206 protein-coding genes, 2 tRNA genes, 5 pseudogenes, 1 riboswitch and 1 other annotated feature (2 of these 215 running past the window's edge) are annotated in these 230,686 nt (G+C 36.4%); of the genes and pseudogenes, 44 read left to right on the top strand and 169 right to left on the bottom strand.

What is annotated here, in order from left to right:
- The 3 genes from IGK81_RS05820 to IGK81_RS05810 form a co-directional block, all read right to left on the bottom strand.
- Positions 1 to 326: the 5' portion of a DUF4430 domain-containing protein gene (locus IGK81_RS05820; RefSeq protein ID WP_223603268.1), read on the bottom strand. Its footprint begins 73 nt before the window's first position; 326 of the gene's 399 nt are visible here — the first part of the coding sequence; it begins with the start codon at positions 324 to 326; its stop codon lies beyond the left edge, outside the window.
- A 110-nt stretch (positions 327 to 436) separates the two neighbouring features.
- Positions 437 to 1,000 carry a cob(I)yrinic acid a,c-diamide adenosyltransferase gene (locus IGK81_RS05815; RefSeq protein ID WP_034699997.1) on the bottom strand — a complete coding sequence of 188 codons (564 nt, stop codon included), beginning with the start codon at positions 998 to 1,000 and terminating at the stop codon, positions 437 to 439.
- Positions 1,001 to 1,022: 22 nt separating this feature from the next.
- Positions 1,023 to 3,521 carry a vitamin B12-dependent ribonucleotide reductase gene (locus IGK81_RS05810; protein WP_034699995.1) on the bottom strand — a complete coding sequence of 833 codons (2,499 nt, stop codon included), beginning with the start codon at positions 3,519 to 3,521 and terminating at the stop codon, positions 1,023 to 1,025.
- A gap of 143 nt (positions 3,522 to 3,664) precedes the next feature.
- Between IGK81_RS05810 and IGK81_RS05805 the strand changes: the two genes are divergently transcribed.
- Positions 3,665 to 4,216 carry a DUF6580 family putative transport protein gene (locus tag IGK81_RS05805; protein ID WP_010719291.1) on the top strand — a complete coding sequence of 184 codons (552 nt, stop codon included), beginning with the start codon at positions 3,665 to 3,667 and terminating at the stop codon, positions 4,214 to 4,216.
- Between the two features lie 190 nt (positions 4,217 to 4,406).
- On the opposite strand, the gene IGK81_RS05800 is transcribed toward IGK81_RS05805, so the two are convergent.
- A complete protein-coding gene (locus IGK81_RS05800; RefSeq protein ID WP_034699993.1) occupies positions 4,407 to 5,042 on the bottom strand; it encodes a hypothetical protein in 636 nt (211 codons plus the stop codon).
- A gap of 618 nt (positions 5,043 to 5,660) precedes the next feature.
- Here IGK81_RS05800 and IGK81_RS05795 point away from each other — a divergent pair.
- Positions 5,661 to 6,211 (top strand): annotated as a pseudogene (locus IGK81_RS05795) (transposase); the annotation flags it as partial.
- 214 nt (positions 6,212 to 6,425) lie between these two features.
- Positions 6,426 to 6,736: pseudogene (locus tag IGK81_RS05790) on the top strand (transposase); the annotation flags it as partial.
- 47 nt (positions 6,737 to 6,783) lie between these two features.
- Here IGK81_RS05790 and IGK81_RS05785 read toward each other — a convergent pair.
- From IGK81_RS05785 to IGK81_RS05755, 7 genes are all read right to left on the bottom strand, one after another.
- Entirely contained in the window at positions 6,784 to 9,501 is a 2,718-nt protein-coding gene (locus tag IGK81_RS05785; RefSeq protein ID WP_438757690.1) for a hypothetical protein, read from the bottom strand.
- 355 nt (positions 9,502 to 9,856) lie between these two features.
- A complete protein-coding gene (locus IGK81_RS05780) occupies positions 9,857 to 10,711 on the bottom strand; it encodes a hypothetical protein (RefSeq protein WP_034699990.1) in 855 nt (284 codons plus the stop codon).
- 513 nt (positions 10,712 to 11,224) lie between these two features.
- The gene (locus IGK81_RS05775) at positions 11,225 to 11,434 is read right to left on the bottom strand and encodes a hypothetical protein (protein WP_010737487.1); all 210 of its coding nucleotides are present in this window, start codon (positions 11,432 to 11,434) and stop codon (positions 11,225 to 11,227) included.
- A 299-nt stretch (positions 11,435 to 11,733) separates the two neighbouring features.
- Positions 11,734 to 12,390 (bottom strand): amino acid ABC transporter permease, encoded by a 657-nt coding sequence (locus IGK81_RS05770; protein WP_010719297.1) that lies wholly within the window; start codon positions 12,388 to 12,390, stop codon positions 11,734 to 11,736.
- A gap of 15 nt (positions 12,391 to 12,405) precedes the next feature.
- On the bottom strand, positions 12,406 to 13,053 hold the full coding sequence (locus IGK81_RS05765; protein WP_010719298.1) for an amino acid ABC transporter permease: 648 nt from the start codon (positions 13,051 to 13,053) through the stop codon (positions 12,406 to 12,408).
- A 12-nt stretch (positions 13,054 to 13,065) separates the two neighbouring features.
- Positions 13,066 to 13,881, bottom strand: a complete 816-nt coding sequence (locus IGK81_RS05760; protein ID WP_034699986.1) for a transporter substrate-binding domain-containing protein — start codon at positions 13,879 to 13,881, stop codon at positions 13,066 to 13,068.
- A gap of 13 nt (positions 13,882 to 13,894) precedes the next feature.
- Positions 13,895 to 14,632 (bottom strand): amino acid ABC transporter ATP-binding protein, encoded by a 738-nt coding sequence (locus tag IGK81_RS05755; RefSeq protein WP_010719300.1) that lies wholly within the window; start codon positions 14,630 to 14,632, stop codon positions 13,895 to 13,897.
- Positions 14,633 to 14,882: 250 nt separating this feature from the next.
- Here IGK81_RS05755 and trpS point away from each other — a divergent pair, with 250 nt between their 5' ends.
- Positions 14,883 to 15,893: a tryptophan--tRNA ligase gene (gene trpS / locus IGK81_RS05750; RefSeq protein WP_034699984.1), complete on the top strand. Its 1,011-nt coding sequence runs from the start codon at positions 14,883 to 14,885 to the stop codon at positions 15,891 to 15,893.
- Between the two features lie 62 nt (positions 15,894 to 15,955).
- On the opposite strand, the gene pheT is transcribed toward trpS, so the two are convergent.
- The 6 genes from pheT to IGK81_RS05720 all read right to left on the bottom strand — a co-directional run bounded on the left by pheT (position 15,956) and on the right by IGK81_RS05720 (position 29,118).
- Positions 15,956 to 18,376, bottom strand: coding sequence for a phenylalanine--tRNA ligase subunit beta (gene pheT, locus IGK81_RS05745; protein WP_034699982.1), 2,421 nt, complete (start codon positions 18,374 to 18,376; stop codon positions 15,956 to 15,958).
- Positions 18,377 to 18,381: 5 nt separating this feature from the next.
- A complete protein-coding gene (pheS, locus tag IGK81_RS05740; protein WP_034699979.1) occupies positions 18,382 to 19,425 on the bottom strand; it encodes a phenylalanine--tRNA ligase subunit alpha in 1,044 nt (347 codons plus the stop codon).
- Between the two features lie 48 nt (positions 19,426 to 19,473).
- Positions 19,474 to 19,677, bottom strand: a binding site (T-box leader).
- A 42-nt stretch (positions 19,678 to 19,719) separates the two neighbouring features.
- Positions 19,720 to 20,061 carry a winged helix-turn-helix transcriptional regulator gene (locus tag IGK81_RS05735; protein ID WP_010719304.1) on the bottom strand — a complete coding sequence of 114 codons (342 nt, stop codon included), beginning with the start codon at positions 20,059 to 20,061 and terminating at the stop codon, positions 19,720 to 19,722.
- Positions 20,062 to 20,131: 70 nt separating this feature from the next.
- Positions 20,132 to 23,848 (bottom strand): helicase-exonuclease AddAB subunit AddA, encoded by a 3,717-nt coding sequence (addA, locus tag IGK81_RS05730; protein ID WP_438757685.1) that lies wholly within the window; start codon positions 23,846 to 23,848, stop codon positions 20,132 to 20,134.
- Positions 23,845 to 27,375 carry a PD-(D/E)XK nuclease family protein gene (locus IGK81_RS05725; protein WP_034699973.1) on the bottom strand — a complete coding sequence of 1,177 codons (3,531 nt, stop codon included), beginning with the start codon at positions 27,373 to 27,375 and terminating at the stop codon, positions 23,845 to 23,847. Before IGK81_RS05725 ends, addA begins: the two co-directional genes overlap by 4 nt.
- A gap of 276 nt (positions 27,376 to 27,651) precedes the next feature.
- Complete coding sequence (locus IGK81_RS05720; RefSeq protein WP_010719307.1) at positions 27,652 to 29,118, bottom strand: peptide MFS transporter; 1,467 nt, start codon at positions 29,116 to 29,118, stop codon at positions 27,652 to 27,654.
- Between the two features lie 364 nt (positions 29,119 to 29,482).
- Here IGK81_RS05720 and IGK81_RS05715 point away from each other — a divergent pair, with 364 nt between their 5' ends.
- Entirely contained in the window at positions 29,483 to 30,079 is a 597-nt protein-coding gene (locus IGK81_RS05715; protein ID WP_010719308.1) for a nitroreductase family protein, read from the top strand.
- Positions 30,080 to 30,634: 555 nt separating this feature from the next.
- Here IGK81_RS05715 and IGK81_RS05710 read toward each other — a convergent pair.
- From IGK81_RS05710 to IGK81_RS05700, 3 genes are all read right to left on the bottom strand, one after another.
- On the bottom strand, positions 30,635 to 33,091 hold the full coding sequence (locus tag IGK81_RS05710) for a phosphatidylglycerol lysyltransferase domain-containing protein (RefSeq protein ID WP_412003826.1): 2,457 nt from the start codon (positions 33,089 to 33,091) through the stop codon (positions 30,635 to 30,637).
- A gap of 395 nt (positions 33,092 to 33,486) precedes the next feature.
- On the bottom strand, positions 33,487 to 33,975 hold the full coding sequence (locus IGK81_RS05705) for a hypothetical protein (RefSeq protein ID WP_010719310.1): 489 nt from the start codon (positions 33,973 to 33,975) through the stop codon (positions 33,487 to 33,489).
- 109 nt (positions 33,976 to 34,084) lie between these two features.
- Complete coding sequence (locus IGK81_RS05700; protein WP_010719311.1) at positions 34,085 to 34,282, bottom strand: hypothetical protein; 198 nt, start codon at positions 34,280 to 34,282, stop codon at positions 34,085 to 34,087.
- 346 nt (positions 34,283 to 34,628) lie between these two features.
- Here IGK81_RS05700 and IGK81_RS05695 point away from each other — a divergent pair, with 346 nt between their 5' ends.
- The 3 genes from IGK81_RS05695 (at position 34,629) to IGK81_RS05685 (ending at position 35,956) form a co-directional block, all read left to right on the top strand.
- Entirely contained in the window at positions 34,629 to 35,360 is a 732-nt protein-coding gene (locus IGK81_RS05695; RefSeq protein ID WP_034700662.1) for a C39 family peptidase, read from the top strand.
- Between the two features lie 58 nt (positions 35,361 to 35,418).
- Positions 35,419 to 35,838, top strand: a complete 420-nt coding sequence (locus IGK81_RS05690) for a hypothetical protein (protein ID WP_010737477.1) — start codon at positions 35,419 to 35,421, stop codon at positions 35,836 to 35,838.
- A 45-nt stretch (positions 35,839 to 35,883) separates the two neighbouring features.
- Positions 35,884 to 35,956, top strand: a tRNA-Gln gene (locus IGK81_RS05685).
- 77 nt (positions 35,957 to 36,033) lie between these two features.
- On the opposite strand, the gene IGK81_RS05680 is transcribed toward IGK81_RS05685, so the two are convergent.
- The 3 genes from IGK81_RS05680 to IGK81_RS05670 all read right to left on the bottom strand — a co-directional run bounded on the left by IGK81_RS05680 (position 36,034) and on the right by IGK81_RS05670 (position 37,102).
- Positions 36,034 to 36,405, bottom strand: a complete 372-nt coding sequence (locus IGK81_RS05680; RefSeq protein WP_010737476.1) for a YxeA family protein — start codon at positions 36,403 to 36,405, stop codon at positions 36,034 to 36,036.
- Between the two features lie 226 nt (positions 36,406 to 36,631).
- Positions 36,632 to 36,820 carry a hypothetical protein gene (locus tag IGK81_RS05675; RefSeq protein ID WP_010719315.1) on the bottom strand — a complete coding sequence of 63 codons (189 nt, stop codon included), beginning with the start codon at positions 36,818 to 36,820 and terminating at the stop codon, positions 36,632 to 36,634.
- Between the two features lie 18 nt (positions 36,821 to 36,838).
- Positions 36,839 to 37,102 carry a hypothetical protein gene (locus tag IGK81_RS05670; protein WP_010737474.1) on the bottom strand — a complete coding sequence of 88 codons (264 nt, stop codon included), beginning with the start codon at positions 37,100 to 37,102 and terminating at the stop codon, positions 36,839 to 36,841.
- A gap of 163 nt (positions 37,103 to 37,265) precedes the next feature.
- Between IGK81_RS05670 and IGK81_RS05665 the strand changes: the two genes are divergently transcribed.
- Positions 37,266 to 37,523, top strand: coding sequence for a hypothetical protein (locus IGK81_RS05665; RefSeq protein ID WP_010719317.1), 258 nt, complete (start codon positions 37,266 to 37,268; stop codon positions 37,521 to 37,523).
- 80 nt (positions 37,524 to 37,603) lie between these two features.
- Here the strand turns inward: IGK81_RS05665 and IGK81_RS05660 are convergent, their stop codons facing one another.
- From IGK81_RS05660 to IGK81_RS05650, 3 genes are all read right to left on the bottom strand, one after another.
- The gene (locus tag IGK81_RS05660; protein WP_010719318.1) at positions 37,604 to 37,795 is read right to left on the bottom strand and encodes a hypothetical protein; all 192 of its coding nucleotides are present in this window, start codon (positions 37,793 to 37,795) and stop codon (positions 37,604 to 37,606) included.
- 107 nt (positions 37,796 to 37,902) lie between these two features.
- The gene (locus IGK81_RS05655) at positions 37,903 to 38,205 is read right to left on the bottom strand and encodes a hypothetical protein (protein WP_010719319.1); all 303 of its coding nucleotides are present in this window, start codon (positions 38,203 to 38,205) and stop codon (positions 37,903 to 37,905) included.
- A 12-nt stretch (positions 38,206 to 38,217) separates the two neighbouring features.
- Positions 38,218 to 38,652, bottom strand: coding sequence for a universal stress protein (locus IGK81_RS05650; RefSeq protein WP_010719320.1), 435 nt, complete (start codon positions 38,650 to 38,652; stop codon positions 38,218 to 38,220).
- Positions 38,653 to 38,995: 343 nt separating this feature from the next.
- Here IGK81_RS05650 and IGK81_RS05645 point away from each other — a divergent pair, with 343 nt between their 5' ends.
- Positions 38,996 to 39,610, top strand: a complete 615-nt coding sequence (locus IGK81_RS05645) for a LysM peptidoglycan-binding domain-containing protein (protein WP_034700664.1) — start codon at positions 38,996 to 38,998, stop codon at positions 39,608 to 39,610.
- Between the two features lie 66 nt (positions 39,611 to 39,676).
- Here IGK81_RS05645 and IGK81_RS05640 read toward each other — a convergent pair whose 3' ends face one another.
- The 6 genes from IGK81_RS05640 to IGK81_RS05615 form a co-directional block, all read right to left on the bottom strand.
- Positions 39,677 to 40,213 carry a ClbS/DfsB family four-helix bundle protein gene (locus IGK81_RS05640; RefSeq protein WP_034700665.1) on the bottom strand — a complete coding sequence of 179 codons (537 nt, stop codon included), beginning with the start codon at positions 40,211 to 40,213 and terminating at the stop codon, positions 39,677 to 39,679.
- An 83-nt stretch (positions 40,214 to 40,296) separates the two neighbouring features.
- Complete coding sequence (locus IGK81_RS05635) at positions 40,297 to 41,058, bottom strand: class I SAM-dependent methyltransferase (RefSeq protein WP_010719323.1); 762 nt, start codon at positions 41,056 to 41,058, stop codon at positions 40,297 to 40,299.
- A 407-nt stretch (positions 41,059 to 41,465) separates the two neighbouring features.
- Complete coding sequence (locus IGK81_RS05630; RefSeq protein WP_034700666.1) at positions 41,466 to 41,756, bottom strand: hypothetical protein; 291 nt, start codon at positions 41,754 to 41,756, stop codon at positions 41,466 to 41,468.
- Positions 41,749 to 42,027 carry a DUF2089 family protein gene (locus IGK81_RS05625; RefSeq protein WP_034700667.1) on the bottom strand — a complete coding sequence of 93 codons (279 nt, stop codon included), beginning with the start codon at positions 42,025 to 42,027 and terminating at the stop codon, positions 41,749 to 41,751. Before IGK81_RS05625 ends, IGK81_RS05630 begins: the two co-directional genes overlap by 8 nt.
- Positions 42,028 to 42,314: 287 nt before the next feature.
- The gene (locus tag IGK81_RS05620; protein ID WP_010719329.1) at positions 42,315 to 42,659 is read right to left on the bottom strand and encodes a metal-sulfur cluster assembly factor; all 345 of its coding nucleotides are present in this window, start codon (positions 42,657 to 42,659) and stop codon (positions 42,315 to 42,317) included.
- A gap of 131 nt (positions 42,660 to 42,790) precedes the next feature.
- On the bottom strand, positions 42,791 to 43,732 hold the full coding sequence (locus tag IGK81_RS05615; protein WP_010737469.1) for a YitT family protein: 942 nt from the start codon (positions 43,730 to 43,732) through the stop codon (positions 42,791 to 42,793).
- Positions 43,733 to 43,890: 158 nt separating this feature from the next.
- On the opposite strand from IGK81_RS05615, the gene IGK81_RS05610 reads away from it, so the two are divergent.
- Positions 43,891 to 44,382 carry a YajQ family cyclic di-GMP-binding protein gene (locus tag IGK81_RS05610; protein ID WP_010719331.1) on the top strand — a complete coding sequence of 164 codons (492 nt, stop codon included), beginning with the start codon at positions 43,891 to 43,893 and terminating at the stop codon, positions 44,380 to 44,382.
- Between the two features lie 146 nt (positions 44,383 to 44,528).
- Here the strand turns inward: IGK81_RS05610 and IGK81_RS05605 are convergent, their stop codons facing one another.
- The gene (locus IGK81_RS05605) at positions 44,529 to 46,880 is read right to left on the bottom strand and encodes an ATP-dependent DNA helicase (protein WP_034700669.1); all 2,352 of its coding nucleotides are present in this window, start codon (positions 46,878 to 46,880) and stop codon (positions 44,529 to 44,531) included.
- Positions 46,881 to 47,518: 638 nt separating this feature from the next.
- Here IGK81_RS05605 and IGK81_RS05600 point away from each other — a divergent pair.
- From IGK81_RS05600 to rpsT, 8 genes are all read left to right on the top strand, one after another.
- Complete coding sequence (locus IGK81_RS05600; RefSeq protein WP_010719334.1) at positions 47,519 to 48,145, top strand: MBL fold metallo-hydrolase; 627 nt, start codon at positions 47,519 to 47,521, stop codon at positions 48,143 to 48,145.
- 27 nt (positions 48,146 to 48,172) lie between these two features.
- A complete protein-coding gene (locus IGK81_RS05595) occupies positions 48,173 to 48,877 on the top strand; it encodes a histidine phosphatase family protein (RefSeq protein ID WP_034700670.1) in 705 nt (234 codons plus the stop codon).
- Positions 48,878 to 49,042: 165 nt separating this feature from the next.
- Complete coding sequence (locus IGK81_RS05590) at positions 49,043 to 49,876, top strand: undecaprenyl-diphosphate phosphatase (protein WP_431393555.1); 834 nt, start codon at positions 49,043 to 49,045, stop codon at positions 49,874 to 49,876.
- Positions 49,877 to 50,056: 180 nt separating this feature from the next.
- Entirely contained in the window at positions 50,057 to 51,976 is a 1,920-nt protein-coding gene (locus IGK81_RS05585; RefSeq protein WP_034700671.1) for a heavy metal translocating P-type ATPase, read from the top strand.
- 82 nt (positions 51,977 to 52,058) lie between these two features.
- A complete protein-coding gene (locus tag IGK81_RS05580; RefSeq protein WP_010719338.1) occupies positions 52,059 to 52,514 on the top strand; it encodes a DUF441 domain-containing protein in 456 nt (151 codons plus the stop codon).
- A 77-nt stretch (positions 52,515 to 52,591) separates the two neighbouring features.
- A complete protein-coding gene (locus tag IGK81_RS05575) occupies positions 52,592 to 52,723 on the top strand; it encodes a hypothetical protein (RefSeq protein ID WP_010719339.1) in 132 nt (43 codons plus the stop codon).
- A 318-nt stretch (positions 52,724 to 53,041) separates the two neighbouring features.
- On the top strand, positions 53,042 to 53,311 hold the full coding sequence (locus IGK81_RS05570; RefSeq protein ID WP_005878685.1) for a hypothetical protein: 270 nt from the start codon (positions 53,042 to 53,044) through the stop codon (positions 53,309 to 53,311).
- A 401-nt stretch (positions 53,312 to 53,712) separates the two neighbouring features.
- The gene (gene rpsT / locus IGK81_RS05565) at positions 53,713 to 53,967 is read left to right on the top strand and encodes a 30S ribosomal protein S20 (protein WP_010719340.1); all 255 of its coding nucleotides are present in this window, start codon (positions 53,713 to 53,715) and stop codon (positions 53,965 to 53,967) included.
- A 212-nt stretch (positions 53,968 to 54,179) separates the two neighbouring features.
- Here rpsT and holA read toward each other — a convergent pair whose 3' ends face one another.
- The 45 genes from holA to purC form a co-directional block, all read right to left on the bottom strand.
- Positions 54,180 to 55,223, bottom strand: coding sequence for a DNA polymerase III subunit delta (gene holA / locus IGK81_RS05560; protein ID WP_412003898.1), 1,044 nt, complete (start codon positions 55,221 to 55,223; stop codon positions 54,180 to 54,182).
- A gap of 36 nt (positions 55,224 to 55,259) precedes the next feature.
- On the bottom strand, positions 55,260 to 57,287 hold the full coding sequence (locus IGK81_RS05555; RefSeq protein ID WP_438757671.1) for a DNA internalization-related competence protein ComEC/Rec2: 2,028 nt from the start codon (positions 57,285 to 57,287) through the stop codon (positions 55,260 to 55,262).
- A gap of 234 nt (positions 57,288 to 57,521) precedes the next feature.
- Positions 57,522 to 58,004, bottom strand: a complete 483-nt coding sequence (locus tag IGK81_RS05550) for a ComE operon protein 2 (protein WP_010719343.1) — start codon at positions 58,002 to 58,004, stop codon at positions 57,522 to 57,524.
- Between the two features lie 18 nt (positions 58,005 to 58,022).
- Entirely contained in the window at positions 58,023 to 58,718 is a 696-nt protein-coding gene (locus IGK81_RS05545; RefSeq protein ID WP_034700675.1) for a helix-hairpin-helix domain-containing protein, read from the bottom strand.
- A 566-nt stretch (positions 58,719 to 59,284) separates the two neighbouring features.
- Complete coding sequence (locus tag IGK81_RS05540) at positions 59,285 to 59,497, bottom strand: hypothetical protein (RefSeq protein WP_232622365.1); 213 nt, start codon at positions 59,495 to 59,497, stop codon at positions 59,285 to 59,287.
- Positions 59,498 to 60,168: 671 nt separating this feature from the next.
- Positions 60,169 to 61,212: a SepM family pheromone-processing serine protease gene (locus tag IGK81_RS05535; RefSeq protein ID WP_034700714.1), complete on the bottom strand. Its 1,044-nt coding sequence runs from the start codon at positions 61,210 to 61,212 to the stop codon at positions 60,169 to 60,171.
- A complete protein-coding gene (gene coaD / locus IGK81_RS05530) occupies positions 61,202 to 61,693 on the bottom strand; it encodes a pantetheine-phosphate adenylyltransferase (RefSeq protein ID WP_034700679.1) in 492 nt (163 codons plus the stop codon). Before coaD ends, IGK81_RS05535 begins: the two co-directional genes overlap by 11 nt.
- Complete coding sequence (gene rsmD, locus IGK81_RS05525) at positions 61,690 to 62,271, bottom strand: 16S rRNA (guanine(966)-N(2))-methyltransferase RsmD (protein ID WP_225792593.1); 582 nt, start codon at positions 62,269 to 62,271, stop codon at positions 61,690 to 61,692. The genes coaD and rsmD overlap by 4 nt, the downstream gene beginning before the upstream one ends.
- A 122-nt stretch (positions 62,272 to 62,393) precedes the next feature.
- A complete protein-coding gene (locus tag IGK81_RS05520; protein WP_010719349.1) occupies positions 62,394 to 62,735 on the bottom strand; it encodes a YlbG family protein in 342 nt (113 codons plus the stop codon).
- Positions 62,728 to 63,156, bottom strand: a complete 429-nt coding sequence (locus IGK81_RS05515) for a YlbF family regulator (protein WP_034700682.1) — start codon at positions 63,154 to 63,156, stop codon at positions 62,728 to 62,730. The genes IGK81_RS05520 and IGK81_RS05515 overlap by 8 nt, the downstream gene beginning before the upstream one ends.
- Positions 63,143 to 64,270, bottom strand: a complete 1,128-nt coding sequence (locus IGK81_RS05510; RefSeq protein WP_034700684.1) for a CAP-associated domain-containing protein — start codon at positions 64,268 to 64,270, stop codon at positions 63,143 to 63,145. The genes IGK81_RS05515 and IGK81_RS05510 overlap by 14 nt, the downstream gene beginning before the upstream one ends.
- Positions 64,271 to 64,283: 13 nt before the next feature.
- Complete coding sequence (locus tag IGK81_RS05505) at positions 64,284 to 67,712, bottom strand: pyruvate carboxylase (RefSeq protein WP_010737454.1); 3,429 nt, start codon at positions 67,710 to 67,712, stop codon at positions 64,284 to 64,286.
- Positions 67,713 to 67,732: 20 nt separating this feature from the next.
- Entirely contained in the window at positions 67,733 to 68,899 is a 1,167-nt protein-coding gene (locus tag IGK81_RS05500) for an FtsW/RodA/SpoVE family cell cycle protein (RefSeq protein ID WP_010719353.1), read from the bottom strand.
- Positions 68,900 to 68,901: 2 nt separating this feature from the next.
- A complete protein-coding gene (locus tag IGK81_RS05495; RefSeq protein ID WP_010719354.1) occupies positions 68,902 to 69,204 on the bottom strand; it encodes a DUF1507 family protein in 303 nt (100 codons plus the stop codon).
- Between the two features lie 162 nt (positions 69,205 to 69,366).
- The gene (gene recQ, locus IGK81_RS05490; protein WP_034700685.1) at positions 69,367 to 71,118 is read right to left on the bottom strand and encodes a DNA helicase RecQ; all 1,752 of its coding nucleotides are present in this window, start codon (positions 71,116 to 71,118) and stop codon (positions 69,367 to 69,369) included.
- Positions 71,119 to 72,154: 1,036 nt separating this feature from the next.
- Positions 72,155 to 73,984: a translational GTPase TypA gene (gene typA / locus IGK81_RS05485; protein WP_010737451.1), complete on the bottom strand. Its 1,830-nt coding sequence runs from the start codon at positions 73,982 to 73,984 to the stop codon at positions 72,155 to 72,157.
- Positions 73,985 to 74,136: 152 nt separating this feature from the next.
- Complete coding sequence (locus IGK81_RS05480) at positions 74,137 to 74,925, bottom strand: inositol monophosphatase family protein (RefSeq protein WP_034700686.1); 789 nt, start codon at positions 74,923 to 74,925, stop codon at positions 74,137 to 74,139.
- Positions 74,926 to 74,929: 4 nt separating this feature from the next.
- Positions 74,930 to 75,205 carry a UPF0223 family protein gene (locus tag IGK81_RS05475; protein ID WP_010719359.1) on the bottom strand — a complete coding sequence of 92 codons (276 nt, stop codon included), beginning with the start codon at positions 75,203 to 75,205 and terminating at the stop codon, positions 74,930 to 74,932.
- Between the two features lie 289 nt (positions 75,206 to 75,494).
- Complete coding sequence (locus IGK81_RS05470; protein WP_034700687.1) at positions 75,495 to 76,394, bottom strand: hypothetical protein; 900 nt, start codon at positions 76,392 to 76,394, stop codon at positions 75,495 to 75,497.
- Positions 76,395 to 76,428: 34 nt separating this feature from the next.
- Positions 76,429 to 77,010, bottom strand: coding sequence for a hypothetical protein (locus IGK81_RS05465; protein ID WP_034700688.1), 582 nt, complete (start codon positions 77,008 to 77,010; stop codon positions 76,429 to 76,431).
- A 658-nt stretch (positions 77,011 to 77,668) separates the two neighbouring features.
- Positions 77,669 to 77,902, bottom strand: a complete 234-nt coding sequence (locus tag IGK81_RS05460; RefSeq protein WP_034700689.1) for a hypothetical protein — start codon at positions 77,900 to 77,902, stop codon at positions 77,669 to 77,671.
- A gap of 6 nt (positions 77,903 to 77,908) precedes the next feature.
- On the bottom strand, positions 77,909 to 78,196 hold the full coding sequence (locus IGK81_RS05455; protein WP_034700691.1) for a hypothetical protein: 288 nt from the start codon (positions 78,194 to 78,196) through the stop codon (positions 77,909 to 77,911).
- A gap of 476 nt (positions 78,197 to 78,672) precedes the next feature.
- Positions 78,673 to 79,971 (bottom strand): hypothetical protein, encoded by a 1,299-nt coding sequence (locus IGK81_RS05450; RefSeq protein WP_034700692.1) that lies wholly within the window; start codon positions 79,969 to 79,971, stop codon positions 78,673 to 78,675.
- A gap of 386 nt (positions 79,972 to 80,357) precedes the next feature.
- The gene (locus IGK81_RS05445; RefSeq protein WP_412003825.1) at positions 80,358 to 80,891 is read right to left on the bottom strand and encodes a hypothetical protein; all 534 of its coding nucleotides are present in this window, start codon (positions 80,889 to 80,891) and stop codon (positions 80,358 to 80,360) included.
- A gap of 478 nt (positions 80,892 to 81,369) precedes the next feature.
- The gene (locus IGK81_RS05440; protein WP_412003897.1) at positions 81,370 to 81,636 is read right to left on the bottom strand and encodes a helix-turn-helix domain-containing protein; all 267 of its coding nucleotides are present in this window, start codon (positions 81,634 to 81,636) and stop codon (positions 81,370 to 81,372) included.
- Between the two features lie 45 nt (positions 81,637 to 81,681).
- Complete coding sequence (locus IGK81_RS05435) at positions 81,682 to 83,223, bottom strand: hypothetical protein (protein WP_412003824.1); 1,542 nt, start codon at positions 83,221 to 83,223, stop codon at positions 81,682 to 81,684.
- A gap of 192 nt (positions 83,224 to 83,415) precedes the next feature.
- Complete coding sequence (locus IGK81_RS05430; RefSeq protein WP_232622364.1) at positions 83,416 to 87,906, bottom strand: hypothetical protein; 4,491 nt, start codon at positions 87,904 to 87,906, stop codon at positions 83,416 to 83,418.
- Between the two features lie 23 nt (positions 87,907 to 87,929).
- Complete coding sequence (locus tag IGK81_RS05425; RefSeq protein ID WP_034700380.1) at positions 87,930 to 88,142, bottom strand: hypothetical protein; 213 nt, start codon at positions 88,140 to 88,142, stop codon at positions 87,930 to 87,932.
- 102 nt (positions 88,143 to 88,244) lie between these two features.
- Positions 88,245 to 89,651: a dihydrolipoyl dehydrogenase gene (gene lpdA / locus IGK81_RS05420; protein ID WP_010719369.1), complete on the bottom strand. Its 1,407-nt coding sequence runs from the start codon at positions 89,649 to 89,651 to the stop codon at positions 88,245 to 88,247.
- A 7-nt stretch (positions 89,652 to 89,658) separates the two neighbouring features.
- Positions 89,659 to 91,296, bottom strand: a complete 1,638-nt coding sequence (locus IGK81_RS05415; RefSeq protein WP_010719370.1) for a dihydrolipoyllysine-residue acetyltransferase — start codon at positions 91,294 to 91,296, stop codon at positions 89,659 to 89,661.
- Between the two features lie 26 nt (positions 91,297 to 91,322).
- Positions 91,323 to 92,300, bottom strand: coding sequence for an alpha-ketoacid dehydrogenase subunit beta (locus IGK81_RS05410; RefSeq protein ID WP_010737448.1), 978 nt, complete (start codon positions 92,298 to 92,300; stop codon positions 91,323 to 91,325).
- 2 nt (positions 92,301 to 92,302) lie between these two features.
- A complete protein-coding gene (pdhA, locus tag IGK81_RS05405) occupies positions 92,303 to 93,412 on the bottom strand; it encodes a pyruvate dehydrogenase (acetyl-transferring) E1 component subunit alpha (RefSeq protein WP_010719372.1) in 1,110 nt (369 codons plus the stop codon).
- 458 nt (positions 93,413 to 93,870) lie between these two features.
- Complete coding sequence (locus IGK81_RS05400) at positions 93,871 to 95,298, bottom strand: PLP-dependent aminotransferase family protein (protein WP_034700378.1); 1,428 nt, start codon at positions 95,296 to 95,298, stop codon at positions 93,871 to 93,873.
- Between the two features lie 116 nt (positions 95,299 to 95,414).
- Positions 95,415 to 96,392, bottom strand: a complete 978-nt coding sequence (gene guaC, locus IGK81_RS05395) for a GMP reductase (protein ID WP_010719374.1) — start codon at positions 96,390 to 96,392, stop codon at positions 95,415 to 95,417.
- 217 nt (positions 96,393 to 96,609) lie between these two features.
- A complete protein-coding gene (locus tag IGK81_RS05390; protein ID WP_034700377.1) occupies positions 96,610 to 97,125 on the bottom strand; it encodes a hypothetical protein in 516 nt (171 codons plus the stop codon).
- A 108-nt stretch (positions 97,126 to 97,233) separates the two neighbouring features.
- Positions 97,234 to 98,148 (bottom strand): aldo/keto reductase, encoded by a 915-nt coding sequence (locus IGK81_RS05385; RefSeq protein ID WP_010719376.1) that lies wholly within the window; start codon positions 98,146 to 98,148, stop codon positions 97,234 to 97,236.
- Positions 98,149 to 98,267: 119 nt separating this feature from the next.
- On the bottom strand, positions 98,268 to 99,542 hold the full coding sequence (purD, locus tag IGK81_RS05380) for a phosphoribosylamine--glycine ligase (RefSeq protein ID WP_034700375.1): 1,275 nt from the start codon (positions 99,540 to 99,542) through the stop codon (positions 98,268 to 98,270).
- Between the two features lie 17 nt (positions 99,543 to 99,559).
- A complete protein-coding gene (purH, locus tag IGK81_RS05375) occupies positions 99,560 to 101,095 on the bottom strand; it encodes a bifunctional phosphoribosylaminoimidazolecarboxamide formyltransferase/IMP cyclohydrolase (RefSeq protein WP_034700373.1) in 1,536 nt (511 codons plus the stop codon).
- On the bottom strand, positions 101,088 to 101,681 hold the full coding sequence (gene purN, locus IGK81_RS05370; protein ID WP_010719379.1) for a phosphoribosylglycinamide formyltransferase: 594 nt from the start codon (positions 101,679 to 101,681) through the stop codon (positions 101,088 to 101,090). The genes purH and purN overlap by 8 nt, the downstream gene beginning before the upstream one ends.
- Complete coding sequence (purM, locus tag IGK81_RS05365) at positions 101,678 to 102,721, bottom strand: phosphoribosylformylglycinamidine cyclo-ligase (protein WP_034700371.1); 1,044 nt, start codon at positions 102,719 to 102,721, stop codon at positions 101,678 to 101,680. Before purM ends, purN begins: the two co-directional genes overlap by 4 nt.
- 13 nt (positions 102,722 to 102,734) lie before the next feature.
- A complete protein-coding gene (gene purF, locus IGK81_RS05360) occupies positions 102,735 to 104,177 on the bottom strand; it encodes an amidophosphoribosyltransferase (RefSeq protein WP_034700370.1) in 1,443 nt (480 codons plus the stop codon).
- Entirely contained in the window at positions 104,162 to 106,384 is a 2,223-nt protein-coding gene (purL, locus tag IGK81_RS05355; protein WP_034700368.1) for a phosphoribosylformylglycinamidine synthase subunit PurL, read from the bottom strand. The genes purF and purL overlap by 16 nt, the downstream gene beginning before the upstream one ends.
- A 1-nt stretch (position 106,385) precedes the next feature.
- Positions 106,386 to 107,057, bottom strand: a complete 672-nt coding sequence (purQ, locus tag IGK81_RS05350; RefSeq protein WP_034700366.1) for a phosphoribosylformylglycinamidine synthase subunit PurQ — start codon at positions 107,055 to 107,057, stop codon at positions 106,386 to 106,388.
- A gap of 1 nt (position 107,058) precedes the next feature.
- Positions 107,059 to 107,313 (bottom strand): phosphoribosylformylglycinamidine synthase subunit PurS, encoded by a 255-nt coding sequence (gene purS / locus IGK81_RS05345; protein WP_010737437.1) that lies wholly within the window; start codon positions 107,311 to 107,313, stop codon positions 107,059 to 107,061.
- Between the two features lie 14 nt (positions 107,314 to 107,327).
- Complete coding sequence (purC, locus tag IGK81_RS05340; RefSeq protein WP_034700365.1) at positions 107,328 to 108,044, bottom strand: phosphoribosylaminoimidazolesuccinocarboxamide synthase; 717 nt, start codon at positions 108,042 to 108,044, stop codon at positions 107,328 to 107,330.
- 261 nt (positions 108,045 to 108,305) lie between these two features.
- Between purC and IGK81_RS05335 the strand changes: the two genes are divergently transcribed.
- Positions 108,306 to 108,683: a hypothetical protein gene (locus IGK81_RS05335; RefSeq protein WP_010737435.1), complete on the top strand. Its 378-nt coding sequence runs from the start codon at positions 108,306 to 108,308 to the stop codon at positions 108,681 to 108,683.
- Positions 108,684 to 108,839: 156 nt separating this feature from the next.
- Here IGK81_RS05335 and purB read toward each other — a convergent pair whose 3' ends face one another.
- From purB to IGK81_RS05315, 4 genes and pseudogenes are all read right to left on the bottom strand, one after another.
- A complete protein-coding gene (gene purB, locus IGK81_RS05330) occupies positions 108,840 to 110,147 on the bottom strand; it encodes an adenylosuccinate lyase (protein ID WP_010737434.1) in 1,308 nt (435 codons plus the stop codon).
- Positions 110,148 to 110,160: 13 nt separating this feature from the next.
- A complete protein-coding gene (gene purK / locus IGK81_RS05325; protein WP_010719388.1) occupies positions 110,161 to 111,285 on the bottom strand; it encodes a 5-(carboxyamino)imidazole ribonucleotide synthase in 1,125 nt (374 codons plus the stop codon).
- Entirely contained in the window at positions 111,278 to 111,766 is a 489-nt protein-coding gene (purE, locus tag IGK81_RS05320) for a 5-(carboxyamino)imidazole ribonucleotide mutase (protein ID WP_010719389.1), read from the bottom strand. The genes purK and purE overlap by 8 nt, the downstream gene beginning before the upstream one ends.
- Positions 111,767 to 111,872: 106 nt before the next feature.
- A pseudogene (locus IGK81_RS05315) lies at positions 111,873 to 112,754 on the bottom strand (transposase); the annotation flags it as partial.
- Between the two features lie 383 nt (positions 112,755 to 113,137).
- Here IGK81_RS05315 and IGK81_RS05310 point away from each other — a divergent pair.
- The gene (locus IGK81_RS05310) at positions 113,138 to 114,415 is read left to right on the top strand and encodes a hypothetical protein (RefSeq protein WP_034700362.1); all 1,278 of its coding nucleotides are present in this window, start codon (positions 113,138 to 113,140) and stop codon (positions 114,413 to 114,415) included.
- A 203-nt stretch (positions 114,416 to 114,618) separates the two neighbouring features.
- On the opposite strand, the gene IGK81_RS05305 is transcribed toward IGK81_RS05310, so the two are convergent.
- The 6 genes from IGK81_RS05305 to IGK81_RS05280 all read right to left on the bottom strand — a co-directional run bounded on the left by IGK81_RS05305 (position 114,619) and on the right by IGK81_RS05280 (position 119,771).
- Positions 114,619 to 115,929 (bottom strand): nucleobase:cation symporter-2 family protein, encoded by a 1,311-nt coding sequence (locus IGK81_RS05305; RefSeq protein ID WP_010719392.1) that lies wholly within the window; start codon positions 115,927 to 115,929, stop codon positions 114,619 to 114,621.
- 2 nt (positions 115,930 to 115,931) lie between these two features.
- A complete protein-coding gene (locus IGK81_RS05300; protein WP_010719393.1) occupies positions 115,932 to 116,513 on the bottom strand; it encodes a xanthine phosphoribosyltransferase in 582 nt (193 codons plus the stop codon).
- 151 nt (positions 116,514 to 116,664) lie between these two features.
- Positions 116,665 to 116,762: riboswitch (purine riboswitch) on the bottom strand.
- Between the two features lie 321 nt (positions 116,763 to 117,083).
- Positions 117,084 to 117,767, bottom strand: coding sequence for a hypothetical protein (locus IGK81_RS05295; RefSeq protein ID WP_010737428.1), 684 nt, complete (start codon positions 117,765 to 117,767; stop codon positions 117,084 to 117,086).
- 22 nt (positions 117,768 to 117,789) lie between these two features.
- On the bottom strand, positions 117,790 to 118,407 hold the full coding sequence (locus IGK81_RS05290; RefSeq protein ID WP_010737427.1) for a glycoside hydrolase family 73 protein: 618 nt from the start codon (positions 118,405 to 118,407) through the stop codon (positions 117,790 to 117,792).
- 9 nt (positions 118,408 to 118,416) lie between these two features.
- Positions 118,417 to 119,220 carry a M15 family metallopeptidase gene (locus IGK81_RS05285; protein WP_034700361.1) on the bottom strand — a complete coding sequence of 268 codons (804 nt, stop codon included), beginning with the start codon at positions 119,218 to 119,220 and terminating at the stop codon, positions 118,417 to 118,419.
- 14 nt (positions 119,221 to 119,234) lie between these two features.
- Positions 119,235 to 119,771 (bottom strand): hypothetical protein, encoded by a 537-nt coding sequence (locus IGK81_RS05280; RefSeq protein ID WP_014834723.1) that lies wholly within the window; start codon positions 119,769 to 119,771, stop codon positions 119,235 to 119,237.
- A gap of 183 nt (positions 119,772 to 119,954) precedes the next feature.
- Between IGK81_RS05280 and IGK81_RS05275 the strand changes: the two genes are divergently transcribed.
- Entirely contained in the window at positions 119,955 to 120,908 is a 954-nt protein-coding gene (locus IGK81_RS05275; RefSeq protein ID WP_010737424.1) for a Gfo/Idh/MocA family protein, read from the top strand.
- A 111-nt stretch (positions 120,909 to 121,019) separates the two neighbouring features.
- Here the strand turns inward: IGK81_RS05275 and IGK81_RS05270 are convergent, their stop codons facing one another.
- A complete protein-coding gene (locus IGK81_RS05270) occupies positions 121,020 to 121,973 on the bottom strand; it encodes an aromatic acid exporter family protein (RefSeq protein WP_034700359.1) in 954 nt (317 codons plus the stop codon).
- A gap of 109 nt (positions 121,974 to 122,082) precedes the next feature.
- Here IGK81_RS05270 and IGK81_RS05265 point away from each other — a divergent pair, with 109 nt between their 5' ends.
- Positions 122,083 to 122,676, top strand: a complete 594-nt coding sequence (locus tag IGK81_RS05265; RefSeq protein ID WP_010719400.1) for an FUSC family protein — start codon at positions 122,083 to 122,085, stop codon at positions 122,674 to 122,676.
- A 77-nt stretch (positions 122,677 to 122,753) separates the two neighbouring features.
- Here IGK81_RS05265 and IGK81_RS05260 read toward each other — a convergent pair whose 3' ends face one another.
- From IGK81_RS05260 to IGK81_RS05250, 3 genes are all read right to left on the bottom strand, one after another.
- Complete coding sequence (locus IGK81_RS05260; protein ID WP_010719401.1) at positions 122,754 to 124,241, bottom strand: flotillin family protein; 1,488 nt, start codon at positions 124,239 to 124,241, stop codon at positions 122,754 to 122,756.
- A gap of 15 nt (positions 124,242 to 124,256) precedes the next feature.
- A complete protein-coding gene (locus IGK81_RS05255; RefSeq protein WP_010719402.1) occupies positions 124,257 to 124,781 on the bottom strand; it encodes an NfeD family protein in 525 nt (174 codons plus the stop codon).
- A gap of 193 nt (positions 124,782 to 124,974) precedes the next feature.
- Positions 124,975 to 127,578, bottom strand: coding sequence for an HAD-IC family P-type ATPase (locus IGK81_RS05250; RefSeq protein ID WP_412003904.1), 2,604 nt, complete (start codon positions 127,576 to 127,578; stop codon positions 124,975 to 124,977).
- A 178-nt stretch (positions 127,579 to 127,756) separates the two neighbouring features.
- Between IGK81_RS05250 and IGK81_RS05245 the strand changes: the two genes are divergently transcribed.
- Entirely contained in the window at positions 127,757 to 128,539 is a 783-nt protein-coding gene (locus IGK81_RS05245; RefSeq protein WP_010719404.1) for a MerR family transcriptional regulator, read from the top strand.
- Between the two features lie 165 nt (positions 128,540 to 128,704).
- On the opposite strand, the gene IGK81_RS05240 is transcribed toward IGK81_RS05245, so the two are convergent.
- From IGK81_RS05240 to ulaG, 7 genes are read right to left on the bottom strand one after another with little or no spacing between them, the layout of a single operon-like run.
- A complete protein-coding gene (locus IGK81_RS05240) occupies positions 128,705 to 129,421 on the bottom strand; it encodes an L-ribulose-5-phosphate 4-epimerase (RefSeq protein ID WP_034700355.1) in 717 nt (238 codons plus the stop codon).
- Positions 129,408 to 130,268, bottom strand: a complete 861-nt coding sequence (locus tag IGK81_RS05235; RefSeq protein ID WP_034700353.1) for an L-ribulose-5-phosphate 3-epimerase — start codon at positions 130,266 to 130,268, stop codon at positions 129,408 to 129,410. The genes IGK81_RS05240 and IGK81_RS05235 overlap by 14 nt, the downstream gene beginning before the upstream one ends.
- Positions 130,269 to 130,270: 2 nt before the next feature.
- On the bottom strand, positions 130,271 to 130,912 hold the full coding sequence (locus tag IGK81_RS05230; RefSeq protein ID WP_010719407.1) for a 3-keto-L-gulonate-6-phosphate decarboxylase UlaD: 642 nt from the start codon (positions 130,910 to 130,912) through the stop codon (positions 130,271 to 130,273).
- Positions 130,913 to 130,926: 14 nt separating this feature from the next.
- Positions 130,927 to 131,226 carry a PTS sugar transporter subunit IIB gene (locus tag IGK81_RS05225; RefSeq protein ID WP_010719408.1) on the bottom strand — a complete coding sequence of 100 codons (300 nt, stop codon included), beginning with the start codon at positions 131,224 to 131,226 and terminating at the stop codon, positions 130,927 to 130,929.
- A 43-nt stretch (positions 131,227 to 131,269) separates the two neighbouring features.
- Positions 131,270 to 132,760: a PTS ascorbate transporter subunit IIC gene (locus IGK81_RS05220; protein ID WP_010737417.1), complete on the bottom strand. Its 1,491-nt coding sequence runs from the start codon at positions 132,758 to 132,760 to the stop codon at positions 131,270 to 131,272.
- Between the two features lie 12 nt (positions 132,761 to 132,772).
- Positions 132,773 to 133,225: a PTS sugar transporter subunit IIA gene (locus tag IGK81_RS05215; protein WP_010719411.1), complete on the bottom strand. Its 453-nt coding sequence runs from the start codon at positions 133,223 to 133,225 to the stop codon at positions 132,773 to 132,775.
- 16 nt (positions 133,226 to 133,241) lie between these two features.
- Positions 133,242 to 134,309 (bottom strand): L-ascorbate 6-phosphate lactonase, encoded by a 1,068-nt coding sequence (gene ulaG, locus IGK81_RS05210; protein WP_034700350.1) that lies wholly within the window; start codon positions 134,307 to 134,309, stop codon positions 133,242 to 133,244.
- A 217-nt stretch (positions 134,310 to 134,526) separates the two neighbouring features.
- Here ulaG and IGK81_RS05205 point away from each other — a divergent pair, with 217 nt between their 5' ends.
- Positions 134,527 to 135,291, top strand: coding sequence for a DeoR/GlpR family DNA-binding transcription regulator (locus IGK81_RS05205; protein WP_034700348.1), 765 nt, complete (start codon positions 134,527 to 134,529; stop codon positions 135,289 to 135,291).
- A gap of 164 nt (positions 135,292 to 135,455) precedes the next feature.
- Here IGK81_RS05205 and nagA read toward each other — a convergent pair whose 3' ends face one another.
- From nagA to IGK81_RS05185, 4 genes are all read right to left on the bottom strand, one after another.
- The gene (nagA, locus tag IGK81_RS05200) at positions 135,456 to 136,604 is read right to left on the bottom strand and encodes an N-acetylglucosamine-6-phosphate deacetylase (RefSeq protein ID WP_010719415.1); all 1,149 of its coding nucleotides are present in this window, start codon (positions 136,602 to 136,604) and stop codon (positions 135,456 to 135,458) included.
- A 74-nt stretch (positions 136,605 to 136,678) separates the two neighbouring features.
- Positions 136,679 to 137,515 (bottom strand): helix-turn-helix domain-containing protein, encoded by an 837-nt coding sequence (locus IGK81_RS05195; RefSeq protein ID WP_010719416.1) that lies wholly within the window; start codon positions 137,513 to 137,515, stop codon positions 136,679 to 136,681.
- A 206-nt stretch (positions 137,516 to 137,721) separates the two neighbouring features.
- Positions 137,722 to 138,939, bottom strand: coding sequence for a pyridoxal phosphate-dependent aminotransferase (locus tag IGK81_RS05190; protein ID WP_010719417.1), 1,218 nt, complete (start codon positions 138,937 to 138,939; stop codon positions 137,722 to 137,724).
- Positions 138,940 to 139,082: 143 nt separating this feature from the next.
- Positions 139,083 to 139,244, bottom strand: a complete 162-nt coding sequence (locus tag IGK81_RS05185) for a hypothetical protein (protein ID WP_181878293.1) — start codon at positions 139,242 to 139,244, stop codon at positions 139,083 to 139,085.
- A 68-nt stretch (positions 139,245 to 139,312) separates the two neighbouring features.
- Here IGK81_RS05185 and IGK81_RS05180 point away from each other — a divergent pair.
- The 3 genes from IGK81_RS05180 to IGK81_RS05170 all read left to right on the top strand — a co-directional run bounded on the left by IGK81_RS05180 (position 139,313) and on the right by IGK81_RS05170 (position 141,199).
- A tRNA-Leu gene (locus IGK81_RS05180) sits at positions 139,313 to 139,395 on the top strand.
- Between the two features lie 624 nt (positions 139,396 to 140,019).
- A complete protein-coding gene (locus IGK81_RS05175) occupies positions 140,020 to 140,229 on the top strand; it encodes a DUF378 domain-containing protein (RefSeq protein ID WP_010719419.1) in 210 nt (69 codons plus the stop codon).
- A 355-nt stretch (positions 140,230 to 140,584) separates the two neighbouring features.
- The gene (locus tag IGK81_RS05170; protein WP_010719321.1) at positions 140,585 to 141,199 is read left to right on the top strand and encodes a LysM peptidoglycan-binding domain-containing protein; all 615 of its coding nucleotides are present in this window, start codon (positions 140,585 to 140,587) and stop codon (positions 141,197 to 141,199) included.
- Positions 141,200 to 141,307: 108 nt separating this feature from the next.
- On the opposite strand, the gene IGK81_RS05165 is transcribed toward IGK81_RS05170, so the two are convergent.
- From IGK81_RS05165 to IGK81_RS05120, 10 genes are all read right to left on the bottom strand, one after another.
- Positions 141,308 to 142,126 carry a plasmid recombination protein gene (locus IGK81_RS05165; protein ID WP_239652864.1) on the bottom strand — a complete coding sequence of 273 codons (819 nt, stop codon included), beginning with the start codon at positions 142,124 to 142,126 and terminating at the stop codon, positions 141,308 to 141,310.
- 382 nt (positions 142,127 to 142,508) lie between these two features.
- Positions 142,509 to 143,015: a hypothetical protein gene (locus IGK81_RS05160; RefSeq protein WP_034700345.1), complete on the bottom strand. Its 507-nt coding sequence runs from the start codon at positions 143,013 to 143,015 to the stop codon at positions 142,509 to 142,511.
- A gap of 305 nt (positions 143,016 to 143,320) precedes the next feature.
- Positions 143,321 to 143,950, bottom strand: a complete 630-nt coding sequence (locus IGK81_RS05155) for a hypothetical protein (protein WP_034700343.1) — start codon at positions 143,948 to 143,950, stop codon at positions 143,321 to 143,323.
- A gap of 55 nt (positions 143,951 to 144,005) precedes the next feature.
- Entirely contained in the window at positions 144,006 to 144,344 is a 339-nt protein-coding gene (locus tag IGK81_RS05150) for an LPXTG cell wall anchor domain-containing protein (RefSeq protein WP_223603537.1), read from the bottom strand.
- A 247-nt stretch (positions 144,345 to 144,591) separates the two neighbouring features.
- Complete coding sequence (locus IGK81_RS05145; RefSeq protein WP_010719424.1) at positions 144,592 to 146,064, bottom strand: helix-turn-helix domain-containing protein; 1,473 nt, start codon at positions 146,062 to 146,064, stop codon at positions 144,592 to 144,594.
- 381 nt (positions 146,065 to 146,445) lie between these two features.
- Positions 146,446 to 147,930: a helix-turn-helix domain-containing protein gene (locus tag IGK81_RS05140; RefSeq protein ID WP_034700342.1), complete on the bottom strand. Its 1,485-nt coding sequence runs from the start codon at positions 147,928 to 147,930 to the stop codon at positions 146,446 to 146,448.
- 390 nt (positions 147,931 to 148,320) lie between these two features.
- Positions 148,321 to 149,643: a dihydrolipoyl dehydrogenase family protein gene (locus IGK81_RS05135; RefSeq protein WP_034700340.1), complete on the bottom strand. Its 1,323-nt coding sequence runs from the start codon at positions 149,641 to 149,643 to the stop codon at positions 148,321 to 148,323.
- Positions 149,630 to 150,595 carry an ABC transporter ATP-binding protein gene (locus tag IGK81_RS05130; RefSeq protein ID WP_034700339.1) on the bottom strand — a complete coding sequence of 322 codons (966 nt, stop codon included), beginning with the start codon at positions 150,593 to 150,595 and terminating at the stop codon, positions 149,630 to 149,632. The genes IGK81_RS05135 and IGK81_RS05130 overlap by 14 nt, the downstream gene beginning before the upstream one ends.
- A complete protein-coding gene (locus tag IGK81_RS05125; RefSeq protein ID WP_010719428.1) occupies positions 150,592 to 152,130 on the bottom strand; it encodes an ABC transporter permease/substrate-binding protein in 1,539 nt (512 codons plus the stop codon). The genes IGK81_RS05130 and IGK81_RS05125 overlap by 4 nt, the downstream gene beginning before the upstream one ends.
- A 439-nt stretch (positions 152,131 to 152,569) precedes the next feature.
- A complete protein-coding gene (locus IGK81_RS05120) occupies positions 152,570 to 152,857 on the bottom strand; it encodes a hypothetical protein (RefSeq protein WP_034700338.1) in 288 nt (95 codons plus the stop codon).
- 127 nt (positions 152,858 to 152,984) lie between these two features.
- Here IGK81_RS05120 and IGK81_RS05115 point away from each other — a divergent pair, with 127 nt between their 5' ends.
- Positions 152,985 to 153,650 (top strand): YitT family protein, encoded by a 666-nt coding sequence (locus tag IGK81_RS05115; RefSeq protein WP_010719430.1) that lies wholly within the window; start codon positions 152,985 to 152,987, stop codon positions 153,648 to 153,650.
- Positions 153,651 to 153,689: 39 nt separating this feature from the next.
- On the opposite strand, the gene IGK81_RS05110 is transcribed toward IGK81_RS05115, so the two are convergent.
- The 5 genes from IGK81_RS05110 to IGK81_RS05090 form a co-directional block, all read right to left on the bottom strand.
- Positions 153,690 to 154,742, bottom strand: coding sequence for a zinc-binding alcohol dehydrogenase family protein (locus tag IGK81_RS05110; protein ID WP_034700337.1), 1,053 nt, complete (start codon positions 154,740 to 154,742; stop codon positions 153,690 to 153,692).
- A 72-nt stretch (positions 154,743 to 154,814) separates the two neighbouring features.
- Positions 154,815 to 155,549 carry a hypothetical protein gene (locus tag IGK81_RS05105; RefSeq protein WP_010737399.1) on the bottom strand — a complete coding sequence of 245 codons (735 nt, stop codon included), beginning with the start codon at positions 155,547 to 155,549 and terminating at the stop codon, positions 154,815 to 154,817.
- A 98-nt stretch (positions 155,550 to 155,647) separates the two neighbouring features.
- Positions 155,648 to 156,595 carry a LacI family DNA-binding transcriptional regulator gene (locus IGK81_RS05100; RefSeq protein WP_034700335.1) on the bottom strand — a complete coding sequence of 316 codons (948 nt, stop codon included), beginning with the start codon at positions 156,593 to 156,595 and terminating at the stop codon, positions 155,648 to 155,650.
- A gap of 522 nt (positions 156,596 to 157,117) precedes the next feature.
- On the bottom strand, positions 157,118 to 157,882 hold the full coding sequence (locus IGK81_RS05095) for an alpha/beta fold hydrolase (protein WP_034700333.1): 765 nt from the start codon (positions 157,880 to 157,882) through the stop codon (positions 157,118 to 157,120).
- A gap of 4 nt (positions 157,883 to 157,886) precedes the next feature.
- Positions 157,887 to 158,276, bottom strand: coding sequence for a hypothetical protein (locus tag IGK81_RS05090; RefSeq protein ID WP_034700331.1), 390 nt, complete (start codon positions 158,274 to 158,276; stop codon positions 157,887 to 157,889).
- A 527-nt stretch (positions 158,277 to 158,803) separates the two neighbouring features.
- On the opposite strand from IGK81_RS05090, the gene IGK81_RS05085 reads away from it, so the two are divergent.
- Positions 158,804 to 159,424, top strand: coding sequence for a hypothetical protein (locus IGK81_RS05085; protein ID WP_010719437.1), 621 nt, complete (start codon positions 158,804 to 158,806; stop codon positions 159,422 to 159,424).
- Between the two features lie 165 nt (positions 159,425 to 159,589).
- Here the strand turns inward: IGK81_RS05085 and IGK81_RS05080 are convergent, their stop codons facing one another.
- The 7 genes from IGK81_RS05080 to IGK81_RS05050 form a co-directional block, all read right to left on the bottom strand.
- Positions 159,590 to 160,471 (bottom strand): DUF1803 domain-containing protein, encoded by an 882-nt coding sequence (locus tag IGK81_RS05080; protein WP_034700329.1) that lies wholly within the window; start codon positions 160,469 to 160,471, stop codon positions 159,590 to 159,592.
- A gap of 228 nt (positions 160,472 to 160,699) precedes the next feature.
- Complete coding sequence (locus tag IGK81_RS05075; protein ID WP_010719439.1) at positions 160,700 to 161,626, bottom strand: manganese-dependent inorganic pyrophosphatase; 927 nt, start codon at positions 161,624 to 161,626, stop codon at positions 160,700 to 160,702.
- Between the two features lie 274 nt (positions 161,627 to 161,900).
- Positions 161,901 to 163,310, bottom strand: a complete 1,410-nt coding sequence (locus IGK81_RS05070) for a glycoside hydrolase family 1 protein (RefSeq protein WP_034700327.1) — start codon at positions 163,308 to 163,310, stop codon at positions 161,901 to 161,903.
- A 302-nt stretch (positions 163,311 to 163,612) separates the two neighbouring features.
- Positions 163,613 to 165,235, bottom strand: coding sequence for an extracellular solute-binding protein (locus tag IGK81_RS05065; RefSeq protein WP_034700325.1), 1,623 nt, complete (start codon positions 165,233 to 165,235; stop codon positions 163,613 to 163,615).
- Between the two features lie 32 nt (positions 165,236 to 165,267).
- Positions 165,268 to 166,179: a carbohydrate ABC transporter permease gene (locus IGK81_RS05060; RefSeq protein WP_370566457.1), complete on the bottom strand. Its 912-nt coding sequence runs from the start codon at positions 166,177 to 166,179 to the stop codon at positions 165,268 to 165,270.
- A 10-nt stretch (positions 166,180 to 166,189) separates the two neighbouring features.
- On the bottom strand, positions 166,190 to 167,143 hold the full coding sequence (locus tag IGK81_RS05055) for an ABC transporter permease (RefSeq protein WP_034700321.1): 954 nt from the start codon (positions 167,141 to 167,143) through the stop codon (positions 166,190 to 166,192).
- Positions 167,144 to 167,176: 33 nt separating this feature from the next.
- Positions 167,177 to 168,523 (bottom strand): alpha-L-fucosidase, encoded by a 1,347-nt coding sequence (locus IGK81_RS05050; protein ID WP_412003906.1) that lies wholly within the window; start codon positions 168,521 to 168,523, stop codon positions 167,177 to 167,179.
- Positions 168,524 to 168,779: 256 nt separating this feature from the next.
- Between IGK81_RS05050 and IGK81_RS05045 the strand changes: the two genes are divergently transcribed.
- The 4 genes from IGK81_RS05045 to IGK81_RS05030 all read left to right on the top strand — a co-directional run bounded on the left by IGK81_RS05045 (position 168,780) and on the right by IGK81_RS05030 (position 173,532).
- Positions 168,780 to 169,424 (top strand): DUF624 domain-containing protein, encoded by a 645-nt coding sequence (locus IGK81_RS05045; RefSeq protein ID WP_010737390.1) that lies wholly within the window; start codon positions 168,780 to 168,782, stop codon positions 169,422 to 169,424.
- Positions 169,425 to 169,847: 423 nt separating this feature from the next.
- A complete protein-coding gene (locus IGK81_RS05040) occupies positions 169,848 to 171,716 on the top strand; it encodes a beta-N-acetylhexosaminidase (protein ID WP_034700319.1) in 1,869 nt (622 codons plus the stop codon).
- Between the two features lie 15 nt (positions 171,717 to 171,731).
- Positions 171,732 to 172,217 (top strand): hypothetical protein, encoded by a 486-nt coding sequence (locus IGK81_RS05035; protein ID WP_034700317.1) that lies wholly within the window; start codon positions 171,732 to 171,734, stop codon positions 172,215 to 172,217.
- A 10-nt stretch (positions 172,218 to 172,227) separates the two neighbouring features.
- On the top strand, positions 172,228 to 173,532 hold the full coding sequence (locus tag IGK81_RS05030; RefSeq protein ID WP_034700315.1) for an alpha-L-fucosidase: 1,305 nt from the start codon (positions 172,228 to 172,230) through the stop codon (positions 173,530 to 173,532).
- 276 nt (positions 173,533 to 173,808) lie between these two features.
- Here IGK81_RS05030 and IGK81_RS05025 read toward each other — a convergent pair whose 3' ends face one another.
- A complete protein-coding gene (locus IGK81_RS05025; protein ID WP_034700314.1) occupies positions 173,809 to 176,043 on the bottom strand; it encodes a helix-turn-helix domain-containing protein in 2,235 nt (744 codons plus the stop codon).
- Between the two features lie 465 nt (positions 176,044 to 176,508).
- On the opposite strand from IGK81_RS05025, the gene IGK81_RS05020 reads away from it, so the two are divergent.
- Both IGK81_RS05020 and IGK81_RS05015 read left to right on the top strand, forming a co-directional pair.
- Entirely contained in the window at positions 176,509 to 177,276 is a 768-nt protein-coding gene (locus IGK81_RS05020) for a DeoR/GlpR family DNA-binding transcription regulator (RefSeq protein WP_010737385.1), read from the top strand.
- Between the two features lie 9 nt (positions 177,277 to 177,285).
- On the top strand, positions 177,286 to 177,513 hold the full coding sequence (locus tag IGK81_RS05015) for a hypothetical protein (protein ID WP_034700313.1): 228 nt from the start codon (positions 177,286 to 177,288) through the stop codon (positions 177,511 to 177,513).
- A gap of 228 nt (positions 177,514 to 177,741) precedes the next feature.
- On the opposite strand, the gene IGK81_RS05010 is transcribed toward IGK81_RS05015, so the two are convergent.
- A complete protein-coding gene (locus IGK81_RS05010) occupies positions 177,742 to 178,308 on the bottom strand; it encodes a CPBP family intramembrane glutamic endopeptidase (RefSeq protein WP_034700311.1) in 567 nt (188 codons plus the stop codon).
- A 7-nt stretch (positions 178,309 to 178,315) separates the two neighbouring features.
- Complete coding sequence (locus tag IGK81_RS05005; protein WP_034700309.1) at positions 178,316 to 178,774, bottom strand: LMxysn_1693 family intestinal colonization protein; 459 nt, start codon at positions 178,772 to 178,774, stop codon at positions 178,316 to 178,318.
- Positions 178,775 to 179,007: 233 nt separating this feature from the next.
- Between IGK81_RS05005 and IGK81_RS05000 the strand changes: the two are divergent.
- Positions 179,008 to 179,204, top strand: a pseudogene (locus tag IGK81_RS05000) (ISL3 family transposase); the annotation flags it as partial.
- A 67-nt stretch (positions 179,205 to 179,271) separates the two neighbouring features.
- Here IGK81_RS05000 and pflA read toward each other — a convergent pair.
- The 5 genes from pflA to IGK81_RS04975 form a co-directional block, all read right to left on the bottom strand.
- Positions 179,272 to 180,039 carry a pyruvate formate-lyase-activating protein gene (gene pflA / locus IGK81_RS04995; RefSeq protein ID WP_010737384.1) on the bottom strand — a complete coding sequence of 256 codons (768 nt, stop codon included), beginning with the start codon at positions 180,037 to 180,039 and terminating at the stop codon, positions 179,272 to 179,274.
- Between the two features lie 151 nt (positions 180,040 to 180,190).
- Positions 180,191 to 182,422: a formate C-acetyltransferase gene (pflB, locus tag IGK81_RS04990; RefSeq protein WP_010719453.1), complete on the bottom strand. Its 2,232-nt coding sequence runs from the start codon at positions 182,420 to 182,422 to the stop codon at positions 180,191 to 180,193.
- Between the two features lie 274 nt (positions 182,423 to 182,696).
- On the bottom strand, positions 182,697 to 185,147 hold the full coding sequence (parC, locus tag IGK81_RS04985) for a DNA topoisomerase IV subunit A (protein ID WP_010719454.1): 2,451 nt from the start codon (positions 185,145 to 185,147) through the stop codon (positions 182,697 to 182,699).
- Between the two features lie 11 nt (positions 185,148 to 185,158).
- Positions 185,159 to 187,183: a DNA topoisomerase IV subunit B gene (gene parE, locus IGK81_RS04980; RefSeq protein ID WP_034700307.1), complete on the bottom strand. Its 2,025-nt coding sequence runs from the start codon at positions 187,181 to 187,183 to the stop codon at positions 185,159 to 185,161.
- Positions 187,184 to 187,382: 199 nt separating this feature from the next.
- Positions 187,383 to 187,817, bottom strand: coding sequence for a CoA-binding protein (locus IGK81_RS04975; RefSeq protein WP_034700306.1), 435 nt, complete (start codon positions 187,815 to 187,817; stop codon positions 187,383 to 187,385).
- Positions 187,818 to 187,920: 103 nt separating this feature from the next.
- On the opposite strand from IGK81_RS04975, the gene plsY reads away from it, so the two are divergent.
- The gene (gene plsY / locus IGK81_RS04970) at positions 187,921 to 188,559 is read left to right on the top strand and encodes a glycerol-3-phosphate 1-O-acyltransferase PlsY (RefSeq protein ID WP_010719457.1); all 639 of its coding nucleotides are present in this window, start codon (positions 187,921 to 187,923) and stop codon (positions 188,557 to 188,559) included.
- Between the two features lie 163 nt (positions 188,560 to 188,722).
- Here the strand turns inward: plsY and IGK81_RS04965 are convergent, their stop codons facing one another.
- From IGK81_RS04965 to IGK81_RS04910, 12 genes are all read right to left on the bottom strand, one after another.
- Entirely contained in the window at positions 188,723 to 189,598 is an 876-nt protein-coding gene (locus IGK81_RS04965; RefSeq protein ID WP_034700304.1) for an aldose 1-epimerase family protein, read from the bottom strand.
- Between the two features lie 202 nt (positions 189,599 to 189,800).
- A complete protein-coding gene (gene codY / locus IGK81_RS04960) occupies positions 189,801 to 190,592 on the bottom strand; it encodes a GTP-sensing pleiotropic transcriptional regulator CodY (protein WP_010719459.1) in 792 nt (263 codons plus the stop codon).
- A 15-nt stretch (positions 190,593 to 190,607) separates the two neighbouring features.
- The gene (gene hslU, locus IGK81_RS04955) at positions 190,608 to 192,008 is read right to left on the bottom strand and encodes an ATP-dependent protease ATPase subunit HslU (protein WP_010719460.1); all 1,401 of its coding nucleotides are present in this window, start codon (positions 192,006 to 192,008) and stop codon (positions 190,608 to 190,610) included.
- A gap of 12 nt (positions 192,009 to 192,020) precedes the next feature.
- Positions 192,021 to 192,569 (bottom strand): ATP-dependent protease subunit HslV, encoded by a 549-nt coding sequence (hslV, locus tag IGK81_RS04950; protein ID WP_010719461.1) that lies wholly within the window; start codon positions 192,567 to 192,569, stop codon positions 192,021 to 192,023.
- A gap of 39 nt (positions 192,570 to 192,608) precedes the next feature.
- Positions 192,609 to 193,508, bottom strand: coding sequence for a tyrosine recombinase XerC (gene xerC / locus IGK81_RS04945; protein ID WP_034700302.1), 900 nt, complete (start codon positions 193,506 to 193,508; stop codon positions 192,609 to 192,611).
- Positions 193,509 to 193,790: 282 nt separating this feature from the next.
- A complete protein-coding gene (trmFO, locus tag IGK81_RS04940; RefSeq protein ID WP_051641777.1) occupies positions 193,791 to 195,164 on the bottom strand; it encodes an FADH(2)-oxidizing methylenetetrahydrofolate--tRNA-(uracil(54)-C(5))-methyltransferase TrmFO in 1,374 nt (457 codons plus the stop codon).
- Positions 195,133 to 197,211, bottom strand: coding sequence for a type I DNA topoisomerase (gene topA, locus IGK81_RS04935; RefSeq protein ID WP_010719464.1), 2,079 nt, complete (start codon positions 197,209 to 197,211; stop codon positions 195,133 to 195,135). The genes trmFO and topA overlap by 32 nt, the downstream gene beginning before the upstream one ends.
- Positions 197,212 to 197,331: 120 nt before the next feature.
- Entirely contained in the window at positions 197,332 to 198,189 is an 858-nt protein-coding gene (dprA, locus tag IGK81_RS04930) for a DNA-processing protein DprA (RefSeq protein WP_010737379.1), read from the bottom strand.
- A 61-nt stretch (positions 198,190 to 198,250) separates the two neighbouring features.
- Complete coding sequence (locus tag IGK81_RS04925; protein WP_034700297.1) at positions 198,251 to 199,018, bottom strand: ribonuclease HII; 768 nt, start codon at positions 199,016 to 199,018, stop codon at positions 198,251 to 198,253.
- Positions 199,011 to 199,871: a ribosome biogenesis GTPase YlqF gene (gene ylqF / locus IGK81_RS04920; RefSeq protein ID WP_010719467.1), complete on the bottom strand. Its 861-nt coding sequence runs from the start codon at positions 199,869 to 199,871 to the stop codon at positions 199,011 to 199,013. The genes IGK81_RS04925 and ylqF overlap by 8 nt, the downstream gene beginning before the upstream one ends.
- 668 nt (positions 199,872 to 200,539) lie before the next feature.
- Complete coding sequence (locus IGK81_RS04915; RefSeq protein ID WP_010737376.1) at positions 200,540 to 200,971, bottom strand: hypothetical protein; 432 nt, start codon at positions 200,969 to 200,971, stop codon at positions 200,540 to 200,542.
- Entirely contained in the window at positions 200,968 to 201,414 is a 447-nt protein-coding gene (locus IGK81_RS04910; protein ID WP_034700296.1) for a LytTR family DNA-binding domain-containing protein, read from the bottom strand. The genes IGK81_RS04915 and IGK81_RS04910 overlap by 4 nt, the downstream gene beginning before the upstream one ends.
- Positions 201,415 to 201,757: 343 nt before the next feature.
- Here IGK81_RS04910 and IGK81_RS04905 point away from each other — a divergent pair, with 343 nt between their 5' ends.
- On the top strand, positions 201,758 to 202,156 hold the full coding sequence (locus IGK81_RS04905) for a VOC family protein (protein ID WP_010737374.1): 399 nt from the start codon (positions 201,758 to 201,760) through the stop codon (positions 202,154 to 202,156).
- Positions 202,157 to 202,247: 91 nt separating this feature from the next.
- On the opposite strand, the gene IGK81_RS04900 is transcribed toward IGK81_RS04905, so the two are convergent.
- From IGK81_RS04900 to IGK81_RS04850, 11 genes are all read right to left on the bottom strand, one after another.
- Complete coding sequence (locus IGK81_RS04900) at positions 202,248 to 203,261, bottom strand: lipoate--protein ligase (protein ID WP_034700294.1); 1,014 nt, start codon at positions 203,259 to 203,261, stop codon at positions 202,248 to 202,250.
- A 224-nt stretch (positions 203,262 to 203,485) separates the two neighbouring features.
- On the bottom strand, positions 203,486 to 204,037 hold the full coding sequence (lepB, locus tag IGK81_RS04895; RefSeq protein WP_034700293.1) for a signal peptidase I: 552 nt from the start codon (positions 204,035 to 204,037) through the stop codon (positions 203,486 to 203,488).
- A 121-nt stretch (positions 204,038 to 204,158) separates the two neighbouring features.
- Positions 204,159 to 204,380, bottom strand: coding sequence for a YozE family protein (locus IGK81_RS04890; protein WP_010719473.1), 222 nt, complete (start codon positions 204,378 to 204,380; stop codon positions 204,159 to 204,161).
- Positions 204,377 to 204,895: a peptide-methionine (S)-S-oxide reductase MsrA gene (gene msrA / locus IGK81_RS04885; RefSeq protein WP_010737371.1), complete on the bottom strand. Its 519-nt coding sequence runs from the start codon at positions 204,893 to 204,895 to the stop codon at positions 204,377 to 204,379. The genes IGK81_RS04890 and msrA overlap by 4 nt, the downstream gene beginning before the upstream one ends.
- A 29-nt stretch (positions 204,896 to 204,924) precedes the next feature.
- Positions 204,925 to 205,626: a YpmS family protein gene (locus IGK81_RS04880; RefSeq protein ID WP_010737370.1), complete on the bottom strand. Its 702-nt coding sequence runs from the start codon at positions 205,624 to 205,626 to the stop codon at positions 204,925 to 204,927.
- The gene (locus IGK81_RS04875) at positions 205,626 to 206,519 is read right to left on the bottom strand and encodes an SGNH/GDSL hydrolase family protein (protein ID WP_034700292.1); all 894 of its coding nucleotides are present in this window, start codon (positions 206,517 to 206,519) and stop codon (positions 205,626 to 205,628) included. The genes IGK81_RS04880 and IGK81_RS04875 overlap by 1 nt, the downstream gene beginning before the upstream one ends.
- Before the next feature lie 145 nt (positions 206,520 to 206,664).
- Positions 206,665 to 207,507 (bottom strand): DegV family protein, encoded by an 843-nt coding sequence (locus IGK81_RS04870; RefSeq protein WP_010719545.1) that lies wholly within the window; start codon positions 207,505 to 207,507, stop codon positions 206,665 to 206,667.
- A gap of 231 nt (positions 207,508 to 207,738) precedes the next feature.
- Positions 207,739 to 208,233 (bottom strand): dihydrofolate reductase, encoded by a 495-nt coding sequence (locus IGK81_RS04865; protein WP_010719546.1) that lies wholly within the window; start codon positions 208,231 to 208,233, stop codon positions 207,739 to 207,741.
- A gap of 19 nt (positions 208,234 to 208,252) precedes the next feature.
- The gene (locus IGK81_RS04860; RefSeq protein ID WP_034700291.1) at positions 208,253 to 209,200 is read right to left on the bottom strand and encodes a thymidylate synthase; all 948 of its coding nucleotides are present in this window, start codon (positions 209,198 to 209,200) and stop codon (positions 208,253 to 208,255) included.
- Between the two features lie 10 nt (positions 209,201 to 209,210).
- Positions 209,211 to 211,106, bottom strand: a complete 1,896-nt coding sequence (locus IGK81_RS04855) for an ABC-F family ATP-binding cassette domain-containing protein (protein WP_034700289.1) — start codon at positions 211,104 to 211,106, stop codon at positions 209,211 to 209,213.
- Between the two features lie 316 nt (positions 211,107 to 211,422).
- Positions 211,423 to 212,190 (bottom strand): cyclase family protein, encoded by a 768-nt coding sequence (locus IGK81_RS04850; RefSeq protein ID WP_010737366.1) that lies wholly within the window; start codon positions 212,188 to 212,190, stop codon positions 211,423 to 211,425.
- 432 nt (positions 212,191 to 212,622) lie between these two features.
- Here IGK81_RS04850 and IGK81_RS04845 point away from each other — a divergent pair, with 432 nt between their 5' ends.
- Positions 212,623 to 212,952 carry a DMT family transporter gene (locus IGK81_RS04845; RefSeq protein WP_010737365.1) on the top strand — a complete coding sequence of 110 codons (330 nt, stop codon included), beginning with the start codon at positions 212,623 to 212,625 and terminating at the stop codon, positions 212,950 to 212,952.
- Between the two features lie 3 nt (positions 212,953 to 212,955).
- A complete protein-coding gene (locus IGK81_RS04840; protein WP_034700287.1) occupies positions 212,956 to 213,270 on the top strand; it encodes a DMT family transporter in 315 nt (104 codons plus the stop codon).
- An 82-nt stretch (positions 213,271 to 213,352) separates the two neighbouring features.
- Here the strand turns inward: IGK81_RS04840 and IGK81_RS04835 are convergent.
- From IGK81_RS04835 to IGK81_RS04810, 6 genes and pseudogenes are all read right to left on the bottom strand, one after another.
- A pseudogene (locus tag IGK81_RS04835) lies at positions 213,353 to 213,627 on the bottom strand (DNA topoisomerase); the annotation flags it as partial.
- Between the two features lie 84 nt (positions 213,628 to 213,711).
- A complete protein-coding gene (locus IGK81_RS04830; RefSeq protein WP_034700285.1) occupies positions 213,712 to 215,796 on the bottom strand; it encodes a cation:proton antiporter in 2,085 nt (694 codons plus the stop codon).
- A 12-nt stretch (positions 215,797 to 215,808) separates the two neighbouring features.
- On the bottom strand, positions 215,809 to 216,084 hold the full coding sequence (locus IGK81_RS04825) for a hypothetical protein (RefSeq protein WP_010719553.1): 276 nt from the start codon (positions 216,082 to 216,084) through the stop codon (positions 215,809 to 215,811).
- 231 nt (positions 216,085 to 216,315) lie between these two features.
- Positions 216,316 to 216,771: a hypothetical protein gene (locus IGK81_RS04820; protein WP_010751262.1), complete on the bottom strand. Its 456-nt coding sequence runs from the start codon at positions 216,769 to 216,771 to the stop codon at positions 216,316 to 216,318.
- Between the two features lie 265 nt (positions 216,772 to 217,036).
- Complete coding sequence (locus IGK81_RS04815) at positions 217,037 to 218,245, bottom strand: CCA tRNA nucleotidyltransferase (RefSeq protein WP_034700283.1); 1,209 nt, start codon at positions 218,243 to 218,245, stop codon at positions 217,037 to 217,039.
- Positions 218,246 to 218,271: 26 nt separating this feature from the next.
- Positions 218,272 to 218,625 (bottom strand): nucleotide pyrophosphohydrolase, encoded by a 354-nt coding sequence (locus IGK81_RS04810; RefSeq protein WP_010719556.1) that lies wholly within the window; start codon positions 218,623 to 218,625, stop codon positions 218,272 to 218,274.
- Positions 218,626 to 218,784: 159 nt separating this feature from the next.
- On the opposite strand from IGK81_RS04810, the gene IGK81_RS04805 reads away from it, so the two are divergent.
- The gene (locus IGK81_RS04805; protein ID WP_034700281.1) at positions 218,785 to 219,660 is read left to right on the top strand and encodes a YitT family protein; all 876 of its coding nucleotides are present in this window, start codon (positions 218,785 to 218,787) and stop codon (positions 219,658 to 219,660) included.
- 176 nt (positions 219,661 to 219,836) lie between these two features.
- Here IGK81_RS04805 and IGK81_RS04800 read toward each other — a convergent pair whose 3' ends face one another.
- The 3 genes from IGK81_RS04800 to IGK81_RS04790 are packed head-to-tail and all read right to left on the bottom strand — an operon-like array spanning position 219,837 to position 222,730.
- Positions 219,837 to 220,418: a ReoY family proteolytic degradation factor gene (locus IGK81_RS04800; protein ID WP_010719559.1), complete on the bottom strand. Its 582-nt coding sequence runs from the start codon at positions 220,416 to 220,418 to the stop codon at positions 219,837 to 219,839.
- Positions 220,419 to 220,423: 5 nt separating this feature from the next.
- Entirely contained in the window at positions 220,424 to 221,683 is a 1,260-nt protein-coding gene (locus tag IGK81_RS04795) for a tetratricopeptide repeat protein (protein ID WP_034700280.1), read from the bottom strand.
- Positions 221,684 to 222,730 (bottom strand): hypothetical protein, encoded by a 1,047-nt coding sequence (locus tag IGK81_RS04790; protein ID WP_034700278.1) that lies wholly within the window; start codon positions 222,728 to 222,730, stop codon positions 221,684 to 221,686. It lies immediately after the preceding gene.
- A gap of 329 nt (positions 222,731 to 223,059) precedes the next feature.
- Between IGK81_RS04790 and IGK81_RS04785 the strand changes: the two genes are divergently transcribed.
- On the top strand, positions 223,060 to 224,739 hold the full coding sequence (locus tag IGK81_RS04785; protein WP_241767372.1) for a hypothetical protein: 1,680 nt from the start codon (positions 223,060 to 223,062) through the stop codon (positions 224,737 to 224,739).
- A 507-nt stretch (positions 224,740 to 225,246) separates the two neighbouring features.
- On the opposite strand, the gene IGK81_RS04780 is transcribed toward IGK81_RS04785, so the two are convergent.
- From IGK81_RS04780 to IGK81_RS04765, 4 genes are all read right to left on the bottom strand, one after another.
- Complete coding sequence (locus tag IGK81_RS04780; RefSeq protein ID WP_002290178.1) at positions 225,247 to 225,522, bottom strand: HU family DNA-binding protein; 276 nt, start codon at positions 225,520 to 225,522, stop codon at positions 225,247 to 225,249.
- Between the two features lie 244 nt (positions 225,523 to 225,766).
- The gene (gene der / locus IGK81_RS04775; protein ID WP_412003908.1) at positions 225,767 to 227,077 is read right to left on the bottom strand and encodes a ribosome biogenesis GTPase Der; all 1,311 of its coding nucleotides are present in this window, start codon (positions 227,075 to 227,077) and stop codon (positions 225,767 to 225,769) included.
- 816 nt (positions 227,078 to 227,893) lie between these two features.
- Positions 227,894 to 228,856, bottom strand: coding sequence for a LacI family DNA-binding transcriptional regulator (locus IGK81_RS04770; protein WP_010737356.1), 963 nt, complete (start codon positions 228,854 to 228,856; stop codon positions 227,894 to 227,896).
- Position 228,857: 1 nt separating this feature from the next.
- Entirely contained in the window at positions 228,858 to 230,297 is a 1,440-nt protein-coding gene (locus IGK81_RS04765; RefSeq protein ID WP_034700272.1) for a sucrose-6-phosphate hydrolase, read from the bottom strand.
- Positions 230,298 to 230,481: 184 nt separating this feature from the next.
- Here IGK81_RS04765 and IGK81_RS04760 point away from each other — a divergent pair, with 184 nt between their 5' ends.
- Positions 230,482 to 230,686 carry the beginning of a sucrose-specific PTS transporter subunit IIBC gene (locus IGK81_RS04760; RefSeq protein ID WP_010719566.1) on the top strand. It continues 1,739 nt past the right edge of the window, so only the first 205 of its 1,944 coding nucleotides appear in the window; it begins with the start codon at positions 230,482 to 230,484; its stop codon lies beyond the right edge, outside the window.

Here is a 230,686-nt window from a genome sequence, read left to right as displayed (position 1 = left end):
GCCATTTTGCCGTTGATTGTGAACGTCCAATATAATCCTTTATCTTTGTCTTGTGCATGCCCATCAATTGCCGTCACAAAACCATTGTCTTCTTTCACTGAAAACTGTTTTTTTAGTAATTCCAACAAGGTCTGATTTGGTTGGTAAGTAACGTTTTTTGCCGATAGTTCTTTTCCCTCTTCTTGCAAAGTGATGGTCACTTTTTTTGTAGTGGCTTGTGATTGAGCGCTTGATTGTTCTGTCGTGGTAGGTGATTGACAACCAGTCATAACGATCATACTTGATAAAGCAGCTAATAATACTATGAATTTCTTCAAAAAAAACACTCCTATTTATTAATTTGTAAAAAGAATTAACTTAAGTTATCACTTTAAACATTATAGATATGATTCTTAGACAGTTAGATTTTAATTCAAACAGTAAGGTCTGATAATAATTAATGGAATACTTTCCCAGCTCGCTCATAGAATGGTTCTTTAATATGATAAACCACATTGACATAACGTGCCAAGACAAAAAAGAGATCCGATAACCGATTAATCAGTTTATAGCTCATTTGATTCGTTTCTGTTTCTTCCAAAATCAATTCAGTGATTTCACGTTCCGCTCTTCGGGTCACTGTTCGGGCAAGATGGAAATGCCCTGCTACTGGATGTCCACCAGGTAAGATAAATTTGTCGATCACCGGTAGTTTTTCTTGATAAAAATCAATCATTTCTTCCATTTTCTCCAAATCTTTTTTAGTCACGATCCGTTCTTTGACTTCCGTTGGTGTGGCAAAATCTGTTCCGATATCAAATAGTAATCGTTGAAGTTGGATTAATTGTTCGATCAAAAGCGCAAATTTATCAGGATCTAATTCTGCAACGATCGTTCCTACCCAAGAATTGATTTCATCCACACTTCCATAAGCTCTAACACGAGAAGCTGACTTAGCTAGCCGTTGCCCTCCGATAATACTAGTCATCCCAGCATCACCACTTTTAGTATAGATTTTCATGGTACCATGCTCCTTTTTAACCTTATAATCCACACTTTAGTTGTACTTTACAATGGGTGCAAGTACTGCAACCTCCGATTTCTTCAATTGTACCTTCATGACAAATCGGACAGCGCTCTTCACTCGTTGCTGAGTCGTTTGAAGCTTCTGTTAGCAAAACATCTGGGTGTACCTCTGATGTTACTAGCTCATCGGTAAAACTATTTTCTTCCGCTGATAAAGTCAGGACTTGTGAATCTCGGCTACCGTCAACATATACCGTACCGCCTTTTGCCCCACCTTGATAAAGTCGTTCGTAAATATCAGCTACTTCTTTAACACGATATCCCTTAGGTGCGTTGACTGTTTTGGAAATGGAGCTATCAACCCATCGTTGGATCGTACATTGGACATCCACGTGAGCTTCTGGTGAAAGCTCCATTGCTGAGACAAAGTATTCCGGTAACTCTGAGGCATCTGCCTCTGGATGTTTCGCTAGATATTCGTCAACGATTTCAGCGTGTACTTCAATGAATTTTCCTAAGCGACCGCTTCTAAAGTAGGAAAAAGAGAAATAAGGTTCCAATCCCGTGGAAACACCAGTCATCGTACCTGTCGAGCCAGTTGGTGCAACGGTTAATAAGTGTGAATTACGGATTCCATAAGTTAAGACACCTTGTCTAATATGTTCTGGCATCTTTTTCATATACCCAGAATGGATAAAACGCTCACGTAATTGACGTGTTTCTTCTTCGTTCTTACCAACTAAATAAGGAAAACTTCCTTTTTCTTTTGCCAATTCGATCGACGTTTGATAAGCTGTAACGGCAATCGTTTCAAACAATTGATCGACTAACGCATTTCCTTCTTTAGAGCCATACGTTTTGCCGCAATAGATCAATAAGTCGGCTAAGCCCATCACCCCTAAACCAATACGACGTTCCCCTTTTGCTTGTTGCTCATTCTTGTCAAAAAAATAAGGGGTCGCATCAATAACATTATCTTGGAAACGTACACTGGTTCTAACCACTTCTGCAACTTTTTGAAAATCGATTTCTTGGTGCTCATCTACCATATTCGCTAAATTGATAGCCGCAAGATTACATACCGCATACGGTGTCAATGGCTGTTCTCCACAAGGATTTGTTGCAACGACTTTTTGACCATAGGCAGCAGCATTAGTCATCTCATTGGCGTTATCAATAAAAAAGATCCCTGGTTCCGCAGAATAAGTAGCACAGTAAGTGATCAATTCCCAAAGCTCTCTGGCTCGAATTGTTTGATGAACTTTCACTTTACGTCCTGTCGCTTCCCACTCACGAACATCACCGATTTCAGCCCAATGTTGATCATAATCAGCCATTTCTACTTCTGTATACTCGTCAATAGCAGGAAAACGCAAATCATAGGTCTTATCTTGTGCGACAGCTGCCATGAATTCCTTTGTCAGACAGATTGAAATATTCGCCCCTGTTAAGAAGTCAGGATCTTTGACACTATAACTTCCACCCATTTTTAATTTTTGCTTAGCCTCTTTGATGAAAGTATGTTCTGCAAATTGCAAAAGCCCCTCTTCCTTAAGCAAGACTTCAAATAGCTCCCTTTCTTCTTGAGTTAAAGGAGAAAAAGCTAGTTTCTCACTTGCTAACTGTTTGATTAGCGGGTTTTTACTTGTAGTTATCAACTGTTGCAAGATCAATGGATTCTGGATTTTTGAAATAATAAATTCAAAAATATCTGGGTGCCAATCATTGAGCATGATCATTTGCGCCCCTCTGCGACTTCCTCCTTGCTCGACTAAATGGGTGAGATTAGCTAAATCATTGAGCCAAGAAACAGCACCAGAAGATTTTCCATTTACGCCATGTACGACAGCTGATTTTGGTCTCAAGGTTGAGCCATTCGTTCCTACTCCACCACCACGACTCATGATTTCCATGACTTCTTCTCGGTGTTTTGCTAAACCAGAGCGAGAATCTTGAATAAATGGCATGACAAAACAATTAAAGTATGTGACTTCTGATTGCGTACCAGCGCCATACAACACCCTTCCGGCAGGAATCAAATTTTGTTCAGTCAATTGTTTGTAAAAATCTTCAAAAAATTCTGCTTTTCTATCGCCCTCGACTTGACTAATTCCGGAAGCAACTCGAGCAGCAATTTGTTCATAATACAGCTCTAAAGGTTTTTCAACTTCACTTTTGTTTCTTTTAACGAATCCACGAGCTATTTCTTCAGGATCAGTCAAAGAGGAGCGAAATTCCTCTTCCACTTCGATCGTTAAATCGTCTCCAGAGTGCTGAATGATCGTTCCAATTCCACGAGCCGGGTATTGTGGATCCGCATGTACCGTCAAGACGACTAGATCACCTATGGTTAACGTCTGATTATGTGGATCTTTGTAAGTATATCGATCCAACATGATCAAGCGTGAAATCCCTTCAAATGTCAGTTTCATTTGTGGATCAATAGGTTTGACCTCTGGATAATTCCGTATATCCTGATTAAGTTTTTCTATATATTTTTTTGAATAAATTCCCATTCCATCGCCACCTTATCATAAAAAACACTATATATAGTGTCTGTTAATTATTATCACACTACATCATGTGTTTTTCAATCTTGTAATAAAAAAAATTTATGATATAATGAGAACTATTATCAGTGAAGGAGCAGCCTCAAAAGATGAACACATTTAAACAAAAACCTTACTTTACGATTCACAAATTTGCTTATTTGTCATTATTAATTGCTGCCTGTGTCGTAGGCAGACTTTTTTTTGCTTGGTTACCAAATATTCAACCTATGACAGCAATTTTTTTACTACTTGCGGCATTTGGTTCTTTAACAGATGCTTTAATCGTCTCCATATTGAGCTTATTCATCACTAATCTATATTTAGGATTAGGGACTTGGACAATCAGTCAAATGCTCGCCTTCAGCGGGATTGTTTTGTTTTTCCATTGGATGAATCAGTTACCTATAGTCGCTAAGCATGTGACTATTCAAGCAATTTTGAGCTTTATTTGTGGGTTAATTTACGGTTTGATTGTTTCACGAATTGAAACTTTCATCTATCAACTCCCCTCTTTTTGGGCTTACTATTTTCAAGGACTTCCTTTTGATCTCGCCCATGGTATAGGTAATTTCTTTTTTTATTTGATTCTCTTTCCCGTATTTCAACGAATACTATTTCCGCTATACAGTAAGACGCTTGATGACAGATATAAAAAATAAATGACGTGAGAATCCTTATTTTATCAGCCCTCTGATTATTTTTGTCTAATTTTTTTAGGGTATAGAATCAGAAGTGATTCTTCTGTCCCAGTTTTCATTTAGCCACAAAAAGTGGGATATTAATCAAATTTTTTCTGATTAATATCCCACACTCATTTATTATGTAATCATTTTTAGAGTTTATTGATTGTTATCTATGTAACGGGTTATGCTGTAGGTCTTGAGATACAGATGCTCTTTCTGGGGATGAGTTTTCTTCTTTAGATACTCTATTTAATTTTTCTTTAAGATCTTCTCCTCTACCTTTGTTCACTGGAACTTCAGAACTATTTCTAACATTATTCTCTCCCTCATACTTCCCCATTTCTTCTTCTACTCTCTGTCGGCTTATGTATGGACTTTTTGTCAACTCACTTTTAAGATACCTCAATACACTACTTCGAGTAATATCTCTATTATTCACAACTATTTTTATCGCTCGCTCAACCGCTTTATCCTCTTTTTTTCTATATTTACCCTTAAACTTCTTCAATTCTTCTTCTGCTCTCTCTTTACTTATGAATGGATTATGCTCAAATCCATATGTGAGATACTTAAATATTTGGGAATGATCTTGAGTTCTGCCTGCATCCTTCATAACTGTTTTTATCTCTTGTTTAACCGCTTTATTCTCTTTTTTCCTAACTTTACTCTCAAACTTCTTCAATTCTTTTGCTCTCTTTTTACTTATGAATGGACTATTCTCTTTTTCTTTAGTTGTACTCGGATTTAATTCAGTTGGTTCCTGTTGAATAGTTTTTGTCTTTTCCTGTTCCTTGTTTGGCATATTATCTTCTCCTTTAAAATTTTATATACTGCTTCATCAATTTATCAGAAAAAAAGAATACATAAAAAACTTTTATTTCCGAGAAAAGAAATTTTTGTAATTTAATACCATTTAATTGATTAAAATTCTAGGTTACTACTTTTAGTTTCTGAGAGTACAAGGTCAAGTATAGTATTTTCAAAGAATTATGCATCAAAAAATTGTATTTGAGTAGTCCTATACATAACAGTTCCTTTCATAATATTTCATTGATTCTTTAATCCTATTTTTGATTTAGCTATAAAAATCGGGTCGTTCATCCAATTTTTTCTGATTAACGACCCGAGCTCATATACTATGTAATTTGGGCTCTATATTTTTTGATGTTGGTGAAATTTACCAACATCTTTTTCATGATGTAAAAACATAGAAAAGACACCCTGAAATCCTTTAGAATTAATTTGACGAACCAATTCATAGGATAATTCAAGATGTCTTGTACTCAGCTTATCAAAGATCCCCTAAATATTCTAGACCTAACTATCTATTTTGAGGTAAATTGTTAAACCAAAGAAAGATATAAAGAGAAATTTTGCTTGATTTACAAAGGTACTCTTCAATACACGCCCGAAGAGTGTCCACATTATTCAACATATAGGAAGAACTTTTTTAAACCACCGAGTGAAGGATACCAATGCACGACTTAAAAGTACTTCTCAATACCAACGTGGGCTTGGTAGAAAAATGAAACGTTATTGGAAACTCCTACAAAAAGAAGAAGCAAAGTTGAACTATGAAAAACGGGTTTGGTGTTCCAGTTTCAAAGATTACTTAACTGAAAGTGAGATTGTCGACCGATTGTTAGCTACTTGTGCCGATCTACGACAAGGCTATCAGTTATACCAAGATGTTCTTTATGAGTAAAGAAAAGAGATCATTCACTATTTGAGGACTGTTTATCCAGAGAAGTCAGCCAGTTACCTGAAACTTATGCGATAACTTTGCGAACATTTAGAAAGTTTCTGCCACAGATCCAAAATGTCCTCCGCTACAGTTATTCAAACGGACCACTAGAATGTTTAAACAACCATATTAAAGTATTAAAACACAATACTTATTGTTTTCGAAATTTTTATAATTTCAAACGACGGATCACAATTCGACACGATAAAACTATTTTAACCAAATAAAAAGAACTGAACTGGGACAATAGTCAAAAAAAAAATCTGATTATTGCCCCATTTTTTTGATTTTAAGGTACACAAAAAGCACGCAACCTTGTGAGATTAAAGTAACCCAACCCAATCAAAAAGGAGCATGCTTTTATGTTTAAAAATTATACCATCAATCAAACAACTTTACCACTAGATGTAGAACAATAATATATTCCAGAAACGGATGTTGCCTTTAAATAATAATTGGTGCTATTTCAAAGCAGAATGCAGGAAAAAGCTTTTAGAGGAGAAAACCGGTTCAATTTATCGGAAACGAAAAATTGATGTCGAACCAGTATTCGAGCATCTAAAGGCTCACTTGGCCGTTTTCACTTACATGGGAAACAAGGAGCAACGATTGATATTGGCTTGGCACTCATGGCACTTAATTTGAGAAAATTGGGGAAATATATGAAGGAAAAAGTGTCTAAAATAAGAAAAATCAGCCTGATTTTCTTTTTGAAAAGTATTATTGTCCCAATCTCGTCCAAATTATTCTAAGATTTCTCTTTACCAACATCATTTGACAAAGAGCCAGCAATTATTGTTCATCGACTAAATCCATCTGACTTTTTAGGTAAATGATCATTTTGTTGTACATTTTGGTTTGGTAGAGTTTTTGGTTTTAAATCTGAATTATTTAGTCTTCCACTCAATGAAACTTGATTTGTTGAGTTTAGGTTTGTTTTAGCTGGTTCTTGTGAAGTTCCGTGCGCCCTGTTCAGCAACGCTGTTTTTTCTTTCATTATTTTTATAAGGTTATTTTTATCTTCTTTAGTAATCAAAATCTCCTCAACTAAATTGCGTTGAGAGACTTTATCAAGGCTACTGTTAACAATAAATTCGGCCATCATAAATAGCATTTCTGGGTCTACCTTTTTGTTCGCTTTAAGTCCCAATGCTGTGTCCATTGCCTCACATAACAATATCATGTTTTCATTCTGTACTTGATCTATAGTCTTCCCATTTATTTTAGTGTCTGTCTTATTTTCTTGTAATTTTTTGGGTTGCTGTTTCAGGCTTTCGCTGATCATATCTCGAAGTGTTTTTTCATCTTCTCTTCTCATGCCAAGAGCTTCAGGAACTTTTTTCATATAATTTTGATCAAGTACACTATTCTCAATGGTAATGGCTATTTCATGTAAAACCTTTGGAGCTGTAAATTGACTCTTTGAAAGTTGATAATCGCTTTTTATTATTTTAATCAGCAGGGATACTGCCTTATCATTTATTGCATTACTTTGGAATATATTCCGAAGTTTGTCTCTATCTGCTTTTGACATAGGAAGCGTACTTATAAGCTCTTGCTTCTGGTCTATATTAAGGTCTAAATTCACCACTTCATTTGCTATTGTATGTAGTTTTTCTGGAGCTGTTGGTTGATTCTTTGAAAGTTGATAATGTCTTTTTGCTGATTCAGCCAACATGGATACTAGCTTATCCTGTGCCGTAGCATTTATTGAATTACTTTGAACAGATACTTTTGGTTTTGGTGGAATCGGTGGTGGAGTCTTTTGTTGTACATTTTGGTTTAGTAGAGTTTCTGGTTTTAAATCTGAATTATTTAGTCTTTCACTCAATGAAACTTGATTTGTTGAGTTTAGGTTTGTTTTAGCTGGTTCTTGTGAAGTTCCGTGTGCCCTGTTCAGCAACGCTGTTTTTTCTTTCATTATTTTGATAAGGTCCTTTTTATCTTCTTTAGTAATAAAAATCACATCAACTACATTGCGTTGAGAGACTTTATCAAGGCTACTGTTAACAATAAATTCGGCCATCATAGATAGCATTTCTGGGTCTACCTTTTTGTTCGCTTTAAGTCCCAATGCTGTGTCCATTGCCTCACATAACAATATCATGTTTTCAGTCTGTACTTGATCTATAGTCTTCCCATTTATTTTAGTGTCTGTCTTATTTTCTTGTAATTTATTGGGTTGCTGTTTCAGGCTTTCGCTGATCATATCTCGAAGTGTTTTTTCATCTTCTCTTCTCATGCCAAGAGCTTCAGGAACTTTTTTCATATAATTTTGATCAAGTACACTATTCTCAATGGTAACGGCTATTTCATGTAAAACCTTTGGAGCTGTAAATTGACTCTTTGAAAGTTGATAATCGTTTTTTATTGTTTTAATCATCAGGGATACTGCCTTATCATTTATTGCATTACTTTGGAATATATTCCGAAGTTTGTCTCTATCTGCTTTTGACATAGGAAGCGTACTTATAAGCTCTTGTTTCTGGTCTATATTAAGGTCTAAATTCACCACTTCATTTGCTATTGTATGTAGTTTTTCTGGAGCTGTCGGTTGATTCTTTGAAAGTTGATAATGTCTTTTTGTTGATTCAGCCAACATGGATACTAGCTTATCCTGTGCCGTAGCATTTATTGAATTACTTTGAACAGATACTTTTGGTTTTGGTGGAATCGGTGGTGGAGTCTTTTGTTGTACATTTTGATTTAGTAGAGTTTTTGGTTTTAAATCTGAATTATTTAGTCTTTCACTTAATGAAACTTGATCTGTTGCTTTTACCTTAAAATATTCTTTTTCATCATAGTTATATTCACTCTTAAACTTCTCAATTTCTTTTTCTCGCCTCTCTCGGCTTATTATTGGTCTATCCTCCAACTCATCTATGAATAGCTCCAATATGGTTGGGTTAAGTTTAGTAAAGTGTCTATCCTTCATAAAACGTGCTATCGCTTGCTTAACCGCTTCATTTTCTTTTCTTTCTTCAATTAATTTTTCCACTCTTGACGTTTGATTTCCTATAAGTTCCTTAGCGTCCTGTTCAGCGATTATTTTTAGATCATGAATAAATGCTATACACGTATCAGGAGTCAAGGGATTAAACTTAAATTTATTAAGGTCTCCAATTAGTGCATCTTTTGTTTCCTTCGGCAAACGTGTATCTGAGTGAATCTTATGCCTTGTCTTAAGGTAGTCAATATAAAAATTTTTATTTTGGCTAGTTACTTCTATTGTATTTTGGGTCTCTATTCGGTTGTTTGGTTGTATGAGTTTGCTCTCATCTGGATGAAGTGGAAGTCGTTGGATGACCCCTTCTGCTACATCATCTTTAAGTTCAGAAAGAAATTCACCTATTGCTGCTAATGTTTCCGAACTAACAGGTTCACCCTCCTCAAGTTTACACTCTTCGATTAGTTGAAAAGCTATAGTAGCATGATTATAGAAAGTATTTCGAGGTCGTTTGCTTTCATTATTTGCAATTTTTTGATTTGTTTCTTTTTTCTGTTCCATGTTTGGCATGTTATTCTCTCCTTTAAAATTTTATGTACTGCTTCATCAATTTATCAGAAAAAAGAATACATAAGAAAACTTTTATTTCCAAGAAAAGAAAATTATGCAATTTAATACCATTTAATTGATTAAAATTCTAGGTTATTACTTTTAATTTCTGAGAATACAAGGTCAAGAATAGTATTTTCAAAGAATTATGCATCATGAAATTATATTTTAGTATTCCTATACATAACAATTCCTTTCATAATATTTCATTGATTTTTTAATCCCAGTTTTAATTTAGCCATAAAAAGTGGGATATTAATCAGATCAATATCCCACACTCATTTATTATGTAATTATTTTTAGAGTTTATTGATCACTATCTTTGAAATTGATCCTTTTTGTTTAGATATGCCTGTGACTTTGGTAGTACAGATGTTTTTAATTGCTCAATTCTTTTTTTCGTAAGACTTCTTTGTTCTGAGCTTCCTTTTTCAAAAAATTCTCTTACACTCATCTTGAAATATTCTTGTCTTTCATTTGGTTTACTTGGAGACTTATATTCATTTTTTAATTTCTCAATTTCTATTTTTTGCCTCTTTTTACTTATGTATTCAGATTTTTTCAACTCGTCTTGAAATTTCACCATTAGTGTTGGAGGAATTTCAGTATAGTGTCTGTTCATCTTAAATCTTTCTTTCACTTGATCAACCGCCATATCTTCTCTAGCCTTTTTTATTGATTTTTCTATCTTGGGCGTTTGCTTCTTTAAGAGTGTCTGAACATCTCTTCTAGCGATCACATCTAAATCATAAATAAAGGAAGTAAACCTATTAAGGTCCAAAGAATCGAAATAGAATTTATCAAGGTCTTGAATTAGTGCATGTTTTGTTTCTTTCGACAAAACTGCTTCTTTGCTTAAATCATACCTTTGATTAAGGTAGTTAATATAAAAGGTTTTATTTTTATCATCCACTACTATTCTATCATCACTATTCATTTGGATGTTCCTTTGTCGTAACAGTTTTTTCTCTTCTGGAAGAAGCGGAAGATAAAAGATAATCCCTTCTGCAGAATCTCTCTTATAGTTAGAAAGAATTTTACCTAAAGTTGCTAACTTTTCCGAACTATTAGCTTCTCCCCTCACAAGCTTATGATCCTTGATTAGTTGAAGAGCAATAGCATATTGACTTCCTGTCCGTATTACTGCTATTTTTTGTTTATCATTTGGCATGTTATTCTCTCCTTTAAAAGTTATATACTACCTTGTTAAACTATCAGAAAAAAGGAGTATCTAAGTAACTTTTATTTCTGCAGAAAGAATTTTTTGGCATCTGATATCACTAAACATGTTGTTTTTCAAGTTACTATCCGATAACCATTCTGTCAAAAAGCAGTCATCACCCACTTATAGAGAATGGATGATGACTGCCTATACTAGATTAAAATTGAAGATTCTTAATTTAGCCACTTCTGTTTGTCACAAATCGTTGATTGAATGATCTATCGACCACTAGAACGTCGTACTTCTACTTCACGCGAGCTCCCCTTTTTTGCCTGAGCAGTCGTTGGGAACAGCTGGTTTTCTAACCGACCAATTTGTTCATTCATTTTTGACATTTTCCTAAATTAACGAACCCTTACACAAAAAATGTACTATATTTCTAGAAAATCTTACAGAAACTTCTTTCTTTTTACCATTTCCTGTTTGTCGCAAGCAATGGATCATTCGTATACAATTAGTCAATTACATTCGATAATAGACAATGATTGCTAGTCCGATACCTGATAAAATCAGTCCCCAAAATAGTTGTCCGAACATACTGGTATCTCCCAATAGCCAACGAACGAAAAATAATTTTCTTCCAAAACAAAAAATTAACACACCTATGATAAAAATAATACATCCCGTAGAAAATATCGGGTTTGCTTGAAAAGCATTTATAATCTCTTCCATCTAACAACATCTCTTTCTCTATCCATTATAGTTACCACAAACTCTGTTAGGCATCCTCTCATTTCAATACGTTTACCTAACGACACTTAGTATACTTCCTACTGTCAAGACAGTCCATATTTTTAAATGACCTGAACGAACAAAACTGTAAGCTATGTTTTTAAGCTGATCTTTGTCTACGACTACTTTCTCTCACAATATCGTTGAAGAGAAAAACGATCTAAGTTTTACATTGACGAATCAAATAAAAATACTCGCTGAACAATTTTCATTGAACAACGAGCATGCTAAGTTTTTGACTAATAGCTGTACTTTCTTTTTTCTAAATAGGAAGAAAGTAAGGATAAAGCATAGCAGACAGCAAAATACATCAATGTCATTGCCACAAACATTGGCAATACATAATTGGTATTTTGGCCGTAAACAATTCGTGCTTGGTGAGTCAATTCAGGTAAGGAAATGATCACTGCTAATGATGTATCCTTGATCAATGAAATCAGCTGACTCACGATTGCTGGGATCATTGATTTAAATGCTTGGGGTAAAACGACGATTCTCATCGTTTCTACATAAGACAATCCTGTGGAAAGACCAGCCTCCATTTGTCCTTTAGGAACGGCATTCAACCCTGCTCGAAAAATTTCTGATAACATAGCCGATTCAAAAATCGTCAATGCTGCTACGGCTGACCAAAAAATATTCATTTGGATACCGATTTGTGGTAAGGCAAAATACGTAAAGAAAATGATCAATAGCAATGGAAGATTTCTGATAATATCAATTAGTATTCCTAGTATTTTTGAAAAATAAGGTATATTAGCAAAACGAACCACACCACAAATCCCGCCAATCAAAAAACTAAAGATGATTGAAAATAATGAAACCTCCACAGTCACTTTTAATCCTTCTAATAAGAAGCGGATATTCATCCATGAAAAAGCACCACTAAAATCCATTTTGTTCTCCCCTTCCTATGAACGAACTGCCCATTTTTTCTCTAAATATGTCATCAAGTAAGACAAAGGTAATGTAATTACTAAGTAAAAAAGACCCACGATGATATAGGTATCAAAAGTGTTGAAAGTTTCACTGGCAATTAAGTCCCCTTGGTACATTAAATCTAACCCAGCAACGATAGCTAAAATCGATGAATTTTTGACTAGATTAATGAATTGGTTTCCTAATGGTGGTACGACAATCTTGAAAGCCTGCGGCAAAATAATAAACCGCATCGTTTGCGCATAGGTCAAACCAGCTGATAAACCCGCTTCTGTTTGCCCTTTTGGCACTGTTTGAATCCCTGAACGAACGGTTTCTGCAATAAATGCCGAAGTATAGATCGTCAAACCGATCGTCCCTGCTTGAAAGCCGTCAAAACTAATCCAATAGATCGGAAGGACGACATAAAAGAACATCACAATAATCAACAACGGGATATTTCGAAAAAATTCCACGTACGCTTTAGCTAGTCCACTGATCACTTTGTTCGTTGACAATTGAAAAATTGCCATCAGTGTTCCAATAATCAAACTAAATAATAAAGCTAACACACTTGAATAGATAGTGATTTTAAACCCTTCTAAGAAGGTTGATCCATATGTTTGCAGCAACTCAGCCATTCTTTCCCCTCCTTAATTCACTTTTCCTTGGGTGGTATCTGGGAACCATTTTTGGTAAATCTGATCATATATGCCGTTAGCAATGAGTTCTTTTAACGCTTGATTTACGGCATCCAAAAATTCTGTTTGTCCTTTATTGATCGCAATTCCATAAGGTTCATTGGTAAACGTCCCACCTGCTAAAGTATAGTCAGGGTTCTCGTCAGCCATTCCCAACAAAATGGCATTATCGGTCGTCATAGCATCTCCTTGTCCTGATTGTAAAGCAGTAAACGCTTCGGCATAGTTTTCTAGTTCAAGAATTTTTGCGTCTGGAGCATGTTCTCGGATATTTACTGCAGAAGTTGATCCTTTGACTGCGAGCACAGTTGTTTCAGCATTTAAGTCATCTACGCTTTTAATCGGGCTTCCTTTTTTGACTAATAAAGATTGTCCGGCATCAAAATAAACATCAGAAAAATCAACTTGCTTTTTTCGTTCATCTGTAATGGTCATTGTCGCAATAATCGCATCAATATTTCCATTTTTTAATAGAGGAATCCGTGTTTTAGAGGTAACTTCCACAAATTCTGCTTTCCCATCTTTTCCAAGAATCTCTTGCGTAATCGCTTTAGCGATATCGATATCAAATCCTTGAACCGTACTACTTTTGATATCCATCATCCCAAATAAGCGAGTATCGTATTTTACACCCCACGTTATGGTGTTGTTTTGCTTACTTCGTTCCAGAATATTTTCTTCAGCGACACTTTTTCCTTTGCAGCCTGCTAATATCAAAAAGACCAGACCCAAAAGGAAAAGCAAACGAATCATTGTTTTCTTACGCATTTTATTCCTCCTATCAATGATTGATTACTTTACTAATAAATTGTTGTGCCCGAGGTTCTTTAGGGTTCTCAAAGAAGTCTTTTACATTGCGGCTATCTTCTAATACTTGGCCATCCGCCATGAAAATAACCCGATCTGCTACTTCTTTTGCAAATCCCATTTCATGGGTCACGACGATCATTGACATCCCATCACGAGCTAATTTTTTCATCACATCAAGTACATCCCCGATCATTTCCGGATCTAAAGCAGATGTAGGCTCGTCAAATAACAGCATTTCCGGATTCATCGCCAAACCTCTGGCAATTGCCACACGCTGTTGTTGTCCTCCAGATAACATAGATGGATAAGAATCTTTTTTGTCGAGCATGTTGACTTTTTCTAAGAATTTTTCCGCGTTTTTCACTGCACTTGCTTGATCTTGCTTTAATACTTTAATCGGTGCAAGTGTAATGTTTTCTAAAACGGTTTTATTAGGATATAGATTAAAATGCTGAAAAACCATTCCAACATTTTTTCTGACTTCGGTCAATTTTGTTTTTTTGTCCTGAAGGTCGATATCATTGATTAACAATCTTCCAGAAGAGATCGTTTCTAATCCATTGATACATCGTAACATTGTACTTTTACCTGAACCTGAAGGACCAATGACAACGACGACTTCCCCTTTCTCAAACTCGAGGTTTATGTTTTTCAAAGCATGGAATTTGCCGTAGTATTTTTCCACGTTATCAAATTTAATCATTGCCATATCATTACACTCCCATTATTATTTAGTAAGAAAACATTTAAAGATATATAATAGAACATATTATATCTGAAACTTACGTATTTTGTAAAGTTTCTTTGAAACTTTCTTTCGTTATTTTTCTCCTTTGCTTCTTACATCTGCTATTTTTCTGCATTTTGTTCGTCTTTTGATTTAGAACGGTTGTTTCTTCCTCCAAAAAACGGTAAGATATTAAGTGCTTAGTCTTACAAATCGTAAAGAGGTGTTTTTTTTGAAAAATATTATTCTAACAGGTGATCGCCCGACTGGCAAGTTACATTTAGGGCATTATGTAGGATCACTCAAAACACGGGTAGAAATGCAAAAAGATGAAAACAATCAACTTTTTATAATGATTGCAGATATGCAAGCTCTAACCGATAACGCTAAAAATCCTGAGAAGGTTTCTTCAAATGTACTTGAAGTTGCTTTAGACTATTTAGCTGTTGGATTAGATCCTACGAAATCAACGCTTTTTATCCAATCGCAAATACCAGAATTAGCTGAATTGACTATGTACTATTTAAACCTAGTCAGCGTCGGGCGTGTCCGTCGTAATCCTACAGTTAAAACAGAAATCGAACAGAAAAAATTTGGTGAAGGTGTCCCAACTGGATTCTTTATTTATCCTGTATCGCAAGCTGCTGATATCACAGCTTTCAAAGCGAATTTAGTTCCTGTTGGTGAAGATCAAAAACCAATGCTTGAACAAACGCAAGAAATAGTTCAAAGTTTCAACCACACGTATGGCGACGTCTTAGTGGAACCAAAAGGCGTTTTCCCACCAAAAGGAATGGGCCGTTTGCCTGGCATCGATGGGAATGGAAAAATGAGCAAGTCATTGGGTAATGGCATCTATATTTCTGATCCTGCTGATGTGGTCAAGAAAAAAGTAATGAGTATGTACACAGACCCAAATCACATCCACGTGGAAGATCCAGGTCAAGTCGAAGGCAATATGGTGTTCACTTATCTTGATGTGTTTGGAAAAGACAAAAACGCGATTGAAGAAATGAAATCTCATTATCGTCGTGGTGGTCTAGGTGATGTGAAAATCAAACGCTATTTGATTGATGTTTTGGAAGAAGAGTTTGCTCCAATTCGTGCTAGAAGAGAAGAATTAGCGAAAGATCCAGCCGCTGTGATGGCGATCCTAAGAGACGGTAGTGAAGCAGCCGCGAAAGTCGCTGCTCAAACTCTAGCAGAAGTCAAAACTGCAATGGGAATCAATTATTTTAACTGATTGGCTTGTTAATGAATAAAAAAGACGTCCTCATTCTTTGTGAGGGCGTCTTTTTTTACAGTTTAACGAATATTTGCACCAACTGTTTCACTTAGTGCTTTTTCGATCTTAGTCATTGATCGGTTAATTTCTTCATCTGTCATCGTTGCTTCAGGATTCTCGAATGTCAGACTGTAAGCCATTGACTTATGTCCTTCCTCGATATTTTTCCCTTGATACACATCAAACAATTGGATGTCTGTTAAGAACTTACCTGCAGCAGACTGGATAACCGTTACGATTTCTTGATTGGTTACTGTTTCTGCAACTAACATCGCAATGTCCCGAGAAACGGAAGGGAATTTTGTCACCGCATGGAAAGTCATCCCTTTTTGAGCAGCTTCGATCACTGAGCTCAAGTCAAATTCTGCAACATAGGTTTCTGGAACATCGTATTCTTTAGCTGTATTCGGATGAACCTGTCCAACAAATCCAATCACTGTTTCACCTAAATAGATTTCCGCTGTTCTTCCTGGATGCATGTCTTTCAAACTATCAGTCGCTTGATAAGAAATTTCTGTTGCTATTCCTAATTGTTCAAACAAGTTTTCTAAAAGACCTTTGATCGTATAGAAGTCAACTACTTCTGCTTGAGTTTGCCAACTTTTATCCTGCCAAGTACCTGTCAATGCAAGAGCAACATGTTTCACTTCCTGCGGCAAATGAGTCAATGGATCGTTTTCTTGATAGAAGACTCTTCCAACTTCATAAAAAGCGACATCACTATTTTTTCTAGCTACGTTATAGTTCACATTATCCAGTAACCCACTGATCAAGTTCATTCGTAAGACAGAACGGTCTTCGCTCATTGGCCAATCAAGACGTGTAACTAAGGAATCTTTGATTGTAAATTGACGAGATTTTTCTTCCGTTGTCAAAGCATAGCTGATGGCTTCATGTAAACCACTGTCTTCAAGTAATGTACGGATCTTGCGCGTTGTTGCTTGCTCTTGGGTCAAACTTCCTGCAACAGTCTCTCCACTTGGTAATGTGGAAGGCAAGCGATCATAACCATAGATACGAGCGACTTCTTCAATAATATCCGCTTCAATCTTGATATCCCAGCGACGAGGAGGAACAGTAACGGTGAACGTTTCCCCTTCACTTTGATAGCCAAAGCCAAGTGCTTCAAAAATCTCATTTACTTCCTTCACTGTTAAGTCAGTTCCTAGATAATGATTGATTCGTGAGAGGGTGATCGTTACTGTTACGTCTTCTACTTGATAAGTCGAACCAGCAACCGCACCTTGAAGAACCTCACCGCCTGCTAACGAAACGATCATTGCAGCAGCAACGTCACATGCTTCAGCAACTGTTGCTTGATTGATTCCTTTTTCAAAACGAGCAGAAGATTCACTTCTTAAATTGAATTGTTTCGCTGTTCGACGGATCGAAATCGGATCAAACAAAGCTGCTTCTAGAGCAACCGTAGTCGTTGTCTCAGTGATTTCAGAATCCAAGCCGCCCATCACACCAGCTAAAGCGACTGGTTGTTCTCCATTAGTGATCACGAGATTTTCGGGTGTTAACTCACGTGTTTCGCCATCTAACGTAACGATTTTTTCTGTTGCTTTTGCCTGACGGACGACGATTTCTTGTGATCCTAGCCGATCATAATCAAACGCATGTAATGGTTGTCCAAACAACAGTAAGATGTAGTTTGTGATATCTACTACGTTGTTGATTGGTCGAATCCCTTCATTCATCAAGATATTTTGTAACCATTGTGGACTAGATTGGATTTTTACGCCCTCAATGATTCGAATTTGATAAGCAGGCACAGCTTCTGGATCTTCGACTGTCACCTTGATTTTGTCTTTTGCCGGACGTGCTGCTTCTACTAATTCTTCCTCTGCAAAATGAGGTGTTTGACGATAAATCGCCCCCACTTCATATGCTACTCCTCGCATAGATAAAGCATCTGCGCGATTCGGTGTAATCGATAACTCGATAATTGAATCGTCCATGTCTAAATAAGAAAAGACGGGCTCTCCGTTGACTGCCTCTTGTGGAAGATAGTAGATTCCTTCAGCATATTCTTTGGGAACAACACTATCTGGATAGCCAATTTCTTGTAAGGCACAAATCATCCCATTAGAAACTTGACCACGCATTTTCCCTTTTTTGATTTTTACATTCCCTGCGATCCGTGAATTAGGTAAAGCAACGATGACTTTGATCCCTGCCTTCACGTTAGGTGCGCCACAAACGATCTGTGAAAGTTCTTCTTCACCGATATCCACTTGGCAAATCGATAAATGATCGGAATCAGGATGTGGTACGCATTCCTTGACTTCGCCGACTACGATTTTTTTTAAGCCTTCTTCAGGAACCGTGATTCCTTCCACTTCGATCCCAGTCACTGACATTTTATCAGATAGTTCTTTTGGCGTAACTGCTGACAAATCAAGATATTTATTTAACCATTTATAAGAAACTAACATGCTTTTTACTCCCCTTTGAACTGACTTAAGAAACGCAAGTCATTTTGATAGAAATTACGAATATCATTGACACCGTAACGTAGCATTGCTACTCGATCTGGGCCAAGGCCAAAAGCAAAACCAGAGTATTTTTCCGGATCGATACCTGACATTTTCAATACATTTGGATGAACCATCCCAGCTCCTAAGATTTCAATCCAACCGGTGTGCTTGCAGACATTACAGCCAGCGCCACCACATTTGAAACAGCTGACATCCACTTCAACAGAAGGTTCAGTAAATGGGAAATAACTAGGACGTAGTCGAATCTCACGTTCTTCACCAAACATCTTTTTCATTACGACTTCTAAAGTGCCTTTTAAGTCACCCATCGTAATATTTTCATCGATCACTAATCCTTCGATTTGATGGAATTGGTGACTATGAGTAGCATCATCTGTATCACGACGGAATACTTTCCCAGGTGAGATCATTCGAAGTGCACCTTTTGAAAAGTCATGTTTTTCCATCGTACGTGCTTGTACTGGTGAGGTATGCGTACGAATCAAGATCTCTTCTGAAATATAAAAAGTATCTTGCATATCACGAGCTGGGTGGTCTTTTGGTAAGTTCATTCGCTCAAAATTATAATGATCAGACTCCACCTCATACCCTTCAACAATTTGGTAGCCCATTCCGACAAAGATGTCTTCGATTTCTTCCATGATTTGTGTCAAGATGTGGCGGTTTCCTTGTTTGACTTGACGTCCTGGCAAGGTCACATCAATTGTTTCTTTGCTTAAAGCTGTTGCAAGTGCCGCCTCTTCTAACGCTTGCTTTTTACGTTCAATTTCTGCTGTCAACAGATCACGAATCTCATTGGCAAAACTACCAACTTTCGGACGTTCTTCAGGACTTAGATCCTTCATTCCCCGTAAAACTTCGGTGATTGGTCCTTTTTTTCCTAAAGTTTCTACACGAATTTGATTTAATTCTTTTAAATCGTGTGCTGTCGCTATTTTAACGATTGTGGCTTCTTTCAAGCTTTCTAATTGGGCTTGTAGAGACATTCCCTATTTCCTCCTTCAAATTCAAATACAAAAAAGACCTCATTCCTACAAAGGAACGAGGTCTTCGCGTTACCATCCTAATTTACGGTCAAAACCGTACACTTACTTTTTTAACGACATTTGCCGGTCTGAATAAATCAGACGAACTCAGAAAGTGAACTTCATTTTTCAAACTCAGGATCTGCTTACAGTCTATGACAGATCTCCCTGGACTGGTTTAGCCAAACTACTCTTTTTCGTCAACGTTCTTTAGCTATTCATCTAATGCCAGTTTACAAGATTTCACTTCCAAAATCAACTGCATTCTTCTTCTGTCACCCATTTTTCACTCCAAACCTGTAACTGAACAATGGCCTTTTGAAGATCCGCTCCTTTTTCAGTTAACATATATTCTGAACGGCTGGACTCTTTACATGAGAAGTTTCTGGCGATGATTTTTTCTTTTTCAAGTTCTTTTAATCGTTCAACTAAAACCCGATCACTCACCATAGGTATTTTAGCTGCGAGATCAACAAAGCGTTGCGGACCATTTTCAAGCAATACATCAATAATCAGCCCATTCCATTTTTTACCTAAAATCGAAAAGGTCTTTTCAAATTTAGGACATAAAGTGAACTCTGTCTGTGTTAGCTCCATTTTACTCACCTCTTTGCTAAGAGTATAGCATATTACTTACAAAGTGTAAGTCCTAGTTGCTCAATTATTATTATTTATTAATATTTATTATTTTCTTTGCGCTTAATAAGACAAGAAAGACATCTGTGACAGGCTTTTCTAAAGATTCTGTCAACGCCTGTTGATAGAGATTCAATTGCCCACGATATTTTTGAATGACAGCATCAATCGCTGTTTCATCGTTGCGATCTAAAATGAAATCCGTCTTAAAGTCATATAATTGAATCGTCGTGGATAATTCGATATAACCATCAACAATCCCATGGATCAGCAATTCATCTTCTTCATTTGGGTATTGTTCAAAGACCCGTTCTGCAGGTAATAACATCGAAAACGGTTGTTCCCGTTTGACATGCTCTTTTTGCTTGATCAATTCTTTTCCTAGCTCGGTTTCAAAAAACCAAAGAATAGCAGAAAAATCAATTTTTTTGGCTACCTTTTGATCCACTAAACGCTTTTTGACTAATTCATCTAGCAATGCTTGAATCGACTCAGTAGTCGGCATTTCTAATGGCAGCAATTGCAATAAATAGTGTGTTGCAGTTCCGATTGCCGCAGCTGAAACCTGTTGCGTTTTTTGTAAGAAACGTGGTTCAGCCAATGTATCTTGCGTATAACGGAATTGGCGGTTTAACCCTCTTGTTTCATTGCTCTCCCAAACAAGTTTAGCATCAAGCGTATCATCTGGATCTTCAAATAAACGTTTAATTTCAGAGACCGATTGATAACTCGTGGTTTGAGTTGACTCTTTGAAAGGGTAACGATAATCGAGTCGTGCTTTCAAAGCAGGTGATAGTGGTGTTTGATCCACGTCATTATTTTCAGCAGCATCGTTTTCTTGCGCTATTAAACGTTGCCTTTTTTCAAGCAGAGATTGTTGATTCATCCAAGTAATCGCAAATTGGCTATCAGAGTTTTTTAATTCTGAAAGAATGGTTGCTTCGGCAAAATAGTTTTGCATCAATGGATGACGCATCAAACTAAGACCGATCCAGCTCATCAAGCTGCTATTCCCTTTTAATCGAGTCGTTGGCTCTAAGACTAATTTGGTTTGTTCAGAAGCTTCTGACCAATTCTTCAAGGTATCTTCTTTATTTTTATACGAGCCGATAATAAATAATTTTTGTTCCGCACGGGTCAAACCAACGTAGAGTTTACGCATCTCCTCTGACAATAACTTATTTTGTTTGGCTGATTTGATTGCTTGGTAAGGCAAGGTATCATACAACACCCGAGTATCAGGGTCCATATAACGAATCCCCGCACCTAGTTTTTCTTCAAAAGCATATCGCTTTTTTAAATCTTGCAAATTGAATTGTTTGGTCATATCTAATAAAAAGACAATAGGAAATTCTAAGCCTTTACTTGCGTGAATTGTCATGACTCGAACGGCATTATCGCTGGATGAAATCACCGGCTCCGCTAAATCTTTGTCTTTTTCCTGCATCTTTTCGATGAAACGAACGAATTGATACAACCCTCTAAACGAACTTTGTTCATACGCTTTCGCACGATCAGCCAACGCATAAAGGTTTGCTTGTCTTTGGGCACCGGCTGGTAAACCTGCTACATATTCTAAATAACCGGTTTGTAAATAGATCTCCCACAGCAAGTCAGTGATTGAAGACCGCCGAGCCAGTTCCCGCCACAATTCGAGTTGATTATTGAAATGGCGCAATTTATCAGCTAATTCATTCTGATTTGCTGTTTGGTAAGCCAGCACCGCATCATAATAAGTATGCGTACGATCAGCTAAACGGATCTGTGCCAGTTCTGGTTCAATCAGTCCTACGATCGGTGAACGTAAAACGGCTGCCAAGGGAATATCTTGATACGGATTATCAATCAATTGGAGTAAAGAAATCATCGTACGCAACTCCGTAGATTGAAAATAATTTTGGGCATCATTCATTTCTAAAGGGATATCCAATGTTTTAAAGATTTCTAATATCGTCAGATTATTCTTCTTTGTAGGTGTTAAAAGTACGATATCTTTATATTCGACCGGACGATTCTGTTTCATTTTTTTATCATAGATCAGGAATTTTTCATCAATCAGTTCGCGGATTTTTAAGCCCGTCATAAAGAGTTCGCCTTCTGTTTTGTCCTCTAGATTCTCATCAATTGGAAGGTCGCTGTTTGGCTCTTCTTCTTTTTCGTAAATCAATAGTTCTGGTTCAAAGCGATCGACTTCGTGGAAATCGGGAAATCCTAATCGTAATTGTGCAGCATCATCATAAGCGATTTGTCCCACAACAGGGTCCATCAATTGTTGGAACACCAGATTGGTAAATGACAGGACTTCCTTTCGGGAACGAAAGTTTTCTGCCAAAATGATCCGTCTTCCACCCTCAGCTGTTGAAAATGCTTCATACTTTTCAATAAACAAACTAGGATCAGCTAGTCGAAAAGAATAAATCGACTGTTTGACATCCCCAACCATGAATAAATTGCCGTTTGTCGGATCAGGCTGTCTAAGCCAATAAAGGATAGCTTCTTGCAACTGGTTGATATCTTGGTATTCATCGACCATTACTTCTTTGAATTGCTTACGATAAAGCTTTGATGCTTCACTTGGAAGCCATGACTCTTCTGTTTGAGTCGTCAAGATTCGCAAGGCAAGATGTTCTAAATCATTGAAATCTACTACTCCCTTTTCTCTTTTTCGTTGGCTAAAGCCATCCATGAAACGTTTGGTAACACTCGTGAGCTCTTCCACTAGGACAGCAGCTTTTTTCGTCCGTTCGGTCAATTGTTCAGGAGAAATCGGAAAATAAGTTTTTCCAATTTTCTGAATGATTTTTTTCGCCTGATCTCTTAAATTTTTAACTTCGGCTGAACGTTCTTTCAGCTCTGCTTTGCGACTGCTTTTAAAAGTAGTAAAAGTCAATGTTTCTAAACCCGTATAGGCTTCCGGCAATTGATCTTGTAATAAGTGATCATAAATGCGTTGGACTTGTTCTTTTTCTCCTGCAACTTGTTCCAACATTTTTTCCAGACCTTCTTCTTGCGCTAATCCAACCATTTCTTCATAAAGTTGCACACTTTGTGCCATATCTGTAAGTAGAAGTGGTCGCAATTGTTCTTGGTACAATGGTGAATGAGCTAATCCATCATCTAAACGATAGTTATCCACTAATTGATCTAACCAACGTTTGGGATCAGGATTCGCTCGCGCAAATTCATAAAGAGAGAAAACCAGATTGGTCAATCCATCATCTGAACGATCATTTGAAAAATTCATTGTTAATTGGAAAAACTCTTCCCGATCTTCGCTATAACAAGCCTCGCGTAATTCATCCCAAACATCTTCTTTCATTAAGATCGTTTCTGTCTCATCCGTTAACATCCGAAAAACTGGATCAATATCGATCAAGTAGTAGAATCGGCGGATAACCGTTAAACAAAAAGCATGTAAAGTAGAAATATTAGCACTCGGCAATAAAATCAGCTGTTTCGTGAAATGTTGTTGGCGTGCCGGATCGCTTTCACTATTGACTGCTTCTTGTAAAGCTTCTTGGATCCGTTCTTTCATTTCTTTCGCTGCCGCTTCTGTAAACGTCACGATCAAAAGTTCATCAATATTGAACCCCATTTTTAGTTTTTCGATTACTCGACGGACAAGCACTGTGGTTTTTCCAGAACCAGCGGAAGCTGATACCAGCAAGTTATCTCCCTGATCAAAAATGGCTTGCCATTGTTCGTCAGTGAATCGTTCGTTTTCTGGTCTCAAAGGAATTTTGGTCATTCTTCCTCACTCCTTTTTTCTATTCTTCGCAGGGCTTCTTCCTTGTTTAATTTTTCTAAACGGTGATAATTGTTTTCTTGCAACATCACATCAAACGTACAAACACTTCTAAAAGGACACATTTGACAAGCAAGCCGCTCCTTGTCTTTGTATGCTGGATTAAGTTTGATCTCCCCTGACGTGATTTTATCCCCTGCTAAACGCATATTCGCACGGTTATGCGCCATAAAAAGTTGGAGTTCCTGTTCTGTATAGAATTTTTCTTTACTAAAACTTCCCTTTTGATAGACATCTTTCGCATTTTTCTTGATCGGATAAATCAAAGAGTTCTCTTTTGCTTCCAGTGAATGATCTAATACTTCCAATAACTCAGGTTCATCAACAAAGATGCCGTCATAACTGAATTTTTTCAATGTCTCTTTTTCAATTTCATTTGCTTCAGACAAAATCGGATTATGGACATGTAAATAATAGGAACCAGCTGGTCGAACCAATGCTTTTCCAGTCAATTTGACAGCATCCATCAACGCTACGTCTAGATAGGTCAACAGTTGCATAGCCATCCCGTAGTAAGCTTCAGTGACATCAAAGGAACGTCCACTTGATTTATAATCGACAACACTAAGCCAGGTATCCGCTTGTTCAACAGCAACATCCACACGATCAATCTTCCCACGAACATGTAGTTTCCCTCCATTATTCAGTGGTAATTCCAACCCTGGGATACCTTGAGCGCCCGCAATTTGGCCAAACAATATTTCTGTTTGAAGGGGCTTCATCCCTGTATTTTTACTTTGCTTTTGTAATGCCCAAGCTACTTTTTGGATCGTTTGTCCTAACTGATAACGAATATAGTTCATTCGAGCTGAACTATCTAAAATTTCAAAGCGTAACTCGCCAAAGACTTCTTGCAAGACTTTTTCAGTAAACTCTTTACGTTGTGTATCGGTCATTTCTACTAGCGATATCTGATTTGAAAATAGTAATTTAAAGAAACGATCTAATGATTCATGATAAAAATCACCTGTAGCAGCCGGCGTTAAACCATAGACCATTCGTTCTTTCAGTTTCAAACCAAATTGGACAAAATATTTATATTCACAATTATAGAAATTTTCTAATCTGGAAATAGAGGTATAAATATCTTTACCATAGAGTTCCTCTGCCATCTTTTTAGGTAATGACACCGGGACATTCAGATGTTCTTGACTTTCAAAAATGCGCAATGCAAAATTTCGCCATTGTGATTGCAAGATCTGCTCTCTTAGTTGGCGCCAATACACCGGAACTTTTTTCTTCTCTTCCTTTGCTAAACGATAGATATGATTGATTGTATTGATCCCACTACGATACGTACCGATATAACAACTCGGATCGCTGTCTAAAACCAAATGCTCTTTTCTTTCAGCTGGGATCATCAAGTATTCCATGATTCGTTTCAAATAAGGAGAGATTTTCAACGTGTTTGTATCATAACTTTGAGCGTAACTGAGGTATAGACGCTGAGTGGCTGAAGCAAACACCAAGTAGGCTTGCAATGGTTCAAAAGACAAGTTCTCTTTTGCGGGATCAAATAAAAATTTCTCTTCCGCTAAACGAGCATTCAACGTTTCCCTTTCCTCACTAGAAAGCAAGCCTTTCGTTTCGTGCCGATCAGGAAATACTTGATCATTCAAGCCAATGGCAAACGTGACTTTCGCCTGGTTTGATCGTACCAGTTCCAAGCGGTTGATGCGTACTTGGTCGATTGCTGTAGGAATCTTCCCATAACTTAAATTTTCTAACCCGCTGGTAATGATTTCCTGAAACAAATGCCAGTCAAATTCAGATTCCCCATAAATGAGCGAATACTCGTCCAGTAAATCAATCAACGCCCCCCATGTTTGCTCATGGTTTCGGGCTGCTGCTAAATTGCCTCGTTCAATTTCTTGATTTCGCCAAAAAACTAATTGTTGTTGTACGCCACTGTTCACCAAAAAACGATAAAAGACCGTCGCGCCTTCTTGTCCATTTTTACATTTTTTTATCTTGTCAAAAAATGTTGGGACTTTCTCTTTGAAGAAGTGCCGAATATCATTCGAGCGTTTTTCTAATTCTTGAACATCTTCCAGTTGTTCTGCTTCAAAATCGTAAGACACGAACTGCCAATCTTTTTCTCTCGTCCAGTATGAACCTTGATAGTTATAAGCAAGTGCTACATTTTCTGTGACATCTAATTTTGCTCGGAACTGATTTCTTTGCTCACGCCAACTGGCTAAGTCTAGTGTATCATCCGCTTCACAAATGAATAATTCAGTTTTGAAAAAACGCATGATATCATTCAAACGATAGGCATATCGATCTAAAGCGAATAAACTATTGATCCATTCGATCAATGGATGATTCTCCATCAACTGCTCTTCATCAATATAAAAAGGAATCGCCATTTCTTTGAAAACAGGTTGTAGCAAGTTACCATAAAACGCCATATCTTTCGTTAACACTTGAATGTCACGATAGCGATAATTTTCCTCGCTGACCAAACGACGGATCTCCACAGCTAGTTGTCTGACTTCTTCGGTGGCGTTCTCTGCTTCCCAAATTCTCAACGCCTCTTGTTGCCCAACCTTCAGCGGCTGGCTTTTTTTGTTGCTAGAAGTTTCTTCCCACATTTTTTGCAAGTGCATGAGTGCAAGCGGTCTTTCATGTTCTGGGGCAAATTTTTCCACTAAAACCGGCACTCTTCGTTCTTTGGCACTGTTGATCAGTTGGAAATAGAGCTTTCCTGTTTCATGAAACAATGTCAACACTTCAGGCATATCCGTGATATAAGGACGATCAAGAAGCAAATCAATCACTAGCTGTCCCTTTTCCATCATGACCTGTAACAATTGATATTCTTGCGCATTGACTCGAGTGAAACCACTAACGATAAATTTCACCTTAGACATGTCTTGCGTTTGTAAATAATTTGCCAAAATGATCAAAGCATCTTCAGATTGCAGCGCACGTTGGACCAATTCTTCTTCAAAAGCTGTAAAAATCAATTGAAGATCTTTCATTTTCAACTGTTGATTTTCAGCTTTTACCGTATCCGCTAGTTCTGAAAAGACAAGATCTTCAGGTGAAATATTTCCAATACGTAATTCATTGTGCAATTCTTGCAACTGGCGAATAAACCCTTTTTTATTGATTTCTCCCCGAAAAATCGTTAAATTTTCTTCATTTTTTTCTAGGATCTGTCGCAAGATCATTGCCGAACCAGATTCTGAAAGTTCATTACCAGACAATAACGTTGTTTGCTGCAACAAATACCACGCTAAACGATAAAAACTAAATACTTGGACATTCGTTGTACTAAATGACGTTTTGCCACTTCTTTGACGCAGCTCTGTCAAGATTTCTTGTTCTTGTTCAAATTTATTATAGTTAGGTACAAGGAAAAATACCTGGTGCGTACTATCTTTTGCTAACCATTCGACTGATTCATCAATCAACGCTGTACGGTGGTCTTTTCGGGCTGTCCCGAGAATAAATTGTAAAGACATTTTCCCTCTCCTTATTCCTTAGATTCATTCCTCATTCATTATACCAAAAACAACTGAACATTTGTTCTTTCTCCTATTTTTTTTAGAAATTAATTGTTTGCGCTTATAGAGATTATTTTACCAAATCCTCTCAAAAAAAGTTTAAGACTACTTCTTGCGATTCACATCCATCAATCGCTATCCTTTACTTATTTCTTATACTTATCCATATAAAAAAAGCACCAAAGCTAGTTATTTCCACTAACTTTGATACTTTCTTTTATAACTTCATTTGGTTTAATGAATGGAACCCATCAATTTTTTGATTGGTTCTTTGATCATAAATAATACTACTGCTCCAACGATTGCTACGACACCGACAATCCCGAAATAAGCAGATTCAGTACCTGGTGTATAGAAACGCGCGATTTGTGCATTGATCGCTTGTGAAGAAGCATCTGCCAAGAACCAGATAGCAATGGTTTGTGATTCAAAAGCTTTAGGTGCTAATTTTGTTGTCGCAGACAAGCCAACTGGCGATAAGCATAATTCAGCGATTACGACAATGAAGAAGCTGCCGATCAACCACATTGGACTTACTTTACTATCTGTGCCATAAAGCATGCCTGGTAACATCATTAATAAGAAAGATAACCCAGCAAATAATAGTCCTAGTGAAAATTTCACTACTGTTGATGGTTGTCGTTTTCCTAATCTCGTCCACAATGTAACAAATACTGGTGTCAAGACGAAGATGAAAATCGGATTCAATGATTGATACCAACTAGCTGGAATATTCATACCGAACAATGTTGATTGTGTCCGTTCTTGTGCAAACAGAGCCAAGATGGAAGATCCTTGTTCTTGTAACGACCAGAAAATGATCGCTGCTAAAAATAATGGGATATACGCCCATACTTTTGGTTTTTCCTCTGCTGTAACATTTTTAGCTGTTAACATTTTAACAAAATAGTATAACGGTAAAAGAATACCTAAAACACTAATTGAATTGACAAAGAAATCAATGGTTAAATGTCCAGTGACTTGTGCGCCACCAAAGATTGCTACAATCACAACTAAAGCAATGACTAAGTTACGAATGAATTTTTTACGCTCTGCTGCTGTTAATGGGTTAGGAGCAACTGTTCCTATACCATCCAACGTTTTACGTCCTTGGATCACGTATTGTAACAGTCCAAAGAACATTCCGATTGCAGCTAATGAGAAGCCAAGATGGTAGTTGTATTCTTGTCCGATCGTTCCTACGATGATCGGTGCTAACATCGCACCTAAGTTGATTCCCATATAAAAAATAGAGAAGCCGGCATCTCGTCTTAAATCAGTTTTTGAATAAAGATGTCCAACCATTCCGGAAACATTTGGTTTCAAAAAGGCTGTCCCAAAGATAATCAAAGCCATTGAGACGAATAAAGTGGAAACACCAAATGGCAATGCTAAGACGATATGTCCAAGCATAATAAATATTCCACCGAAGAAAACAGTTCTTTTTGCACCTAGTACCCGGTCTGAAACCCAACCACCGATGATACTAGACATATAAATCAGTGAACCATAAATTGACATAATTGCTAATGCTGTTGCGGTAGGTAATCCAAGTCCACCGTTTGCTACAGTATCGTACATGTAGTAAAGCAACAGCGCACGCATACCATAATAACTAAATCGTTCCCACATCTCTGTGAAGAACAATGTTGACAACCCCTTCGGCTGACCGAAGAAGCCCTTGTCTTGTTGATTTTCCATAATCCATACCCCAATTCTTTAAATTTTCAGAAAATACTATAAATATTCACTGAAAAATTTAACTAAAAAACTTATTTAAGAAATATATACTTATTTTCTATAAAAACGAATAAAATTTAATGGGAAAATGATAATAAAAAATAAACAGATATTTAATAATTATATATTGCTATTTTAAAATGATCGAGTTTTACTTAGTTTAACAACAATGGAAACGTTAACTAAAATAACCTCTATTATTTTAATATTCATTAAAAAATTTACTTATTTTTTGTGAGCATATTATTTCACTTACTTTTTGTAAGGTGATATACTTCGTTTGTACTCATAAAATATGCAGATCGCAACTAAAGGAGATTTCACCATGACAACATTTACAACAACTTTGCAAAACCGTCGTTCTATCTATGATTTAGGACGTAACGTAACACTATCAAATGAAGAATTAACAGCTTTGATCAAAGAAGCAATCAAAGAAAGTCCAACTGCATTTAATGCACAATCAACACGAGCAGTCATTCTTTTTGGAGATGCTCACGAAAAATTATGGGAAATGACCGAAGAAGCTCTTCGCCCATTGACACCTGCTGAAGCTTTTCCAAATACGCAAAATAAATTAGCTGGCTTCAAAAAAGGCTATGGAACAGTCTTGTTCTTTAAAGATACAGATATCATCAAAAATCTCCAAGAACAATTTACATTATATGCTGACAACTTCCCAGATTGGTCAGAACAATCAAATGGGATTGCTACAGCAAATACATGGGTAGCCTTAACAGAACAAGGTTTAGGAGCTAACTTGCAACATTACAATCCAGTAATTGACGAAGCTGTCGCTAAAGAATGGAACATCCCATCTAATTGGAAACTACGTTCTCAATTAGTGTTTGGCTCACCAGAAACACCAGCTGGAGAAAAAGAATATATGAACGACGAAGATCGTTTCCGTGTATTTAACTAAAACCTCTATGTAATAACCAACTTTTAGCCCAATACTTTAATGGTTGTGAATAGCGTGCTTTAACTTGAACAATAAGTGCACATTTTTAAAATAGCTTTTCAACTCCTTAAAAGTGTCTGCTTATGTTTTAATATTCACTCTGTGATACCATTTCTGTCTATATTAAACTACTAAAGATAAAGAGCTCGGGGCGAAGGTCGCCCTGAGCTCTTTATCAATTTTCTTTTATCCTACCTTTAACCAGAAGGACTTGTTACATTAATTACATAAAAATCTTAAAATAGTCTATTCATGCGTTCTATTAGACTTGCCTATTAATAAATTCTATCAAATTTCACTAAAAAATTTAGAGATACCTTTAATGATCTTAAAAAATTAGATAATATGGAGACTGGGACAAAAGTTGTCTCAGTCTCTTCTAGTATCTCTAAAACGAATAAAATGAGTTTTTGTGTTTCTTGTCAATTTTCGGAAATTCCTTCTTATTTCTTGATACTAAACACTTTTGTCTCAACCTCTTCCTGATGGCTTTGTTACGACTATCATCTTTTTCTATTATTTTGAATGAATTAATTTATAACAAGCATATAAGTTTTTCAACACCCAGGTTTTATTTTCGTAAACGAGATATTTTGCAGCCCACTGAGGCTTGTATTTTTCTTTGTATTTCCTTAACCCTTTGAATGAATACAAATACTGAGTATTATTATAGACGCTGTAAATAAACGTATTCTCTAAATTAATTGTGTTTTTATAAGTAGAAGAGAACGGAGCCATTCCTAAATTGAATTTTTGATAACCTTGTTCCTTAGCCCATAGGATGGAATATAAATAAAGAGCATCCATCATTGCCACTTCTTCACTGATAGACCAACGGATCAAGTCGACTGAAATGGTCTCATTAGTATAAGTTGGCATCATGGAAACAAAGCCAACAATTTTTTGTTCTTGATTTCTTATAATACCAACTGCTGCACAATTTAAATATTCCTTCTCAAATCGTCCGACAGAAAAAGTCATCTCATTTTTTGACCTTAACCATTGATCAGATACTTCTTTCAATTCTGACAACAGTTCACGATCATGGGATAACTGTGATGTTTGTGAAAATTCCGAAGAAATTGTGCCCACGCTTTCTGATGACTCTGAAACAATTGTCGGTTCGATGATTTCAAACGTATACCCTAGTTTTTCCATTTGGTTTAATGTTGCTCTAAACCCTCTCTTCTTCTTCCCTGATAGTGAAAACTCAGATAAATCAATGACTGCTTCTTCTCCTAACTTGAAAAATTCGCAATTTAGATCATTATAAAAACTAAGGTACTGTGTGGAAGCTTGATAAAAAACAATTCGTTTGCCTAATTGATTCGCTTTAGACACCAAAGTTTTCAAAAAAGGAAAAATGGCTTCTTGTTTACCAACTGGATCACCTAAAATAAAGAGATAATGGTTATTTTCTTGATAAATCACTGCAACATCTTCCCACCACACAACTCGGTTTTCCTTTAAAAAACCTAAATGAGCTAAGTGATTTCCACCATTTTGTTCTAAGAAATTTCGATATTCAGCATCATCTAATAGCTTTAAATCAAGCTTTAATGATTTCCTTTTTCTTCTTCGGTGTATAACTGACCAAAGCCCAGAAAGTAAAAGCAATAATAGTGTCGTTCCACTCAGAATAAAGAATGATTGTCTAGGCAATATCGGAAAAATTTCAGTTAGACTATCAAATACATAGAGACACGCTAAAGTCCAAATCAATTTTTCTAAAACACTTTGTTTGATGACTTCGACCTCTAACCATCTCCTATAAAATAGAGTATCTACAAATAATACCGTTGTTAATAAGAGGGCTGTCAAACTTTGGTCTTCCCAAAAAAGATAAAACTGACAAAGTGCTAATAACATCAGTTTGAAACGCAACATTTCCCAAGTATCGATCGCCCCTTTATAAATCCCTACAACATCTGTCAGTAATAAAATGCTCAGACATACGTAAATTGGCGCAATAAAAAAAGCCGACTTCATTCCCATATATGCATATTCAAAAAATAAAATGCATGAATCAAATAAAAATGTTAATGAACAAAATAGAAAAATGGCTGTGCTGAGCGTTCTTCCAATTTGCTTCATCTGTGCTTGTGTAATCGAAAATACTACTGTCGTAAATTCCTTCGTAAGAATCGTAAATTGATTATTGCTGATTTTTTGACTAATCAGCATTTGAACTTCACTCACACTGAACAATAAACCAAACAATAGTGGAATGAAGTAATACGCTAAACGATACAGAATCAGCGCCATCAATACTGCTTCTTTATCTATCTGCAGCTCCTGTGTAGCGCCTAAAAGGAAAATGACATCAAACGCACCAAAACCACCTGGTACCATACTAATAATTCCAGCAATCGTTGCTAAAATAAAAATACTTTCCATATCAACGAATTGAACCTGCAAGTTAAGAAAACGAAACGCGACGTACATCACAATACCAGAAGTGAGATAATCAATCGTTGATACGATCGTGAATTGTAAACCTAACCATCTCGCAGCCGGAAGTGGCGGTTTGATACTAATGTAGCCGATATATAGAGGCAACAAACAAGCACTGACAATTAAACCAATCTTGATCGTATCATTTCCCTCTAATAAATGACTTTCTGGAAAAACATTTAGCAGCACCATTGCAGATAATACGCCCACACCAGAAATAGATGAGATCAATAATAGCGAAATCGCTTTTTTTAGTTGGTTTACTCTGCTTTGGTCAATATAGTTTTTATAGAAATTATAACGTACGCTGGCACCAAAAATTCCACCAAATCCCAAAACTGCATTGAATGAATTGGCAATCCAACTGATTTTTAATAGTTTTATTTTAGAAATTTTCATCGTCTTCAGTTTTCGGATCAATGCAAAGTCGTAGAGACAAAGAATGAAAATGCCTAAAGCACCTACTAAAAATAAACTGAAAATTTTTAAGATAGATTCATTACTAATTGTTTGTAACACTTTGCTTAACCTAATGGTAGAAAGTTCACTATTTATTTTTAAAACAGAGATCGAAAAAATGAATAGTGAGAATATAATTTTGAAAAAATTGAGTTTCATCCTCTTCATTAAAATTAAAAGTCCTTTCATTATAATAGAGCTAATATATATCAAATTAGTGAAACAATTTTTTTAATGTTATTATAAAAGTGATCGCAACGATTCAAAAATAAATAAACAAACTCTTTCTCATACGAAGAATCATTTTGAAATGCTGTGTAATCTAGCGTCTGCAAGGCAAAGAAAAAAGAGACCGAGCTAATACTTGCCTCAGTCTCTTATTATATATGCGACTCCGAAATAGGTTCATCCCATATATCGCTCACTATCGTTCTTTGTTCTTATTCTAAAGTAACTTACTCTTGATCAGAATCAATCATAATATCAATTTCGGCATCATCATTTAAATGCTGTGCTAAAAAAGTGACCAACTCTTCCATTGATACAGAAAATTTCAGCATGGGTCCACGCCAACCGTTACGAAAGAAATTCATTTTTATGATGGAAGATCCTTCCGGTTGATACAAAACGATTTTATTGATCTCAGAAAAAGGAACACCTTTTTTATCAAAGCTATTTAGAACAAGCCCATCTTCTGTTATACCACGACTATCTAGTAAAAAGCTGATGAAAATTAGCGCTGACAAGACCCCTTTTGCCAATTCATCTGCAGTTGGTTGACTAATCAGCGTAAACCAAAGAACTAAGATAGCCAGAAAAGGCACGACTAAGTAAACCCAGCGATTTCTAACCGTTCGATAGACGATTTCTCGACGTACCAACCATAAAAACAAACACATAACAAAGACAAATAAAAATAATAGTAAAGTAAATATACTAATCATCTAACTACACCTCTTTTCTCTTTCCAAATACTCGAAAAAGAAATAAAAATTACAAGCAAAAGGACATACAGTACCGATTTCGTTACTGTACGTCCAAAATCATTTCTTCTTATTCAAATGTTTCGTATTTTGCAACAACCATACTTGCTTTTTCTTCTAATAACTCTTGATCTTCCATTGCGCATTGAGCAACTTTGACTACGGCACAATTCGTCATTTTTGAAACAACTTCTCCGATAACTGCTTTTGTAAACCCAATCGGTTTACATGAATATTGCTCTCCTAAATTAATCATTTCTTCCGTCATCAAAATCCTCCTAAACTACCAAGCTCTTTTATAAGGTAACTGTTTTTTTCAAACAGTAATTGCTCTTTCAAATAAACATCATCTAAAAACATTTGTTATTTGACCTGCGATTTATTTCGACCTTACTGGCATTATAGCGTACTGTTTTCGTTTTCACAATTAAAAACTATCAATAAATCGAAACATTTTTTTCAATTTAAAAAAAATTATTCGGCTATTGATCCTGTGATTTTTCAAGACTTTTGTCTTCTTATTTTAAATTTGGAAAACAACATGTCAAATTTTTTATTTTATTTTTAAAAAAAAGCATTATAATATGTAAATATCAGAAAAAAGGGGAATTATTATGAAAAGATTCATTGGTAAAAAAATATTATTCTTGGCAGTCCTATTATTCGTTATTTTTTCTGCCACCACTTATTTTCACCATTCACACAATGTTGGAAAGGATACTGAAAAAGTGAGTAGTTATGCTAAAAAACAAGTTTTACTTGATGTCCCCTTGGAAAGCCAATTCACCGAGCCAGCGTTAGGAAATGGCTGTGAAGTTACTTCACTGTCCATGCTGCTTTCTTATTATGGTTACGAGACTTCTAAAAATCAGTTAGCTCAACAATTGAATTACGTTCCTGTTTTTAATGCTGATGGTACACATGGCGATCCTAATGAAGGGTTTGTTGGGGACATCAGCGGTGGAGATTGGGCAATGGGCGTCTATGTCCCGCCTATCGCTTCGTTGGCACAGACAATCGTAAAAACAGATTATCATACTCTTCCAAAAACCGATGCAACAATCAATGACATTAAGAAAGCTTTACAACAAGGAAAGCCTGTGTGGGCCTCCGTTACTTTAGATTTCCAAGTGCCTACTGATACTGATTTCGTTACTTGGCAAACAAACAATGGGCAAGTAAAAGTGACACCATTAAACCATGCCTGTGTAGTTACTGGTTATGATAATGACAATATTTATGTAAATGATCCTTATGGAGAAAAAAATAGACCCGTAGCAATCAAAGATTTTGAGGCAATTTTCACCTCAATGGGTGGTCAAATGTTGACTTTAGAGAAAAGCTAGTATTTTTATAAAAAATACATTATACTCTAGCTAAATATGATGGAAAGGATTGAGGGAAATGGAAAAAATTCATAAAAAAATAGATCCTAATGAAATTCCGATTATTTTCGTTCGTGATGTAAATGGTCATACACCAACCAAAGTTTCCGTCAAGGAATGGACGGATCGCTATAGCCCAGTTTCACTCAATGAGTTACAGATCAAACTTTATCGTCAAGCATTAGCCTATTATTCTGAGAAAGATTATGCAAAAGCGATTGATTTATTGAAATTTTTAATCTCACAAACAAACTATACACATTTTGAATACATCGAACGTTTGGCAACGATCTATCGAATCATCGATGCTCCACTAAAAGAATTTCAGTTACTTTCTAATACATTATCAATTGCCAATTTGATCCCACTTCCATCTGGTTTAATCAAGAAGTTAGAAAGACGAATGATCACTGTCAAAAAAATGCTGGATAAAGAGTAATATCTTGCATTTTCTTTGTGTCGTGCTATGATCAAATTGTTTGATTGGGATGTAGCCAAACTGGTAAGGCACTTGACTCTGAATCAAGCAATTGCAGGTTCGAACCCTACCATCCCAATAAAAAAACCAATCAGAAACTCAGTTTTCTGATTGGTTTTTTTATATTCTCTTTAAGTTTACATAATAAAATTATATTTATCCAATGATAGCTAATGCTTTTTTAGGTACTTCTTTTTTGTCAACTTCTTCATATGACTCGACGTGAGCGCCCTTATTAATGATCTTTAAATAATGTCCTTCTTTTAAAATAGATAAACCTGTAAATTCAATCGTTCGTTCATGTCCCTTTTGATCGGCAGCTTTTTGGATATAAGTCGCTGTTCCATATGAATTGACTTCATCTGGTTTTTTCGTCTTGACGTATACCTCTCCTTTTGTTACCAACGGATTTAATTGGTCTACCACACCTGCCATCTCATCGTGGGAATTTTGCGTATAAAACTTCAAGCCCACTAATGCGACTCCTGCAAATAATACCGTTCCAATAACTACTTTTACTACTTTCATTTTTCTACCTCCTATTTTTATTTCATTATATCCATAAAAATAAACGGCTTCATCCGCCTCTAGTTGGAGATTTTTCTCCTACTTTGGCACAAAAGCTTTTGCTCACCCTTGTTCTAAATAATGCTCAATATTAAAAAACGCTCAAAACGGCTAAAACCATTTCAAGCGTTTTTTTTAATAATAAAATCATGAGCAACAATTTTGCCATATGATTAATTTCTTGTAATTAATACAGCCTAGTTGGATCATAATGATAAACTACATTCCCGTTCAATAATGCCTTACCTACGACATATTTACGATTCTCTAATTTTAGCCACGCTTCACGAAAAAGCATGACCTCTTCTCTTTTGACCTCAATTTTTTCAATTTTTCCGTCAATCAATTCTTGGATAAGTGCTTCGTATGGATTCATTGTTCTCCTCCGTCACAATCAATACGTAGTAAAAATTGGTTCATGATCTACTTTTGTATCTAGGTCTGTTCTGACATTTACCGTTGTATATAAAACTTTTTCAACAGGTATACTATAATAATTGTCTTCGCTACTGCTGAATTGGTGTACACCTTTTTTCGTCAGAATACCATTGATTTTATTCATCAGTACTCTTTTTTCTACACTATTACTGACCACATAGTAAATCACACGTATATTGTTTACTAAATGTAAATCGACTTCTAACATTACTTGATCCATGAAAATTTCATCCTTTCTTTCGGATCAATTATAGCAAGAAACTTCTTGTTAATCAAAAACCTTTGTATGTCCTTCTTGGTTATCAATTAAAGAAATACTTGCATCATTTGATACAAAATGTTATTTTGTATCAGATATCATTATTATTCTGGGAGGCACTCTCGTGATTGCGATTGGTCAGCTTGTTTTTTATATTCCATTTTTCATCATGCTAAGTATTCTTTTCTATTACATAAATTGGACAAAAAAGAAACTATCTGTTTTACTTGTTTCTCTTCCAAGCATCTATTTTACTTATCAAATCTTTTCTTTCCGCCATTGGGAAATCCCTTCTGTCTTAATTAGACATGTCATTAGTTTAGTTATTTCAGTCATTATACTGATACTTTGGATATTTTATTTATTAAATAAACAAGATTAGTGTGTGTATAGATTGTGAACAAACGAACAAAAAATGAGTGTGAAAAAAGTGAGCAACCACTTTTTCACACTCATTTTTGATCATTCATTTACACCAAAGAAAGATTTGAACCGTTCAAGGATTGATGCTTGTTTTAAATCAATAAACTGTTGGGCGACAGAAAATTTGTCCTCTAGCAATTCTTTATTTGATTCAATCAAAATTTTTGCTTCTTCGTACTTCTTTTCTTTACATAGTTGCTTGACTTCATTCAATACATCACCAGCACTCATCTTTTCACCTACTTCAGTTATTAGGAACCTGTTGATATAAAAGGTTGTCTCAATGTTGAATGTTTACGATTCTTTCACATAATGAACTTTCTTCCGCAGCACAAAAGCTATTCTTTTTGATCACTTGACGTGATAAACCGGATCGACTCTTGGTACTCACGATAGTCTCTACTATAAAGATCTGTTAATCGATCTGGCAAAACGAACCAAGCTGGATGGTACCCATTTACAGTGACAGGAAATCCTTTCTCTTGCAGACTATCACCATCCCAGCGTAAGGCAATCGCTGTTTTGCCTGACCATTTCACTAAAGCAACAGAATAACCTTTTTTCGTCTGCGTACCATCTTCTAAAATTTTGAGGATTTCTATTTTTTCTTTAGGAGCTGTAACCTCTTGTGGACGTACCATTCTTTCCCCTCCTTATTTGACCACTAACACACTGCAGGGCGCATGAGTAACAACATAAGATGCTGTAGAGCCGACTAAAGCTTGTTGGATTGCTCCTTTACCAGTAGCCCCCATGACAATCAAATCGATCGCTTCTTGTTGTGGAAACACCGTCCCAATCAAGTTACGTGGGTCTCCCGTTTCAACAATAGCATGGATGTCATTGATCCCATATTCTTTCGCATCATGGATCTTTTTTAACATTTCGACTTCTATCTTCTGTTTTTCTTCTGCATAGATTTTTGAAAATGCGTAGGCGCTATGTGTCAACTCTACTTTATTGATGATCGAAACGATAAATAATTCGGCTTCATTATCTTTCGCTAAATCTAGCGCTTCCAAAAAAGCTTGTTCTGATTGCTTAGACCCATCGACAGCTACCATTATTTTTTGATATCTCTTACTCATGTTATCGCCTCCTTGTTTCTATTATTGTAACATCTCATGCTAAATTTAAAAAAAATTACGCTGTTTTCAATTATTTCGTATTTATTTTCAAAAAATGTAGCTTTTTTTTACTTGTTTCTAGTGTTTATTTTTCTCATCAATTGTCCTTGTTAGTGGTTTATTTTAAACGTTTATGACGGTTTTCTCATTGTTTTTCACATTTTATGATAATCTGTTTGTTACAAAAAACGTATCTTTGTTACAAAGTGTCACAGAGCTTTTACCTATGAAATATTTTCCCATGGTAAAGTATTCCTCGTTGGACACAACAAAACTATTTTTAAATTTATGAAGGAGATCTTACATGAAATCACTTAAAACTTTACTATTAGGAACAACTTTGACTGCCGGCGCACTATTCTTTATGGGAACATCTGCACATGCGGACGAAGCTTATACCGTTCAATCAGGTGATACGCTATCAACGATTTCTCAAAAATACGTTGGTGATAACTCCTTGATCCAAACTATTGCAGAAAAAAATTCAATCTCAAACATCAACTTGATTTATTCAGGTCAACAATTAACAATCCCAACAGGCGAACAAGCAGCAACACAAACAGCTTACCAAGCGCCTGCTCAAACAAAAACAGTGGCTGAACAACCAGTGAAGCAAGAACCAGTTCAACAAGCAGCACCTGCTCAACCAGTTGCTCAAGCAACGCAAACAGCGGCACAAGCAACACCAGCGACAACAAACACAAGCTCAGCGAAAGAATGGATCGCTCAAAAAGAATCTAGCGGTTCTTATACAGCAACAAACGGTCGTTACATCGGACGTTACCAATTAGATTCTTCTTACTTAAATGGTGACTATTCAGCAGCAAACCAAGAACGAGTTGCTGAACAATACGTATCTTCTCGTTATGGCTCATGGGAAGCAGCTAAATCTTTCTGGGAAGCAAACGGTTGGTACTAATATAAAATAGCTTGTTTAAAAAGCGAAGATCCCTCTTTAGGATCTTCGCTTTTTTATTGATTCTATTCATTTATTTTTTTGAGATTGTTTTAACTTCTTCATCGCCCATTCGTAGTGACTGGCAGTTGCAGAAATGAAATAACTACCTAATGTGGTATTCCCCACCCATGCAAATTGCTTTTTCTGGAATAACTCTTCATCACTCAATGCATCTAATTTTTTCATTACTTGCTCATGGCTTTTTTTCAAATAGTTTTCAGCTTCCACTAAAGAAGTTGTTTGATGCTTTTCTACAAACTCTTCATTCATCTTCCCGTAGGTTCGCCAATTATACGGTTCAGGCAAGAAATTTCTTTCTTCTCCGTTAAAGTTGCTTTCAAGCCATCGTAACAATAGTAAATGCCATTCGTACAAATGGATCAATACATCTTTTAAGTCTTTGTCTCGTCGCCAATGCGCTTCCTTTTTTTTCGCCAAAAACTCTTCACTAAATTGAAAGGATTGCTTGCGATCTTCCTCACTCATACCGTTAATTAATCTCCATAACTCATCGAATTGGCTGTTTGCTTTTTCAAGCAATTCATCTTTTGATTTTGGTCGCATATAACGCACCCCCTCTTTTTTGCTAAATCACCTGCTCACCATAAGGAATTTCAAAATGATTTGTAGTAACTTTTATGTGTTCATTATTTTGTATTACGAGCAACAAAAGCAAAACGATGCTGCAAATTATAAATCGTACCATGTCGTTTCAACTCTTCATAAAGTCCCAATAACTCTTTGAAATTTTTCTCAACTGTAAATCCTGGGTATTCCCATTCAATCGTCCGTACATAAAAGATCAAACTATCCATATCAAAGAATTGTTGATTCAAATAGGCTTCGTCACAAAACAAAAGATCAAAATGGTGCTGTTCTAGTTCTGCTTTCACTAAGGAAAGATGAAAATCAAAACATTCTTTCCTTACTTCTGGCATCAAACGAGAAGCCAAATTCAACCCGTTGAAATCTCCTACTTGTTGAGAAATAAATAACCCATCTGGTTTCAAGACACGCTTCACTTCAGCTACTGCAAAAGATTCATGAGAATTGATCACTAGATCAAATGAATCATCTGGAAAATCCAATACGTCCTCTTCCCCCACAAATTTTACTGTTACACCTTGAGGGTCAAGTGTTTGTAATAATAGCTGGTAATTAGGCGGATACCCTTCCGTTACTGCTGTCTGTTCATAAGGATGGTTAAATGTTTGTAACAATTCACCTCCACCTGTTCCCATATCTAATAGAGACATAGTTGGAGTTAAATAATTTAAAACAAGCTCTCGGTAATCCCACGGAGGCTCTTCACACGACCATTTCCCATCTAAATAGGAAAAATCCCAGCCAGTAAAATTTTTCTGTTGTTCCTCACTTTTAAGCCACTCTTTTTTTAATTGGTCCATCATCTTTTATCGCTCCAGTCATTATGATTTTATAATCGTTGACGGCGATATAGTCGATTGGATAAAGCATACTCGATATAGGTCTATCCATTCCACTATATCGAGTAGCTACCTCGTTGTTTTCTCATGTTCATTCTCCTTTTGATTGACTTAAAAACAGTATATCATGAAAACCAGAAACAGAAAACGCTTACTAAAAAACTGTTTTGTGCGTTTGCTTAGATTGTTAGATAATTTGGAAGCTATAAATTTTTTGATTTTCAACAACCTCTTTCGCAATTATTTTCCTATACTGTACAATCTTTCAGTACATCAACTATCCGAATATTTTACATAGAAAAAAACTCTTCTATCAGCATTTACTAAAAGCTGTTAAAAGAGTTTAAGTTAGTGTATCAGCCAATAACTCATTATTGATTCAAGATATCCTTCGCTTTCATTTTTTCCATTTCTTTTATTGTCTTTTTTTTCTTTGATTCTTTTCCGCCTTCATAAATACAGATCAATGTAATCAAACCAACAATAGGCATTAATATATTTCTAAATGTTAGATTTAAATGACCTGTCAAAACGATAAAAACAACTAAACCACTGAAAATCACTGGTAAGATCGCTCCCATATATTTATTCCCTATATAACCACTTAGGGTTTGAAACCCAATAATACCTGCAATAAATAAAAATTGTATTATATTATTCATCTATACTCTCCCTATGTTTTTTTATAATTTCTTTTGCTACGTCTAAACTTATTTTTTCGTTAATCACGAGTTGCATCATTGATACTTCAAAAGAATCTTCTTGCTTTATATCAAAAAGTTTTATTTTTTCAATTAATCTATCTAACCTTAATCTTACTGTTGGGTAACTAACTTCATACTCTTTTGCTAACTGCTTTAAGGAACCTGATGCCAACAAAAATTTCTTAATAAATACTTGTTCCTCAGGTTCTAAATTAAAAAACCAATCCATTCATTAACCTCCCAACAAAATATAAATATAATTAAACAAAGTTTAACATTATTAAAAACAAAACACAACTTAATTTATTAAGTATAATTTATAAAGCATTTCGAGATGCGATTTGAATAGAAAAAGAGAAAGGGATAAAAGTCGTTATCATTTATTCATATTTTGACAATTTTACTTCATCAAGCATCAATTTTTACAAAACAAAAACTCCCTCACCAACTTTTTCTAAAAGTTGATAAAGGAGTTTAAAAGTTGTTTACTCGTTGAATATGAAACCCGCGTCAAAATTATCTGATACCAAGTGCAATCCGTGCATAACGACTCATCTTATCCGTCGTCCAGGCTGGATACCAAACTAGTTTGACTTCTGCCTTAGTTACTTCTGGCACTTCTTTTAAGGCGTCGTGGATGGATTCAGTTAGGATATCAGCTAATGGGCAACCCATGGTTGTTAAGGTCATTTTAATGACTGTTTCTCCGTTTTCTGGATCAAATTCGATTTCATAGATCAAGCCTAGGTTGACGATATCGATCCCTAGTTCAGGGTCAATGACCATTTCTAAGGCAGCTAAGATTCGTTCCTTGATTTCATTGACTTCTTCTGCAGACCATTTTTGGTTTGCTTCGCTCATCTTGCAGCACTCCTTCATGCAATTTTCATTTATCATACTCTTTTTTTGCTCATTTGTAAATGAGAATTGGGAGGTTCTATTCTCATTTAGCAGGTTGAAAACAGAAAATTCTTCTGACTTATTTAAATCAATTATTGTTTTTTAGTTTTTGAAGGAGTTTTCTTTATTTCGGGAAAGACACCCGTAGAACGGTAAAGATTTTGTTCGCTTTCATTAGCAAAACGGCCAAATACCGAATGCGTTGGTAAAATATTGATAAAAGCATCTTCGTCGATTTCATGGACGATTTGATCTAAATCATACATTTCATATCGAGTGATCACCATCATGATCGTTTTACCTTCTTTTTTAGAATAGCCACCGATTGATGGTAATAGGGTCATTCCTCGAACCATATTTTGAGCGATCGCTGCGGTCACTTCATCTGGTTTAACCGTCACAATCATGGCGGTCACTTTTTGATGACTTGTATGAATCGCATCAATCACTTGGGTCATGGCATAGATAGAGATAATCGTATAGAGCGCACTCTCCCAGTTAAAAAGAAAGCCCGCAATCACCACGATCAAACCATTTAACATCAGCATATAATTTCCAACGGTTTTCCCTGTAGTTTGTGAAAGGACTAAAGAAATAATATCCATTCCTCCAGTTGTAAACCCCATTTTAAGTGAGATCCCTACACCAACACCTAACAAAACACCGCCGACTAAGGCATTCATTAAAATATTGTCCGTCACTTGCCCAGTGGGAAGTAAAGTAGTTGCTACCGATACGGCTACTACATTGACAAAACTTAAAATCGTTGCTCGTCTGCCTACTTTCAAGAACCCTAGAATAAAGACAGGGATATTCAAAATAAAGATAAAGGCACCTGTGTCCACTTTTACGTGGAGCCAGTCAGATAATAACGAGGCAATGATTTGGGCAATCCCATTCATCCCTGCGGAAAAGACGTTTGCTGGAATCAAAAAATAATTTAAGGCAACCGCTGCGGTCAATCCGGTGACTAAGATAACCACAATCTTTTTTAATATTTCATTTCTTTGATACACTGTCATAATCTTACTCACAAGCACCTCTTCCTTTCAAAGTTATTCCAATTGTAAGAATAACAGGTTATGAATTAAATTAAAATACTTGAATCATAAATGAGAATAATTTTAGTAAAGCTTCAACACAATCATTTGACTATGATACAATAAAATAAAAACAAATCAGGAGGATCACTATGGCAAAAGATGCAAGTTTTGACATTGTTTCAGAGGTCACAATCGAAGAAGTCAGAAATGCGATCCAGCAAACAATAAAAGAATTAACCAACCGTTTTGATTTTAAAGATTCGACTATTGATATCAAATTTGATAACAATAAATTAACCATTCTCAGTGACGATGATTTCAAGATCGAACAAATCAAAGATGTCTTGTTCAGTAAATTAAACAAACGAAATGTTCCAATCAAAAATATCCATTTCTCTGAATCAGAGCATGCCCTTGGAGGAAAAGCACGCCAATCCGCTGAACTTATCAATGGCATTGATCGGGAAAATGCCAAGAAAATCACAACTGAGATCAAAAATTCAAAGATTAAAGTAAAAACCCAGATTCAAGAAGATCAAATTCGTGTAACTGGAAAAAACCGTGATGACCTTCAAGCGGTGATTGCTTTATTGCGAAAATTAGATCTGCCAATCGAACTTCAGTTTACTAACTATCGTTAACAGATAGCTTTACTTGTCAGACAATGAAACAATTGATCCAATACGCACTTGAACAGATAAGACACCTGAATCTACCAGTCGTTTGTGGTTGATTCAGGTGTTTTTAATTTTAAACTACTAGCGCAAGAGTTTTTTCGCATCTCCAATTATTTACTTTTGTGCCAAAAATCGGTGATTTCTTTTGTGAGTTCAGATAGGTTTCTGACAGTGGTCGCTGACTGCCAATGTCTTGGAAATAATTGGCGATAATCCAACCGAGTAAAACGCTGATCTGCTAACAAAACGATTCCCTGATCACTGGCATCTCTAATGACACGCCCCGCTGCTTGTAAGACTTTATTCATGCCAGGTAATTGGTACGCATAAGCAAATCCCAGCTGATCTTTTTCGTCATAATATTCTTTGATCAACTCCTGCTCATGGTTCATTTGTGGTAATCCAACGCCAACGATCATACTGCCAATTAATCGGGTTCCTTTTAAATCGATCCCTTCTGAAAAGATTCCGCCTAACACACAAAAAGCTAGTAAGGTTTCGTCTGGATCAATTTGAAATTGCTTCAAAAATGTTTCTCTCTCAGTTTCACTCATCATGGTATCTTGAATCAGCACCTTAACATCTGGATGTTTTTCTTGAAAGGCTGTCACTGCCTGATCCAAATATTGGTAAGAGGGGAAAAATATCAAGTAATTTCCGATCTTTTCTTTTGTAAAATGTTGGATCGTTTCAATCAATCGAGGCATGTTCTCTTCTCGTTTACGATAGGTTGTTTCTAAATAATTTGTGATCAGCACTTTTTGGTTTTCTTCTGGAAAAGGACTTGGCAAGCGATAAGCTAAGCTCTCTTTTCCTCCTAGCGTTTCTTGGTAATAAGACAATGGCGAAAAACTAGCGGAAAATAAGATACTACTTCTCCCCTTAGCTAACGATTGTTCTAAAAAATCACTAGGATCGATGCAAAATGCTTTGATGATGAAATCTTGATAAGTTTTCTCTACAGTTGTTTCATAATGATCATCGTAAAATTCACTGATTTTCAAAAAGTGAAGTAAGTCAAAATAAAAGGGGAGTAACGTCTCTTGAATGGCATGTTCAGGATACTCTGCCAACCACTCTTGGATGTGCTCACTCAACTGATAACCAGCATTAACCAATGTGTCCGCGGGTGCTTTTTGATGGTGGTAGGTCCACCCATCTTCATTTGAAATTTCCTGGATCTGATCGAACGCTTTAAGTAACTTATTAAAACGTCGTCTTAACTTTTTAAATTCTTTTGGAATGAGTGCATAGACGTTTCTAGCGCTTCGATATGAAAGTTTTGCGGAGTACATCTCTCGGGAACGACTGACCAAATTATGGGCTTCATCAATCAGAAAAAGATGATCCTCATTTTTTTCGCCTTCAAAAAAACGTCGTAAATAAACAGTCGGATCAAACAAATAATTATAATCCCCAATAATCACGTCACACCATAAACTCACGTCTAGCGACAACTCAAAAGGACATAACGTATGTTTCTTCGCATAGGTTTCAATAACTTCTCTGGTGATTTGATTTTCATGATTCAATAAATCCCATAATCCTTCATTGATCCGGTTGTAATACCCGTTGGCATATGGACATTGATCTGGATTACATGTTGTTTCGTCTAAAAAACAAATCTTATCTTTGGCTGTCAAAGTTACACTTTTGGTCTCAGCACCCACATCTTTTAACGCCTCCAAAGCATCTTCAGCGACTTGTCTCGTGATTGTTTTAGCCGTTAAATAAAAAATGCGTTCTCCCTCTTCTTCCCCTATTGCTTTCAAAGCGGGGAACAGTGTAGAAACTGTTTTTCCAGTTCCTGTCGGTGCTTCGACGAATAATTTTTGTTTTGTACGAATCGTTTTATAGGCAGCGACTGCTAACTCTCTTTGACCTTTACGGTAGTTGTCATAGGGGAATTTCAAAGCCATCAAAGAAGCATTTCGAACGGTACGCCAATTCTCTTGAAAAATCAGCCATTCTTTATAGTCATTTGTAAGTTTTTTAAAAAACTCATTTAATTGTTCGATGGTTTGATGCTCAATTTTTCGGGTAATGATTCCTTCAGTAGTTTGATAATAAGTTAGTTGCAAATTAATTTCTTTTAAATCATGTTCATGACAATAAATATAAGCATAGGTTCTTGCTTGATGGAAAAATAATTCAATTTGTTCTTTTTCTAAGTCTTCATACCTCGGTTCCGAAGTTTTTATTTCATCAATATAATAGATGCCTTCTTTTTGGAACACGCCATCTGCTCGCCCTTCTATGATTAGCTGGTATTCCTCGAAGTGGACAGTCGTCTTTAAAAAGACTTCTTTTTCATAGTCTTCTCCAGCATCTTTTTGAAGCTTCCGATGGATCTTGGCACCTTCCAGTGCGGTATGGTTACTTTTTTTACGATTGTCGATACTGCCACGCCTTAATATAAATTCAACAAGGTTACGTACCGATATTTTTGATTGCTTCACCACTCCCACTCCTTTGACTATAAGCTTACCTGAAAAAGAATAGAATCGCAAAATACAAAAATTGTTCTTATTCATTTACCGATTTATAAACCTCAGCAAATGAAAGAAATACTACTATTTACTCACTTTTTCCTTTCATAAGTATGTTTACAAAGCTATAGATTTGTTTACATTATTCAGATCTCTCTCTCCCTTTACATTCATCATCGTTCACTTGAAAGTAAAGTAAAACATCCGAAAATAGCTTTTTGCATTTTCGGATGCTTCCCTTTGTTTTTCAGAGTTGGACATCACTGTCGCAAGCTCGAATAGGATATAGAATTAGGATTTTTGGATGAGCTCACTCTAACACCAACTTATTAAAAAGAAGTGAGAATTTTCTGTTCTCTTGTTTAAAATCTCTCAATACTTTTATTTTTCATCTTGTCATTGAAATAAGTGGTTCATTTAGGAAGCAAGAAAACTCGGCTACAAAAAAACATGACTCAGCTCTACTATAATAAATTAATTCAATTAATTCATTTATTATTCATACAATTCGATTTAGATTCACCGTGGACCATTCCTCAAGTAGGGTCTTTTGTTTCATCTTATCAATTGAGTTATACTAGAATTAAGTAAGCGATCAGGAGGAACTCTTTATGCATATTGAACAAATCAAAACTGGGATGATCGAAGAAAATTGTTATTTGGTTTATAACGATGAAGCTTTACTGATTATTGATCCTGGTGAAGATGCAGCAAAAATCAAAACGCAAATCGAAAAAACGCAACAACAACCCGTAGCGATTTTACTAACACATACCCACTATGACCATATCGGAGCCGTCGAAGAACTTCGTCAGTTTTATCAGATCCCTGTATATGTTAGTCCATTAGAACAAAGTTGGTTAGGCGATCCGATATTGAATCTTTCTGGTTTGGGAAGACATGATGACATTGCGAATATCATTGTTTCACCTGCTGAATATGAATTTGAAATGAAACCCTATCGTCTAGGGAATATGACATTTCGGGTCGTCCCTACACCTGGTCATTCGATTGGAAGTGTCAGCTTTATCTTTGATGATTTTGTCGTATCAGGTGATGCACTATTTAAAGGCAGTATCGGTCGAACCGATCTATATACTGGGAATCTGGAACAGCTACTACACAGTATTCAAACCCAGTTGTTTGTGTTGCCAGATGAATTTGCCGTTTATCCTGGGCATGGAGATGCTACGACCATTGAACATGAAAAAAGAACCAACCCTTTCTTTAATGCTTAACTAACAAATCGATTGGAGGCTGTAAATATGACTAAAACCACTCTTTACATCGTCAGACACGGAAAAACGATGTTCAATACGATTGAACGTGTCCAAGGTTGGTGTGACACACCACTCACCAAACAAGGCCAAGAAGGAATCCACTATCTTGGAAAAGGATTGAAAGACGTTGATTTTTCTTTTGCTTATTCTAGCGATAGTGGTCGTGCTATTGAAACGGCACGTATCATCCTCAGTGAACATGCCAAAGGAAAAGATATCCCTTATTTTATCGATCAAAGAATTCGTGAATGGTGTTTTGGCTCTTTAGAAGGTGGCTATGACATGGAAATGTGGGGAGTTATCCCCCGAGTATTAAACTTCAAAACTTATGATGAGATGTTCACGACGGACGTAACTTTTGAACAAATTGCTAATGCTATTTATAACCTGGATACCGCTGGCTGGGCTGAGACCTACGATACTTTAAAAAATCGTGTATGGTCAGGATTTGAAGACATTGCGCACCATTGCGAAAAAAATGGTGGTGGCAACGTCCTAGTTGTTTCTCATGGGTTGACAATTGGCTTTTTACTCAGCCTAATTGACGTACATCAACCTGTTCGAGCAGGCTTATTAAATGGCAGCGTGACAAAAGTGACGTATGAAAAAGGCAATTTTTCAATTGAAGGAATCAACGATATTAGCTATATAGAGCAGGGAAAAAAACACTCGCGGGATTCTTTCTTATAATCATTCTGTTATCAAACACTGGTTTGCGAGTACTCACTTGAGTACTCGCTTTCTTATACCCTCTTGCTATTTCTCAAGTTTTTCTTAACATCAAGAAAGCATTTGGTTTTCATTAGAAAGAACGGTATACTTAATACTGTATTTTATTTGGGAAGGAAGGTCCGTATGTTTTTTGCAAATATCATCAAAGCAGCTATCTTAGGAATTATCGAAGGGATTACCGAGTGGTTGCCGATCAGTAGCACTGGTCACTTGATCCTAGCAGATCAGTTCATCAAGCTAGACGCTAGCACACAGTTTATGTCGATGTTCAACGTCGTTATTCAATTAGGTGCTATTTTAGCAGTCGTCGTTTTATATTTTCATAAATTAAATCCCTTTTCTCCAAGCAAAACCACTATTGAGAAAAAAGATACTTGGACATTATGGTTCAAAGTCGTAGTCGCTTGTATTCCAGCAATTATTATTGGATTACCTTTAGATGATTGGTTAGAAGAACATTTTCATAAATTTCTACCAGTTGCGATCGTCTTAATCGTTTATGGGATTGCATTCATTGTTGTGGAAAAAAGAAACAAGACAAAAACACCACGTTGGACAACCTTAAACGATTTTACTTATCAAGCGGCGTTACTGGTTGGATTATTCCAAGTATTAGCGTTAGTTCCTGGAACTTCTCGTTCAGGAGCTACGATCCTCGGAGCCATTTTGATTGGTGCTTCTCGATTTGTAGCAACAGAATTTTCATTTTTCCTTGGTATCCCAGTGATGTTTGGTGCCAGTGGTTTAAAAATCGTGAAGTATCTAGCTGAAGGAAACTCCTTTAAAATAGAAGAAACGATTATTTTACTCGTTGGAACCCTCGTATCATTTATTGTCTCCGTTTTAGCCATCAAATTCTTGTTAAGTTATTTGAAGAAAAACGACTTTACAATTTTTGGTTGGTATCGTATCATTTTAGGGATCATTTTGATTGGTTACTGGTTTATCGCAATGTAACTGAATAAAACGAAGTCAAAGCACCGTATGATTACGGTGCTTTTTTATATTTATTCTAATTATCCCCTTTCCAAAAAAGCGTTATTCTAAATGATAACTATTATCGTTCTCATTTAGCGATTTTTATTATCAATTAGAATTTTGGTGTGGTATATTGATTTTGTAAAGGAGGAAACAAATATGACTCGTTTAATACAGACATTTATCCCGACAATCGGTTGTTTATTACTTATAATCTTAGGTTTGGCTACTCAATCTTTTGTGCCTCTTCTAAGTATCATCTTTTATTTAGGCGCCATCTCATTCGGCGGTTTCAAGCAGACTCGTGAAGGGTTGACCGAACTTTGGCAGGAAAACACATTGAATGTTGACTTATTGATGGCCTTGGCAGCAATTGGCGCTTGTTTGATCGGTAATTTTTTAGAAGGTGCGATGCTTACGTTTATTTTCTGTTTAAGTGGCGCTCTCGAAGAATATACGACCAGTAAAAGTCAGCAAGAAATTACCGCTTTAATGAATCTACAGCCACGAAAAGCACAACGTTTAACTGCAAACGAAGAATTAGAAGAAATAGCTGTAACTGATCTTAAGATCAATGATCGGGTATTTGTCCCAAAAGGTGGAACGATCCCAATTGACGGCTATTTAGAAAGTCAACAAGCAACGGTTGATGAAGCAACATTGAGTGGTGAATCTGTACCAGTTGAAAAAGTTCCTCATGATGAGTTATTTGCAGGAACGATCAATCGAGGGAATCCTTTGATCCTACAGGTGACTAAAAAAAGTGATGAGACCGTTTTTGCTAAAATCATCCAGCTGGTTGAAAAAGCACAAAGCACCCCTACAAAGACCGCTTCTTTTATCTCTCGTATTGAAAATACCTACGTTAAAGGTGTGTTAGTCGTTGTTCCATTAATGATTCTTGTTTCATATTTCATTTTTGGCTGGAGTTTTCAAGAAAGTTTTTATCGGGGAATGGTTTTACTGGTTGTCGCCTCTCCTTGTGCGTTGGTTGCCTCTGCGACACCTGCAACACTCGCAGCCCTTTCTAACGCTGCCCGCAACGGTGTGCTGATCAAAGGTGGACTCCATTTAGAACAATTAGCTGATTTAAAAGCAATTGCCTTTGATAAAACCGGAACTTTAACGAAAGGTAAACCGATAGTAACTGATAGCTATTTTGTAAAAGATCAGAATCTGGCGCAACAAATCTTAGTTTCAATGGAACAAAAAACAACGCACCCCTTAGCTCAAGCAATCGTAACACATTTTGACATTGCTATACCAAAAGACATCCAAAAATTACCAATCGAAGAAATCACGGGGTTTGGTTTACGAACAGTTTACCAAGAAGCTCAGTGGATTGTAGGTAAATGGGAACCAGAAAAAACGTCGATAGCTGAAAAAGAACTTCTTGATAAAATTCGTTTACTCGAACAACAGGGAAAGACAGTGATTGTTTTAACCAAAGACAATCAATTGGTAGCACTCATCGGCTTATTAGATGTGCCGAAAGAAAATGCCCAACAAGTCATTGACTATTTCAATAACCAGCAAATTGATACTAGCATGATCACTGGAGATAACCAAGGGACTGCTGCAGCTATTGCAGAGAAAATTGGTGTTCAACACTTACTGGCTAACTGCACACCATCGGATAAAACACACTATGCACAACAGCAAAAAGAAAAGTATGCTGTCACAGCAATGGTTGGTGATGGTGTCAATGATGCCCCAGCTCTTGCAACTGCTTCACTAGGAGTAGCCATGGGACAAGGAACGGATGTCGCTATGGAAATCGCTGATATCGTCTTGGTAAAAAATGACTTGCAAAAATTAAGTTATGCCCACCGTCTTTCACTAAGAATGAAGAAAATCATTAAGCAAAATATTATTTTTTCTCTTACAGTGATTTGTTTACTGATCCTTTCTAACTTTCTGCAATTTTTAAATTTACCTCTTGGCGTGATTGGTCATGAAGGAAGCACGATCTTGGTTATCTTAAATGGGTTACGTTTATTGAAACCCTTACCTGAAGATACTTCCAAAAAATCACGTTGCACTGGCTGTCCCTTACAGCCGAATCACCACTCTATCTAGTTTTTCCACTCTGATGAACCTCACTTTTGTAACCGTTGAAAAAATGATATGATTGATGGCAGGAAAGTGAGGTTCTTTTTTTATGGAAAGTTGGATTTTTCTTGGATTGATCATGCTTGTTGCCCTGCTTGCTAAAAATCAAAGCTTGATCATCGCTACAGGTTTTATATTACTAGTCAAATTGATACCGACATCGAAAGTGTTTCTTACTTGGCTTCAAGGCAAAGGAATTAATCTAGGAGTCACCATCATCACAGCTGCTATTTTAGTTCCAATCGCTACTGGCGAGATTGGTTTAAAAGATTTACTGGATGCCTTTAAATCACCCATCGGTTGGATTGCTGTGTTTTGTGGTGGTCTAGTAGCCGTCCTTTCTTCCAAAGGAGTCGGTTTGATTGCTTCAGACCCGCAGATTACTGTTGCATTGGTTTTTGGAACAATTCTCGGAGTCGTTTTCTTAAAAGGGATCGCTGCTGGTCCAGTCATTGCTTCTGGTATTACCTATTGTCTCTTGCAATTATTTTCTTTAAGTAAATGAAAAAATCGATCACAGATAAAGTGTTTTGAGTCCTCTGAATCGAATCGTTCGTGATATACTTATTCCGAGGTGATCACATGTTAGAAAAATTAAAATACTTTATCGGCACGGTTGGTTGGTTTTTATTAGCGATCGTATTGATTTTAGGACTAGCTTATCTTTTATTTCCAGATCTGATCCAAAATGTGTTCAATACCTACTTTAATTGATCGTGAAAAAAGTAAACCCGATAGATGGAGTAAACAAACTTTATCTATCGGGTTTATTGTTTTTCCATTTATCTTTACTTATGGAATCTACTTGATAAAAGTTGCGTGGGTTTCATCAAGTATGTTTTTAATGTTCCTACCTCTTCTCCTTACCCCTACACCACTTCCCCCCTTTTATGTTTCCTAAAATATTATTAAATAATCCTCATTTCTTTTTGGCTCCTCCTTTCATTTTTTGTTATACTAGAACACAAGATAGCATCACTTATATTTTTAATCATTCGCTATTATGCTTTATATATAGAAAGGAAAACGCTCATGGAAACCTTTGAAGGTCTTTTAATTGATACGTATGTCTTACAAGAACAACCTATGATGTTGACTGGCTTAAATCTTCAACTGGAAGATCGTGTCATTAACGGTCTGTTGAAAGATCGTTACTTGGCAAAATATATTCTTCGGCTCCCTTTAAATAAATATGTATTAGAAGTCAGTGGAAAATGGAACCGCCGCAATCAATTAGTCATCAAAAAAATGATGATCAAAAATATTGATGAATACATTAAAATTATTGGAACTCCGGAATAAATTTAGCCACACCAACGGTTAACGGTTATAAAATAACTAATGAATGGTATCGTTACGATTGCTTTGTCTACAAGGAACGTATCCCTTTTCAAAAAAAGCTTTGCAAACGGTTCGCTTTGTTATATAATATTCGAGTACCAAACAGTCCCATTCAAATTTTGTTTAAAAAGATAAATTTATCTGCTTTGGTTGAACGCTATTGTCTCCCACAATAGCGTTTTTTATTTGCCCTTTTTCCTTCTCTCTCAATGCTAGTAAAGCCTAGAATTAAGTTTCTTTTAGTGTTAAGGAAAAAAACTTGTCATGTTCATATTGCAAAGATTACTTCATTTAGGTATAATAATGAATGTTGAATTATGCGGTAACACGCGTAAGAACTTAATTTATCGGAGGTGAAACTAATGCCAAACATTGAATCTGCAATCAAACGTGTTCGTACAAGCGAAAATGCGAACGTTAAAAATTCATCTCAAACAAGCGCTATGCGTACTGCAATCAAAAAATTTGAAGATGCTGTAGCTTCAGGTGCTGAAAACGTAGATGCGTTATATAAAGAAGCTGTTAAAGCTATTGATATGGCTGAAACAAAAGGTCTAATTCATAAAAACAAAGCTAACCGCGACAAATCTCGTTTAAGCAAAAAAATCGCTAAATAAGGAAATCGGCTACGGCCGGTTTTTTTATTTTGTCTCAAACAGTCTATTCGATCACCCTTCTGTTGGGTTTCTTTCCATTCTTTTTATTAGTAAACCAGCTGCGGCTGACTCAGCACTTCCTACTCTAAAACAATTGATGTCTAAAAAACGCTCAAAACATCATCGTTTCAAGCGTTCTTTTTGGATTTATTTCGATTGTTTTTCTCTTCTTTTTAACTCTTCAAAAGCTGACCTGTTCGTAAGAGAAATAATTGAAAGCTTAATTCTTTTTCGATTTTACCACTTTTGATTTGGTAATCCATTTCAACCAGATCGTCAAATAAACGCCTTAGGATCTTTTCATCAAATTTACGTACCTCTTGCATCGCCAATTTTACACGGTAAGGATGTATCTTTAAAGTCTCAGCAATATTAGCCTGCTGATAACCGATTTTCATCAAAAACTTGGTCTGTAAAAACAAACGTATTTGTGAAAGCAAGATGGCATTGATCTTAATGGTTTCTTCTCCTTGGGTAATTAAGTCTTCAAACAACCGCAGCGCTTGTTCTGTTTTCCCGGAAAGAATATATTGTGTCATATCAAAAAGATTATGTTCCAAGGTTTTAGGGACTAACTGTTCCACTTCTTTAACAGTGATCAGTTCTTGTTGTTGCCCATACAATAGTAATTTATTCAATTCCCTCATCATTTTTGATAGATCGAGATCCGTTAACCTTAAAAACAGATCAATCGCTTTACGGTCCATTTGAAACGGTGCATTTTCCAGTGTATTCAATAAATACTGACGTACTTCTTTTTCATTCAATTGCTGAACATTGATGGTCACAGCAGCTTTTTTTAATTGTTTCGTTACTTTTTTTCGCTCATCTAATTTCTCATAGGGAGCAAAAAACACTAAAACTGTTGATTCTAAAGGTTCTTTTAAATAATCAATCAGTAGATCCGTATTTTGTTCAATCCCATTATTCACTTTTTCAGCTGTTAAAAAGTAGGGATTTTCTACAAATACTAGGCGTTGATCACCAAAAAATGGCAAAGTCTCTGCCTCAGCAACCACCTCATCAATACTAGCATTCCCCATATCAAAACTTAAGAAATTCAAGTCATCTTGACTATCGATTTGAATTTTTTTCTGGATTTCTGCTCTTACCTGATCCTGTAAATATTTTTCAGTACCTAGAATCAAATAACAAGGCGCAAGCTTTTCTTTACGGATTTTTTGTAAATCTGCTTGAATACTCATTTCGTTCACCACTTTCAAATTTATCCTACCATGAGTAGCTGGGAATTGCTAGTCTATCATTGTGTGGATCTTTCCGTTTGGATACCAAAAGGGATGCCATTTAAAAGTAATTGCGCCTTGACGGTCGGTACGCAAAGGAGTGACTTTATTCTGCTTTAACGTCGCTAGTACGTCTTCATGAGGATGACCAAATAAATTATTCACGCCACAGGATAAAACACCATAGGTTGCTTCTAATTGCGAAATGAACTGTGGATGACTAGATGTGCGGCTGCCATGATGTCCTAATTTGATCACATCCGCTTTTAAATTTGGATACGTGTTTCCAATCTTTTCTTCTGTATGCTGATCTAAATCACCTAAAAAGAGAAAACGACAGGACTGATGAGTCACTGACAAGCCAATTGAATCTTCATTTTCGCCCTTCCCCTGATTAACTGGAAACAACACAAAAAAATCAAAATAACCTTTGATCCAATCACCCTGCCTGACTTCACAAATAGTGGTCCCTGCTTTTTCCAATTTCTGCAACTGCACATAAAGCCAAGCACTCCTGCCAGCTCCCCACCCAATATAAATCGTATCGATCTTGAAATGTTTTGCTAATGTTGTGATCTCTCCCACATGATCGATATCGTCATGCGTCAATATCAGTTTATTGATGCGCCGAATACCATTTCCTTTTAAAAATGGCACAAGATTAAACTCTGCAGGTGGTCTAACCCTTCGCTCTTGCCATGCTTCTTTTTGAAAACCCAATTTTCCACCAGTATCAATCATAACGATTTCTTTTAAAAACGGCGCTTTAAAAAGAATACTGTCTCCTTGCCCTACGTCGTTGAAAGTGATACTACTTCCGAATTGAAGAAAACGACCAAAAATGAGAATAATGGGCACAAGGAGTGCAGCAGTCACGCATTGACAAGGTTTATGTTGTTTTTTCTCTATAAGCCATAAAAGAAAGCCTAAACTAAATATTAACAACCAGCCATTCGGTCGCCCAATCACTAGATTGGCAAATCTCAACGAATCTAGTAAGCTCTCGAAATGGACTAAAAAAGAATTAAGCAACTCGCTAACACTTGGAGGTAATACCCTGCCAAAAACAAATAAAAACGTCAAACAAGGAAGAAATACTTTCTTAAAAACAGGAGCAAAAAGAAGAGTCAACATACTCCCTAATAGTGGCCACTCATAAAAATGCCAAGCTGTCAGTGGCATGATGCCGATACTAAATAACACGATAGTAGTGAACTTTTGAAACTTAGTGGTTGGGTGAGATAACAAAAGAAAGAAGAAGCTCATTCCTAAACTTAGCTGGCCCTCTACTTGGAACAGACAAAGCGGCTCGATCAGCAAAAGTATCCATAAAATAATCGAATAATGATCGAAAGAAGAAAATTTGACATTGAGGAGTTTTAGCCCTAATTTCAATAAGAATGACAGCCCCGCTCTTTTCACTGACACAGAGCCCCCAGATAAGCTAAAATATCCCAAAGTCCCCCCAACTAGTGGGAGATAACTAGCAGTTAATGTCATCCCTCCTCTGCGAAACAGATAATAGAGCCAACCTAAGTAAGTTTGGATGTGCATGCCTGACAAACTGAATAAATGAAGTAAGCCAGTTTCTTTATATGTGTCTTCTGATGCTAAAAACTGACTATCTTTATAGCCAAAAATCAAAGCATTCATATAGACACTCACCTTGTGACTAAAGTGTTCTTGAATAAACGTAATAGACCTTCCTCGTGTTCTGCTCAGCATATTCTGCCAAGCATTACGATTCAAATGTTCTTTGATCTGGCGTATCTGAAATCGTCCTTTGATCCGATGTATTTGGTCATACTTTTTTTGATCAAACCCATAAGGATTCCTTTGTTTGGAAGTTTCTTGGTAATCCCCGACTACAATTAATTCAATCGCTTCATGTCTAAGAACAAGAAAAGAATTTCTTTCTTGTTCAGATTTGGCATAATAGCTGCAAGAAATCTTTTGCTTGTCCGTTGTGTGCCCAATAAAAGTCACTAAATCTCCATTCATTTTCACTGTGTCTGAGGCGACCATGATACGTTCCAACGTCCTTTGATCATCGATTGGTTTTGTTTCTTTAAGCCAGCAAGAAAATAAAACCAGCGTACTACAAATGAGACTTAAACCAATAATTTGTTTATTTTCTTTCCGTAAAAAAACAAAAAAAATCCAGCGAAAATCAAACGATAATGCCATCTGTCTGTATAATAAAACAAACAAATAAAAATCGAAGAAATCGCTGGAAAAATGAATCGATTCTGTGCTTGATCACAAAATCTACTAAACATGTTCTCCTGATAATTCTTTTTGGAGTTTAGAAAAGTGAGTAGAATCCAATGATACTTGATGAACAGTTGCACCTAATTGTTCGATCAATGATTGTGCATACGGATCATTTCGATAATCATGTAAATAGTTGATTTTTTTGATTCCTGCTTGTAATAAGGCTTTTGTACAAGCTAAACAAGGGAAATGAGTCACGTAAATCTCTGCGCCCTCCGTAGGTATGCCTAGTTTTGCACATTGTAATAAAGCATTCATTTCCGCATGGATCGTTCGCAAGCAATGACCATCGACGATATAACAGCCTTCATCAATGCAATGAACATCCCCACTAACAGCGCCATTGTAGCCTCCAGCAATGATCCGTTTTTCTCTTACTAAAGTTGCGCCGACTTCTAATCGTGTACAAGTACTTCTCAATGATAATAATACTGCTTGAGCCATAAAATATTGGTCCCAAGGAATCCGTTCATTGCTCATATTAGCCACCTCTATCGTTTATTCTATAGTAATTGTAACGAAGTTTTTGATTTTTTCAACTGTCTTCTGACCAATTCCGTCTATTTCTTGAAGCTCGTCAATACTTTTGAACGACCCGTTGTCTTGTCTATACTGAATAATTTCTCGGGCTTTTTTTTCACCGATCCCCGGTATTTGTTGCAATTGCGAAAGATCAGCGGTATTAAGATGCACTCGATCTGGGTTTGTGTCCGCTGAATCTACCGTCGCTAGACTAGCATTTGAGCTTTCTGGAATTTCTTCGCCTACTTCAGGAACGTACAGCATTTGTTGATCCGTTATTTTTGCTGCAAAGTTGATCTGTTTCTCGTCAGCTGATTCCGTCAGCCCACCTGCTTTTTGAATGACATCAAAGACCCGATCTTCTGCCACAAAAGCGTACATTCCAGGTCGTTTTACCGCTCCTTTCACATCGACATAAATCACTGACCTAGTCGATGTACTCACCGTTTCATCAATTGGCTTCGTTTCAGAACTGTTCTTTTCCGGAGCCTCAATCGATTGGTTTGTCAAAAATAGTTGATCCTTTTTACTTGATTGACTGAAAAAATGAACCATCATTCCACCAAGGATGATGACTCCTATGACACCAAAGATCCCTCCAATCACAAATTTTGGTGAAGAAAAGTTGGTAGTATAGAAACGCTTTCGTTTGTTCTTCCATTCTTCGCTCATTGTGACTATTTTCCGATTGGCTTCCTTTCATTAAATTATGAAGAAGTTTTTTCTCTTCATGATTAAATACGTCAAACCATTTTTCTACATGAAAATAAACCTACTTTTGGGACAATTATTTTATGAAGAATGAATCTTTCATACCTTTAAACATTTCAGGAATAGGCGTTGACATAGGGTCTATATTCCTCTTTTCATTAACTAGCAAAAAACATCAAAATCACTTTTACTGACTTTGATGTTTATCTATTTTTCTATCCGTTTTTGAAAAATAGTTTCAAGTTCACACTCTTAGCGAAGCTCTTCCTTGATTTTTTTGAGCATGTACCCGACTTACCTAAGCAATCCTAAATCCGATATCTTTGCCACTGTCTCTCTAGAGGCTATGTACAATTATTCTCACTATACTAAAACGCAACGCCTCGATTATATCAACTTTCCCAGTGTTCAAATCTCCTAAATAAGTCAAAGACTCGCTTCTCCTCATGAACAATCGTGAGCTAGTTTACATAGATTTTATAAGATATTTTTTTACGGACAAAATATTCCATTGTCTAAACTAGTCGTTATACCATATCCAGATAGGTAACTAGTACGATTACGAGACATGTAACGATCATGTAAATAATGTTTTCTAAGCGTCTTGTATGATTTTTTAGAATAATCCCAGGATCAGTAGAATTGAAACTAGTCCGATACTCGATTGGCACAAAATTACCGATACATATTCCGAATAACAAAAGTAAAAAAGGCCAATTTGTAATAACTCCTCTATTCATAAACGCACCTATGATTGAGCTAACATAAATCACTAATTGAATCATTATAATTACAATCGCTTTTTTTCTCATCATTAATCCCCTCCAAGTAAATTTAGAAAAACAAACAGGACTTGATCACAAAATAAAAGTGGTAGTTGGTTTTAAATAGATTTCAAGAATAAAATTCTCCAACTCTTTCCTCTATTTTCAGAATACCCAATGAATCGGATAAATGTAAAAATCAAAAGCTGTGTGCCAACGTAGTTTTTACTAGGGAATCAGTAAAAAAACACTGACTTAGAACGATCTGATCATCTTACTGTATTCATTTTTCTGTCCTTCGATTATATCATACATCTTCACTTTATTTCCTATTTTTTCATTTAATCGAAAATTTTTCCATTATAAGTTTAAACTCTTTATCAACTGACGCAGTTAAAAATAACTTTTATTTTACTGATCCAACGAATATAAAAAGCTTACCTCATACACATAGATCCCCTCATGGCTAGTTTCTATTCGTTTTAGTTTCTCTATAAAAAAGAGACAGACAAGCTTTCCGTTAAGGCTGAGTCATTGAAAACATCAATCTTAAAGGAAATTTTGTCTGTCTATTTATTCGTTCAAAAACTGTTTCATGAACAATGATAAAAAAATGTTGTTGAAACAAAACGATTTATAATGAATCTTTATTTCATCTTTTCTAAATAATCAAGGGCATCTTGTACGGTTTTCACTGGTACAATTTTCATTGAAGAGTTCAATTCTTTCGCAGCAGCTTTGGCTTCTTCGTAATTGGTTTTGATTTCTGGATGTTTCTTCTTGATTTCATCTGAGATTGGATCATCCGGTGCAAAGAATATTTCAACGCCAGCTTTGTCTGCACTAGCCACTTTTTTATCAATACCACCAATTCGCCCAACTTCACCGTCGCTATTGATCGTTCCAGTACCAGCAATTTCTTTCCCTTGACGAAGATTTTTACCGGTCAATTGTTCATAGATTTCCAGGGTAAACATCAAACCAGCAGACGGCCCTCCGATTGATCCTGAATTAATCATTACATCTGTATCCGACTTGATACTCGTATGATCGGTTAAAGTAATCCCAATCCCTGCTTTATTATCCGTTGGCAGTTCGATCAATTTACCTGAAGTTTCGTTTTCTTTGCCATCTCGGAGATAGGTGATCGTGACCGTATCGCCGACTTTTTTACTTTTGACATACTTCATAAATGCTTCTGCACTTTTAAAGGTTTGTCCATCAACTTTTGTGACTGTATCACCAACTGCTAATTTTCCATAGAAATTGGAATTCTTCTCGACACTCATGACATAGACACCTTTAAATTCCATCTGGTAAGAGCGCCCTGCCAATTTTAGTGCTTGCTCAATCGCTGCATTTTGGGAAGACTCCATATAATATTGTTGGATTTGATTGTATTCTTCGCTAGTCGCCCCGCCAGTCAACTCCTCAGCGCTAATCAAATCTTCAAACGGTGCTAGCTTGGCTTTGACTGCTGTAAAACCAGTTGCTCGACGGATGCCCACTGAAGTTAATGAAAAGGAACCTGAATCTTTGTCCTTTTTCCCATTGACGGTAATCAGCTCTTTCAAATTGATGGTTGCTCCTGGTGCTTCCACATAAAAAGGAAGTGGAATTACCACGAACCCAATAATAAATATCCCTAAAAAAATGACAAGAATTGTCTTTAACCATCTTTTAAAGTCCATCATTTTCACGCTTTCCAGCTAACGCTTCGTTGATTACTGATGGAAGATAGTCACTGACATCTCCCCCAAAGTGTAAGACTTCTTTTAATAAACTAGAACTAACGTGACTATATTCTTGTTTAGCCAATAAAAAGACCGTCTCGATTTCTTGATTTAAATGATGGTTCATTTGAGCAATATCCCGTTCATATTCAAAATCCTTTACACTACGGATACCACGAATGATGGTTTGAACAGCTAATTCATTCGCAATCTCGACTGTTAATTGATTTTCCTGGTGGTACACTTTAACATTCGGAAGATGACGAACAGCTTGAGTAATCAATGTAACTTTTTCATCAACGGTAAATAGATGTTTTTTTGACGTATTCACAAATACCCCAATGATGACCTCATCAAACATTTTTGCTGCTCGTTCGACCATATCTAAATGTCCATTCGTGAACGGATCAAAGCTGCCTGGAAACAAGGCTTTTTTCATAGGTCTTCCTCTTTTCTGTAGATAGTCACAGTTGAAATACCATACGTTTGTTTTCTGATTTGCCTAAAATCAGCAATCTTTTCTGGTAATTCCACTGTTTTATCAGTTTCACATACAATAACTGCCGAATCATTAAAAAGGTCCAGCTCCGTCATTTTGATTATTTGGTCAAGAATTTTTTGTTTGGCATATGGTGGGTCAAGAAATAAATAATCAAATTTTTGCTGATCATTTGCCAGCTTTTCGATGGCTTTGTCCGCATCAAGTTTTAACGTGGTGAATTTTTCTGGCTCTTTCGTTACTTTAATGTTTTCTTGGATTATTTTTAGCGCTTGGTAATTTTTGTCTACACAAAAGGCATGCCCACAGCCACGAGAAACTGCTTCGATAGCTAACCCGCCACTACCAGAAAATAGGTCTAAGACTGTTTCTCCGTCGAAGTAAGGACCGATCATATTGAAGATCGATTCTTTCACTTTATCTGTGGTGGGACGTGTATTAGCCCCTGCTAAACTCTTTAAGCGTCGTCCACCATATGTTCCTGATATGACTCGCATTGACTCACTCCTTTTAAAAATCGTGCTGTTAATAGTATACCAAAAAAAAAGATAAAAAAACTTGGATCGCCATTAATTTCATGCTTTCTCAAGTTATTTTTATCTTTTTTATTTAAGAGATGAATGATTTACACAAAACAGGTTTAAAAGACATGGTCTGCTAAACGAATCTTAGTATTGATCTCCTCAATCTCAAAACCTTCTTCTTTGACTGGTTGCTTCGTACCAATCTTATCAGCAAAGTTCATTTCGACGTCTGGACGATAAGAGCGTTCAACTTTGCGAACAAAATGAAGTTTGTTGATTCGTTCTGCAGTTTGCTCAAAAGTGTCTTCATTCAAATACAATACGACATATTTCATTTTACGCGAAACGTAATGAAGCAATCCAAATTTCTTCAAATTTTTTAATTGTTTCAAACTGTATACCCAGACAATCAACCCACGTCGTTTCGTTAGTTGAAATTCATTTTTTTCATCATTCATGACAGTTACCTCCACATCCACTACGCCCCTTTTGTTCAAAAAAAGGATTTCCCGCATCAATTTTAATCGTCAACGATACCGTTTCTGCTAACTGTTGGCTAATTTTATCCAATAGATCTTGCAATTGTGTTTCCATAAAACGAAAATCCGCTACTTTTTCATGCAAATCAAGTTGGCGTTTGGCTAACCGAACAGCTCTTTGCTTCTCTCGAAATTCTGGTGCATATTTTTGATAAGGAACAACTTTTTCAAACTGTTCTTTTTTTATTGAGAAATCATTAATCAATAAATTGACATCCGCTGATTGTTCCATCACTTTTTTAGCTTTTAAATATTTTTTCATCGTCTCGCTTTTTTTGATACAATTGGATAAGCTCTGACATTGATCTTCTAAGGCAAATAATTCCTCATTGATTATCACTGCTATCGGTACTCTCCTTAACTTCTTCTTGCATTAAGACTAACATATTTTCTTTTGAAAAAGCAATTCCTAATAGATCGGAAGTGTTAACTAAAAAGCGGTCGTGATAGTACGGATCACTATACAAAAATAAAAATGTAAACGTTGGATCAATCACTGGATGTGTAAAGACACCGGTCGATTGGGGAAGCTTTCTTTTTGCGACTAACGAATCAATTTCATCAGTAGTCAATGAAAACTTAGCAGTTGCGTTTGTACTACCCGCTATTTGTTGCCATTCTGCTAATCGTTCTTTCGTCAAAATATCTTCTGGTCTATTAAGATAATCACTTAAAAGCAATTTCGTTTGAGTAGAAAAACCGGTCATCTGCTTATAAAGTGGTAAGCGATCCAATTGCCTTAACTGATTCAACAATCGAACACTATGACCTTCTTTTGCTTGATTGATTTCAGCCCAATCTACTTGATCGTCTATTTTATATTGCGGTAAGTCTGAACCAAATACTTGATAGGGATGAAGTTTCAACAAACTAGCTTTATCCAAATAAACGATCGAAAACAGTCCATTACTACTTTGGTCGAAGAATAAAATAGCAAACGTATCATTATCAAACGCAATCAACGGTCGATAATTCATATCTTCTTCCATCAATTCGATCCCGACATCTGTTCCATTGTATTGAAAATTAAAATTCGTATAGATCGTGGTGATCTCTGTTAGATCTTGCATTGTCATCCCTAAGTAAAAAGGAGCAATCGTTGAGTTGTCCGTATTTAATACTTTAATCGTGGAAACTTTATCTTTTGTGATATTCGCTTCAAAGGATAAGTGATTGATTTGATCATGGTAATATCTTGTTTCAAAACCAAACCCACTCGTCAAGCGTTCATAGGGATCACCAAAACGTTGCTCTAATTCATCAACTGATTGACCAACATACGTGGAAAAGCCAGATGTTTCCAACTTCTGGTATTTCCACGTAGTCATTTGATTTTGAGTGATTTGCTCTGAGCTTTTTTTTACTTCAAGTTTAGGAGGAAACAACACCGGCTGCATGTAAAATGCAATGATCACTGATAACAATATCGCACCAAATAACCCTAGCCGTTTCATCTTTTTCCCACCTTTATTTTTCAGTTACTTCAATCAATAAATCACCAGAAGCGATCGCATCGCCATCTGTTACATAGACATGCGCAATTTCACCATCAAAACGAGCTTCAATTGCTGTTTCCATTTTCATTGCTTCCGTGATCATCAATGTATCGCCTTTTTTGACATGATCGCCTTTTTTGACTAATACATCTAATACAGAACCAGACATCGTTGCACCGATATGTTCACGATTTGTTGGTTCAGCTTTCACACGTGTTTGTACAGTACTGATGATCGAATGGTCGTTCACTGTGATTTCACGACGTTGCCCATTCAAATTAAAGAATAAGACACGATTTCCTTCAATATCTGGTTCACCGATTTCATCCAAGCGAATAATCAAAATCTTGCCTTTTTCAATTTGAACATTCACCGTTTCTCCTAAGCGAATCCCTTGGAAGAATGTTGGTGTATCAAGTAATGTCACATCACCAAATTGATTATAGGCTGCTTGATAATCTAGAAAGACTTGCGGATACATCAAATAGCTCAGCACTTCTTCTTGTTTAGGTTCATAGCCGATTTTTTCAGCTAATTCTGCTTTGACTTGTTGGAAATCAACTGGTTTAGCTAAAGCTCCAGGACGTTCAGTAATCGCTTCTCGTCCTTTAAGGATGATCTTTTGTAATTTTTCCGGGAATCCTCCAACCGGTTGTCCTAGCTCTCCTTGGAAGAAAGTAATGACAGATTCAGGGAAACTCAGTGTTTCACCTTTTTCATAGATATCTTCCTCCGTTAAATCATTTTGAACCATGAACAAGGCCATGTCTCCTACAACTTTTGATGAAGGGGTAACTTTCACGATATCACCAAACATCAGGTTCACTGTATGGTACATCTGTTTGATGTCATCCCATTTATTTCCTAAACCAACTGCTTTGGCTTGTTGTTGGAGATTAGAGTATTGTCCACCAGGCATTTCATGCATATATACTTCTGTTTCTGGTGCATTCAAACCGTTCTCAAATGGTTTGTAATACATACGGACATCTTCCCAGTAATGATTCAATTGTTGTGCATTTTGAATATTGATCTCTGGCAACCGTGGACCGTTGACCAAAGCATAATACAAACTGCTCATACTTGGTTGACTTGTATTCCCACTCATCGCACTCATCGCCACATCAACGATATCTACCCCAGCCTTCGAAGCTGCAGAATAGGTAATGATTCCATTTCCACTCGTATCATGTGTATGAAGGTGGATTGGCAGATCAGTAGTCTCTTTTAATTCACTGATCAAGCGATAAGCAGCTTGTGGTTTCAGCAAGCCAGCCATATCTTTGATCGCAATGATATGCGCCCCAAGTTGTTCTAGTTCTTTCGCCATGTCCTTGTAATATTGGACATTATATTTTGCACGACTAGGATCATTGATATCTCCGGTATAGCAGATCGCAGCTTCTGCAATCTTACCTGTGTCTCGAACCGCTTGGATACTTTTTTCCATTTGCGGTACCCAGTTCAAACTGTCAAAGATTCGAAACACATCAATTCCTTGAGCCGCTGCTTCTTTCACAAATTCTACTAAGACGTTATCCGGATAATTGGAATAACCGACTGCATTTGAACCTCTGAACAACATTTGTAACAGCGTATTTGGCATCAATGCTCGGATCTTTCTTAATCTTTGCCAAGGATCTTCATTCAAGAAGCGATAAGCGACGTCAAAGGTTGCTCCTCCCCACATCTCACTTGAGAATAGTTCAGGTAATCCTTCACCGGTCAATTGAGCAATCTCTTTAAAGTCTTTCGTACGAACACGAGTTGCTAATAAACTTTGATGAGCATCTCTAAATGTCGTATCAGTCAATAACAAGTTTTCTTGCGATTTGATCCATTGGACTAACGCATCCGAACCATCAGAATCTAAAACATTTTTTGCTGTCAGATAATCTGGGCGTTTAATCAAATCTTTCGGTACCCGAGGAGATTCATAAAATGGTTTTTCACCATTTTTGATTCCTGGGAAGCCATTCACGGTAATTTCACCGATGTATTTCATTGTTTTATTCCCACGGTCGCGTAAACGAGGGAACTCAAACAATTCTTTTGTATTATCGATAAATGTCGTTTTAGCATTTCCTGATTGAAATTCAGGATGGGAAATCACATTCAACATAAATGGGATATTGGTTTTGACTCCACGAATCCGAAATTCTTTTAAGCAACGTTCCATTTTTTGGATTGCCGTATCAAAATCTGCCGCATGTGTACAAACTTTGACTAAAAGTGAATCAAAGTATGGGGTAACCACATATCCTGCATAAGCATTACCGACATCTAAACGCACTCCGAAACCACCAGGTGAACGGTAAGTATCGATTTTCCCTGTATCAGGAAGAAAATGATTCAACGGGTCTTCTGTAGTGATCCGACATTGAATCGCAGAACCATTTAGTTTGATATCTGCTTGTTGCGGCAGACCAATTTCACTGTGTAAATCTTTCCCTTGGGCAATCAATAATTGAGTAGTCACGATGTCCACATCGGTAATCATCTCTGTAATCGTATGTTCCACTTGGACTCGAGGGTTGACTTCGATAAAATAAAAGTCATTTCCTTCAACTAAAAATTCAACCGTCCCAGCATTGACATAACCAACGTGTTTCATTAATTGAACGGCTGCTTGACAGATGCGTTCGCGTTGTTCAGTGGACATGGAGACACAAGGGGCTACCTCTACTACCTTTTGGTGACGTCTTTGTACAGAGCAGTCTCTTTCAAATAAATGGATCACATTTCCATGTTTATCGCCCAAAATTTGGACTTCGATGTGTTTAGGATTTGCAATATATTTTTCAACATACACTTCATCGCTGCCAAAAGCCGCTTTTGCTTCACTTTTCGCACGATCATAGCCTTCTCGAGCGCTTTTTTCATCATGGGCGACACGCATGCCTCGTCCCCCACCACCTAGAGCGGCTTTAATCATGATCGGATAACCGTACGTTTCAGCAAAAGACAAAGCATCTTCGACCTTTTCAATCGGTCCATCAGTCCCAGGAATCGAAGCAATTCCAGCTGCGATAGCTGCTGCTTTTGCTTTGATCTTGTCACCAAAGATATCCAAATGATGTAAGTCTGGTCCTACAAAAGTGATGCCTTCTTCCTTGCATCGTTTTGCAAAACTTAGATTTTCAGATAACAACCCATAGCCTGGATGGATCGCATCCGCTCCACAGGCTTTCGCAATGGCAATAATCCCTTCAATATCTAAGTAAGCGTCAATCGGTTTTTTCCCTTCGCCAACTAGATATGCTTCATCTGCTTTAAACCGGTGCACGGAATACTCATCTTCTTTTGCGTAGATACCTACAGTTTTAATTCCTAATTCTGTACATGCTCGAAACACTCGTACAGCAATTTCTCCTCTGTTAGCAACTAAAACTTTTTCCATCAAACCACTCCTACATCTTTTTAGTATAAACCTAAACTTTTTCTTTTTTCATCTGCACTGATATTCAAGACGAAGCCAACACAAATGGATAACATCAATAAACTAGATCCTCCCTGACTCAAAAATGGGAAAGTGATCCCAGTTAACGGAATAACGCCGGTAATCCCTCCCAAATTGATAAATATTTGGATCATAAACATGGCACCAATCCCAATACATAATAGAGAATTAAATGGATCTTTTGAGCGAATCCCCACCAAAAAGATCCGAACAATCATGAAAAACAGTAAAGCAAGAATCAAGATCCCCATGATCACGCCTAACTCTTCTACCACAATGGCATAAATAAAGTCCGTCTGCGCTTCATTTAAAAATCCTTTTTTCTGGATACTATTTCCAAGACCTCGACCAAAAAGACCTCCATTGAACATCGCATAATAACCATTAGCTAATTGATGACCTTTGTTCAACTCATCAGAAAAAGGATTTTGATAAATGGCAAATCGGTTATAGATATATTGTAAACGTCCGGGAAATATTTTCCCGTGGGTGATATTGATCAACCAGATTGCTAAAGCACTCAAGCCAACCCCACCGACCCCAACGATCAACGTATAAACGTAGTTGATACCACTAGCCAAAAGTAAGACTAAGATAATTAAAAAAATGACAGTTGCATTACCAAAATCGGGTAAAATAGCAACTAGCGCTGTTAGTGCCAACACTAACAGTAACGGTCTTTTAACAGTAGAAACAAAATCTTTTTGAACGCTTCTTTGTCTTTTAGATAACGTTAATGCTAAGTACCAAATCACAATGATCTTTAAGTATTCAGCTGGCTGGAGAGAGAATCCAGCGATTTGAAGCCATCCTTTCGCTCCATTGATTTCTTTCCCGAAGAATAAAACGATCAATAGCAAGATCGTCAGTACAGCAATAGCTGCCATAATCAGTCGTTGATTTTTTAATACGGATGTTTTCATTTTATATAAAAGTCCAATAGCTACTAAGCTAACGCCCCAAAACAAACTTTGGTTAAAAAAAGAGGCGGAAGGACTGCTTCCATTTTCTAGCAATAAATAAGATGATGAACTATAGACCATGATTAAACCTAAAATACATAGAATCAAGTAAGGAATCAAAATACTATAGTTTAATAAATGCCTTTTTTTTACTTTCTTAGGCAAGTTTACTCCTCCTTGCCAATTTCTTTTTTATCGTAATTTTCTTGGTAAACCTCACTATATAATCGGTTCAGTTCACGCTCTAGCTCACTCAGCAACAATTGACCTTCCGTTTTATCGATGATGCCTACACGAACGGCAAATCCGACTTGTTGTGAGAAGCCATACATTTGCGTATCTACTACTTCTTCAAATGCCTTACATTGTGAGATACACAGGCTATTTTTTTGATTTTTGATCAAGCGTTTGATTCGTTCTGATTCATCTTTAAGCACTTGAACTGCAAATTCATTTGATAGAGAATCCATCTAAGCCTACCCCCATTCTAAGTTTATTTATTATAACATACTTAAAATTCTAACGGGGAAAAATCCCAGTTTTCGCTCAGGGATTTTCTTCTTTTTTTACTATTTGCTAGCCTATCATGAGCAAAAACAATAGATGCACTAATTTTACAAACGATACACTACTTAACTAGAAAGTATCAGTGCTAAAAAAGCGTCCCCGTATTTGTCTAACTTGCTTTGTCCTACCCCTTTTATCTGCAATAAAGAAAGTCGATCTTTTGGACGTTGTCGACTCATTTCTTTTAAAGTCGCATCTGAAAACACCACATAAGGCGGCACGCCTGCTTCAGAAGCTAAGTCAGTTCGTAACTCTCTTAGCGTTTCAAATAAGGTGTCAGCTTCTTCATCAGAAAGTTGTTGGACTTTTTCAGCTTCTTTTTTAAATACTTTTTGTTTCCCTTTTAACACTTCGATTCCTAGTTCCGTTACTTTCAACGTGGGGTATTCACCGTTCATTGAATACAGATAACCACCAGAAATAAGATACTCGATCAACTGAAGAATATCTTTTTGTGCCCATTTTTTTAATAAGCCATAAGTTGATAACGCTTGAAAACCTAGCATCTTGACTTTTTGTTCTTTCGAACCAGCTAATACCTTCATCAACAATTGTTTCCCATAATTTTCACCCATGCGTTTCAAGCAAGACAACACCATCTGTGTTTCAGTCGTTACATCGACTAGTTCACGTTCATCTAAACAGTTACCACATCTTCCACATGGGATACTTTTTTCGCCAAAATAAGTAAGAATATATTGTTGCAGACAGGATTCGATGTAGACGTATTCCGTCATTGCTTTTAATTTTTCGTATTCTTTTTGTTTTTGTGACTCTTCTCGTTGGGATTGTTGGATAAAAAATTTTTGGACCTGGATATCTTGGGGAGCAAACAACAAGACAGCCTCACTTAAGAGCCCATCACGACCTGCTCTTCCCGCCTCCTGATAGTAAGCTTCTAAAGAACCAGGAATCTGATAATGAATGACGAAGCGGATGTTACTCTTATTGATCCCCATGCCAAAAGCATTCGTTGCAACTAATAATTCTGTACGGTCATATAAAAAGTCTTCTTGGATTTCTGTTCGTTGGCTTTCACTCATCCCACCATGATATCTGCCAACACTGAAATCAAATTTCTTTAACAAATGATAGATTCGATCAACTTCTTTGCGGGTAGCGGCATAAATGATCCCTGATTGCTTTTTATTGATACGTAGATACTCAATTAAGTACTGCTCTTTTTTTTGATCTTTTACTACTTGTAAACGTAGATTTTCTCGTGCAAAACCCGTTTGAATATGATTATCCATTGGTATCTTTAAAAGTCTTTTAATATCTTCCGCTACTTGCTTTGTTGCAGTAGCAGTCAATGCCACAATGACCGGTCGTTGATCAAACGTGTTTAATGTTTCTGCCATATGAAGATAGCTTGGACGAAAATCATGTCCCCATTGTGAGATACAATGCGCTTCATCAATCGCTATCAGTTGCACGTGCCAACGTTTCATTGATTGGATAAAATCTGGCATGATAAACCGTTCTGGCGCAACATATAATAATTGGATTTGTTGCTGTTCGAGTAATCGAAACCGAGAAGCAGTCTCATAACTATCCAATGAACTATTGATAAATGTCGCTGAAATGCCTAACTGATTGGCAGCATCTACTTGATCTTTCATCAGAGAGATCAAAGGAGAAATGACCACAGTCAAGCCATCCAGCATTAAGGCTGGCAATTGATAACAAATGGACTTCCCACTTCCTGTAGGCATGATCCCTAGGACGTCTTCATGACCAAGTACCTTTTGGATAATTTCTTTTTGTCCAGGGCGAAATACTTCATAACCAAAGTATTGTTTTAATATATCATTCATTTTATCCCTACTTTTTAGTTGATTTAAGAGGTTGTGAAAAGAGCGCTTTGACCTGAGCGTTAAGGATGAAAATCTTGAAACAGCTCCCCATGTTTTGAGATTTTTTGACTTATCGCCGAGGGTCAGCTCTTTGAACACCGTGAATAAGGTTGTGAAAGAAGCGATCAGCTCCGAGCGAATAAGAGAGGATTTTTTAAAATAGCTTCTCATATTTTAGAAAATCATCGCTTATTGCTGAGGAGTTGCTTCTTGAACACCGTGAATAAGAGGTTGTGAAAGCATCGGGAAGCTCCGATGACAATAAGAAAGAATTTTTTAAAACAGCTTCTCATGTTTTGAAAAATTCAGGCTTATTTCAAGGAGCTGATGCTTGAACACCATGAATAAGAGGTTGTGAAAAGGGCGCTTTGACCTGAGCGCTCACCAAGTAAAAACTGCGCCGAGTAATCGCAGGAGCATTAAGGATGATAATCTCGAAACAGCTCCCCATGTTTTACGAAACTCAGCTTTATGTCAAAAAACTGCCGCTCGTCCACGGTTTAGTTGTTTTTTATTTATAAAAAGCCTAGAGCAACCTTTTATTATTGACCCTTCTATCGCCCCACTATAACTATAATACGTCAATTATATTTTACTTCTCCAAGCAATCAAGTACAACATGCTTTTTGTGAAACTTCCGCTTTTCGTGAAACAAAAACCGAAGTAATTAAAGATTTTAAAAAGACTTTTAATAAACTTTTAGCGTACTTATTGAATTTTTCTTTTAATTTTTATTAACTTCTCCACAGATAACAATTTTAGAAAAAGGAAAAACAATTCTCTCCTTTTAATTTCAAACAATTGAATACGTTCTAAAAAATTGAGAAGCAAAATTTGCCGACAGTATTTTTCTTTTCATCCACTTTAATGCTGATTTACCAGTCATCTGAACAAAAAATAAACCGAAGATGCCCGAAAATAGTTACTCCTATTTTTGGACTTCTTCGGTTTATTTCTCAAAGCTAAACATCACTGTATCAACAAGTTGAACAGATGATTATTTTTTCTTTTTAGAAGCTTTTTCACGTGCATTTTTGTTTAAGATTTGTTTTCTTAAACGGATACTTTCCGGTGTTACTTCACAATATTCATCGTCATTCAAGAATTCTAACGATTCTTCTAACGTCAATTGTTTTGGTTTTTTAATAACAGATGTTTGGTCCTTTGTAGCAGAACGAACGTTAGTCATTTGTTTTGCCTTCGTGATGTTAACAGTCAAGTCATTGTCACGGCTATTTTCGCCAATGATCATGCCTTCATAAACTTCTGTACCTGGTTCAACAAAAACAGTTCCACGTTCTTCGATACTCATGATTGAATAAGTTGTTGCTTTTCCAGTATCAATCGATACTAACGCACCTTGGTGTCGTCCACCAATTTGACCTGGTAACATTGGTAGGTATTGATCAAATGTGTGGTTCATGATGCCGTAGCCGCGAGTCATTGAAAGAAATTCAGTTGAATAACCGATCAAGCCACGAGCTGGTGTTAAAAATGTTAGACGGATTTGTCCATTACCAGTATGGATCATGTCTTGCATTTCGCCTTTACGTAAGCTCAATGATTCGATTACGCTACCCATATATTCTTCAGGTGTGTCGATTTGAACACGTTCAAAAGGTTCACATTTCACGCCATCAATTTCTTTTTCGATAACTTCAGGACGCGATACTTGTAGTTCATAACCTTCACGACGCATGTTTTCGATCAGGATTGACAAATGAAGTTCTCCACGACCAGAAACAGTCCAAGCATCTGGAGAATTTGTTGGTTCAACACGCAATGAAACATCCGTTTGCAACTCAGCCATCAAGCGTTCTTCAATTTTACGAGCAGTGACATATTTTCCTTCACGGCCAGCAAATGGTGAATTATTCACCAAGAAAGTCATTTGCAGTGTTGGTTCGTCAATGTGTAGAATTGGCAGAGCATCTTGGTGGTCCACAGGTGTCACTGTTTCCCCAACGAAAATATCTTCCATTCCTGATACGGCAATTAGATCTCCAGCTTTTGCTTCGTCAATTTCTAAACGTTTCAAGCCGAAGAAACCAAATAATTTAGTTACACGGAATTTTTTAACTGAACCGTCTAATTTTAGTAAGGCAACTTGGTCCCCTACTTTGATCGTTCCACGGAAGACACGACCAATCCCGATACGTCCAACATAGTCGTTATAATCAAGCAATGATACTTGGAATTGTAATGGTTCATCGCTATTGTCTACTGGCGCAGGGATTTTTTCAACAATTGTATCAAAGATCGGTGCCATTGTTGGTTCTTGATCAGCTGGATCATCAGACAAGCTAGATGTTCCGTTTAATGCTGAAGCATAGATAACTGGGAAATCTAATTGATCATCATCTGCACCTAGTTCAATAAATAATTCTAATACTTCATCAACAACAAACTCAGGTCGTGCAGAAGGCTTATCAATTTTATTCACAACTACGATCGGTGTAATATGTTGTTCTAGCGCTTTTTTCAAAACAAAACGAGTTTGTGGCATCGTTCCTTCATAAGCATCAACTACTAAGACAACGCCGTCAACCATTTTCATGATTCGTTCAACTTCGCCACCAAAGTCCGCATGCCCAGGTGTATCCATGATATTGACACGAATCCCTTTATAATCAACTGCGGTATTTTTTGCTAAAATCGTGATTCCACGTTCTTTTTCTAAAGCATTTGAATCCATCGCACGTTCTTGTAATTGTGTGTGTGCGTCTAATGTATCTGATTGTTTCAATAATTCATCAACCAATGTGGTTTTTCCGTGGTCAACGTGGGCGATGATCGCTACGTTACGGATATCATTTCTATAGTTCAATGTAACTAACTCCTTCTCGGTTCTTTATGACAGTGCAATTTTACTCGACTGTTTATTATAGCAAACTTTTTTCATGAAATATAGTAAAATGTTTTCATTTTTTCGAGAAAATTAATATTTTAGCCATATTTTTCTTAATTATGCGGTTTTTTTTACTTATTTAGCGAATCAGCCGCAACAATAAGTGCCCGAATTTCATCATAGGCTTGAGGTGTAGCCGCAATATAATATTCTCTTCCTTGAAATTTTAGCTTTTCTCCTGAGATACCGCTATATTTCAGTCCAAATTCAGCGAGTAAAATATTCCCTGCGCCATAGTCCCACGGGCTCAAATTTGCAATATAACCAATATGTTTCCCTTTTAAAAGTGCAATCATTTCTAGTCCTGCACATCCATAAATACGAACACCCATACTTTGTTCACCAATCGTTCGGACATTCCACCGATTATGACTAAAAAGATAACCGTTCAAACCAATAAGTCCATCTTTTAAACGAAGGTCTTCTGGCTTAGTTAACGGATGGTCATTCATATAAACACCTAAATCTTTTCCACCCCAATACAGCGCTTCTTTCATCACGTCATAAATAAAACCAAGTTGTCCAACACCATCTTGATAAACGCCTAACATAATACAAAAATTCTCTTGTTCAAGTACGAAGTTCATGGTTCCATCAATTGGATCAATAACAAATACTTGCCCTTCAAAGCTTTCTAACTCACTGTAACCTTCTTCTTCTGCGAGAATCTTTGCTTCTGGATTATACGCCTGAATCTTTTCAATCAAAAAAGCTTGGACTTCACGATCCATATTGGTAACCAGATCTTTTCGATTGGTTTTTTGATCAACTTTAAGCGTCTTGATTTGTACCGCACGAATTTTCTCAGCTGCTTCTTTAAGCCAAATTTTGATCTGATGGATCAGTTCTTGTTTATTCATGTTCTCACCCATTCATTTTTAGGATTTTTTTCTGATTCTTTTTTGCTGCTTGAACTGTTCGATACAATGAATAACCTGATACTTTTTCAAATTCTTTTCCTAATTTTTTTTCTTCTCCAATAGATGGAATAACCGTTTTGAATTGTTGGTATGATTTTAAAAATCGAGCATTATCGATGCCCTTTTCATTCGCTAACTCTAAATCCTCCCACATCTTCATCACAATGACCATTTCTTCGGTGGTCCAATCTAAATCAAGCGGGTATTGATAATCTTGCATACTTCATTCTCCTATTTCCTATAGTCAAAATCAGTGTATCATAAGAATAAGTACATAACCAAATAGTTTCGATTTTCTAGTTTACATAATTAATTTATAGTTGAATAACTATGTTTTTATCGCTAGCTAAGAAAAATAAGTAATAGTCTATAAAAATTCACACGTTCATACAAAGAACCGTCACTAACAAAATAGAGAAAATAAATTCTGTCGGTGACGTAGGTTTATTTATTAAAATAAGAGAAAAAGATCTAACATTTTTACTTTTCCTAAGGGATTTCATATAAAACTAACGTCCTTCATGTTCAGGTATGTTTAACGAGCTCATAGACGCTTCATTAGCAAAACTATGATTTATCCGATATTGTTCATTTATTTTAGTGGCAGTGTATGTTTCATCTTTTGAAATTAATTTAAACATCCCCTTCTGTAGCTCAGCAAATTTAGAATTCCCTTCATTTTCTAAAAAAATCTTATAGAACCAATTTTGAGAGGATAAAGACGAATTTTTAATATAATGACAATGTGGCAATGCTTTGACAACAACTTCAATAAGTACTTCTGCATCGACCTTAGGCCTATATGATTCATTATCCTTTCTACTTAAATAATGAAGTAAGGTGCTTTTAACATCTCGTTTAGTAATGATATTTCCTCCATTAACAGCTAGTTCATTGTATTTTTGAATCGTTTTGTTTAGTTCAAAATTTATTATATTATCGCTAAGTATCTCTTCTGATGATATAGTACTTGGAATCTCTGCTGCATTAATATACATCGTAAATTCAGACGAAGAAACATATTTTTCTAAATTTTCAGAAAAACTCTCCAAACTTATTGGATTTTCTAAAATTGCTTTGGGTAAAATTTCACTGAACTGAGATTGTTCAGAAATTCCTATTTTATTCATAATAATGCTTATTTCCCTATTGGCCTCTTCACTGAGAGGAACAACTTTACCAAACTCTGAATGTTCACTCAAAATTTTTTCAACGATACAATGATAGCTTGATTTTTCTAATAGCTCTGGTAAATAATCGTTTAATTTTTCCCATGGAAATTTTAGCTTTTCTTCTAATATTTGTTTCATACTTTTGGTACTAATCTTATTTGAATGTGCAAAAGTTTGAAGATCTTTGTCTGGCCTAAGTAAAAAAGATTTTGTTAGTTTATTATCTTCTTTATTCATCTGTTGACTACCTCCTACAAAATATTAATAATTGCTATCTATTTAGTTCTACATTAAGTATAGACTGAGAGATGCTCCGAGTATCAATTACATTTATTTTCTTATTATGAGATAAACCTTTATGTATCGCGTTCAATCGCTTTACTTCTATTCTTTTTTTTTCTCTTTGTTCGAATGCTTCTTTTTCTCTGCGATTATTTTCGCCTATTAGACGACTAAAATCAGGGAATGTCGTTTCTACAATATCATTCCCATTTTTATAATAATTGGCAATAATTTCCATTCTAGATTCTTTTTGGCATTCTATAAACAACGCACTGATGACACTTTTTCTAAAACCTTCATTTGCACATAATAATTCACTGCGTTGGAACCCTTTTCCTTCTCTTTTTAGCGCATCTAATAAAGAAGGACCTTCGATTTTATATTTTTCAAATATAATATTTTCAATTTCAGCATACCTCAATGGTTCTCTCTCAAATAAATCTGTTAAATGAACATAATAATTGTATGCACTTTTCTCAAATATACGTTGGATTGTTCGATAGTCATTATGTCGATTCACATTGCCAACATTTGGATTTACATGAATTTTTTGTATTTGAGTAAACTTCATCTTTTTACCCCATTTCTTTTTTTACATAACTCTCTAACGTCCCTCTCAATACTTTTTACTTTTATATCATTTTTTATTTGTGGTTTGTAGAGCATCGCTCATATGATTGATTTGAATTTTCTGTGTTGTAACCGAGATCTTATCATTCAAACTAGATAAGTGCGTGTGCAAATTGTTTTGATGTTTTCTCTTTTTTCTCCAATTTTCATATTCTATCACCGTAGTCTAAAATTATTGCCAATTAAGCTAGATAAGTTCATTAACTTTTTTATAAAAAAAGCTTATCATGAAATCGATTACAAGGAGGATCCTTTTATTTTTTTTTTTGAAAATTATGTTCATATTACAACACTGTATACGAAAAATTTTTAGTATAATGGAGTGTTGTAGGTTATTATGCGGAATTTTTTATAGCACTATTCAACAGCAAATGAAGTCGTGGATCATTTACTTTCCCCATGAATTTCAGCTTATTGTTCCCACAAAGAGATACCAACTAACTATGATTGAGAAAACCCTACTTTTTCCTAGTTACTACAAGAAATGCTGAAAGAACATACTTTAATGTGAAGCAAAAAACATCAAAACTAGTTGAAGTTACTAATTTTGATGTTTATTAGAAATCTTATTAGATTTGATAAAGAACTAAGAGCTATAATTATCTCGATTTCTCTTCTGTTTTTACACGTTGTTCTTCTGTATGAGATGCTACGAAACCCTTCTGCAAACGTTCTCTTATTGCCATTAAATCATGTTTTTCTTCTTTATCACAAAGTGTTTGACTAATATATTGACCAGTAATTTCAGCATTTTTATGCCCATTTTGATGGTATTTCTCATTCAATTGAATGAACGCCTGTTGTCTACATTCCTTCATTAATCTTGCTATCATAAAATCTCAAATATTTTTCAATGGCGGATAAAATAATTCGCTGAAAGCAAGCCCTTTTCCTTCTCGCTTTAACAAAAGCAATAAAGAAATACCTTTAATTTCGTATTTATCCATAATGGTCTTTTCAATTTCAAAATACGCTAACGGATTTTTTTCAAAGAGATCTGATAGATGGTTGAAATAGTTCATTTGATTCTTTTTGATAATTTTCATAATATCGTTCCGTTGTGGAAGACGATTGATATCGTCTATATTAGGAGGTACCTGAGTGCCTTCTTCTCTTTGACTCATCATTTCCGACCTTTCTTTTTATTATATTTGACTTGATTCATTTTTATTGAATCTTTTTCTAACGAATAAATTCAAGTCATTATTATTGGCAATAAATCTCCATTCATTATTTTGGCTGCTGTATCTTTAGTATGTTCCGTTAATAAATAAGTTTACTGTTTTTGTAAGATTCTGTTCAACAGCACTTGCTCAGATCATTTTATTCAATTATCAGAAACACTACCACTTATGTACAAACGTCTATACATCCACTCTCAGGCATTTCACTTATTTTCCATAATCAATTCCTTTTTAATACATTTATTGTTTCTCTATTTTAACATCGAATGTTCTAACAAATAATTCACTTTTTCTTCTTTTTAGAAAAAAATGTTCGATCAAAATCAAATTCTTGGTCTTTTTCTGAATAATTTTTTGTTTGTTTTATTTTTTTCTAAGGTTTATTCGATTTTACTAATGATTATCCTGTTAGAATTTTATTACGTCCTTCCGCCAAAAATTAAATTTGGACTCGTATCTTGGTTATGTACTATCGACTCATTATTTTCTTTCGCTGTAATTTTAGCATTTCCAATACTTGCTGAAAAAGTGTGAAGTCCTTGTGATTTCATTTCTATTTCTTTTAGTAATAGTTCATAATTTTTAGTCCAATTATGCAACGTTTTCGGAACCAAACGATAATATTCACATATTTGCTTTTTAGTCATTTCTTTATTCTTAAGTAAACGAACGCACGCTGCTTTAACTTCAGCTGGACAAGACAAATTCCCTGGCCCTAGCTCCCTATTTTTTAAATCTTCGAGAGTTGTTATTGTGTTTTTATTTCCAAGCGCCTGATCGTATCTATAATTCCATCTTCTTAAATTCCCATCAGAAATGTTCAATTTGTCACACAATTCTTTCTGCATTAATCGTTCACTTCTCCATAAAAGTACACAAGCTTCCTTAACCTTATTAGTACAATTCAGATTCTCCTCAGTTTTTTCCCTACTCCTCAACTCTTCGATAGTCGATATTATTTTATGAGTTAACTTCTCTTTTTTATCTATATGTTCTGATTCACTATTGGCTGACTGATCGGGGACAACCTCTTCATATTCAAGCAACTTTTGAAATGTATCAATTGATAATCCCAATATGTCACAAAATGTCTCTCTTGTGATAACTGATTGAATGGATTGATATAGTTGAACGTAATCCACTTTAGGATATGTTTTATTGACTTTTTTTGGTAGAGCAAGCTCAAGAGAATGCGCCGTTTGAGAAATAGGCTGTTTATCAATTTGTTTGATTGCCTGAGCCACTGGGATGTTTTTGGAACTTTTCGTACGCTTATCTTGTATTTCCTTTTCTGTAAAGTCACTTATATTGCGATTCTGAGGATCAGATTGTTCTTGATGTTCATTTGATTTCGCCTCATCAGATATTCGTATTCTTTTTGGTTCATATATATCACCTAACACTTTCACTGCTTGCTCTATCGTATAATTGCCATTTAACAGCGGATTATATAATTCGTCCCATCCTTGAAGATTAACTGATTTCTGCTCATCAAACATTTGTTTTCTTTTTGTGTGAACTGTATTGTCTGACACTTCCACTTTTTGAGCTATCGGAAATTTATCCTTTAATATAGGGTTGAATAAATTGCCCGAGTCTTGGTGAAGCAAACGATGATCTTCATTTGCCTCGTTTAAATTATTCGAACCTTTTATTTCCTCATTCTCATCACCTACATGACATCCCTCTTGAGGGATTACAATCGTGTCATTTTTCATAGAGTCACTCTCCTTTAAAGTAATTAAACATTAAGTTAGTAGATAACTACTTCCGCTAAACAATCAAATAATTGATATCGAAATGTGTCGATCCAATTGCTTTTTTATTTTTCAGAAAAAAAGGTAAAAATAAGAAAAGACATCTCGAAACCATTTAGAATGGATTTGACTGACCAAGTCATAAAAGGATTCAAGCTGTCTTATACTCAACTTATCAAAGATACCTTAAATACTCTAGACCTAACAATCTATAGCTAATAAAAAGGACAAAAAGGAATTTTTCTTCTTTCTGTCCTTTTTATTCTAAGATTTCTCTTTACCAACATTAGTTGTAAAAAACCTAATTTTGATATTTATTAGCTAACCTTATCCGGCTGGACAAAGAGCTAAAAGCGATTATCTCGATTCTCCTCTATTTTTACACTTTGTTCTTCTTTAGGATATTTTGCGAACTCCTTCTTCAGGTGTTTTCTTATCCCCACTAGATCACGTTTTTCTTCTTTATTGTCAGATGATATAAAGTATGGGTCTGTGATTTCAACAATTCTATGCCCATTTTGTTGGTATTTTTCATTCAATTGAATGAATGCCTGTTGTCTACATTCCTTCATCAATCCTTTTATCATAATCTCTCGAATATTTTTCAATGGTGGATAAAATAATTCGCTGGATGCCAAACCTTTTCCTTCCCTTTTTAACAAAACCAATAAAGAGATACCTTTAATATTCTGTTTATCCATCATTTTTTTTTCAATTTCAAAATAAATTAACGGCTTTTTTTCAAAGAGTTTTGATAGATGATTGAAATAGTTCATTTGATTCTTGTTGATGATTTTTCTAATGTCGTCCCATTGAGAATGGCACCTGACATCTTTTGTATGAGGGTCAACATAAACCCCTTCTTCTCTTTTACTCATCATTCCCGACCTTTCTTTCTAACGTATCTGACTTGATTCATTGTATATAGATTTTTTCCAAAAAATAAAATTAAGTCATTCCCGTTGACAATAGAGTTCCATTTATTATTTTTGCTGCTAAATCTTTGTTGTATTCAATATTTATAAAACAAGTTTACCGTTTTTGTGAGTTTCTGTTTAATAACAACTTAACCATAGCTTTTGTCCAGCCGCTAAAAATACTATCAGGGACTTATAAACGTTCATATAATGCAATCTAAGGAATTTGACTTCTTTTCCATAATCATATCCTTTTTTATTCATTTATTATTTATCTATTTTAACATCGAATGTTCTAACAAATAATTCACTTTTTCTTCTTTTGAGAAAAAAATGTTCGACCAAGATTAATCCATTGGTCTTGGTCAACATAATTTGTCAGTTTATTTTTATTGTATCTAACTTTCATTCTAATTTTACTTGTGATTTACTGGCTAGAATTTTATTGAATCCTTTGATTACCCAAGACTAAATTTGGACTCTTATTTTGCTCCTGGATTAACCTCGCATTATTTTCTGCTGCTGTAATTTTAGCATTCCCGACATTGGTTGAAAAAGTTTGGCGTTCTTGGGATGTTCTTTCTGAATTTTGGAGTAATCGGTCATAGTTCTTGATCCAGTTATAAACCGTTTTCGGATTCAAATGATAAATCTTACATAATTGCTTCACGGACATTTCTCGATTCTTATATAAAAGAACTAATTTTATTTTAACTTCATTCGTACAACACAGCTTTCCTGAATTTAGCTTCCTTTATTTTAATTCTGTAAGAGTTGTTATTATATTCTTCTGCTGATTTCTATGTGCTTGATTGTATTTATCCATCCAAGCTCTTAAAACCCCATCAGTGATGTTCAATTTGTCACATAATTCAGTCTTAGTCTTTGAGCAACCTCTCCATAAAAGTACACAGGTCTCCTTCACTTTATCAGTACAATCCAGATACCCATCAGTTTGTTTGCTACTTATTAATTCTTCGATAGTCGATATTGATTCACGAGTTAATTTCCCCTCTGTATACTCTTTGAGCCAATTTAGAAAGGACATATAGGGTAAATTTTTCTTATAACAAAAATAAGTGATAGAATTGTAAGAATGTTTAGAATTAAGATATAATTTAACATTTTCCAATTTGTATTCTTTCGGGAAAACTATTCTTTTATCCCTTGGATATCTTATTTCACTATTGGTTGACTCATCTGGAACAGCTTCTTTAAGCAACCCTTGAAATATATCTTCTGACAATTCCATTATGTCACAAAATGTCTCTATTTTGATGGTCGACTGAATGGATTGATACAGTTGGATATATTCTAAATAATCATTCTTAGTGTCTGATTGATTGGCTTTTTGTGGAAGAACTGGGTCAAGAGAGTGCCTCGTTTGAGGATTAAGCTGCTTATCGGTTTGTTTGGTTGTTTGACTTTCTAAGTGCTGTATATTATGTAGACCCTCAGATAAATGAGCAGTAGCTCTTTTTGGATGTCTTTCTTTGTCAAGCACCGTTTCCTGATTCTGATTCACTGGGGTGCTTTCTGAATTTTTCGTACTCTTGTCTTGTATGTTCTTTTGTGTAAAGTCACTTGTGTCCCTATCATTATGTATGCTATGCGGATTCTGGAGATGTTTTTCTTCATCAATCGAAGATTCCGAATTTTGGCCCACTACAGAGTTCATTCGATTATTTTCCAGATCAAACATATTTCCAGTTTCTATTTCTTGTCCCTCTGTTTGTCCTTTCCTCTCCTCGGCTATCCTTTGCTCTTTTGTTTCATGATTAGAAAAAAGAGTATCGGCTAATTCTAATTCTTGACGAGTCAGAGGACCCAGTTCGAACACGTAGCGTACTAGGTCTTCTTCTGGACTGGGCTTATTGACCGATTCTCTTGTCGTTTGAGGTGGGAATTGTGAATCATTTATGGTGTCTCGCTCATTAAATAAATGGTTATTTGCGCCTTTTAGCCTTTTTGGATATCCCACGTTTTCGTCTGATCTAGGGTGCACTCGCTTATTTCCTGAATCAAACATATTGACATCTTTTATTCCTTGTTCCTCTATTTGCCCTATCCTTTGCTCCTTTGGTTCAAGATTAGAAAAAAGAGTATACGCCGCTTCTAATTCTTGAATAGTTGGAGGACCTTGGTTGATTATGTGACTTACTAGCTCCTCCTCCGGACTGGACTCATTAACCAGATGATTATCTTGTCCTAGCTCACCATATGACTGTTGCCCATTTCCATTGGAACCTATTACATTCTTTGTTATGTATCGTTGTTCCGTCCATTCATTTTCCATAGTAATTTCCTTTTCTAATTATTTATCTATTTTAATATCAAATTTTCTAGCAAATAGTTTATTCTTTCTCCTTTTTAGAAAAAAATGTTCGATCAAGATCCAACTATTGTTTTTTTTCAAAGTAATTGTTTAATTTATTTCAATTATATTTAACGTTCATTCCACTTTACCTATAATTAACTTATTAGAATTTTATTGGATCTTTTGATTACCCAAGAATAAATTTGGACTCTTATTTTGCTCATTGGCTAACCTCGCATTATTGTCTGCTGCTGTAATTTTAGCATTCCCGACATTCGTTGAAAAAGTTTGGCGTTCTTTTGAATCTTTTTCTGCACCATTAAGTAGTGGTTTATATTTATTGTACCAATTATAAAATGTTTTAACGTTCAAATGATACTTTTGACATATTCGTCCCTTGGTATTTTTTGTATCATTTAATAAAAGAATACATTCTTTTTTGACTTTCTCCGTACAACTCAAATACCTGAACTTTAAATCCCTATTTTCTAATTCTGAGAGAGTTGTTATTATTTTCTTCTGCTCATTTCCATGTGCCCGGTTGTACCTATCTTCCCAAGATCTTACAACCATATCATTGATGTTCAATTTGTTACTTAATTCAGTCTTAGTCATTGAGCAACCTCTCCATAAAAGTACACAGGCTTCCTTAACCTTAGCGGTACAATCCAGATTTCTCCCATTTCGTTCCCTACTGATCAATTCTTCGATAGTAGAGATTGATTTACGAGTTAAATTCCCCTTTTTATGTTCCTTTATCCAAGAACTAAAGGAACTATAGTCTAAATTGTTCTTATCACAAAACTGCCGTTTAGATTTGTAAGAATGTTGAGAATTGAGATATAAATTGATCTTTTCTAATTTATATTCTCTCGGTATAATTTCCCTTTTATTCTCTATATATCCTAATTCACTATTAGTTGACTCAGCTGGAACAGCTTCTTTAAGCAACTCTTGAAATGTATCTTGTGACAATTCCATTATGTCACAAAATGTCTCTATTTTGATGGTCGTTTGAATGGATTGGTATAGTTGAATATATTTTAAATAATCATTTTTAGTGTATGATTGATTGACTTTTTGTGGAAGAACAGGGTCAAGAGAGTGCCTCGCTGGAGGATTAAGCTGCTTATCCGTTTGTTTGGTTGTTTGATCCCCTAGGTTACTTTCTAAGTTTTGTATACTATGTTGCATCCTTTGATTGCCTTGACTCTTACCTTGTTCATGAGCTAACCTCGCATTATTGTCTGCTGTTGTAAATTTAGCATTCCCGACATTAGTTGAAAAAGTTTGGCGTGCTTGGGATGTTCTTTCTGAATTTTGGAGTAATCGGTCATATTCTTCGATCCAAGCATTAACCGTATTCGGAGTCAAATGATAAATCTTACATAATTGCTCTATGGACATTTCTTGATTCTTATATAAAAGAACACATTCTCTTTTAACTTCCTCCGTACAACACAGCTTTCCTAGCTTTAACTTCCTTTCTTTTAATTCTGTGAGAGTTGTTATTAACTCCTGCTTCTTACCACGTGCCTGGTCGTATCTATTATTCCAAGTTCTTAAAGTCGCATCAGAAATGTTCAATTTTTTACACAATACCTTGTGTGCTATTCGCTTACTTCTCCATAAAAGTACACAGGCTTTCTTAACCTTAGCAGTACAATACAGATTTCTCCCATCTTGTTCCCTACTGATCAATTCTTCAATAGTCGATATTGATTGACGAGGTAATTCCCCCTTTTTATGTTCCCTTATCCAAGATCTAAAGGAATCATAGTCTAAATTGTTCTTATCACAAAACTGCCGTTTAGATTCGTAAGAATGTTGAGAATTGAGATATAAATTGATCTTTTCTAATTTATATTCTCTCGGTATAATTTCCCTTTTATTCTCTATATATCCTAATTCACTATTAGTTGACTCAGCTGGAACAGCTTCTTTAAGCAACTCTTGAAATGTATCTTGTGACAATTCCATTATGTCACAAAATGTCTCTATTTTGATGGTCGACTGAATAGATTGATATAGTTGAATATATTCTAAATAATTATTCTTAGTGACATTTTGTGGAAGAACAGGATCAAGAATATACCCCGTTTGAGGAATAGTCTGCTTATCCGTTTGTTTGGTTGTTTGATGCCCTAGGTTACTTTCTAAGTTTTGTATACTATGTAGATTCTCAGATAAATGAGCAGCAGCTCTTTTTGGATGTCTTTCTTCATCAAGCGCCGTTTCCTGATTCTGATTCACTGGGGTGTTTTCTGAATTTTTTATACTCTTATCCTGTTTCTTTTGTATAAACTCACCTGTGCCCCTATCATTATGTATGTTATGCGGATTCTGGGGATGTTTTTCTTCATCAATCAGATATTCCTGATTCTGATCCTCTATAAAGTTTACTTGATTATTTTCCGAACCAGGCTGATTAACTGCTTTTCCTGCCATTGTTTGTTCCATTATAGGATATTCTACCTGTTGACTATTTGACGATTCATCGAATAATTTGTTCGATTCTTGACGTTCACTTAATTCCATTACATACTTCATTGGTTTTTTTCCTGAGTTTAATGTCTCATCAAATCTCATTAATATTTCCGTTATTTCTTCTGTCATGAGACTATCATTTGATGAATCATCGAATAAATCATTATTAGATTGTTTTGGAAGTTCATTCGATCCGTTCACATAATCCACTAGATTTTTTGCTGGGTCTAACGTCTCATCAATTTCCATTAACGCTTCCACTATTTCGTCTGTCGTGAGACTATCATTTGATAAATCTTCGAATAAATCATTATTAGATTGTTTTGGAAGTTCATTCGATCCGTTCACATAGTCCACTAGATTTTTTGCTGAGTCTAACGTCTCATCAACTTCCACTAACGCTTCCACTATTTCGTCTGTCATGAGACTATCATTTGATGAATCATCGAATAAATCATTATTAGATTGTTTTGGAAGTTCATTCGATCCGTTCACATAGTCCACTAGATTTTTTGCTGAATCTAACGTCTCATCAACTTCCACTAACGCTTCCACTATTTCGTCTGTCGTGAGACTATCATTTGATGAATCATCGAATAAATCATTATTAGATTGTTTTGCAAGTTCATTTGATCCGTTCACATAGTCCACTAGATTTTTTGCTGAGTCTAACGTCTCGTCAATTTCCATTAACGCTTCCACTATTTCGTCTGTCGTGAGACTATCATTTGATAAATCTTCGAATAAATCATTATTAGATTGTTTTGGAAGTTCATTCGATCCGTTCACATAGTCCACTAGATTTTTTGCTGAGTCTAACGTCTCGTCAATTTCCATTAACGCTTCCACTATTTCGTCTGTCGTGAGACTATCATTTGATAAATCTTCGAATAAATCATTATTAGATTGTTTTGGAAGTTCATTCGATCCGTTCACATAGTCCACTAGATTTTTTGCTGAGTCTAACGTCTCATCAATTTCCATTAATGCTTCCACTATTTCGTCTGTCGTGAAATTATGATTTGACAATTCACCGAATAAATTTGCTGAATTTTGAAAAAACGAACGTTCTTCATTGGACTCATTTGAATAGTCAAAATCAGATAAACTATCGAACAAGCTATTTCCAAATTCACCTTCTGTCTCTGATAAAATTGGATGTTCCTCTTGATTTTCTCTTAGATGACTTCCAGTTACTTGCACTTGTTTGCTATTGAAGATATGATTCTCACTACTTGTTGCTTCCTCCAATTTATTTGGTAAAGGAAGTGATGAAGAAAAGTTTTTATTTTGTTGAGGACCGATCCCTTGAAGTTTATCCTGTTGGTTCTCATCAATTAAATGCTCATTCTCTGTTGTATGTATTTGTTTGCTTATTTGTGATAGTTTGGGTGAATATTCTTCTACTTCATGAAGTACATGAGATTTCTTTGGCTTCTTAGGTTTCACACTCGATGTTTTCAAACTATTTTTATCAATTGGGAACGCCGATAGTGAAAACTTTTCTGGGTCCTTATTTTCTTGCATCTTTCTTTTTCTGCCTGAACTGTCATTGAGATTGTATTTTTTTGACTGGCTGTCATGATCAACACTTTTTTGTTTTCTTAATGAAATGACTTTGTCCTCTAAAGACCTTGGCTGAGCAGGATGTACCTGTTCCAGCTCATCTTTTAGAAGAACTTCTGAAATCAGCTCTTGTTGCTTCACTAACTCTTCCCTTTGCTCAAAACTATTTCTATCTAACTGTAAAATTTCATTTTCTGACGATGTTTTATATTGCATCTCTTCCTTCTGTTCTCTTGCTTTCTTTATTTTCATCAAAATGGTTCTCGCTGATCCGTTAAATTTATTAACAAGTTTACTTACCCACAAGTCTCCTGCTAAATATGCTTCGATATTTTGATTATTGCTCTCTTCCTTTTCTTTAGTTGTCTCATTCGTTAAGCTTTGCTGTTGCAGATTTTGCTCTTTTAGACTGTGTGTTACATTTCCAATGGTTCTCTTTGATACTCCAAATCGCTCAGCAAGTCCTGCTATCGATGTATTTTCTGTTTGGTATGCTTCTATAATCCTTTCATTTCTCTTTTTAATTGAATTGTTAGGACCGCCAATTTCATTATTCTTTTCATTCTCATGACAGTCTCCTTGAAGTGTTTTAATCGTTTCTTTTCTCACAAAGTCAATCTCCTTTAAAGTGATTAAAAATTAATTAGTAAACAACTAGTTCCGCTAGTTAAATCATTGATATAGAAATATGCTGACCTGATTGCTTTTACCACATTTATTCTAACACCCTCTTTCAAAAAGCTTGACTTTCTTTTTTCTTTTTTCAGAAAAAGAGGTTTTGAAAAGACCACAAAAAAAACATCAAAGCTAGCAGTTTTTGCTAACTTTGATGTTTCATCGATCATGTATCAATCCAATTTGTCAAAAAGATGTTTTTAACCTGGCAACTATCGCCAGCATCCATACTTTTTTTGAAACAGTTCGGATAAAATATCCCAATTGCTAAATTAAATATGGATTGGTAAACCTAAAGCGAGTTCAGCAGCATCCATCGTAATTTCACCTAGCGATGGATGTGGATGGATCGTTAACGCAATATCTTCGGCATTCATTCCTGATTCAATGGCTAAAGCAAGCTCAGAAACCATATCACTAGCACCTACACCACCGATTTGCGCTCCAATGATGACATTGTCTTCATTGGTCGTCACTAAACGGATAAAACCTTCTGTTTTTGCAAGCGATAACGCCCGTCCATTTCCTGAAAACGGAAATTTATATGCAGTAGCTTCAATACCAGCTTCTTTTGCTTCTTTGATCGTCATCCCAACAGAAGCTAATTCTGGATCTGTAAAGGCAACCGCAGGCATTGCTTTATAGTCAACTGCTACTTTCTTACCTGAGATAGCTTCTGCAGCAATTTTTGCTTCATAACTTGCTTTATGCGCTAAAGCAGCACCTGGTACGATATCCCCAATTGCAAAAATGTTTGGCACATTCGTGCGCCCTTGTTGATCCACTGGAATCAATCCACGTTCACCGACTTCGACACCCGCTTGTTCTAATCCCATATCGTCTGTATTTGGACGACGGCCAACTGTTACCATAACATAATCTGCTGTCACTGTTTCTTCTTTACCGTCAACAGTATATTTGACTGTCACACTGTCCCCATTATCAACAGCTTCTTTCGCCATTGCATTGGTTACGATTGTCACACCTTTTTTCTTGAAGTCGTCTTCCACTAATTTCACCATATCTTTTTCATAGGTAGGTAAAATTTGAGGAGAACCTTCAAGAATCGTTACCTCAGCACCTAAGTTAGCATAGGCTCCACCTAATTCTGCTCCAATAACTCCGCCACCAATGATGACGAATTTTTTTGGTACTTCTTTTAAAGCTAAACCGCCTGTTGAGTCAAGTACACGTCCGCCAAACTTGAAGCCTGGGATTTCGATCGGACGGGAACCAGTAGCAATGATTGCATTATTGAAAGAATACGTTTGAGCAGAATCGGGATGGATCACACGCAATGTATGATCATCGACGAAGAATGCTTCGCCTTCGATTGTTTCTACCTTGTGTTTTTTCAATAAGAAGCCAACACCAGAAGTCAGTGTTTTCACTACTTTATTTTCTTTCCAGTCTTGTGTTTTTGCAAAATCAAGTGTGACATTTTCACTCGTGACACCGAATAAAGTTGAATCAAGAGATTCTTGATAATGATGTCCTGCAGCAATCAGCGCTTTTGAAGGAATACAACCAACGTTTAAACAAACACCACCGATGTATTCTCTTTCAATGATTGCCACTTTTTGTCCCATTTCAGCAGCACGGATGGCAGCAACATAGCCACCAGGTCCCGCACCGATTACAACTGTGTCTAATTCTACAGCAAAATCTCCAACTACCATTTGTTTATCATCCTTCCATCATCAATAACTCAGGATCAGCTAAAAGTCGTTTGATATTGTTCATTGCTTGTTGAGCTGTTGCTCCGTCTACGATTCGGTGATCAAAGCTTAAGGAAAGTTTCATCACTCGTCCAACAACGATTTCACCTTCACCATTAACGATCGGTTGTTGTGCAATTGTTCCCACACCTAAAATTGCTACTTCAGGGTAGTTGATTACTGGTGTAAACCAGCCACCACCTACAGAACCAATATTACTGATCGTAATAGTGCCATTTCGCATATCTTCAGCTGCTAATTTACCTTCATGAGCTAGTTTTGCTTTTTCATTGATTTCATCCGCAATCGCAAACATCCCTTTACGGTCTGCATCTTTTACATTTGGTACATACAAGCCATGATCTGTATCAGTTGCGATTCCGATGTTATAGTAATTTTTATAAACGATTTCTTGGTTCGCATCATCAATTGACGCATTCAAAATAGGGAATTTCTTCACAGTAGCAGTTAATGCTTTTACCACGTATGGCAAGAAAGTCAATTTTGTCCCATTCGCAGCTGCGACTTCTTTAAATCTCTTACGATTATCCCAAAGTTTAGAAACCTCTACTTCGTCATGTAAAGTAACATGTGGCGCTGTTTGCTTGCTATTGACCATTGCTTTAGCAATCGCTTTACGTGTCGGTGTCATTGCTACACGTTCTTCTAATTCGCCTAAATTAGATTTGAACGCTTTTGCTGGTGTTGCTGGCTTGCTTTCAGCTTTCGCTTCAACCGCTTTTTCTGTCGCAGGTGCAGCTGGTTCAGCTGATGCTGTTTGACTCGCATGCCCTCCTGATAGATAACTTTCAATATCTTCTTTTGTCACACGTCCACCTTTACCAGTTGCAGTGACTTGTGTGATATCCACATCTTTTTCACGAGCAAATTGTCGAACTGATGGCATAGCCAAAACACGTTTGTTAGGATCAGCTGCCTCAGCTACTGATGCTGAACCAGAAGTTTCTACTTTAGCATCAGTTGATTCAGCTGTTTTTTCTGATGTAGTAGAAGGCGCACTATTATGTCCTGGTGCATCGATTTCTACTAATACATCACCAACAGTTGCAACTGTTCCTTCTGATACCAAGATGTTTTTAACCGTTCCAGTCACTGGCGACGGGATTTCTTCTACCGATTTATCGTTTTGTACTTCTAACAAAGTGTCATCTTCATTGATGGTATCGCCTGGTTTCACAAACCATTTAACGATTTCACCTTCTGCGATTCCTTCACCAATATCGGGTAATTTAAATTCAAAGACCCCACCATCGGCACTAGCTTCAGTTGGTTCAGCAGCTGGATGTTCAGGTGTTTGCTCTTTCGCTGCTACTCCAGCATCGCCACTTGTTTCATTGTCTTCATGTCCTGGTGCATCGATTTCTACCAGTACATCGCCAACATTCGCGACTGTTCCTTCAGGTACGATGACGTTTTTCACTGTCCCAGTAACTGGGGATGGAATTTCTTCTACTGATTTATCATTTTGAACTTCTAATAACGTATCATCCTCATTGATGGTATCGCCTGGCTTGACAAACCATTTGACGATTTCGCCTTCTGCGATTCCTTCACCAATGTCAGGTAATTTAAATTGGTATGCCATGATTTACTTACGTCCCTTCTTATTTCTTAGAATTCTGCAATTTCTTTGACTTTTGCTTCAATATCAGCCGCATTTGGTAACCAGATGTTTTCAGCTTGTCCAAATGGAAAAACAGTATCTGGTGCTGCTACACGTCCAATTGGTGCTTCTAATGAAAGGATCGCACGTTCTGAGATTTCAGCAATCACTTGGGCACTTACACCTGCTTGTCGTTGCGCTTCTTGAACGACTACCACACGACCAGTTTTCTCAACTGATTGAATGATTGTGTCAATATCTAGCGGTGCGACTGTTCTTAGGTCAACGACTTCTACTGAAATATCCTCTTTCGCAAGATTGTCAGCTGCTTTGATCGCTTCACGAACCATTGCGCCATAGGTAATGATTGAAACGTCTGTTCCTTCACGAGTAATTGCCGCTTTGTCCAATGGTACTTCATAAGCTTCATCTGGAACTTCTTCACGGAATGAACGATAAAGTTTCATATGTTCCAAAAATACAACTGGGTCATTGCTGCGGATAGAAGAGATCAATAATCCTTTTGCATCATAAGGATTTGATGGAATGACTACGCGAATTCCTGGAGATTGAGCAATCAATCCTTCTAAGTTATCTGAATGAAGTTCTGGTGTGTGAACCCCACCACCAAATGGTGAACGAATCGTAATCGGTAGATTTCTAGTCCCACCCATTCGATATCTTGTACGTGCCATTTGTGCGACTACTTCATCCATGGCTTCAAAAATAAATCCAAAGAACTGAATTTCAGGTACTGGACGAAAACCTTCTAAAGCTAACCCAAAACTCATACCAGCAATCCCTGATTCAGCTAATGGGGTATCGAAAACGCGTTCTTCGCCAAATTTTTCTTGCAATCCTTCCGTTGCACGGAAAACTCCACCGTTTTTCCCAACATCTTCACCAAAAACGATTACGTTCTCATCATTTTCAAGTTCAAGTGCTAGGGCATCTGTGATTGCTTGAATCATTGTTTTTTGTGCCATGATTATTTCGACTCCTTCGCTTCATAGATTGCAATTTGCTCTTTAATTGATTGTGGTGCCACTTCAAACATATTTTTTAAGAAATCAGAAACTTTTTGTTTTGGAATCTTATCTGCTTCAGCAATCGCTGCTTTGATTTCCTCTTTTGTTTGTTCAATTACTTGTTCTTCTTTTTCTTCTGACCATAGACCTTTTTCTGTTAGGTAGTTACGGAAACGGATCAATGGATCTTTTTTCTGCCATTCGTCATCTGTTTCTTTTGAACGGTAACGAGTTGGGTCATCTCCTGATAAAGTATGCGGACCATAACGGTAAGTCAATGTCTCAATCAAGACTGGACCATTCCCGTTGATTGCCCAATCACGTGCCATTTTAGATACTGTATAAACTGCTAATGGGTCCATACCGTCTACTTGGATCCCTGGAATCCCAGCTGCCACAGCTTTTTGCGCTAATGTTTTAGCAGCTGTTTGTTTTTCACGAGGTGTTGAGATCGCAAAGCCATTGTTTTGGATATAAAATACAGCATTTGCATGATAAGCTCCAGCAAAGTTGATTGCTTCATAGAAATCTCCTTGAGAAGAGCCGCCGTCACCTGTATAAGTGAAGACCACATTTTTTTTGTTTCGTTTTTTCAATCCTAAAGCCACACCAGCTGCTTGGATGTACTGCGCACCAATAATGATTTGTGGTGGTAGAGCTTTCAATTCTTCTGGATAAAAATTCCCTGCCGCATGTCCTCGTGACCATAAGAAAGCTTGTGCTAAAGGCAATCCATGTTTTACTAATTGGGGAACATCACGGTAACCAGGAAGTAATACGTCTTCTTTTTCAAAAGCAAATGCACTTGCAAGTTGGCTAGCTTCTTGACCAGCTGTCGGTGCAAAGAATCCTAAACGTCCTTGACGGTTTAAAGCTGTTGAACGTTGGTCTAATACACGAGACCAAACCATGCTAGTCATTAATTCTACTAATTGTTCATCTGATAAATCAGGAACAAGATCAGGGTTTACTACTTTACCATTTTGGTCAAGCGCTTGGTATACTGGAAAATCTGAATTGACTTCATCTAATAACGCATTAAAGTCTAGTGGTAATTTCTTTTTTGCCATTTGTACACATTCCTCTCTCATCATATAAGAAAATCTCATCTTTCTGCGATTGAAACAGATATATAAACTGTATCAATATCCAACCGTCTTCTTTTATAAATTATCATGGATCATTAAGAAATACAAGCTAAAAGCAAAAAAATTCACGTTTTTAAAAATTTGTAATAATCCGCTTAACCACGCAAATAGTGAACAACATCACAATTAAGAAAGCGGTTTACATCTTTTGTATAAAATTAGTCCTGATTTTCTATCTACTCCTCTCTACTGTTATCATTGAATCCGCACATTGTTATACCTTATTCCAACAAACAGAAAAAATTTTTTATTAATTAGTGATTTTCTTTACAATCATCCCTCTTTTAATTTTCTACTATATGTGTATTTTTTTCAATTAAAAAGCAACAGCAAGGAATCTCCTTAACTGTTGCACATGAACCTGTTCTTTTGATCATGAATTAAACGGATAAACGTTTTGCTAATTTTGCCATTTCCGCTTGAAAAAATGGCAGCCTTTCTTCAGTTAAACGACTAAAATTGATACGCAACCCGTTAGTCTCTTCTCCAAACAAAAAACTTGGTGCAATGCCTAACCCTGAGCGGATCAATTCTTCCGCAATATCTCTTGTCAATTGCTGTCCTTTCCACGTAATCCACGCATAGTACCCACCATAAATGGGCCAGACTTCAAAAAAGTTTTGCGTTTTTTCCCATTCAACCAGTGTCAAACTTCTTTTGTATAATTCTTCCCTCACAATGGCGATCTTTGTGCTATAACTTTCTTCAAATACAGTCATCGCCACATTTTGGGGAAAGATGCTCATCGAAAATTCCATCATTTCCTGCGCTTTCGCTAAGCGGTCGATAAAGGAACGCAGCCCAACGATCCAACCTATCTTGGTCGTTTGTCCTAATACCCTAGATAATGATCCGACATATAAGACGTTTTCCGGATCAATCGAATGAATCGCAGTTGGTTTATGCTTTTCACTATCATGAAAGGATAAGTCACTAAAAACGTCGTCTTCAATGATCGGTAATTGATAGTTGCGACAAAGGGTCACTAATGCTTCGCGACGTTTTTGGGACATCACTTTCCCTGTTGGATTTTGAAAGTTTGGATTGACTAAGACAGCTTTCAATTTATTTTTCTTGATCAACACTTCTAGCTTATCCAGCTCAATACCTTCGCTATCCATGGGTACACCAAATAGACGAATCCCTGTCGCTTTAAATAAGGACAAACGATAAAAAAACGAAGGCGCTTCTACCGCAATAGCATCACCACTAGATAAAATCGTCTGTAAAATTAGAAAAATAGCCTGTTGACCCCCACTCGTAACTAATAATTGCGTTTTAGTAAAATCAAAATAAAATTTTTCGATCAAGTAATTTTTTATTTTTGCTACTAATGGAAGATAACCTAGACAGGTGATTTGTTGCTCTTTTTCAATAATCTCATTCATTGAGTATGCTGGAAATTGAACGTTTGGTAATAAGTCTGTAGGCATCTCGCTCGAAAATAAATCGAGAAAACGAGGGTTCAGTTTTCCTACTTCGATCATTTTTTCATAACTATCATCGATTTGTTCATAGCGTTGAGAAAATAATTCACGCCAATTCACTCTCGGGACAGAATACCGCCCCCATTCGGTTTGATTCACAAAGCGTCCACTGCCTCGGCGACTGATAAGAACGCCAAGATCTCGTAATTCATCCAACGCTCGAACCACAGTGGTGCGATTTGTTTGAAAAATAACTGCCAATTTTCTTTCAGAGGGCAAGGGTACGTTGGGATCTAAATTCCCATTTTCAATATTTTTCATCACCTGATCCATAATTTGTCGATAAATTGGTCTTTGTTTCTTATCTATGACTTCCCACATGTTCTTCTCCATTCCTCTTTCTTCTACTGCCTATTTTATCTTATAAAAAAGGGATCGAAAAGCAAAGAAAAAGCAAAGCATGATGCGAGAGCATCTACTTTGCTTTTTAATAGCTATTAAATGGTATCTCCGTTAAAAATGGAGTTTTTAACAATCACATAATCAACTTTGCGAATAGCTTCAATATCTTTCCCACCCGCGTAAGAAATAGAAGATTGTAAATCTTGTTGCATTTCAACCAACGTGTCTTTCAAAGACCCTTTATGTTGGATCCAAATTTTCTTACCTTCTACATTTTTCTTTTCACCTTTTTGAAACTCGGAGGCAGAGCCGAAGTATTCTTTGTACACTACGCCATTTTCCACCATTGTCTCACCAGGCGATTCTTCATGTCCGGCAAATAGCGAACCGATCATAACCATTGTTGCGCCAAAACGAACGGATTTTGCAATATCACCATGGGTACGAATACCCCCATCAGCAATAATCGGTTTTCTGGCAGCTTTCGCACACCATCTTAAGGCAGCAAGTTGCCAACCACCGGTACCAAAACCGGTTTTGATTTTTGTGATACAAACTTTGCCAGGTCCAATTCCAACCTTTGTTGCATCAGCTCCGGCATTTTCTAATTCCCGAACAGCTTCTGGTGTACCAACATTTCCTGCAATAACGAACGTTTCTGGTAAATGTTTTTTGATATGTTGGATCATTTCAATCACCGCATTTGAATGACCGTGCGCAATATCAATCGTGATATAATCAGGAACTAAATTTAACTGTGCTAATTCTTCAACAAATGAATATTCTTCTTGTTTTACGCCAACACTGATTGAAGTAATCAATTGTTGCTCCTTCATTTTTTGCACAAAGGGGATTCTTGCTGCTTCATCAAATCGATGCATAATATAGAAGTAACCATTTTCTGCTAAAAATTGTGCAATTGACTCATCGATGATCGTTTGCATATTCGCAGGGACAACAGGCATTTTAAAAGTATGCTTTCCTAGTGTCACTGTCGTGTTACATTCTGAACGGCTACTTACAATACATTTATTAGGAATGAGTTGAATATCTTCGTAATCAAACACTTTCATGGACATGATCCTCCTGATGTTCGAATTCAGTAAAACACGAACATTATTTGCTTTTTGGGTGTTTATTTTTAGCACCTTATGTAATTTACCGTATTTAAACTAAAAAATCAAGGGGAATATAAACAAAAAAATAAAAACTCCTTAATCTGAAATAACACTGTCTAGCCATCAAACTTTTCGAAAAATAAACAATCAGCTGTTTGTCGCTTATAGCTACTCAATCTCTACCAGGTGGTTCATTCTTTTGTTGATTTCCAGCTTCTTTTGATTGGTTTGTTTTCTCTTGATCGTTTTTATTCAGAGTTCCGGTTTGAACGAGTGTCTGTTTAGCGCCAGAGATAATGGCATTCAACCTTTTATAAACTTGATTTTCATTATCAGGGTTTTCTTTATCTTTAGATAACTTTGTTTGCGAAATGTTCGAACTTTTTTCTAGCTCTTTTTCTCTATTCTTGTTGAATTCCTCCATACCAGCAAGTACTTTAGGGCTAAAATAGCTTTGCGCTATTTCTTGGATCATTCCAAGTAGAGCTCTATTAGGTTTATTTAATTTTGCAGATTTCGTTTTATTTATTGCGTGTGTCATTACTCCAAGACTATAGCGTTGGGGGTCTAGTTTTAGATTGCCTTTCGCTTCTTTACCATCACTGACATTTTCATACGCTGCTTTATGAGCGTTTAGCTCACTTTCTGGCATCGACGAATTATTGTCCCATTTATTTAGATATCCCATTTTACTCCCCTTTTCGTAGATTCTTAGTGACGTTCCTCGCATCAATATATGTAGAAGTCATTAGCGAACAAGCAACTAATGACTGTTTTACTCAATGTTTTTTCATATCTATGGTAGGATATTGCCAGCTTCGCGATACAGCGCATACCAGTCTTCACGACTCAGTTCAACGTCTGATGCTTGTGCAATTTCCTTGATTCGCCCTACATTCATCGTTCCTGCAATCACTTGGATATTCGCAGGATGGCGTAAAATCCAAGCTGAAGCTAAACCTGTTGGCGTTGTATGATATTTTTCAGCAAGTTCTGCTAATTTTTGATTCAATTTAGGAAACTTTTCGTTACCGATAAATACCCCTTCAAAAAAACCATATTGATAAGGCGACCATGCTTGGATCGTCATTTCATTCAAACGTGAATAATCCAAGACACTACCATCGTGGTCAACGCTAGCTTCATCTGTCATATTCACATGGATCCCTTGATCAATCATTCCAGAATGTTTCAATCCAAATTGCAATTGGTTGATCAACAAAGGTTGTTTGACGTATTTCTTTAGCAATTCGACTTGCATTGGTTTCTGATTACTTACACCGAAATAACGTACTTTACCTGACTTTTCTAATTCATCGAATGCCTCTGCCACTTCCTCAGGTTCAACTAAGGTATCGGGACGATGTAATAGCAACGCATCAACATAATCCATTTTTAACCGTTTGAGGCTACCTTCTACTGATTCAATGATGTGCTTTTTGGAAAAGTCAAACATCACACCAGGAACAATCCCACATTTTGTTTGAACAAATAGCTCTTCTCTCTTTATTGAAGTTTTTGCTAATGCACTAGCAAAGATGGTTTCACATTCTCCACCACCATAGATATCCGCATGGTCAAAAAAATTGATACCGTTATCAAAAGCAGTTTCAATAATACGTTCTGGATGTTCAGCGCCATTAATCCTCATACATCCGAGAATAACCGATGACACCTTTTGATTTGAAGTTCCCAATTGAATCTGTTTCATTAAAATCATTCCTTTCTTTCCCATTAGATTTTAACACATTTACTTCAAAAAGGGGGCAAAAAGAGGCATGCCACTTTTTTCTCAAAAAAGAAAAAAATGTTATCCCCCTTTTTGTTGCGCTAGTGATTCTTAGAAAAAACGTTGATTGCTTTCATTCCAATATCTTTCCGATAAAATGTCCCCTTTGTATCTTTTGATTCTAACACGTTGTATATTTTTTCCCTCGCTTCTTCAATTGTTTCCCCATAGGACTCCACTAAGTAGATTCGACCACCTGAACCTTTTAAATTTCCTTTTTCCTCTTGAACACCCGCATAATAGACAGTTACCTCCTCTTCAGGAAAATCGGGCAAATCCATAGCGGTTAAATACTGATTAGGATAACCTTCTGCTGCAACTACAACTCCTAAACGATATCCAGTTTCCTCCCAAATTAAATGAACCGGCTTATGGTCTAACAAATCAGTGATCACTTGCGCCAAGTCACTCTTCAATCGAGGTAAAATGACTTGTGTCTCAGGATCGCCAAATCTCGCATTAAATTCAATCACTTTCGGTCCATCTGAAGTGGCGATCAATCCTGCATACAATACACCGATAAACGGACGACCAATTTCGCTCATCCCCTTAGCTGCAGGTTTTATTACTTTTTCGATCCCCGCTTCAATGATTGCTTCAGAAATGTGAGGTACTGGAGAATAGGCGCCCATCCCTCCAGTATTCGGTCCTTGATCTCCATCATACGCTCGTTTATGATCTTGTGAGATTTCCATTGGATAAACTGCTTCGCCATCCACAAACGCTAACAAAGAGAACTCTTCTCCTTCTAAAAATTCTTCCACAACGATTTGATGTCCACTTTGTCCAAAACGATGTTTTTCCAGCATATCGCTGGCTGCCTGTAACGCTTCGGCTTTTGTCATCGCTACGACCACGCCTTTGCCAGCAGCTAAACCGTCCGCTTTGATCACAATTGGGGCACCCTTCTCTTCGATGTACCATTTGGCTTCAAGATAGTTGGTAAAAGTTTTAGATTCAGCAGTTGGAATCTGACAACGCTCCATCAATTCTTTGGCGAAACTCTTAGATCCTTCAATCAATGCGGCAGCTTTCGTCGGACCAAATATTTTTAACTCTGCTTTTTTAAAATCATCTACGATCCCATTTAGTAATGGAATTTCTGGGCCAACAAAACTCCAAGTAATCGACGCTTTCTTAGCAAACTCAATCAATCCTTGATGATCAGTTTCTTTAATATCAACGATTTTGACCCCATCACGTGTCATGCCAGGATTCCCCGGTGCACAATAAACGTTTTCGACTAGCGGACTTTGTAAGATTTTACTCGCAATCGCATGTTCACGCCCACCAGATCCTATGATCAATATATTCATTTCTTACTCCTTCTATCTTAATGTCTAAAATGACGGACATTCGTAAAGACCATGGCAATTCCATGTTTATTAGCCATATCAATCGACGCTTGATCCTTGATACTTCCACCAGGCTGAATGATCGCCTTGATTCCGTGTTTAGCTGCATATTCCACCGAATCATCCATTGGGAAATAAGCATCGCTTGCCAAAACAGCTGCTTGTGCTTTTTCTCCAGCTTGTTCAATCGCAAGTTTGACAGAACCGACACGATTCATTTGTCCTGCACCAATCCCTAGCGTCTGATACCGATTACTTACAACGATCGCATTTGATTTGACGTGCTTAACAGCTTTCCAAGCAAATGCTAATGCAGCCATTTCATCAGATGTTGGCTGACGATCGGTTACTACTTGCCATGTAGTTGGTTCTTCCATTGCTGTATCTTTTTCTTGGACGAGTAAACCTCCAAGAACTGAAACAATTTCATTAGATGCTTTTGTTAATTGCGAGTTAAAGTCAACCGTTAATAATCGTAAATTCTTCTTGGCTTTTAAAACTTCTAGACTTTCTGGTGTATAAGACGGTGCAATGATAATTTCTAAAAAGAGTTTATGCATTTCTTGAGCTGTTGCTAAATCGACTTCCCGATTCAATACCACAATCCCACCAAAAATCGAAACAGGATCTGCTTCATAAGCTGCTAGCCAAGCATCGAAAATCGTGTGAGCTGAGCCAATACCACAAGGATTCATGTGTTTGAGTGCTACGACTGTTGGTTCTTGGTATTCACTCATGATCCGCAAAGCAGCATCTGCATCACGAATATTATTAAAAGATAGTTCTTTTCCATGAAGCTGTTTTGCTTGAGCAATCGAATAACGTTCTGGTAGAGCAGATTGATAAAAGACAGCTTGCTGATGACTATTCTCGCCATAGCGGAGGTCTTGCTTGCGTTCAAAAGTAAGAGTCAATTTTTCCGTCTTTTCTTCCTTCACTTGCTCCGTTAAATATTGAGCAATCAATGCATCATAGGTTGCTGTGTGACGAAATACTTTCGCTGCCAGTTTCTGACGTGTCGCTAGAGAAGTAGTCCCTTGATTTCTCAGTTCATCTAAAACAATTGGATAATCGTTCGGATCAACGATTGCCGTGACAAATTCATGGTTTTTGGCAGCACTACGCAACATACTTGGTCCACCAATATCAATATTTTCAATGGCTTCTTTTTCATTAACATCCGGTTTCATGATTGTTTCTTTGAAAGGATACAAATTGACGCAAACAAAATCAATCGGCAAAATCTCAGAAGCTGCCATTGCATCTCTGTGACTAGCAAGATCACGACGTGCTAATAATCCCCCATGAATCTTAGGATGCAAAGTTTTGACACGTCCGTCCATCATCTCAGGAAAGCCAGTGACATCTTCGATTGCGATGGTTAAGATTCCCGCTTCATCAAGTGCTTTTTTGGTGCCCCCAGTTGAAATAATCTCAATTTCCAAAGCTTGTAATCCCTTGGCAAATTCAACAATTCCTTTTTTATCCGATACACTTAACAATGCTCTAGTCATTTTTTTCTTCCTCCACTTTTTGCATTTCTTTGATGACTGCTTCGATTATTTTAGGATAGGTCTGATGTTCGATTTGATGAATCTTTGCTTCTAAGCTATCCAATGTGTCTTCTTTCGTGATCTCTATGGTTTCTTGGTGAATGATGGGTCCTGTATCTATCCCTTTATCAATGTAATGAATCGTTATACCTGTTTCTTTGACTTTCGCAGCAAACGCATCACGAATCCCATGTAAGCCAGGAAAATCAGGTAAAAGAGAGGGGTGGATATTAATGATCCTTGACTCATAAGCATTCAATAAAGTCGGACCAATAATCCGCATGTATCCTGCTAATACAATGAGTTCAATTTCTTTTTCCACTAGGATCTCTAAAATTTTTTCTTCATATTCTCTTTTAGATGAAAATTCTTTTGGTGAAAAAAAATGAAATGGTACATGTAACTTTTCTGCCCGTTCTAAGACAAAAGCATTCGGCTGGTCACAAAAAAGCCATTCAAAGGTATCTGGCAACTTATTTTCCCGAAAATAGTCAACTAAAGCTTGAAAGTTGCTGCCATTTCCTGAAGCAAATACGGCAATCTTCATTTTTCTTCCTCATCAAACAACACTGCTTTATTTTTTAAGGGAATTACTTCACCGATTCGATAAACCGCTTCTCCTTGCTCGTTGATTTTTCCAATGACTTCATCGACTTGAGAAGCTGCTACTGCTACAACCATGCCAATACCCATATTAAAAATCTCAAACATCTCTTGTTCAGGGATTTCACCTAAACGTTGGAGACAATCAAAAATCGGCAAGCTAGGCCATGAACCTAATTGAATTTGCGCGGCCGTTCCTTCCGGCAACATCCGAGGTATATTTTCTACGAATCCACCACCAGTGATATGTGCCGCACCTTTGATCTTTTGTTCTTTTATGATTGGCAGCAAAGCTGATACATAGATTTTTGTCGGCTTTAACAATTCTCGGTCCAGTGTTTCAGACAGACCCTCTATCTGATCGGTTAATGTGTAACTATTTTGTTCAAAAAACACTTTCCGAACCAATGAATAGCCGTTTGAATGAATCCCGCTAGAAGGTAAGCCTAACAGAACATCACCAACTTCGATTTCACTTCCTGTGATCAATTGCGACTTTTCTGCAACCCCAACTGCAAAACCAGCAAGATCATACTCATTTTCCGCGTACATCCCTGGCATCTCTGCGGTTTCGCCACCGATCAACGCAAGATTACCTGCTACACAACCATCCGCCACGCCAGCGACGACTTTTTCTAATTTTTGTGGATCATTTTTTCCAGTAGCTAAATAGTCTAAGAAATATAAAGGTTCCGCACCTTGAGCTAAAATATCATTGACACACATCGCCACACAATCGATTCCGATTGTTTCATGTTGATCCGCTTCGATGGCTACTAACAATTTTGTTCCTACCCCATCTGTCCCCGATACCAAAACTGGTTCTTTTAATTGGTAAGAACTTAAATCAAAACAGCCACCAAAACTGCCTAAAGCACCCATTACCCCTAGTCGCTCTGTTTTTTTCACGTGTTTTTTGATTCGTTCTACTACTTCATAGCCAGCTTCTACATCCACACCAGCATTCGCATAGGCATTGCTCATGTTACTTCCTCCTTTATTGAAAAAAAGATACTTTTTCTTTCAATGATTCACGGTATTTTTCTTCATAGTCGTATAGAGGTGTCGGATAATCACCATTAAAATAAGCCATACACAACCCAGAATAAGGAGCTGCTTCTTTTAATCCGATTGCTTGGATCAACCCATCCTCACTCAAAAATTCCAATGAATCTGCTTCGATACATTGTCTGATTTCTTCGATACTATGATTCGCTGCAATTAGTTCTTTTCTCGTTTGAATATCAATGCCGTAAAAACAAGGATATTTTAACGGTGGTGAAGCAATTCGTACATGAACCTCTTTTGCTCCTGCTTCTTTTAATAGACGTACGATTCGCCGGCTCGTTGTTCCTCTAACGATCGAATCATCCACCATCACGATTCGTTTGCCTTCAACAACTCCTCTGACAGCCGAAAGTTTCATCCTGACACCCTGTTCCCTTAACGCTGGTGTAGGTTGAATAAAGGTTCTGGCAATGTATTGATTTTTTACTAGTCCAATCTCATAAGGGATGCCACTAGCTTCGGCATAGCCACTGGCTGCTGATAGCGAAGAATTTGGAACACCTACAACCATGTCAGCATCAATTGGCGCTTCCTGTGCTAAATTTCTCCCCATATTTTTACGAGCAGTGTGTACATTGACACCAGCGATATTTGAATCTGGTCGTGCAAAGTAGATATATTCCATGGAACAAATCGCTAACTGGGTTTCGGTCGTATAAGTATCGATCGTGTAGCCTGAGTCATCAATGATCACTACTTCCCCTGGACGAACATCTCGAATAAACCGCGCACCGATGACTTCCAGTGCACAAGTTTCAGAAGCAATCACATATGCACCATTTTTCATTTGACCGATTGCCAAAGGTCGAAAACCATTCGGATCAAGAGCGGCGATCATGGCATCTTCTGTTAAAAGCAAATAGGCAAAACCGCCTTTCACTTCATTTAATGCTTCTTTTAAACGATCGAGTAATGTTGTTTTTTTACTTCGACGAATCAAATGCATCAAAATCTCTGTATCTGAATTGGAATGGAAAATCGCACCGTCTTTTTCTAACGACGTTCTCAATGAACGGGCATTCGTAAGATTACCATTGTGAGCTAGACCGATTGACTGATCATAAAATTTAAATAAAAAGGGTTGGATATTGTCCACACTACCATTACCTGCTGTAGCATAACGCACATGTCCAATCGCTGCTTGTCCAGAGAGTGCAGCTAGCTTTCTTTGATCTTTGAAAACTTCTGAGAGTAAACCTAGATCCCGGTGACCTAATAGTTTCCCTTGATCATTTGAAACGATCCCAGCACCTTCTTGACCACGGTGCTGAAGACTATGAAGCCCAAAATACGTTACGCTAGATGCTTCTTGATGTCCCCAGACACCAAACACCCCACATTCTTCATTTAAACTTTTTACTTCATAAGACATTCGATTGCGTCCTCCCAGCATTTTTTAGCTGTTGTAACAGCTAGATGGATTTCCCCATCACTTGCTTGGATCACGATATTACTTGACTCAGTCACTTTACCGATACAACTTGCTTTTTCGCCCATCAAACGTTCAAATTCCTCGCGATCTTCTGGAAGGATGGTGACCACAAATCTTGATTGTGTCTCTGAAAAAAGTTGTGCTGTCGTCAGATTTACTGTGACATCTAATCCCAATTGGGTACCAAAAGTTGCTTCAGCCAACGCCACAGCCAAACCGCCTTCCGAACAATCATGCGCACTGGTTACCACTCCTGCTTGAATAGCCGCCAGTAGACTTTCTTGGTTTTGTTGTTCCGTCAATAGATCAAAATGCTCGATGTCCCCTTCAATTTTTCCTAATTGCATTTTTTGCAATTCACTACCATTAAAATCGTCATAAGTTTCACCAACAAGATAAATCAAATCATCCGCTATTTTGAAAGATTGAGTGGTGATGTGTTGGTGGTCTTCGATCAATCCGACCATGCCGATCATCGGGGTAGGATAAATCGCTTTGCCATCCGTTTCATTGTATAAAGAAACATTCCCGGAGATCACAGGTGTCGCAAAGACTTCACATGCTTTGGCAATCCCGTCTGCTGATTTGACCAGTTCCCAAAATACTTCTGGTTTATCAGGAGAACCATAATTCAAGCAGTCTGTGATCGCCAATGGACGTCCGCCACTAGCTACAATGTTTCTGGCAGCCTCTGCAACAGCAATTTGGCCACCTATCTCGGGGTTTAAGTAAAGGTAGCGGGCATTACAGTCAGTCGTCATAGCAATTGCTTTTTCAGTTCCACGAATACGCAATACGGCAGCATCACTTCCAGGGGAAACTACTGTATTGGTTTGTACTTGAGAATCATAGGTTTCATAAATCGCATGTTTTGAAGCTATTGTCGGTTGTTTCAATAAATCTAGCAATAATTGATTCGCATCTTCAATGATTGGTTGATATTGCCCTAACTGTTTAAATTTTTCGATTCGAGCGGGTTCTTGCACTGCCTTTTCATAAACAGGTGCATCTTCGGCTAAGGCATCAACTGGTAAGTTAGCTACTTCTTCCCCATGATGGTACAAGCGATACAAGCCATCATCGGTGACTTCTCCAATCGTAACAGCATCCAAATCATATTTTTTAAATAATTCTTTGACTCTTTCCTCTGCCCCAGCTTTTACACAAATCAACATTCGTTCCTGTGATTCTGAAAGCATCATTTCGTAAGGAGTCATATTTGTTTCTCGTTGTGGCACATCGTCTAATGTCAAAATCAAACCAGATCCAGCTTTTGATGCCATTTCCGAACTTGAAGAAACCAATCCAGCAGCGCCCATGTCTTGGATTCCTACTAAAATGTCCGCATGTTCCAGGATCAATTCTAAGCAAGCTTCAAGTAATAGTTTTTCCATAAAAGGATCGCCTACTTGGACTGCGGAACGTTGCTGTTCTTCTTCTTGACTGAACTCTTCTGAAGCAAAAGTCGCACCGTGAATGCCGTCGCGTCCTGTTTTCGCACCGACATACATGATCGAATTACCCACACCAGAAGCTTGCCCTTTTTGAATGTCTTTGTGATCGATCAACCCTACGCACATGGCATTAACTAACGGATTCCCTTCATAACAAGGATCAAACGCTACTTCTCCTCCAACCGTCGGTATTCCGATACAATTACCATACCCAGAAATCCCTGCGACTACTTCTTCCAATAAGTACTTGGTTCGTGGTTGGTCTAACTCGCCAAAACGTAAGGAGTCAAGTAAAGCAATCGGACGTGCACCCATACTGAAAATATCGCGGATGATCCCACCAACACCGGTTGCCGCTCCTTCATAAGGTTCTACTGCTGAAGGGTGATTATGACTTTCCGCTTTAAACACAACTGCTTGACCATCACCGATATCCACGATACCAGCTCCTTCTCCTGGACCTTGAAGAACATGCGGTCCACTTGTTGGGAACTTTCGTAAAATCGGTTTAGAATTTTTGTAAGAACAATGCTCGCTCCACATGACTGAAAACAAACCTGTTTCGGTGTAATTGGGCATTCTCCCCAAAATATCTTCTTCGATCATTCGATATTCTTCGTCTGTCAATCCCCATTCAGCATAAATTTTCTTTTCTTTGATCTCTAAGGGACTTGGTTCATTCCGTGTTTTCATCTTAGACAGTCACCTTTCCAAAATTTTTTAACATCGATGCAAAAAATCGTTTTCCGTCTTCTGATCCTAGTAACGCCTCCATTGCCCGTTCTGGATGAGGCATCATCCCCAACACATTTCCTGCTTTATTGGTGATCCCTGCAATATTTGCGACACTACCATTGATATTCTCAGCGTAAGTAAAAACGATTTGATTATTGGCTTTTAACTCTTGCAACGTTTGATCATCGCAAAAATAATTTCCTTCGCCATGAGCGACAGGCAGCTGAATGATCTCATCGGTGTCATACTCCGAAGTAAAGGCTGTCTGGTTGTTAACTTTCAAAGGAACAGTTTTGCAAATGAAGCGCAAAGAATCATTTTTTCTTAACACGCCTGGAAGAAGACCCGCTTCTGTAAGGATTTGAAACCCATTACATGTACCAAAGACTGGTTTTCCTTCCTCCGCAAAACGAACGACTTCATTCATGATAGCTGAAAAACGCGCAATAGCTCCACACCGCAAGTAATCGCCATAGGAAAAACCACCAGGGAGCAATACGCCGTCATAGCCTTGTAGAGAGGTTTCATCATAACGAACATACTCAGCTTCTACTTCCATAATGTCACGAATTGCCCACAGCATATCCGCATCACAGTTCGAACCAGGAAAGACAATCACGGCAAATTTCATGCTAGATTCCCTCCAATTGTTCGATTTCATAACGATACGTTTCCATGTTGACGTTAGCTAATAGTTTGTCACAAATCCCTTCAATCGTTTCCTCTACTGCGCTAGCTTCTGCTGAAACTTGGATCTCAAAATATTTACCGATTCGGATATCTTCAACAGTTTCATATCCCAAACGATGGACCGCATTTTTCACTGCTTCTCCTTGAGGATCTAATACAGAATCTTTATAGGTGACATAAACTTTTACAAAATACATTTCATTTTCCCCTCTCATAAACCAACTTGTGTTAAACGTGTCAAAACTTCTTGATATACTGGGACAATCTCCCCAATTTTTCGTCGATAAACATCTTTGTCCATGTGTTCGTTTGTTTTCAGATCCCATAATCGACAAGTGTCAGGCGAAATTTCATCTCCTAATACGATTTCGCCCGTAGCTGTTTTCCCAAATTCCAGTTTGAAATCAATTAACTGTAAATCGATTTTCTCAAATAGTTGGATTAACAAATGATTGATTTTTCTAGCCTGTGTCTTTAATTCAGTAATTTCAGCTTCATCTGCAATTTGTAAAAACAGCACATGTTCATCATTGATAAATGGATCATCTAATTGATCGTCTTTGTAATAAAATTCGACAATTGGTGTGGGTAATTTTTGTCCTTCAGGAATTGCCAACCGTTTTGAAAAACTACCAGCTGCACTATTTCTGACTACCACTTCTAAGGGAAGAATATTTAATTTTTTCACTAATTGTTCGTCTTTTCCGATTTGTTGAATAAAGTGATTGGCAATCCCTTGTTCGGATAAATAATGGAAGACTTTACTTGTGATTTGATTGTTCAGTTCCCCTTTTCCATTTACTTGGTCTTTCATCAAGCCATTTAAAGCGGTAGCTTGGTCCAAGTATTCCACCCAAATCACCTGTTCATCTGAAGTATGGTACATTTTTTTGGCTTTTCCTTCATACAGCAAATCTTTCTGTTCCATTTCGACATCTCCTTAAATTCTTGACGATCACAACAAACATTATTTTTTTGTTCGTCTTTTCACTTTAAATTTTAACAAGTGTTTTTATCCTGTTCAATAAAAACATGTACATTTATAGCATTAAAATTGTCTAATGTTCGTGTTTAATCAAAAAATTCTTCCCTGGAAAAATAATAAGCGTTTACACCTATAATAATTGATGCTATAGTAGGATTAGAATGATTCTGGATATTTATTCAAGGAATTCAAGGAGGTAGCGAAATGGAAGAGGCCGCAGTTTGTGCCCAATGTTTTTTAATGGATTTATCGCCCGAGGAAACGTCACGTTTATATAATGACCTGTTGTCTATCAAAGATGTCTACTTATGTAATAAAGATACGAGTTTTTATACCTTCAGAAAAATCCGTCGTGCGGCAAAGCGCCATACTGAGTGTCGAAAGCGCACATTTGAATATCAAACATTTTCTGAACATCAACTCGTGATCAGTCAGATACACGAACAAAAATTATTCAAAAATCATTATCGTATCCAAGTCACTTATGATCAGCAAGAATTTGATTATACTTTTATCGAAGAATTATTGAGTTTGCTTCATACTAAACATTTTAACTATTCCGCTCAAGCCCTTTACGGATAGTTTTCTCATGCTATTATCAAGCAACATCATGAAATGAATCAAAATAGCTAAAAAGAACCCCGACCAGTTGAGTTATCTGTGTCAAGGTTCTTTTTTATTACATTTCAGTAAAAGAGTGGCTGCTTCTAGCAATCCCAAGCAAGCCACTCATTTTGATTATTTGTCTTTTTCTCCTAAACCAACACGGTCAAAGATCACATCCACATTTTTCAAGTGATGATGGTAGTCAAATGCGTCATCGATCTCTTCTTTTGTTAAAACAGAAGTAACCGTTGGATCCTCTTCAAGTAAAGGTCTAAATTGAACTTGATGATCCCATGCATAAGCTGTTTTAGGTTGAACCAAGTCGTAAGCTTCTTCTCTTGTCATACCTTTGTCAATCAGTTTCAACATCACACGTTGACTATAGATCAAGCCAAAAGTAGCTTCCATGTTACGTTTCATATTCTCAGGAAAGACCGTCAGATTTTTTACGATATTTCCAAAACGATTCAACATATAGTCCAATAAAATTGTTGTATCAGGTAAAATGATTCGTTCTGCTGACGAATGAGAGATATCTCTTTCATGCCACAACGAAACATTTTCATAGGCTGTGACCATATGACCACGAATCACTCGAGCAAGTCCAGCCATGTTTTCTGAACCGATTGGGTTTCGTTTATGAGGCATTGCTGAAGACCCTTTTTGTCCTTTAGCGAAGAACTCTTCTACTTCTCTCGTTTCTGATTTTTGCAAACCACGGATTTCTGTTGCAAAACGTTCGATGCTGGTAGCAATCAATGCCATAGTCGCAAAGTACTCTGCGTGGAGATCACGTGGGAGCACTTGCGTAGAGATCTCTTGCGGACGAATCCCTAATTTTTCACACACATATTCTTCAATAAATGGCGGAATGTTCGCAAATGTTCCTACCGCTCCTGATATCTTACCTGCTTCAACACCTTTGGCTGCATGCTCAAAACGTTCAATATTTCGTTTCATTTCTGAATACCAAGTAGCTAATTTCAAGCCAAATGTCGTTGGTTCAGCATGAACGCCATGCGTTCTTCCCATCATCACTGTGTACTTATGTTCTTTAGCTTTTTCACCAATAATTGCCGTAAAACGTTTCAAATCATCTCGTAAAAGATCATTTGCTTGTTTGATTTGATAACCATAAGCTGTATCCACGACATCAGTACTCGTTAAGCCGTAGTGGACCCACTTACGTTCTTCACCTAATGTTTCAGAAACTGCTCGAGTAAAGGCAACAACGTCGTGACGTGTTTCCTTTTCAATTTCCAAAATACGTTCAATATCAAAAGATGCATGTTCACGAATTTTTTTGACATCTTCTTTAGGAATTTCTCCTAATTCTGCCCATGCTTCGTCAGCTAAAATTTCTACCTCCAGCCAAGCTTGGTATTTGTTTTGTTCTGTCCAGATATTGCCCATTTCAGGTCGTGTATAACGTTCTAACATCAATTTTTCTCCTTTAATCCCAAATATTGGTTTTCTTTATTTCATCCAAAGTTTGTTGAATGTCTTCAGTTACGATAGTAATATGCCCCATTTTACGACCCTTTTTCGCTTGTGCTTTCCCATAAAAATGAAATTGCCAATCTGGTTTTTTATCGATCAAATGATAGCTTTCTAATAACTGCTCGCCCAATACATTGACCATCACTGCCTCACTCAATAAACGGACTTTTTTACTTAATGGCCAACCACATATTCCCCGAATATGGGCATCAAATTGACTCATCGAGCATGCTTCAATGGAGTAATGTCCCGAGTTGTGAGGTCGTGGTGCTAATTCATTCACATATAAACCACCAGTTTTTGTTAAAAACATTTCAATGCAAAGTACGCCAGATAAGCTCATTCCTTCAGCGATGACTCGAGCAATCCGCTCTGCTTCTTCAACAACCTCATCAGCGATTGTTGCTGGTGCAATCGTTTCATGTAAAATGTTGTTACGGTGGATATTTTCAACCACTGGAAATGTACTATAATCCCCTTGTCCGTTTCCAGCAACTAAGATCGAGATTTCTTTTTCAAAGGGAATCCATGCTTCCAATACACAGGTCCCTTCCCTTAGTAAATCCATTGCTGGCGCAAGGTCTGCCCGACTTTTCAAGACGTATTGTCCCTTGCCGTCATATCCACCTCGTGTCGTTTTCAACACACAAGGATAACCAATACCATCAATGGCATCTTGAATATCGGTTGGACTTACAATTGTCGCATAAGGGGCAATAACGATATTATTCGTTTCTAAAAAAGATTTTTCTAAAAGACGATCTTGGGTGATCGCTAATAAATCAGTTCCTTGAGGAATAAACGACATAGAGGAAATGGCATTTAATGCTTCCACACTGACGTTTTCAAATTCATACGTGATAACATCTGTTCGTCTAGCAAGTTCTTCCAATGCAAAAGTATCATCGTATGTTCCTTGAATATACCAATCAGCTACTTGAGCTGCTGGACAATTCGTTACAGGATCAAGAACCCCGACTTTAAAGCCCATTTCTTTTGCACTGATCGCCATCATCCGTCCTAATTGTCCGCCACCGACAATTCCGATCGTTGATCCAGGCAACAAAGGTTTAACCAAGTTGATCACTACTTTCTATCACAGTTTCAGCTAACATTAACCGTCTTTTCGCTAACTTAGCCTCCAACTTTAAATCATACATTGAAAGCATCTCAACCGCAAGTAGTCCAGCGTTAATTGCCCCCGCTTTTCCAATCGCCGTCGTTGCCACAGGAACACCACCAGGCATCTGGACAATAGATAATAGCGAATCTAATCCGTTCAATGTTCGTGTTTGTACCGGAACGCCAATTACTGGTAAGGTTGTTTGAGAAGCCACCATTCCTGGCAGATGAGCGGCTCCACCTGCTCCAGCAATGATCACTTTGATTCCCCTTGCTCGTGCTTCTTTGGCATACTGAAACATCAAATCAGGTGTACGATGCGCAGAGACGACTTTCTTTTCGTAAGCCACCTCAAACTCTTCTAGAATCTCGCAAGTATTTTTCATCGTTTCCCAATCAGATGTACTCCCCATAATTACCGCAACCTTGATTGTCATACATTTCTCCTTTCTCTACTTTCACATTCATATTTTAGCAATCGGTTTTTTTGATGTCAAAGAATTTTCGAATATTATAAAGATTTTAAGCTTTAATGTTCGGTATTTATATCAGCGAAAAAACGAGAGTGAGACAATCGTTCTTTCTCAAAAAGAAAATAAGTTCGATTTTGATGTTTATTGTCAAAATCGAACTTATTTTTGTTATGCGCACTTTCCTCTCCATATATTTTCCTAATTTTCTTAAATTTAATGCCATCAGTGCCAAACCAATACCAATCGTTGCTCCTTGTTTTCCACGTAAATGAAAACGATGGAACACCAAGCTAGCCTTTAGATATCCGAACGCGGGTTCGACATCCATTTTTCGTTTCCGATAAATCGAACCAGTTTTCTCCTCTAGAAGCTTTTTTCTGCATTCTGCTTTGAAATAGCGCCAATTATTATTTACTTGAATTTTTCGCTTTTGTTCACTTTTCGCACGCGTACATTGACGACGGACTGGACAGTTCCGACAATCCTCACATTCATAGATTTTGAAATCTCAAATAAAGCCACCTTTATCTATTCTGCGACTATAATTTTTGAACGGTACCGGACGATTCGCTGGGCAAATATAGGTGTCTTATTCTTCAAAATAACGCCAATTCTCCACGTTAAACGGATTCTCCTTGTACTTCTTTTTATTTTCTTTGTGGTAACTTCCATAGGTAATCAAGGGGGTTTTATGTAAAACATCGTTGATATACATGTAAATTTCTTCGCTACCATACCCTGCATCTGCCACAATGTACTCCGGCAACTCCTTATGTTGGTCTAAAAAACTATCTAAAAATGGCTTCAATGTTTTGGTGTCTGTGGGATTCGGAAATAATTCATAGCTAAAAACATACTGATTTTCGGTGGCGATTTGTAAATGATAACCTGGTTTGCGCTGTCCATTTCGCATATAATCGTCTTTCATCCGCATAAAGGTAGCATCAGTAAATATTCTACATCTAGTGGTAAAGTTGTTTGGTTGATGGTATTTTTTTTAAACATAAAGCACACTCCTTTGATTTTTTTTTAAGCACTTGAATCATACAAGGTTGTGTGCTTTTTGTGTGCCTTAAAATCAAAAAAAATGGGACAATAATCAGATTTTTTTTGACTATTGTCCCACTCTCTAATCTTAGTATGTTTTTGTAAATGGAAACAATAAATTTCGTGGGAACTATCATATCCTTTGTATAGATTTATGTAATTATCCATTATACAAGTAGAAGAAAAGAGTAGTTTTTCATCTTTTCCTAACAAAAGAAATTATTAGAATATAACAATAATCTTAACGTGTTAAGATTGAACTATGAATAAAAATAAAGGAGTGAAGAGATGAAAGAATGGTATGAAGGGTTTTACTTTACAAAAGATGAGATTAACAGTCAAAGAAAAATAACTGAAAAAGCAAAACAAGCCCTTAATGTGAAACATGAATATTCATCAGCGAGCAAAGTGGCGAAAGAAAACTACGAAAAAGAAAATAAATGCTTGGAATATATGATAAGTCATCATCAAGAAGAAAAGGATCAACCAGCATTTAGCGCAAAAGAATTAGATGAAGCAAAAGTACAAGTGAATAAATTGGAAATGCAGCATGCTCGGATATCCGATCCTTTTGGCAATGAAGCATTAAAAATATCAGAAAAACTTAAATATGCCAAAAACAGATACAATCATATGGAAAACATAAATAAACCCAAAGTACAACGACAGCAAAAAGCGAAAGAGGAAAAAAATGCAGCGGCTAATTTGGACGCGTTACAAGCAAAGAGAGAACAAAGAGGAGAACCTGATGATAAAAAAATTAAGGTGTATATGGACAATTTTAAAAAGTCAAACAACCAGTTAGAAGCAAAATACAATAACTTAACGACTAACAGTCCTGATAAAAATGGAAAACTCAAAGAAAACCAATTTGAGGAAATCACAAACACTGTGCAGTATGTTAAAGATAATAAACATAAAATGTCCCTGCTAGATAAAAAAGAGTCTAGAATCCAAGATAAATTAAGTAATGAAACAGAGAGCCGAAAGAACATAAAAAATCAAATAAATGAAATAGATAATTCGTCATTTTTCAATAAAATTATAGTGTATTTTACAGGAGAGAAGAGAGATTTAACGAAAAAATTAGACACAAAAGATCAAAATATAGTAACTTATAATAAAGAATTGAGTACGATATCTGTAGATAAAGCAGCATATATAATGGAGAGTGAAGCAGCAATAGATAAAATGTTACCCATAAGTCAAGAAAAACAGGCTGAGCTTAATGCTTTAAAAACGAATCTCAAAACTTTGATGAATGAGGTGAATCATTTATCTAAAAATACACAAGTAACCCAACAAATTGATCCCAAATTCAAGGATGATTTGACAAACTTAGAAAATTCGAATAAAATACTTTCGGAAAAAATTAATAATTCAATAAACATAGTTCAAAATTTAGCTGACCAAAAAAAGGAATTTGCAACAATGAGGGGTCAAAGTACATTTATTGATCTAAAAGAAAATGCGAAGGAAAAACAAAGTGAAATTGTAAGTCAAGGGAAACAAACTGAAAAAAGTAAACAACCAGATAAATCAGAGCGGGGTTCCTCTTTTGCATAGCATAAATAGCATATAATAGGTATAGAATATTGATTTTAGCGTATACATAAAGAAATAAACTAGAACGAGGTTGAGACAAAGGTATTTAGCGTCAAGAAATAAGCAGGAATTTCCAAAATTTGCTTTTCAACTTTTTGGTCAATCCCTGCTTATTTTTCGAAGATGTTACTTTTGTCTCAGTCTCATTTTTAGGACGATTCAAGTTATTTTTTTGCTAATGCTTCTTCAATAATCTCTTCATCTTTTTTCAACCCGTTAAAAATAAGATTCAAAACGATTGCTGTCACGCTACTCATGACGATCCCATTCCCCGTAAACATTTGAACTGTTGGGGGTAATTGGCTAAATAAAGTCGGCATAATATTGAATCCTAAGCCAAAACCAATCGAAACAGCAGTAATCAAGAGATTTTTGTCATTCGTAAAATCAACTTCCATCAACATCCGAATACCTTGAACAGCAACCATCCCAAACATGACCAACATGCCGCCACCTAGAACTGGCTCTGGAATGATTTGTGCCAAAGCACCTATTTTAGGAAATAATCCAAGAATAATCAAAAAAATTGCAGAGAAATAAATTGGCTTTCTTGTCTTGATACCAGAAAGTTGGACTAGCCCAACATTTTGAGAAAAACCAGTGTAAGGGAATGTATTGAAAATCCCACCTAAAATAACCGCCAGACCTTCGGCACGATAGCCTTTTTTCAATTCTTCTTCGCCCACTTTTTGTCCAGTGATATCCCCTAGCGCAAAGTAAACACCTGTTGACTCTACCATACTCACAATAGAAATAATGATCATCAACAAGATCGACCAGACATCAAAAGTTGGTTTTCCAAAATAAAAAGGTTGAGGCACGTGAAAAACAGGTGCTTGACCAATCGCACTTAAATCCACCATTCCCAGTACAGCAGCTAAAATACTCCCGCCAACTAAACCGATCAGTACAGCAATCGAGCGAACAAACCCTTTAGCTAACATTTGTACTCCGACGATCAGTGCAATTGTAACGAAAGCTAGCAATAAATTGGTTTGATTTCCAAAATTAGTCGCAGATGAATCGCCACCGCCCATTTTTTCGATTGCAACTGGAATCAACGTCAACCCAATCACGGTAATGACCGTCCCAGTCACGATCGGCGGAAATAATCGTTTGATCTTTGAGAAAAATCCAGACACTAAAACAACAAAAATACCAGAAGCGATAATCGAACCATAAATTGCCCCAACACCTTGGTCGCTCCCAATTAGGATCAGTGGTGCAACTGCTTGAATGGCACAACCTAAAACAACTGGCAACCCAATACCAAAAAAACGATTAACCGTCAATTGTAATAATGTTGCTAAGCCACACATAAAAATATCAATCGAGATCAAGTACGTCATTTGCTCTTGATTAAACCCTAGTCCCGTACCGATCAGCAATGGAACAGCAACTGCCCCAGCATACATTGCTAAGAGATGTTGTAAACCTAATACTGCGGCTTGGCCATTTTTTGTTTCTTTCTCCACCTTTATGCATCCTCCTCAAGAAATTCAACTTGTCCGTTGGATAATGCCGCAATTCGTGCCAATGAAACAACTTTCAAGCCCATTTCTTCTAATAGCTGACGGCCATCTTGGAACGATTTTTCAATCAGGATGCCGATCCCTTCGACTCCTGCACCTGCTTGGCGGCACAATTCAACCAACCCTTTCGCCGCTTGACCGTTCGCTAAGAAATCATCAATGATTAAAACCTTGTCCTCTGCAGATAAAAATTTACGAGAGATAGAAATCGTACTAGTCACTTGTTTTGTAAAGGAATAAACAGAAGTAGTCAACAATTCTTCATCCATCGTCAAGCTTTTGGCTTTTCTGGCAAAAATCATTGGTACATTTAATGTCTGTGCCACAAATAAAGCTGGTGCAATTCCAGAAGCTTCAATCGTTACCACTTTAGTGATTCCTTGATCTTTGAAAACTTCCGCAAATCGTTGGCCTATTTGTTCCATTAATACCGGATCCACTTGATGCGTCACAAAGCTATCTACTTTTAAGACGCCTTCACCTAGCACACGGCCATCTTTTTGAATACGTTCCACTAATTCTTTCACTTTATTTTCCCCTTTTTCATTTATTGATATCAAAGCTAACCACTATTCGACCTCATGGATCACCCTTTCAAGGTTTCAAGCTCGTGCGATATACGCAAAAATGTCTGCTTTTTAAACAAAAAAACCCTTTTACTAAATAAGTAAAAAGGGTGCAAGACACTCTTTCACTTATAGTCCAGCATTTACGGTGCTGGCTAGAAACTGTCATCCTTATCATGACGATATATAAGTGGGCTATATCACTACGTTCCTTCGATCCTCTTAAGAAACAAAATAGTGATCTATTTTGCTCAAGTAGTCTAGAAGTAGCTTTAATAAAATATGTTGATTGGTTCAAGCATTCATAATCGTTGGTTGGCACTTTTAATGTTAGCTTTTGTTCCAAACGATGAAAACAGTTTAACATCTGTTTCAGAAAGTGACAACCAACTTTCACTATTTTTTTCTAAAATCTAATATTTTTGATCTCATTCAGCAAGGTTGTTCGGTATTTCTGACAGAAATAAAGAGAAAAAAGAGAATTTACGTGAGTGCCACGATTTTTTCTCTTTTTTGACTTGTTTTTGATTTTTATGATTCCTCTTGCTTTTCAAGTTGTCGATACTTTTCCATTTTACGACTAAATAATTCCCCGTTACTTGGAGGAGTATAGGTAATAGCGTTCGCTCCAGCTTTGATCGTATCCAAGATGCTTTGATCTGTTGGACCACCAGTAGCAATAATCGGTAGTTCCGGATACTTTTCTCGGAAAAATTTTACCGTTTCAGTTGTTTCTTTCCCTGCACTGATATTGATGATCGTAATACCTGCTGCCAATTTTTCATCGATTTCTGTATATTTCGATGTCACTGTACTAATCACTGGGATATCCACTGCACGACAAACTTCTTGAACTGTTTCAAGTGGTGTGGGTGCATTTAAAACGACTCCTAATGATCCTTGCGCTTCAGCGAATAAGCTCATGTAAGAAGAGCGCGTGCCTTGCGTTAGACCTCCGCCAACACCTGAAAATACTGGAATGTCTGCTGCTTCGATAATACTTTTAGTGATTGCAGGATGCGGAGTAAATGGGTACACAGCAATCACGGCATTTGCATTTGTATTCCGGACAATTGCTATATCAGTAGTAAAAATAATCGATCGGATCAGTTTTCCAAAAATCTTAATACCACTTGCCTCCATAATGACCTCAGGTACTCTAACGATATCTTTTCGTAGCTCGGTCATAATTTCAGGGGTAAATTGCTCTGCCATCTTGCCACTCCCTTTTTCATAGTTATTGATCATATTGATCCAAGTGATAGGTTTCAATGACTTGGATAATTTTTTGTGCGTAGGAAGGGTCAGTTGCGTAGCCTGCATCTTGCAGTGCTTGGGCAGCTTCACGATAGTTCGTAGCCGTGATCACTTTTTCATATAATGCTGGATTCCAATCTACCCCATTCACAAAAAGTTGTGTGTGAGAGTCCATCGATTGTTCCCATGAATCATACACACGAAAATCTCCTTGGATCGTGACCCATTCTTCATTCACAAATTCCTTTGTTTCTAAATTGACCTTTTTTTGATCACCATATGCTTTAATTCCAAAAAGATTATTGTATTGACTGGCTAACGTACTCTCGCCCCAGTTTGATTCAAGAATTGCCTGACCTAAAATGATACTTGGGAGAACGCCATAGCCGGTTTGTAATTCTTTCGCATGAGGAGCTAATCGATCAATAAATTGTTGATGTGTTTGTGCCTCATTGTTATTCTGTTCTTGCCCAACAAGAGGCGCTGATAAGCCTCGTAAAGAGAGAACAAAAGCTATCATCAACAATATTCCACCAAAAATCACAGCAATCAAGCGTAATGAATTACGTTTTTGTTTCTTCCATTTTTTTTTGGCCATTCACTACTCCTATTTCTTTTGTAATTGTTCTAAGTATTCTTCTAATGTGATATCATGTTTCGAAATATAGGCCGCACTTTCTTCTCCAACATAACGTAGGTGCCATGGTTCATACGTGATTTTTGTAATATCTTGACGATCTTTAGGATAACGTATGATAAATCCATATTTAGGCGCATTTTCAGCAATCCATTTTGCCCCTGGTTGATCTCCATAACTTGCCTCTAAAAGCTGTGAAGGATAATTATTATACCAATTTTCATCCACTACATCGACCGCTAAGCCTGTATGATGTTCACTATGCCCAGGGACGGTGATCGTTTGTTTCGTGATTGCTGTCGCCTCTTCCTCTGAAACATGTTGACTACTCATCACTTCTTGGACATTTTGTGTAAACACCTGTTGCTGTGCTGCAACCGAACGATATGCGGAGACCATCACTAAAGGAAAACCTGCAGATTGTGCTGCTTTCGCAAAATCTTCATAATGGGATTCGATACGTTTATCGATCAAATAACCATTGGGCAGTGATGCCAGCTGCGTGTCTTCATTGATTTCTTTTTCGATTTTATGATCAGGTCCTACCAAGACAAGATCCCAATCGGTCGGTTGAACCTTTGGTAGATCTTCACTTTTTTTGGTAGAATCCTTCACTTTAGTTTCTTTGGAACTCTTTGTTGTCTGTTTGGTTACTTGTTCAGTTGTTTGATTTTCTGCTTGGACGTCAGATTTCATGTGTTGCTCGCTTACAAAGATGTACCCCATTGCGGCAACCATGATCACAACTGCTCCAAACCCTAAAACTTTATTCACTCTTAAAAATCCTCTCATTCCTTTTTATGTTCATTTTTTTCATGAACATAGGTTTCTTCTAAATTCTCGTTTACCCAATCCAACAGTTCCAATTTCTCGCCTTCGATCTGTCTTTGAACGTCTGCAGGTAATCGAAAGTTCAAGATGTCGTCATAACCCCATTCATCATAATTAATACTTACCTTCAAGTCAAGGAACCCTGTAAGATATTGATCGTTTTTTAATGGAATCAATTCGACTTTGGCAGGACCATCCGTTAACCATTTTTGAGCGATTCTCGTTTTGATTTGTTTATACTCTGCCACTGCAGTCGTCCTTTTTTCAGGGAAAATGATCGTTTGTCGTAAAATCTTTTGCGTAAGCATCCATTCATAATCAGTAAACAGGTTTTTGATTTTCTGCATGGTTTCAGATGGAAGGTTCTTCTCTCCTCGTTTCCAGCCTTCCCACTGCGCTTCGTCAATTACTAAATAGTCCTCTAAAAAATTCTTTTCTGTTGCGTACTGTTCCAGTAATACACTAAGAATCAAATCAACATAAACTTGATGCATAAAAGTTTCCCCCTCTACTCATTTTACTTAAATTTCAAAAAAATTCACTACGGCTTTACTTTTTCTTATTAAAGTACTCTAACACAAATTTTAACGATTCATTTGGTATAATTAAACAAGGACAATGGCATTTTTTCATTTCATTCACTATATTAAATATAACACGAGAAGGAGTTTTGAAGTATGAAAAAGTATCAATGGGGAATCATTGGCTTAGGAAATATTGCACATGAGTTTGCGGAACATTTTGACCAAGAAACAAGCGAGTTGGCAGCAGTTGCTTCACGAACAATAGATAAAGCAGAAGCATTTGCACAACGCTATCATATTCCTAAAGCATATGGTAGTTATCAAGAAATGCTTAATGACCAAGAAATCGATATTATTTATATTGCCGTTCCCAATCGTCAACATAGTCAACATATCATGGAAGCATTAGCAGCGAATAAGCATGTTTTATGTGAAAAAGCGATCACCATGAATAAAAAAGAACTGACCGAAGCAATGAAATTAGCAGAAGAAAAGAATCTAGTGTTAGCAGAAGCGATGACGATTTTCAATATGCCATTGTATCAACAGTTACGTTCTTTGATCGATACAAACAAGCTTGGGGCATTAAAAATGATTCAAGCACCATTTGGCAGCTATAAAGATCCCGACCCAACCAATCGCTTTTTCAATCCTGAATTAGCTGGTGGTGCTTTATTAGATATTGGGACATATGCCGTCTCGTTTGCTCGTTTCTTTTTGAGCTCTCAACCAGAAGTTATTGCATCAACAATGGTACCATTTGAAACAGGTGTGGATGAACAGTCAGTGACTATTTTAAGGAATAAAGAAAATGAGTTAGCAACGATCAGTCTGACTTTCCAAGCCAAAATGCCTAAAGTGGGAATCGTTGCCTTTGAAGAAGGCTATATCACCATCACCGATTACCCTCGTGCGGATCGTGCGGAGATCATCTTCAATGACGGGACAAAAGAATGGATCGAAAGCGGCAGCACCGCGCAAGCCATGAATTATGAAATCGAAAATATGGTTAAAACTATTAAAGGCGAACTCCCTAACCGTTCGTTGTTTCTGACCCACGATGTCATCGAGATTCTTGATGGGATGCAAAAACTTTGGCAAAAATAAGCTCCTTGAAATAAGCTGGAATTTTTCAAAACATGAAAAGCTGTTTAAGCAACGGAGACATCCCCAATGCTTAAACAGCTTCTCTTTATTTCATTCATTGAACTGAATAATTTAACCAATCGATTGTTGCGAAAATTCCGCTTTGATTTCAATAAAGCTCTTAAAGGATTGCAAAAATTGAAACAATTCTGCTCGATCTTCAAATTCTAAACGTTCTTTGGGCATAGCCATGTCCCGATATAGTTCGTAGACTTCTTCAATCCGCTTCAATAATTCTTTCCCATCATTTTTTTCAGAAAAAGTTTCTGCAGTATAAACCAACAAGCCGTAAATATGCTTGCCATAAGGAACCGGGTCTTGGATTCGATCCAGATTCCCCTGCATATCTTTGATCACGTTGATTTGGGTTCGACGCATGGAAAAATACGTTTCATAGTATTGCGTTTGTTTCACCCAGTAATTCTCTTGGTACTTCCTAGCATCGCTCTGACTTTCTCTTACGAAAGCCAACAATTTATCACAAAGCAGTTGATTGTTGGTATTTCTTCCAGTCAGTAGGAAATCAGCCATGTTGTTTAAAATGATACGAAACTCTTCTTCGATCAATTGTTGATTTTTTTGTAGCTGTTTTTTGATATCCGGCATATAGATATTCGCTACTAATGCAAAAAAGACACCGATAGCCATTAAACTTGCTGCATTACCGATCAACGACCAACTCATATTTTTTTCACTTAAATAGTGTGTGACTAGCACAGAATTTACGACAATTCCATCCGTCAATTTTAACCCAACAGTCAGAGGAATAAACAGTAGTAGGAACAAGCCAAACCCCAAGATCGTATAATCAAAAATAAAAAAACTAATAAAAGCAATCACAGTCGCTAAAATAAATGCCGCAATCCTTAACATCCCAGTTCTTAAAGTTGAACGTTTCGTGTTGCCCACACTTAACAAAGCAATGATTCCTGCTGAAGGCCAAAACAATAATGAAAACATTTGGGCGGTAACCATGGACAACATACTACTAACCACTGTTTTCACGGTCCTCATTCCGATACGCATAAGCAACCCCTCTCTTTTCTTAGAATTATACTAAAAGACTTAGCTAAAAACTAGCAATCTCTTTAAAAGTTCGTTATCCTATTAAAAAGGACTAAAAGGAGAATAAGCGATGGAATTTGGCCGTTTTCGTTTAGGAATGCGAACAATAAAAAGCGCATTAGCAGTTTTTTTATGTATTTTATTTTTCCACGTCACTGATCGAGGACTACCGATGATTGCTGCATTGTCAGCTGTTTTTTCCTTGCGCCAAGATTTAACCACTACTGTTTCCTTTGGTCGTTCAAGAATCATTGGCAATTCAATCGGCGGCTTTCTCGGAATCATCTATTTTTTAGTAAAGAACTATTTTCACAATGATTTTTTAGTGGAATTATTTCTGCTGCCGGTTCTAGTGGTCATCGTCATCGTGGTATCTGACGGAATCAATAATAATTCTGGGATCATCTCAGCAATCGCCACTTTGTTGTTGATTGCTCTGAGCGTTCCTCAAGGCGAATCCTCTTTATATGCGATCCAACGAGTCTTAGACACATTCATTGGAACCTTTATCGCCATCGGAATCAATTTCTTTCTCCGTCCACCTGAGACAGAAAAGAAAGAAGAGCTTGTAGAAGACTTAGTTGAGCTGCAAAAAAAAGAAGCTTTGCTTAGAGAAAATTTGGCAGAAGTCGAAGAACAGATCAAAAAACACAAAAATAGCTAATACATAAATAAACAAACCAGTCTCTTCAACATGAAAGAAACTGGTTTGTTTATTTTTCTAACTAATTTAAACAATAGTTATTCTGCTTGATCGGGTTGTTCCCCGTTTTCATAGAGATTAACTTGTTTCATCGTTCCACGATTAGAGAGATTTTCGATAATGTCTTTGATATCTAATCCTGTTGTTTCTTTCAACGTTTCTTGAGTGGAAGCTAAGAGATTGGTAGCATAGTTAGTCACCCGGTTCGCTCCGCCGTTTTCGCTTGACCCGTTACTGGTATCAACCACTGAGATTTTCTCAATGTTTCCTAATGGCTGTGCTGCTTCTTTCATTAATTGTGGTAACATCTCGATTACCATACTCAAGACCGCTGCTTCACCATATTCTTTGAACGCATCTGCGATTTTGGCTTTGGCTTCAGCTTCGGCCGCTCCTTTGGCTAAAGTCGCTTCCGCTTCCGCTTGACCAGCTAACCGGGTTTTATTGGCTTCGGCTTGTGCCAGAGCTTCAACGCGGAATTGTTCAGCTTCGGCTTCAGTTACTTCTTTTACCTTTTGAGCTTGTGCTTCTTGTTCTTTGGCATAACGATCCGCATCAGCTTTTTTCTTCACTTCCGAATCGTATTGTTTCTCACGACGAATGATTTCTTTTTCTTCTAATTCAATTTGTTTTTGTCGTTCAATGACTTTTACTTCCATTTCTTGTTCAACAACATGTTGTTGCGCCCGAGCGCTTTCCAAGTTATAGGCTTGGTCTGCTTTGGCTTTTGCAATATCTTGTTCTTGCTTGTAAGAAGCTAGTTTTAATTCTTTTTCTTTGATTGATTCTGCAATTTCCGTCTGTCTTTGTAGTTCCGCTGCTTGAGAATCTTTTTCAGCTTCTGCTTTTTTAATACGTGTTTCTTTTAACGCTTCTGCTTCCGCAATATCTGCGTCACGTTTCACTTGGGCGATCCGTGGTTTCCCTAAAGAATCTAAGTAACCGTTTTTATCACGAACTTCTTTGATCGTAAACGAAACAATGATCAATCCCATTTTCGCTAAATCAACAGATGCCACTTCTTGAACGCTTTGACTAAATTTGTCGCGGTTTTGATAAATTTCTTCTACAGTCATCGAACCCAAAATGGAACGAAGATGCCCTTCCAAAACTTCTCTTGCTTCATTTTCAAGTTCCTCACGTGTTTTACCTAGAAACTGTTCTGCAGCAGTCGCAATCTCTTCCACTGAAGAACCAATCTTGATGATTGAGGTGCCATCACACATCACTGGTACCCCTTGTTCAGTATAGACTTCTGGCGTCGAAACATCTAACTTGCTTGACAAGAGACTGATCCGATTCGAGCGTTGGAAAACTGGTAAAACAAATGCCCCGCCACCACGAACGATTTTGATTTTATTATTACTTTCATCTGCGTGGACATTTTTACTGCCTAAATAACTCCCGCTAATAATTAATGCTTCATCTGGTTTGGCAGTTTGATATTTTGCTACAAAGACGATCAGTAACATTAAAATGATCAAGACTGCAATAGCAATTGCGATATAAACTCCTGATATTTCCATTTCTTATACACTCCTTCATATTTTTAGCATGCCTTCATAAGGCGTTACATAACAAACTCTTTCTTTTACTTCAATGATCAAGACCTGTTCTCCTTGCTTAGCTGGTGAACTTTGTGGGGCATAAAAGCATGCAGGTCGCGTAATCGAACCAGTCACACTTTTTAATTGGATCTCCCCCATCCCTTTTAATGGTATGGGTGTAACTACGATCGCCATCTGTCCTTCAAGAGTTTTTTCTGATGCCGACAACGTACTTTCAGCATTTTTCATCGGCATTCGGACATAAAAATTGAGCAAAAACACTAAAACAGTTGCAATCGCCCCACTTGAAATCAATAGAAACAGCGAATCTAATTCTGTTAAGCGCTCTCCTAAATACCCAAACAGGCTGGTAAAAGTTAGCCAAGGGACAATGAGTATCGGGTCAATTGGACCATCGAAATCAAAAATATCTCCAAAGACTAGCAGAAAAACTGCAATCCCCGCACAAGTTAAAAGTGTATACCAATAAATCGTCTCTAATGCCACCCCTCCAATCATGTAATCGCCTCCTCCTCTGTTTTGTTCTATCATACCAATAGAATAACTTTCTGTATAGTTTGATCGATATTTTGTTTTACCAATTTCCCAATGACGATTTAGCCAGTGGGGCGGACACCCCACCGGCAACAAAAGAACTTTGATGCGATCGTTTATTATTTTTGTTCGCTTCTATTCTGAAAAAGAAAATGGCTCATGCATCTAGTTTGTGAGTTGATTTTACCGTCATCCCTACAAAAGCTTTCTCTAATTCAACAAGAAGGAATAAAACCAATCCAGGTAGTAAACTGATGCTTACTTCTTGGACAGTCAACGAAACTGTCCCAATCGCAATTTTTAATGGTGGGAACACTAACATCAATCCTTGTAAGAGGATCATCGCTCCAATCGAATAGAGTAATGCCCGATTTTCAAAAAGATCTTTTGTCAGACTAAATTCAGTCACTCTTCGACAATTAACCATGTAGAAGGCTTGTCCAAAAACCATCGCATTGATCAGAACGGTTTGTTTCGCTTCAGCAGGAACAAAATCCATTGCAACGAACCCTAAAATAGTCATGATGATCCCAACATATAAAATACGCAAAAGTGCATATTTTGATAGGATTTTTTCGTTAATTGGTCTCGGTGGACGATTCATAACATCTTGATCTGCTTTTTCAAAACCCAATGCGTATGAAAGGGTGATCGAAGCGACTAGATTTAACCACAAGATTTGTACAGTAGTTAAAGGTAATGGGAAATTTCCTACCAATGAAAAGAGCAATAATAATCCTTGGGCTAAACAAGTTGGCAAATAAAAGAGAATCGTCTTTTTCAAATTATCAAAAATTCTTCGTCCTTCTTTCACGGCTTTTGCAATGGTCTCAAAATTATCATCTACCAACACCATGTCTGCTGCCTGTTTGCTAACATCGCTCCCTTTGATTCCCATAGCGATCCCGACATCGGCTTTTTTCAAAGCTGGCGCATCATTAACGCCGTCCCCAGTCATTCCAACAATTTCATCTTGTTCTTGGAGATAGGTCACAATAGCCAATTTATGTTCAGGTGTCGTCCTGGCAAAAACATCATTCTCACGGACAGCGATCTTCCATTCTTCTTCTGTCAATTGATCTAATTCCGTTCCCGTAATCGCCGATTTAGCATTTTTTAAACCTAATTTCTCAGCGATCGCTTTTGCTGTTGCTTGATGATCGCCAGTGATCATTTTTACTCTGATCCCTGCTTGTTGCATTTCCTTGACTGAAGCAATAGCTGATTCCTTTGGTGGATCAATGATGCCACTAAGTCCAATCATCACCAGCTCATTCATTAATTCTTCATGTGACAATTCACGATCCTTTAACTCTTTCATTGCAAACGCTAAGACACGTTGGCCTGTTTGCGCTAATTGTTCGTTTTTTTGTAACCACATAGCATGATCTATCTGTTGTTGTCTTCCATCTGATCCCAGTTCATATTGCACTTTATTCAGTAAAACATCTGGCGCACCTTTCACAAATAAGATCCTTTTTCCTGCAATTTCATGGACGGTCGCCATATATTTGTAAGCTGAGTCGAAAGGGATTTTATCAACGACTGGATAAAGTTCGATCGGTTGTTGATTGGTCCATTTTAATAAAGCTAATTCCGTGGCATTACCTGAAGTTGGACATACTCCTTGAGTTAGTTGGGTTTCTTGACAATTATGCATCGCTTCAACAAGCCAAGTCTCATTTTTGGTCCAGTTTTTTTCTTCAAGCATTTCCACCCCATGGTTCGCTTCTCTAGTCGCTAAGCTAACCAATGTCATTTCATTTTTAGTCAGTGTTCCTGTTTTATCTGAACAAATTACTGTCATTGCCCCTAACGTTTCAACTGTGGGTAGATTTTTGACGATTGCTTGTTTCTTTGCCATTCGATTGACACCCGAAGATAAAATAATCGTTAAGATCGAAGGAAGTCCTTCTGGGATAGAAGACACGATCAAGGCAATGACAGCTGTCGCTATATAGCCCCAAGTCATGCCATAATAAAAGTAGGATACGGTAGCTAACAATAAAATCAACGCAGCGATTCCTTTAAATATACTAGTATTCATTTCTTTGATTTTCTTCAATAACGGTGTTTCTTGTTCTGTGATCGACCCTAATGAAGTGCTGATTTTTCCAATTTCTGTAGCAGTTCCGACAGCGACTACGATCCCTACTCCTCTGCCTGATTCCACTTTAGTCCCAGAAAAAGCCATATTCGTTTGTTCCGCTAAAGGAGTCTCTAGCGGTAACGGGTCGGTCGTCTTTTGGATCGCATGGGTTTCTCCAGTAAGAATTGCTTCATCGATTTGTAAATTGAACGTTTCACTCAAACGAACATCTGCAGAAACGATATCTCCAGCAGCTAATACGATTTGATCCCCCACCACTAAATCAGCTGGTGCAATCTCTTTTTGCTGTCCCTTTTCGATGATGACTGCTTTTTCACTAAGTAATTCCGCAATGCTGTCTAAAGATGAAGCTGCCTTTCGTTCTTGTAAATAGCCGATCAGCGCATTTAAGAAAACAACTAAAAAAATCATACTGCCTTCAATATATGCGCCTGTAAAAAGCTTAACGATCGCAGCTCCTAGTAAAATGTACATCAGTGCATCATGAAAGTAAGAAAGAAATTTTTTCCATTCTGGAACTTTAATACCATTTTCTAAGACGTTTCTTCCATACTTAAGTTGTCGTTCGTTCCTTTCTTGTTCGTTCATTGCTTTTTTTACCATTAATTTTTCTTTGATTTCTATGATTGATAAGGTGTACCATTCTTTCATTTTTTTCCTCCAATAATTCTTACTGATCAAATCATAAAGGTTAGAGTGACTCTAAGGTCAAGAAAAATTTAAGCAAATCTATCTATGTAGAATAAAAAAATCAATTCCATTCACATTTCCCCCACGTTTCGTAGTAAAATAACCTTACTTAAAATGACTGATCAATGGAAGTGATGATTTGAAAATCAATGAATTAGCAAAGCTCTATGATATTACAGCCCATACTTTACGCTATTATGAAAAATTAGGTTTGATTACACCGGATTATGATGAAAATGGCTATCGAAATTATTCTTACGAACACATTGAACAACTGAATACCATCCGTGACCTACGTTATTTTGACGTCTCCATTACTGAGATCGCCGATTATTTGAAGCAAAAAGAAATCAGCAAGACAAAAGAATTATTAGCTTTTGAAATCGAGGCACTTCATCAACTCATCAGTGACTCACAAAAAAAAATCGAACTATTAATCGAACGTGTCCAGTTAATTGAAGAAGCAGAAAGCATAGACTATCAAGAAGTGCTATTAGTGCAGCAACCGAAAAGACTGATTCTTAAAGCTTCTACGGTTGCGACGGATGAACAAATCGACTTTTCGTTAAAAGAACTTCATAAAAAATACGAACCTTTATTAAGCACTAATAATCAAAATCTTTTTGGTAGTATCATCCATTTAGAAGAAGATCCTTTTACCTATCAAGTATTTTATTTTTGTCCTGATCTTACGATTAAAAATGAGGATGCTGAGATACTCCCTGCTGGAAATTATCTTAGTTATAGTTTTAAAGGTGACTATGAACAAAGGAAGAAAGGAATTGCTACCATCATGAACTACCTGACTACCCATTCGCTTCATAGAGCCAGTCCATTTTATGAATCTTATCTGATTGATTTTCACGAAACGAATAAGCCAGAAGAATATGTGACGCGTTTAGAAATTTTAGTTGAATCGTAGCTTTGGATAACTAAGTATTTATACAAGAAAAAACTACGTCTGAGTTTGACATCAGACATCAAACTCAGACATAGTAACTCTTTTATAAATCAAGAATAAAAATTTGCTACTAAGTGCTACGAATCAATAAATGTGAAGACTTCAAGTAAGCCCCCGCAAGCTTCGTCATTTTTGACCGTAATATGCATGCATCCCATGTTTTCGATAGTAGTGCTTATCTAAAAGATATTGTGGAATAGATTGCATAGCAGGATTAATTTTTTCATTTTCTTTAGCCATTAAGCATATTTCGTCTAAGATCAAGCTATTCTCTACCGCCTTTGCAGGGGTTTCACCCCAAGTAAATGGGCCGTGTCCATAAACGAATACACCAGGAACTTCAGTGGGAGCTAATTGTCTCTCTTGAAACGTTTCAACAATCACATGACCAGTGTTTCTTTCATAAGCACTTTTAACTTCTTCTTCAGTTAATTGCCGTGTGCAAGGAATCGTTCCATAAAAAGCATCCGCATGAGTTGTTCCATAGGCAGGCAAGTCTCGACCAGCCTGCGCCCACATGACTGAATGAGTGGAGTGCGTGTGGACGATAGCATTGATTTTTTCAAAAGCTTGATACAAAATCACATGAGTCGATAAATCAGAAGAGGGCTTCATCCCATCTTCTTCTAGCGGATTTCCAGCTAGATCAGTCACTACCATTTGTTCGGGAGCCATCTGTTCATACTTTACACCACTTGGCTTGATCACGATCACCCCAAGCGCTCGATCAATCTCACTGACATTTCCCCAAGTCAACTTAACTAGTCCATATTGAGGTAGTGCCAAATTTGCTTCATAAACACGTTGTTTCATTTCTTTAATGATCGGATTACGCAAACTCATAACCTGCCTCCTTTAGCTTCGGATAAAGATAGCTTTTTGCTGCTGCGATTTCTTTTTTAAAATCCGGATTTTTTTCACTCCACATTTCAATTAAAAATGACCCATTATAATTCAACTGTTTGAGTTTCTTTAACAAACCCTCAAAGTCAACACAGCCTGCGCCAAAAGGAACATCACGAAATTGACCTGATGATTCAGTTGTTACTGGATAGGTATCCTTTAAGTGGATGGAAGAAATCCATTCGATTCCCTTTTCTAGTTCACGTTCTGGATCGTTTTCTTGCCAAGCCGAAAGGTTACCAAGATCTGGGTAGACTTGAAGATATGGTGAATCAATCTGGCGTTTGATTTCTAAAAATTTAGTGATTGAATTCATAAATGGATCATCCATAATTTCAATTGACAAGATTATTCCATATTCAGAAGCTATTTTGACGCTTTCTTCGAGTCCTTCAATAAATAATTTTCGTGATAGCCTTGTTTTTTTCTCATAATAGACATCGTATCCGGCTACTTGGATAATTTTGATACTTAAGCGCTGAGCAAGTCGGATCGCTTTGACCATCAATTCTTTGGCTTTTATCCGATACGCTTCATTTGAAGAGCCAAAAGGAAACCTGCGATGACCACTCAGACAAATGGAATTGATCCGTATGCCCGTCTCTTTCATGTCTTTGCGTATTTGATTGATCCTCTCGTCAGACCAATTGAGTCGAGCTAGGCGTTCATCTGTCTCGTCAATCGACATCTCAATAAAGGAAAAACCAAGTTCCTTTGCTAATAAAAAGCGCTCTTTCCAAGAGATATCTTTTGGTAGTGCCTTCTCATAAATTCCGATTTGAGCCAAGTCTATTCCCCCCAAATGCGAATCATTTCTTGTTTAAAATCATTGGCTGCTTTTGCAGGATCGTCCGCACTAGAAATCCCTCTTCCAGCTATAAAAGTTTCCACTTCAATCCCTGCGAATAATTTCAATGTTTCCACGTTTAATCCACCTGTCACAGAAACTGCAAAGCCCATTTCTATCAATTTCTTTACTTTTGTCAGATCCCGTTCTCCCCAAGTTTCACCAGAAAGTAATGCATCTCGACTTTGATGATAGATCACCTGTTGGATACCGATCCTCCGCCATTCAGCTGCTTGTTCATAGGTCCAATCCCCATACAGTTCGACTTGCAATGCCTTCACTTCTTTTTGAGCTGCTTCCATGGTTGGCAGAGTAGCACAGCAGATAACAGTCATAAAATCCGCACCGGCATCAGTTACATTTTTGGCTACCGTGCCCCCGGCATCCGCACATTTTGTATCAGCAACAATTGTTTTCCTTGGAAACATGCTACGAATACAGCTGATGGCTTTGCGCCCCTCTTGCAGACATAAAATGGTTCCAATTTCAATAATATCGACAATATCCCCTACTTGAAATACATCTGCTAATGCTTGTTCTAAATCATTATGATCCAAAGCAATCTGTAATTTTGGTCTGCTCATTTTGTCTTCCTCTTTTATTTAGATTTTTGATACAACGCTGATTCAGCAAATTTTTCACCAATTTCTTTGGCTGACATGACATTTTTAATGCCAATCACTGTAATTCCTTTTTTCTCTGCTTGGATAAACATATTCAAAAAATTGACTGGTGTAAAAACGACATCATACTGAGTCGCAGAACTTTTTCCTTCAGAAATTGCACAATGATGGATTTTGGTAATTGACACACCTAGTTCTTTCATTGCCTTTTCGACGCTTCTCATCATCATCAAACTTGTTCCCGACCCGTTTGCGCAAGATACTAAAATTCTCATTATGTTTTCCTCCTATGTGTTCATTTTAATTTTATTGTTGTATTTAATTCTCGTTGTGATATTTTTCTGCATATTGCTCATAATCATCGACGATCAAAAAGTACCCGTCTGGATTTTTACGGTATTGTAATTGTGGAATAATCAATAGCCCAACCACGACTAATGCGATACCAACATACCCCAAAAACTTCATCATTACAGTAAATAATGGCCAAGCAGTGGCCCAGTCAAACATACCGAGATAGCCACCATATTTTGACATGCCGATCCAAGTTGCAAAAACGGCCGATCCACCAACTTGAATGATTCCAGAAAGAAATGGGAATAGACAGGCGGCTTTGAAACCACCTCGATTGTTGGCAAAAACTGCGATAACTGCATTGTCAAAGAACAATGGAATAAAACCAGCAATCACGATGGTTGGTGATTTGAACAAAATGAGTAAGGCAATCATCAAAAATTGACCTAAGGCACCAAACAAGAAGCCAATGGTTACGGCGTTAGGTGAACCAAAACCAAAAGTAGCAGCTACGTCAATCCCAGGAACCGCACCTGGTAGGATTGTATTTGAGATCCCTTGAAAAGATTGTGTTAGCTCATCCACGAAAGTACGGACTCCTAATTGTAAAATGGCTAGGTAGACAGCAAAATTCAATGATGTTGTCATAATATAGAACAAGAAACTTTGTCCTTCTTGCATAAACTGTGCTTGAATCAAATAATCTTTTCCTAGCACTAACAAAATAATTCCAAAAAATAAAAGCATTAATAAAGAAGTTGCTACCATATTTTCATTAAATATAGATAAAAAACCTGGTAATTCAATATCTTCCAATTTTTTATCCACTTTTTTAGAGTGTTCTTTTTTTTGATCACGTTTCTTTAAAAACTCGGCTAACTTCGCAAATATATAAATACCAAACATTTGCTGATGTGCCACAGAAAAACCAGCGCCCTCGGTTAACTCCTGGGTGATACCAACTGTTAAATTAGAAGCTACTGCCCAATAACAGCCTAAAATCAGTCCCATAAAAATCAGAACTTGAATTCTTCCTAAAGAGGGAAAACAAAATAATAATATCCAAAAAGCAGTTGCAGATTGTTGAATCTGAACATTTCCAGTTGTAAAAACCGAACGTAATTTTGTATATTTTTGAAAACGAACGAGTAAGATATTCATAACAAAAGCAATCAAAAGTAAAATCATGACATCCCCAAATGTACGACCAAATGTTTCCTCTAATCCAGAGTCAACGGCATTTTGTCCAAAATATGGATCGGTGACCATCGCATCCAGATTAAACCGTTCTTTTAAACCTACTAAAATGGGGCGGAAGTTGTTTACTAATCCTCCTGAACCAACCGTCAAAATGAAGTAACCGACTGTTGCTTTCAAGAAACCAGCAATACACTCATAAAATGGACGTTTCAAGAGAATGTACCCTAGCAGTACAATAAAACCAATCAGATAAGCTGGTTGAGTTAAGATGTTTGTAGCGAAATAAGTCCAAATGCTCAATAAAAAATCAGCCATTCTTTTTTCCTCCTATAAGTTATACTCTTGCATCACCACTCGATAGTCTTCAATCGAATGGGTATCTGCCAAACGATCAATTAGCCCATCTATCATCAACAACTCAGACAATTTTTGAATATTTTCCATATGCTGATCTACATTTTTGGCTGCTAAAGTAAAGAATAAACTTGCTGATTTTTCTTCTTGGTCGAATTGAATGGGTCTTTTCATTTTAGTGAATGATATAGCTGTTCCATAAACTCCTTCACTATCTGCTGAAGAATGTGGCATTGCCACTTTGGGAACAATCACGATATAAGGACCATGTTCTTCTACACATTGGATGATTTCATCTACGTAACTTTGATCAATCAACTTTTTATCTAATAATAGTTGACAGCTTTCAGCAACAGCTTCCTTCCAATCAGTAATTTCTTTATCGGAATATTTCACCAAGCCTTGATCCAAAAAATATTTCAACATGTTGTTAGCCTCTTTTCTATAAGAATGACGGGAATGGTGTATCGTTTTCTACAGAAAATACATCCTCAAAACCACGGTAGAAATTAAATTCCAGGTCGTCTTTGTTCGTTGGATAGGTAAACTTGCCTCCTACCTGCCAGATATATGGTTTAAAATCGTACTTCAAGCGATCCTTTTTAAACTTCCATATTTCGGTAATTTCTTTTGGATCAGCCATAAAATTTGCCCAGATATCATAATGAACAGGGATGACTACTTTAGCCTTTAATGACTCAGCCATTCGCAACATATCGACAGAAGTCACTTTATCCGTGATACCTCGTGGATTTTCACCATATGCACCTAGGCAAACATCAATAGTATGTTCGTTCCCATGTTTCGCAAACATATTAGAATAATGAGAGTCTCCAGCATGATAAATATTTCCACCCGATGTTTCAAATAGATAATTCACAGCGATCTCATCCATTTCTTGAGGTATTTTCCCTTTTAAAGTTTCCTCTGGATCTTCACAAGTGACTAATGCTGTACGGTCAAATGCTTCTAAAGCAACGATAGTTACATCCTCAATTTTGACTTCATCTCCTGGTTTGACGATTATCGTTTTCTCTTTTGGAATTCCCCAGTTCAACCAAGTATTTACTACTTCTTGAGGACCAATGAATTTTGCATTCGGACAATTTTGATGAACAGCAGCTGCTGTATTGATATCCAAATGATCCGAATGGATATGCGTGACAGCTAAAGCGTTTACACTTTTCATTTCAAAAGGGTCAATCACAAAAGGTTGCGTCCGCAAGTTCGGTTGCATTTTTTGAACCCCACTCATTCGCATCATCTGATGCCCTTTTTTCATCATCCCATTTCCATGACTACGTTTACCTGTCCCACACCATAAATCACACAAAATATTTGTCCCTTTATGCGTCTTTAACCAAATCCCGGTACAACCTAACCACCACATCGCAACCGTTCCTTCTTTTACTTCTTCTGTTTCGATCTCTTCATTCAAGTAGGTACCCCATTCAGGAAATGTTTCTAAAACCCAATTTTCTTTTGTGACATCATTGACATGTTTGCTCATTGTAATTCTCCTCTCAAGAACTTTCTTTTGTTGATATCTAAATCATAATATGCAACGACAAACATGAAAACCCTTTTATATGACTGTTTGTTATTTATATGATCTTTTTTGTAAGTTAATTGATTTTTTTAGTATGATATATATAGTTAATAAACTTTATATGAATCTTTGAAGCGATAAAAATCATATACATAGGCAACAAATAGGAGGGTAAATAATGAAAAATTCCATTGTCAATATTGAGAAGCGTCAAAAGGATATTTTGGAGCGATTACAACAAAAAGAGCAAATGACAACATATGAGTTAGCTGAATCTTTAAAAGTCTCTATTAGTACAATACGCAGAGACCTAAATTTATTAGAAGAAAAAAATGAGATCATTCGTCATTACGGGTTCTGTTCTTATAATTATGATAATCGTACAGACTTTGATCAATCTGGACCAGAACGACTAAAACAATCAATCGCTCGTGAAGCTTGTAAATACATCAATGATTATGATACCGTATTCATCAATTCTAGTTCTACTGCACTTAAAGTGGTTGAATATGTACGTGCCAATCACCTGACAATTGTCACAAATAACGTAAAAATCACTTACTCCCCTCATAAAGAAAACTGCAATTATATCTTGACTGGAGGTGAGATGCGCTTTCCAAAAGAAGCATTAGTGGGTGATATCGCATTAAATACCATTTCTTCAATGAATGCTGATGTCTGTATCATTGGTTGCAGTGGTGTGTCGATCGATAATGGCGTAACAACTAAAATTCTCAATGAATCAACGATCAATGAAATGATGATTCGTCAAACGTTTAAATGTAAAATTCTAGTTGCTGATCATCGTAAAATTGGTTTAACATCAAAATTTAAAATTGCAGATATTTCTGTTTTTGATTATTTGATTACTGACAAGTTTTGTTCTGAAAAAGTAATTGCTGAAATCAAAAATGTTGGGGTGAAAGTCATCCAAATCAGTTAAAAAAAAGCCGGTGTGAATGGAACAAGGTTCTGTCCCAACCACATCGGCTTTTGCTTATTTACGAATGATGTTCAAATAAAATGATCTGATCCATTAAGTCAAAGCTCTTCAAATCAGCCTTTCAGCGATGGTTCGCTCTTACTTACTTAATAACAGTCTTTTTATTAAGCGTGATAACGTTCCACACCATCTAAGTATGTTGCTTCTAAAGTCATATCTGGATTCAATACGATAAAATCAGCGTCCCGACCTTTTGCGATCTTGCCACAAGTATCATCGATCTTGCAGCTGATTGCTGGTACTAAGCTTCCCATCATCACAGCTTGTTCAGGTGTAGCTAATCCCCAGTCTACTACATTTTTGATTGCTTCTTTTAATTTCAAGATACTTCCTGCTAAATTACCTGATTCTAAGCGAGCTGTGCCATCTTTCACGACCACTGGAAATTCTCCTAAATTATAATTGCCATCAGGCATTCCACCAGCCATCATGCAATCAGTGATCAATGCCACATGGTCATGACCTGCTTTTTCCATTAAAATTTGAGCAGCATTTGGATGAACATGATGGCCATCACAAATCAATTCTGAAAAAACATGTTCTAGCGATAGTAGCGCACCAACCATTCCAGGTTCACGATGATTTAATCCACGCATGCCATTATACGCATGGACAAAGACACTGGCACCTGCTTCTACTGCCTTTTGTGCTTCATCGATCGTCGCATTACTATGACCCAATGAAACAACCACGCCTTCATCTGTCACTTGTTTGACAAACTCTTCAACGCCTTTTCGTTCTGGGGCTAGGGCAATTTTTTTGATCAGTCCGCCCGAAGCTTCTTGCCATTCATGGAAAGTATCAAGATCAGGGTCTCCAAAATAACTTGGATTTTGCGCCCCTTTATGTTCTTCCGTAAAGAATGGTCCTTCAAAATAGATTCCTTTAATTTTTGCTCCAGGAGCTTCTTGGTACATTTTTCCAATTGTTTCAGCTACATCTTTTAAACGTTCTTTACTTGATGTTAAAGTAGTTGGTAAAAACGATGTTACTCCACAAGAAAGCAATCCTTCTGACATTGCTTTCACACCTTCTGCATCATTATCCATCACATCATGGTTCATATAGCCATGAATATGTGTATCAACTAGACCAGGAGCGATCCATTTTCCGCTTTGATCAATGATATTGACTTCTCCTTCAGGTGTGTTTTGGGTATACTCCCCAAAAAGACCATCAGTGATTTCAAGATAACCTGCATTTTTGACACCGGATGACAAAAAGAATTTGTCTGCGTAGATAAAAGTTCTCATTCTTCTCTCTCCTTTGATTTTCTATCCTAAAGGTACTCTTATTTTGGAGATAAGTCAAGAATGGTCTACACCATTTAGAGACTTTTTGCTATTTTTTTAACTGATTGTGCCAATTCTTCATAAAAGAGAGCTTTATTGATTTCACCTTTCTTTTTATAAATCAAACTCTTTAAAATAAATAAATCGTTAAGGTAATAATAACTATTTTTATCTTGCGCCCACCGTATTCCTTGATTTACTTGTTCTAAAGATAGTTCAATTTCTCCTTGGTGCAACAAAAAGCTTCCATAGTTATAAAAAATTTGAGTAAACTCACTTTTGGTTCGATCTTGGATCGTCTCTTGGAAGAGTTGGATACTACGACTTAAATAGTACCTAGCTTCCGCAGTTTTGCCAGCTACGCCATAGATTTTGCCAATGCAACTGACTAGCTGGATCTCAACATCCGTCACTTGTGTTCGATCTTTTAACGTCGAATAGGAGAGCGCTTCTTTTAAATAACTAAGTGCTTGAGTAATATTTTTTCGTAATGTAAATTCACAGACGCCTAAATAATAATAATATTTTTGAAAATCCGCAGCTTCGTACAAATTTTCTGTAACCTCTGGCGATTTTAACACTTGTTCCAGCTTGCGATAATCTCGTTGCTGAAAATACAAGTCTGTTAACTCAAAATTCTTTAAGACCGCTCGAATTTTCCCATGAGATAAACGCATGACATGATCGATCGTTACGCCTAAACGTTGGCAAATTTGTGCCATTACAACAACATTTGGTAGCTCTTCATTATTTTCAATTCTGCTTAAAACACTCTGTGAACAAATATCTTGCGAAAGCATTTTTTGTGTCATCTTCTGTTCTTTTCGAATTTCTTTTATGATTGTACCAAAGGAAGCGACCAACGTTTCCATAAGCATCCTCCTTCAAAATATGCGTATTCGCATTATACCAATATTTTACTTTACGGAAGAAGAAACATCAAGAAAAGTCCTATCAAAAACTTGTCCGACTTTTTTCCTTCCTTATTTTTGATTTAGCTAGTGATTATTTCATCTCTCACACCAAAAAGAGCCAAAACTTGAGTTCGGCTCTTTTGAGTAAAAACATCCATGACAGGCTATTTTTGTCGGTAAGTCGATAAAAATTCACGCATTTTGACAGCAGTCGTTTTCAGATCATCCATCTTTGGTAAATAAACGATTCTAAAATGATCCGGTTGATGCCAATTAAATCCCCCACCATGAACCAGCAAGATATGATGTTCATGTAGGAAATCTAAAACAAACTTTTCGTCATCTAAAATATTGAAACGCTTCGTATCAATCTTAGGAAAAATGTAAAACGCTGCTTTAGGTTTTACTGCAGAAAGGCCGGGAATGTCATTAATGGCATTGTAAATAAATTCTCGTTGCTCATAAATACGCCCACCAGGTAATAATAATTCATCCACACTTTGATAACCACCTAATGCCGTCTGAATGATTTGCTGAGACAATACATTGGAACAAAGACGCATCGAAGAAAGCATGTTCAATCCTTCAATATAGCCTTTAACATGTGATTTATCTCCACTCAACACCATCCAGCCAACACGAAATCCTGCAACACGATGGGATTTAGATAAACCATTCAACGTCACGACAAATAAATCTGGTGCCAAGGTAGCGATTGGAATATGTTCTAAACCATCCATGACTAAACGATCATAAATTTCATCAGAATAAATAATCAATTGATTTTGACGAGCAATCTCCACGATTTGCTCTAAAATCTCTTTTGGATACAATGCTCCAGTTGGATTATTTGGGTTGATGATCACGATTGCTTTTGTTCTACTCGTTATTTTTGATTTAATGTCATCAATATCAGGATACCATTCTGCTTGTTCGTCACATATATAATGAACAGGTTTTCCACCAGCCAGTGATACTGAAGCCGTCCATAATGGATAATCAGGCATCGGAACTAAAACCTCATCCCCATTATCAAGTAGACCTTGCATACACATTGTGATCAGTTCGCTGACTCCATTCCCTGTATAAATGTCGTTGATCGTCACATTGGGGAACTTTTTGATTTGACAATATTGTTCAATCGCTTTTCTTGCTGAAAAAATGCCTTTAGAATCAGAATAGCCTTCTGAATCTCGTGCATTCATAATCAAATCACGTATCACTTCATTTGGCGCTTCAAATCCAAAGGGGGCAGGATTTCCAGTATTTAACTTCAAAATACTGATCCCTTCTTCTTGCATACGTTCGGCTTCTTCTAACACAGGTCCACGTACGTCGTAGCTTACGCCTTCTAGTTTATTGGATTTTTCAAATTCTCTCATAACGCTATCCAATCCCTCATTTCAAAATAAACAGAAATTTCTGATTTTTTATTTTTTACTTATTTTCAATATCATACTCTATCCCTCTAAAATTTACCACAATTTTAAGTAAAACCATAAGAAAATTTAGTTAGTTTTCAAACTCATTTCCGTCGATATTCATTGAAGAAATTCGCACCCCAGTCCATAGCAATTCCGCAAATAACACCCAAAAAAATTCCGGCAGACAAATCTTTCAATACAATACCAAGAATTAGCCCAACACTCATTCCTAAGATAGAAAACTCCCCATCATATTTTTCCACTTTTTCTCTCCCTTTTCATCTTGACATCTGCGGAAATACTCGCTATCATTAATTTATTGTTATTATACGCAGACGTGATGGAACGGCAGACATGCAAGATTGAGGGTCTTGTGAGCGTACGCTCGTGTGGGTTCAAATCCCATCGTCTGCATCAATGACTAGTCGTAGAGCATTCCGTGCTCTACGTTTTTTTGTTTTCTTATTCACGTCTTATTAATAAACTTACTGTTCGTTATACTAAACGACCTGACTTCTGATAATTTTACGCATAAATTCTTCTTTCTATTTTACTCTTCCTGTTAATTTACTGCTAATGATTACTATGGACAGTTCCTTCTTATGTTTTCATAAGATAGCTTTTTTGATTATTTCTCCTTATTACGATTAAGCAATGAAATCAGTATTGTTTTATCTGCATGCCTTCTATTTTGCCCATCTTAATCATTTTTTATACTTACAACCTATGACCTATACTGTAAAAGAATTATGAGAACGATGAATATTAGGAACCATAATTGAACTCTTATTCAATCGATTCTTTTAAATAGTGTAACGCTTGTTTACAGTTCTTGAATCCTTTTGCTTTCCATTGGACATTTCTCTTTCTTGACTTATATATTTCATTTTTTTCTCATCATCAAACTCGTATTCTTATAAATAAAGATGACATTACCAGCTGATAACCTTATTTTATAAGCTTAAGCAGTATTTTAGTACTAATATAAAAATTAGTTTATAATTAGAGTATGTCAAATATGGAGAGGAGAAATAACAAATGAAAACTTTAGACATTATTGCTTTAACATTGTTGATCGTTGGTGGATTAAATTGGTTATTGGTTGGTTTATTAGAATTTGATTTAGTTGCTACTATTGCAGGTGGATCTACGACAATTCTAGCTAAAGCGATCTATATTATTGTAGGAATTTGTGCTATTTATTGTTTGAAATTCTTTCCACTTATTACAAATAGAGTAGAACGATAATTTTTTAATTATCCTCTGTTCCTAATATAAATAAAGCAGTCATGAGCGTTAGTTTGTATGCTCATGACTGTTTTTATTTATATTCATCTAAGCGTTATTCGAGACAAAAGAGAGATTTTTTCTACAGAAAAACGTGAGATTAACCTTTTCTTAATAACTAGACAGCTACTCTTTTCAGAGACATTATGCTTGATTTTACGACAAAGAAATCGCTTTCGATTACATATGTTACTTCAAATATTACAAAAAAGGTAGATTTGTCATAAAGCTATTACCTATGAAATATATCCCCGTGGTAAAGTATTCCTCGTTGGTCACAACAAAACTATTTTTAAATTTACGAAGGAGCTTTTACATGAAATCACTTAAAACATTACTATTAGGAACAACTTTGACTGCCGGCGCACTATTCTTTATGGGAACATCTGCACATGCGGACGAAGCTTATACCGTTCAATCAGGTGATACGCTATCAACGATTTCTCAAAAATACGTTGGTGATAACTCCTTGATCCAAACTATTGCAGAAAAAAATTCAATCTCAAACATCAACTTGATTTATTCAGGTCAACAATTAACAATCCCAACAGGCGAACAAGCAACAACACAAACAGCTTACCAAGCGCCTGCTCAAACAAAAACAGTGGCTGAACAACCAGTGAAGCAAGAACCAGTTCAACAAGCAGCACCTGCCCAACCAGTTGCTCAAGCAACTCAAACAGCGGCACAAGCAACACCAGCGACAACAAATACAAGCTCAGCGAAAGAATGGATCGCTCAAAAAGAATCTAGCGGTTCTTATACAGCAACAAACGGTCGTTACATCGGACGTTACCAATTAGATTCTTCTTACTTAAATGGTGACTATTCAGCAGCAAACCAAGAACGAGTTGCTGAACAATACGTATCTTCTCGTTACGGCTCATGGGAAGCAGCTAAATCTTTCTGGGAAGCAAACGGTTGGTACTAATATAAAATAGCTTGTTTAAAAAGCGAAGGTCCCTCTTTAGGATCTTCGTTTTTTTTTTACTAAGCAAAGCGTAAATGAAAAAAATTGGCAGAAATAGTATCCTTTCTGTCAATTTTTTTGGTAATTTCGATTTTCTAATTCCAGTTTGGCAAATGGTGGTTCGTTCATCGTGTTTTTTGAACAGTTGTGTTTGTCTAACTGCTCAAAATTATTTTTTGTTTCTTTCATGACGTTCAATAAATAGTTGTTCTCTGCTTTCAATCGTTTCACTAATGAATTCAAATAATTGTTTTCTTTATGTAATTCGTCTATTGTTTTACTCTTTTCGTCTGTCATATGATTTGAGTAGTTGTCTGTTTCTCTTACTGGTTTCTTCATCCCCACCTCAGAAGGCAACAACGAGTGGTGAAGTAATTTAGTATACAGTTCTTTGTATTCCTGATACTCAGCATTCAATTGTTCTTTCATATGATCATTTGTCGATTTTTTTCGATAGATGGATGTCTTATTTTGTTGAAGAACTGCTTCTAACTTTTTGAGTAATTCTGTTTCTATTTCACAGTTTTTATATTTGGACATAATATAAGCAGAATTGAGACGTCCTTCTTTCATGGGTATTAGGCCAATATGTAAGTGTGGTTTCTCTTCATCAAAATGAACATGTGCATAAATGATATTCGATAGACCGTATAGTTTTTGAAAGGTTTGAACAATTTGTAAAAAAAATAGTTTTGTTTCTCTTACTGATAATTTTTTTAATGCCGATTCTTTAAAGATGATTCGCCATTCAATTAATATTGTCCAATTAGAATGAATCGATTTTGTTGAAGATAAATGGGTCAAATATTTTCTAATGATCTTTTTATAGTCAATAAATTTCTTATTTAAAACATCATAATTTAAAGATGTTTTATCTGGTTGTACAATACTTGATTCAACTATTTCTCTTTGATTATGTCTTTGGACTTGTTCTAATTCATAAAATCGATAATCCGTTTTTTCTAATTTGATTGATTTAATAGTTCTGCCTCCTTACTTTCTTCTTACTATGTGAATCTTTCAAACAAGTAAATAAACAACGTTTTCATCTAAAGTTTAGTTAATTCTATCCGAAAAAACAAACCGAAAAATTCCTATTTCTTGGTAATTATGTACTTTTAGTGAAATAAAAAAGGACCCTCTTTAAAGGATCCCAAGTAAACCAGTTAAAACAAAACCTACTTCGTGAATTTTCGAGTGAACTAAGATAATAAAGCAAGCTTTGGCCCGCCTCTAAATAACTATTTTTTATTATGCTAGCTATGATTCGTTAATCAATACGGAGTGTTCCATCAATGGTTGTTGTATTGATTAGTTCTTTTTCATCATATACTTTATAATATATCTTTATGCCATGCGTACCCGAGGAAGGCATATTCTTGAAAGCAACCGATTCAATCCCATTGTTGGGTGGAATCAATCCTGAAACATATAATTTTTTTTGATTAGATGCTAAATAGTATTCTACTTGTATATTATAGGAGTTGACACCCACATTACGTACATCCACGTGGGCTTTTCCCTCTTTATTTAATTCGATTTCATGCTTCAATACAATCCGAACATTGTCTTTATCGACTTCTTCCTGCATCTTTTTTAATAATTCGCCATTATTCAACTGAGTGATGTTCTCATCAAAATCTGGCAATCCTGTAACGACTTGAGGGGGAGATTGATTAAAATAGAAGTATCCACTGATCCCCACTATCAAAAGTACTGCAGAGAAGGTTATCAGGATATATGTGCTTTTTTTTCTTTGTTTTGCTTTATGTGCCATTTAAAAATCTCCCTTTCTGATAAAATCAAAAACAAATCGTCTCAACCAGATGGATAAAAAAATCATTCGTTAAGCATTTACTTTTATTTTTTTTTCAAACAATCCACAAGTTTTTTTGTTGATCAACTAGTTTCTTTCGTTCCAACAGTTTATACTTTCAATGATTAGCAGAACTCCAACTATTTGGAATCCTGCTAAATGGTATTTTAAGACAATCATGTCATTGTTACTATGTGCGAAATTCCCTGTTTATTCTGCTGGGGATTCCAATAATATATGATATAAATGAAACAAATCACGCTTTTTTATGATTCAGTATCTTTTAAAGCAGTGAAATTAAACGTTATTTCGTAACTTGGTCTAACCACTTGATTTTCTTTAAATCCTTCAGCGATTTTTCCTTCGAATTTTAACGTTTTAGATGAAGATTTATCTAATTCTGTTAAATAAGTAGGGCTATTAAGAAATTGACCCGCAACACTTTGTAAACGGACGCCCGCTTCATTTGTTGGCGTAAAGTATAAATCTTGTCTTACACCCGATTGACTTTTTTCTTCAAATTTTGATATTTCAATCTTGACTCTACGTGCACTAGAATTATTTGTTACGGTATAAATAGGTGATAAGATATTAGGAAGTGGCTGGCCATCATCTGTTACCGCATTTGCATAACGTACTTTTGTAGGTACAGTGATGTCAACATAAGATACATCTTCCGGTCCGACCGGATCCCATGGACCAATCCAGCCATCCACTCCAATTTGTGCATTATCTTTTCCTTGAATAGTTACGCTGTCATCCTCAGGGTCACTTAATCCAGGAATCCAGCCTAATTCATTATCTTTAACTGTTTCTGCACTTGCGTTCATTGTTCCAATCCCAAATCCACCTAATAAAATAGATGATACTAGTAACACATTTGTCAACTTCTTCATTATTCTGTCTCTCTCCTCGCTGAAAACGTCTCACAACATTTCCATAAAAATAAAATTACATGATATAGTTTTTTTCTCGATTGAGCTCAATCAACATAACCGTTGAGAAAAGGGATACAATTGTTCCAAGTAACATCATATAAACGCTCAATTGTTCACCAGTTTGTGGAAGTCTCACTTTTTTTGAAGAACCTGAATCAGATGGTGTGATCGTTATAGTTGCTTTTTCTTTGGTTCCTGCGTCACTTACGTTATCAATTGTACTGGCATCTGCGTCCGCATCCCATACTCCTATTATTGCTTCAACTTGAATCGTTTGTTCATTTGTGGTTTGTGCATGACAGTTTGTTGTAATGAAAAGACTAACCATTAAAACACCTATCAAATAATACATCACTCTTTTTATTTCGCTCTTCACCTCCAATACTTTAACGACGCAACCTCCACAATAATATTATCCGTAAAAATAAAATAGAATGAAAACCAAGTTTTACCGATAGATTGGTAAATACCTTTTCCATTAGTAATTGTTATGTAACAAAAAGATGATTAGCTTAGAACATCTAAAAAATAATACTTAATTTTTAGCCATATCAGTTGATAAGCGGAAACTTTTCCGAAATTTATAGTCATAGTGCAAACTAACTATCCATACTGGAATTAACTTTTATATGGTAATAATCAACTAATTTATTAATGATATCTTCATCAAAATAACTAGACATCCCAATCGTTGGAATACCGAAATGGTCAGGCGAATATACATCTGTTAAAAGGCAATCGAACTTTTGTAAATAGCCCTTTTGTATTTGAGTAGTAGGATCGAGTATCTCAATTTTGATATTATGTCTAAAATAAAATTGAATTTCCTCTTTGAGCATCCGCATATGATCGTAAGAGCTATCCAATAAAAGTGCTACATTGATACTTGCTTTACTTTCTCTCACGCGTACCCATAGTTCAGACCAAGAAGTTAATAATTTGAAGATGGATTGCTGGATCATTTCATCTAAGTAAGATAAAAATGGATTACCAAGAGAAAAGTAAATATCAAAAAATTCATCTCTTAATGCGGTAACTAACTCAGGACTTACCTTCAACGTATTTTCAAAAAAATCCGTTTTTTTATTGTATAAAATATAAGTAGGTCGCACCGAACTCATGGTCGTCCAATAAATATCATGTATCAACTTATCTCGATTCTCGCAAAGTAATCCAAAACGTTCTTCCAGCAAAGTAATCACATAGCCGATCTGTTTCTTTATTGAGACCGAATCGATTTCAACTCCTTCTGAATGAAAGCGAGCGATTGGATTAATTGGCTGATGGAATTCATAAAATAATTGCTGAAGATTTTCTTTTACACTTTTGATGCCAAAGACATTATGTATTTTTTCTACTAGTTTTTTTTCGTTCATTAGATGTGTAAAATGAAAAGGTATCTCGTTAACTTCTAATTGATAGCCTTGCTTCAATCGTGTAAAACAGACATACAATTGAAATTTTAAATTTCCCAAAAATAAATGATGGTCATTGTTCACAATTGCCCATATCGTATTTTCTTTGATGAATATATCAATGATCTCTGAAATCAAATTTCTTTCTTCTTTTTGTATCAATTTTTCGGGCAAATGATATTTCTCAGAAAAATATACTGAAAAGAAGTCTCTGATATTCCCTTCGTTTCCGATAATTTTGATTTGATTGGTAATTTGAAAATCGAAAAACCGGATTTCTTGATTGATTCGATTAATTACCCTTGATACCTGAGTTTCTGAAATATAAAGCAAATCACTAAGCTCTTCTTTAGAAGTAACTTTTCCTAGGAAAATCGTTTCCAGTAATGTGTATTCTAGACTCTTTTCAAGAATTTTTGAATAGATAAATGACTTAGGCGTTGTGATATCTTTCTTTAAAATGATTCCTGCTCTAAAAGAAGTTTCAATTGATAGAGGCTCAATCATTTCGTTGACTTGAGATAGATCATTTCGAATGGTTTTTTCTGAACTATCAATTTTTTCAGCTAATTCCGCAGTCGTAATCCATTCCGTATTCCAAAGGATTTCTAAAATATTCAATTGGCGTCTCAAACGCCCGTCTAATATTTCTCTCATTTCTATTACATCTCTCCTCTCCTAACAGATAAATACTCCTTGTTTTATTTTTAGCATATCCCAATCTTTAAAAATAACCTTAATATACCGAGCCCTTGGTAAAATATCTTTCATAATCTTTTATTTTTTCCACCGATCCATTGAGTTGTTCGTGATGCAAAGTAAAAAAATAGGAGACCAAAGACAATCATTCATCTCGGGTCCCTTTACTAGGTAGATCTATGCAACAAACAGAATCGTTTTCACTAAATAGCACGCTCACTTTTTTTATAGTTAATGTAACGATAACTGCTCTTTGGATGTTCATTCGGAAATACTACTATGATTGTTACTGTATCGTTCAGCCTCTTTCTCAATATGTATATTCAACTTGTTTTGCTTTTAGATGAGTATATTCTTTCTAAAAACGTGTAATTCTTCCTTTTTGTTGATCAAAAAATGATGTAGTTTTTTGACAAATTCTTCTCCAAAATAATTAGGGACGCCAATAATTTTCACATCTCCTAGATCGCCAGTATTAAAGCCATTGGTTAGGACACAATCATAGTGTTTTAGCTGATTCACAGAATTTTGTGCTATTGGCAATAAAATATCAACTTCATATGTATTTCTAAAATGATATTCAATTTCTTCTTTTAGCATTTTTAAATGCCCGGCTGGTGCATCTAATAGCAATGCAGCGTGGATTTTAATCGTTGGCTTACGTATTTCCGAACGAAATTCAGACCATTGTGAAACTAAAGTATAAATGGATTGATAAATCATATTTTTTTTATCTAGAGAATGAACGGTTAGATCGTCATAAATTTCACTGAATTTAGCTTTCAAATTTAAAACGATATCTTGTCGATCATTCATTAATTCGCAGACAAAATCTTCTTCAACGTTATTTAAAATATGCGTTGGACCGATCGTACGAAATATCCGCCACATAACGGCCTGAAGTAGAGCTGTTTTGTTCTGGCAATTAATCTTAAATTCATAGCTAACTTCCAAAATCAGATTTTCCAGTCTTGTTTGTAAGATCGATTGACTAGTCCCTAGTTGTAAGCATCTTTCATTTAATTTGAATGGAGCATGAAAATACTCAAACAGGTTAAACAAAACTTCTTCTGATAGTTCGATACCAAACACAGCTTGCCACCTTTTGTTTAATTCTCGATCTCCAGTAATCATAGAATAATTAAAATAATCTTCCTCTTGTTTAAAGAATGAGCTAGATTTACAACGATAGGCAGCCACCCATAATCTCATTCGCATTTTATTCAATAAAAAATGATGTTGATCATCCATAACCATCTTCTCTTTATTTTGTTTATAAAAAATATCAAGTACTGTATCAATCAGTTGAAATTCTTCTGTTTTAAAAAGTAAATCGGGTGAAAGGTATTTTTCATAGAACAAACTAGAGAAAAGTTTACGGATATTTTTTTCGTGACCGATCAATTTCAAATCATTTGTGATTTTTATTTCGTATTTTTTCATTAAAATATTCATTTTATTATGTAATCGATTGAGTTGTGTTTCTGAAATAAAGAGTTGATCGCATAGTTCCCCTCTTTTCATCATGGGATTGATGAATATCATTTCCAACATTTGACATTCGACACTTTTTTGTAAAAAAAGCGAATAAACATATGATTTTGAAACACCTAAGTCTTTACTTAAAAAAACGCCATATTTTACCGAAGTCTCTATTTTTAAAGGTTCAATTATTTCATTCAGTTGTTTGATGTCTGTTCGGATCGTTTTTTCAACCCCACCTATTTTTTTGACGATCTCTGCAATCGTCAGCCATTCGTTGCTCCAGAGTAACTCTAAGAGTGCTAGCTGTCTTAAACTTTGTTTCGTTAGTAATTGCTTCATTTTCCCCTCCTAATCCCTCAAAATTTACAAACGCTTTGTTTTCTCTATTCTCCTCTATTATTAATTTTAATGTACGAAAATAAGTATGTCTACCATTTCATTAAAATATAAGTATAATAATATTAAAAAAGTAGTGATCAACCTATAAGATTCGTGCTTTTCTGCGAGGTAATATTTTAATAAAAATAACACTCAAGATATCTATTATTAAAATATTTACTACCGGATCTTTTAGAGAGCTCCATAAAGAGCCTTTCACTAAAATAATCTTTTTATCATTTTCACTACAATAGAAAAAACGCCTAAATTCGAGGACATTTTCAGCCACAGATTTAAGCGTTTATTTTTTATATTTAATCGTTTTTTTACATAATCAATACACTGTATTTTTTATTTCAATAAATAGGATAAATCACTCGCTACCGTTGGATAACCCATGATCCATTGCTCTAATTCTTCTTTTTTTGTATGTTGACTGATCAATAAATTCAAATCATTGATTAAATCATCTGCCTGTTCACTAAGGACACTGGCACCAATCAAATACCCAGCTTTGTCATAGATCATTTGGGATTTAGCAAGTGGTTCATTCACACGATGATAGGTAAACCAATTGGTCATATCAATTTCTACTACTTCTTCTTGTCCAGTGAGTTGTTTTTTTGTTACCCCGACCTGAGCCAATTTCGGACTAGTAAAAACGATCGTAGGGATGGAAGGGTAACTAATTTTTTCTTTAGTATTTCCTAATACATAGTTTGCAACATAATTTCCTTCAAAGGTAGCAACTGGCGTTAATTTTGGCTCTGTCCGTGAGATGATATCCCCGCAAGCAAAAATCATTGGATTACTCGTTTGAAGATAGTCATTAACAACAACACCATGTTTCGTTGTTTCTACCTTCGCCTTTTCCAGGTCTAGTCGCTCAACATTTGGCTGTCTTCCAGTGGCACAAAAAATCGCATCTGCTTGTAGTTCTTGATCGTTTGACTGCAAGGAATAGTGCGTTCCTTCTTGAATGATTCGCTGTGACTCAAAATCAAAAACAAATCGAATCCCGGCTGCTTCCATTTGTTTAACTAGTTGTTTGACCAATTGTTCGTCAAATGCTTTTAATGGTCGTTGATTATGGTGAACGATCGTGACATTGCTTCCTGAAGCATGAGCGATCATCGCTAATTCAAATGCAATATAGCCTGCACCAATAAAAATAATGTCCTGAGGCAATTCACTTAATGATAAAAAGTCAGTACTTGTTTGTAAAAATTCATTCCCATCAATAGGTAAAATCGATGGTCGTTGACCAGTAGCAAGAATGAAATGTTCAGCTGAAATTTTTTCTTCTCCTACCATGATCGTATTTTCATTGATAAAGCGTGCTGTTCCAGCTAGATAATCAATGTCAGCTGCTGCTAATTCTTTTTGACGATTCTTTGAAACTGGATCTGTAAAACTGCGCTTAAATGCTTGTAGTTCTTGCCAATCAACAGTTGGTACTTCGCTGAATCCTTTACCCAACAACTGTTCAATTCGTTTTCTTGCTTCCACACTATTTAGTAGAATTTTTTTAGGGTCACATCCTCGATTAGGACAAGTACCACCCCAAAGATTTTCTTCGATGATCAAGACGTTCTTCCCTGCTTTTTTTAACCCATAAGCCACGCTCATACCAGCTACGCCAGAACCAATCACAACTTCATCATATTCTTTCATTTTCCCTTTCCTTTCTAGATAAATAAGTGAAGATATCTTTTCTTGTAATCTCCCCTAGATTTTCCTCATTTTCTCGAATATTTACTGCTTCATGTTGGATCAATAATTCGAATACTTCAGTCAGCGGTGTACTTAAGTAAACATCTGGAAAATCCGCTTGATGAAGTCCTTTGCTGTAATCGTCAGCTACGATCAGCTCTTTTACTGTTTGTTGTTTTTGTTGAATCGTTTCATCAAAAAAGCTCCGTACAAATTCATTTTTAGGCTGAGTCAACAACTGATCGGGTTGGTCACATTGAATTAATTCGCCCTCTTTCATGACAGCGATCCGATCTCCTAATTTTATGGCTTCATCCATATTATGCGTCACAAAGACGATCGTTGTGCCTAATTCTCGATGTAAGGAAAGTACAAGATCTTGTAAAGAAGCTCGAGACAAAGGATCTAAAGCACTAAATGGTTCGTCCATCAAAATAACTTCTGGGCTAGCTGCCAAAGCACGGACGATACCGATCCGTTGTTGCTCTCCACCGGATAATTCCTGTGGCATTCTATTTCGATAGATTGTAGGATCAAGTCCGACTTTCTCAAGTAATTGGTCAGCTATTTTTTCTCTTTTTCTTCTTTCCCATCCTAGCATTTCTGGAATAACTTCGATATTTTGTTGGACAGTCATAGTTGGAAACAACGCAATTTGTTGTAAAACATAGCCCATTTTCCACCGCATTTTTTGTAAATCATAGTCTTTTAACGATTTACCCTTGAAGAATATCTCCCCTGCGCTCGGCTGAGATAGACCATTGATCATTTTAAGCGAGGTCGTCTTCCCGCTGCCAGAGGGACCCACCAAAACAAAGATTTCCCCTTGTTCAATCGATAAGTTTAGTTCTTTAATTGCATATTTTTCGCCAAATTTCTTTTGGACTTGCTTGAATTCTATCAGATTATTCATTTATTCCCCTCCTTCAGTAGTCCTTCTTTTTCCAAGAATGCATGCGCTACTTCCGCAGGTTGTTGTTTTTCTACATTCACTTGATAATTCATTTCAATCATTTGAGATTCTGTTACTTTGTCAGCGAGCTTGTTTAGAGCTGCAACGATTTCTGGATGTTCCTTCGCAAAGGCTTTGGTCATCAAAGGAGCTCCTTGATAATCTGGAAATAATCCCTGATCATCTTCTAAGGTGACAAGGTCATATTGTTTTAGATCACTATCCGTCGAATAAGCATCTACTACATTGACATCTCCGTTATCGATGGCTTGATAGCGTAAACTTGGTTCCATACTTTGTACACTTGGAAAATTAAGTTTGTAAAGTTCTTGGATTCCTTTATAGCCATCCGAACGATCAATAAATTCTAATGTGAAACCGGCTTTTATCTGATCTTCAATCTTTCCCAAATCAGAAATGGTTTTTAGCCCATTTTCTTTGGCAAATGATCGCTTCACCGCTAAAGCATAGGTATTTTGATACGCCATTGGTTGAAGAAGTGTCATTTCAAATTGTTCACCTAATAAGCGATTTGCTTGATTATAGGTTTCTTTTTCATTCAATTCTTTATTTTTTAAGTCATCAGGTACTTTAACTAAGCTTTCTAAAACAGTTCCTGTAAATTCCGGATAAATATCGATCTGTTGATTCTCCAATGCACTAAAAAGAAAACTGGTTTTGCCGAAGTTCGGTTTTAATTCAACTTCAACATCTGAATTATCTTCAATTAATTCTTTATACATTTGAATCAAAATATCTGGTTCTGAACCTAATTTCCCAGCAATCGTCACCTTATCTTCTTTAAAGAGTCCGCTTTGATACAAAGATATTCCACCGATTCCCAAAAAGATAAGCAATAAAGTGATAACTGTATATCGAGGTTTCAAATGTTGAAGAAGTCTGATTAAACTACTGAAAATAATCGCTAACAAAGCTGAACTGATTGCACCGATCAGTGTCAAAACTGGCGTATTGCGATCGATTCCTAATAAAATAAATGTTCCTAATCCACCGGCACCGATCAATGCTGCTAACGTCGCTGTTCCAATGATCAAGACAAGGGCTGTTCGAATACCTGAAATAATCACTGGTAATGCGATTGGCAATTCCACTTTGATCAACCGTCTCATGCGTGACATACCAAAAGCAACTGCTGCTTCTTCAATGGATGGATCAATTTCACTAAGTCCGATATACGTATTTTGAAAAATTGGTAATAACGCATAGATCACTAATGCAATCAACGCTGGCACTGTTCCGATTCCAACGAAGGGGATCAACAATCCTAATAAAGCTAAAGATGGGATCGTCTGTAAAACACTGGTTATCTGCAACAATACTTCTGCCATTTTTTTATGGTTCACTGCCCAAATAGCTAATGGGATTGCAATAACAATCGCAATCAATAAGGCAATTAATGAAATTGATAAGTGCTGAAATGTTGCGGAGATCAATTCTCCTTTTCGCTCAACAAGCGTTTGAAAAAAATTATTCATAGGATCTTCCTTTCCATTCTAATTTAAGTATAAACATAGACGAAAAAATCCCCAACTAAGTTGTCTGAAAAGAACAAAAAAGATGCGTACTTCATCATTTGTAAATCCAACACCCCGGCAATTCTCTGAATATGCTTCAAACTAGCAATAAAGTCCTTAATCAATAAATGGAAAGAAAGAAGAAATTTATTTCTTCAAACTCTATGTATTTCTTTTATATAAAAAAAGACACATCTCACGAATTTGAACGAGAAATGTGTCTAATTTATTTGAATATAAAAAAACAGCCAGTAAAGCAGAAACCTCGTGGGGGAGATAATTTTTACTGGCTTGTTCATAAATTATTATACTGTAAGTTTTGTCCAAAGATAAAAAAAAGTAATAAATGATCGTTTTAGAGTCATAAACGTTCAATTTTTCTCGAAATTCCTATTTTTTCTCAAATGACTAGCTGGTTTGCTCTTTCTTTCACTCCGTATAATGGGTAAAATTCTTGACCTTTTTGATACAAAATTTCTTTTTCACGATTTTTCATCAAGAAAACAAGCAACTCTTTCATCGGCAGATTGGGTTTATTTGGTTCAAATAAAAACACACATTGAGTCTCACCTTTTTTCTGAATACTCGTCAAAGCCTGCAGATTATCATGAAGATCACAGTAGATGCCTTTATATTCTCTTTTCGTTGGAGAAGTTGTGATGAGTGTTAATAGATCAGCTGCTCGCATAGTTACTCCTTTCCTTGGACATCCTTTAAATGTTGAAAAAATTTTTCAAATTATCTATTGAAGATTCTTAACTAATAAGTATAATAAAGAAGTTGCTGAAAATTTTCAAAAGAAAAGAGGTTTGAGAATGAAAAAAATAAATCTATTAATTGATCTGGTTGGTATCAGTTTTGGCGCTGCACTTTATGGTTTAGCTGTGACCGGAATCAATATTCCTGCTAAATTAGCAGATGGTGGTGTAACAGGAATTGCCCTTTTACTTAATAATTTATTCGGTTTTGCTCCTTCCATTACATCACTTATTATCAATTTACCATTGCTATTGGTTTCATTATTCATTTTTGGTAAGCAGGCTTTTCTGCGAACGATTGTCGGAACCTTTGCCTTAGTGTTCTTTTTACATTTGTGGGAAGGACTAAACGTCCATTTTGCTGTCCACAATCTTTTACTCAATAGCCTGATGACTGGTGTATTATCTGGTATCGGTTGTGGTCTGGTCTTTCGCTTTGGTGGAAGCACTGGCGGAACAGACATTATTTACCAAGCCTTTGAAAAATATTTCCATATCAAGATCGGTAAAAGTCTATTCTTGATTACATTTGGTATCTTGGTTGTTTCTTTATTATATCTGGATGTAACACATTTTGTTTATACCTTACTCAGTTGCTCCATCTTATCTTATACGTTAAACAAAGTGAAATATCTCGAAGTAAAAGGTTCTCTCAATCCTTTTTCTGCAAATCGTTCAAAAGAACCTTTTGATACTCTTGATTCTGCAGAACAATTTGAATAACATTCTTAAATGATTGGTTAGCGACTGAAAAGTATATTTCTACTTTTCAGTCGCTATTTCGTTACTAGCAAAACCTCCAGTAATCACTACTTTACCATGTACTTTTCCAGTCTCTACTTCCTTCGTTGCCTGCTTTAAAGTCTCTTTGCTGATGCCTTCTCTGTATACTTTTCCTAAAGTAGTATGGATTTTTTCTTCTTCTACCAATGCTGTCAAATGTTTTAATATTTCCCCTTGTGTCTCGATTAGTTGACCATAATCCGTTTTAGTAAACATATATTCCCATTCAAATGAAACAGATAAATTTTTAAAACTTGCAATATCGATTGGTCCATCAAGTCCTACGATCATCCCAATTTTCCCCATAGGTTGAATCATTTCTGCCAGCTCAGTTAGATAGGGACGGATATCATGTAAAACCGCTACGACATCGACGGTGCTTATCCCAACCTTTTCTAGTTGAGGCTTTAACTCTTGATGGTAATCAATTGGATGATCGACCCCATTTTCTTTTAACCATTGAAAGTTTTTGGGGCTGGCTGTCGCAACCACCTCTAACCCACTCCATTTTGCTAATTGTGTGAGAATCGAACCGACACCTCCAGCACCGTTGATGACCAATATTTTTTTACCTTTATTCGCTGATTCTTTAGGAATCAATTGAAATTTCTCAAATAAGAGTTCATAGGCGGTGATCGCAGTTAACGGTAATGCTGCACTAGCTTCGTCCGTGAGATTTTCTGGTGCTTTTGCCACAATTCGTTCATCTACCAACTGATATTCTTGGTTACTACCTGGTTGTTTTGCTGAACCAGCATAATAAATACGGTCTCCTATCTCAAAATTTTCAGATTGGGGACCTTTTGCAACTATTTTCCCTACCGCATCAAATCCCAAAACAGTAAAAGACTCTTGTTTTGGCGTCTGCATTCTAAATTTTACATCCACTGGATTCACTGAAATCGCTGAAATCTCCACCAATAACTCCCTTTTTTTAGGAACCGGAGTTTCTGCCAACTTTTCTAAAAAACTATTTTTGTCAGTCAATGGTAATCCCTCATAAAACCCTATTTGCTTCATTTGTTTTTTCATAGAAACCTTTCCTTCTTTCTTTATACAAAAAGACCTGGATCAATCCACGAAAGGAGTTATCCAGGCTTTCCATTATTTAAAATAGCTATTTTCTCCCAAAGAATTCCCTTGTTCTTCTATCAATCCTTTTAATGATCTTTCTAAAACACCATGATTTTTATCTTTTCTTTTTGATGTCGCACTGAGTGGTTCTTTCTCAGCTTTGTTAAAAGGTTGTACAGAAGGAGAGCCGGCTTTTTTTGTTTGGTAAGGTACCGGTTCATTATCAAATAACAAATATGAATCTTTCATTTTTTTCATTGAATCAACTAGTTCTGCGTCAGAAATACTAGATACTTTTGGATCAGGAATAATTGATGCTGGCACATACTTAGGTACAAAGTAAGAACGCCCACGACCATTTTTTTGTTGGTTCGATGTATAGGCTTTGGTACTTGTGTGCTGCTCTTGACTCTTCTGACTATTCATTGAATCAGCCGCTTTTCTCGTCCGCTGATTAGTCAATGGGCGATTACTTGCTTGATGCGTATGATAATCAGGAAGCTGTTCTTTGTGTCTGACTAAATTTTCTTTTGGAATTGTTGATTTTTTTGAATTGCTCAAATTTCGACGTTTGCGTTGTTCTCTAGCATCGCCTTGAGCAAAGTGAAATTCTTGCATTTGCTCAAACATTGGTTGATTATTGTTTTCGGTTAATAGATCATCCTGTCCATCAAATAAAACACGCCTTTGGTTTTTTGCTAGTTTGACGCCAATTTCGTCATCATAGGCAGGAAAACGAAAATGTTTCCGTCTAATTTCATTCATTTTAAACCATCCTTCTCATAAATGGAACTTTTCTCAATCATAGCATAATTTTTTCATTTTCCATAGTAACCATAACTAAATTTAACCTCTTTCGACGGTCATCTGGTCGTTTCTCGAATGACCAATTCAGGGAAAAATCGACGGTATCCTTGACTTTCTCCTTTTTCGGTAATTTTTTTTAACAACATTTCACCACAAACTTCACCCATTCGTACGATATCTTGTTTTACCGTAGTTAATTTGGGTGAACTGATTTGGTCTAAAAATACACCATCAAAGCCAATGACTCCAAAATCTTCAGGAATTTTTCCCTTTTCTTTAGCAATACCTCTTACAATCCCTAAAGCTAGTCGGTCAGAGCTGCAAATAAAACAAGTCTTTGGTTTAATAGTTGACCAATGATCGGCAAGATATTTCTCTGCCATTGTCGAATGATTTGGGAAACGTAATATTTGCGGCTTCATGTTGGCTGTTTCCATAACTGAAAGGTAGCCTGCTTCTCTTGATAACTCAAATGGCTCATCCTCGTCAATCCCAATATAAATAATTGTCTCGTAACCGCATTCCATAGCATATTGTGAAGCCTTTGCTGTGCCATAATGATTATCGCTATCTACATAATCATAGCCAAAACGATTTTCACCAAAAAGGACGACTGGTTTTTCCAATCGGTCGATCCAGTCAAAATCTTTTTCTCTCACCCCTGTAATGATGTAGCCGTCGCAAGACCCTACGTCAAATGCATCATTGGTTACCAACTGCAAAGAATAGTGCGCTTTTCCAATACATTTTGCAATTCCCATCAATAAATTCATATAATACGGTTCTGTTGTATCAATCTCTTCAAGGATGAAAAGTTTGATGATTTGTGACCGATTAGAAACGAGTGCTTTTGCTGCAATATTGGGGCGATAATCTAATTCTGCCATCGCAGAAAAAACTAATTCTTTTAACTCATCCGTTACTTGTTCCGGGTGATTGATGACACGAGACACCGTCATTTTGGATACATTTGCTTTTTTAGCAACATCAGCTAATGTTGGCATAGGTTGCTCCTTTCACAATAGAAAACTTTTTTCTGTTTTCTACCATTATAGCAAACTTGAAAGCGATAAAATGTAGAAATATCGTAAAAATCATCTGCACGCCAGCATCTTTTTAATAAAAGTTCACTAGAATCGAAAGCCAGTTACTCCATTTTATTAGAAAAATGTACGTTATCTCCATCTATTTTCTAGTTTCAGATATGAACTAAAAGAATAGCAGAGAATGAGCCAATCAAAAATAGCCTCAGTCTCTTCTAGTATCTCTAAAACGAATAAACGGTGTTTAAGGAGCAACAACTTCAAAAAATTTGCCGAAATTGACTAAAAATTTGAGAAACACCAAGTAAGTATCCATCAACAGCAAAAACCAGTGTTTGTGTTTCTTGTCAATTTTTGGATATTCTTTCGTATTTCTTGATGCTAAACGATTTTTTCTCAACCTCAACTTTGCTTATTTCATAGCATTGTTTACTTCTCTATCTATTTAATTTGTTATAAAAAATCAGAATACACCTGTCTTTTCTATTCTTTGGATCCATTCATCATTTGCACCAAAAATTTGGTTGCTCTATCCATCAATGGTACTTTTACCATATGCTTTTCGGTTTGCGAATAATCAAAAACAATTCCTTGACCATAACGTTCTTTTTGATTATTTTTCACAAAATCATTGGTTTGTTGAAAGGGAATTTTCTCGTCTTTTTCACCGTGCCAAAAATATAAAGGTCGCCCAGCTAGTTTTTCTGGCTGCAAAGATAAATCATATTTTTCGACCCAAGAAATCAAATCAAAATAATCGTTCGGCAGTATGTATTGGTACTGATGAGCTCTTTTGTAAATTTCTTTAGCATACTGTTCAGGCGCAGGGGAACCCATCTGACAAATACCACCAACCAAATGCGGATGTTTTGTTAACAACGCGCAAGTCGTCATCCCCCCCATTGAAACGCCACCTACAGCTACTTTTTCATGAAGAACATCTCGTTTTTCTAAGTGCTTCAATAAAGTCTCAAATTCAAATAAGTTTCCATAAATACTATTCCAAAAGGTAAAGGAAGGAATAGCAGAAACTACTTGCTTTCTTTCACCATGGTTCATTGCATCTGGTAGTAAGACACGAAATCCTTGTTTAGCAAACTTTCTTCCTTGTGTCAAAACTAATTCTTTACTCGTTTGCCAACCATGATAATAAATAATTATCGGAATTTTTTCAGCTCTTAATTCGGTTAGGACAACTTCTAATAATGGAATATTATTTACTTTACGTTTTAATATAATTGGATTCACTTCTTTAGTCTCCGATCTTCATCAAAATAGTCGAACGAAATATTTCCCATCCACTAACCACAATTTGAAATAAACAAATCGTACCAAACAAAATCAAAAATAAGCTCATCGTTTTTGAAAAGAGCAATAATGCTAAAAGACCAGCTAGTCCTAATCCTAAGGTAAGCAGTGGATAAATTGTGAAATTAAAAAAACTAGCAAAGCTGCCAAAAATATTTCCGATAAAGATCACGGAAAATAAAAAAATACTTAAAAGCAAGCTATCGGTCAATGATATCTGAAAGATATTATTATTGGCTACGATGGGCTGCTGAAGTGAATATAAATCTAAATACCCACAAGAGGCAACACTGAGAACATGAGTGACTCCTATGGCTCGGTTTATTATTTTCATTCGTATCACCAACTCTCTTTATAATTCTATTATAATCGTTTTATCATCATTTAGAACAAAAAAGGCTTAAATTTTAATTTTTTCTTTTTTTTCAAATAATCGTTCACAATCAAAATGACCTAACAACCTATAAGTACCTCTTGATTTTTTGTCATGCTCTTCATTTTGACTGTCTAGTTCTGAAAAAACTTAATTCTTTTTTCAGGCATTTCATGTTCAAACTTCTCCTTTTTAAAATAGAGAATAAATATACTTTTGGGAAAATCTACATCAAACTGATCTATTATTAACTCATAAGTAATAATCAATGTTGTCACTAAATTTCTTTGTGAATAAAAACATTTAAGTGAGGCACATCATTAGTAAAACCTTTAATTAAATTAGTTTGAAAACTTGTAATTGAAGTTAAAATGAAATTTACCATATAAAAAAAGCCTTTATTTTTTATTTCCATTAAAAAGCATCGACATATACTCATCATTTTGTTATCATATATCTGATTAACACTATTTTTATCAGGAGAATATATGAAAACGAAACGACAGACAAGTACATTTTTGCACATAGGGACGCTTTTCGCCCTATTGACACTTTTTTTGTTCTTATGCTATTCCTATTTCAGATCTTCCGATATACCATGTAATGCCTTTGGCTGGTTATTGTTAGATCACCCCGGTTTAAGTCAGGTAGATGAGAGCCTCTTCTTGTTAATTCTTTCATCTTTGTGTGGTTTTATTTTTTCATTGGCTTTTCGAACATATGTGAAAAAACAAATCCCCAAAAAGATGGATGAAGCTGCTACAATTTTTGTTGCATCTAGGTTGCTCGCATTGCTGACCGTTTTATTCTATTCCTTTAACCAAAATTCATTGTTCTTTTTTATACTGAATGGACTGGTTATCATTTTATCCATCTTTACTTACTTTATTTTTTCACTAATATTCAAAAAGTTACGCTTGCCACTTTTAATGCAACTAATCCCACTATTCTGCTTTGTCTATAGTGTCTTTTCTTTTCTTGTATTAGCGTTAGCGCCAACTTTTGATCCAGCAAATATTCAAATCACTAGTAATTTTCTTGAATTACTCTTCATTTCGTGTTTAGGAATGATGATGTGGCAAATAAGAAAAACAGTTCAGGACAAGTAAGTCTAAGTGCCTTGAACTGTTTTTTTATTTTTCGGATGATATTGCTAATAAAGAATCCTTTACAATAGACATAAATGATTGAACTTTACATAAAAAACATCAAAGCTAGTCATTTCTGATAACTTTGATGTCTGAGGATTATTAACAGTTGAGTCTAAAAATTTTTCAGTTGATTTTTTCTATATAAGAAAAATCTGCTAAATTTAGTTCCTTGATAAGACGATCATAGACTTTTCTAGCAATATAAGCATGCTCTTCCACGGTTCTTCCAGCAGTGATTTTGGGTAGTTGTGTTCTGCTGCTTGCCGTTTCAACCAACGGCAATGCTAATTGATAGTTGAACTGATCATCAGTTTTCACAACTTTAACAGTATTCGACAAGATCAGTGAATCAAAGAAGATACTGGAACGACGATTCTTATATTTTTGAGCTTGGATACGCTCAATGATTACTTCAACTTGATCAAAATAATAAGTTTCGTTGACGTCACCGATCAGTTCTACAAGTTTTAAAAATTCTGATGGCACAGGTAATTGTTTCTTTTGTAAATAAAAATAATTGGCAAGAGAATAAGATAACTTGTTATGATAATTTAAAGAAACAAATCGATAATTCTCATTGCCAGCAACCTGTCTCGTCACAGGAATAAGATCTTCTAAGGTTGCATAAAAATAGGTTGAATTAGACACGAAACATTCTTGCCAACATTCATTTCCCATAACCAACTGTTTTTCCGTTTGCGACAAATGACTAATAGCTTGTAAAATCTGGGCTGCAGCTTCTTCAATTTCTTTTTGATAAGTTTCTTCCTCAAATATTGGAAAATTCAACTTATAACGACGATTTTCCCGCTTGATTAGATTTTCATCAATCAACTGATCAAGAAAAGCTTCAAATTTTGGATGATCAAAATTTTTTTTCAACTCTCTCAAAATAATGTCTTCTTCTTGATGATGATGCAAATACTCAATCAAAGTTGGAAAAACAGCATTGTTTACTAGTTTGCTAAGCAACTGCTGGTGATTTTGTGAATAAAAATAGTTCATTTTTTCCCCTTCTCGTTTTCCCTGGCTCAATCGGAAATAGGCCGAAGAATCCCAAAAATACGAGCAACTATTTTCGGATTCTGCGGCTTATTTTTTAAAGCTGGATCACTTCTGTTCCAACCTCATTTTGATCGAACAAGCTAGGCTGGCATTGTGAGCCTGGAACAAATAGCTGTCAGTCTCTTTAATAACTATCGAATAAAAGGTGTTAGCAACCCCTTAGCTAGCTTAGTTAAAAACTGCTGTTAGCTGAGGAACGACTTGTTTCTTACGAGAAACAACTCCTTTTAATAAGGCACGATTGTTCGTTAATTTAACTTGGAAAGCTTCTTCGACTTTATCTAATCCCTGACCTGCAACTAATAATTCCGAATCGCTATCTAGGATATTCGTTACCACTAGGACAAAGAGGTCATATCCATTTTTAGCCATTTCTTCAGTCATCGCTTCTTCCAGTTCCGTTTGACGAGCCATTACTTCGCTTAAATCGACTGTATTCACTTGTGCAATACGAACATTAGCTTCTCCCATTGGGAAGCTTTTGGCATCAAGGTCAAGTAAAGTTGCAGCTGATTTATCGCTAAGATTTGTACCGGCCTTTAACATATCTAACCCATAGCTTGTCAAATCAACGCCTGCAATTGTTGCAAGTTCTTTTGCAGCTGCCTCATCTTCTGATGTGCATGTTGGTGATTTGAATAGCAATGTATCAGATAAAATTGCAGAAAGCATAATGCCAGCAATCTCTTTAGGAAGTTCTACTTGGTTTTCTTTATATAACTTCAAAATGATTGTACTTGTACAACCTACTGGTTCAGCTCGGTAATAAAGTGGATTAGCTGTTTCAAAATTTGCAATCCGATGATGATCAACGACCGCTAAAATTTCTACTTCTGCAATATCAGAAATACTTTGTTGAAATTCATTATGATCCACTAGCATCACTTGTGTTGCTTCTTCTTTTGCTGATTGAACGACACGTGGGGCAGATAACTTAAAGTAATCTAATGCATATTGTGTTTCTTCGTTAGGTGTACCTAAAGCTACAGCTTCAGTTTCTTTTCCTAGTTGATTTTGCAAATGTGAAAAGGCGATTGCCGCTCCAATTGCATCTGTATCTGGATTTTGGTGACCAAAAACTAAAATTTTTGACATTTGTCTCGCTCCTTTATGGTTTCTCCTACTTAATAATAGCAAAAAAACCGAAAGAAGCAATACTGACGCTATAATTTCTAGGATGGAAGAAATTCCGATCCATCTTACTTTTATATCAAACAATCGTAAACAAAATTTTTGATAGCGCGAAGTACCATGGAACAGTCATTTAAAAAGTTGGCCATGCCATTACTCATTTCATTGCAGAACTCTTTGTACTGAAAGAAAAAGTTGGGAAAAGTAAATCATTTATCGTTTTTTTCTTTACTAGCTTTTAATGACTACTTGAGTTTTGAGCAAACGGTTCAACTAAGCGGTTTTCAGCGATTACCTGTGCCATCCATAAACTTGATTGTTTCGGTAACCGTTTATAGCCATTGTCCAGATCGACACGATAAAAACCATATCTATTTTTATAGGCATTCAACCAACTCCAACAGTCAGCAAATGTCCACATATGATACCCAAAGCAAGGAGAACCTTCTGAAATTGCCTGCTGCAGTTGCGTCAAATGTTCAAATAAAAAATCAATTCGGTAGTTGTCGTCAATCATATTCTCTTTATTGTTGAACCGTTCTTCTTGCGACACACCTATCCCGTTTTCTGAAATATACCAAGGGATATTGCTATAACTGTTTTTTAACCGCATCGCAATATCATAGATTCCCCGCGGATAAATCTCCCAGCCACGATGTGGGTTAATTCGTTTCTCCGGCCAATCATAACCTCGGAATAAATCTCTTAGTCCTGTGATTGGTCGTTTCTTTTCTTGAGGTGCTTGAACACGTAATGGCTGGTAATAATTACAACCAATAAAGTCTACTGTATTCTCCGCAAAAATTTCTTTATCACCTGTTTCTGTTTTAGGAAGCAAATCACTTTCTCGTAATACCTCTACCAGCTCTTCTGGAAAAGTACCTCGTACCGCACAGTCCAGAAAGCTGCGAATATAAAACAGGTCTGCCCACTTTGCAGCAGCCACGTCTTCAGCTTCTTCGCTTTTAGAGTAAACGGGTGCTAAATTGAGAATGATAGAAATTTGTCCGTCATTAAAAGAAGAGCGCCGGTACTCCTTTACAGCTTTCGCATGCGCTAGTAGTGTGTGATAGGCAACTTGTATAGCTCGTTTAAAATCATGCACCTTGGGCCAATGTGCATCTCCCATATACCCACATTCGATGTGTACAAGAGGCTCATTGAACGTCGCCCATTTTTTTACTAAATCACCAAAAACTTCAAACGCAGTCTTTGCGTAAAATGCAAAATGATCCGCTGACTCACGAACTTCCCAGCCACCTTTTTCCATCAGCCACCAAGGCATATCAAAATGGAACAAATTGATGATCGGCTCAATGCCATTATCCAGCATTTCCTGAAAATAGGCTCGGTAAAAATCAACAGCTTGCGGATTTAATGTCTTGCCATCCGGTAAAAGACGCGTCCAAGCAATCGATGTCCGATAGGAATTTAAATTCATTGCCTTCATACAGGCAACATCTTCTTTGTATTGATAATACGTATTAGAGGTATTTTCTGGTCCTGTTCCGTTATGAAACAATTCTGGTTCTATTTCAAACCACTTATCCCAAGTTGATGGGCTCTTGCCATCAACCAAAGCAGCTCCTTCTGTCTGAGGGGCAGAAGCCGCTGCTCCCCACAGAAAGTTTTGTGGAAATGTATCCATTTAAAATTTCCTTCCTTTTCTATCGTTTTATCCACTGATTCCCTTCAGTCAGTGAACCCAATGATCATCGTTTATGTTGGTTCATTCTTTTTCTCATTTATATTTACCATGATTTGGCAAAATTATTTAGTCAGTGTGATACTCGTTCTCTTTGATCTTTATCATGAAACCATTTGTTTGACCATCATCGCTATGCTAGTTGCTAATAATCTCATTTTGGTTTCTCCAAACTCTTGATGTTTTGTTCAAACAAAGCTGGACGCTAGGAACATCCCAAACGTCCACTTTGATGTTAAAGATGATTATTCGGTTTTAGCCCAACGATCATATGCTTTTTGATAAGTGCTGACAAAATCATTTAATCCCATTGATTTTAATGTACTGACATATTCATCCCATTTAGCCAAACTTTCCACACCTGTAATAAATTTAGCTTCCATTTGCTCTACATAAGTCCGAATGTCCGTCGCGTTGATCGCAATTTGATCTGCTTCATCTTTCGTCATATAAACAATTGGAAAAGGTACCTCGGTATTGGGCATGATTTTCTCGTTGATTTCTTTCATGCGAAATTCCGTCCATAAACTAGGATCAGGATCGTTGACATTAGCTAAAACACTTTGGGCATAATCGTCTTCTAATCCCGGTACGACTAAGCCATAATCCATTGCAATTTTCCCACGGTCTTCTTCCATCTTTTGTTTATTTTCACCTGTATATACCCGAACTTTTTCTCCAGAATCGTTTGTTTCATATTTCCAAAATGCCCCTTCTGGACCTTTTGTCATTAAATCTTGTCCTTCTTCTGTGTAAAGATAGTCCGCCCATCGCATTGCTGCCTCTGGACTTTTACATTTATTGGTAATCGCAAACGTTCCAGTTGTTACACGAGGATGACCTGGTGCTAAAGGTGTATTTTGAATACTTGAAGTAACTGGTGAAAACATTGGATCTGATAAAGAATCCTCAGGCATTTTACCAGTAGCCATGTATGAAGCATACGCGCCAAATAAACCGACTTTATCTGTTTGTATGTTTCCTTGATACTTTTCTTCTGACTGCGAGAAGACTTCTGGGTCCAGCAATCCTTCAGAATAAAGTTTATTCATATACGTTAAATATTCCTTATAGTTAGCCGATGCAGCAGCATAACGCACTTTTCCGTTAACTTCTTCGATTCCTAGAGATTTCATACCAAAAGCAGGTAGCAACCACGTACGAATAATGGCCAACTTGTTGCCGTCTGATAACGGAATCTCATCTTGTTTGCCATTACCGTTGGGGTCTTCTTCTTTGAATCGCTTCAACAATTTATATAACTCATCCGTGTTTTTTGGCAATTCGGTTACCCCTAATTTTTCTAGCCACTCGCCGTTATACCATAAAGGTGAGATATAAAGAGGGCTAGAGGTATCTTCTGGATATAATCGTGGTAAAGAATAAATGTGACCATCTGGTGCAGTAATTGATTTTTTGAACTCTGGGTTCTCATCAAGGATTTTCTTTAAATTTGGCGCATAGTCATCAATCAAATCCTCCAAGGCAATTAAAATTCCTTGTGATCCATAATCTGATTGTTTGGCATTTGATAGACCACTTCCTGCACCAAAAATAACATCTGGTAACTCACCAGAAGCAAAAGCCAAATTCAATTTCGCTTCAAAATCTGTACTTGGCGGAGTAATATAATCAAAAGTGATTCCAGTTAATTCCGCTAACGCTTTAGCCGAAGCTAACTCATCCCATTCTGCTTCTCCACCAGGAGCCATCATCGTCATGTTGATTTTTTCTTTGACGATTGGCATTCCGGTTTTTTCAACGGCAATAGTTTCTTCTTTTCCAGCAGTATTTCCCTTGTTCCCACAAGCACCCAAAAGAGTTGTTGTCAACACTAATGATGCAATTACTAAATAACATTTTTTCATTCATTTCACTCACTCTCTTATTTATTTTTTAGTTAGCCTTTCAAAGAACCAACCATGACACCTTTAACAAAGTACTTTTGTAAAAACGGATAGATCATAATGATTGGTAATGTCGAAACGATCATTACTCCATATTTAATGACTTGTGCAAGCTGTTGTTTACTATAAGCCACTTCTGCTGCCGCTGCTGTCATCTCTGTTGTTCCTTTTGTTAAATCTTGATTCACTAAAATCTCTCGCAGGATTAATTGAAGCGGATACATTGATTTGTTTGTTAAATAGATTAACGCGCTAAAATAACTATTCCAATGGGCCACTCCGCAAAATAGTCCCATTACTGCAATAATTGGCATTGATAATGGTAAAACAATCTTCATAAATATCTGAAAGTCAGAACATCCATCAATCAATGCCGCTTCCTCCATTTCTCTAGGGATGGTGGATTGAAAGAAAGTACGTGTAATTGCAATATTATAAACTGAAACGGCCCCTGGAATAACTAACGCCCAAATCGAATCATTCATCCCTAGATTTTTAATCAATAAATAAGTAGGTACCAAACCGCCACTGATAAACATAGGAACCATCAAAAACTTCATAAATAGATTTTTCCCATAAAATTCTGCTCTTCCTAGAGCATATGCACAAGGAAGTGTACATAATAAATTGATAAATGTTCCTAGTAATGTGTAATAAATCGTGTTCCGGTAACCTTGCCAGATACTTTTATACGTAAAAATCGTTTTGTAACCATCCCAAGTAATCTTTTTTGGCAATAACCACATTTCTCCAGAATTGACGGAGGTCGGACTAGATATAGATGCGCTTATAACATAAATCAACGGATAAATAACCAACAAAAGGGCAATGGCAATAAACAAGTAGATGAGAAACATGAAAAATTTGTCACCTTTCGATGATCGGATCGCTTTCGAATACATTATTTTCCCTCCATTACCATAAACTTGTTTCGCTAACTTTACGCGAAATTTTATTTACTGTGATCAATAAAAATGCGTTGATTGCTGCATTGAACAGTCCGACAGCTGATGCATAGCTGTACTGTGCGTCAAGCAACCCTTGTTTGTAAACAAACGTGGCAATCACATTTGAAGAATCCATATTCAACGCATTTTGCATCAACAGGATTTTTTCATAACCTAATGACATCAAACTCCCCACATTCATGATCAGTAAAATAACCATAGTAGGAATGATAGTCGGTAGGTTGATATACCAGATTCTTTGCCATCTCGTTGCACCATCAACAGTTGCAGCTTCATGAAGCTGTGTATCAACACCAGATAATGCAGCTAAATAAATCACTGAGCCCCATCCTGTTCCTTGCCAAACCCCAGATAATACGTAGATCGTTTTAAACCAACGAGGATCTGTCATGAAACTAATTCGCTCAAAACCTAGAAAAACCAGTAGATGGTTAATAATACCGGTGGAAGGCGTCAAAAAAGCAATTAACATACCGCATACGACAACGACTGAAATAAAATTAGGTGCATAAGTCACTGTCTGCGTAAATTTTTTAAATTTTCCATCTTTCAACTCATTTAGTGCTAGTGCTAATATAATCGGTAGCGGAAATCCTACGACCAAAGAATATATACTGATACCTAACGTGTTTTTAATTAGATCCCAGAAATAGTAGGAATCAAAAAAACGTTGGAAATGCTTAAATCCTACCCAAGGACTTCCAAAAATCCCTAATGATGGGATATAATCCTTGAATGCTATAATCACGCCGTACATGGGACCGTAAGAAAAAACAGCAACCACCACCAATGCTGGAATGACAAAAACATACAGCTGTCGGCTTTTATATAATTTTTTTTTGATCCCTGACCATTTTGTTTTCTCTTTCTCTTTATTGACATCAAGTAATGCATCAGCCATTTTTTAACCTCCTTTTATGAAGTTCACTCATCTCTATCCTTGTGGCTTTTTTAAAATTTCAAGACCAATCAGCCCAATTGCTGGTTTCTCTAATTCACTGCTGAGGATATATATTTGATCTTCTTCCGTATATACTTCTAATTCTTTTTTTGTAGATAAATCTTTAATCACATGATGTTTATCGGCCTCAATGTCAGCTAAAAATATTTTTTCTTGTGTAAAGCGAATACTTTGAAAGGCATAATGTATGGTTTGATCTTTGCTGTATGTTAATTTCCACTGATTTTGCCATTCTTTAGGTTGTGAGCGAGTTTCATAGATTCCTTCTCCATAGATATTTAGCCAATTCCCAATTTCCTGTAAGATTTTGGTTTCTTCATCAGTAAAGGTACCATCTGGTTTTGGCCCAACTCCTAAGATCAAATTCCCACCTTTGCTGACCACATCGACAAAAGTTTCCAATAGTTCTTGGGAACTCTTAAAGCGATCATTTGGTACATAGCCCCAATCATCACCAATCGGGATATTACTTTCCCAAACTTTCTTGGGAATTTCAGCTAGTTCTGGCACCTTTCGTTCAGGGGTCACATAGTTCTCATGTCTGCCCCCCATCATACGATCCACAATAATTAATTCCGGTTGCTTCTCACGAGCGATTTCTGCTAATCGATCCATTTCCAGGTCTTCTTTTTTCTGTCCACACCAACCAGCATCTAACCATAAAAGATCCACATGACCATAGTTATGCGTGATTTCTTTAATCTGATTATGAACAAAACTTACGTAACGTTGCCAAATTTCTGGGTAACGTTCCGTATCATAGCTCGCATGACGCCCCTTAATCGTATCGTCATCCAACCAATAAAACGGCGAATGCCAATCGGCTTTTGAATAGTAGGCTCCTGTTGCTATTTCTTCTTTACGAAAAGCCTCAAAAACTTCTTTTAAAATATCTCTTTTAAACGGGCTTTGTTTACCGCCAACCTTATATTCTGTTTCAAGAGTATTGTACATATTAAACCCATCGTGATGTTTCGTTGTAAAAATACAATACTTAAAGCCTGCTTCTTTACATATACTTGCCCATTTCTTTGCCTGTAATTTTTCTGGGTTAAACTCTTTAATCAAATTCCAGTAGTCTAGTTGCAGTTGTTTAAAATCTTTCCGAAACTCACGCCCTTCTCTTGCCCAAAGGTCTTTTTCAGAAAGTTGCCAAGATTCTACGATTCCTGCTTGAGCATAAAGTCCGTAGTGAAAAATCACGCCAAGTTTTAAATCTTGAAACCATTCTAATCGTTCTTTTAGCATTTCTGTTTCTGGATAAGTCCTATGATCTAATTCAACCTCTTTAGGTACTTCGATATCTCCGCGTATCGCCATTTATGAAACCCCTTTCATGTTTGTGCTTTAAATTTACAAAAAAAGCAAGGCAACAGCAATATGTAAAAAGCATAAGCTATGTAAAAACAGCATAAAGCGTAACTTATTTAGAGGATATCTATATCTTATCTCTTAGTCGGAAAGTAACTATGTAAAAGTAGAAAAAGCTATGTAATAATCGCATACTGATAGAAAACATAAATAAACCTTACTATAATAAAAAGAGCTGTATGACTAATACAAGGAGGTTTTAGCTATGAATCAACATAAACGATCACCACATTCTATTTTTGATTTCACCTATTCTTTAGGAAAATTCTTGCTTTTTCTCATCAAGCTCCAAGTATTTTGGTTTTTATCGGTATTAAAAGGTTGTATTCTACTAGGAACTTTTCCCGCAAGTGTTACCGTTCTCAAATTTTTCTATCATTTATTTGAAGAAAAACAAATTCCTCAAGTCTTATATTCAGATTTTCAAACAAGCTTCAATAATCTGTTTATTTCAACAAATCAACTAGGCTATGCTGCTGGCATGTTACTAGGATTTCTATGGATGGATCTGAGAATTGCAGCTGTGTATTTACAAAACCCTTTCATTCATATGGGGATCTTATTATTATTTATCGCAACTGTCATAGTCATTCTTTATTTATTCCCAGTATTTTTACGTTATGATTTGTCATTCACACAATATTTCAAACAAGCATTATTTCTATCTTTGTGTAGCTTGATTGAAACCGTAGCGATTATTCTGGGGATCTTTGTCGTGACGGCTGTCTCTACCTTTTTCCCAATTTTGACAATCGTGGCTTTTGTGCCTTTATTCTGTTTGCCATTAAGTTGGTTCTCTTTGCAATCAATGATTAAAATTGAAGAAAAAAATCGTACGTTAACGCAATAACAAAAAACAAACCTTAAATCAAACAAACAGCTAAAAGCTGTAACAGAACTGCGAGGAGATTTTACAAGGAAACTTCAATAATAGCTCTTTTTTTAACTTACAATCTACAATGCGATTCGTCAGCCCTTTAGGTAAAAGTCAAATGTCTGTTTCACTCCTTATTCATAATTGTCGCCATCAAAGGGAACCTTCTGCCAATCGTTGACTCAAGCCTTTTTTTAATTTTTGCTAAGGCTACTACCTGTTACTTATCCCTTTCGTTTTTTCTTTCATTTATTATTTTCCAGAAGCTGATCGACTATGTATATTCATCAACTTTCACTATGTCAAATAAACAGATTATGTACTTTCAAGCTAGTTATTTTCTTTTTTTACAAGTGCTATATACTGAAAAATGAAAACGATTACTTCGAGGAGGTTATTATGCAAGTTTCAATCGAACTTACAGATGTCATGCGTGATTTTTTTGAAATTGCGACAAACGAATTAGCGTTAACTATTTCAGATAATGGAAAACCACTCCAACTGATTCAGCGCAACGGTTCATTAAAAATTGAAAATAAAGAAAACGAAACGTTTATCTATTTTCAGGAAAAAGCCCATCTTTTTCGAGCGCTGTCACTCTGGTTAGATCGCTGTGAAGAAGAATTTGTTTATGAAGAGTTTCCGCAATTTGAAAAAATTGGGCCCATGGTAGATCTTTCTAGAAATGCTGTGATGACTGTTGATCAGCTGAAACACTTTTTTGTTCTTTGTAGCAAGATGGGATTAAATAGCTGCATGCTTTATATGGAAGATACCTATCAAATCCCTGATTATCCTTATTTTGGTTATTGTCGTGGTGCCTATTCTCTTGAGGAATTAAAGGCCTTGGATGCTTTTGCAGAGACGGTAGGGATCGAGCTGATTCCTTGTATTCAAACGCTAGCTCATTTAACTAATCCGCTAAAATGGGGATTTGCCAATGGCATGAGAGATACAAGTGATATTCTCCTTGTGGAAGAGGAAAAAACATATCAATTTTTAGATCGTGCAATTTCTGTGATCGCAGCCGCTTTTAAAACGTCAAAAATTCATATCGGGATGGACGAAGCTCATGATCTGGGACGTGGTCATTATTTAACCCAGCATGGTTTGATCGATCGCTTTGATATTATGGAAAAGCATCTGAAAAAAGTAATGGAAATCTGCAGGAACTATCAGTTACAGCCCATGATGTGGAGCGATATGTTTTTTAGAATCGGTTCAAAGTCAGGAGACTATTACGATAAAGACGTACATTTTCCAGAAGATTTGATTGCAAAGATTCCTGAAATTAGTATGGTTTATTGGGATTATTACCATCATTCAAAAGAAGAATACCAATTGCATTTTTCAAATCATAAAAAATTGAAACGACCAATCGTTTTTGCGGGCGGTATCTGGACGTGGAATGGTCTTGCACCAAATTATGGAAAATCGTTTGAAACGACCAGTGCTAGTCTTTCTGTCGCAAAAGAGGAAAAAATCAACGAAGTTTATGCTACTTTATGGGGCGATGATAGTGCTGAAACACCGATCATCGCAAGTTTGTTAGGATTACAACAATTCAGCGAGGAACAATTTGCTCCTGAAGTAAGCATGGAACTGATTAAAGAGCGTTTCCGTCTCTTCCACCATCTTGAGGCTGATGATTTTTTACTGCTAGATGCTTTTGATCAGACGAAAGGTGTAGCAAAAAATAACCCTGATGGATCAAATAGTAGTAAGTTGGCACTTTATCAAGATCTATTATACGGTCTTTACGATGTTGATCTGCAAAATTTAGAACTTCCTTCGCATTATAAGGACTTAAGTGAGAAACTATCTAGCGTAACAGCTAATGAGGACACACAAACGATGTTTACTTTTTATCAGAAATTAGCACAAGTCCTTTTTATAAAAACAAATTTGATCGGTCGCTCTTATCGAGCCTACCAATCAAAAAGGAATGACCAGTTACAACTAATCCTTCACGAACTGGAAGTTCTCACCAAAAAGATCAATGAGTTGCAACACCTCCATCGCCAGCTATGGTTTGAATGGAATAAACCCTTTGGCTATGAAATTATCGATCTTCGTTACGGTGCCTTAAAAAGTCGGATAGAAACAACCGTTTGGCGACTGAATAAATTTTTAACAGGAGAAATCAAGCAATTGCCTGAGCTTGAGCAAACGCCTTTACCCTTCGATGCTCCTTTCAAAACAGCAAGCGGTGTCGGGCGAAACTTGTTCCATGGAATTTATAGTGCTAGTAAACTATCAGATATCTAAAGGCAGGGATAAAAAATGAAAAAGAGAACTCTTTTTTTGGTCATTCTGAGTATTTTTTTGTTGGTCACTGCTGCTTCTCAGCTTGTCAGAAACGTGCCTCGTGTCGAAGCAAAACAGACATCTACTAAAATCACTGGGAAAATCAATAATCAAAGAACTGCGAACATCTGCCATCAGCTTTTGCAACAAAATTTAAAGGCTGCAACGGATAAAAATCTAAACGACTATTTAGCAACACTAGTCAAAGATGCACATAAAGCTACCGCAAAAGAAATGCAGCAATTTTTTAAAGACTATGATGTCAGTCATGAACTGCTTTCTTTCGAAGTAATCAAACAAACACCTCAATCGATGTTAGTAGCGGCAGAACAAAAAACAGTGAATCATGGGAAGAAGGCGTATCGAGATCATATCACAACGGCATGTCACACCTTTATTTTGGAAGAGAATGAATGGAAAATCAAAGAAACAACAATGACAAATACAAAATTTTTAAATTAGGAGTGTTCATATGAAAAAATTCAATAATTGGCCCACCGACTATCCTGATCCTAACTGGTTTATCCATGATCGTTTTGGTTTGTTTATCCATTTTGGCTTGTTCAGTGTGGGAGCTAGACACGAATGGTTTATGACCACAGAACAAGTCTCTTTAGAGGAATATTCAAAAAAATATTTTCAGCATTTTAACCCTGATTTGTTTGATGCAGATGCTTGGGCAAAAGAAGCCGCTCGCTGTGGGGTGAAATACATGGTATTCACGACAAAACATCATGAAGGCTTTGCCTTATGGGATACGAAACAAACTGATTACAAAATCACCAATACTGCTTTTGGACGAGATCTTCTGGCAGAGCTACTCCCGGCTTTTCGCAAAGTCGGGATCAAAATCGGGTTATACCACTCACTGATCGATTGGCGCCATGAACATTTCCCACTGGACGGACTGCATCCTGAAAGAGAGAACCAGAAACTGCGAGAAAAAAATTCCAAAAGAGATATCAAGATTTATCAACGCTATCTTCGTGAACAAGTCAAAGAACTACTGACAGAATATGGAAAAATCGATTATTTATGGTTCGATTTTTCTTACAGCCACCGCGATTGGGGTTGGTCAAAAGGAAAAGGGCACATTGATTGGGATAGCGAAGCACTAGAAAAGCTCTGCTTAGAACTGCAACCCCATCTCCTATTGAATGATCGGCTTGATTTAGGCCATGGCATCACTACTCCAGAACAGTTTCAACCTGATAAACCATTAGAGAAAAACGGCATGCCTGTTATCTGGGAAGCCTGTCAGACAATGTATGGCACTTGGGGGTATGACCGTGACAATATGGAATGGAAAAGTAGTGAGATGCTTTTGAAAATGCTGATTGATACCGTTTCAAAAAATGGGAATTTCTTGATGAATATTGGTCCTAATCCACGAGGAATAATTGATACGAAAACGTTGGAACGGCTTCATGCTATCGGGGATTGGATGACCCTTCACAAAGCATCTGTCATTGGTTGTTCATATAGCGCCTTTGAAGCTCCTGACGATTGCCGATATACACAAAATGGAAACAAGCTTTATCTGCATCTCTTTTCTTATCCTTACCGCAACCTTCATCTTAAAGGATTAGCAGGTAAAGTTGAGTTTATTCGTCTGCTCAATGATGGCTCGGAAATTTTTTATCGAGGATTTGATCCGGACGAAGTGATTACTTCTACAGAAGCAGTCATTGCTCCAGAAGATCTTGTCATCACCTTGCCAATCATCAAGCCTGATGTGCTGATCCCAGTAATTGAAATTACCTTGAAAGACGATTAAAGAGCAAATATAAAGCAGATGATACTTCCTTCGTCGATTCACAAAAAATACTGGCATCGAAAGCTTGTAAAAACATACTTTTAGTGAGAAATATCGTAAAACATTTGAATAACTACCCAAGTTGTATGCTGAAAAAGCAACAATTTGGGTAGTTATTTCAGTCTTTTACAATTATTTGCTCTTGTTTTTTTGTAAGAAGTTCAAAACTGGAAATAAAATGACTTCTTCGTCCTGCTCCAGTTCGATATCCCCCCTTAATTTACTCCTATTTATTGCTTATAAAGTTCCTTCTCTATTCATTGTTCGGTATTGACCTGGAGTCACACCAACGTTCGTCCTGAATTTTCTCGTATAATTTGAAACATCATAATATCCATTCTTTTGAATAATCGTTTTTATTGGTAAATCAGTTTCTATTAATTCTTGCTTGATTTTTTCTAGCCGCAATTCTTGCAGATATTTTGAAAAAGTAGTACCTGTTTCTTTTTTGATAAAACGGCTAAGATACGAAACTGAAAGTTGAAATTCATCTGCCAACTTTTCCATAGATAATTGGGAAGAAGCATAGTTTTTGTGAAGATATTCGAACAATTCTTTTTTCAGCACAGACTCTTGATTTTGTGGCTTAACTTGCATAACCTCACAGATCATTTTTGCGAGCATTAATAGTTGTTGCTTCAATTCGAGTAAATTACTAAACTTGGCACTTCTTTCTGCTTTTTTCAAAATTGTTTTATTTTGCAAATTACTACTTACTTTAGCAACTGCATTTAATAGATAAAAACCATACATTTTTTGTCCACTATAAGAAAAATGTTCTTTAATCCCCCGCTCAATCAACGATTCTATCGTCTCCGCAGCGATCGTTAAGTCTCCTTGACGCAGACTTTGAATCAATTTCAGTTTTTCTCCATCTGGGTAATTAATGCTGGTTGAAGACTCTTCACCTGGAATTTCATTATAGAAAACAAAGTTATTTTCTACTGTTGAATAGTCTAATGCGGCCAAACCTTCAATATAAGAAGCATTAATCTTCGTAAGGTTTTCAGTACTATTTCCTACTCCTATCCTAAAAGTACCGTAACACGCTTTTTTTAGTTGCTGAATCATCTCTATTACAACTTTCTTGTGACTAGTGTTTTCATAGGTACTAAAGATATAGGCGGTCACTCCTGCAGATAGGATCTCTGTACCATATCCCGAAAAGTTCTTTCCACTTACTTTCAGCGGTAACTCATTAGCTGTGTCGTCAATGCTCTGGATAGGATAATCAACTACGACGACAAAATAGCAAGTACCGGTAAAATGCACTTGGACAGAGTTCAGTAGAATTAATGAATCTTCTGGAGACTTAAATTTCCCTCCTAAAATTTTTCTAAGGACCTGTTCTCTCGCATGGGGAGTCTGTCGTTTAATTTCTTTATGTAGCTCTTCATGTTCGTTCAAAAATTGCGCCAACGTTTCATAGACATTCCCGTTGGAAATAGCTACACCGATTTTATTTCGATAATATTGATCAATCAATTTTTCAATGTTGCGGATCGGCTGTGAAAAACGAGTACCTATAATCACTACAAGCACTAGACCAAACACAAATATCACAAAAAAAAGTTTTAAAAACTTTTGGTGGATGGTATTGATCTTTGTCAAAGCTTGTGATGGATCCATTACAGAAACAAATGACATATTCAAATCCCTGCTATTCAAAGACTGGACAAGATAGTTTCGATGGTTGTAGTAAAAATTATCCTGTTGCAAGATCATTTGAATTTGCTTCGGCTGATGCAAATACGCCGTTAGTTTGTTATTACTGGTATCTGCTGCTAGAATACGATACGAGTCATCAATCAGATAGTTGGTACTGATACCATCACTATTGGAAAGATTCAACAGCTTATTCAAAATCGAAAGATTGATTGAATAGATTGCTACGCCATAAAAATGCATTTCTGCATCTTTAATTGGAACAATGTAAAAAAGTTGTGTGGAATTGGGTTCTTTTTTCAGGGTTAGTCCAGTTGGAATATCGTTATCAAGATGTGAAAGCAGCTCTTTTTTATCAAGCGAATGATTATTGATTTTTCGTTGCAAAAAATTGTCCACTGTCAAGCTACCGGCAGATGAAAACAATGTATTTGGGTTTTCTTTGTAGTAAAGATAAATTTCCTCAACAAAATCATTACTTAGCTTATATTGTTGCAAGCTAAGTTGTCCTTCACGAGCATAATAACTATGGGAAAGCCTTCCAGGTGAAAGATTGGTGTTATAAGGAATATGTTGAGTGATATTATCCAATTGCAAAAACTTATTTTCAGATGAGTACTTCAATTGGAGTAACTGGTTCTTGGCTGTCAAAACAACTTGCTGATTAATGCTTTCTTTAGCCGTATGAAACCAAATTAACGATACCATAAAAAATGGCACTAGAAAGACAAAAAGATAAGATAAAATCGACTTAGAAAGCTGTCTGTGCTGTTTATTTTTCCCGTTAGTAGCAACTTCTCGTACCATATGTCCCTCCTTGATTCTTTAGCTAATCCTGTCGTGGTATCTAGGGCTTTAGTTATAAATAGCAACTTTTCATTTCTATAATTACTCCTCACAATTCCATCCGCACTGGTCAATGAATAGATATCTACAGGCTGCTGATCCCGATGAAGATACCTAAAAAAGCTGATCCATTAACTTCATAGAACCATTTTCTTTATCCTGACAACCCAGCTTTTTGCCGACACATTTTATTTACATATATCACAAATCTAATTTTTATCTGTTATTCTTCCATCGTTTCCTTTTATTCCAACGTATGTATGCCTCGATTATAAAGCGCTTTCTAAGCAAAGGAAATCCTTGCTTAAAATTTTGATCATTGTTCAAAAATTAGCAAGATTTTTGTTCAACTCATTCATTTTTATTCAAAAGCATTTTATTCGCAAAAAGAAAGCGCTATAATAAAAGAAAAACTTGGAGAAAAAAATGGAGACTAGACGTACAAGCGATCTTTTAAGCTATTTGGTAAAAAAGAAACAAGCAACTTCCAAAGAACTTTGTACTCACCTTCACTGTAGTATAAGTACACTTCGCAGAGAATTACTTGAGCTAGAAAAACGAAAATTGATCCGCAGAACTTGGGGCGGGGCGATCTTGAACGAAACGACAAACATGGAATATACTTATCTTCAAAGAGAAGCCAGTAATATCCCGGAAAAAAAGATCATCAGTGAATTAGCACGAGATTTTATTGCACCAGGTATGTGTATTTTTTTAGATTCCAGCAGTACGGTTCTACACCTTATTCCACTACTTGTTAAGATACCTAACTTAATTATCATTACCAATGGTTTGCGTACAGCTTTAAAGTTAAGTGAATGTCAGAACGAATCTTTAAAAATTTATTTGACTGGCGGTGAAGTCAAACTTAATGCTAGTACAGTTATTTCAAATACACTTGATCCCATTACCAGTTCCTTTCGTTTCAATGCTGCCTTTTTATCTTGTCGGGGGCTCGACCATGAAGGGATTTATGAAGCAAACTTCAATCAAGCACAAATAAAAAAAGAAATGATGAATAAAGCACAAGAGATTGTTTTATTGGCTGACGAAACGAAATTTGACTCTACTCATTTTTTCAAGATAGGTGATTATTATGATTATGATGCGATTGTTACCAATAAAAAACCGCCTAAGATTTATCATAGAATCATTGAAAAAAATGACATTCACTTGGTGTATCCCACTGAATGAGAAATATAAATGGACAAAAAACGATTGGAGCATCCAATATTTCTTATTGTCCAACTTGTTGATAGAACTTTTGCAACCAGCCAAACAAACGCCCTTGTTACTCACCCTTTTTCTTCTCAAAAAGCAGGTGACTCAAACAGCACTTATTTGCTTCATCAAAAGAAACAGCACACCTACATCAAACTATTATGGATTAACCTCAATTCACAGATCATCGAACAAGACAATCCGCTATAAAAAGTGTTTTGGTATCACTAAAAAATGAACATACAGTATTGAGGCCATTGCTTAATTGGCTCTATCATTTATGTGACTGGAGGATTCTTCAGTCACATTTTCGTGCGCTTTGTGCGAAACAAAAAATCTGAGACAGAATGAGATTCATTCTGACCCAGATTTGATTTTACACAGCTACTCAGTTCTTATTGATAAAGAGTCGCATTTGCTAAACATTTTTTGTAATAATTAAGTTAAAAATAAATAAACCAATATAGCAAAACAATTATATAAACTATGCGTTATTATAGAATACCAAATGTTTTGTGTTTTTATATAGACAAATCCTAAAAGAATTCCACTTAAGAAAATCACTAAACCGAATCCATGAACAAGTGCAAATAAAAAAGCAGAAATTAGCATTATTATATACTGACTTTTTTTATTAGTTTGAAGGTTAATCATACAGAAGCGAAAAACTATTTCTTCTAAAATTACGCCATAAGTAATTGCGCTAAAAAAGAAGAAAGAGAGTGAATTTTTTAAATCACTCGGGCTTAAACTTTTTGAAATTGGTGTATTAATCAAATTAATAATAAATAGTATGAGAAATGAAGAAATAACAACTCTTAAGAGTTTTGTTATACTGATTTTTTTCAATTCTTGGATTAAAGTAGAATAAACTAAAACGACTGACAAAATGAAAAAGAAGATACTACTATGCTCAAATAAAAAATAAATATTCGAGGGTACACCAAGCGAAGGAATAATAAAAGTTAGGAGTAAGTACGTACTACAAAATAACCATTTAACCATTCAATCACTATCCAATAGGAATATAATCAATATACTGTGTGTTTGCTGTTGTAGTTTCTGTACGAACATAACGATTATCAACTTTCCTATAAACTTTATAGGTTACGGTTATTGTTGCATTTTGACGATATTTTTTAAATTTTCCACTTGCAGAAGTAGTTCTATTTAATTCGATTTTCATTCCAAAAATATTAGCACTAATGGATAATTTTGTACCACGCGTATGAGTTTCTACACCTAAATAAGTTCGAGTTCCTTTCTTGATTGACCAGTTTTGAGGTTTTGACCAAGTTCTCGTTTGAATAGTAGATTCATCTAATACGTAATAATAGTCATCATCAGAATAAGCAGCTATATTAGAAATATTATGCTCACTAGCTAATACTCCAACGCTAGGCATAATGGCAGAACCTAAAGCCAAAATGGACGTTGATAATAACATTGTTTTAAATAAATGCTTTTTCATGGTGTTCTCTCCCAGTAACAATAGATCAAGAAAACGTTTTCTGTGTTTTTAGAATAATAGAAAAATTTAAGGTTGTCAATATTTATTATATATAAATTTTGTTATTTAATTTTACGATAAAACCAATCAAAAATAGGATAAACCACCCATATATTAGTTAACTATTTGTAATTTTAACTAATTTACCTCAAAGAATCCTGTAAAAGCTTGTTCATACGTGATGTCTCTTTTTTCTTTTTTGTTCATTGTTAAAAGAAATTCCAGAAACGCAAGATGAAAGCTTTCGAGTGAAGCTTCAAACCTTCTGTACTATGAAGATGGGAACACCAATGCGCTGATTTATCCGTACTCTAATGGGAAAATAGAAGCGAAGAATCCTCATGAAAAGACAACCAAACGAGTAACTTACAGATTTAAATCAATTAATTAAAGTAAATGAAAAAAATCTGAGACAGAATATGATTCATTCTGACCCAGATTTGATTTTACACAGCTACTCAGTTCTTATTGCTGAGATATCCTCGATAGTCTTCTGTGTGAAGTAGTCGTTTGGCATTCTCGACTCTTTCTTTTGTTGGCGGTTCAATACCTTCTAGTGGGTAATCTAAGCCAAGTGTTTCCCACTTATATTTCCCCATCGTATGGTAAGGTAGAATCTCTACTTTTGCCACATTGTTCAATGTCTTGATAAAGTCATCTAGCCGAATCAAGTATTCATCATAGTCACTGCGTTCAGGAACTAATACGTGTCTGATCCACACTGGCTTATTGATCTCAGAAAGATATTGCGCCATCTCCAGAATATTTTCATTATCCCAACGTGTTAACTTTTTATGCTCTTCGTTGTCGATGTGTTTGATATCAAACAGTAACAATTCAGTATACTTCATCAATTCTTGAAAACGAGAAAAGAATGGTTCGTCACGCGTGAAAGGCTTCCCACAAGTATCTAGCGTAGTATGCATACCACGCTCTTTCGCTTTCTTGAACAGTTCGATCAAAAAATCGATCTGTAATAAAGGTTCGCCTCCACTAACAGTGATACCGCCTTCTGAACCCCAATAGGAACGATAGCGCTCTGCTTGGTCTAATAGTTCATCCGCCGTATATTCTTTTCCTCCGCCTATATTCCATGTATCAGGATTATGACAAAATTCACAACGCATGCGACAACCTTGCATAAAAACGACGAATCTAACGCCTGGTCCATCTACAGAACCAAACGTTTCGATCGAATGAACATAGCCAATTGTTTTTTCTTCCATAAGGATCACTTCTTTTCTTTGATTTCATTTTATTTCAAAAGACACTTGAATCAACCGATTGCTAGGAAAAGACGAGGGCAAAGACCTCCGCCTTGCCCTCAACCTTTTTCAATCGTTCTTTTTAATGATAGATCGTATTATTTATTCCGCTTTACATTCTATCGTGTGATGTTCTCATCAATACGTCTAATTGTTGTTCTCTCGTTAGATCACGGAATTTAACAGCATAACCTGAGACACGGATCGTCAAATTAGGGTATTTCATTGGATTTTCCATAGCGTCACGTAATAGATCATTACTAAATACATTGACGTTCAAATGGTACGCTCCCTTAGAGAAGTAACCATCTAATACATTACGCAAGTTGCCGATACGTGTTTCTTCATCTTTTCCAAGACCGGAAGGATTGATCGTTTGCGTATTAGAGATCCCGTCACGTGCATAACCATAATTGATTTTAGCAGTTGAGTTAAGACTTGCCAACAATCCATTTTGTTCTGCATTGTAACTTGGGTTTGCCCCAGGAGCAAGAGGTTTACCTGCTTCACGTCCATCAGGTGTGTTACCAGTGTTTTTACCATAAACCACGTTTGATGTGATTGTTAATAATGACGTTGTTGGTGTGGAGTTACGGTAAGTTTTATGACGTTTGATTTGTGTCATAAAGTATTCTAAGATCCATTCTGCTAACTCATCTGCTGCATCATCGTCATTTCCGTATTTAGGGAAGTCGCCAGTTACTTCGAAATCAACAGCAATTCCTTTTTCGTTACGGATTGGTTTCACATCTGCATATTTGATTGCTGACAAGCTATCCGCTGCATGAGAGATTCCAGCAATCCCTGTTGCAAATGTACGTTTCAAATCTGAATCCATCAATGCCAGTTGAGCTGCTTCATAAGAATATTTATCATGCATATAATGGATGATGTTTAATGTATTCACATATAACTCAGCTAACCAGTCCATCACATTCATAAATTTGTGTTTTACTTCTTCAAAGTCTAATACATCAGCTGTGATTGGACGGTACTCAGGAGCAACTTGGGCACCAGTTACTTCATCAACCCCACCGTTGATTGCGTATAATAATGCTTTTGCTAAGTTCGCACGAGCACCGAAGAACTGCATGTCTTTTCCAACAACTGTTCCAGATACACAACATGCAATAGCACAATCATCTGAACCCCATTGTTCACGAAGAAGATTGTCATTTTCAAATTGGATAGATGAGCTTTCGATTGCAATTTTACTTGCATAAGTTCTGAAGCCTTCTGGTAAATGTTCTGAATATAAAACTGTTAAGTTTGGTTCAGGAGAAGGACCCATGTTAGTCAATGTGTGCAATAGACGGAAATCATTCTTAGTTACTAATGAGCGTCCATCTAAGCCCATTCCAGCGATTGAAAGAGTCGCCCAGATTGGGAATCCTGAGAATAATTGATTGTATTCTGGTGTACGGGCAAATTTCACCATACGCAATTTCATGACTAAGTGATCGATCAATTCTTGTGCTTCTTGTTCGGTGATCACGCCATTATCTAAGTCACGTTGGATATAGATATCTAGGAAAGCAGAGATACGTCCGATTGACATTGCTGCACCATTTTGTGATTTGATTGCTGCTAAATAACCGAAGTATAACCATTGTACTGCTTCTTTTGCATTAGCAGCTGGTTTAGAGATATCATAGCCATATTTTGCAGCCATTTCTTTCATTTGTGCTAAAGCACGATATTGTTCTGTGATTTCTTCACGAAGACGAATGACTTCTTCATCCATTGTATGGAAACCTGTCATATCATGGTCTTTTTTCTTTTGTTCCATCAAATAGTCAATACCATACAATGCGATACGACGGTAGTCGCCGATGATTCGTCCACGTCCATAAGCATCTGGAAGGCCTGTAATGATTTTGTTTTTACGTGCTGCACGCATTTCAGCTGTGTAGGCATCAAATACACCTTGGTTATGTGTTTTACGCCAATCGCTAAAGATATGTGTCAACTCATCATTAGGTGTGTAACCATTACTTGTTAATGCATTGTTAGCCATATTGATACCACCAAATGGCATAAATGCTTGTTTCAATGGTTTATCTGTTTGTAAACCAACGATTTTTTCAAGATCTTTGTCTAAATAACCTGCATCATGTGAGGTAATCGTTGAAACGATTTCTGTGTCCATGTCATAAACGCCATTGCGTTCAAATTGAATATCATTTAGTTTTTGTAATTCTGCCCAAAGCTTTTCTGTTGCTTCAGTTGGTTTTTCTAAAAAGCTGTCGTCTCCACGGTATTCAGTGTAGTTATTTTGGATGAAGTCTCTTGTATCTACGCCTTCTTTCCATTTCGTTCCTTTAAATCCATTCCATTGCTCCATTGTATGGACCTCCCGTTATCTGTTTTATGTAACAGTTTTTACGTGATTAGTATAACACAGACGAGCATCTTTGCAAGGGTTTTCTTGTTTTTTATTTAACAAAAGATGGCGTTTTTATTCACTTATAACAACAAACGCTAATATACCAAGCTTTAGCAATTGTGAACACTTTCATATTTTTTTATCTTAATATTTATAATTTTTTAATAATCAGAAAAAAGAAGGTAGTTCTGTATTAAAACAGATCTACCTTCTTTCAAAAAAACTATAACAGTTAATCGGTAATGGCTACTTCAGGTGGCTCAATGACTTTGATCACTTCGCCGCCTTTTTTCTCGTCAACTGCAAATGAGCCATTAGACGTTCGATCGCCAATCGGATAATCCGTTGGGTCAATCATTAGCTCTTGACCTTTTTGATTGATGATCATTATTTCTTTGGCGTTTCCTTCAGACATATGAATAACTCGATGTGGATTTTTCTTTAGTTCACGTAGAACCGTAACACCACGTTTTGCTCGAGAGGTTTGACTAATTTCTTGCGCAAGCATCCGTTTTACCGCACCACGTTGAGTGACGATGATGATTGGCGTATCTCCTTCTGTCAAAACGAGTAACCCGTTAACGACAGTATCTTCGTCTTTGAGGTTGATTGAACGAACGCCAGCAGCTTTTGCTCCTACCACAGGTACTTCTTCTAATGGATATCGTAACCCCATCCCTTGGTAGGTGACTAAAAAGAGATCTAAATCCGTTTGACCTTCTACCAAGTAAGACGCAACTAATTCATCATCGTCGCTTTTGAGTTTCATGCCACTTAGCGGACGACTCTTATAAGTACGCCATGGTTCAAATTCAGTCATTCGAGTTTGTTTCACCCAGCCATTTTTACTGATGAAGACCAATGTTTTTTCTGCTTCGATTTTTTTGTATGGAAAAACGGCTAGAATCGATTCATCAACCGAAAGATTGACAATCGTTTGTGAAATATGTTCTCCAGCATCTTTCCATTTTAAATCTGGCAATTCATGGACAGGACGATAAATGACATTTGCCTTATTGGTGATCAACAACACATGATCCAAGGTATTTAGTTCACCAGAATACAAGAGATAGTCCCCTTCTCTCATGCCGATTTCCTCTGGTTTAGAAGCACTATATGAACGTAGACTAGTCCGTTTCACATAACCTTCCTTCGTTACGCTGACAATCACATCTTCTTGTGCTACTAACACTTTTGTATCAATTTTGATTTCTTCGATTTCGTCTTCAATTGTCGTTAAACGTGCATTAGCATACTTTTTCTTGACCTCACGAAGTTCTTTCTTCATGACTGAGAATAATTCTTTATCATTAGATAGAATTTTGTTTAATTCAGTGATTTGTGCTATTAAGCTTTCTGATTCTTTACGTAATTCCGTAATATCCGTATTTGTTAGACGATATAGTTGCAACGTCACGATTGCTTCAGCTTGTTCTTCCGTAAACTGAAAAACTTCGACTAAATTTTGCTTCGCGTTTTTCTTATCTTTACTTTCTCGAATCGTGGCAATGACTTCATCTAAGATCGACAAAGCTTTCATTAAACCTTCTACGATATGCTGGCGCTTTTGTGCTTTTTCTAAATCAAATTGACTTCGTTTCGTGATTACTTGTTTTCGATGATCAATATAACTACTTAAAATATCTTTTAACCCCACTTGATGCGGTGTCATGTGATCAATAGCTACCATATTGAAGTTGTAATTGATTTGTAGTTCAGTATTTTTAAACAGGTAATTGAGGATACCTTGTGCGTTAGCATCTTTTTTCAATTCAACCACGATCTGTAATCCAGTGCGGTCACTTTCATCTCTAACTTCAGCAATGCCATCGATTTTTTTATTTAAACGGATTTCATCCATTTTCTTCACTAATGTGGCTTTATTTACTTCATAAGGGATCTCGGAAATCACGATTTGCTGCTTGTTCCCTTTAATCGCTTCAATTTTAGTCTTTGATCGTAGAATGACTTTTCCACGTCCAGTTTCATAAGCTTTTTTGATTTCTGCTTTTCCTTGCAAGATTCCCCCAGTAGGAAAATCAGGACCAGGGATATAATCCATTAGTTTCTCTAAACTCGCTTGGGGATGATCAATGAGGTAAATCGTACCATCAATGACTTCTGCTAAGTTATGGGTAGGGATCTCCGTAGCATAACCAGCGGAAATTCCCGTTGAACCATTGACTAATAGGTTTGGATATCTCGCTGGCAACACAGTTGGTTCTTTTTCAGTATCATCAAAGTTCCATACAAGATCAACCGTATTTTTTTCAATATCTGCCAACATTTCACCACTTAATTGGGAGAGCCGTGCTTCTGTATAACGCATAGCAGCTGGTGGGTCACCATCCATACTACCGTTATTTCCGTGCATCTCTATAAGTACTTCTCTTAGCTTCCAATCCTGACTCATCCGAACCATGGCTTCATAAATACTACTGTCCCCATGAGGATGATAATTCCCCATGATATTTCCGACAGATTTGGCAGATTTACGGAATCCTTTATCAAAAGTATTGCCATCTTTATTCATCGCAAATAAAATTCGTCTTTGAACGGGTTTCAATCCATCTCGGATGTCTGGCAATGCTCTTTCTTGAATAATATATTTTGAGTAACGTCCAAAGCGGTCACCCATCACTTCTTCTAGGGTTAGTTCTTGGACTTCTTGACGTTCTTCCATTAGGTGACCTCCTATTCTTCTACTAATTCAGATTGTTTCTCTTCATCGAACAATTCATTGGACGTAGCTGTATTTTCAATATCTTCTTTTTTATCTAAGATACTACCATCTTCTTCTAACGTGAATTGCACATGATTTTCGATCCATTTTCGGCGAGGTTCAACTTTGTCCCCCATTAATGTCGTCACGCGACGTTCCGCTTGAGCAGCATCATCTATCCTCACGCGAATCAACGTTCGAGAGGCTGGGTCCATGGTAGTTTCCCACAATTGTTCTGCATTCATTTCTCCAAGACCTTTATAGCGTTGCAACATATAGCCTTTACCAATTTTTTTGATGGTCGCTGCTAATTCATCATCTGTCCAAGCATATTCGACCACTTGTTTTTTTCCTTGACCTTTAGAAACCTTATAAAGCGGTGGTAATGCGATATACACTTTTCCTGCTTCAATCAATGGTTTCATGTAACGATAAAAGAACGTCAGTAATAGCACTTGAATATGTGCACCATCGGTATCCGCATCGGTCATGATAATAATTTTGTCATAATTGCAATCTTCAATTGAAAACTCAGGTCCAACACCTGAACCGATCGTATAGATCATCGTATTGATTTCTTCGTTTTTCAAGATGTCTTGCATTTTTGCTTTTTCAGTGTTGATCACTTTCCCACGAAGAGGCAAGATGGCTTGGAATTTACGGTCTCTTCCTTGTTTTGCTGAACCACCAGCAGAGTCTCCCTCCACGAGGTATAACTCATTCTTCTTCGGATTTCGCGATTGGGCAGGTGTCAGTTTCCCTGAAAGTAATGATTCGCCTTTTTTACGTTTTTTCCCATTACGGCTTTCTTCTCGGGCTTTTCGAGCAGCTTCACGAGCTTCTCGGGCTTTGATTGCTTTTCGCACCAGCATTTGGCTCATTTCACTGTTTTCCTGTAAATAAAAGCCCATTTGTTCTCCAATGACATTATCTACTACTGTGCGGGCAATTGGTGTGCCCAATTTTTCTTTTGTTTGTCCTTCAAATTGTAAGAGATTCTCAGGTACCCGAATGGAGAGGACGGCTGCTAAACCTTCTCTAAAATCACTACCTTCGAGATTCTTATCTCGTTCCTTCAGTAAGCCCACTTTTCGAGCATATTCATTATAGGCCTTTGTCATTGCTGACTTCATACCGACTTCATGGGTGCCTCCATCTTTCGTTCGGACATTATTCACAAATGACAACACGTTTTCTGAATATCCATCATTATATTGGTAAGCAACTTCGACTTCGATACCGTCTTTTTCACCAGAAAAATAAACAACTGGTGTCAACGTATCTTTTTCTTCGTTTAGGTAATCAACAAATTCTTTGATCCCTTCTTCGTAGTGAAAAACTTCCTTAATTGGTTCTTCACCACGCAGATCAGAAAGTGTGATTTTTACTCCTCTTAAAAGAAAAGCTGATTCTCGCAAACGTTCAGATAAAATATCATAAGAAAATTTAGTAGTGGAAAAGATCGTGTCATCTGGTAAGAAATGAACTGTCGTTCCATTGGATTTCTTGGTTTTCCCGATTTTTTTCAGTGTACCATCAGGCTTACCACCATTGCTGAATTTTTGTTGGTATTCAATCCCATCACGGACGATTGTAACAACCAACCATTTTGATAAAGCATTGACCACACTTGCTCCGACACCGTGTAGTCCCCCTGAGGTCTTGTATCCTCCTTGACCGAACTTTCCGCCGGCATGTAGTACAGTAAAAATCACTTCAACTGTGGGGATACCAGAAGCATGCATCCCAACTGGCATACCACGACCGCTATCTGTCACAGTGATACTATTGTCTTCATGAATGGTTACATCAATTTCATTTCCATATCCAGATAAAGCTTCATCAACCGCATTGTCAACGATCTCATAGACTAAATGATGTAAGCCCCGGCTATCCGTTGACCCGATATACATTCCTGGTCGTTTTCTAACTGCCTCTAATCCTTCAAGAACCTGGATCGATGCATCATTATATTCGTTCTTTACTTTTTTTGCCAAGGCAAACGCTCCTTCAATAATACTTTACGGTTAAAACCGCATCACGATAATCATACTAGAAATACGCATGAAAAAAAAGAGGTTAGGAAAGAATTAAAACTTAATTACTAACTAACCTTTGAGAATACCATCTTTTTTATTCTATTGTTCGCTTTTGTCTTGTCGATTAAATATTTCACGTTATTTAAAATGCAAACATTTAGTTATCTTTTTCGTTCATATTGTTCCACTCGATTTTTATACAACGATCCATGATGATGCCTTTGCGATTTGCTGATTGAAGCTTGTTTGCTGCTTCTTCATTTGCGATACCTAATTGCGCCCAAAATACTTTTGCTTGAGTCTGTAAAAAGTCAGCAGCTACCTCTGGCAAAAATTCACTACGCCGAAAAATATCCACGATATCGATCGGTTCTTGGATTTCCTGTAGCGACGCATAGACCTTTTCGCCTAAAATGATCTCTCCTGCTAATAATGGGTTCACCGGAATGATACGATATCCCCGTTCTTGCAGAAATCGAGCAATTTGGTAACTTGTTCGTTCTTCCTTATTACTCAAACCAACAATTGCAATCGTTTTTGCTGTTTTTAAATAATCGAAGATTTTTTCTTGTGTTGGATTTTCAAATGACATAAATAATACTCCCTTTCGTTCACTCTTTCAAGTATTTCCAATTGTTCACGTACTTTATTCATGCTAAAATAAACATTAGTTTCAAATTGAAAGAGGTAGAACAATGAAATTAATTTTATTATTGGTACTTGCCTATCTTCTAGGCTCGATTCCTTCGGGGGTTTGGATAGGTAAATTATTTTTCAAAAAAGATATCCGCCAACATGGTAGCGGAAATACTGGCACCACCAATACTTTTAGAGTTTTAGGAAAAACAGCAGGTACAATTGTGTTGTTCATGGATATCTTGAAAGGAACCTTGGCAACTTGCTTACCAGTTATTTTCCACGTTACAACCATTAATCCCCTATGGTTTGGTGTTTGTGCGATCTTAGGTCATACGTTCCCTATTTTCGCTGGCTTCAAAGGAGGCAAAGCAGTTGCAACAAGTGCTGGAATGTTACTTGGATTCAATCCTCTATTTTTTATCTATTCCAGTATCATCTTCGTTGTTACGCTCTTTTGTACTAGTATGGTAAGTTTAACAAGTATGATCAGTGCAACTTTGATCACTTTATCAACGATTATCCTTCCTTACATCGCACCTGGTATCTTGCCTAAGCAAAACTGGCTATTGACGATCATTGCATTTTTAGTTTCTGCCTTTATTTTCTATCGCCATAAAGAGAATATCCTACGAATCAAAAACCATACAGAAAGTCGTATCCCCTTCGGATTGAATAGTAGTAAGAAAAAAAATTGACCTGAGAGAAAAACAGTTGACTAATCAGCCAACTGTTTTTTTAGCTTTTAAATGATTGATTCGTTAAGAAGCGAAAAGAAACGATTAGCAAAATAAAGGGAACATGAATCATTATACCTGATTTCCTCTGATTAATTGAAATCAAACAACTTTAGGATAACCACTATTTTACCGTAATCGAATATTTTGTTTGAAAAATTTCATGTGCGCCTAGTTGATTGATTCCAGCTTTTTCCATCAATTCTCCCGAGCTGTTTACTGTATCTGCAATACCACACCAAGGTTCGATACAAACAAAAGGCGCTTCTTTTGGATAAGGTGACCAAATCCCAACATATGGCATATCTTTATAACTCAATGTCACACTGTGGCTAGATTTTTCACTACGGATGGCATAAGCGTTCAATCCTTTCGTTTCAAATACTAGTGCATCATTTTCAAAAAGATCGTGTACTAATGCAAGGTTGGTATTTGTTTGTCCAAGTGTTTTTTGTTCCATATCGATATATGGCCCACTTAAAGGTAAACGCAAACGTGATTTTTTAGGTGAAAACGCAAGATAAAAATCATCAAAAGTCAATCCTTCTTCCAGAGGAACATTAAAGGCTGGGTGACCCCCAATCGAAAAGAACATTTCTTCTTCTCCAGTATTAGCCACTTGATAATGAACGGTGATCCCATCTCCACCTAATTCATAAGAAATCACTAATTCAAAATCAAAAGGATAATTTTTTTTGGTCTCGGGTGTGCTTCTTAACAAAAAGCTGGCTAATTCTTGACCATGTTCGATTACTTCAAAATCCATATCTCTCGCAAAGCCATGTTGCCCCATTGAATAAGTCTTTCCTTGGTACGTGTATTGGTCATCCTTTAATCTTCCAACAAATGGAAATAAAACGGGCGCATGTCTTCCCCAATACGCTGGATCAGCTTGCCAAATATACTCAAGATTATTATCCTTTGATTTTAAACTGACCAATTCTGCTCCATGTTCAGCAATTTCAGCAATCAATTGATCATTTTGAATGATTACAGTCATTATAATTCCTCCACCGTTAAATCTTAGGACCTGAGATAGCTAGTCTCAGGTCCTAAGCTATTCTTATTTTTTCCAACAAGAAGTATCCGAATCATCCTTGGCATTACTCGTGTGTTTCAGCGAAAAGAAAACCTAAAGGAGACTCTTTTTGTTTACTTCGTTCCTACTGAATAGATTCATCTAATCAATCGGTCATAGATTTTTAGTAACTGTGTTTTGTTAATTCTTCTTTGAATCTGGAATTTAGAACTTTTAAATACGTCCCTTTCATCCCAAGGGAGCGTGATTCAATGATCCCAGCTGACTCTAATTTACGTAATGCATTGACGATCACTGAGCGAGTGATCCCAATTTTATCCGCAATATTGGATGCTGTTAAACGTCCTTCATCGCCTTCTAAGGCATCGAAAATCGCTTGAACTGCCTTCAATTCGCTATAAGACAAAGTATTGATCGCCATTTGGACAGCTGTTGCACTTCTGACATCCGCTTCAATACTACGTGATTTTTGATAAAGGATCTGCATACCGACTACCGTCGCACCATATTCAGCTAACACTAGGTCTTCATCGGTAAAGGCTTGTTCCATTCTTGATAAAATAATGGTTCCTAACCGCTCGCCAGCACCAAAAATAGGGACTACTGTCGTCAAACCAAATGGGTATTTTTCTCTTGCTTCAAAAGGAAAAGCAGTCATTTCACTACTGATCGGAATATTGGCTTCCGTTTTGTTCAATTGATCAACTGTGTCAGTATAAGAATCGGGAAATTGCTTTTCAACAAACATCATTTTTATCCGTTCATTGTTGACATCATGACGTTCATCATAGCCTAATAAGACTCCTTCACTGCTAATGATATAGACATTACTATCTAAAATAGCACCTAATGTCACAGCCATTTTATCGTAAGGTAAATCAGCTCGCAGATCGAAAGTATTTTTTTGTTGTAATAATTTGTTGATATTGCGGGTTTTTGTTAATAAATCCGTCATTTTCTTCCTCCGATTTTATAAAATAAAACGACTTAAATCTTCATTTGCTACAATCGAACCTAATTTTTCTTCTACATAAGCTTCCGTAATCGTGATTTCTCCCATTTGCATGTCAGGTGCTTCAAACAATAAGTCTTCTAACAATTTTTCTAAGATCGTGTGCAAACGTCTAGCTCCGATATTGTCTGTATCGCGGTTCACATCATAAGCGATTTGAGCGATTTTCTCAATTGCTTCTTTCGTAAAGATAACTGAAACATTTTCTGTACCAATTAATGCTACGTATTGTTTGATTAGTGCATTGTTTGGTTCAGTCAAGATTTTAATAAAGTCATCTGCAGTTAAATCATCTAATTCTACACGTATTGGAAAACGTCCTTGCAATTCTGGAATCAAATCACTTGGTTTTGATAAATGGAAGGCACCAGAAGCAATAAATAAGACGTGATCCGTTTGGATAACTCCATACTTCGTGTTCACTTGTGAACCTTCAACGATTGGCAGGATATCTCTTTGGACGCCTTCACGTGATACTTCACCAGATTGTTGTGATTTTGAAGTGATTTTATCGATTTCATCAATAAAAATGATCCCGCTTGATTGTGCTAATTGAATGGCTTCACTATGGATGTCAGCATCTTTGACTAGTTTACTTGATTCTTCTTTGATCAACAGTTCAAGTGCATCTTTTACTGCTAACGTGCGCTCAACCTTTTTCTTCGGTGTTAGCGCCCCTAATGTTTCATTTAAATCAATGCCCATCTGTTCCAAACCATTGTTCATCATTGGAGCTGGTTTCTTTTGTTCTTCTATTTCGATTGTTACTTGACGGTTATCAAGTAAACCTTTTTGTAATTGTTCTAGAACCGTTTTCCGATTGACACGGATTTCTTCAGTCACTTCTTCTTGCGGTTCTGCTGTATTTTGTTGCGCAACATTGAACATGTTCATCATTTGTTCAAATTGATTTCCTGTTTGTTTTTGTTCTTTTTTAATTCCAGGAACCAGCACTTTTACTAATCGTTTTTCTGCTCTTTTCTTAGCTTCAGTATATACACGGCTATATTGTTCTTTTTCAACGATCTGGATCGCATTTTCTACTAGATCACGAACCATCGACTCCACATCTCGACCAACATAACCTACTTCTGTAAATTTCGTTGCTTCTACTTTCACGAAAGGAGCGTTGACGATTTTCGCCAATCGACGAGCGATCTCTGTTTTCCCTACCCCTGTTGGTCCGATCATCAACATATTTTTAGGTGTGATGTCTTGTTGCATTTTTTCATCTAATTGTAAACGGCGATAGCGATTGCGCAAAGCGACCGCAACTGATTTTTTAGCTGCTTGTTGTCCAATGATATATTGATCTAATTCATTAACGATTTGTCTTGGTGTTTGTTTTAATTCATACATTCTTCTTCACCTCTATAATTCTTCCACAATAATATTATGATTTGTAAAGATACAAATGTCTGCTGCAATATTCAATGCATTCTCTGCGATTTCTTTGGCACTCATGTCGTTTTGTGCGTAGTTCTTCATTGCCCGTGCAGCAGCTAATGCAAAATTCCCTCCTGAACCAATTGCCAAAATTCCATCATCTGGTGCAATCACTTCCCCAGTACCTGAAACTAATAACATTTCTTTTTCATTCATTACGATCAACATTGCTTCTAGTTTTTGCATGGACTGTTGTGTCCGCCATTCTTGCGCTAATTCCACTGCAGCTCGCTGTAAATTACCATTGTATTCATTTAATTTGCCTTCAAATTTTTCTTCCAATGTAAATGCGTCTGCGACACTTCCAGCAAATCCTACGATGACTTCATCATTATAGATTCGACGGACTTTTCTTGCGCTTCCTTTCATCACCACGGATTCGCCCATTGTAACTTGACCGTCACCTGCCATTGCAAATTTTCCATCTTTTTCAACGGCACAAATCGTCGTTGAATGAAATTGTGATTCTACCATAGTTATTTCCTCCCAATTAAGATTACTGATCCTTTTCTATTACGCTCTTGGATGAAACGAGCGATAATTTTTTTGTAAACTTTCTTTTGTCACGTGAGCATAGATCTGTGTAGTGGATAGATTAGCATGCCCCAACAGCTCTTGAACTGTCCGCATATCTGCACCATTATTCAGCAAGTGTGTAGCAAAGGTATGCCGCAGCATATGTGGATGGATCGAACTATCTAAACTACTCTTTTTAATCACTTGATTCAATACATACTCGATCCCTGTTGGCGTAATTGGTTCACCATGATGGTTCACAAAAACATAGTCATGACTCTTGTGGTATTTATCCATCAAAGCCTTTCGCCCTTTTTCAAAATACTCTTGTAAGGCATCTTGTGCGAATGAACCAAGTGGTGCATACCGTTCTTTATTCCCTTTACCATGAATCAACATGACTTCGGAGTCGAAATCGATTTCTGCTAGTTTCAAATTACTGCACTCGCTTAATCGAATCCCCGAACCGTAAAGAACTTCTAATAGCGCTTGGTTCCTCAAATCTAAAGGTTTTTCTCCTTTGACACTGTCAAATAATGCTTGCATTTCATTCTCATAAAAAAAGCGAGGTAGTTTCAAATTTTTCTTTTTTAGGTGGACATAAGAAAAAGGATTTTCTTTGATCACTTCTTCTTTTAAAAGGTATTGATAAAAAGAGCGCAGACTTGCAATCTTACGACTGATCGAATTTCTGCTATATCTTTCATCAGTTAGGTAACTTAAATACACTCGAACATCTAAGTGATTGATTTTTAATAAATCATCCTCTCCTGATTCTGTAAGAAATCTTTCAAAATTAGTGAGGTCTTCCTCGTATGCTTCTCGTGTTTTTTCAGAGTAACCACGTTCCACGATTAAATAACGCAAAAACTTATCTTTCCACGTTTGTTCTAGCATTTTATCACCTTCCTTTTAATCCCAGAGATAAATTTAGCATAGCAAAATTAAAAAAACAAATAAATTGTCAGAATTTAATCAATATTTCTAAGTTTGTTCACAATTGAAACAATTAATTTGACAAATTTCTTAGATTACAACCTTTTTTTTAATCTGATATTTACTCATTTTTTACCAAAAGAAAAAAATTTTTTTGGAACACTACAAATAAAAGATGTGTTGTATATTTATTTTATGCCTAGTAAAGAGCCCGGAACACCTTTGTCCCGGGCTCACTTCATGTTACTGAGCTGTTACTTCATCAATTAATTCTTTTTTTATTTGTTCATTTGCCTGAAGTGCTCTTTGAGCAATCGCTTCATAACGTGTTTTTTTGTCACGAATGCGCTCTGGTAATTCAGGGAACAAACCATAATTCGCATTCATTGGTTGGAAATGTTTTCCTTCAGCATGTGTAATATAATACGCCATACTCCCAATCGCTGTTTCTCGTGGAAACTCAATCGGCTCACTTTCTTTAGCTAAACGAGCAGCATTGATCCCTGCAAGCAAACCACTAGCTGCACTTTCAACATAACCTTCCACACCAGTCATTTGTCCTGCAAAGAACAAGTCTTCACGCTTCGTTGATTGATAAGTTGGTTTCAATAATTCTGGTGAATTCATAAAACTGTTGCGGTGCATTACACCATAACGGACAAATTCTGCGTTTTCTAAACCTGGGATCATACGGAAAACCCGTTTTTGTTCTCCCCATTTTAAGTGCGTTTGGAAACCAACGATGTTATACAATGAGGCAGCGGCATTGTCCTGACGTAACTGGATCACCGCATAAGGGCGTTTACCGGTTTTTGGATCTTCTAATCCAACTGGTTTCATTGGACCAAAAAGCATTGTTTTAAAGCCACGCTGAGCCATCACTTCGATTGGCATACAGCCTTCAAAGTATTTTTCTTTTTCAAATGATTTAAGTTCGGCTACGTCAGCTGTTGTTAAAGCTTCGTGGAATGCTTTAAACTCTTCTTCAGTCATTGGACAGTTTAGATAAGCTGCTTCCCCTTTATCATAGCGTGATTTTAAATAGACTTTATCCATATCGATCGTTGCTTTGTCTACGATCGGTGCTGCTGCATCATAAAAATAGAATCCGTCAGAACCATTGAATGCTTTAATACTTTCAGCTAACGGGTGAGAGGTTAAGGGACCAGTAGCAATGATCGTGATCCCTTCTGGAATTTCAGTGATTTCTTCATTGATGACTGTTACTAGCGGGTGATCTTTGACTTTACGTGTGATCGTCTCAGAAAAAGAATCCCGATCCACTGCTAAGGCACCGCCAGCTGGAACAGCTGTTTCATCAGCTGAAGTGATCACGACTGAATTTAACCGTCGCATTTCTTCTTTTAATAAACCTACTGCATTTGCTAAACTATTCCCTCTCAAGGAGTTGGAACAGACTAACTCTGCAAAATTACTTGTATGGTGTGCTTCTGTTGATTTCACTGGGCGCATCTCGTATAAACGAACAGGAACACCTGCTTGAGCGACTTGCCAAGCTGCTTCACTTCCAGCTAATCCTGCACCTATTACATTAACAGTTTTCAAATAAAGACCTCTTCTCATTTTATTTTTGAATGTCTTCTTCATAGTCGCCATTGATACATACGACTTGTTTTCCGCCTTTGACTTTCTTTTCAACTAAATACTGGTCACATTTCGGACAATTTCGTCCTACTGGTTTGTCCCAAGAAGTAAAGTCACAGTCTGGAAAACGTGAACACCCGTAAAAGATTCGGTTTTTCTTAGACTTGCGTTCAATCACCTGACCCTCATGACAAACTGGACAAGTCACACCGATCTCTTTAACGATTGGTTTCGTATTTCGACAATCAGGAAAATTACTACATGCATAAAATTTACCATACTTTCCTAATTTTATAACCATCGGATGCCCACAAATATCACAGTCAAATCCAGCCGGTTCATCTTTGATTTGAATTTTTTCGATTTTTTCTTCTGCATTGGTCAATTCTTTTTCAAATGGTTTGTAGAAACGATCCACCACTTCGATCCATGCTTCTTTTCCTTCTTCAATTTTATCCAAATCACCTTCCATTTCAGCGGTAAAATGGATATCGACGATTTGGGGGAAGAAATCACAAATCAAAGAATTGACGATTTCACCCAATTCAGTTGGTTCGAAGCGTTTTTGTGTCAATTTGACATAGTAACGTCGTTGGATCGTATCCAGCGTTGGCGCATAAGTGGAAGGACGTCCCACACCATTTTCTTCCAAAGCACGGATTAAAGTTGCTTCACTGAATCTTGCTGGCGGTTGCGTGAAATGTTGCTTCGGTTCAATGTCCACTGATTGAACAATGTCCCCTTGTGCTAGTTCTGGTAAGATATTTTCTTTATCTTCTTTCCCATCATCTCTGCCTTCAACATAGACTTGCATGAACCCTTTAAATTTAACTTTAGAGCCATTCGCAATAAAAAGTACGCCATTTTGTTCTAAGGTAACTTTCATGGTATCTAATATCGCTGGTGTCATTTGACTAGCAACAAATCGTGACCAAATAAGGGTGTAGAGTTTTAATTGGTCCTTGTCTAAATATTGTTTGATTTCCTCAGGAGTACGTAGGACACTTGTCGGGCGAACTGCTTCATGGGCGTCTTGCGCACCTTGCGCATTTTTGATTTTACGTTGTGCATGACTAGAAAATTCTTTCCCGTAAGTTTCTTCGATGAAGGTAGCCGCTTCTGCTTTCGCAGTCTCAGCGATCCGTGTTGAATCGGTACGCATATATGTGATCAAACCTACAGTCCCTTGCTTACCTAAGGAGATTCCTTCATATAATTGTTGCGCAACCATCATCGTTTTCCGTGTTCTAAAATTCAATTTTCTAGCAGCTTCTTGTTGTAGGCTACTCGTAGTAAATGGGTTTGCTGGATTTCGTTTCCGTTCTTTCTTTTCAACTTTTTGAACGGTGAAATCTGGTCCATCAATACGATCAGTAACTTCTTTTACAGATTGGGCATCAGGCAATTTCTTTTTCTTGCCATCAATTCCCCAAAAGTTTGCTTTAAATTTTTTACGTGTTTTTTTGAAATTACCGTCAATGCTCCAGTATTCTTCTGGAATGAAATCACGGATTTCTTTTTCACGATCAATGATAATTTTTAATGCAATAGACTGTACTCTTCCAGCACTTAATCCTTTTTTGACTTTGCGCCATAGGATTGGACTGATGGAGTAGCCCACCAAGCGGTCTAACGCCCGTCTTGCTTGTTGGGCATCCACTAAATCCACGTCGATCGTTCTTGGTTCCTTGAAGGCTGCTTTTACCGCTTCCTTAGTAATTTCGTTAAAAACCACACGATTTTTTTCTGATAAATCTAAACCTAGTAAATAGGCTAAATGCCAAGCAATTGCTTCCCCTTCTCTATCCGGGTCACTTGCAAGATAAACTTTTTGCGCTTTTTTTGCTGCTGATTTTAAACTTTTGATCACATCGCCTTTTCCACGAATTGAAATATAATGGGGTTCATAGTTGTTTTCGACATCAATTCCCATTTTACTTTTAGGTAAATCACGTATATGACCGACACTGGCCATTACTTTATAATTACGACCAAGATATTTTTCAATGGTTTTGGCCTTTGCAGGTGATTCCACAATCACTAAATATTTATATGCCATTACTGAATGGACTCCTTTCCATTGACATGTTCCTACTATATTAAGCGGACTCATACAAATCGTAGCTTATCATATCCATTCAGAAAACGTTTGTCAAGAAAATCAAATGAGAAGTTCCTGTTATTCTTTCAACTCGAACAATAAATCTTCACCAGAAATCACACAAACAGCACCATCTTGAATTAGTTGATGGGAGCCAGTTGAGTATTGTGTCAAAATATTTCCAGGTACAGAAAAAACAGTTCGACCGATTTCTAACGCTTGTTGTGCTGTTATCAAAGAACCGCTCTTTTGCTTTGCTTCAATGACACAAGTGCCTTGTGACAAAGCAGCAATGATTCGATTTCTCATGGGAAAGCGGTATTGTTTTGGTCCTTCATATGGTGGATATTCACTAAGTAAAAGATGATTCTTTCCAATTTCTGCTTGAAGAAATTGGTTTTCCTTTGGGTAGGCTTTTTTAATTCCTGTACCGATTACCGCAATTGTCTTTCCAGTATTTTTAATCGCAGCCAAATGTGCGTATGTATCGATTCCTTTGGCACAGCCACTAACGATGACATAGTTAGCATCTATGACCGGAGTTAAAAGTTCATGTACAACTTTTTTTGCCAAGACCGAGGTTTTCCTGCCCCCAACCACACTGAGCATCTTTTGTTTTAGTAGAGAAAGATCACCAGAATAAAATAAAAGAATCGGTGGTGTCGCAAGATGAAAAAGTTGCGGGGGATAGCACGGGTCAAGACAAGTAATGAATGACTGAGCTGTTTTAAACTTCGCAAAATTTTGATTGATTTGCCGCCAACTTTCTTGAAATTTTTCTCGATGACGAACAATTTTTGCGATTTCAATGATTTCATAAGAAGACAACTCGCTTGTTTGAGCTTCCAATAAAGCCTGGACAACCGCCCATTTTCCTTGACTGCTAATTCCTTTCGCATAAGCTAATTTAAGTAAAAATCCTTCAATCTGATCCATGAACGAAAACCGCCTCTCGAAGTTACTTTTAAATAAAATACGCAAGAGACGGTCAAACATCTTAAGATAAATAATTTTTTATCGGTGCAAAAGAGCGTCGATGAATAGGGGTAATTCCTTGTGTTGCTAAGCCTTGTAGATGTTCTTTCGTTCCATAACCAGCATTATGGCCAAAACCATAACCTGGATATAGTTCATCATATTTTTTCATTAAATCATCACGATAAACTTTTGCAATGATACTTGCTGCCGCAATAGAAACTGAACGAGCATCTCCCTTGATCAATTTTTCTTGCTGGATTGGCAAATCCAGTGTCATGGCATCAATTAAGAGATAATTTGGACGTATTGCCAGCTTTTCTACAGCTTGGATCATTGCTAGTTTGCTTGCCTCATAAATATTGACCTCATCAATCTTTTTTTCATCAATGATGCCGATACCGATAGCAAGTGCTTTTTGTTGGATTTGGTCATAAAGCAGTTCTCGTTTTTTTTCTGATAATTGTTTCGAGTCATTTAATCCAAGGATCGGTTCGTCTTTAGGTAGGATGACAGCGGCCGCTACTACTGGCCCTGCTAAAGGCCCACGCCCTACTTCATCAATCCCCGCAATCCATTCATATCCTTGTTCATATGCCTGCTTCTCAAATAATGACATTTCCAAATATTTTTCTTGGATCAATGCCGTTTTTTTTACTTGTTTCTCAAAGGATAGAAGCGCTTGTTGTACCCCTTTTCGCTGATCTTGCTTTAGTTCGGCAATGAAGGGATCAGTTAACGACGTCACTGTTTTTAATCGTTCCTTGATACTTTGGATCGATTCACTCATCGCTTGTTTTCCCCATTTCTTCACATCGATCTAACGTGTAGCGCCCAAGTTTTCCTTGACGGATATCGAAGACTACCACTTCACTACCACGATCATAATCATCTTTATAGCCACGCTTTGCAGTAATCGTCATCAATAATTCAGGTGCTAATTGTTGTTCTGCTTCTTCTGGTAACTGATAGCGCTCCGCAATTCTTCCTGGATAGTAACGAGCGAAAAAATCTAAGCCATAGATAGCGAGATCATCTAAATGAACTAACTGGTCTTTAATGGCTCCGGTTAGTGCTAGTTTTTTACCGATCTCTTCATCTTCAAATTTAGGCCATAAGATTCCTGGCGTATCTAATAACTCTAATTCGCTACCTAGGCGCAACCATTGTTGTCCTTTTGTCACACCAGGTTTATTACCTGTTTGCGCAATTTTTTTCCCAACTAAGCGGTTCATCAATGTTGACTTCCCGACATTTGGAATACCTAAAACCATGGCTCTGATTGCTCGTGGTTTGATCCCTCGAGCGGCATCACGTGCCCTTTTTTCTTTCAGTGCTTCTTTGGCTGCTGGAATCAACGCTTTGATCCCTTTACTCTCTTGAGCGGTAATCGCTAATGCTTGATGACCTTGTTGTTGAAAATACGTTTGCCATAACTTCGTTTGTTGGGGGTCTGCTAGATCAGCTTTATTTAATAATACCAACCTTGGCTTTTGTTGGATGATCTGATCAAGCATTGGATTACGTGAAGACAAAGGTAATCGTGCATCGACTAATTCAAAGACGATATCGACATATTTCATTTTCTCAGAAACTTCACGACGGGCTTTTGCCATGTGCCCTGGGAACCATTGGATCGTCATAGAATAAATTCATTCCTTTCATATAAGGATTTCAAACCTTATTCTTACATTATCATATTTAACCTTAGTAAATCTATGCATACAAGTCTACTACCATCAAGTAAGTTGATTAGGCTCATTTTCCTTATATTATTCAAAACAATTATTGGGTAGACTCTTTCAAAAGCAGCTCTGCAACTATCCATACTACCATGAACCTAAGATCAGCGATTATTTTTATGCATTTATCCTGACTTTACAATTTTTTAAAGTGGATACCGCTTTTTATTCATCAGTGGTTCGGCAGAATAATCCTTCTATCATGATACTAAATCTCAACGCCTTAGGGTATTTTTCTTTATCAAACATGTTTTGTACTTTTATTACTATTAATAAAAAGAAAATACATCATTATAAATAACAAAAAGGCGCCTGTTCCGTATTTTATCATATTTCCCTACTAATCGCACTCTCATTTTGGCATTTTCCGTTCTCTGAGTTCTTGATTCCTCCATGCAACAAATTGGTGAGATAACACATCCTCTAAGACCTCTTCGTTATCCATTACTCAATATAATTTGAGATATTTTTTCACTTTATTATCGATTCTGAGTTTTGGAATCATCAACTATCGATTATCCTTTTTCAGTTAAAAATGAGTGGAAAACTTCCAACTTGCTTTCTAAGGTTTAATCGATTGAGTTATTTATTTTTTTATTTAACGCTCTTGCTTGCTTTTTGCTCTCATTTTTTGCGTATAGATAAAAAGCAATGGTGTGTAAGATCAAATTTAAAATAAGATAAATTGCCAAAAGATTAATTGGTGAAATTGCCAAAGGCAGTTTGAATGAAAGCAAATTGAAAATCGCTAAACCCGCAACTGTATTTCCAACAGTCGCAATCAAAATATTACTGACTGGTTTCAGCGTAAGATGATTCCAAAGCACATCATACATCACACCAAAGACTAATGCACAAACTAGACTAACACCCATTACGTGCCAAAGAAAATAAACATGGATCATCTGTCCTTTCGCAAAGAAGCTTGTTATTATAAATATCAACCAGATGCTGCTTAACGAGAACGTTTGAAAAAAATTATGTTTTATCTGTTTACTCATACCCACATCTCCTTAAATTTTTTTACATAGTGACGATTCACAATAAATTTAGAACCATTTTTCATTTCAATTTCAACCCGTGCATTATCCGTAGAACGAAAAGCTTTAATAAAAGATCGATTAACCAGCGTACTAATGTTGATCCGCACAAATCCGTAACTTGTAAATTGCTTCTCAACTATTTTTAACCGTACAGCTAATAGATACCTCTCATTTGATGTAAAAACGACATGACACATCTGTTCTTTTGACTCGATTGAGGAGACATCACTTAATAGCCTGGAAACTTTCTTATTTGTTTTTGCATCAATTACTACGATTGTTTGCTCCGTAGTCAGAATAGCTTCTTTTATTCTCCCCCACGTTTTTTCGCAAGAAGAATGGGTAGTTACCTTCACTGTATCCTGTGCAATGTGATTATCAATTCCAAATTTTATTCTCAAATTCTCTCCTCCTTGCTTTGATACTCTCAGTTTAAGCCGTACGCATACCATATTCAATTCCTTTCCATGAGGTTGCACTTTTTCGCAAGAAGATTGCAAGAAATAGTACACATTTCAATACTTCCTCCCTATTCAGGTGTACCCTGCTTCTTCAAATGAAGAATGTTCCTGTCTTTAATGATGAACGACATTCGATTGGGTTTAATCGTTTTTTCTAGTATTCTGCCGATAAATATATTCAATGAACGTTTATAAAACTGTAAAGAAGAATTCTTTCAGCACGCATCTTTTGACAACGTTTATATTTTAATAGATGATAGGATAAAAGAAAGGAGAGGTACAAATGAACAGTATGGTTTTTGTTAATTTCCCCGTTGAAGATGTAGACAAGTCTGTTGCTTTTTATGAAAAATTGGGCTTTAAGAAAAATGAAGAATTTTCAACTGACGAAGCAAGCGCTGTGGTTTGGGACGACACATTTTGGATCATGTTACTCTCTCACGGTTTTTACAAAAAATTCTTAAAAGACAAAGAAATCGCAGATAATAAAAAAACAAGTGGCGCCTTGATTTCTTTTAGTGTAGCAAATGCGGATGAAGTTAAAAAGTTTGCGAATACGGCGAAAGAAAATGGCGGAAGCTATCATGAAGTCGATATGGGCATGTCTGAAGAAGAAATGTTTTCACTTGAAGTCCAAGATTTAGATGGAAATACATTAGAGCCTGTCTGGATGAAAATGTAAATTTTTTAAAGCCCTCCATTAGAAAAACAGATGGAAGGCTTTTTTAGATAAATTATCTTGGTCTCCTATGCACTTATTTTGGCTTGTTTGACTAAAATAGTAGTGCTAGTAGATCTTCGTTATTAAAATGAAAGATATAATCTGAAACAGTCATATCATTTAATGCGTTTTTTATTTCTTCATAAATAAATTTTTGACCAAGTAATTGTTGTTCAAGAATACTTACATCTTTTTGCCCAAAAAAATCACCATAAAAACGAATCTCATTAATTCTCCCATGCAGTGTCGACAAACGGACGTCCACAATTCCAACTTTGGGGAGCCTGATTCTGCGTTTCACCGAAAACCTTGGTGTTTCACCATAGACCCAATCATCATTAGCATAACGATTCTGGACGATTTGTTCAATGTTTTGTTCATCTTTCTTCGTCAAATCTATCCTTTTATCTTCAATTTCTTGCAGATCATCGACCTGATAGACTTCACAAATCAGTGCATCTCTAAAGTCAGCGGTTTTTTCAAATTGATATTTTTCTTTTAAAAATGGTTTCAGATTCGTCACACTTTTTTTTACTGATTTCGTTGCTTTAGACTCAATTTTCTCTTTGGAAACCGTCAAAATTTTATCAAGAACGGACAAATCAACATCATACATTAATGTACCATGTGAGTATAACCGATTTTTTTTCGTATACATGGCATTACCAGAAAATTTCATTCCTTCGATATACATATCATTACGTCCACCAACTTCTGCTTTGGTTGCGCCCATTTTTCTTAATGCTGTGATAATAGGCGAGGTAATGGATTCATATTCACCAAATTTCATTGCATTTTTGCTGGTCACAAAGCTAAAGCTTAGATTTCCTAAGTCATCATATACAGCTCCTCCACCTGAGGTTCGCCGAGTGAGTGTCACGTTTTTTTCCCTTAAATACTTGAGATCGATTTCTTCATAACTATTTTGGTTTCGTCCAATAATCACACAAGGTTTTTGAATATATAGTAAAAACAAAGGTTCATCACTGTCAAAACTGTTCATAAGATATTCCTCTGTTGCTAGATTTCTCCGAATATCTAAACTTTCCATGATATGATAGCGCACTTTTATCCCTTCTTACTTTTTCTCCTATCATCTCTTTTAGAACATAAAATGGCAAGAAATTAGTTCATTTTATATCTTAATTGTACTCTTTTAATCAAGTAAAAAAGCGACCTCCAAAAGTTAGACCAGAAAATCTAACTTTTGGAGGTCGCTTCCCTCTTCACTCTAAAACAAATTAGCGGTGGCATTAGCGCCTTGAAATCATCCTGAATGATCTCTTTTCTTTACCCAATCCATTTTATCTCGTTCAAAGGATAGTAAACAAAGCGAGCCTTACCCAATATTTCGCTTCCTGTAATCATACCAAAGGAGCGACTGTCTTTCGAAACACGTCGATTGTCCCCTAAAACAAAGTAACTGTCGGCTGGCAGCTTTGTCTTATTCGTTAATTCTTCCAGAGTAAAGTCCGTTGTATAAGGACTACTTTCATGATCTGACTTTCTATTTTTCGTTAGAAAAGGTTCTTCGACCACTTTTCCATTCACTTTCAGCTGATCATTCTCATAGCTAATTGTCTCTCCTGGCAACCCGATCACTCGTTTGATATAAATCGTTCCATCAGCCAATTGAAAAACAACTACGTCAAACCGTCTGATTTCAGAAAATTTTTCCATTACAACCATGTCACCTTGTTTCAAGACGTTTTCCATCGAATTACCTTCCACTGGCACTGGAATAAGAAGAAATCCTCTTAAAATAAAAGCGATCAAGATGGAGCAAAGTACATATTTGATTATAAGCCAAAAACGGTCGATATAGCGTTGTTTTTTTGTCAATATCCATCATTCCACTCTCAAGGTTATCGTTCTTTCTCTATTATAGAAAAAAAAAACAAAAAATGCGACTAGATGTTTCCTTTTTGATCTTTTCTAAAAAATGAAGAAAACAAACGCAGAATCAATGGCTGTTTTCTAAATATTTTTCCCACACCTCATCAAATATATCCATAGATGACAAATAATCCACATTCAATTCTAGATAATCGGAAATTTCTTCATAACTCGTACTATGTTTAGGAAACTGGATATCTTTTCCTGCTTCTGTGGCGAAAACAGACTGTTGATCTGCTTGTTTACCGCCACGAAGAGTCATTAAATAATGATAGAAGCTTTGATTCACATTCTTTCCTCCCAGTTTTCTTTGACGAAAGCCGCTCTTCTTGCATGGTTTCGCTCAAAATTTTCAGGATTTTTTTTATAATAATCTTGATGCTCTGGCTCAGCCAAATAAAATGGTTGTGCTTTTTCAATCGTGGTCACGATCGGTTTTGTAAACCGACCACTAGCCGCTAATCGATTTTTACTTTCTTCCGCGATTCTCTTCTGTTCATTTGTCGTAAAGTAAATAACCGGCCGATAATTCTCGCCACGATCTTCAAATTGTCCAAATGCATCCGTTGGATCGGTTTGCTGCCAATAAATTTCCACTAATTCTTGATATGATATTTTCTCTGGATCGTAGATGATCTCTACCGCTTCTGTATGACCAGTCGTTTTAGATTTGACTTGTTCATAGGTTGGAGATGGCACATGTCCACCTGTATAGCCAGACATGATCGTATGAATCCCTGGTAGCGTATCAAAGGGCTGAATCATACACCAAAAGCATCCTCCAGCAAAAATTGCTCTTTCCATCCTTCTCTCTCCCATCAATGACCCACTGTTTACTTCGTTACACTCGTGTCGGTGGTATCAGTATTCTTTGTCGTTTTATTGCTCGTTGTCTTTTCACCAGTTTCTTTAGGTAGATATAGACTAAAACGAATGTCATCATTCACTAAATCAATTTTATCTGCTTTGATGTACATACCATTTTGCATACGGAAGCGATCTAAACGTAGCATGATCGTCAAATCATCCGTATTGATTTCAATCCAATCAGGCAACTTATAATTTCGCTTGATCATATTCATGATATCTTTGATCGGTAGACTCAATGTGCCGATCGAAAGACTTTTCGCTTTTAATTGGACATTTCCATTTTCCATCACATATGGATCAAAGTACAGATAAAAGTTGATTGGAAATCCTAATACTTCAAACGTACCATTCAACATCGCTTCATTTTCAAGATAAAATTTATATTGAATACCTTGGTCTTTTTGATAATCTGTCAAGAAAAAACTGATCATTTGATTGACCTTTTCTTTATTGGTGTTGATGGTCAAGACTGGATCTCCTTGTCTTTGGGTGATCGCTGGCACCTTAGCAAAATCCGGTTCTCGATTCGCAAAAATCCGAGTACCTAAAAAGATGCTTGATCCAAGAACAACCCCTAAAAGAATCAAAAAAGCCCATTTCCAATAATTTTTCTTTTGAATTTCAGTATTCGTTTGTGTCGAAACCTTTTTTGAGCGTTTTTCCATTATTTCTGATCCTCCCTTGGCAACCATTGGTCTTGCGTTTCAATTAATTCATCTCGTACAGCATTTGCCATCAATTGATAGCCTAAGTTATTAGGATGAAAATGATCTTCTTCATACAATACATTATTTTTGCTATTTGACGTACTTTCGCTAGTACTTGACTGATTCGTTCCTTCTTCAGTTACGCCAACTTTTTGATTTAACCCTTGATATAGCAAATCATTGATTGGGATAAAATAGCAGTTGTCCGCATTTTTGACAACAGACTCAGTTCCAGCATTCCAGTTGTTCACAATCGTCTGCATGTCTTTAATCTCAGGGAAATTCAAATAGAATGGATTATAAATACCTAAGATGTAAACCGGTGCGTGATCATTTAACTTCCTAATTTCTTCAATCAGTTGTTCAACATTTTTCTGATACTTTTGTAATGGTCGCTTAAATGATTGGATACTGATCCCAAATAGATCGTTTTGAATCACTTTCATTAAGTCATTTCCGCCCACTGTCAAAGTGATAAAGTCAGCTGATTTAATGTTTGTTTGAATCTCTGAATTTTTCTTGAGCCGTTTTAAAATTTGATCGCTCCGTTCACCGTTTACCCCATAGTTTTCAATTTCAACAGCAGTCAGATCATAGCGATCTTTTAAATCGTTGGCTACTAATGGAACAAAACCACCTTGTTTCGTTTGATCTCCTATTCCTTCAGTTAACGAATCGCCGATAGCTACATAATGGATTTTTTCTTTTTGATCCGTCTTTTGACTAACTGTCGCTGCTGGTTTTAATAGCGGTTTAGCTTTTGGAATCGATAAAGATAGTCCTAAATATACAAATATAGCGATAAGTAATGGGAACAAAACGAGCAATAGTTGTCGTTTTGTTAATTTCATATCATTCACCTCATATTATTCGATTGTTTCTTATGTTATCAAAAATTAAAATAAAAAGGTAGTGTTTCTGAAAAAAATAAGAATTATTATAAAGAAAAAAAGGATAAAATCAATGGCTAACTGACCAATGATTTATCCTCTTGATTTAGTCAACGTAATACATGATTGCAAAGGCATTTTTCCCCGTATGTGTTGCAATAACTGGATTCGTGTGTAGAACAGGAATCGTCATATCAGGAAATAATTCTTGTAGTCCTTCTTTAAATTCTTGAGCAAGCTCTTGAGCATCTGCATGAGAGATCCCAATTTGACGAACATTTGGTAGTTCTTTTAATTCTTTCTTCAAATTATTGAACCATTTGTCAAAGGTTTTCTTTCCTCGACCCTTAGCAACTGGGATCAACTCTCCATGAGTGAAATTCATCACAGCACGTATGTTCAATACACTTGACAATAAACCAGTTGCTCGGCTAATGCGCCCACCTTTGACTAAGTTATCTAATGTAGAGATCCCAATATATAATTTTGTATTTTCTTGTACTTTTTTTATTTCTTCAAGAATCTCATCAGCACTTTTTCCTGCTTGTGCAAGTTCAGCAGCGCGGATCACTTGGAAGGACAGCCCCTGATCGGTTGTATCACTATCGATGACAGTCACTTTCGTTTTAGTCAGATTGCTTGCCTGACGGGCCGCTTCAACCGTTCCACTCAATCCTTTAGTCATATGGATCGAGATAACTTCACTGCCATCTTCGCCAAGTTGATCATAGGTTGAAATAAATTCACCGATTGGCGGTTGACTCGTTTTTGGTAATGATTTAGCTTGAGCCATCATATCCATGAATTTTTCTCCACCTAATTGATCGTCATCAGGATAGACCACGCCATCGATCATGATAGCTAGCGGCATCACCTGGATATTTAAGTTATCTCGCACACTTTTTTCCATTGTACAAGAAGAATCTGTTACGATTTTTACATTTGTCATACTATCTCACTCTTCCTTTAACAAGATGCCTTTTGGTTTACAACAAGTACTAATAAAGGCAATTTCTTTTTTAAGTATAACAGACAACAGACGTTTTTTCATTAAATACCTCTACGAACGATTCCGTTTTCATCCAAAGATGTGGTATTGATCATTTCAACTTTATTAAAAAAGATATTTCCCAAAATGTGCTAAACAAGCTTTCAGGAAATACCTTTTTTCATTGGTTATTTATTTTCTTTTTCGTTGATATGTTTCAAATTGATGGGCATAAGGATTTTTTTCGTCCATCTCCCCTTGGCTGATATTGATTAATGACCATTGATCCCAATCAACTTCTGGAAAATAAGTATCCCCTGTAAAAGAATGATGGATGACTGTGCGATACAGCACCGAACAAAAAGGAAGAAATTCTTTATAAATAGCTGATCCTCCCGCAACGAACAAAATACCATCGTTTTCCTTTGCGTAATCCAATACTTCTTCAATCTCGTGCATAACCATGACATTGTCAGCTTGGTAATCACGATCTCTTGTCATCACGATTGTTTGACGGTTAGGTAACGGACGACTTCCCATACCTTCAAATGTTTTTCTTCCCATAACTAAAGTATTCGCTTCAGTCATTTGTTTAAAAAACTTCAGATCATTGGGTAATCGCCAAGGCAGTTGGTCTTCTTTACCGATCAACCCATTTTCATCTTGTGCCCAGATAGCAGCTAACATTTCATCATCCTTTCTGTGTTCATACTGCGATTGGCGCTTTGATTGCTGGATGAGGTTCATAGCCTTCAACCTTGATATCATCCATTTCAAAGTCAAACACAGATTTTTTTTCTGTATTTAAAACTAATTTAGGAAACGCACGCATTTCTCTTGAAAGTTGTTCTTTCATTTGTTCCACATGATTTGAATAGAGATGAGCATCACCTAAAGTATGGATAAATTCACCAACTTCTAATCCAGTTTCATGCGCAATCAGATGGGTTAACAAAGCATAACTGGCAATATTGAAAGGCACACCTAGAAATACATCACCACTCCGTTGATACAATTGACAACTTAAACGACCATCATGAACATAAAATTGAAACATCGTGTGGCAAGGCGGTAACGCCATACTAGGAACATCTTCTGGATTCCAAGCAGACACGATCAAACGTCTTGAATCAGGTGTTTTTTTGATTGCTTCGACCACTTCCTTGATTTGATCGATAAACCCACCATCTTTCGTTTCCCAATGGCGCCACTGGTACCCATAGATGTGACCTAAATCGCCATATTTTTCAGCAAATGCATCATCAGTTAAAATTCTTTCACAAAATAGCTGACTTTGTTCTTGATATTGTTTATTAAACTCAGGATCAGAGATGCTTCGATGGCCAAAATCAGTCATATCTGGCCCATGGTATTCATCACTTTTGATATATCGTTCAAACGCCCATTCATCCCAGATATGATTGTTATTTTGTAAAAGATAACGGATATTCGTATCCCCTTTTAAAAACCATAACAATTCACTCTTAATCAACCCAAAAGGAACCCGTTTCGTTGTTAATAATGGAAATCCTTTTTGTAGGTCGAACCGCATTTGATAGCCAAAAATGCTGCGTGTACCGGTGCCTGTTCGGTCGCCTTTTTCATGTCCTTCTTCTAGTAGTTTCCTGCCTAAATCAAGATATGCTTGCTCCATTTTTTTCCTCCTAGTCTTCTACCCATTCGCTTAAGTATTCCCAACGAGCCATTTTCTCATCTAATTTGCTTTCTGCTTGTGAAACGTTTGCTTGTAATTCTTGTAAACGAGTAAAGTTATCTCCTTGATGATTCATTTCTTCTTGCAGCTCTGAAATCTGTTCTTCTAATTCAGCAATTTCATCTTCGATCGTTTCCCATTCTTTTTGCTCTAAATAAGAAAGTTTCTTTTTTGTTACCTTTTTATCGTCAGCAGCCGGCTTCGTTGGTTCATTCATTTTTTCTTTACCTAAAGGCGCTACATCTTTTTGTGTCAATAAATAACTCGACATATCCCCATAATATAATTCTTGCTTAGCATTTCCTTGAAAAACTAATAATTTTTCTGCTACTTTGTCTAAGAAATAACGGTCATGTGATACAGTAATCACGGCACCTGGGAAACTCTTAAAATAATCTTCTAAAATGGTCAGTGTGGCGATATCTAAATCATTCGTTGGTTCATCCAAGAGTAAAACATTAGGTTGTTGGATCAGCAATTTCAATAGATATAGTCGACGTTTTTCGCCACCAGATAATTTTTTGATCAATGTGCCATGCATAAATCGAGGAAATAAAAATCTTTCCAATAATTCAGCCACACCAATTTGCATACCTTCTGCCGTTTGAGCTTCTTCAGCTGCTTCTTGCAAATAAGCAATCATGCGTTTTTCGGGATTCATCTCTTCATTTTCTTGTGTATAGTAGGCGATACGAACAGTCTCACCAACCGTAAACGTACCATTATCTAAAGGAATACGTCCCGCTAAAATGTTCAGTAAGGTTGATTTACCGGCACCATTTTTCCCAGTGATCCCTAAACGTTCTCGTGATTGAATCAACAAATCTAAATGGTTGATCAGCAATTTCCCTTCAATAGCATATGTTCCATCTTTGATCTCTAATACTTTTTTTCCTAAACGTTTCGTTGCGATATTCAATTCGAGGTCTGCTTCATGATTGACTTGATACAAGTTTTCTTTAAGATCCTCAAAACGATTGATGCGTGCTTGTTGCTTCGTTCCGCGTGCTTGAACTCCAGCTCTCATCCAGGCTAATTCTTGTTTGTACAGGCGCTTTCGTTTTTCTTCTTGTTCCACTTCCACACGATCTCTTTCAGCTTTTTCTAAAATATACGCTTCATAATTCCCTCGATACTCGTGTAGTTGTCCAAATGATAGTTCAAAAATGCGATTCGTCACTCGATCCAAGAAATAACGATCATGGGTGACCATTAATAACGATCCACGATACTGTTTTAAGTAATTTTCTAACCATTCAATCGCTTCATAATCCAAGTGGTTCGTGGGTTCATCTAATAATAATAAATCAGGCTCATCGATTAGGACTTGTGCTAAACTTACACGTTTTTTTTGTCCACCTGATAGTGCGCCAATCTTTTTATCTAATTCACTGATGCCTAATTTTTGTAAGATAATCTTAGCATTTGTATCTGTGGTCCAAGCATCTTCTTTGTTCATTTGTTCTTCTGCCTTGGCATAACGTCTCTGAACGCTCTCGTCCTCGCCATTCTCAGCTAATACAAGCAAAGCTTCCTCATATTCTCTCACGGTACGGATTAATGGACTATTTCCTTGAAAAACCGCTTGAAGTACAGTCAATTCATCAGAAAATTCGGTTGTCTGTGACAAATATCCAATTCGATAATCATTCGGATAAAAAACTGTTGGTCGATCTCCATCCCCACTGTCGATACCTGCTAAAATATTTAATAAACTTGTTTTTCCAGTTCCATTAGTTCCAATCAAACCGATTCGGTCTTTTTCGTGGATCAAAAAAGAAATCTGGTTAAATAGTTCTTTTTCACCATACGTTTTATTGAGGTCAGTTACTTTTAATTCTTTCAATCCATTCCCTCCTCATCTTGGTTATTGTATCATAAAATAATTTAATTACGGATATTTTTCTATTGTCATCTTAGACAAAATAAAGGGAGAAAATAAGATAGTGTTGATTTTTTCATTAGAGTGGGATAATAGTTAAAAAAATCTGATTATTGCCTCATTTTTTTAAGGTACACAAAAAGCACACAACCTTGTATGATTAAAGTGCCTAAACAAAAATCAAAGGAGTGTGCTTTTTTTGTATCTATAAAATAAAAAAATTTTATGTTTTGACTATCTATAACGTTCCTATTATAAAAAATAATTAGAAAGATGTTAATTATTCGATTATAGCTACTGCTCTAACCCAACCAGCACTAGCATTTTTAATTTTTATCGGATAACAACTGATTTTAAACCCAGTGGAAGGTAATTGATCAAGACTGGTTAATTTTTCAAGCTGACAATAAGATTTCTCGATTCCTGCAAAATGCCCTTCCCAAATAAGTGAAGGGTCTCCGGTCTTATCAAATTCTTTTGCAATGAATGGTAAAGGTCTGTCCCATGACCAAGCATCGGTACCTACCACTTTTATTCCTTGTTCGAGTAGCCATAAAGTTGCTTCTCTTCCTACACCGCACCCACTGATTAAGTAATTTGATGTTCCCCAATATTGATCCGCTCCAGTCCGAATTAAAACAATGTCCTTTTCTTTTAATCGATAGTCCATCGCATCTAAAGCTTCTTTAAAATCCTCGATTTCTAATCGATATCCGTCTGGTTTGTTTGAAAAATCAAATACAACACCATTACCGTAACACCAATCAAGAGGAATTTGCTCAATTGTCCAAGCTGGCTTACCTTTATCCATTGTTGGATGGTAGTGATAAGGAGCATCTAAATGAGTACCTGAATGCGTAGTCAAGTGAATTTTTTCGATCGCCCATGCTAAACCAGCAGGCAAGTGTTCTTTTTTTGCTGTTCCAAAGAAACGAAGCATATCGTTGACGCTTTGTTCATGATCAATGTATGAAATTTTAGGTATCATTTCCTCTGGATCACTGGGCAAATCATTTTCTATAGTGATACTTAAGTCAACTAATTTCAATGTCTAACAACTCCTTGAATGATTATCTAAGTTTTAATATTAACTAAAAAAATTTTTCTATTTTACTTTTTTTTGATGATTTTTGAATTTATTTTTTATAGTGATAGTCTGATGGACAATCAATGAATTATGTCATTAAATAAAGGATAAACGTTAAGAACGATGCTTCTATCAGTTTACAACGATTAGAAAGGTGAAGAAAATCTTGAAAAATAACTGTCATTTATCCTATTGATTTTATAATGTGGAAGTCCAACATAGTATACTTTACTTGATTTTTCGAGACTAGAAGAAATATCATCTTTACATTAATAGAAAAATATATTACAATTTTTTTCGAATATCGGAGGATCCTAAGGGATTGGATAAGATTACTCTTATCCAATCCCTTTTTTGTTTTCTGATATCTAATTTTTCTTAAGGAGGTACGAAATGGAGAAGAACTGGTTTTACGTTATCTTCGGAGGTTTTTTAGAAATTTTTTGGGTACTTTGTTTAAAAAAATCAGAGAATTTCCATCATTTTTTCTATTCCATTTTGACGATTTTGCTCGTTGTTATTAGCTTTTATTTATTTGCTAAAGGTATGGAAAGCTTACCTACTGGAGCAGCATATACAGTGTTTACTGGAATAGGTGCAGTTGGAACAATCATTTTTGGTATTTTATTTCTGAATGAAAGTGTATCTGTGCAAAAAATATTGTTTTCTGCATTATTAGTTATAGGAATTTTGGGTCTAAAAATCACAACAAAGGAGGAATAATCTGTGGATATACTTTATCTTATACTAGCAGGAATAGCAGAGATCATAATGGTCTTTTCTCTTAAAAATTCACACGGATTTAAAAAAATAAATTGGAGTATTATAACTATTATTTCTGCATCCTCTAGTTTACTACTTTTATCGCATTCAATGAATACATTAGAAGCTGGGGTTAGCTATAGTATTTGGGTAGCTTTTGGTTCCATTGGTTCAATGATTCTTGGAGTATTTTTATTTAAAGAAAAAATGAACTGGCTGCAATTTGCTTCCATGATTATTATTTTATTTTCTGTGATTGGCCTAAAACTAGTTAGCTAATTAAATTGAAGAATCTATTGTCATTTGTGAGACTGGGACAAAACTTATCTCAGTCTCTTCTACTATCACTAAAGCTGTTTGCTAATTGAAAGCTATTTTCTTTTAAATACGCTTCAAATGCTTCTTGTGTGGTTTGTGTGGTTTGAGTTTCATTCGGATCAAGCTTGACACAAAACTCTCCGTTTTAAGCGATTATCTGGGCTTTTCCTTCAAAGTAAGGTTTTTCTTGACGTTCCTGATCTTTTCTTGCAATTGGTAGATCATAGATGTTGTTGGGGTTTGGACTCTACCTAAGGACAAACTTACTGGTATGCCTTTTTGCTGCAAGAGTAAACTATACCATAGGTTATCATTCATACCATCAATGAATCAACGTGAAATAACAAAAAATCTGAGACAGAATGAGGTTCATTCTGACCCAGATTTGATCACGCTGAGCACTTACTCAACTTTTTTAGCCGGAAGCGAACGTTTTCTTGCCCGCAATGCGAATTTAAATGAAAAATCATCAACTGGCTTATTCATAGTATAGGATTCCAGTAAATTAATATTTTTCCGATAACTATTAGCAGAAAAAGTCGTGATCTTCTCAGCTTCTTCATACTCATCAACGATTTTGCGCTCTAAGTAATAGCCACGCAACATTTTTTTGGAATAAAGACTGTCTTGTTGGATCATCCAAGAGGAGATCAAATTTCCTGAAGCCATTTTGATGCCTTCCATTTTTCGTTGTTGGATGAAAAAGTTGACCATTGTTTCATCATAAACATCGGTTAGGTTTTCTAAACTCTCAATGATCAATTGTGTGTTTTTTTGATAGGTTTCCCGAATTTCTTGAATATCTTTTTCGGAAATCAGTGTCTTTCGATCTGATTTTTGTCGTTGCCAGAACATTTTGGGATGTAAGATGATCCGAATCAACCGTCGAACAAAAATAAACCAGAAGCCGACAAACGACAGTACCTGACTAGTAATAGAGTGTTCAAAATTAGCAAGAAATCGTGAATAAAAACGATAGCCATTTGAGGAAAGCTTACCAGAACGATAACTTTTATCTAATCCATCACGTTCGATGGATAAAATCAATGCTTGAATTTCTTGTACTTCTTGCTTTTCATCATCAGAAAGATCTTTTAAATAAAGATCACGGATACGCTCTTGATAGTTTTCGATCACTGCTTCAGTTGCTAAATATTCTTTTGAATCTTTATCTAACGTTTTGATTTCAGATTTCAATACTTCAATGACTTCTTCTAGGATCATTAAAGCATTCAAATCTGTTTTCACTACCTCTTCCGTTTCTGTCAACAGGGGTAAAACCACGATGCCTACGATCAGCGTTACCAAAATAACTCCTGCCGTCAAAAATAATAATAAAGAGCGCTGATAAAAAATCATTTGGTTAATCGTAAAAGGTAAGATGAAAATCGTTGCTAAACTAACCGTTCCTTTCACACCACCAAAAGTTAAAATCAAAATCTCATTCAATTGTTCCTTGAATTCTTTTCCTTTATATTTAAATAAATAAAAAAGACTGATCGAAACAAAGCGAATCATAAATAAGATCATTGAGATCAACAAAATCGTGATTAACAGCAACCAGTTTGAATAAAGCCCATCTCCCCAAACTGGAGAAAATACTTGGGTTAATTCGATTCCTAAAAAGATAAAAACTAACGCATTCAGCGTAAATGTGATTGTTGTCCATGTACTATCGGACAAACTTGATAACTCCGCATCAAACACCGAGATTTTTCTAAATCCCGAAGCTTGCAATACCCCAGCTACTACTGCGGCAATAATCCCTGAAACATCAAATACTTCTGCTAAAACATACGCTAAAAATGGTAATAGCAATTCAATTAACAAGTAACCTGTCACATCTCTGGCAGAAGCCTTCTCAATCAGATTAATTACTTTTCGTTTGACCCAGACAAGTAAAAAGCCAACGACGGCTCCTCCTATACTAGAAAACACAAGTGTAAATCCTGCGTTGACTGCAGAAAAAGAGCCCGTGATCAATGCAGCTAATGCAAATTGAAAGGCGGTAACACCTGAAGCATCATTCAATAATCCTTCGCCTTCTAAAATATGCATCGCTTTATTTGGGATATTCACCCGTCCAGAGAGCGAGCTGACAGCGACAGCATCGGTTGGTCCAAGAGCCGCTCCAAAAGCAAAACAAGCAGCTAATGGCACGCTGGGTAATAAAAACGACAACGTGAAACCAACCCCGACTAATGTCAGGATTACCCCTCCAAAAGCCAGAAATAAAATCGTATCAAAGTTTTTCAGGATCGAGGATACATCGGCTTTTTCTCCTTCACGAAAAAGCAACGGCGCAATGATCATCACTAGAAAGAGTTCTGGTTCAAAGTTGATCGATTGGCCCCATTCTGTTACGCCTAAGATGATACCAAGAAATATTTGGATCAGTGGAGCTGGGATCATAGGTAAAATGCGGCTAGCTATATTAGATAAGGTGATCGTTACAGCAAATACGATCACTAACTCAGCAAATTCCATGGTCCGTCCCCTTTATTTTTTATTTTGAGCGAGTACCTTTAGAAATTGTTCTTTTTTCTTCAATATTTTGTTTTCTACCACTTCTGCTTGTACATTGTTTCCTTCTAATTCACACTGTACTCGCTTTGATTCTAAACGTAGCAAATCATGTTTCAATCGCTCAAGCTGACGATACATGATGATATTTTTCTTCCGCAGCTTACAAAGGATTTGCCGACGATCTTCCATTGAAAACGCACCATAACGATCATGCAACAGTTTCTTTTGTTCTTCAAAGCTCTTCCTCATTTTTAAGATCTCCTAAATGCAAACTTGATCTTCATGAAACACTGAACGTTAAAAGGAAAAGGATTCCCCTTTATTAGACAAGTTCAGCTGGATTCAAAGAATAAGTTTGCTTGAATTTCAGAAACTCATTCTATTCCAAATGGAAGAAAATATCAAGTGCGGAAAACACACCAAAAAAGGAGCTGGGAAACCATTTCCGCTCCTTTCTCAGCTATCCATTAAACTTTGGTTTTATTCAAAAAACTCGCCATAGATATCTTCAACACGTTGATCCGGATTGATCACGATGTATAAATTACCTGTTTTTTCACTGATTTTAGTTGATTGGTATTGATTATCCAATCCTTCTGTTCCTTTATCAAGATAAGGGAAATAAACTAGGTCAGGTGTACCATTGCGATAAAGAATCTCCATCCGTTCAATATCTTCATATTTTAATGCACGGTTGAACATGCCCATCTCTAATCCACCTAAGTTGATGTCGTGAGTTGCTACGGAATCACCTTCGTGAAAAATTTCGATCTTAAATCCAGCACAAGGATGGATTTCCATAAATTCACTACCATTGATTCGTCCAAAACTCGTTGTTATTTGTTTGATCCACAAATCACCAATATGGCGACGATTGATCGTCCACGTTTCGCCGTTTCGGAAATAAAATTTTAGCGCTGTCATTTCTTTACTCATAAAAAAATCCCCTTTTGACGTCATTTATTCTGGTTCCCTTTTAGTTTAGCACACATCCCACGTGAAGGTCACATCTAAAGTTTTTTTTAAAGATGTGAAACTTTAGAAGCGTTCCACTATTGACAAAAAAATCCGGAAGCAACTCTCCAGCAATAAGCGAGGATTTTCTTAATAGGAGAAGTTTTTAAATTCCTCACTTATTACTCAGAGCTGATTGCTTCTTTCAGAATCTCTATTAAAGCGCGACTTCGACATTCATCGAAATCTATAAATGGTTATTTTGCTGGAGATAATCAAAAAGGGCACTTGCTTCATTTGCTACACTTCCCTCTACCACTGCTCTTTCTGCAGCTTGAAGTGCATCACTGACCCATTTCCCAGGTTTCTTGTCACTTACACTAAGAAGTTTCTTCCCATCAATTGCTAATTCTCGCATGGATGTGATCGGTAATTGATCATAGCGCTTTGCTACTTGATCTAGTTGAGGTGTTTCACCAAAATAAATCATAAGTTCCTCTGTCTTCAAAGCGTTCTCTTTCCCCAAACGATAGAGTACCAATGGTTCTAACATCTGTCTTTTGCGTTGAGTCAATCCATAAACGATCATTTGAACTTCTCGAATCATTTGGTTGGAACATTTCCATTCCTTTAAGAAAGGTCGGATCTCACTTTCTTGAAGCCCTAACTGATCGATCAGCAACGCCCACGCCTGACTTTCAGTTTGCAATGGTTCATCTGGTAAATCGGCAAAACGTAACAAGGCTTCACCATAGTCTCTTAAACCTGGACAATAAATATAACATTGCGTTTCAACGAATGTTTTCAACCCTGTAGAACGCTCTTTCCCTAATAACATTTTGATGAATTCCACATTAATCCGTTCGACAGAAATTTTTCCTAATAATGAATGGTTGGCCTGAATGGCCGCAGCCGTTTCTTGCTCGAGTGTAAACCCAATTTGACTAACAAATCGAATCCCACGCATCATACGCAAAGCATCTTCATGAAACCGTTCCTGTGGATCGCCTACTGCTCGAAGGATCTGGTTTTCTAAATCAGCTAACCCGTCAAATAAATCAATGATTTGACCATCTTCTTTTAATGCAAATGCATTGATCGTAAAATCACGTCTTTTTAGATCCTCTTCAAGTGAACGGACAAATTCGACATGATCTGGACGGCGATAATCTTGATAGGTCGATTCTGTCCGAAAGGTCGTGATTTCATATTGTTCCTCTTCAGCCAAGACCAAAACGGTGCCATGTTCAATGCCGATATCAATGGTTTTCGGAAAAAGTTGTTTGATTTCTTCTGGGAATGCACTTGTTGCGATATCTACATCATGGATGGGTTGATCCAACAAGATATCTCTGACGCTTCCCCCGACAAAATAAGCTTCAAAACCCGCTTGCTCCAATTTATTCAAGACAGGAATCGCTTTTTGGTATTCTCTTGGTAATTGTTTTAGTTTCATTGTTTTCCCTCTTCCAACTTGATGGCTTACGCTTTTTTATCATCCTTATTTGCTTCTTTTCTTTCAAAGCGATTGTGATCTCTGCGATTAAATTTTTCCATATTTTTTTCAAATACATCCGTTAAATCGATTTCCAGGGAATTTGCCATGATCATAGTGACAAATAAAACATCACCTAATTCTTCTGCTACAGAATTGTTGGGCTCCGTTTCTTTCTTCGCTTTTTCACCGTATGTATGATTGACTTCTCGAGCCAGCTCCCCGACTTCTTCTGTTAAGCGTGCCATTTGAGCTAATGGAGAAAAATAGCCTACTTTAAACTGTTGGATATAGTCATCTACTTCCTGTTGCATACTTCTTAAAGAACGTTCTTTTGTCATTTCTTCTCCACCTTTCCTATTTATCTTACCAAAAACTACGTCCAAATCCTAGGCAAGAGCGATTGAGAAAATAAAGATTACGTGCTACATTGAGTAATGTGATGTAAAAAGAATGAAATATTGCGAAAATATTAGTCGGTTTATCGAAGGAGTGGTTTGATGATCTCAATGAAAACAGTTAAAGAAGTCGTAATGATTATGGTTGGTACAAGTATTTATGCGTTTGGACTCGTTTATTTAAATATTGCGAATCATTTAGCAGAAGGTGGCGTTTCAGGGATCACTTTGATCTTACGCGCACTTTTTGGGATTGATCCTGCCTACTCTACGCTATTGATCAATATACCTTTGATTTTGATTGGTGGAAAAATTTTAGGAAAACGTTCACTCGCTTATACCGTCTTGGGAACAGTTTCGTTGTCTGCATTTTTATGGATTTGGCAACGTGTTCCTTTACAAATCAATCTTCAACATGACTTACTGATCGTCTCATTATTGGCTGGCTTAATTGCCGGAACTGGAAGTGGTCTGGTCTATCGGATGGGTGGAACTACCGGTGGAAGTGATATCATTGCTCGTATATTAGAAAAGAATTATGGGATCTCAATGGGTCGATCTTTACTGGTATTAGATGTTATCGTTTTGTTGGCTTCATTGACTTACATTGACTTGAAACGCATGATGTATACGTTAATTGTTTCTTATGTTTTCAGCCGTGTCATTGATTCAATCTTAGATGGCGGTTACTCAGCTAAAGGGATTTTAGTCGTCTCAAACAAAAATGAAGAAATTGCCCCACTGTTGATGACTGGATTAGAACGTGGCGTTACTTTTTTAAGTGGTGAAGGTGGGTTTTCTGGTCATTCTAAAAAAATTATCTATATGGTGGTTAGTTCGAGTGAATTGAATGAAGTGAAACGAATCGTCCATGAAATCGATGAAAAAGCCTTTCTATCGATTATCAATGTCCATGAGGTCGAAGGAGAAGGATTCACTTATCTTAAACCACAGACTAAGTTATTTAAGCGAATATAGCTCTCTCCTAGTTCTACTCGTTTTTCTGGAGTGAGTTTCATCTTTCTTTTTGGCATACAAAATCCCCCTATACAGGACTTTTATATTTCAGTGTCCTATATAGGGGGAGCATATCAACTTGCCTCAGTCTCTTTTAGTATCTTTAAAAACGAATAAACGGTTAGATAAAAGTATCCTTAGTTAGGATTCTTTCCTGCATGTTCGCCTTTTACTTGATTCTTGCTTAATATTTCACGATTAACTTCATCGGACAATTCCAGGAAAGCATCTTTATCCCCTTTTTCAAGCGCTTGATCAATCTGTAAGTAAAGCATTTTGAGATGGGCTGCTTGTTCTTTCTCTTTGAGATATTGCTCGACTAGTTCAAGATCTTCTTCACTAATAGAGTCGTTCCAAGATGCAAAGGGGTTCTCTTCTAAAACCATTAAATACTCTTTCGTCTGCCAAGCATTTTCAAAAAGGCATTCTACATATAGCGGTCTTTTCCAATTTAATCGAATTTCATGAAAAATTTGATCAGTATCGGTAAACTCTTTCCCCTCGAGAAATAATTTCATTGGTTCTCCATCGAAAGAAAGGTCACTGATTTGTAATCCCCGATTTGCTTGATTCGCTCCTTCAACAAAATGAACATTACTTAAGATTGCTTCATGATTAGCCAAGTAATTCAAAATCCAAAAAACCTCTCTGCGACTAAATGAAACATGATTGACCATCCAAGTTAAGAAATTCTTTTTTTCCTTTACATCTATTAGCATTTTACTCACCTCTCTGCTAGGTCGTCTAATACTGACAATGCCTCCAAATCTCCAGGTTCCAATTCTAAATAATGAGTAAGTAGATCTTTTGTTTTTGTCAATTGTCCTTCTTCTCGTAAGAATAAGGCGTATTCTTTTAGAAAATCAGGTTCATGCTCCAATTCGTGATACGCTTGTTCATAATGAACAGCTGCTAGCGTGAAGTTCTCTAATTCATTATAGGCATGGGCTAAATTCCATTCCGCATATGGATTTGCAGTTTCTTCCATTTGATCGATACTCTTGATTACATCTTCGTAACGTTCTTCATCTAAATACAAATTACTTAATGTTAATAATGTTTCGTCTTGTTTTTCACCTAATTCCAACGCATTTAATAATAGTTTTTCTGCTTTTTCTTTGTCATGTAGGCGATACGCATTTTCAGAAGCTAAGTGATAGAGTTCTACTTGATAAGGATTTTCTTTGATCCCATCTTCAAGAACTTTCTGCGCTTCTTCAATCAATTCTTCTTCTTGCAATGCTTGACCTAAATAAAGATAAAGAGATTGATATTGGGGATTTACTTCTCTCAATTCTTGTAAATAATTGATCGCTTTTTCATTTTCTTTTAGCTGCAGATTGGTGAAAGCTAACTGGAATAAGCGATCATCTGTCCGTTCTTCCTGCAATGCTTGTTCCAATGGTTCGATTGCTGCTTCAAACTCTCCTTGCATGCTTAGAGATTGTCCTAAACGTTCTTGCATAGAGATACCAGAAATCTCATCAATATTACTTGATAATAATAGTTGATAGATCGTTGCAGCTTCAGCAAAACGATCGACTGAAAAGTAAAGTTCGGCTAAAGCAAATTGGATCAATGGTTCATCAGGCAACAACGCAGCTGCTTCCTTTAATTTCGCTTCACTGACTTCAGGAATACCGATTACTTGATATAAATCAGCAATTGCTAATAAAGCTTGAGGATAGTAGTCACTTTCTTTTGAAATGTTTTCCAGATATTCAAATGCTTGATCGATTTCATTATCTTCAATCGCAATTTCCGCCAATGGAATGAACAACTCATCATTTTCGGGGTATTGTTTCACTAACTGTTCAAAAATTTGCTTTGCTTCTTCTAAAAAACCAATCGCTAAGAGTTCTTCCCCTAATTCCGCCAAAACATCGGCCGGATCTTCTTTCAAAGCTTGTGTCAGATATAACTGAGCTTGCGCCAAATCTTCCTCTGACAATGCTTGTAACATTTTTTCACTATTTGTATTCATTTAAATCCCTCTAATCTCACTAATAATCTCGTCATAAGATTTCATTGTTTGTATTAATTCTTGTTCCTTTGGCGATTGATATTTCTCTATTATACCAATTTTTTTCAAAACAAGAATTTTTTTGCTTTTTTCCGCTAGAAGTAAGACATTTTCTAAATAATCAATTTTTGATAATTGTTCTGGCCAATCGATAGGATAACCCAGATGTTTCAACCAGATAAAAAAATTTTTCAATTGAAAGGACATATCCGCTAGTCCTACATTCCAAGTAAGATGAAAAAGCATTCCTAATAGTTTTTTCATACTAGCTGATAACAAATGACCATTTTCTGTTAGGTAAAAAGCTTGTTCAAATAGTTTACCATAATTTGAGAGATTTTCCGCATCTACTTGGTAAAAAGTAATCATTTCTTCCAGCATCCCCGTAAAAGCCCGCTGAGATAACTGCCTTGGTTGCGGATAGTTTTTATAGAGATTTTGTAAAAAATGATAATCACAAACTAAACCACATGTTATCAAAGTCAAAAAATCTATTTGTTTCCCTTCTCCTTGTTTTTCACTGATTGTTTGATCGTAAACGATTCGTTCTGGAAGGTTGGTCGTTCGCAAGACGACTTGATTTGGCAATTGTAAAATATTTCGTTGAGGAGTTAATGCTCGGGCCATTGAACGAATCGATACCGGAATTAGCCATAATGTTGATGCAAGTGAGGTATGCTTCTGGAAAAAACCTGCTAAATCCATGATCCCCTCATTCCCAAACCCAATTATAAGTAAGGATTGGTTTTCAGGATATCGTTTTGCAAATGTCACAAGATTACTTAGTTCTGTTAAGTGATTACATTGAGTATTGGCACAGATATACCAATCAATCTCACTTGGGTTAGGAAACTGTTGGTTGATTTTCTCAACAAACAAATCGTAATACCGTTGGTTCGTCAAAAATAAAACAGGCTGATCAATCGTTATTGTTTTCAGTTGGCTGACCAACGTTTCCCCATAATAGATTTTTGTTTGTTCTTCTTGTCCTTGATAGTCGATTTCCATAAGCACCCCTCCTTTTCTTTATTTTACCATTAGTAAGTAAAATCGGAAAAGAATAGGGTAAATTCTTGGGAGAATATAGAAAAACTTCGTAATTCACCTACATTTAAGAGCACCTATTTAAAGAATTCTTGTGTAATAAATCGGGCATGGTATACTGTAATACGAAGTAAAAGATTATATAGGACTTTGCTTTTCATTTTATAAAACGGAGAAATGGATTAAGCAATTTTATTCAACTAAATTTCATCAAAAATGAGGGATAAGTTTTGTCAAAAATAAATAAAAAATCAGTTACAGCAATTTTAATTATCTCCCTATGTGCTTTTTTTATGGTTTCACCTCAAATTTATAAACATGCACTCATTGTTTCAAATGACTGGGTATTTCATATGAACCGTTTCTATGACACGGCTATGCAATTAAAAAATGGCACGTTTAATTATTTCCAATCCATCTACGGTTTTAGCCAATCGGGAAGAGTCATCAATGCCCTTTATGGAACCGACTTTGCCTATTTACATGGACTGTTACTTTTAATTTTTAAAACTTGGTTCAGATTCCAACTTGTATCTACTTTTCTGTGTTACTTCACTGCCGGTACATCGATGTATTTCCTTGGACGGTACTGCCATTTAGAGCAAAAAATTGCTACTGGGATGGCTATTTTATACATGGGTACACCTACCATTTTTTACTATACTCTTGCCCAAAATTTTTCTGGTTGGGGTGCTGCCTTTTTACCTCTTATTTTTATTCCAGCTGTTAGAATGATAAGAAATCGGGAAAACCCAATCCAACCTGTTGTGCTAGGAGGAACCATTTCATTATTGCTATCTGTCCATATGTTTTCAACCTTACTAGCCGTAGCCGCTTTGATTCCCTTTTTCCTTGTAGGTTTTCTTCACTCGAACAAAAAAATAGTAATAATCAAACAGGCTCTACTAGCAGTGGTGATCGCTATCGGTCTTTCTTTCAATACGTTTACTGCTTTTCTGGATTTGTCCAATGATACCTTGATTCCACCATACGCAGTAACTGATCTATTATCGAATAGTACTTCACTTTCGTTTGGTTCAATTGGCTGGACAAACTTTGGACTAATCCTTTCTATGATATTTGTTTTTCAACTTGTGTTTACTATCGTCCACTTTAATAAACTCAGTGTGTTGGAAAAAACAATCAACTTAGTCGGAGCATTCTTTTTACTTGTCTCTTCTAAATACATTCCTTGGAATGATATCGGCAATTATTTTACATTTGTTCGCAAAATGCAATTTCCACAAAGACTGGGTTGCCTCGCATGTATCTTATTAATACTAGGGTTCGGTTTTACCATTCAAAAAGCCTTTGTAACTTTAGAGAAACAATCGGTTTTAAAAATCAGTGTGCCACTATTACTGACTTTTTCATTGTTAAATTTAACAGGTGGCTATGCTTTAATTTCGGATACAGCAGCTATCTGGAATAGTGATGCCCCACTTTCTAAAGACACAAGTGCTGCTGAAACCTTAGAAAGTAATGCAAGTAATATTCGTCACCTATTTGGAGGCAATGCTGATCTATCTGCTGCTTTACAAATACACAGAAAACCGATGGCTGACTATTTACCTGCTAGTGGTGGACAATTGGAAGATCCTTACAAAGCTTATAAAGAGGACGTTTTACACAATTCTATCCCTCTTAAAAGATCAATTGACAAACAAGGGAATATACATCTAACTTTCACTGCTAAAGATACAAATAAAATAACTTTACCAGTAATCATTTACCACAATAGTTCTCTCATAATCAATGGAAAATCTAGAAGTGAAGCACAATATTCACTGACTTCAATAGGCGCTCTAAGAATTTCTCCAAAGATTGGTACAAATGAAATTATTGTAGGATATAAACCAGGTAAACTATTCAGATCAGCTATTTATATCCGAATATTAACAGTGGTTATCATCATTGCTTACTATATGAGCAAACGATGCAAATTTTTCAGTAAAAACAAACGCACGCAATAACCGATGAGCAAAAGATTTTTTCTAAACAGCCAGATAGAAAAATGAGACAATGAGCGAAGCAAGCAACTTTGAATAAATAAGAGGTTGTAAAAATAACGACTATCTTATTCATTAAGATAGTTTGAAAAAATAGCTTTTCGTCAATAATGACTGAGAAGTTTTGTATTAAAAATCTGGGACAGAATGAACCGTATTCTGCCTCAGATTTTTTTATTATCGTTTAAAGAAAGGTTGTGAAAGCATCGGAGCTTCAATGACAATAAGAAAAGATTTTTTGAAATAGCTTTTCCTGGTTTAAAAAAGCATCGCTTATTGCTGAGGAGTTGCTTCTTGCAGACCATTTACTCATTTTTAAACTGAAAAATAAGATTTATATCTCAGATTCATAAATAACGGAGACGCAAAGTACCCTTCTTCTCTAACTTCTTCACTCTAAAACTCAAAACAATAGGAAATATAAAAAAGCACTTGCAGCTTAAAGCCACAAGCGCTTTTTTATGAGCCGTATTATTTAACAGCGTCTTTTAATGCTTTACCTGGTTTGAATGCAGGTACTTTGCTAGCTGGGATTTCGATTTCTTCACCAGTTTGTGGATTACGTCCTTTACGTGCAGCACGTTCGCGAACTTCAAAGTTACCAAAACCGATTAATTGAACTTTTTCGCCGTTAGCTAAAGCATCTTGAATAGTTGAAAATACAGCATCGACTGCTGCAGTTGCATCTTTTTTAGTTAAGTCAGTAGCTGAAGCAACTTTTTCGATTAATTCTGCTTTGTTTGCCATGGATAGATTCACCTCCTCCACAAGAGATATGATGTAAAACATCAGTTTAGTTAAAAACATTCTGAGTGGTCCAGAAGTTTAAAAGAAATATTGATCTAGTTCAATATTCTGTTATCACGATATCATATAAACCGCTTAATAGCAAGGTTTTTACCATTTTTCACGTGCTTTTTTTAGTCATAAAAACGTAATAAACAAAACCACCTATTTTTTTTGAAAAAAATCTGCCGATGTGGTAAAATGCCTATTTTCGTCTTCTTGGAATGATTCGGATCGAAGTTCCTTCGAAAGTAAATGCTTTACGAATTTGATTTTCTAAGAAACGTTCATAAGAAAAATGCATTAACTCTTCTTCGTTAACAAAAACGACGAAGGTTGGTGGTTTTACAGCCACTTGCGTAGCATAGAAAATCTTCAAACGCTTCCCTTTATCTGTTGGAGTCGGGTTGATCGCTACTGCATCCATGATGATATCATTCAAGACAGCAGACGGCACACGCAAGTTTTGATTCATACTTACTTCTTCGATCATTTCAGGTAAACGTTCTAAACGTTGTTTTGTGACTGCTGATACGAAGACGATTGGCGCGTAATCTAAATAACGAAATTCTTCACGAATTTCTTGCTCAAAATCACGCATCGTATTGGTTTCTTTTTTGACAAGATCCCATTTGTTTACCACGATGATCACACCACGTCCTGCTTCATGAGCGTATCCAGCTACCCGTTTGTCTTGCTCACGGATTCCTTCTTCAGCATTCAAAACCATCAAAACGATGTCGGAACGGTCAATGGCACGCATCGCACGCATCACACTGTATTTTTCGGTATTTTCATATACTTTTCCACGCTTACGCATTCCTGCAGTATCGATCATTAAAAATTTCTGACCGTTATCAGATACAAAGTGAGTATCGATAGCATCTCTAGTTGTTCCTTCTATATCCGAAACGATCACTCGTTCTTCTCCTAGAATCGCATTAATCAAGGAAGATTTCCCAACATTTGGGCGGCCGATCAAACTAAATTTGATCGTATCATCCTCTTCTTCTTCCCCATCATTTGAAAAGTGTTTAATTGCTTCATCTAATACGTCACCGATCCCTAAACCGTGACTCCCTGACACTGGATATGGATCACCCAATCCTAATGAATAAAATTCGTAAATATCATTTCGCATTTCGGGATTATCCACTTTGTTAACTGCTAAAATCACAGGTTTATTACTACGGTATAAAATTTTTGCTACTACTTCATCTGCATCGGTGACTCCTTCACGTCCGCTGACAACACAGATGATGACATCTGCTTCTTCAATCGCGATTTCTGCTTGATGCTTGATTTGATCCATGAATGGTTCGTCACTTAAATCAATCCCACCTGTATCGATCACACTGAATTCTCGACCTAACCATTCGCCTTTAGCATAAATACGATCGCGAGTTACTCCTGGAGTATCTTCGACAATCGAGATACGCTCGCCAGCGATGCGGTTAAAAATCGTAGACTTGCCGACGTTCGGGCGGCCAACGATTGCAATTGTTGGATTTGCCATATTTTTTCCTCCTCACAAGTTTCCAATCTTACTTAGTGTAACGAAAGCTTTGCGAACTTTCAAGCATTGTTCGCTAAAATTACGCAAGTATTTATTCATTGGACAACTTTTTTTCATAAAACATCAAAGTGAATATTGAACCCTAGGAAACCATCTTTTATTCTTGTTTCTTTGGTTAAAGAACTACATTGTTCAAATAACCCTAAAAACCATATTCAGAACCGCCAGATGAGCGTTAGCCTAAATATTCACACACTACTGAACTTAAAATCGATCAGTGACATTTGATTATAGCATAATTTGTTTCTCTCGTTTTCATTTTCTACTCTTTTTATTGTTTCATGATATGTGAAAGCTCTTTTCTTCACTCTCATTCTTTCAACGATCTTCATATTCTCAAACTCTCAGTTTATCTAGCGCAATATCCTAATTCCTTATTCTAGCCTGTATTTTCTTATGGTCACTTCATTAGTCCCACTGTGCTTACAATATAGCCTGATGCCCAAAAATGTTGATTTTCAAACTCAAATTAATATTTTCATGTTTACCAGAAATTATTAACGTCCTTTTTTCTTTTAAATAGCCTGTAAAACTGGACATGCATATTTCATTAATCTACAACCGGAAAGTTTATGCCATATCTAGCTATGAGAAATAAGCCGAAGAATCCAAAAATAGTTCCTCCTATTTTTGGTATTCTTCAGCAATTTTTTGTTAAAGCAACTTCTTGAACCATGTGGATAAGGTCGTGAAAGAAGCGATCAGCTCCAAATTTTTTTGAACGAATGTGATAAACATCAAGAAAAGAATTTGACGTTAAATGCTCCCTCCAGGAAGTAATGAGATTGGCAAAATGTAATCCTTGCTTGTCTTTTCATTCTTCATTTTTTTCAGAAGAACATCAACAATCAGACTTGCGATTTCATCAATTGGTTGTCTGATTGTGGTCAATTGTGGGAAAAATTTCTCAACAAAAGATGTTCCATCATAGCCAATAATTTTTAGATCTTCTGGGATATTAAGTTTAAGCTGATGAGCAATTTTCATAGTAAGAATGGCTGTTAGATCATCAGAAACAAAAATACCATCTGGTTTGTGACTTAGGATCGTCGACTTGATTTCCATTTCTCGACGAATCGTAGAGAGATTATTAGGAATTTTGAAAACTTTGCCATTTGGATTTTGAAAAGAAAAACCAAGCGCACGTAACCCTGTTGGAGAATCCGTATTGTCATTTCCTGTAATCATAATACTATTTTGACAACCATTTTTTTGTAACGTTTTAGCAGCCAGTTTTCCACCTTCAAAGTTGTCTGAAGAAACAATGGAAACATTGGGAGCTAAGTTTCTATCAAAAGCGACAATAGGTGCTCCCACACGCTCATAATCAGCAATTCCAAGATTATGACTAGATGAGATAATCCCATCAACTTGATTCGCTTCAAGCATTTCAATATATTCCCGCTCTTTAGCAGGATCGTTCTGACTATTGCAAATAATTGTTTTATAGCCATGTTTGAATAATTCGATTTCCAGATACTCAATCAGTTCAGAGTAGAAGATATTACTGATATTAGGAAAAATAAGCCCAATAAGTTGGGGTGACTTTCCTTGAAGTCCACGTGCTAGATTATTAGGTTTGTAACCAAGAGTTTTCATAGCTTCATGAACTTTTTGTTTTGTTTTTTCCGATAGATATCCCTTATTGTTAATGACACGTGAAACGGTAGTTGGGCTAACTCCAGCTAGTTCAGCGACATCAGATAATTTTGCTACCATATTAATATTTTAATTCAAAGTATTTTCCAGTCGGTTCACCTGATTTAAGTTGAATACCATTTTGGTGTTTCTCAGGGAATACGCGACTGGTAAATACTTTTTCTCCTTTATTAATAAAAATCTCAATGATTGAATTATCTACAAAAATGTTAGCAATTGTTTCTTTAGTATCAATTGAGCATTCACGAATCGTACCAAAGTCAGTGGCATATTGAATGCCTGCTTTACTGCGATCTAAAATAATTTTTCCTTCTTTGGTATCTACAATCAAGCTAAGTCCATTTCCTTTACTATCAGAGAAAAGAAGTAACTCCGATTTCTGATTTGGAGGAAAGATTAGTTCAAGCTCATAAGTATTATTTGTTTCTGCTTTTGCTGTAAATTGTTCAGAACTAGCACGTAATGATGTAATAGCTTCTACTGGATATTGGTAAAGTTTACCATCTTTTATTGAAAGTTCTTTTACAAGACTCATTGCTCCCTGATAATCATACTTATCAGTTGGATAATCGATATCAGGTAGTCCAATCCAACTGACAATCAGAGCACGACCATCAGGAGTATTGAATCCTTGAGTCGCATACGCTTCAAATCCATAATCAAGATTTTGAATTTCTGAAGTGCCCACAAGTTTTACTTTTTCTATGTCAAGCGATTGACAGATCTTAAAAGTATTTGGGTAGATATTCCCATAATTAAGCTCAGATTTATCCAACCCTTGAGGACAATAAATGAAAACAGGTTTTTTGTCTACAAATACCAGATTTGGACACTCAATCATGTATTCTGAACCAGTGCCGCCAAAATCAAGGTCGCCAACTTCTTCCCATGTTTCCACGTTATTGTCATCCGCTTTGTAAAGTTTGATAAAGCCTGATTTTTCTAAATTTTGTGCTCCAACAATCGCATACAATTGTCCTTCATAATTAAACATTTGTGGATCACGAAAATGATCAGTTACATCAGCAGGTGGATGAATAAGAACATTCTCACCTTTCGTAATGTTGTAGTCTTTATCCATCCATGCTCCGATTTGAAGTGTATCACGTTCCCAATTTTCATTTCGAACGTTCCCTGTATAGAGTAAGAATAGATTCCCCTCTATTTCATATGCAGAACCGGAATAAGCGCCGTGGCTATCTCGTTTTGTGTCTGGAAGAAGTTCTGCTCCTGTTACATGAAAATGAACTAAGTCATCTGATTCAGTGTGTACCCATTCTTTCAACCCATGAGCAGCTCCAAATGGCCAATTTTGATAAAAAAGCGTATATTTTCCGTTAAAAAAAGAAAAACCATTAGGATCGTTTAACAATCCTGTTTTAGGTTCGATATGATAGCTAGCACGCCAAGGTGATCGTTTTACATTATCCTTAACTTTATCCATCTCATCTTTAGTCCAATCAGAATAAGCACGATATCGTATTTCTCGAGGTAAGTTCATATTTTACTCCTTCAATTTATCTTTTTACAACTAGTATGGTAAACGTTTTCCGTTGAAAAATCAATCATTTCATTTAAAAAAATAAATTATATGACAAACGTTTGACATATTTTTAAGATATGCTAAAATAAATTTGCATTTCAGTGAACCGTTTTCACGTAAAAATAAAAAAGGAGTGATTCGAATGAATTACAGTAAAGTAGCTTCCGACGTAATACAAGCGGTCGGAAAAGATAACCTTATTGCAGCTGCACACTGCGCAACACGTCTTCGTCTCGTACTAAAAGATGACACGAAAGTGAATCAAAAAGCTTTAGACGAAAATCCAGATGTAAAAGGCACATTTAAAATTGATGGACAATATCAAGTGATTATCGGTGCAGGTGATG

It is taken from the genome of Enterococcus sp. DIV0703, from assembly GCF_051711065.1.
In the GTDB taxonomy this organism is placed as follows: Bacteria; Bacillota; Bacilli; order Lactobacillales; family Enterococcaceae; genus Enterococcus_B; species Enterococcus_B hirae.
Note: the sequence above shows the minus strand (reverse complement) of the source record. Positions and strands in the feature narration are given on the sequence as shown.

Bases quoted from the DNA above. Each gene is read 5' to 3' on its own strand.
- der (WP_412003908.1), bottom strand. From the start codon at position 227,077: ATGGCAAATCCAACAATTGCAATCGTTGGCCGCCCGAACGTCGGCAAG.
- purF (WP_034700370.1), bottom strand. From the start codon at position 104,177: ATGTCTTATGAAGTAAAAAGTTTAAATGAAGAATGTGGGGTGTTTGGT.
- pflA (WP_010737384.1), bottom strand. From the start codon at position 180,039: ATGGAAGAAAAAACAATTGGCTATGTTCATTCGATCGAAACGTTTGGT.
- IGK81_RS05465 (WP_034700688.1), bottom strand. From the start codon at position 77,010: ATGAAGTTTACTCAAATACAAAAAATTCATGTAAATCCAAATGTTGGC.
- ylqF (WP_010719467.1), bottom strand. From the start codon at position 199,871: ATGACGATCCAATGGTTCCCAGGGCACATGGCAAAAGCCCGTCGTGAA.
- codY (WP_010719459.1), bottom strand. From the start codon at position 190,592: ATGACGGATTTATTAACAAAAACCCGCAATATCAACAAATTATTACAA.
- IGK81_RS05275 (WP_010737424.1), top strand. From the start codon at position 119,955: ATGAAAAAGTATCAATGGGGAATCATTGGCTTAGGAAATATTGCACAT.
- IGK81_RS05310 (WP_034700362.1), top strand. From the start codon at position 113,138: ATGAAAGAATGGTATGAAGGGTTTTACTTTACAAAAGATGAGATTAAC.
- IGK81_RS04860 (WP_034700291.1), bottom strand. From the start codon at position 209,200: ATGGAGCAAGCATATCTTGATTTAGGCAGGAAACTACTAGAAGAAGGA.
- IGK81_RS05135 (WP_034700340.1), bottom strand. From the start codon at position 149,643: ATGAAAGAATATGATGAAGTTGTGATTGGTTCTGGCGTAGCTGGTATG.
- coaD (WP_034700679.1), bottom strand. From the start codon at position 61,693: ATGAAAAAAGCCTTGTTTCCAGGCAGCTTTGATCCGTTCACGAATGGA.
- IGK81_RS05020 (WP_010737385.1), top strand. From the start codon at position 176,509: ATGGAGACTAGACGTACAAGCGATCTTTTAAGCTATTTGGTAAAAAAG.
- IGK81_RS04830 (WP_034700285.1), bottom strand. From the start codon at position 215,796: ATGGAATTTGCTGAGTTAGTGATCGTATTTGCTGTAACGATCACCTTA.
- IGK81_RS05590 (WP_431393555.1), top strand. From the start codon at position 49,043: ATGTTTTTTGCAAATATCATCAAAGCAGCTATCTTAGGAATTATCGAA.
- IGK81_RS05450 (WP_034700692.1), bottom strand. From the start codon at position 79,971: ATGAAAAATGACACGATTGTAATCCCTCAAGAGGGATGTCATGTAGGT.
- xerC (WP_034700302.1), bottom strand. From the start codon at position 193,508: ATGCTAGAACAAACGTGGAAAGATAAGTTTTTGCGTTATTTAATCGTG.
- IGK81_RS05435 (WP_412003824.1), bottom strand. From the start codon at position 83,223: ATGGAAAATGAATGGACGGAACAACGATACATAACAAAGAATGTAATA.
- IGK81_RS05715 (WP_010719308.1), top strand. From the start codon at position 29,483: ATGACAACATTTACAACAACTTTGCAAAACCGTCGTTCTATCTATGAT.
- IGK81_RS05725 (WP_034699973.1), bottom strand. From the start codon at position 27,375: ATGTCTTTACAATTTATTCTCGGGACAGCCCGAAAAGACCACCGTACA.
- dprA (WP_010737379.1), bottom strand. From the start codon at position 198,189: ATGGATCAGATTGAAGGATTTTTACTTAAATTAGCTTATGCGAAAGGA.
- IGK81_RS05645 (WP_034700664.1), top strand. From the start codon at position 38,996: ATGAAATCACTTAAAACTTTACTATTAGGAACAACTTTGACTGCCGGC.
- recQ (WP_034700685.1), bottom strand. From the start codon at position 71,118: ATGAATGATATATTAAAACAATACTTTGGTTATGAAGTATTTCGCCCT.
- IGK81_RS05050 (WP_412003906.1), bottom strand. From the start codon at position 168,523: ATGGCGATACGCGGAGATATCGAAGTACCTAAAGAGGTTGAATTAGAT.
- IGK81_RS05735 (WP_010719304.1), bottom strand. From the start codon at position 20,061: ATGGAGCTAACACAGACAGAGTTCACTTTATGTCCTAAATTTGAAAAG.
- IGK81_RS05075 (WP_010719439.1), bottom strand. From the start codon at position 161,626: ATGTCAAAAATTTTAGTTTTTGGTCACCAAAATCCAGATACAGATGCA.
- IGK81_RS05390 (WP_034700377.1), bottom strand. From the start codon at position 97,125: ATGGGATATCTAAATAAATGGGACAATAATTCGTCGATGCCAGAAAGT.
- IGK81_RS05030 (WP_034700315.1), top strand. From the start codon at position 172,228: ATGAAAAAATTCAATAATTGGCCCACCGACTATCCTGATCCTAACTGG.
- rpsT (WP_010719340.1), top strand. From the start codon at position 53,713: ATGCCAAACATTGAATCTGCAATCAAACGTGTTCGTACAAGCGAAAAT.
- pheT (WP_034699982.1), bottom strand. From the start codon at position 18,376: ATGTTAGTTTCTTATAAATGGTTAAATAAATATCTTGATTTGTCAGCA.
- IGK81_RS05175 (WP_010719419.1), top strand. From the start codon at position 140,020: ATGAAAACTTTAGACATTATTGCTTTAACATTGTTGATCGTTGGTGGA.
- IGK81_RS05045 (WP_010737390.1), top strand. From the start codon at position 168,780: ATGAATCAACATAAACGATCACCACATTCTATTTTTGATTTCACCTAT.
- IGK81_RS05535 (WP_034700714.1), bottom strand. From the start codon at position 61,212: ATGGACTTTAAAAGATGGTTAAAGACAATTCTTGTCATTTTTTTAGGG.
- IGK81_RS05595 (WP_034700670.1), top strand. From the start codon at position 48,173: ATGACTAAAACCACTCTTTACATCGTCAGACACGGAAAAACGATGTTC.
- IGK81_RS05650 (WP_010719320.1), bottom strand. From the start codon at position 38,652: ATGAGTAAGAGATATCAAAAAATAATGGTAGCTGTCGATGGGTCTAAG.
- IGK81_RS05520 (WP_010719349.1), bottom strand. From the start codon at position 62,735: ATGAATGATGAAAAAAATGAATTTCAACTAACGAAACGACGTGGGTTG.
- IGK81_RS04800 (WP_010719559.1), bottom strand. From the start codon at position 220,418: ATGCTAATAGATGTAAAGGAAAAAAAGAATTTCTTAACTTGGATGGTC.
- IGK81_RS05760 (WP_034699986.1), bottom strand. From the start codon at position 13,881: ATGCGTAAGAAAACAATGATTCGTTTGCTTTTCCTTTTGGGTCTGGTC.
- IGK81_RS05125 (WP_010719428.1), bottom strand. From the start codon at position 152,130: ATGAATAATTTTTTTCAAACGCTTGTTGAGCGAAAAGGAGAATTGATC.
- IGK81_RS04905 (WP_010737374.1), top strand. From the start codon at position 201,758: ATGAACAGTATGGTTTTTGTTAATTTCCCCGTTGAAGATGTAGACAAG.
- IGK81_RS05460 (WP_034700689.1), bottom strand. From the start codon at position 77,902: ATGATAGCAAGATTAATGAAGGAATGTAGACAACAGGCGTTCATTCAA.
- IGK81_RS05225 (WP_010719408.1), bottom strand. From the start codon at position 131,226: ATGAGAATTTTAGTATCTTGCGCAAACGGGTCGGGAACAAGTTTGATG.
- IGK81_RS04845 (WP_010737365.1), top strand. From the start codon at position 212,623: ATGGAGAAGAACTGGTTTTACGTTATCTTCGGAGGTTTTTTAGAAATT.
- IGK81_RS05495 (WP_010719354.1), bottom strand. From the start codon at position 69,204: ATGGATTCTCTATCAAATGAATTTGCAGTTCAAGTGCTTAAAGATGAA.
- IGK81_RS05575 (WP_010719339.1), top strand. From the start codon at position 52,592: ATGTTAGAAAAATTAAAATACTTTATCGGCACGGTTGGTTGGTTTTTA.
- IGK81_RS05090 (WP_034700331.1), bottom strand. From the start codon at position 158,276: ATGAAAATAATAAACCGAGCCATAGGAGTCACTCATGTTCTCAGTGTT.
- IGK81_RS05775 (WP_010737487.1), bottom strand. From the start codon at position 11,434: ATGGAAGAGATTATAAATGCTTTTCAAGCAAACCCGATATTTTCTACG.
- IGK81_RS05170 (WP_010719321.1), top strand. From the start codon at position 140,585: ATGAAATCACTTAAAACATTACTATTAGGAACAACTTTGACTGCCGGC.
- IGK81_RS04925 (WP_034700297.1), bottom strand. From the start codon at position 199,018: ATGAGTGAATCGATCCAAAGTATCAAGGAACGATTAAAAACAGTGACG.
- purB (WP_010737434.1), bottom strand. From the start codon at position 110,147: ATGTTAGAACGTTATACACGACCTGAAATGGGCAATATCTGGACAGAA.
- IGK81_RS05630 (WP_034700666.1), bottom strand. From the start codon at position 41,756: ATGAATAATATAATACAATTTTTATTTATTGCAGGTATTATTGGGTTT.
- msrA (WP_010737371.1), bottom strand. From the start codon at position 204,895: ATGGAAAGAGCAATTTTTGCTGGAGGATGCTTTTGGTGTATGATTCAG.
- IGK81_RS05610 (WP_010719331.1), top strand. From the start codon at position 43,891: ATGGCAAAAGATGCAAGTTTTGACATTGTTTCAGAGGTCACAATCGAA.
- IGK81_RS04875 (WP_034700292.1), bottom strand. From the start codon at position 206,519: ATGAAATTAACAAAACGACAACTATTGCTCGTTTTGTTCCCATTACTT.
- IGK81_RS05385 (WP_010719376.1), bottom strand. From the start codon at position 98,148: ATGAAACAGATTCAATTGGGAACTTCAAATCAAAAGGTGTCATCGGTT.
- IGK81_RS05035 (WP_034700317.1), top strand. From the start codon at position 171,732: ATGAAAAAGAGAACTCTTTTTTTGGTCATTCTGAGTATTTTTTTGTTG.
- IGK81_RS04795 (WP_034700280.1), bottom strand. From the start codon at position 221,683: ATGAATACAAATAGTGAAAAAATGTTACAAGCATTGTCAGAGGAAGAT.
- IGK81_RS05655 (WP_010719319.1), bottom strand. From the start codon at position 38,205: ATGGTACGTCCACAAGAGGTTACAGCTCCTAAAGAAAAAATAGAAATC.
- IGK81_RS05445 (WP_412003825.1), bottom strand. From the start codon at position 80,891: ATGATGAGTAAAAGAGAAGAAGGGGTTTATGTTGACCCTCATACAAAA.
- IGK81_RS05010 (WP_034700311.1), bottom strand. From the start codon at position 178,308: ATGGTTAAATGGTTATTTTGTAGTACGTACTTACTCCTAACTTTTATT.
- IGK81_RS05475 (WP_010719359.1), bottom strand. From the start codon at position 75,205: ATGCAAGATTATCAATACCCGCTTGATTTAGATTGGACCACCGAAGAA.
- IGK81_RS05100 (WP_034700335.1), bottom strand. From the start codon at position 156,595: ATGCCAACATTAGCTGATGTTGCTAAAAAAGCAAATGTATCCAAAATG.
- trmFO (WP_051641777.1), bottom strand. From the start codon at position 195,164: ATGGCGACTATGAAGAAGACATTCAAAAATAAAATGAGAAGAGGTCTT.
- IGK81_RS05190 (WP_010719417.1), bottom strand. From the start codon at position 138,939: ATGAGAGAATTTGAAAAATCCAATAAACTAGAAGGCGTAAGCTACGAC.
- IGK81_RS05105 (WP_010737399.1), bottom strand. From the start codon at position 155,549: ATGAATGAAATTAGACGGAAACATTTTCGTTTTCCTGCCTATGATGAC.
- purL (WP_034700368.1), bottom strand. From the start codon at position 106,384: ATGAAAACACGGAATGAACCAAGTCCCTTAGAGATCAAAGAAAAGAAA.
- IGK81_RS05815 (WP_034699997.1), bottom strand. From the start codon at position 1,000: ATGAAAATCTATACTAAAAGTGGTGATGCTGGGATGACTAGTATTATC.
- topA (WP_010719464.1), bottom strand. From the start codon at position 197,211: ATGGCATATAAATATTTAGTGATTGTGGAATCACCTGCAAAGGCCAAA.
- IGK81_RS04810 (WP_010719556.1), bottom strand. From the start codon at position 218,625: ATGACAAAAGAACGTTCTTTAAGAAGTATGCAACAGGAAGTAGATGAC.
- guaC (WP_010719374.1), bottom strand. From the start codon at position 96,392: ATGAAAGTGTTTGATTACGAAGATATTCAACTCATTCCTAATAAATGT.
- IGK81_RS05805 (WP_010719291.1), top strand. From the start codon at position 3,665: ATGAACACATTTAAACAAAAACCTTACTTTACGATTCACAAATTTGCT.
- IGK81_RS05265 (WP_010719400.1), top strand. From the start codon at position 122,083: ATGGAATTTGGCCGTTTTCGTTTAGGAATGCGAACAATAAAAAGCGCA.
- IGK81_RS04790 (WP_034700278.1), bottom strand. From the start codon at position 222,730: ATGGAAATCGACTATCAAGGACAAGAAGAACAAACAAAAATCTATTAT.
- IGK81_RS05785 (WP_438757690.1), bottom strand. From the start codon at position 9,501: ATGCCAAACATGGAACAGAAAAAAGAAACAAATCAAAAAATTGCAAAT.
- IGK81_RS05510 (WP_034700684.1), bottom strand. From the start codon at position 64,270: ATGAAACGGCTAGGGTTATTTGGTGCGATATTGTTATCAGTGATCATT.
- IGK81_RS04965 (WP_034700304.1), bottom strand. From the start codon at position 189,598: ATGACTGTAATCATTCAAAATGATCAATTGATTGCTGAAATTGCTGAA.
- IGK81_RS04820 (WP_010751262.1), bottom strand. From the start codon at position 216,771: ATGAGTAAAGAAATGACAGCGCTAAAATTTTATTTCCGAAACGGCGAA.
- plsY (WP_010719457.1), top strand. From the start codon at position 187,921: ATGAAATTAATTTTATTATTGGTACTTGCCTATCTTCTAGGCTCGATT.
- IGK81_RS05410 (WP_010737448.1), bottom strand. From the start codon at position 92,300: ATGGCACAAAAAACAATGATTCAAGCAATCACAGATGCCCTAGCACTT.
- IGK81_RS05140 (WP_034700342.1), bottom strand. From the start codon at position 147,930: ATGAAGCAATTACTAACGAAACAAAGTTTAAGACAGCTAGCACTCTTA.
- IGK81_RS05025 (WP_034700314.1), bottom strand. From the start codon at position 176,043: ATGGTACGAGAAGTTGCTACTAACGGGAAAAATAAACAGCACAGACAG.
- IGK81_RS05580 (WP_010719338.1), top strand. From the start codon at position 52,059: ATGGAAAGTTGGATTTTTCTTGGATTGATCATGCTTGTTGCCCTGCTT.
- addA (WP_438757685.1), bottom strand. From the start codon at position 23,848: ATGACCAAAATTCCTTTGAGACCAGAAAACGAACGATTCACTGACGAA.
- IGK81_RS05540 (WP_232622365.1), bottom strand. From the start codon at position 59,497: ATGAATAGAGGAGTTATTACAAATTGGCCTTTTTTACTTTTGTTATTC.
- IGK81_RS05425 (WP_034700380.1), bottom strand. From the start codon at position 88,142: ATGATCGATGAAACATCAAAGTTAGCAAAAACTGCTAGCTTTGATGTT.
- IGK81_RS04865 (WP_010719546.1), bottom strand. From the start codon at position 208,233: ATGTTAGCTGCTATCTGGGCACAAGATGAAAATGGGTTGATCGGTAAA.
- IGK81_RS05770 (WP_010719297.1), bottom strand. From the start codon at position 12,390: ATGGATTTTAGTGGTGCTTTTTCATGGATGAATATCCGCTTCTTATTA.
- lpdA (WP_010719369.1), bottom strand. From the start codon at position 89,651: ATGGTAGTTGGAGATTTTGCTGTAGAATTAGACACAGTTGTAATCGGT.
- IGK81_RS05400 (WP_034700378.1), bottom strand. From the start codon at position 95,298: ATGTGGGAAGTCATAGATAAGAAACAAAGACCAATTTATCGACAAATT.
- IGK81_RS04780 (WP_002290178.1), bottom strand. From the start codon at position 225,522: ATGGCAAACAAAGCAGAATTAATCGAAAAAGTTGCTTCAGCTACTGAC.
- IGK81_RS05635 (WP_010719323.1), bottom strand. From the start codon at position 41,058: ATGATGGACCAATTAAAAAAAGAGTGGCTTAAAAGTGAGGAACAACAG.
- IGK81_RS05270 (WP_034700359.1), bottom strand. From the start codon at position 121,973: ATGCGTATCGGAATGAGGACCGTGAAAACAGTGGTTAGTAGTATGTTG.
- IGK81_RS04770 (WP_010737356.1), bottom strand. From the start codon at position 228,856: ATGGTAGCAAAATTATCTGATGTCGCTGAACTAGCTGGAGTTAGCCCA.
- hslV (WP_010719461.1), bottom strand. From the start codon at position 192,569: ATGGTAGAATCACAATTTCATTCAACGACGATTTGTGCCGTTGAAAAA.
- IGK81_RS04815 (WP_034700283.1), bottom strand. From the start codon at position 218,245: ATGAAACTAAAACAATTACCAAGAGAATACCAAAAAGCGATTCCTGTC.
- pflB (WP_010719453.1), bottom strand. From the start codon at position 182,422: ATGGAGCAATGGAATGGATTTAAAGGAACGAAATGGAAAGAAGGCGTA.
- IGK81_RS05720 (WP_010719307.1), bottom strand. From the start codon at position 29,118: ATGGAAAATCAACAAGACAAGGGCTTCTTCGGTCAGCCGAAGGGGTTG.
- IGK81_RS05670 (WP_010737474.1), bottom strand. From the start codon at position 37,102: ATGGATCAAGTAATGTTAGAAGTCGATTTACATTTAGTAAACAATATA.
- IGK81_RS05205 (WP_034700348.1), top strand. From the start codon at position 134,527: ATGAAAAATTCCATTGTCAATATTGAGAAGCGTCAAAAGGATATTTTG.
- IGK81_RS05755 (WP_010719300.1), bottom strand. From the start codon at position 14,632: ATGGCAATGATTAAATTTGATAACGTGGAAAAATACTACGGCAAATTC.
- IGK81_RS05115 (WP_010719430.1), top strand. From the start codon at position 152,985: ATGAAAAAAATAAATCTATTAATTGATCTGGTTGGTATCAGTTTTGGC.
- IGK81_RS05810 (WP_034699995.1), bottom strand. From the start codon at position 3,521: ATGGGAATTTATTCAAAAAAATATATAGAAAAACTTAATCAGGATATA.
- IGK81_RS05230 (WP_010719407.1), bottom strand. From the start codon at position 130,912: ATGAGCAGACCAAAATTACAGATTGCTTTGGATCATAATGATTTAGAA.
- IGK81_RS05765 (WP_010719298.1), bottom strand. From the start codon at position 13,053: ATGGCTGAGTTGCTGCAAACATATGGATCAACCTTCTTAGAAGGGTTT.
- IGK81_RS05130 (WP_034700339.1), bottom strand. From the start codon at position 150,595: ATGAATAATCTGATAGAATTCAAGCAAGTCCAAAAGAAATTTGGCGAA.
- IGK81_RS05675 (WP_010719315.1), bottom strand. From the start codon at position 36,820: ATGAATCCATACGAAGCACTTATCCAAGAATTGATTGACGGAAAAATT.
- purS (WP_010737437.1), bottom strand. From the start codon at position 107,313: ATGTATTTTGTAAAAGTTTATGTCACCTATAAAGATTCTGTATTAGAT.
- IGK81_RS05545 (WP_034700675.1), bottom strand. From the start codon at position 58,718: ATGAGCGAAGAATGGAAGAACAAACGAAAGCGTTTCTATACTACCAAC.
- IGK81_RS05250 (WP_412003904.1), bottom strand. From the start codon at position 127,578: ATGAAAGAATGGTACACCTTATCAATCATAGAAATCAAAGAAAAATTA.
- ulaG (WP_034700350.1), bottom strand. From the start codon at position 134,309: ATGAGCAAACATGTCAATGATGTCACAAAAGAAAATTGGGTTTTAGAA.
- IGK81_RS05695 (WP_034700662.1), top strand. From the start codon at position 34,629: ATGAAAAGATTCATTGGTAAAAAAATATTATTCTTGGCAGTCCTATTA.
- IGK81_RS05625 (WP_034700667.1), bottom strand. From the start codon at position 42,027: ATGGATTGGTTTTTTAATTTAGAACCTGAGGAACAAGTATTTATTAAG.
- IGK81_RS05480 (WP_034700686.1), bottom strand. From the start codon at position 74,925: ATGAATAAACAAGAACTGATCCATCAGATCAAAATTTGGCTTAAAGAA.
- nagA (WP_010719415.1), bottom strand. From the start codon at position 136,604: ATGAGAACTTTTATCTACGCAGACAAATTCTTTTTGTCATCCGGTGTC.
- IGK81_RS05155 (WP_034700343.1), bottom strand. From the start codon at position 143,950: ATGAAGAAGTTGACAAATGTGTTACTAGTATCATCTATTTTATTAGGT.
- IGK81_RS05295 (WP_010737428.1), bottom strand. From the start codon at position 117,767: ATGGCAGAGCAATTTACCCCTGAAATTATGACCGAGCTACGAAAAGAT.
- IGK81_RS04880 (WP_010737370.1), bottom strand. From the start codon at position 205,626: ATGGAAAAACGCTCAAAAAAGGTTTCGACACAAACGAATACTGAAATT.
- purN (WP_010719379.1), bottom strand. From the start codon at position 101,681: ATGAAGATTGCCGTATTTGCTTCAGGAAATGGCAGCAACTTTCAAGCT.
- pdhA (WP_010719372.1), bottom strand. From the start codon at position 93,412: ATGGCAAAAAAGAAATTACCACTAGACTTTAATGCGTTATTAGATGAA.
- IGK81_RS05800 (WP_034699993.1), bottom strand. From the start codon at position 5,042: ATGCCAAACAAGGAACAGGAAAAGACAAAAACTATTCAACAGGAACCA.
- purQ (WP_034700366.1), bottom strand. From the start codon at position 107,057: ATGAAATTTGCCGTGATTGTCTTTCCTGGTTCGAACTGTGATGCGGAT.
- IGK81_RS05455 (WP_034700691.1), bottom strand. From the start codon at position 78,196: ATGATGAGTCAAAGAGAAGAAGGCACTCAGGTACCTCCTAATATAGAC.
- IGK81_RS05780 (WP_034699990.1), bottom strand. From the start codon at position 10,711: ATGCCAAATGATAAACAAAAAATAGCAGTAATACGGACAGGAAGTCAA.
- IGK81_RS05550 (WP_010719343.1), bottom strand. From the start codon at position 58,004: ATGAGCAATGAACGGATTCCTTGGGACCAATATTTTATGGCTCAAGCA.
- IGK81_RS05585 (WP_034700671.1), top strand. From the start codon at position 50,057: ATGACTCGTTTAATACAGACATTTATCCCGACAATCGGTTGTTTATTA.
- IGK81_RS05120 (WP_034700338.1), bottom strand. From the start codon at position 152,857: ATGCGAGCAGCTGATCTATTAACACTCATCACAACTTCTCCAACGAAA.
- IGK81_RS05055 (WP_034700321.1), bottom strand. From the start codon at position 167,143: ATGGCTGATGCATTACTTGATGTCAATAAAGAGAAAGAGAAAACAAAA.
- IGK81_RS05145 (WP_010719424.1), bottom strand. From the start codon at position 146,064: ATGAGAGAAATATTAGACGGGCGTTTGAGACGCCAATTGAATATTTTA.
- IGK81_RS04915 (WP_010737376.1), bottom strand. From the start codon at position 200,971: ATGAGTAAACAGATAAAACATAATTTTTTTCAAACGTTCTCGTTAAGC.
- IGK81_RS05415 (WP_010719370.1), bottom strand. From the start codon at position 91,296: ATGGCATACCAATTTAAATTACCTGACATTGGTGAAGGAATCGCAGAA.
- hslU (WP_010719460.1), bottom strand. From the start codon at position 192,008: ATGTATGAATTAAAACAAACACCAAGACAAATCGTTAATGAATTAGAT.
- IGK81_RS05290 (WP_010737427.1), bottom strand. From the start codon at position 118,407: ATGGCCAAAAAAAAATGGAAGAAACAAAAACGTAATTCATTACGCTTG.
- IGK81_RS05260 (WP_010719401.1), bottom strand. From the start codon at position 124,241: ATGGAAATATCAGGAGTTTATATCGCAATTGCTATTGCAGTCTTGATC.
- purC (WP_034700365.1), bottom strand. From the start codon at position 108,044: ATGGAACAGAAAGATTTGCTGTATGAAGGAAAAGCCAAAAAAATGTAC.
- purD (WP_034700375.1), bottom strand. From the start codon at position 99,542: ATGAATATATTGATCATAGGATCTGGTGGGCGTGAACATGCGATTGCG.
- IGK81_RS05240 (WP_034700355.1), bottom strand. From the start codon at position 129,421: ATGAGTTTGCGTAATCCGATCATTAAAGAAATGAAACAACGTGTTTAT.
- IGK81_RS05705 (WP_010719310.1), bottom strand. From the start codon at position 33,975: ATGATTAGTATATTTACTTTACTATTATTTTTATTTGTCTTTGTTATG.
- purE (WP_010719389.1), bottom strand. From the start codon at position 111,766: ATGACAATCAAGGTTGCGGTAATTATGGGGAGTACATCTGATTGGGAA.
- IGK81_RS04870 (WP_010719545.1), bottom strand. From the start codon at position 207,507: ATGACAAATGTAAAAATCGTAACAGATTCTTCTTGTACAATGGAAAAA.
- purH (WP_034700373.1), bottom strand. From the start codon at position 101,095: ATGACTAGAGCATTGTTAAGTGTATCGGATAAAAAAGGAATTGTTGAA.
- IGK81_RS05220 (WP_010737417.1), bottom strand. From the start codon at position 132,760: ATGGCTGATTTTTTATTGAGCATTTGGACTTATTTCGCTACAAACATC.
- IGK81_RS05255 (WP_010719402.1), bottom strand. From the start codon at position 124,781: ATGATTGGAGGGGTGGCATTAGAGACGATTTATTGGTATACACTTTTA.
- IGK81_RS05570 (WP_005878685.1), top strand. From the start codon at position 53,042: ATGGAAACCTTTGAAGGTCTTTTAATTGATACGTATGTCTTACAAGAA.
- IGK81_RS05640 (WP_034700665.1), bottom strand. From the start codon at position 40,213: ATGCGACCAAAATCAAAAGATGAATTGCTTGAAAAAGCAAACAGCCAA.
- parC (WP_010719454.1), bottom strand. From the start codon at position 185,147: ATGGAAGAACGTCAAGAAGTCCAAGAACTAACCCTAGAAGAAGTGATG.
- IGK81_RS05015 (WP_034700313.1), top strand. From the start codon at position 177,286: ATGGACAAAAAACGATTGGAGCATCCAATATTTCTTATTGTCCAACTT.
- IGK81_RS05660 (WP_010719318.1), bottom strand. From the start codon at position 37,795: ATGAGTGCTGGTGATGTATTGAATGAAGTCAAGCAACTATGTAAAGAA.
- IGK81_RS05005 (WP_034700309.1), bottom strand. From the start codon at position 178,774: ATGAAAAAGCATTTATTTAAAACAATGTTATTATCAACGTCCATTTTG.
- IGK81_RS05160 (WP_034700345.1), bottom strand. From the start codon at position 143,015: ATGGCACATAAAGCAAAACAAAGAAAAAAAAGCACATATATCCTGATA.
- IGK81_RS05620 (WP_010719329.1), bottom strand. From the start codon at position 42,659: ATGAGCGAAGCAAACCAAAAATGGTCTGCAGAAGAAGTCAATGAAATC.
- IGK81_RS05600 (WP_010719334.1), top strand. From the start codon at position 47,519: ATGCATATTGAACAAATCAAAACTGGGATGATCGAAGAAAATTGTTAT.
- IGK81_RS04785 (WP_241767372.1), top strand. From the start codon at position 223,060: ATGGTTTCACCTCAAATTTATAAACATGCACTCATTGTTTCAAATGAC.
- IGK81_RS04825 (WP_010719553.1), bottom strand. From the start codon at position 216,084: ATGAGGAAGAGCTTTGAAGAACAAAAGAAACTGTTGCATGATCGTTAT.
- IGK81_RS04805 (WP_034700281.1), top strand. From the start codon at position 218,785: ATGATCTCAATGAAAACAGTTAAAGAAGTCGTAATGATTATGGTTGGT.
- IGK81_RS05085 (WP_010719437.1), top strand. From the start codon at position 158,804: ATGAAAACGAAACGACAGACAAGTACATTTTTGCACATAGGGACGCTT.
- IGK81_RS05505 (WP_010737454.1), bottom strand. From the start codon at position 67,712: ATGGAAAAAGTTTTAGTTGCTAACAGAGGAGAAATTGCTGTACGAGTG.
- pheS (WP_034699979.1), bottom strand. From the start codon at position 19,425: ATGTCTCTACAAGCCCAATTAGAAAGCTTGAAAGAAGCCACAATCGTT.
- IGK81_RS05335 (WP_010737435.1), top strand. From the start codon at position 108,306: ATGGAAGAGGCCGCAGTTTGTGCCCAATGTTTTTTAATGGATTTATCG.
- IGK81_RS05040 (WP_034700319.1), top strand. From the start codon at position 169,848: ATGCAAGTTTCAATCGAACTTACAGATGTCATGCGTGATTTTTTTGAA.
- IGK81_RS05470 (WP_034700687.1), bottom strand. From the start codon at position 76,394: ATGAATAAAGAAGATAATAAACTAACAAAATCTTTTTTACTTAGGCCA.
- IGK81_RS05150 (WP_223603537.1), bottom strand. From the start codon at position 144,344: ATGTATTATTTGATAGGTGTTTTAATGGTTAGTCTTTTCATTACAACA.
- IGK81_RS05080 (WP_034700329.1), bottom strand. From the start codon at position 160,471: ATGAACTATTTTTATTCACAAAATCACCAGCAGTTGCTTAGCAAACTA.
- IGK81_RS05680 (WP_010737476.1), bottom strand. From the start codon at position 36,405: ATGAAAGTAGTAAAAGTAGTTATTGGAACGGTATTATTTGCAGGAGTC.
- IGK81_RS05690 (WP_010737477.1), top strand. From the start codon at position 35,419: ATGGAAAAAATTCATAAAAAAATAGATCCTAATGAAATTCCGATTATT.
- IGK81_RS05280 (WP_014834723.1), bottom strand. From the start codon at position 119,771: ATGCATCAAGTTTATGTTGATTTGATTCTTAGTGTATTACTGGAACAG.
- IGK81_RS05110 (WP_034700337.1), bottom strand. From the start codon at position 154,742: ATGAAAAAACAAATGAAGCAAATAGGGTTTTATGAGGGATTACCATTG.
- IGK81_RS05215 (WP_010719411.1), bottom strand. From the start codon at position 133,225: ATGTTGAAATATTTTTTGGATCAAGGCTTGGTGAAATATTCCGATAAA.
- IGK81_RS05070 (WP_034700327.1), bottom strand. From the start codon at position 163,310: ATGGATACATTTCCACAAAACTTTCTGTGGGGAGCAGCGGCTTCTGCC.
- IGK81_RS04975 (WP_034700306.1), bottom strand. From the start codon at position 187,817: ATGTCATTTGAAAATCCAACACAAGAAAAAATCTTCGATTATTTAAAA.
- IGK81_RS04765 (WP_034700272.1), bottom strand. From the start codon at position 230,297: ATGAACTTACCTCGAGAAATACGATATCGTGCTTATTCTGATTGGACT.
- purM (WP_034700371.1), bottom strand. From the start codon at position 102,721: ATGAGCAATGCCTATGCGAATGCTGGTGTGGATGTAGAAGCTGGCTAT.
- IGK81_RS05195 (WP_010719416.1), bottom strand. From the start codon at position 137,515: ATGGAAACGTTGGTCGCTTCCTTTGGTACAATCATAAAAGAAATTCGA.
- IGK81_RS05700 (WP_010719311.1), bottom strand. From the start codon at position 34,282: ATGACGGAAGAAATGATTAATTTAGGAGAGCAATATTCATGTAAACCG.
- IGK81_RS05065 (WP_034700325.1), bottom strand. From the start codon at position 165,235: ATGAAAAAATGTTATTTAGTAATTGCATCATTAGTGTTGACAACAACT.